Annotated in this window: 205 protein-coding genes, 1 tRNA gene and 6 pseudogenes (1 of these 212 cut by a window edge); 128 read left to right on the top strand and 84 right to left on the bottom strand. The window is 70.7% G+C overall.

Translation table 11 applies throughout. The features are described 5' to 3' along the window. From AC067M_RS01060 to AC067M_RS01050, 3 genes are all read left to right on the top strand, one after another. Positions 1-479, top strand: partial view of a cell division protein SepF gene (locus tag AC067M_RS01060; protein ID WP_133926930.1) — the 3' portion only. 163 nt of this gene lie to the left of the window's left edge; 479 of the gene's 642 nt are visible here — the last part of the coding sequence; the start codon falls outside the window, past its left edge; the stop codon is at positions 477-479. Between the two features lie 73 nt (positions 480-552). Beyond that, entirely contained in the window at positions 553-837 is a 285-nt protein-coding gene (locus tag AC067M_RS01055; RefSeq protein ID WP_478694842.1) for a YggT family protein, read from the top strand. Positions 838-890: 53 nt separating this feature from the next. Beyond that, complete coding sequence (locus AC067M_RS01050) at positions 891-2084, top strand: DivIVA domain-containing protein (RefSeq protein WP_478694841.1); 1194 nt, start codon at positions 891-893, stop codon at positions 2082-2084. A gap of 181 nt (positions 2085-2265) precedes the next feature. Here the strand turns inward: AC067M_RS01050 and ileS are convergent, their stop codons facing one another. Together ileS and AC067M_RS01040 are read right to left on the bottom strand one after the other, a co-directional pair. Then, positions 2266-5403 (bottom strand): isoleucine--tRNA ligase, encoded by a 3138-nt coding sequence (gene ileS, locus AC067M_RS01045; RefSeq protein WP_478694840.1) that lies wholly within the window; start codon positions 5401-5403, stop codon positions 2266-2268. A 217-nt stretch (positions 5404-5620) separates the two neighbouring features. Beyond that, positions 5621-6304 (bottom strand): annotated as a pseudogene (locus AC067M_RS01040) (hypothetical protein); the annotation flags it as partial. On the opposite strand from AC067M_RS01040, the gene AC067M_RS01035 reads away from it, so the two are divergent. From AC067M_RS01035 to AC067M_RS01015, 5 genes are all read left to right on the top strand, one after another. Continuing rightward, positions 6230-7330, top strand: a complete 1101-nt coding sequence (locus tag AC067M_RS01035; RefSeq protein ID WP_478695336.1) for a TraR/DksA family transcriptional regulator — start codon at positions 6230-6232, stop codon at positions 7328-7330. The pseudogene AC067M_RS01040 and the gene AC067M_RS01035 sit on opposite strands and share 75 nt — an antisense overlap. A gap of 79 nt (positions 7331-7409) precedes the next feature. Continuing rightward, a complete protein-coding gene (gene lspA / locus AC067M_RS01030) occupies positions 7410-8099 on the top strand; it encodes a signal peptidase II (RefSeq protein WP_478694839.1) in 690 nt (229 codons plus the stop codon). 119 nt (positions 8100-8218) lie between these two features. Continuing rightward, complete coding sequence (locus tag AC067M_RS01025; RefSeq protein ID WP_478694838.1) at positions 8219-9163, top strand: RluA family pseudouridine synthase; 945 nt, start codon at positions 8219-8221, stop codon at positions 9161-9163. After that, complete coding sequence (locus tag AC067M_RS01020; RefSeq protein ID WP_478694837.1) at positions 9160-9630, top strand: GNAT family N-acetyltransferase; 471 nt, start codon at positions 9160-9162, stop codon at positions 9628-9630. The genes AC067M_RS01025 and AC067M_RS01020 overlap by 4 nt, the downstream gene beginning before the upstream one ends. A 73-nt stretch (positions 9631-9703) precedes the next feature. Next, a complete protein-coding gene (locus tag AC067M_RS01015; RefSeq protein WP_478694836.1) occupies positions 9704-11290 on the top strand; it encodes a Na+/H+ antiporter in 1587 nt (528 codons plus the stop codon). Between the two features lie 163 nt (positions 11291-11453). Here the strand turns inward: AC067M_RS01015 and AC067M_RS01010 are convergent, their stop codons facing one another. After that, positions 11454-12581 (bottom strand): mechanosensitive ion channel family protein, encoded by a 1128-nt coding sequence (locus tag AC067M_RS01010; protein ID WP_478694835.1) that lies wholly within the window; start codon positions 12579-12581, stop codon positions 11454-11456. Positions 12582-12703: 122 nt separating this feature from the next. Between AC067M_RS01010 and AC067M_RS01005 the strand changes: the two genes are divergently transcribed. Then, positions 12704-13273: a dienelactone hydrolase family protein gene (locus AC067M_RS01005; protein WP_478694834.1), complete on the top strand. Its 570-nt coding sequence runs from the start codon at positions 12704-12706 to the stop codon at positions 13271-13273. Positions 13274-13292: 19 nt separating this feature from the next. Here AC067M_RS01005 and AC067M_RS01000 read toward each other — a convergent pair whose 3' ends face one another. The 4 genes from AC067M_RS01000 to AC067M_RS00985 all read right to left on the bottom strand — a co-directional run bounded on the left by AC067M_RS01000 (position 13293) and on the right by AC067M_RS00985 (position 18046). After that, positions 13293-14960, bottom strand: coding sequence for an alkaline phosphatase D family protein (locus tag AC067M_RS01000; RefSeq protein ID WP_478694833.1), 1668 nt, complete (start codon positions 14958-14960; stop codon positions 13293-13295). A gap of 113 nt (positions 14961-15073) precedes the next feature. Further along, complete coding sequence (locus tag AC067M_RS00995; protein WP_478694832.1) at positions 15074-15886, bottom strand: thioredoxin domain-containing protein; 813 nt, start codon at positions 15884-15886, stop codon at positions 15074-15076. Positions 15887-15959: 73 nt separating this feature from the next. Beyond that, the gene (locus AC067M_RS00990) at positions 15960-16652 is read right to left on the bottom strand and encodes a hypothetical protein (RefSeq protein WP_478694831.1); all 693 of its coding nucleotides are present in this window, start codon (positions 16650-16652) and stop codon (positions 15960-15962) included. Positions 16653-16720: 68 nt separating this feature from the next. After that, complete coding sequence (locus AC067M_RS00985) at positions 16721-18046, bottom strand: DUF2252 domain-containing protein (RefSeq protein WP_478694830.1); 1326 nt, start codon at positions 18044-18046, stop codon at positions 16721-16723. A gap of 181 nt (positions 18047-18227) precedes the next feature. Between AC067M_RS00985 and dnaE the strand changes: the two genes are divergently transcribed. Continuing rightward, the gene (dnaE, locus tag AC067M_RS00980; RefSeq protein WP_478694829.1) at positions 18228-21767 is read left to right on the top strand and encodes a DNA polymerase III subunit alpha; all 3540 of its coding nucleotides are present in this window, start codon (positions 18228-18230) and stop codon (positions 21765-21767) included. 83 nt (positions 21768-21850) lie between these two features. On the opposite strand, the gene AC067M_RS00975 is transcribed toward dnaE, so the two are convergent. Next, entirely contained in the window at positions 21851-22012 is a 162-nt protein-coding gene (locus AC067M_RS00975; protein WP_478694828.1) for a hypothetical protein, read from the bottom strand. 224 nt (positions 22013-22236) lie between these two features. Here AC067M_RS00975 and AC067M_RS00970 point away from each other — a divergent pair, with 224 nt between their 5' ends. From AC067M_RS00970 to AC067M_RS00955, 4 genes are all read left to right on the top strand, one after another. Then, complete coding sequence (locus AC067M_RS00970) at positions 22237-23460, top strand: NYN domain-containing protein (protein WP_478694827.1); 1224 nt, start codon at positions 22237-22239, stop codon at positions 23458-23460. Positions 23461-23563: 103 nt separating this feature from the next. After that, entirely contained in the window at positions 23564-24535 is a 972-nt protein-coding gene (locus AC067M_RS00965) for an ABC transporter ATP-binding protein (protein ID WP_478695335.1), read from the top strand. Between the two features lie 64 nt (positions 24536-24599). Next, complete coding sequence (locus AC067M_RS00960) at positions 24600-25421, top strand: ABC transporter permease (RefSeq protein WP_478694826.1); 822 nt, start codon at positions 24600-24602, stop codon at positions 25419-25421. A 34-nt stretch (positions 25422-25455) separates the two neighbouring features. Then, positions 25456-26160, top strand: a complete 705-nt coding sequence (locus tag AC067M_RS00955) for an AAA family ATPase (RefSeq protein WP_478694825.1) — start codon at positions 25456-25458, stop codon at positions 26158-26160. 491 nt (positions 26161-26651) lie between these two features. Here AC067M_RS00955 and ybaK read toward each other — a convergent pair whose 3' ends face one another. The 4 genes from ybaK to AC067M_RS00935 all read right to left on the bottom strand — a co-directional run bounded on the left by ybaK (position 26652) and on the right by AC067M_RS00935 (position 30700). Beyond that, a complete protein-coding gene (ybaK, locus tag AC067M_RS00950) occupies positions 26652-27152 on the bottom strand; it encodes a Cys-tRNA(Pro) deacylase (RefSeq protein WP_478694824.1) in 501 nt (166 codons plus the stop codon). 15 nt (positions 27153-27167) lie between these two features. After that, positions 27168-27908, bottom strand: coding sequence for an LON peptidase substrate-binding domain-containing protein (locus AC067M_RS00945; RefSeq protein WP_478694823.1), 741 nt, complete (start codon positions 27906-27908; stop codon positions 27168-27170). An 11-nt stretch (positions 27909-27919) separates the two neighbouring features. After that, positions 27920-28963 (bottom strand): hypothetical protein, encoded by a 1044-nt coding sequence (locus AC067M_RS00940; protein ID WP_478694822.1) that lies wholly within the window; start codon positions 28961-28963, stop codon positions 27920-27922. 159 nt (positions 28964-29122) lie between these two features. Next, positions 29123-30700, bottom strand: coding sequence for an oxidoreductase (locus AC067M_RS00935; protein WP_478695334.1), 1578 nt, complete (start codon positions 30698-30700; stop codon positions 29123-29125). 168 nt (positions 30701-30868) lie between these two features. Between AC067M_RS00935 and hisD the strand changes: the two genes are divergently transcribed. The 10 genes from hisD to AC067M_RS00885 all read left to right on the top strand — a co-directional run bounded on the left by hisD (position 30869) and on the right by AC067M_RS00885 (position 38528). Beyond that, positions 30869-32194, top strand: a complete 1326-nt coding sequence (gene hisD / locus AC067M_RS00930) for a histidinol dehydrogenase (protein WP_478694821.1) — start codon at positions 30869-30871, stop codon at positions 32192-32194. Next, positions 32191-33300 (top strand): histidinol-phosphate transaminase, encoded by a 1110-nt coding sequence (locus AC067M_RS00925; protein ID WP_478694820.1) that lies wholly within the window; start codon positions 32191-32193, stop codon positions 33298-33300. The genes hisD and AC067M_RS00925 overlap by 4 nt, the downstream gene beginning before the upstream one ends. Beyond that, the gene (gene hisB / locus AC067M_RS00920) at positions 33297-33890 is read left to right on the top strand and encodes an imidazoleglycerol-phosphate dehydratase HisB (RefSeq protein ID WP_020137489.1); all 594 of its coding nucleotides are present in this window, start codon (positions 33297-33299) and stop codon (positions 33888-33890) included. The genes AC067M_RS00925 and hisB overlap by 4 nt, the downstream gene beginning before the upstream one ends. Positions 33891-33894: 4 nt before the next feature. Next, the gene (locus AC067M_RS00915) at positions 33895-34059 is read left to right on the top strand and encodes a hypothetical protein (protein WP_166662469.1); all 165 of its coding nucleotides are present in this window, start codon (positions 33895-33897) and stop codon (positions 34057-34059) included. Then, positions 34050-34700: an imidazole glycerol phosphate synthase subunit HisH gene (hisH, locus tag AC067M_RS00910; RefSeq protein ID WP_478694819.1), complete on the top strand. Its 651-nt coding sequence runs from the start codon at positions 34050-34052 to the stop codon at positions 34698-34700. The genes AC067M_RS00915 and hisH overlap by 10 nt, the downstream gene beginning before the upstream one ends. Then, positions 34697-35422 (top strand): bifunctional 1-(5-phosphoribosyl)-5-((5-phosphoribosylamino)methylideneamino)imidazole-4-carboxamide isomerase/phosphoribosylanthranilate isomerase PriA, encoded by a 726-nt coding sequence (gene priA / locus AC067M_RS00905; RefSeq protein ID WP_478694818.1) that lies wholly within the window; start codon positions 34697-34699, stop codon positions 35420-35422. Before hisH ends, priA begins: the two co-directional genes overlap by 4 nt. Next, positions 35419-35814: a RidA family protein gene (locus AC067M_RS00900; RefSeq protein WP_478694817.1), complete on the top strand. Its 396-nt coding sequence runs from the start codon at positions 35419-35421 to the stop codon at positions 35812-35814. Before priA ends, AC067M_RS00900 begins: the two co-directional genes overlap by 4 nt. After that, the gene (gene hisF, locus AC067M_RS00895) at positions 35811-36566 is read left to right on the top strand and encodes an imidazole glycerol phosphate synthase subunit HisF (RefSeq protein WP_478694816.1); all 756 of its coding nucleotides are present in this window, start codon (positions 35811-35813) and stop codon (positions 36564-36566) included. The genes AC067M_RS00900 and hisF overlap by 4 nt, the downstream gene beginning before the upstream one ends. Before the next feature lie 113 nt (positions 36567-36679). Beyond that, positions 36680-37270, top strand: a complete 591-nt coding sequence (locus tag AC067M_RS00890) for an ArsR/SmtB family transcription factor (RefSeq protein ID WP_478694815.1) — start codon at positions 36680-36682, stop codon at positions 37268-37270. Between the two features lie 10 nt (positions 37271-37280). Continuing rightward, positions 37281-38528, top strand: a complete 1248-nt coding sequence (locus tag AC067M_RS00885; protein WP_478694814.1) for an MFS transporter — start codon at positions 37281-37283, stop codon at positions 38526-38528. A gap of 38 nt (positions 38529-38566) precedes the next feature. On the opposite strand, the gene AC067M_RS00880 is transcribed toward AC067M_RS00885, so the two are convergent. After that, positions 38567-39202, bottom strand: a complete 636-nt coding sequence (locus tag AC067M_RS00880) for a TIGR03085 family metal-binding protein (RefSeq protein ID WP_478694813.1) — start codon at positions 39200-39202, stop codon at positions 38567-38569. Positions 39203-39276: 74 nt separating this feature from the next. Here AC067M_RS00880 and hisI point away from each other — a divergent pair, with 74 nt between their 5' ends. From hisI to lgt, 11 genes are all read left to right on the top strand, one after another. Beyond that, the gene (gene hisI, locus AC067M_RS00875; RefSeq protein ID WP_478695333.1) at positions 39277-39684 is read left to right on the top strand and encodes a phosphoribosyl-AMP cyclohydrolase; all 408 of its coding nucleotides are present in this window, start codon (positions 39277-39279) and stop codon (positions 39682-39684) included. Positions 39685-39695: 11 nt separating this feature from the next. Further along, positions 39696-41174 (top strand): anthranilate synthase component I, encoded by a 1479-nt coding sequence (locus tag AC067M_RS00870; RefSeq protein ID WP_478694812.1) that lies wholly within the window; start codon positions 39696-39698, stop codon positions 41172-41174. 80 nt (positions 41175-41254) lie between these two features. After that, on the top strand, positions 41255-41905 hold the full coding sequence (locus tag AC067M_RS00865; RefSeq protein WP_478694811.1) for a TIGR02234 family membrane protein: 651 nt from the start codon (positions 41255-41257) through the stop codon (positions 41903-41905). A 164-nt stretch (positions 41906-42069) separates the two neighbouring features. Continuing rightward, positions 42070-42321, top strand: a complete 252-nt coding sequence (locus AC067M_RS00860; RefSeq protein ID WP_478694810.1) for an HGxxPAAW family protein — start codon at positions 42070-42072, stop codon at positions 42319-42321. Positions 42322-42420: 99 nt separating this feature from the next. Next, on the top strand, positions 42421-42879 hold the full coding sequence (locus AC067M_RS00855; protein WP_478694809.1) for a DUF2752 domain-containing protein: 459 nt from the start codon (positions 42421-42423) through the stop codon (positions 42877-42879). A 178-nt stretch (positions 42880-43057) separates the two neighbouring features. Then, positions 43058-43867, top strand: coding sequence for an indole-3-glycerol phosphate synthase TrpC (gene trpC, locus AC067M_RS00850; RefSeq protein ID WP_478694808.1), 810 nt, complete (start codon positions 43058-43060; stop codon positions 43865-43867). A 22-nt stretch (positions 43868-43889) separates the two neighbouring features. Then, entirely contained in the window at positions 43890-44063 is a 174-nt protein-coding gene (gene trpM / locus AC067M_RS00845; RefSeq protein ID WP_478694807.1) for a tryptophan biosynthesis modulator TrpM, read from the top strand. 135 nt (positions 44064-44198) lie between these two features. Then, positions 44199-45482 (top strand): tryptophan synthase subunit beta, encoded by a 1284-nt coding sequence (gene trpB / locus AC067M_RS00840; RefSeq protein ID WP_478694806.1) that lies wholly within the window; start codon positions 44199-44201, stop codon positions 45480-45482. Continuing rightward, complete coding sequence (gene trpA, locus AC067M_RS00835; RefSeq protein ID WP_478694805.1) at positions 45479-46294, top strand: tryptophan synthase subunit alpha; 816 nt, start codon at positions 45479-45481, stop codon at positions 46292-46294. The genes trpB and trpA overlap by 4 nt, the downstream gene beginning before the upstream one ends. A gap of 88 nt (positions 46295-46382) precedes the next feature. Further along, positions 46383-47159 (top strand): DsbA family protein, encoded by a 777-nt coding sequence (locus AC067M_RS00830; protein ID WP_478694804.1) that lies wholly within the window; start codon positions 46383-46385, stop codon positions 47157-47159. Positions 47160-47241: 82 nt separating this feature from the next. Then, positions 47242-48228, top strand: a complete 987-nt coding sequence (lgt, locus tag AC067M_RS00825; protein WP_478694803.1) for a prolipoprotein diacylglyceryl transferase — start codon at positions 47242-47244, stop codon at positions 48226-48228. 69 nt (positions 48229-48297) lie between these two features. Here lgt and AC067M_RS00820 read toward each other — a convergent pair whose 3' ends face one another. Genes AC067M_RS00820 through AC067M_RS00795 form a run of 6 tightly spaced genes read right to left on the bottom strand, consistent with a single transcriptional unit; the run spans position 48298 to position 55465 of the window. Further along, the gene (locus AC067M_RS00820; protein ID WP_478694802.1) at positions 48298-49143 is read right to left on the bottom strand and encodes an HpcH/HpaI aldolase/citrate lyase family protein; all 846 of its coding nucleotides are present in this window, start codon (positions 49141-49143) and stop codon (positions 48298-48300) included. Next, positions 49140-50345: a CaiB/BaiF CoA transferase family protein gene (locus tag AC067M_RS00815; protein WP_478694801.1), complete on the bottom strand. Its 1206-nt coding sequence runs from the start codon at positions 50343-50345 to the stop codon at positions 49140-49142. The genes AC067M_RS00820 and AC067M_RS00815 overlap by 4 nt, the downstream gene beginning before the upstream one ends. Further along, the gene (locus AC067M_RS00810; protein WP_478694800.1) at positions 50345-51826 is read right to left on the bottom strand and encodes an ADP-ribosylglycohydrolase family protein; all 1482 of its coding nucleotides are present in this window, start codon (positions 51824-51826) and stop codon (positions 50345-50347) included. Before AC067M_RS00810 ends, AC067M_RS00815 begins: the two co-directional genes overlap by 1 nt. Further along, positions 51814-53001 (bottom strand): ADP-ribosylglycohydrolase family protein, encoded by a 1188-nt coding sequence (locus AC067M_RS00805; RefSeq protein ID WP_478694799.1) that lies wholly within the window; start codon positions 52999-53001, stop codon positions 51814-51816. Before AC067M_RS00805 ends, AC067M_RS00810 begins: the two co-directional genes overlap by 13 nt. A gap of 8 nt (positions 53002-53009) precedes the next feature. Next, positions 53010-54371, bottom strand: coding sequence for an ADP-ribosylglycohydrolase family protein (locus AC067M_RS00800; RefSeq protein WP_478694798.1), 1362 nt, complete (start codon positions 54369-54371; stop codon positions 53010-53012). Next, a complete protein-coding gene (locus AC067M_RS00795; protein ID WP_478694797.1) occupies positions 54368-55465 on the bottom strand; it encodes an ADP-ribosylglycohydrolase family protein in 1098 nt (365 codons plus the stop codon). The genes AC067M_RS00800 and AC067M_RS00795 overlap by 4 nt, the downstream gene beginning before the upstream one ends. 257 nt (positions 55466-55722) lie before the next feature. On the opposite strand from AC067M_RS00795, the gene AC067M_RS00790 reads away from it, so the two are divergent. From AC067M_RS00790 to AC067M_RS00775, 4 genes are all read left to right on the top strand, one after another. Continuing rightward, positions 55723-56454, top strand: coding sequence for a VIT1/CCC1 transporter family protein (locus AC067M_RS00790; protein WP_478694796.1), 732 nt, complete (start codon positions 55723-55725; stop codon positions 56452-56454). 367 nt (positions 56455-56821) lie between these two features. Then, the gene (gene gltB, locus AC067M_RS00785) at positions 56822-61432 is read left to right on the top strand and encodes a glutamate synthase large subunit (protein WP_478694795.1); all 4611 of its coding nucleotides are present in this window, start codon (positions 56822-56824) and stop codon (positions 61430-61432) included. Further along, positions 61425-62888 (top strand): glutamate synthase subunit beta, encoded by a 1464-nt coding sequence (locus AC067M_RS00780; protein ID WP_478694794.1) that lies wholly within the window; start codon positions 61425-61427, stop codon positions 62886-62888. The genes gltB and AC067M_RS00780 overlap by 8 nt, the downstream gene beginning before the upstream one ends. A 133-nt stretch (positions 62889-63021) precedes the next feature. After that, a complete protein-coding gene (locus AC067M_RS00775; RefSeq protein ID WP_478694793.1) occupies positions 63022-63744 on the top strand; it encodes a vWA domain-containing protein in 723 nt (240 codons plus the stop codon). Positions 63745-63747: 3 nt separating this feature from the next. Here the strand turns inward: AC067M_RS00775 and AC067M_RS00770 are convergent, their stop codons facing one another. Both AC067M_RS00770 and AC067M_RS00765 read right to left on the bottom strand, forming a co-directional pair. Continuing rightward, positions 63748-64761 (bottom strand): acyl-CoA dehydrogenase family protein, encoded by a 1014-nt coding sequence (locus tag AC067M_RS00770; RefSeq protein WP_478694792.1) that lies wholly within the window; start codon positions 64759-64761, stop codon positions 63748-63750. Continuing rightward, a complete protein-coding gene (locus AC067M_RS00765) occupies positions 64761-65900 on the bottom strand; it encodes an acyl-CoA dehydrogenase family protein (protein ID WP_478694791.1) in 1140 nt (379 codons plus the stop codon). The genes AC067M_RS00770 and AC067M_RS00765 overlap by 1 nt, the downstream gene beginning before the upstream one ends. Before the next feature lie 47 nt (positions 65901-65947). On the opposite strand from AC067M_RS00765, the gene AC067M_RS00760 reads away from it, so the two are divergent. From AC067M_RS00760 to AC067M_RS00750, 3 genes are read left to right on the top strand one after another with little or no spacing between them, the layout of a single operon-like run. Further along, the gene (locus AC067M_RS00760) at positions 65948-66736 is read left to right on the top strand and encodes an SDR family oxidoreductase (protein ID WP_478694790.1); all 789 of its coding nucleotides are present in this window, start codon (positions 65948-65950) and stop codon (positions 66734-66736) included. Between the two features lie 15 nt (positions 66737-66751). Further along, positions 66752-67363, top strand: coding sequence for a TetR-type transcription factor C-terminal domain-containing protein (locus AC067M_RS00755; RefSeq protein WP_133930646.1), 612 nt, complete (start codon positions 66752-66754; stop codon positions 67361-67363). A 23-nt stretch (positions 67364-67386) separates the two neighbouring features. Then, entirely contained in the window at positions 67387-68544 is a 1158-nt protein-coding gene (locus AC067M_RS00750; protein WP_478694789.1) for an acetyl-CoA C-acetyltransferase, read from the top strand. Here AC067M_RS00750 and AC067M_RS00745 read toward each other — a convergent pair. From AC067M_RS00745 to AC067M_RS00730, 4 genes are read right to left on the bottom strand one after another with little or no spacing between them, the layout of a single operon-like run. Beyond that, entirely contained in the window at positions 68528-69577 is a 1050-nt protein-coding gene (locus tag AC067M_RS00745; RefSeq protein WP_478694788.1) for an NAD(P)H-dependent flavin oxidoreductase, read from the bottom strand. The two genes, AC067M_RS00750 and AC067M_RS00745, sit on opposite strands and share 17 nt — an antisense overlap. Continuing rightward, complete coding sequence (locus tag AC067M_RS00740) at positions 69577-70308, bottom strand: CoA-transferase subunit beta (RefSeq protein ID WP_478694787.1); 732 nt, start codon at positions 70306-70308, stop codon at positions 69577-69579. The genes AC067M_RS00745 and AC067M_RS00740 overlap by 1 nt, the downstream gene beginning before the upstream one ends. Then, positions 70305-71141, bottom strand: coding sequence for a CoA transferase subunit A (locus AC067M_RS00735; protein WP_478694786.1), 837 nt, complete (start codon positions 71139-71141; stop codon positions 70305-70307). Before AC067M_RS00735 ends, AC067M_RS00740 begins: the two co-directional genes overlap by 4 nt. Continuing rightward, positions 71142-71885 carry an enoyl-CoA hydratase family protein gene (locus AC067M_RS00730; protein ID WP_478694785.1) on the bottom strand — a complete coding sequence of 248 codons (744 nt, stop codon included), beginning with the start codon at positions 71883-71885 and terminating at the stop codon, positions 71142-71144. It abuts the gene before it with no gap. A 143-nt stretch (positions 71886-72028) separates the two neighbouring features. Between AC067M_RS00730 and AC067M_RS00725 the strand changes: the two genes are divergently transcribed. Continuing rightward, entirely contained in the window at positions 72029-72763 is a 735-nt protein-coding gene (locus AC067M_RS00725; protein WP_478694784.1) for an SDR family oxidoreductase, read from the top strand. Positions 72764-73292: 529 nt separating this feature from the next. Further along, positions 73293-74048 (top strand): annotated as a pseudogene (locus AC067M_RS00720) (SDR family oxidoreductase); the annotation flags it as partial. 188 nt (positions 74049-74236) lie between these two features. On the opposite strand, the gene AC067M_RS00715 reads toward AC067M_RS00720, so the two are convergent. Next, the gene (locus AC067M_RS00715) at positions 74237-74731 is read right to left on the bottom strand and encodes a MarR family winged helix-turn-helix transcriptional regulator (protein WP_478694783.1); all 495 of its coding nucleotides are present in this window, start codon (positions 74729-74731) and stop codon (positions 74237-74239) included. A gap of 117 nt (positions 74732-74848) precedes the next feature. Between AC067M_RS00715 and AC067M_RS00710 the strand changes: the two genes are divergently transcribed. Next, positions 74849-76279 (top strand): MFS transporter, encoded by a 1431-nt coding sequence (locus AC067M_RS00710; protein WP_478694782.1) that lies wholly within the window; start codon positions 74849-74851, stop codon positions 76277-76279. A gap of 4 nt (positions 76280-76283) precedes the next feature. On the opposite strand, the gene AC067M_RS00705 is transcribed toward AC067M_RS00710, so the two are convergent. Next, entirely contained in the window at positions 76284-77177 is an 894-nt protein-coding gene (locus AC067M_RS00705; protein WP_478694781.1) for a hypothetical protein, read from the bottom strand. Positions 77178-77383: 206 nt separating this feature from the next. Between AC067M_RS00705 and AC067M_RS00700 the strand changes: the two genes are divergently transcribed. The 6 genes from AC067M_RS00700 to AC067M_RS00675 all read left to right on the top strand — a co-directional run bounded on the left by AC067M_RS00700 (position 77384) and on the right by AC067M_RS00675 (position 85076). Next, the gene (locus AC067M_RS00700; RefSeq protein ID WP_133930636.1) at positions 77384-77743 is read left to right on the top strand and encodes a chorismate mutase; all 360 of its coding nucleotides are present in this window, start codon (positions 77384-77386) and stop codon (positions 77741-77743) included. Positions 77744-77884: 141 nt separating this feature from the next. Beyond that, complete coding sequence (locus AC067M_RS00695) at positions 77885-78454, top strand: response regulator (RefSeq protein ID WP_478694780.1); 570 nt, start codon at positions 77885-77887, stop codon at positions 78452-78454. A 56-nt stretch (positions 78455-78510) separates the two neighbouring features. After that, positions 78511-80991, top strand: coding sequence for an aminopeptidase N (gene pepN / locus AC067M_RS00690; protein WP_478694779.1), 2481 nt, complete (start codon positions 78511-78513; stop codon positions 80989-80991). A 294-nt stretch (positions 80992-81285) separates the two neighbouring features. Beyond that, positions 81286-82107 (top strand): NmrA family NAD(P)-binding protein, encoded by an 822-nt coding sequence (locus tag AC067M_RS00685; RefSeq protein ID WP_478694778.1) that lies wholly within the window; start codon positions 81286-81288, stop codon positions 82105-82107. Between the two features lie 186 nt (positions 82108-82293). Continuing rightward, positions 82294-83664, top strand: a complete 1371-nt coding sequence (locus AC067M_RS00680; protein ID WP_478694777.1) for a pyridoxal phosphate-dependent decarboxylase family protein — start codon at positions 82294-82296, stop codon at positions 83662-83664. Then, the gene (locus tag AC067M_RS00675; RefSeq protein WP_478694776.1) at positions 83661-85076 is read left to right on the top strand and encodes a lysine N(6)-hydroxylase/L-ornithine N(5)-oxygenase family protein; all 1416 of its coding nucleotides are present in this window, start codon (positions 83661-83663) and stop codon (positions 85074-85076) included. The genes AC067M_RS00680 and AC067M_RS00675 overlap by 4 nt, the downstream gene beginning before the upstream one ends. A gap of 244 nt (positions 85077-85320) precedes the next feature. Here AC067M_RS00675 and AC067M_RS00670 read toward each other — a convergent pair whose 3' ends face one another. Next, a complete protein-coding gene (locus tag AC067M_RS00670; protein ID WP_478694775.1) occupies positions 85321-87126 on the bottom strand; it encodes a bifunctional metallophosphatase/5'-nucleotidase in 1806 nt (601 codons plus the stop codon). A gap of 148 nt (positions 87127-87274) precedes the next feature. On the opposite strand from AC067M_RS00670, the gene AC067M_RS00665 reads away from it, so the two are divergent. Then, positions 87275-87985 carry an SIMPL domain-containing protein gene (locus AC067M_RS00665; protein WP_478694774.1) on the top strand — a complete coding sequence of 237 codons (711 nt, stop codon included), beginning with the start codon at positions 87275-87277 and terminating at the stop codon, positions 87983-87985. Positions 87986-88104: 119 nt separating this feature from the next. After that, positions 88105-89535: a pyruvate kinase gene (gene pyk / locus AC067M_RS00660; protein WP_478694773.1), complete on the top strand. Its 1431-nt coding sequence runs from the start codon at positions 88105-88107 to the stop codon at positions 89533-89535. A gap of 30 nt (positions 89536-89565) precedes the next feature. Here the strand turns inward: pyk and AC067M_RS00655 are convergent. Both AC067M_RS00655 and AC067M_RS00650 read right to left on the bottom strand, forming a co-directional pair. Then, a pseudogene (locus AC067M_RS00655) lies at positions 89566-90159 on the bottom strand (helix-turn-helix domain-containing protein); the annotation flags it as partial. Positions 90160-90267: 108 nt separating this feature from the next. Then, a tRNA-Leu gene (locus AC067M_RS00650) sits at positions 90268-90342 on the bottom strand. Between the two features lie 99 nt (positions 90343-90441). Here AC067M_RS00650 and AC067M_RS00645 point away from each other — a divergent pair. Continuing rightward, positions 90442-91098, top strand: a complete 657-nt coding sequence (locus tag AC067M_RS00645; protein WP_478694772.1) for an ANTAR domain-containing response regulator — start codon at positions 90442-90444, stop codon at positions 91096-91098. A gap of 78 nt (positions 91099-91176) precedes the next feature. On the opposite strand, the gene AC067M_RS00640 is transcribed toward AC067M_RS00645, so the two are convergent. The 7 genes from AC067M_RS00640 to AC067M_RS00610 all read right to left on the bottom strand — a co-directional run bounded on the left by AC067M_RS00640 (position 91177) and on the right by AC067M_RS00610 (position 100193). Next, positions 91177-91893: an ABC transporter ATP-binding protein gene (locus tag AC067M_RS00640; RefSeq protein ID WP_478694771.1), complete on the bottom strand. Its 717-nt coding sequence runs from the start codon at positions 91891-91893 to the stop codon at positions 91177-91179. Next, a complete protein-coding gene (locus AC067M_RS00635; RefSeq protein WP_478694770.1) occupies positions 91890-92762 on the bottom strand; it encodes an ABC transporter ATP-binding protein in 873 nt (290 codons plus the stop codon). The genes AC067M_RS00640 and AC067M_RS00635 overlap by 4 nt, the downstream gene beginning before the upstream one ends. A gap of 4 nt (positions 92763-92766) precedes the next feature. After that, complete coding sequence (locus AC067M_RS00630) at positions 92767-94539, bottom strand: branched-chain amino acid ABC transporter permease (protein ID WP_478695332.1); 1773 nt, start codon at positions 94537-94539, stop codon at positions 92767-92769. 5 nt (positions 94540-94544) lie between these two features. Further along, positions 94545-95477 carry a branched-chain amino acid ABC transporter permease gene (locus tag AC067M_RS00625; RefSeq protein ID WP_478694769.1) on the bottom strand — a complete coding sequence of 311 codons (933 nt, stop codon included), beginning with the start codon at positions 95475-95477 and terminating at the stop codon, positions 94545-94547. A gap of 120 nt (positions 95478-95597) precedes the next feature. Continuing rightward, complete coding sequence (locus AC067M_RS00620) at positions 95598-96818, bottom strand: branched-chain amino acid ABC transporter substrate-binding protein (protein ID WP_478694768.1); 1221 nt, start codon at positions 96816-96818, stop codon at positions 95598-95600. 543 nt (positions 96819-97361) lie between these two features. Then, the gene (locus tag AC067M_RS00615) at positions 97362-97850 is read right to left on the bottom strand and encodes a hotdog fold thioesterase (RefSeq protein ID WP_478694767.1); all 489 of its coding nucleotides are present in this window, start codon (positions 97848-97850) and stop codon (positions 97362-97364) included. 63 nt (positions 97851-97913) lie between these two features. Further along, positions 97914-100193, bottom strand: a complete 2280-nt coding sequence (locus AC067M_RS00610; RefSeq protein WP_478694766.1) for an FdhF/YdeP family oxidoreductase — start codon at positions 100191-100193, stop codon at positions 97914-97916. A 525-nt stretch (positions 100194-100718) separates the two neighbouring features. On the opposite strand from AC067M_RS00610, the pseudogene AC067M_RS00605 reads away from it, so the two are divergent. From AC067M_RS00605 to AC067M_RS00595, 3 genes and pseudogenes are all read left to right on the top strand, one after another. Then, a pseudogene (locus AC067M_RS00605) lies at positions 100719-101138 on the top strand (ATP-binding cassette domain-containing protein); the annotation flags it as partial. A gap of 81 nt (positions 101139-101219) precedes the next feature. Further along, on the top strand, positions 101220-103946 hold the full coding sequence (gene polA, locus AC067M_RS00600; RefSeq protein ID WP_478694765.1) for a DNA polymerase I: 2727 nt from the start codon (positions 101220-101222) through the stop codon (positions 103944-103946). Positions 103947-104649: 703 nt separating this feature from the next. After that, positions 104650-104994 (top strand): hypothetical protein, encoded by a 345-nt coding sequence (locus tag AC067M_RS00595; protein ID WP_478694764.1) that lies wholly within the window; start codon positions 104650-104652, stop codon positions 104992-104994. Here the strand turns inward: AC067M_RS00595 and AC067M_RS00590 are convergent. Continuing rightward, positions 104960-105820: a DUF4184 family protein gene (locus tag AC067M_RS00590; RefSeq protein WP_478694763.1), complete on the bottom strand. Its 861-nt coding sequence runs from the start codon at positions 105818-105820 to the stop codon at positions 104960-104962. The genes AC067M_RS00595 and AC067M_RS00590 overlap by 35 nt on opposite strands. Positions 105821-106162: 342 nt before the next feature. Here AC067M_RS00590 and AC067M_RS00585 point away from each other — a divergent pair, with 342 nt between their 5' ends. The 3 genes from AC067M_RS00585 to pgfA all read left to right on the top strand — a co-directional run bounded on the left by AC067M_RS00585 (position 106163) and on the right by pgfA (position 109249). Beyond that, complete coding sequence (locus tag AC067M_RS00585; protein ID WP_478694762.1) at positions 106163-107944, top strand: lytic transglycosylase domain-containing protein; 1782 nt, start codon at positions 106163-106165, stop codon at positions 107942-107944. Positions 107945-108096: 152 nt separating this feature from the next. Next, positions 108097-108231, top strand: a complete 135-nt coding sequence (locus AC067M_RS00580; RefSeq protein WP_133930616.1) for an SPW_0924 family protein — start codon at positions 108097-108099, stop codon at positions 108229-108231. A 25-nt stretch (positions 108232-108256) separates the two neighbouring features. Next, positions 108257-109249: a cell envelope lipid trafficking protein PgfA gene (pgfA, locus tag AC067M_RS00575; RefSeq protein ID WP_478694761.1), complete on the top strand. Its 993-nt coding sequence runs from the start codon at positions 108257-108259 to the stop codon at positions 109247-109249. Here pgfA and AC067M_RS00570 read toward each other — a convergent pair. Both AC067M_RS00570 and AC067M_RS00565 read right to left on the bottom strand, forming a co-directional pair. Further along, positions 109239-112112 (bottom strand): ATP-dependent RNA helicase, encoded by a 2874-nt coding sequence (locus tag AC067M_RS00570; RefSeq protein WP_478694760.1) that lies wholly within the window; start codon positions 112110-112112, stop codon positions 109239-109241. The two genes, pgfA and AC067M_RS00570, sit on opposite strands and share 11 nt — an antisense overlap. Before the next feature lie 55 nt (positions 112113-112167). Then, a complete protein-coding gene (locus AC067M_RS00565; RefSeq protein ID WP_478695331.1) occupies positions 112168-112980 on the bottom strand; it encodes a class I SAM-dependent methyltransferase in 813 nt (270 codons plus the stop codon). Between the two features lie 364 nt (positions 112981-113344). Here AC067M_RS00565 and rpsA point away from each other — a divergent pair, with 364 nt between their 5' ends. The 4 genes from rpsA to AC067M_RS00545 all read left to right on the top strand — a co-directional run bounded on the left by rpsA (position 113345) and on the right by AC067M_RS00545 (position 117179). Next, a complete protein-coding gene (gene rpsA, locus AC067M_RS00560; RefSeq protein ID WP_478694759.1) occupies positions 113345-114844 on the top strand; it encodes a 30S ribosomal protein S1 in 1500 nt (499 codons plus the stop codon). Positions 114845-115108: 264 nt separating this feature from the next. Beyond that, positions 115109-116047: a PAC2 family protein gene (locus AC067M_RS00555; RefSeq protein WP_478694758.1), complete on the top strand. Its 939-nt coding sequence runs from the start codon at positions 115109-115111 to the stop codon at positions 116045-116047. Between the two features lie 54 nt (positions 116048-116101). Continuing rightward, the gene (gene coaE / locus AC067M_RS00550; RefSeq protein ID WP_478694757.1) at positions 116102-116710 is read left to right on the top strand and encodes a dephospho-CoA kinase; all 609 of its coding nucleotides are present in this window, start codon (positions 116102-116104) and stop codon (positions 116708-116710) included. A gap of 88 nt (positions 116711-116798) precedes the next feature. Further along, entirely contained in the window at positions 116799-117179 is a 381-nt protein-coding gene (locus AC067M_RS00545; protein ID WP_037668683.1) for a tetratricopeptide repeat protein, read from the top strand. Positions 117180-117201: 22 nt separating this feature from the next. Here AC067M_RS00545 and AC067M_RS00540 read toward each other — a convergent pair whose 3' ends face one another. Next, complete coding sequence (locus AC067M_RS00540; RefSeq protein ID WP_478694756.1) at positions 117202-117468, bottom strand: DUF6343 family protein; 267 nt, start codon at positions 117466-117468, stop codon at positions 117202-117204. 76 nt (positions 117469-117544) lie between these two features. On the opposite strand from AC067M_RS00540, the gene AC067M_RS00535 reads away from it, so the two are divergent. The 3 genes from AC067M_RS00535 to AC067M_RS00525 all read left to right on the top strand — a co-directional run bounded on the left by AC067M_RS00535 (position 117545) and on the right by AC067M_RS00525 (position 119715). Beyond that, a complete protein-coding gene (locus AC067M_RS00535) occupies positions 117545-118444 on the top strand; it encodes an acyltransferase domain-containing protein (protein WP_478694755.1) in 900 nt (299 codons plus the stop codon). An 86-nt stretch (positions 118445-118530) separates the two neighbouring features. Next, a complete protein-coding gene (locus tag AC067M_RS00530) occupies positions 118531-119214 on the top strand; it encodes a class I SAM-dependent methyltransferase (protein WP_478694754.1) in 684 nt (227 codons plus the stop codon). Between the two features lie 57 nt (positions 119215-119271). Continuing rightward, positions 119272-119715, top strand: a complete 444-nt coding sequence (locus AC067M_RS00525) for a DoxX family protein (protein WP_478694753.1) — start codon at positions 119272-119274, stop codon at positions 119713-119715. Between the two features lie 30 nt (positions 119716-119745). On the opposite strand, the gene AC067M_RS00520 is transcribed toward AC067M_RS00525, so the two are convergent. Then, the gene (locus tag AC067M_RS00520) at positions 119746-120348 is read right to left on the bottom strand and encodes an RNA-binding S4 domain-containing protein (RefSeq protein WP_478694752.1); all 603 of its coding nucleotides are present in this window, start codon (positions 120346-120348) and stop codon (positions 119746-119748) included. Positions 120349-120461: 113 nt separating this feature from the next. On the opposite strand from AC067M_RS00520, the gene AC067M_RS00515 reads away from it, so the two are divergent. Beyond that, positions 120462-121214, top strand: coding sequence for a uracil-DNA glycosylase (locus AC067M_RS00515; RefSeq protein ID WP_478694751.1), 753 nt, complete (start codon positions 120462-120464; stop codon positions 121212-121214). A gap of 72 nt (positions 121215-121286) precedes the next feature. On the opposite strand, the gene AC067M_RS00510 is transcribed toward AC067M_RS00515, so the two are convergent. Both AC067M_RS00510 and AC067M_RS00505 read right to left on the bottom strand, forming a co-directional pair. Further along, entirely contained in the window at positions 121287-122738 is a 1452-nt protein-coding gene (locus AC067M_RS00510) for a LamG domain-containing protein (protein ID WP_478694750.1), read from the bottom strand. 59 nt (positions 122739-122797) lie between these two features. Continuing rightward, the gene (locus tag AC067M_RS00505) at positions 122798-123463 is read right to left on the bottom strand and encodes a GntR family transcriptional regulator (RefSeq protein ID WP_478694749.1); all 666 of its coding nucleotides are present in this window, start codon (positions 123461-123463) and stop codon (positions 122798-122800) included. Positions 123464-123630: 167 nt separating this feature from the next. Between AC067M_RS00505 and AC067M_RS00500 the strand changes: the two genes are divergently transcribed. From AC067M_RS00500 to AC067M_RS00490, 3 genes are all read left to right on the top strand, one after another. After that, positions 123631-125112, top strand: a complete 1482-nt coding sequence (locus tag AC067M_RS00500; RefSeq protein ID WP_478694748.1) for an NCS1 family nucleobase:cation symporter-1 — start codon at positions 123631-123633, stop codon at positions 125110-125112. A gap of 5 nt (positions 125113-125117) precedes the next feature. After that, positions 125118-125837 (top strand): aspartate/glutamate racemase family protein, encoded by a 720-nt coding sequence (locus AC067M_RS00495; RefSeq protein WP_478695330.1) that lies wholly within the window; start codon positions 125118-125120, stop codon positions 125835-125837. Between the two features lie 164 nt (positions 125838-126001). Beyond that, positions 126002-126208: an SRPBCC family protein gene (locus tag AC067M_RS00490; RefSeq protein WP_478694747.1), complete on the top strand. Its 207-nt coding sequence runs from the start codon at positions 126002-126004 to the stop codon at positions 126206-126208. Here the strand turns inward: AC067M_RS00490 and AC067M_RS00485 are convergent. Together AC067M_RS00485 and AC067M_RS00480 are read right to left on the bottom strand one after the other, a co-directional pair. Next, complete coding sequence (locus AC067M_RS00485) at positions 126199-126669, bottom strand: N-acetyltransferase family protein (RefSeq protein WP_478694746.1); 471 nt, start codon at positions 126667-126669, stop codon at positions 126199-126201. The two genes, AC067M_RS00490 and AC067M_RS00485, sit on opposite strands and share 10 nt — an antisense overlap. Beyond that, a complete protein-coding gene (locus AC067M_RS00480) occupies positions 126669-127079 on the bottom strand; it encodes a RidA family protein (RefSeq protein ID WP_478694745.1) in 411 nt (136 codons plus the stop codon). The genes AC067M_RS00485 and AC067M_RS00480 overlap by 1 nt, the downstream gene beginning before the upstream one ends. A 196-nt stretch (positions 127080-127275) precedes the next feature. On the opposite strand from AC067M_RS00480, the gene AC067M_RS00475 reads away from it, so the two are divergent. The 5 genes and pseudogenes from AC067M_RS00475 (at position 127276) to AC067M_RS00455 (ending at position 131072) form a co-directional block, all read left to right on the top strand. Beyond that, positions 127276-127653, top strand: a complete 378-nt coding sequence (locus AC067M_RS00475) for a hypothetical protein (protein ID WP_478694744.1) — start codon at positions 127276-127278, stop codon at positions 127651-127653. A gap of 11 nt (positions 127654-127664) precedes the next feature. Then, entirely contained in the window at positions 127665-128423 is a 759-nt protein-coding gene (locus AC067M_RS00470) for a nucleotidyltransferase domain-containing protein (RefSeq protein ID WP_478695329.1), read from the top strand. 143 nt (positions 128424-128566) lie between these two features. Further along, positions 128567-130447 carry an FUSC family protein gene (locus AC067M_RS00465; protein ID WP_478694743.1) on the top strand — a complete coding sequence of 627 codons (1881 nt, stop codon included), beginning with the start codon at positions 128567-128569 and terminating at the stop codon, positions 130445-130447. Between the two features lie 63 nt (positions 130448-130510). Further along, positions 130511-130708, top strand: a pseudogene (locus AC067M_RS00460) (amidohydrolase family protein); the annotation flags it as partial. Positions 130709-130889: 181 nt separating this feature from the next. Beyond that, the gene (locus AC067M_RS00455) at positions 130890-131072 is read left to right on the top strand and encodes a hypothetical protein (RefSeq protein ID WP_478694742.1); all 183 of its coding nucleotides are present in this window, start codon (positions 130890-130892) and stop codon (positions 131070-131072) included. Between the two features lie 33 nt (positions 131073-131105). Here AC067M_RS00455 and AC067M_RS00450 read toward each other — a convergent pair whose 3' ends face one another. The 3 genes from AC067M_RS00450 to AC067M_RS00440 form a co-directional block, all read right to left on the bottom strand. Beyond that, complete coding sequence (locus AC067M_RS00450; protein ID WP_478695328.1) at positions 131106-132968, bottom strand: ABC transporter ATP-binding protein; 1863 nt, start codon at positions 132966-132968, stop codon at positions 131106-131108. Between the two features lie 277 nt (positions 132969-133245). Then, positions 133246-133647 (bottom strand): hypothetical protein, encoded by a 402-nt coding sequence (locus tag AC067M_RS00445; RefSeq protein WP_478694741.1) that lies wholly within the window; start codon positions 133645-133647, stop codon positions 133246-133248. 32 nt (positions 133648-133679) lie between these two features. Beyond that, complete coding sequence (locus AC067M_RS00440) at positions 133680-134408, bottom strand: ATP-binding protein (RefSeq protein WP_478694740.1); 729 nt, start codon at positions 134406-134408, stop codon at positions 133680-133682. 269 nt (positions 134409-134677) lie between these two features. Between AC067M_RS00440 and AC067M_RS00435 the strand changes: the two genes are divergently transcribed. From AC067M_RS00435 to AC067M_RS00425, 3 genes are all read left to right on the top strand, one after another. Beyond that, entirely contained in the window at positions 134678-135538 is an 861-nt protein-coding gene (locus AC067M_RS00435) for a helix-turn-helix domain-containing protein (protein ID WP_478694739.1), read from the top strand. Then, entirely contained in the window at positions 135539-135793 is a 255-nt protein-coding gene (locus AC067M_RS00430) for a DUF397 domain-containing protein (protein ID WP_184596785.1), read from the top strand. 108 nt (positions 135794-135901) lie between these two features. Then, the gene (locus tag AC067M_RS00425) at positions 135902-136714 is read left to right on the top strand and encodes an SAM-dependent methyltransferase (protein WP_478694738.1); all 813 of its coding nucleotides are present in this window, start codon (positions 135902-135904) and stop codon (positions 136712-136714) included. Between the two features lie 40 nt (positions 136715-136754). Here the strand turns inward: AC067M_RS00425 and pdxR are convergent, their stop codons facing one another. Next, a complete protein-coding gene (gene pdxR / locus AC067M_RS00420; RefSeq protein WP_478694737.1) occupies positions 136755-138164 on the bottom strand; it encodes a MocR-like pyridoxine biosynthesis transcription factor PdxR in 1410 nt (469 codons plus the stop codon). 46 nt (positions 138165-138210) lie between these two features. Here pdxR and AC067M_RS00415 point away from each other — a divergent pair, with 46 nt between their 5' ends. Further along, positions 138211-138684 (top strand): carboxymuconolactone decarboxylase family protein, encoded by a 474-nt coding sequence (locus AC067M_RS00415; RefSeq protein WP_478694736.1) that lies wholly within the window; start codon positions 138211-138213, stop codon positions 138682-138684. 21 nt (positions 138685-138705) lie between these two features. Here the strand turns inward: AC067M_RS00415 and AC067M_RS00410 are convergent, their stop codons facing one another. The 3 genes from AC067M_RS00410 to AC067M_RS00400 form a co-directional block, all read right to left on the bottom strand. Further along, positions 138706-140193 carry a glutamate synthase subunit beta gene (locus AC067M_RS00410; RefSeq protein WP_478694735.1) on the bottom strand — a complete coding sequence of 496 codons (1488 nt, stop codon included), beginning with the start codon at positions 140191-140193 and terminating at the stop codon, positions 138706-138708. A gap of 160 nt (positions 140194-140353) precedes the next feature. Further along, on the bottom strand, positions 140354-140833 hold the full coding sequence (locus AC067M_RS00405; RefSeq protein WP_478694734.1) for an anthrone oxygenase family protein: 480 nt from the start codon (positions 140831-140833) through the stop codon (positions 140354-140356). Positions 140834-141015: 182 nt separating this feature from the next. After that, a complete protein-coding gene (locus tag AC067M_RS00400; protein ID WP_478694733.1) occupies positions 141016-141717 on the bottom strand; it encodes a DUF2293 domain-containing protein in 702 nt (233 codons plus the stop codon). Between the two features lie 107 nt (positions 141718-141824). Here AC067M_RS00400 and AC067M_RS00395 point away from each other — a divergent pair, with 107 nt between their 5' ends. The 3 genes from AC067M_RS00395 to AC067M_RS00385 all read left to right on the top strand — a co-directional run bounded on the left by AC067M_RS00395 (position 141825) and on the right by AC067M_RS00385 (position 143511). Further along, positions 141825-142484: a nucleoside/nucleotide kinase family protein gene (locus tag AC067M_RS00395; protein WP_478694732.1), complete on the top strand. Its 660-nt coding sequence runs from the start codon at positions 141825-141827 to the stop codon at positions 142482-142484. Between the two features lie 49 nt (positions 142485-142533). Next, positions 142534-142947, top strand: coding sequence for a PPOX class F420-dependent oxidoreductase (locus tag AC067M_RS00390; RefSeq protein ID WP_478694731.1), 414 nt, complete (start codon positions 142534-142536; stop codon positions 142945-142947). A gap of 135 nt (positions 142948-143082) precedes the next feature. Beyond that, a complete protein-coding gene (locus AC067M_RS00385; protein ID WP_478694730.1) occupies positions 143083-143511 on the top strand; it encodes a CBS domain-containing protein in 429 nt (142 codons plus the stop codon). Between the two features lie 22 nt (positions 143512-143533). On the opposite strand, the gene AC067M_RS00380 is transcribed toward AC067M_RS00385, so the two are convergent. Next, a complete protein-coding gene (locus AC067M_RS00380; RefSeq protein ID WP_478694729.1) occupies positions 143534-144661 on the bottom strand; it encodes a magnesium and cobalt transport protein CorA in 1128 nt (375 codons plus the stop codon). A gap of 217 nt (positions 144662-144878) precedes the next feature. Here AC067M_RS00380 and AC067M_RS00375 point away from each other — a divergent pair, with 217 nt between their 5' ends. Further along, positions 144879-145670 carry a methyltransferase domain-containing protein gene (locus AC067M_RS00375; protein ID WP_478694728.1) on the top strand — a complete coding sequence of 264 codons (792 nt, stop codon included), beginning with the start codon at positions 144879-144881 and terminating at the stop codon, positions 145668-145670. A 52-nt stretch (positions 145671-145722) separates the two neighbouring features. Here AC067M_RS00375 and AC067M_RS00370 read toward each other — a convergent pair whose 3' ends face one another. The 4 genes from AC067M_RS00370 to AC067M_RS00355 all read right to left on the bottom strand — a co-directional run bounded on the left by AC067M_RS00370 (position 145723) and on the right by AC067M_RS00355 (position 149200). Further along, complete coding sequence (locus tag AC067M_RS00370; RefSeq protein ID WP_478694727.1) at positions 145723-146637, bottom strand: carbohydrate kinase family protein; 915 nt, start codon at positions 146635-146637, stop codon at positions 145723-145725. Further along, positions 146634-147539 (bottom strand): pseudouridine-5'-phosphate glycosidase, encoded by a 906-nt coding sequence (locus AC067M_RS00365; protein ID WP_478695327.1) that lies wholly within the window; start codon positions 147537-147539, stop codon positions 146634-146636. Before AC067M_RS00365 ends, AC067M_RS00370 begins: the two co-directional genes overlap by 4 nt. Before the next feature lie 129 nt (positions 147540-147668). Beyond that, positions 147669-148223 (bottom strand): methylated-DNA--[protein]-cysteine S-methyltransferase, encoded by a 555-nt coding sequence (locus tag AC067M_RS00360; RefSeq protein WP_478694726.1) that lies wholly within the window; start codon positions 148221-148223, stop codon positions 147669-147671. A gap of 101 nt (positions 148224-148324) precedes the next feature. Next, on the bottom strand, positions 148325-149200 hold the full coding sequence (locus tag AC067M_RS00355) for a glycerophosphodiester phosphodiesterase (protein ID WP_478694725.1): 876 nt from the start codon (positions 149198-149200) through the stop codon (positions 148325-148327). A gap of 279 nt (positions 149201-149479) precedes the next feature. On the opposite strand from AC067M_RS00355, the gene AC067M_RS00350 reads away from it, so the two are divergent. The 5 genes from AC067M_RS00350 (at position 149480) to AC067M_RS00330 (ending at position 156678) form a co-directional block, all read left to right on the top strand. Next, positions 149480-150346 carry an MHYT domain-containing protein gene (locus tag AC067M_RS00350; protein WP_478694724.1) on the top strand — a complete coding sequence of 289 codons (867 nt, stop codon included), beginning with the start codon at positions 149480-149482 and terminating at the stop codon, positions 150344-150346. A 39-nt stretch (positions 150347-150385) separates the two neighbouring features. After that, entirely contained in the window at positions 150386-152530 is a 2145-nt protein-coding gene (uvrB, locus tag AC067M_RS00345; RefSeq protein ID WP_478694723.1) for an excinuclease ABC subunit UvrB, read from the top strand. A gap of 156 nt (positions 152531-152686) precedes the next feature. Then, positions 152687-153265: a TerD family protein gene (locus AC067M_RS00340; RefSeq protein WP_478694722.1), complete on the top strand. Its 579-nt coding sequence runs from the start codon at positions 152687-152689 to the stop codon at positions 153263-153265. A gap of 53 nt (positions 153266-153318) precedes the next feature. Next, positions 153319-155388: a TerD family protein gene (locus tag AC067M_RS00335; RefSeq protein ID WP_478694721.1), complete on the top strand. Its 2070-nt coding sequence runs from the start codon at positions 153319-153321 to the stop codon at positions 155386-155388. 288 nt (positions 155389-155676) lie between these two features. Beyond that, the gene (locus tag AC067M_RS00330; RefSeq protein ID WP_478694720.1) at positions 155677-156678 is read left to right on the top strand and encodes a TerC/Alx family metal homeostasis membrane protein; all 1002 of its coding nucleotides are present in this window, start codon (positions 155677-155679) and stop codon (positions 156676-156678) included. A 90-nt stretch (positions 156679-156768) separates the two neighbouring features. Here the strand turns inward: AC067M_RS00330 and AC067M_RS00325 are convergent, their stop codons facing one another. Beyond that, positions 156769-158040: an MFS transporter gene (locus tag AC067M_RS00325; RefSeq protein WP_478694719.1), complete on the bottom strand. Its 1272-nt coding sequence runs from the start codon at positions 158038-158040 to the stop codon at positions 156769-156771. Positions 158041-158152: 112 nt separating this feature from the next. After that, positions 158153-159199 (bottom strand): S66 family peptidase, encoded by a 1047-nt coding sequence (locus AC067M_RS00320; protein ID WP_478694718.1) that lies wholly within the window; start codon positions 159197-159199, stop codon positions 158153-158155. 85 nt (positions 159200-159284) lie between these two features. On the opposite strand from AC067M_RS00320, the gene aroQ reads away from it, so the two are divergent. Continuing rightward, positions 159285-159758, top strand: coding sequence for a type II 3-dehydroquinate dehydratase (aroQ, locus tag AC067M_RS00315; protein WP_478694717.1), 474 nt, complete (start codon positions 159285-159287; stop codon positions 159756-159758). Positions 159759-159783: 25 nt separating this feature from the next. On the opposite strand, the gene AC067M_RS00310 is transcribed toward aroQ, so the two are convergent. From AC067M_RS00310 to AC067M_RS00290, 5 genes are all read right to left on the bottom strand, one after another. Beyond that, the gene (locus AC067M_RS00310; protein ID WP_478694716.1) at positions 159784-160536 is read right to left on the bottom strand and encodes an amino acid ABC transporter ATP-binding protein; all 753 of its coding nucleotides are present in this window, start codon (positions 160534-160536) and stop codon (positions 159784-159786) included. After that, complete coding sequence (locus AC067M_RS00305) at positions 160533-161471, bottom strand: amino acid ABC transporter permease (RefSeq protein WP_478694715.1); 939 nt, start codon at positions 161469-161471, stop codon at positions 160533-160535. Before AC067M_RS00305 ends, AC067M_RS00310 begins: the two co-directional genes overlap by 4 nt. Beyond that, positions 161468-162352: an ABC transporter substrate-binding protein gene (locus tag AC067M_RS00300; RefSeq protein WP_478694714.1), complete on the bottom strand. Its 885-nt coding sequence runs from the start codon at positions 162350-162352 to the stop codon at positions 161468-161470. Before AC067M_RS00300 ends, AC067M_RS00305 begins: the two co-directional genes overlap by 4 nt. A 296-nt stretch (positions 162353-162648) precedes the next feature. Further along, positions 162649-163305 carry an MBL fold metallo-hydrolase gene (locus AC067M_RS00295; protein WP_478694713.1) on the bottom strand — a complete coding sequence of 219 codons (657 nt, stop codon included), beginning with the start codon at positions 163303-163305 and terminating at the stop codon, positions 162649-162651. 10 nt (positions 163306-163315) lie between these two features. Further along, positions 163316-164002: a maleylpyruvate isomerase family mycothiol-dependent enzyme gene (locus tag AC067M_RS00290; RefSeq protein WP_478694712.1), complete on the bottom strand. Its 687-nt coding sequence runs from the start codon at positions 164000-164002 to the stop codon at positions 163316-163318. Between the two features lie 223 nt (positions 164003-164225). Here AC067M_RS00290 and uvrA point away from each other — a divergent pair, with 223 nt between their 5' ends. Continuing rightward, positions 164226-167261, top strand: a complete 3036-nt coding sequence (gene uvrA, locus AC067M_RS00285; protein ID WP_478694711.1) for an excinuclease ABC subunit UvrA — start codon at positions 164226-164228, stop codon at positions 167259-167261. A 113-nt stretch (positions 167262-167374) separates the two neighbouring features. Here the strand turns inward: uvrA and AC067M_RS00280 are convergent, their stop codons facing one another. From AC067M_RS00280 to AC067M_RS00270, 3 genes are all read right to left on the bottom strand, one after another. After that, the gene (locus tag AC067M_RS00280; protein ID WP_478694710.1) at positions 167375-168286 is read right to left on the bottom strand and encodes a carbohydrate kinase family protein; all 912 of its coding nucleotides are present in this window, start codon (positions 168284-168286) and stop codon (positions 167375-167377) included. Then, positions 168283-169350: a LacI family DNA-binding transcriptional regulator gene (locus tag AC067M_RS00275; protein ID WP_478694709.1), complete on the bottom strand. Its 1068-nt coding sequence runs from the start codon at positions 169348-169350 to the stop codon at positions 168283-168285. Before AC067M_RS00275 ends, AC067M_RS00280 begins: the two co-directional genes overlap by 4 nt. A gap of 175 nt (positions 169351-169525) precedes the next feature. Continuing rightward, positions 169526-170473 (bottom strand): hypothetical protein, encoded by a 948-nt coding sequence (locus AC067M_RS00270; RefSeq protein ID WP_478694708.1) that lies wholly within the window; start codon positions 170471-170473, stop codon positions 169526-169528. Between the two features lie 335 nt (positions 170474-170808). On the opposite strand from AC067M_RS00270, the gene uvrC reads away from it, so the two are divergent. The 12 genes from uvrC (at position 170809) to pgi (ending at position 186409) form a co-directional block, all read left to right on the top strand. Next, complete coding sequence (gene uvrC, locus AC067M_RS00265) at positions 170809-172881, top strand: excinuclease ABC subunit UvrC (protein ID WP_478694707.1); 2073 nt, start codon at positions 170809-170811, stop codon at positions 172879-172881. Beyond that, on the top strand, positions 172878-173894 hold the full coding sequence (gene rapZ, locus AC067M_RS00260; protein WP_478694706.1) for an RNase adapter RapZ: 1017 nt from the start codon (positions 172878-172880) through the stop codon (positions 173892-173894). The genes uvrC and rapZ overlap by 4 nt, the downstream gene beginning before the upstream one ends. Next, complete coding sequence (locus tag AC067M_RS00255; RefSeq protein ID WP_478694705.1) at positions 173891-174958, top strand: gluconeogenesis factor YvcK family protein; 1068 nt, start codon at positions 173891-173893, stop codon at positions 174956-174958. Before rapZ ends, AC067M_RS00255 begins: the two co-directional genes overlap by 4 nt. After that, a complete protein-coding gene (whiA, locus tag AC067M_RS00250) occupies positions 174949-175938 on the top strand; it encodes a DNA-binding protein WhiA (protein WP_478694704.1) in 990 nt (329 codons plus the stop codon). Before AC067M_RS00255 ends, whiA begins: the two co-directional genes overlap by 10 nt. Positions 175939-176089: 151 nt before the next feature. Then, complete coding sequence (locus AC067M_RS00245; protein ID WP_478694703.1) at positions 176090-179044, top strand: M14 family metallopeptidase; 2955 nt, start codon at positions 176090-176092, stop codon at positions 179042-179044. A 223-nt stretch (positions 179045-179267) separates the two neighbouring features. After that, positions 179268-180278, top strand: a complete 1011-nt coding sequence (gap, locus tag AC067M_RS00240) for a type I glyceraldehyde-3-phosphate dehydrogenase (protein ID WP_478694702.1) — start codon at positions 179268-179270, stop codon at positions 180276-180278. A gap of 134 nt (positions 180279-180412) precedes the next feature. Then, the gene (locus AC067M_RS00235) at positions 180413-181624 is read left to right on the top strand and encodes a phosphoglycerate kinase (protein WP_478694701.1); all 1212 of its coding nucleotides are present in this window, start codon (positions 180413-180415) and stop codon (positions 181622-181624) included. Between the two features lie 2 nt (positions 181625-181626). Further along, positions 181627-182403, top strand: a complete 777-nt coding sequence (tpiA, locus tag AC067M_RS00230; protein WP_478694700.1) for a triose-phosphate isomerase — start codon at positions 181627-181629, stop codon at positions 182401-182403. Positions 182404-182510: 107 nt separating this feature from the next. Beyond that, positions 182511-182747 carry a preprotein translocase subunit SecG gene (gene secG / locus AC067M_RS00225; protein WP_384659224.1) on the top strand — a complete coding sequence of 79 codons (237 nt, stop codon included), beginning with the start codon at positions 182511-182513 and terminating at the stop codon, positions 182745-182747. A gap of 210 nt (positions 182748-182957) precedes the next feature. Then, entirely contained in the window at positions 182958-183293 is a 336-nt protein-coding gene (locus tag AC067M_RS00220) for an RNA polymerase-binding protein RbpA (protein ID WP_003957010.1), read from the top strand. A 122-nt stretch (positions 183294-183415) separates the two neighbouring features. Then, positions 183416-184684, top strand: coding sequence for an MFS transporter (locus AC067M_RS00215; protein ID WP_478694699.1), 1269 nt, complete (start codon positions 183416-183418; stop codon positions 184682-184684). 72 nt (positions 184685-184756) lie between these two features. Beyond that, entirely contained in the window at positions 184757-186409 is a 1653-nt protein-coding gene (gene pgi / locus AC067M_RS00210) for a glucose-6-phosphate isomerase (protein ID WP_478694698.1), read from the top strand. Positions 186410-186445: 36 nt separating this feature from the next. Here the strand turns inward: pgi and AC067M_RS00205 are convergent, their stop codons facing one another. Genes AC067M_RS00205 through AC067M_RS00195 form a run of 3 tightly spaced genes read right to left on the bottom strand, consistent with a single transcriptional unit; the run spans position 186446 to position 190039 of the window. Then, on the bottom strand, positions 186446-188728 hold the full coding sequence (locus AC067M_RS00205; RefSeq protein ID WP_478694697.1) for an ABC transporter permease: 2283 nt from the start codon (positions 188726-188728) through the stop codon (positions 186446-186448). 38 nt (positions 188729-188766) lie between these two features. Beyond that, positions 188767-189516, bottom strand: a complete 750-nt coding sequence (locus AC067M_RS00200; protein WP_478694696.1) for an ABC transporter ATP-binding protein — start codon at positions 189514-189516, stop codon at positions 188767-188769. A gap of 7 nt (positions 189517-189523) precedes the next feature. Continuing rightward, positions 189524-190039: a PadR family transcriptional regulator gene (locus AC067M_RS00195; protein WP_478694695.1), complete on the bottom strand. Its 516-nt coding sequence runs from the start codon at positions 190037-190039 to the stop codon at positions 189524-189526. Between the two features lie 121 nt (positions 190040-190160). Between AC067M_RS00195 and AC067M_RS00190 the strand changes: the two genes are divergently transcribed. From AC067M_RS00190 to AC067M_RS00170, 5 genes are all read left to right on the top strand, one after another. Next, on the top strand, positions 190161-191432 hold the full coding sequence (locus AC067M_RS00190) for an ABC transporter substrate-binding protein (protein ID WP_478694694.1): 1272 nt from the start codon (positions 190161-190163) through the stop codon (positions 191430-191432). 100 nt (positions 191433-191532) lie between these two features. Further along, positions 191533-193167 carry a glycoside hydrolase family 13 protein gene (locus AC067M_RS00185; RefSeq protein WP_478694693.1) on the top strand — a complete coding sequence of 545 codons (1635 nt, stop codon included), beginning with the start codon at positions 191533-191535 and terminating at the stop codon, positions 193165-193167. Between the two features lie 39 nt (positions 193168-193206). Then, the gene (locus AC067M_RS00180) at positions 193207-194535 is read left to right on the top strand and encodes an ABC transporter substrate-binding protein (RefSeq protein WP_478694692.1); all 1329 of its coding nucleotides are present in this window, start codon (positions 193207-193209) and stop codon (positions 194533-194535) included. A gap of 2 nt (positions 194536-194537) precedes the next feature. Further along, the gene (locus tag AC067M_RS00175; RefSeq protein WP_478694691.1) at positions 194538-195890 is read left to right on the top strand and encodes an ABC transporter permease; all 1353 of its coding nucleotides are present in this window, start codon (positions 194538-194540) and stop codon (positions 195888-195890) included. Next, on the top strand, positions 195887-196726 hold the full coding sequence (locus AC067M_RS00170; RefSeq protein ID WP_478694690.1) for a carbohydrate ABC transporter permease: 840 nt from the start codon (positions 195887-195889) through the stop codon (positions 196724-196726). The genes AC067M_RS00175 and AC067M_RS00170 overlap by 4 nt, the downstream gene beginning before the upstream one ends. Positions 196727-196777: 51 nt before the next feature. Here AC067M_RS00170 and pgl read toward each other — a convergent pair whose 3' ends face one another. From pgl to tkt, 5 genes are read right to left on the bottom strand one after another with little or no spacing between them, the layout of a single operon-like run. Further along, entirely contained in the window at positions 196778-197560 is a 783-nt protein-coding gene (gene pgl / locus AC067M_RS00165) for a 6-phosphogluconolactonase (RefSeq protein WP_478694689.1), read from the bottom strand. Further along, positions 197557-198681, bottom strand: coding sequence for a glucose-6-phosphate dehydrogenase assembly protein OpcA (opcA, locus tag AC067M_RS00160; protein WP_478694688.1), 1125 nt, complete (start codon positions 198679-198681; stop codon positions 197557-197559). The genes pgl and opcA overlap by 4 nt, the downstream gene beginning before the upstream one ends. Next, the gene (zwf, locus tag AC067M_RS00155; protein WP_478695326.1) at positions 198678-200207 is read right to left on the bottom strand and encodes a glucose-6-phosphate dehydrogenase; all 1530 of its coding nucleotides are present in this window, start codon (positions 200205-200207) and stop codon (positions 198678-198680) included. The genes opcA and zwf overlap by 4 nt, the downstream gene beginning before the upstream one ends. Positions 200208-200220: 13 nt before the next feature. Further along, positions 200221-201339 carry a transaldolase gene (gene tal / locus AC067M_RS00150; RefSeq protein WP_478694687.1) on the bottom strand — a complete coding sequence of 373 codons (1119 nt, stop codon included), beginning with the start codon at positions 201337-201339 and terminating at the stop codon, positions 200221-200223. Positions 201340-201373: 34 nt separating this feature from the next. Continuing rightward, the gene (gene tkt, locus AC067M_RS00145) at positions 201374-203461 is read right to left on the bottom strand and encodes a transketolase (RefSeq protein ID WP_478694686.1); all 2088 of its coding nucleotides are present in this window, start codon (positions 203459-203461) and stop codon (positions 201374-201376) included. A gap of 387 nt (positions 203462-203848) precedes the next feature. Between tkt and AC067M_RS00140 the strand changes: the two genes are divergently transcribed. From AC067M_RS00140 to AC067M_RS00130, 3 genes are all read left to right on the top strand, one after another. Next, complete coding sequence (locus AC067M_RS00140) at positions 203849-204802, top strand: heme o synthase (protein WP_478694685.1); 954 nt, start codon at positions 203849-203851, stop codon at positions 204800-204802. Positions 204803-204860: 58 nt separating this feature from the next. Beyond that, positions 204861-205193 (top strand): hypothetical protein, encoded by a 333-nt coding sequence (locus tag AC067M_RS00135; RefSeq protein WP_478694684.1) that lies wholly within the window; start codon positions 204861-204863, stop codon positions 205191-205193. 71 nt (positions 205194-205264) lie between these two features. Next, positions 205265-206374: an amidohydrolase family protein gene (locus AC067M_RS00130; protein ID WP_478694683.1), complete on the top strand. Its 1110-nt coding sequence runs from the start codon at positions 205265-205267 to the stop codon at positions 206372-206374. A 1-nt stretch (position 206375) separates the two neighbouring features. Here the strand turns inward: AC067M_RS00130 and AC067M_RS00125 are convergent, their stop codons facing one another. Genes AC067M_RS00125 through AC067M_RS00110 form a run of 4 tightly spaced genes read right to left on the bottom strand, consistent with a single transcriptional unit; the run spans position 206376 to position 209988 of the window. Continuing rightward, positions 206376-207389, bottom strand: coding sequence for a COX15/CtaA family protein (locus tag AC067M_RS00125; protein WP_478694682.1), 1014 nt, complete (start codon positions 207387-207389; stop codon positions 206376-206378). Positions 207390-207444: 55 nt separating this feature from the next. Continuing rightward, positions 207445-208161, bottom strand: coding sequence for an ABC transporter permease (locus AC067M_RS00120; protein ID WP_478695325.1), 717 nt, complete (start codon positions 208159-208161; stop codon positions 207445-207447). Between the two features lie 56 nt (positions 208162-208217). Continuing rightward, positions 208218-209141 carry an ABC transporter ATP-binding protein gene (locus AC067M_RS00115; protein WP_478694681.1) on the bottom strand — a complete coding sequence of 308 codons (924 nt, stop codon included), beginning with the start codon at positions 209139-209141 and terminating at the stop codon, positions 208218-208220. 31 nt (positions 209142-209172) lie between these two features. Further along, complete coding sequence (locus AC067M_RS00110) at positions 209173-209988, bottom strand: AAC(3) family N-acetyltransferase (protein ID WP_478694680.1); 816 nt, start codon at positions 209986-209988, stop codon at positions 209173-209175. A gap of 195 nt (positions 209989-210183) precedes the next feature. Here AC067M_RS00110 and AC067M_RS00105 point away from each other — a divergent pair, with 195 nt between their 5' ends. From AC067M_RS00105 to AC067M_RS00070, 8 genes are read left to right on the top strand one after another with little or no spacing between them, the layout of a single operon-like run. After that, positions 210184-210927 (top strand): helix-turn-helix transcriptional regulator, encoded by a 744-nt coding sequence (locus AC067M_RS00105; RefSeq protein WP_478694679.1) that lies wholly within the window; start codon positions 210184-210186, stop codon positions 210925-210927. Further along, positions 210924-212345, top strand: coding sequence for a Fe-S cluster assembly protein SufB (gene sufB / locus AC067M_RS00100; RefSeq protein WP_478694678.1), 1422 nt, complete (start codon positions 210924-210926; stop codon positions 212343-212345). The genes AC067M_RS00105 and sufB overlap by 4 nt, the downstream gene beginning before the upstream one ends. 58 nt (positions 212346-212403) lie before the next feature. Continuing rightward, positions 212404-213588, top strand: coding sequence for a Fe-S cluster assembly protein SufD (sufD, locus tag AC067M_RS00095; protein WP_478695324.1), 1185 nt, complete (start codon positions 212404-212406; stop codon positions 213586-213588). Next, positions 213585-213902, top strand: coding sequence for a bifunctional 3-phenylpropionate/cinnamic acid dioxygenase ferredoxin subunit (locus AC067M_RS00090; RefSeq protein WP_133930531.1), 318 nt, complete (start codon positions 213585-213587; stop codon positions 213900-213902). The genes sufD and AC067M_RS00090 overlap by 4 nt, the downstream gene beginning before the upstream one ends. A 7-nt stretch (positions 213903-213909) precedes the next feature. Continuing rightward, positions 213910-214695 (top strand): Fe-S cluster assembly ATPase SufC, encoded by a 786-nt coding sequence (gene sufC / locus AC067M_RS00085; RefSeq protein WP_478694677.1) that lies wholly within the window; start codon positions 213910-213912, stop codon positions 214693-214695. After that, positions 214692-215948, top strand: coding sequence for a cysteine desulfurase (locus AC067M_RS00080; RefSeq protein WP_478694676.1), 1257 nt, complete (start codon positions 214692-214694; stop codon positions 215946-215948). Before sufC ends, AC067M_RS00080 begins: the two co-directional genes overlap by 4 nt. A 16-nt stretch (positions 215949-215964) precedes the next feature. Then, on the top strand, positions 215965-216429 hold the full coding sequence (gene sufU / locus AC067M_RS00075) for a Fe-S cluster assembly sulfur transfer protein SufU (protein WP_328783579.1): 465 nt from the start codon (positions 215965-215967) through the stop codon (positions 216427-216429). Next, complete coding sequence (locus tag AC067M_RS00070; protein WP_102911749.1) at positions 216426-216758, top strand: metal-sulfur cluster assembly factor; 333 nt, start codon at positions 216426-216428, stop codon at positions 216756-216758. Before sufU ends, AC067M_RS00070 begins: the two co-directional genes overlap by 4 nt. 91 nt (positions 216759-216849) lie before the next feature. Here AC067M_RS00070 and AC067M_RS00065 read toward each other — a convergent pair whose 3' ends face one another. Continuing rightward, a complete protein-coding gene (locus AC067M_RS00065; protein WP_478694675.1) occupies positions 216850-217683 on the bottom strand; it encodes an AbfB domain-containing protein in 834 nt (277 codons plus the stop codon). Between the two features lie 212 nt (positions 217684-217895). Next, complete coding sequence (locus AC067M_RS00060) at positions 217896-218789, bottom strand: winged helix-turn-helix transcriptional regulator (protein ID WP_478694674.1); 894 nt, start codon at positions 218787-218789, stop codon at positions 217896-217898. Positions 218790-218952: 163 nt separating this feature from the next. Between AC067M_RS00060 and dapD the strand changes: the two genes are divergently transcribed. The 3 genes and pseudogenes from dapD to AC067M_RS00045 all read left to right on the top strand — a co-directional run bounded on the left by dapD (position 218953) and on the right by AC067M_RS00045 (position 221193). Then, positions 218953-219942, top strand: coding sequence for a 2,3,4,5-tetrahydropyridine-2,6-dicarboxylate N-succinyltransferase (dapD, locus tag AC067M_RS00055; RefSeq protein ID WP_478694673.1), 990 nt, complete (start codon positions 218953-218955; stop codon positions 219940-219942). 114 nt (positions 219943-220056) lie between these two features. After that, positions 220057-220434: pseudogene (locus AC067M_RS00050) on the top strand (PNPOx family protein); the annotation flags it as partial. 93 nt (positions 220435-220527) lie between these two features. Beyond that, positions 220528-221193, top strand: a complete 666-nt coding sequence (locus AC067M_RS00045) for a nitroreductase (protein ID WP_478694672.1) — start codon at positions 220528-220530, stop codon at positions 221191-221193. Between the two features lie 223 nt (positions 221194-221416). Here the strand turns inward: AC067M_RS00045 and dapA are convergent, their stop codons facing one another. Further along, positions 221417-222409 carry a 4-hydroxy-tetrahydrodipicolinate synthase gene (gene dapA, locus AC067M_RS00040; protein ID WP_478694671.1) on the bottom strand — a complete coding sequence of 331 codons (993 nt, stop codon included), beginning with the start codon at positions 222407-222409 and terminating at the stop codon, positions 221417-221419. Positions 222410-222577: 168 nt separating this feature from the next. On the opposite strand from dapA, the gene AC067M_RS00035 reads away from it, so the two are divergent. The 5 genes from AC067M_RS00035 to AC067M_RS00015 all read left to right on the top strand — a co-directional run bounded on the left by AC067M_RS00035 (position 222578) and on the right by AC067M_RS00015 (position 224659). Further along, a complete protein-coding gene (locus AC067M_RS00035; RefSeq protein ID WP_478694670.1) occupies positions 222578-222712 on the top strand; it encodes a hypothetical protein in 135 nt (44 codons plus the stop codon). Next, positions 222709-223401 carry a hypothetical protein gene (locus AC067M_RS00030; RefSeq protein ID WP_478694669.1) on the top strand — a complete coding sequence of 231 codons (693 nt, stop codon included), beginning with the start codon at positions 222709-222711 and terminating at the stop codon, positions 223399-223401. The genes AC067M_RS00035 and AC067M_RS00030 overlap by 4 nt, the downstream gene beginning before the upstream one ends. Before the next feature lie 57 nt (positions 223402-223458). After that, positions 223459-223878: a phage holin family protein gene (locus AC067M_RS00025; protein WP_478694668.1), complete on the top strand. Its 420-nt coding sequence runs from the start codon at positions 223459-223461 to the stop codon at positions 223876-223878. Continuing rightward, positions 223875-224387, top strand: coding sequence for a DUF3618 domain-containing protein (locus AC067M_RS00020; RefSeq protein ID WP_478694667.1), 513 nt, complete (start codon positions 223875-223877; stop codon positions 224385-224387). Before AC067M_RS00025 ends, AC067M_RS00020 begins: the two co-directional genes overlap by 4 nt. Positions 224388-224530: 143 nt before the next feature. After that, complete coding sequence (locus AC067M_RS00015; protein WP_478694666.1) at positions 224531-224659, top strand: hypothetical protein; 129 nt, start codon at positions 224531-224533, stop codon at positions 224657-224659. Positions 224660-224797: 138 nt separating this feature from the next. Here the strand turns inward: AC067M_RS00015 and AC067M_RS00010 are convergent, their stop codons facing one another. Then, complete coding sequence (locus AC067M_RS00010; protein WP_478694665.1) at positions 224798-226624, bottom strand: endonuclease/exonuclease/phosphatase family protein; 1827 nt, start codon at positions 226622-226624, stop codon at positions 224798-224800. Positions 226625-226904: 280 nt separating this feature from the next. Between AC067M_RS00010 and AC067M_RS00005 the strand changes: the two genes are divergently transcribed. Continuing rightward, positions 226905-228383, top strand: a complete 1479-nt coding sequence (locus tag AC067M_RS00005; protein ID WP_478694664.1) for a hypothetical protein — start codon at positions 226905-226907, stop codon at positions 228381-228383. Positions 228384-228586 lie beyond the last annotated feature (203 nt).

Raw genomic sequence — 228586 nt, 5'->3', positions numbered from 1 at the left:
CACACCAGTCTCAAAGGGACGAACCGGTGCGAGTGGTACAGCCGTCGGTGCCGCGCGACCCCGTGCCGCATTCCGCTTCGCTCGCCGCGGAATCCGGGCGCCCGGCGCGCATCGCGCCCGTGGCATCCATCACACAAGAACGCGCAAGCCTGGAGAAGAACGCACCGGTGATCATGCCCAAGGTCGTGTCGGAACGAGAGCCGTACCGGATCACCACACTTCACCCCCGGACCTACAACGAGGCCCGTACCATCGGGGAACACTTCCGTGAAGGCACACCGGTGATCATGAATCTGACTGAGATGGATGACACAGATGCGAAGCGACTTGTCGACTTTGCGGCCGGTTTGGTGTTTGGTCTTCACGGCAGTATCGAGCGGGTGACGCAGAAGGTGTTCCTGTTGTCGCCTGCTAACGTCGATGTCACGGCGGAGGACAAGGCCCGCATCGCAGAGGGCGGGTTCTTCAACCAGAGCTGAGACGCACGACCGGAACAGCAGTACACGGCAGCAAGACGGCAGTATGTGAGCAGGGGAGAGGTACACACCGATCATGAGCGTGGTCCTGGATGTCATCTACATCGCGCTGATGGTGTTCCTCATCGTGCTCATCTTCCGGTTGGTCATGGACTACGTCTTCCAGTTCGCCCGTTCATGGCAACCCGGCAGGGCGATGGTGGTCGTTCTGGAGGCCACCTACACTGTCACCGATCCACCGCTCAAGCTTCTGCGGCGGGTCATCCCGCCGCTACGTCTCGGGGGCGTGGCGCTCGACCTGTCCTTCTTCGTACTGATGATCATCGTCTACATCCTGATTTCGATCGTGAGCCAGGTGTGAGCGATGTGAACTACCGTCTTGCCGAATGCCGACGACTACGTTGAGGTGAAGAGATGCCGTTGACCCCCGAGGACGTGCGGAACAAGCAGTTCACGACCGTGCGCCTCCGAGAAGGCTATGACGAGGACGAGGTCGATGCCTTCCTCGATGAGGTCGAAGCCGAACTGACCCGCCTGCTACGCGAGAACGAGGACCTGCGCGCCAAACTGGCCGCGGCCACGCGCGCTGCTGCCCAGAACCAGCAGAACATGCGCAAGCCGCCGGAGCAGGACCAGCAGCAGGGCGGCATGCCTCAGCAGGGTGGGATGCCCCAGCAGGGTGGGATGCCTCAGCAGGGCGGGATGCCTGGACAGGGCATGCCCCAGCAGGGCATGCGAGGTCCCGGCGCTCCTGTGCCCGCCGGCATATCGGGCCCGCCGCAGCAGCAGATGGGTGGCCCCATGGGTGGTCCGCCCCAGCTGCCGAGCGGTGCCCCGCAGCTGCCCGCCGGTCCCGGTGGTCAGGGCGGTCCGCAGGGTCCCGGCCCGATGGGCCAGGGTCCGATGGGCCAGGGCCCGATGGGTGGCCAGCCGCCCATGCAGCAGCAGATGGGTGGCCCGATGGGCGGCCCCATGGGCGGTCCGATGGGCGGCCCCGGTCAGGGCCCCGGTGGCGACAGCGCCGCCCGTGTCCTCTCGCTGGCCCAGCAGACCGCCGACCAGGCGATCGCCGAGGCCCGCTCCGAAGCCAACAAGATCGTGGGCGAGGCGCGTTCGCGTGCCGAGGGCCTCGAGCGTGACGCCCGTGCCAAGGCCGACGCCCTGGAGCGGGACGCGCAGGAGAAGCACCGTGTGGCCATGGGCTCCCTGGAGTCCGCCCGCGCCACGCTGGAGCGCAAGGTCGAGGACCTGCGCGGCTTCGAGCGCGAGTACCGCACGCGCCTGAAGTCGTACCTCGAGTCGCAGCTGCGCCAGCTGGAGACCCAGGCCGACGACTCGCTCGCCCCGCCGCGCACTCCGGCCACGGCTTCCCTCCCGCCGTCCCCGGCGCCTTCCATGGCCCCGGCCGGCGCGAGTGCCCCGTCGTACGGCGGCGGCCAGGGCATGGGTGGTGCGCCGTCTCCCGCCGCGCCGTCCTACGGCGGTCAGCAGCAGATGACGCCCGCCATGACCCAGCCCATGGCGCCGGTGCGGCCGCAGGGTCCGTCGCCGATGGGCCAGGCTCCCTCGCCGATGCGTGGGTTCCTGATCGACGAGGACGACAACTGACGGTTGGAGTACCACTGACGGTTGGTAGTACGCCTTAGGCGTCGGCAGCGTTCAGGGCGAGGCCCCGGAATTTCATCCGGGGCCTCGCCCTTTTTACGCGTGTTGCGTCGGACTGGCGACGACCAGGCACGACGAAGGCCCGGCGCCCCATCTCGGGGAGCCGGGCCTTCGTCGTTTCTGCTTACGCCTTCCGCAGGCGGAAGGTCAGCGTCAGGCCCTCGTCGGTGAACGGGGTGCCGTAGGTGTCGTCCGCCTCGCCCTGGGCGAAGTCCGTGCCGAGGACCTCGTCGGCGATCAGGCCGGCGTGTTCGGTCAGCGCCTCGGCGGTGGCCGGGTCGGTCGCCGTCCAGCGCAGTGCGATGCGGTCGGCGACGTCGAGGCCGCTGTTCTTGCGGGCCTCCTGGATCAGGCGGATCGCGTCACGGGCGAGACCCGCGCGACGCAGGTCCTCCGTGATCTCCAGGTCCAGGGCGACGGTCGCACCCGCGTCGGAGGCGACGGACCAACCCTCGCGCGGGGTCTCGGTGATGATCACCTCGTCCGGAGCGAGTGTGATCCTCTCACCGTCGACCTCCACCGACGCCGTGCCCTCGCGCAGGGCCAGGGACAGCGCCGCCGCGTCGGTGTTCGCGACGGCCTTGGCCACGTCCTGGACGCGCTTGCCGAAACGCTTGCCCAGGGCGCGGAAGTTGGCCTTCGCCGTCGTGTCGACCAGGGAGCCGCCCACCTCCGAGAGGGAGGCCAGGGACTCGACGTTGAGCTCCTCCGTGATCTGCGTGTGCAGTTCGGGCGAGAGGGTCTCGAAGCCGGCGACCGCGACCAGGGCGCGCCGGAGCGGCTGGCGGGTCTTCACGCCCGACTCCGCGCGGGTGGCACGGCCCAGCTCCACCAGGCGACGCACCAGGACCATCTGCCTCGACAGTTCCGGGTCGATCGCGGACAGGTCCGCCTCGGGCCAGGACGCCAGGTGCACCGACTCCGGGGCGTCCGGGGCGACCGGCACGATCAGGTCCTGCCAGACCCGCTCGGTGATGAACGGGGTCAGCGGTGCCATCAGCTTGGTGACCGTCTCGACGACCTCGTGCAGGGTGCGCAGGGCTGCCTTGTCGCCCTGCCAGAAGCGGCGCCGGGAACGACGGACGTACCAGTTGGAGAGGTCGTCGACGAACGCGGACAGCAGCTTGCCGGCGCGCTGGGTGTCGTAGGCCTCCAGGGACTGGGTGACCTGGTCGGCCAGCGCGTGCAGTTCGGACAGCAGCCAGCGGTCAAGGAGCGGGCGGTCGGCCGGGGCGGGGTCGGCCTCGGACGGGGCCCAACCGGAGGTGCGGGCGTACAGGGCCTGGAAGGCGACCGTGTTCCAGTAGGTGAGGAGCGTCTTGCGGACGACCTCCTGGATCGTGCCGTGGCCGACGCGGCGGGCCGCCCAGGGGGAGCCGCCGGCCGCCATGAACCAGCGGACCGCGTCGGCGCCGTGCTGGTCCATGAGCGGGATCGGCTGCAGGATGTTGCCCAGGTGCTTGGACATCTTGCGGCCGTCCTCGGCGAGGATGTGGCCCAGGCACACGACGTTCTCGTACGACGTCTTGTCGAAGACCAGGGTGCCGATCGCCATCAGCGTGTAGAACCAGCCGCGGGTCTGGTCGATGGCCTCGCTGATGAACTGCGCCGGGTAGCGGGACTCGAAGAGTTCCTTGTTCTTGTACGGGTAGCCCCACTGCGCGAACGGCATCGAACCCGAGTCGTACCAGGCGTCGATGACCTCCGGCACGCGCGTGGCCGTCTTCTGGCACTTCGGGCAGGCGAAGGTGACGTCGTCGATGAACGGGCGGTGCGGGTCCAGCTCGGACTGGTCCGTGCCGGTCAGCTCGGTCAGCTCCGCGCGGGAGCCGACGACGGTGAGGTGGTCGTCCTCGCAGCGCCAGATCGGCAGCGGGGTGCCCCAGTAGCGGTTGCGGGACAGAGCCCAGTCGATGTTGTTGTTCAGCCAGTCGCCGTACCGGCCGTGCTTGACGTTCTCCGGGAACCAGTTGGTGTTCTCGTTCTCCTGGAGGAGGCGGTCCTTGATGGCGGTGGTGCGGATGTACCAGGACGGCTGCGCGTAGTAGAGGAGCGCGGTGTGGCAGCGCCAGCAGTGCGGGTAGCTGTGCTCGTACGGGATGTGCTTGAAGAGCAGGCCGCGCTGCTGGAGGTCCTCGGTGAGCTTCTCGTCCGCCTTCTTGAAGAAGACGCCGCCCACGAGAGGGACGTCCTCGGCGAAGGTGCCGTCCGGCAGGACCGGGTTCACCACGGGCAGGCCGTACGCGCGGCAGACCTTGAGGTCGTCCTCACCGAAGGCGGGGGACTGGTGGACCAGACCCGTACCGTCCTCGGTCGTGACGTAGTCGGCGTTGACGACGAAGTGCGCCTCGGCCGGGAACTCCACGAGCTCGAACGGACGTTGATACGACCAGCGCTCCATTTCGGCGCCGGTGAAGGTCTGCCCGGTGGTCTCCCAGCCCTCGCCGAGTGCCTTCTCGACGAGCGGCTCGGCGACGACGAGCTTGTCGTCGCCGTTGGTCGCGACGACGTAGGTCACCTCGGGGTGCGCGGCGACCGCCGTGTTGGAGACCAGCGTCCAGGGGGTGGTCGTCCAGACCAGGAGCGCGGCCTGGCCGGCGAGCGGACCGGAGGTGAGCGGGAAACGGACGTACACGGACGGGTCGACGACCGTTTCGTAGCCCTGCGCCAGCTCGTGGTCCGACAGGCCGGTGCCGCAGCGCGGGCACCAGGGGGCGACGCGGTGGTCCTGGACCAGCAGACCCTTGTTGAAGATCTCCTTCAGCGACCACCAGACCGACTCGATGTACTCGGGGTCCATCGTGACGTAGGCGTCGTTGAGGTCGACCCAGTAGCCCATGCGGGTCGTGAGCTCTTCGAAGGCGTCGGTGTGGCGCAGCACGGAGTCGCGGCACTTGGCGTTGAACTCGGCGATGCCGTAGGCCTCGATGTCCTTCTTGCCGCTGAAGCCGAGCTCCTTCTCCACGGTGAGCTCCACCGGGAGGCCGTGGCAGTCCCAGCCGGCCTTGCGGGCCACGTGGTAGCCGCGCATGGTGCGGAAGCGGGGGAAGACGTCCTTGAAGACGCGGGCCTCGATGTGGTGGGCGCCGGGCATGCCGTTGGCGGTGGGCGGGCCCTCGTAGAACACCCACTCGGGGCGGCCCTCGGACTGCTCCAGGCTCTTGGCGAAGATCTTCTGCTCGCGCCAGAAGTCGAGCACCGCGTGCTCGAGCGCGGGCAGGTCGACCTGGGCGGGCACCTGGCGGTACGTCGGCGTTGTCATCAGCGAGCTTCCTCCGGCGGACTTACTGCCTTCCGTCGGAGGGACGAGAGCTTCTTTCCTGTCTACGCCGTGTGCGGCGCGCTCCCGCGGTACCACCCTCCTTGGCCCTCCGGTGCGTCCTGCACGCCGGTGAGCCCCCTCATTGGGGTCGCGATGCCGGTTCTACTCGCCCCGGCCCTTCGGCCGTGGCTTTCTTCCGGCGGCTCCGGGGTGATCTTCACGTCGCGCTCGCCCCCGGGCTTCCACCGTCCCCGGGTCGCTCTGGGCTGCGTACGCCGCTACTCGTCCCCATCCACGCTTTTTCGCTCCGCCCAGTGTACGGCGCCGCACGGACAGGGGTGGACCGGTTTTCCCGGGCCCGGGCCGCGGGGGTGTCCAGGGGGTCGGGGTGCCCCGAATGGAGTGGTACGCCTGTTCGGATTCGGGGACCGCGAGCTCGGCGGATTACCCGGCGGGGAGCTGGGCACAACGCAGGCAGGCTTGTCGCGTGGCACTCGCGGGGCGGGCGAATCGGGCGGCGTGCCCCGTTGCCGCGGGACTCAAGTCGATTTATCGTCCCAGCACGATTCGCGTGCAAGATCACTATATGTGAAGGGGCCGCGGCATGGTGGGTAAGAAGACCGCCGTACAGCAGTCGGCGTCGGGCAGGTCCACGCGTGCCAAGGCCTCCGGCGGTGCGGCCAAGGACGTCGGCGGGAAGAAGAGCACACAGGCGAGCGCCGGGGCGGTCGGTGTGGCCGCTGTGACTGATGCGGCCGGCATGGCAGATGCGGCTGGTGGAGTTCGTGCCGCTCGTGCGGCGAAGGCGGCGAGGCCGGTGAAGAGCGTGAGGACGGCGGCCAAGAAGGCCGCGAAGACGGCTGCCACGGAAACGGCAGCCACACAAACGGCAGTCACGGAGACGGCAGCCACGGAGACGGCTGCGGCGAAGACGGAGACGGCTGAGGCGAAGACGGCGGCTAAGAAGGCGGTCACCACCAAGACCGCCTCCGCGAAGCCCTCCGGTGCCAAGGCCGGCGGTGCCAAGGCCGGCGGTGCCAAGGCCGGCGGCGCGAAGGCGGCCACTGCCAAGACACCCGCCTCCAAGACACCCGCCGCCAAGACACCCGCCGCCAAGACACCCGCCGCCAAGAAGGCCGCTGCCAAGAAGGTGACCGCGAAGAAGGCGGCGGCCGGGAGGAAGACCACCGTCGCCGAGAAGCGGGCGGCCGTGGAGGTCACGGAGGAGAAGGCGGTGACCCGGAAGAGGACCACGGCGGCGAAGAAGGCCGGGGCTTCGAAGGCGGCCGGCGGGGAAGAGGTCGCCACAGCGGGTGCGGCAGTCGGGGTGAAGGGCGCTGTGAGGAAGGGCGGCGCGGGCAAGGGCGGCTCCACGAAGGGTGCGGCCAAGAAGAGCACGTCCAAGAAGGTGGGCGCGGCCCAGGCCGCGAAGCAGACGGGAGCCACGAACGTGGTTGCGAAGAAGACTCCTGGCACGGCCACGGCGGCGCAGAGCGCGGTACCCAAGGCACGGGTCGCCGCGGTGGAGCCGGGCGAACTCGCGGTGCGCCCCGGTGAGGACCCCTGGACGCCGGAGGAGGTCGAGGAGGCACGGACCGGGCTGATGTCCGAGGGGAAGCGGTTGCGCGAGGAGATCGCGTCGTCCGAGGCGTCCCTGGTGGGCCTCATGCGCGACTCCGGCGACGGAGCGGGCGACGACCAGGCGGACACCGGCACCAAGAACATCACGCGCGAGCATGAGATGGCGCTGGCCGCCAACGCGCGCGAGATGATGATCCAGACCGAGCGCGCCCTGGAACGGCTGGACGCGGGCACGTACGGCCTGTGCGAGAACTGCGGCAACCCCATCGGCAAGGCCAGAATGCAGGCCTTCCCGCGGGCCACGCTGTGCGTCGAGTGCAAGCAGAAGCAGGAGCGCCGGTACTGACCTGCGGCGCCCGGCGGGTCCTCGCGCGGGGCGTGCCGTACCCTCGTCCTCAGTCAGGCACCTAGGTTGAGGGACTCACGTGGCAGAGGCGGAACGCATCATCGGTACGCCGGACACCCCGGACGCGGCGCGGGCCGATCAGGAGCGGCCCGGCGACGACGCGGCGTCGGGCGAGCGGTCCGACGCCGAGGGGACCGCGGCCCCGGCCGGGGGTTCCGGCACCGACGGGTCGTCGGCGACGACCGGCGCCGGGGAGCAGCAGATTCCTGCCGAGCGGCCCCGGGGCAAGCGGCGCATCGCCGTGCTCTTCGCGGTGGCGGCCTTCGCGTACGTCCTGGACCTGGTCAGCAAGATGATCGTGGTCGCCAAGCTGGAGCACCACGCGCCGATCGAGATCATCGGGGACTGGCTGAAGTTCGAGGCGATCCGCAACGCGGGCGCCGCGTTCGGCTTCGGCGAGGCCTTCACCGTGATCTTCACGGTGATCGCGACGGCGGTGATCGTGGTGATCGCCCGGCTCGCCCGCAAGCTCTACAGCCTGCCCTGGGCGATCGCGCTCGGCCTGCTGCTCGGCGGCGCGCTCGGCAACCTCACCGACCGGATCTTCCGCTCGCCGGGCGTCTTCGAGGGCGCGGTCGTCGACTTCATCGCGCCGAAGCACTTCGCGGTGTTCAACCTCGCCGACTCGGCGATCGTCTGTGGCGGCATCCTGATCGTGCTGCTGTCCTTCCGCGGCCTCGACCCCGATGGGACCGTCCACAAGGACTGAACCCCCCGGGGGTCATAAGGAACCCACGAGGACTGAACCCACAAGGAACCTGCGAAGGTTGCCCGGGTTGTCCACAGGCTCCGTACGGGGCTGTCGGGCCCGTCCGGCATACTCGACGGGTGAGCACGATTCCCGAGATCCGTACCCTGCCCGTTCCGGACGGCCTGGAGGGCGAGCGCGTCGACGCCGCCATCTCCCGCATGTTCGGCTTCTCCCGTACGAAGGCCGCCGAGCTCGCCGCGGCGGGGAAGGTCACGGTCGACGGCTCGGTGGTCGGGAAGTCCGAGCGGGTGCACGGCGGGGCCTGGCTCGAGGTCGAGATGCCGCAGGCGCCCGCGCCCGTGCAGATCGTCGCGGAGCCGGTCGAGGGCATGGAGATCGTGCACGACGACGATGACGTGGTCGTGATCGCCAAGCCGGTCGGCGTGGCGGCGCACCCGTCGCCCGGCTGGAGCGGCCCCACGGTCATCGGCGGCCTCGCCGCCGCCGGGTACCGCATCTCCACCTCGGGAGCCGCCGAGCGCCAGGGCATCGTGCACCGCCTCGACGTGGGCACGTCCGGCCTGATGGTGGTGGCCAAGTCGGAGTACGCGTACACGTCGCTCAAGCGCCAGTTCAAGGAGCGCACGGTCGACAAGCGCTACCACACGCTCGTTCAGGGCCACCCCGACCCGACCAGCGGCACCATCGACGCGCCCATCGGCCGCCACCCCCAGCACGACTACAAGTGGGCGGTCACGGCCGAGGGCAAGCCGTCCGTCACGCACTACGACCTCATCGAGGCGTTCCGCGCGGCCTCCCTGCTCGACGTGAAGCTGGAGACCGGCCGTACGCACCAGATCCGCGTGCACATGGCGGCTCACCGTCACCCCTGCGTCGGTGACCTCACCTACGGCGCCGACCCGACCCTCGCCAAGCGGTTGCGCCTGACCCGCCAGTGGCTGCACGCCGTCCGGCTGGGCTTCGAGCACCCCGGGGACGGGCGGTGGGCCGAGTTCGAGAGCGACTATCCCGCAGACCTCCAGAAGGCCCTCGACCTGGTCCGCGAGGAGACGTACGCGTGAGCCGGCCCTCGTACGTGGTACGGGTGGCCGAGGATCCCGCCGACCGCGAGGCGTGCTTCGCGGTGCGCAAGGAGGTCTTCGTCGCGGAGCAGGGCGTTCCGCAGGAGATCGAGTACGACGCGTACGACGCCGACGCGGTGCACGTGCTGGCGGTCCGGGAGGACGGGCTTGTGCTCGGCACCGGGCGGCTGCTGTACGGGGAGGCCGCCGCGGCGAAGACCGACGGCGACCCGTCGGTGGGATCCCTGGGACGGCTCGCCGTCACCCAGGCGGCACGCGGGCTGGGCGTCGGAGCCGCGCTGGTACGAGCCGTCGAGGACGCGGCACGCGCGCGTGGACTGACGGCGGTGGACCTGCACGCGCAGACGCAGGCGCTGGGCTTCTACGAGCGGTTGGGGTACGTGGCGTACGGGCCGGAGTTCCCGGACGCGGGCATACCGCACCGGGCGATGCGGCGCTCGCTCTAGCGGGGGGCCGTTCGGGCGAGACGTGGCAGGCTTGGGGTCTGTCGTGTGACGTCGACCTTGTGGAGCGCTGAGCGTGGATCAGCTGGCCCTGTTGTTCGTCCTGTTGCTCGGGGCCGTGGTGAGCGTCCCGGTGGGGGACCGTTTCAGACTGCCGGCGCCGGTGCTGATGACGTTGCTGGGGATCGTGCTCGCGGTGCTCGACTTCGTGCCGAACGTGAGCGTCCCGCCGGACCTGATCCTGCCCCTGCTGCTGCCCCCGCTGCTGTACGCCGCCGTACGTCGCACGTCCTGGCGGCAGTTCACGGCCAACAAGCGGCCGATCTTCCTGCTCGCCGTGGCGCTGGTGTTCGTCACCACGTTCTGCGTGGCGGCCGTCGCGAGCGCGATCGTTCCGGGGCTGCCCGTCGCCGCGGCGGTGGCGCTCGGGGCGCTGGTCGCGCCGCCCGACCCCGTGGCCGCGACCGCCGTCGCCGGGCAGCTCGGGCTGCCGCGCCGGCTGGTGTCCATCCTGGAGGGCGAGGGGCTCTTCAACGACGTGACGGCCATCGTGCTGTACCACGTGGCGATCACCGCCGCCGTGAGCGGGACCTTCTCGCCGTGGCGGGCGGGCCTGGACCTGGTGCTGTCCGCCGTGGTGGCGGTGGCGGTCGGGATCGCGCTGGGATGGGGCGCCAACAAGCTGATGGACCTGCTGGGGGACGCGACCCTCCAGATCGGGCTGACGCTGCTGGTGCCGTACGCCTCGTACGTGATGGCGGAGGAGTTCCACGGGTCCGGGGTGCTCGCCGTGCTCACCACCGCGCTGTTCCTCGCCGAGTACGCCACCGATCCCGACGACGTGATGACGCGGCTCGCCGGGCACACGTTCTGGGACATCGTCGACACGCTCGTCACGGGCGTCGCGTTCGGGCTGATCGGTCTCGAGCTGCACAACGCGATCCGGACGGCGTCCGGGCGGTGGGGCGAGATGCTCGGGTGGGCGGCGGCGATCGTCGGGGTGGTCGTGCTCGTGCGGTTGGCGTGGTTGCTGCCGGCCACGTGGCTGACCAAGCGGCTGCACGCCAAGAGGGATCACGACGAGGACATCCCGATGGGCTGGCGGGAGACCGTCGTGATGTGGTGGTCGGGGATGCGGGGGGTCGCCTCGGTGGCGCTGGCGTTGGCGGTCCCGTTGGAGACCGACCAGGGCACGGCGTTTCCCGATCGGGACGAGATCATCTTCATCGCGTTCGGGGTGATCATGGCGACTCTGGTGTTGCAGGGGCTGACGTTGCCGTGGTTGGTGCGGCGGCTGAACGTGCGGGCTGACACCGATCGCGAGAAGGAATTCGAGAAGGCGCTGGCGGTGCGGGCTGCGAAGGCGGCGAAGCAGAGGTTGCGGGAGATCGAGGCGGAGGAGGATCTGCCGGAAGAGCTGTCCGAGCAGATGCTGCGGCGGGCCTTCGACATCGGGCTGCGGATCAGCCCGGACGTGGGGGAGGACGAGCGGCGGGAGGCGCACGAGCACCGGGCGCGGCGGCTGAAGCGGATTCGGCGGATTCAGGGCGAGATGCTGAGCGCTGCGCGGCATGAGGTGGTGGCGGCGCGGAGTGAGCCGGGGGCGGATCCGGAGGTGGTGGATCGGGTGCTGCGGCATCTGGACGTGCGTAGTCTGCGGTGAGATCCCTCACCCGCGCACCGCCCCGTTTCCAGTGGGAGGGGGTCTTTCGTGGGTGGTGCCCGTCGTTGGCGGCTTTCCCGCTGTGGTTGGTTGTGGGGAGGTGCCGGTACGTCTGGGGCGTCGCCGCCACCCTGCGGTGGCGCGACGCCCCAGACGTCTGCCGTCAGCGGCCCGTGCGTGGGGGCTCGTACGCGCGACGCGGTACCGCGCCGTCCCGCGATCGGTCGCCGTTGCTGCGGTCGCCGTTGCTCCGGCTCGGTGGCAGGAGCGCGTCCGCGGTGTTGACGCGGGGGAGGGCGTACGGGTGTTCCTCGGTCAGCCAGCGGATCATGCGTTCGCGGACCGTGACACGGACCGTCCAGATGTCGTCCGCGTCCTTGGCCGTCACCAGTGCGCGGACCTGCATGGTGTTCGGCGTGGTGTCCGTGACGTCGAGGCCGTAGGCGCGGCCGTCCCAGGCCGGGCACTCGCGCAGGATGTCCTTCAGCTTGTCGCGCATCGCGCCCACCGGTGCCGTGTGGTCGACGTGCCAGAAGACGATGCCGGTCATCTGCGGGGTGCCGCGCGACCAGTTCTCGAACGGCTTCGAGGTGAAGTACGAGACCGGCATGGTGATCCGGCGCTCGTCCCACGTCCGCACCGTCAGGAAGGTCAGCGTGATCTCCTCGACGGTGCCCCACTCGCCGTCCACCACGACCGTGTCGCCGATGCGCACCATGTCGCCGAAGGCGATCTGGAGCCCGGCGAACAGGTTGCTCAGCGTGGACTGGGCGGCGACACCGGCGACGATGCCGAGGATGCCGGCCGAGGCCAGCAGCGAGGCGCCCGCCGCGCGGAACGCGGGGAACGTCAGCAGCATCGAGGCCGCCGCCACCACGCCGACGACGGCGGAGACCACGCGCATGATCAGCGTCACCTGGGTTCGCACGCGCCTGACCCGGGCCGGGTCGCGGTGCATGCGCGCGTACCGCGAGTACGACGTCTCGACGATCGCCGCCGCGATCCGGATCACCAGCCACGCCGCCGACCCGATCAGCACCAGCGTCAGGGTTTGGCCGATGGCGGCCTCGTGCTCCTGCAGCAGCTCCGCCTCGTCGTACGACCCTCTCAGCATCGCCGCGCACAGCACGAGCTGGTACGGGATGCGGCCGCGGCGCAGCAGCCCCCACAGGGGCGTCTCGGGGTGCCGGTTGTCGGCCTTGCACAGCAGGCGGTCGGTGGCCCAGCCGATGAGCAGGGTCAGGGCGACCGAGCCGCCGACCACGATCAGGGGGCGGAGTAGATTCTCCATGCCTTCGAACGTAACCGGCCGAACGGGGCTGTGAACATGTGGCTTTTGTGAAGAGGAACACGATCCGATTCGTGTCACAGGTGCCGAACGGCGTTGTCGGTGCCGGCTGGCACCATGGCCTCATGAACATCATGCTCTTCCACTCGACCCATGGACTGCGCCCCGCGGTGCGCGCGGCGGCGGACCGGCTGCGTGCCGCCGGGCACGAGGTGTGGACGCCGGACCTTTTCGAGGGGCGCACGTTCGACACGGTCGAGGAGGGCATGGCCTTCAACGCGGAGATCGGCAAGGACGAGCTGCTCAAGCGGGCCGTCCTGGCCGCCGCCCCCTACTCGGAGCGCGGGCTCGTGTACGCGGGCTTCTCGCTCGGCGCCTCCATCGCGCAGACCCTGGCGCTCGGCGACGAGAAGGCGCGCGGGCTGCTGCTCCTGCACGGCACCTCCGACCTCGCGCCGAACACCTCCGTCGACGAGCTGCCGGTCCAGCTGCACGTCGCCGAGCCCGACCCGTTCGAGACGGACGACTGGCTGAGCGCCTGGTATCTCCAGATGGGCAGAGCGGGCGCCGACGTGGAGGTCTACCGGTACGCGGGAGCGGGTCACCTCTACACCGACCCCGACCTGCCGGACTACGACGAGGAGGCCGCCGAGGCCACCTGGCGGGTGGCGCTCGGCTTCCTCGACACCCTGTAGCCGGGCCGACGGCCGACGGCTACACGGGGTCGTACGTCCGCTCCACCTTCTGCGTGCCGCTGCGCGTGCGGTACGAACGGGCCCAGGCGGAGGTCGCGTCGGCCTTCGTGCGGTCGGACAGGACGTAGTAGTCCATCTGCGCGCGGTCGGCGGTGATGTCCAGGACGCCGTAGCCGTGGCGGTCGGTGTCGACCCAGTGCACGTGCCGGTTGGCGGCCCTGATGACCGGCGAGGCGAGCGCCGAGACCGTGCCCTCGGGGACCTTCACGAGGTCGTCGAGGTTGTCCGAGGTCACCGAGGTGACCACGAACTCCGTGGCGGCGGACGCCGACAGCGGGTACGTCCCGGCGTCCACCGGCACGTCGTTGGCCCACGCCATGTGGATGTCACCGGTCAGGAAGACGGTGTTGCGGATGGCGTTCGAGCGCAGATGGGCCAGGAGTTCACGGCGGTCGTCCGTGTAGCCGTCCCACTGGTCGGTGTTGAGGGCCAGGCCCTCCTGCGGCAGCCCCAGCAGCTTGGCGAGGGGCTTGAGCAGGTCCGCGGAGAGGGAACCGATCGCGAACGGCGAGACCATCACCGAGTTGCCCACCAGCCGCCAGGTGGTGTCGGACGACGTCAGGCCCGCCTTCAGCCAGTCGAGTTGAGCGCGGCCGGTGAGCGTACGGTCCGGGTCGTCGACCGAGCCGTTGCCGACGGAGACCTGCTGCGAACGGAAGGAGCGCAGGTCGAGCAGGGAGAGGTCGGCGAGTTTGCCGAAGCGCAGTCGGCGGTAGGTGGTGCCCGCGACGGCCGTGCGGACCGGCATCCACTCGAAGTAGGCCTGCTTGGCGGCCGCCTGACGCGTCGCCCAGGCGCCCTCCGTGCCCTCGGTGTGGTTCTCCGCCCCGCCCGACCAGGCGTCGTTGGCGAACTCGTGGTCGTCCCAGATCGCGATGACGGGCGCCTTCGCGTGCAGGGCCTGCAGGTCCGGGTCGGTCTTGTACGTGGCGTGCCGGGTCCGGTAGTCGGCGAGCGTGAGGATCTCGTGGGTCGGCGCGTGCTGTCGTACGACAGTGCCGCGGGTGCCGTACTGGCCGGTGCCGTACTCGTAGATGTAGTCGCCGAGGTGCAGCCACGCGTCCAGGTCGCCGCGGGCGGCGAGATGGCGGTAGGCGGAAAAGTAACCGGCCTCCCAGTTGGCGCAGGAGACCACGCCGAAGCGGAGGTTCGCCACCGAGGCGCCCGCCGCCGGCGCGGTGCGGGTGCGCGCCACCGGGGAGTTCGTGCCGCCGGCCGAGAAGCGGAACCAGTAGTCCGTGGCCGGTTCCAGGCCCCGGATGTCGGCCTTGACGGTGTGGTCGGAGGCTGCGGTCGCCGTGATGGAGCCCTTGGCGACGATGCTGGTCAGCGCCTTGTCCCTGGCGACGACCCAGCTGACCTCGGTGTCCGGGCCGAGCCCCGACCCGGGTATCGCCTCGGCGGTCGGCGTCACTCGCGTCCACAGCAGGACGCCGTCGGGCAGCGGGTCGCCGGAGGCGAGGCCGTGCAGGAAGGCGGGGGTGGTGGCGGCCCGGGCGGGCAGCGCGGCGGCGAGGGGGCCGACGAGGGCCGCGGTGGCGGCCGCGGCCTTCACGACCGTACGGCGGCGCGGCGCAAGCGAGTTGGCCGGATGGGCGCTCTCGGATGATCTGTGTCGTCTGGTCACGGACGATCAGATTACTGACCAGTACGACAAAGAGCGGGCGAACTCGCAAAAAGTTCGCCCGCTCTTCGGCTGACGGTCGGATCAGGGCCTGCTCGCGCCGGGCCGGGCCCGGCTCAGCCCTTGAGGGCCGCCTCGAGCGCGGTGTTGAAGTCGGCGACCGACATCGGCGCGTTCTTGCCGTCGGGGCCGGTCAGCTTCTTGCCGTCCATCTTCAGCGTCGGGGTGCCGCCGGCACCGCTCTTGTCGAAGATCTTGGACATTTCCAGCGCCCACTTGTCGTAGGTGCCGTCCTTCACGGCCTTCTGGAAGGCAGCGTTGCCCTTCAGTGCGGGGACCGTGTCCGCCACCTCGATCAGGTAGGCGTCGTCCTTGAACTTGTCGTCGGTCTCGTCGGGGTGCCACTTCGCCGAGTACAGCGCGGTCTTGTACTCCTTGAAGGCATCGGAGCTGACGTTGAGCGCCGCGCCCAGGGCGCTGAGGGCGTTCTTGGAGCCCTCGCCGCCCAGGTTGTTGTCGAGGAAGGTGGCGCCGACGTACTGGATCTTGAACTTGCCGTCGTCGAGGTCCTTCTCGACGGTCGAACCGACGGTCTGCTCGAACTGGGCGCAGACCGGGCAGCGCGGGTCCTCGTACATCACGAGGGTCTTCTTGGCGGTGCTCTTGCCGTAGACGACGGTCGTGCCGTCGGTGCCGGTGGTGTTGGCCGGCTTGACGAGCTTGTCGTCCTTCGCGGCCTCCCAGTAGGCGGGCTTGTTGCCCTGGACGACGGCGTAGCTGATACCGCCGGCTATCGCGAGGACGCCGACGATGGAGCAGGCCACGATGGCCTGACGCTTGACCTTGTCGCGCCTGGCCTGGCGCTCGCGCTCCTGGCGCAGCCGCTCACGGGCGGCGTTCTTCGCGGCCTGGCTGTTCCGCTTGCTCATGGTGGTGATCTCCGTAGGAAACGCACACGTCGGGTGCGGGATACGTAAGGGGGACTGGTGTGCTCAGGGGCTGTCAGGCGACAGCGGTCGAGCACGGCGGTCCACGCCGTCCCAGGGAGTGCACGAGGATCAGCTCGCGGGCGGTCGCCGTACGGCGGACCGGGCGCGGCAGGCGACGGACCCGCGGGGCGAGCCGCACGGTCACGGAGGCGAAGGCCAGCAGCAGCGGCCGGAAGGTCGTCGCGGTCACCGCCCGCAGCAGCTGGGCGAGCGCCCGCTCGCCCCGGCGCAGCCAGGCGGCGGCGAGGAGGCCGACGCCGACGTGCGCGCCGAGCAGCAGCCAGGCGGTCGCCGGGTCGGCGTGGGCGAGCAGCGCGGCGAGCCGGTCGCCGTCGGCGCCGGGCACGGCGGCCAGCGGGGTGCCGACATCGGTGCCGCTGCCGCACAGCACGTCCCAGCCGACCGAGCGCAGGGGGCCGGCGACCGGGCCGCCCGCGCGGCCGTAGCAGACGTGCTGGCCGGTGGTGAAGACCGTGTCGGCCGCCAGCTCCAGCGGGACGAGCAGGGCGGCGATCCGGCCGAAGCCGCGCTCGCGGCCCGCGAGGGCGTACGCGAGGACGAACACGGCGACCGCGACCGCGGCCACCGTGTTCAGCGGCAGCGGGGCCTGCGACAGCAGCACGTGCGACGCGGTGCTGAGCGTCACGACGAGTGCCGTGAACAGCGCCGCGCGTACGACTCTGAGGTGGGTCCCGGATATGTCCATAGCGGAGGAGAGTGTGTCATGGGGGCCTGTAAGAGACCCCTAAAGGGTGCCTGTGAGAACCCGTTCCGTCACAGACCCGGAATCCGGCCGTTGCGGAACAGGTCCACGAAGATCTGGTGGTCGGTACGCGCGCGTGCGCCGTAGCTGTGCGCGAACTCCACCAGGAGCGGCGCGAAGCCCTCCTCGTCGGCCGCGATCGCCGCGTCGATGGCCCGCTCGGTGGAGAAGGGCACCAGGGACTCGCCGGACTGGTCGTCGGCGGCCGAGTGCATCGTGGCCGTGGCCCGGCCGAGGTCGGCGACGACGCCCGCGATCTCCTCCGGGTCGTCGATGTCGCCCCAGTCCAGGTCGACCGCGTACGGCGAGACCTCGGCGACGAGCTGCCCCGCGCCGTCCAGCTCGGTCCAGCCCAGCCACGGGTCGGCGTGCGCCTGCAGGGCGCGCTGCGAGATCACCGTGCGGTGCCCCTCGTGCTGGAAGTAGTCGCGGATCTCGGGGTCCGTGACGTGCCGGGAGACGGCCGGCGTCTGGGCCTGCTTGATGTAGATCACGACGTCGTTCTCCAGGGCGTCGCTGTGGCCCTCCAGGAGGATGTTGTACGACGGCAGGCCGGCGGAGCCGATGCCGATGCCGCGGCGGCCGACGACGTCCTTCACCCGGTACGAGTCCGGGCGGGCCAGGGAGGTCTCCGGGAGCGTCTCCAGGTAGCCGTCGAAGGCGGCCAGGACCTTGTAGCGCGTGGCCGCGTCCAGCTCGATGGAGCCGCCGCCCGCGGCGAACCGGCGCTCGAAGTCACGGATCTCCGTCATCGAGTCCAGCAGCCCGAAACGGGTGAGCGAGCGGGCGTCACGCAGCGCGTCCAGGAGGGGGCCCTGGGCGGTGTCCAGGGTGAAGGGCGGCATCTCGTCGCTCTTCGCGCCGGTCGACAGGGCGTGGATGCGCTCGCGGTACGCGCCCGCGTACACCTGCACCAGCTCGGTGATCTGGTCGTCACTGAGCGCCTTCGCGTACCCGATGAGGGCGAGGGAGGCGGAGAGACGCTTCAGGTCCCAGGTGAAGGGGCCGACGTACGCCTCGTCGAAGTCGTTGACGTTGAAGATCAGCCGGCCGTTGGCGTCCATGTACGTGCCGAAGTTCTCCGCGTGCAGGTCGCCGTGGATCCACACGCGCGAGGTGCGCTCGTCCAGGTACGGTCCGCCCCGCTTCTCAGCGTCGAGGTCGTGGTAGAAGAGGCCGGCCGTGCCCCGGTAGAACGCGAAGGCCGAGGCCGCCATCTTCCGGAACTTCACGCGGAACGCGGCCGGGTCGGCGGCCAGGAGCTCGCCGAAGGCGGTGTCGAAGACAGCGAGGATCTCCTCGCCGCGGTGCTCGTCGTTGAGCTGCGGAACCGACATCGCTGGGTGCCTCCTGGTGCAGTGCGTGGACGACAGCGTCTCTGCCGTCTCCAACGCACGAAGGTACGCGGTGGTGCCCGCGGAGTGTCAGTGCCGAGGCATAGACTTCGACGCTGTCCCCCAGACTGTCCGCCGCCGGTCGGACATTCGTAGAAGTACGTTTTCCTTGGAGGCCGAAACCGTGTCGAAGCCGCCGTTCACGCACCTGCACGTCCACACCCAGTACTCGCTGCTGGACGGTGCCGCGCGGCTGAAGGACATGTTCGACGCCTGCAACGAGATGGGCATGACCCACATCGCCATGTCCGACCACGGCAACCTCCACGGAGCGTACGACTTCTTCCATTCTGCGAAGAAGGCCGGAATCACCCCGATCATCGGGATCGAGGCGTATGTCGCGCCCGAGTCGCGGCGCAACAAGCGCAAGATCCAGTGGGGCCAGCCGCACCAGAAGAGGGACGACGTCTCCGGTTCCGGTGGTTACACCCACAAGACGATCTGGGCGGCGAACCAGACGGGCCTGCACAACCTCTTCCGGCTCTCCTCGGACGCGTACGCCGAGGGCTGGCTGCAGAAGTGGCCCCGTATGGACAAGGAGACCATCTCCCAGTGGTCCGAGGGGCTCATCGCCTCCACCGGCTGCCCCTCCGGCGAGGTCCAGACCCGGCTGCGCCTCGGCCACTTCGACGAGGCCCTGAAGGCGGCCGCCGACTACCAGGACATCTTCGGCAAGGACCGCTACTTCCTGGAGCTGATGGACCACGGCATCGACATCGAGCACCGGGTCCGTGACGGCCTGCTGGAGATCGGCAAGAAACTCGGCATCCCGCCCCTGGTCACCAACGACTCGCACTACACGTACGCGCACGAGGCGACCGCGCACGACGCGCTGCTGTGCATCCAGACCGGCAAGAACCTCTCCGACCCGGACCGCTTCCGGTTCGACGGCACCGGCTACTACCTGAAGTCCACGGACGAGATGTACGCCATCGACTCCTCGGACGCCTGGCAGGAGGGCTGCGCCAACACCCTCCTGGTCGCCGAGCAGATCGACACCACCGGCATGTTCGAGGCCAAGAACCTCATGCCGAAGTTCGACATCCCCGACGGCTACACCGAGGTCACCTGGTTCAAGGAGGAGGTCCGCCGCGGCATGGAGCGCCGCTTCCCCGGCGGTGTCCCCGAGGACCGGCAGAAGCAGGTCGAGTACGAGATGGACGTCATCATCCAGATGGGGTTCCCGGGGTACTTCCTCGTCGTCGCCGACTTCATCATGTGGGCCAAGAACAACGGCATCGCGGTGGGCCCCGGCCGAGGCTCCGCGGCCGGTTCGATCGTCGCCTACGCCATGGGCATCACCGACCTCGACCCGATCCCGCACGGCCTGATCTTCGAGCGGTTCCTCAACCCCGAGCGCGTCTCCATGCCCGATGTCGACATCGACTTCGACGAGCGTCGGCGCGTCGAGGTCATCCGGTACGTGACGGAGAAGTACGGCGCCGACAAGGTCGCCATGATCGGCACCTACGGCAAGATCAAGGCGAAGAACGCCATCAAGGACTCCGCGCGCGTGCTGGGTTACCCGTACGCGATGGGCGACCGTCTCACCAAGGCGATGCCCGCCGATGTCCTCGGCAAGGGCATCGACCTCAACGGCATCACCGACCCCTCGCACCCGCGCTACAGCGAGGCGGGCGAGATCCGCGCGATGTACGAGAACGAGCCGGACGTGAAGAAAGTCATCGACACCGCCAAGGGCGTCGAGGGCCTGGTCCGGCAGATGGGCGTCCACGCCGCCGGCGTGATCATGTCCAGCGAGACCATCACCGAGCACGTCCCTGTGTGGGTGAGGCACACCGACGGTGTGACCATCACGCAGTGGGACTACCCGAGCTGTGAGTCGCTCGGCCTGCTGAAGATGGACTTCCTCGGCCTGCGCAACCTGACGATCATGGACGACGCCGTCAAGATGGTGAAGTCCAACAAGGGCGTCGACCTGGAGCTGCTGAGCCTGCCGCTGGACGACCCCAAGACCTTCGAACTGCTCCAGCGCGGCGACACCCTCGGCGTCTTCCAGTTCGACGGCGGACCCATGCGCTCGCTGCTGCGGCTGATGAAGCCCGACAACTTCGAAGACATCTCCGCCGTTTCCGCGCTCTACCGTCCCGGCCCGATGGGCATGGACTCGCACACCAATTACGCGCTCCGCAAGAACAAGCTCCAGGAGATCACCCCGATCCACAAGGAGCTGGAGGAGCCCCTCGAAGAGGTCCTGGCCGTCACCTACGGCCTGATCGTCTACCAGGAGCAGGTGCAGAAGGCCGCCCAGATCATCGCCGGCTACTCGCTCGGCGAGGCCGACATCCTCCGCCGCGTGATGGGCAAGAAGAAGCCCGAGGAACTGGCGAAGAACTTCGTGCTCTTCCAGAAGGGCGCCCGCGAGAAGGGCTACAGCGACGAGGCGATCCAGGCGCTGTGGGACGTGCTGGTGCCCTTCGCCGGCTACGCGTTCAACAAGGCGCACTCCGCCGCGTACGGCCTGGTCTCGTACTGGACCGCGTACCTCAAGGCGAACTACCCCGCCGAGTACATGGCCGCGCTGCTGACCTCCGTCAAGGACGACAAGGACAAGTCGGCGATCTACCTCAACGAGTGCCGCCGTATGGGCATCAAGGTGCTCCCGCCGAACGTCAACGAGTCGATGTCCAACTTCGCCGCGCAGGGCGACGACGTGATCCTCTTCGGCCTCTCCGCCGTCCGCAACGTCGGCACGAACGTGGTCGAGTCGATCATCAAGTGCCGCAATGCCAAGGGGAAGTACGCCTCCTTCCCGGACTACCTCGACAAGGTCGACGCGGTCGTCTGCAACAAGCGCACCACGGAGTCCCTGATCAAGGCCGGCGCCTTCGACTCCATGGGCCACACCCGCAAGGGCCTCACCGCGCAGTACGAGCCGATGATCGACAACGTGGTCGCGGTCAAGCGCAAGGAGGCCGAGGGCCAGTTCGACCTCTTCGGCGGCATGGGCGAGGCGGACACCAGCGAGCCCGGATTCGGACTCGACGTCGAGTTCACGACCGACGAGTGGGACAAGACCTACCTGCTCGCGCAGGAACGCGAGATGCTCGGCCTCTACGTCTCCGACCACCCGCTGTTCGGCCTGGAACACGTGCTGTCCGACAAGGCCGACGCGGGCATCGCCCAGCTCACCGGAGGTGAGCACTCCGACGGTGCGGTGGTGACCATCGGCGGCATCATCTCCGGCCTGCAGCGCAAGATGACCAAGCAGGGCAACGCCTGGGCGATCGCCACGGTCGAGGACCTCGCGGGCTCCATCGAGTGCATGTTCTTCCCGGCGACCTACCAGCTGGTGTCGACCCAACTCGTCGAGGACGCCGTCGTGTTCGTCAAGGGCCGCCTCGACAAGCGCGAGGACGTGCCGAGGCTCGTCGCGATGGAGCTCCAGGTCCCCGACCTGTCCAACGCGGGCACCAACGCGCCCGTGGTCCTCACCATCCCGGCCACGCGGGTCACCCCGCCGATGGTCAGCAGGCTCGGCGAGATCCTCAGCCACCACAAGGGCGACAGCGAGGTCCGCATCAAGCTCCAGGGGCCGACCAAGACGACGGTGCTGCGCCTGGACCGGCACCGGGTCAAGCCCGACCCGGCACTCTTCGGCGATCTGAAGGTGCTGCTCGGACCGTCCTGCCTGGCCGGCTGAGAGACATGAACACCAGAAGGGGCGCATCCGGCATCGGATGCGCCCCTCGCTGTGCCCGGGCTGCAACAGCCCTTGCGCAGATGTCAGTTGTGACCGAAGCGCTTCTGCCGGCCCTTGTGCGCCAGGTCGCCGGGAGGCGCCTGGGCGGCGTGCTGCTCGTTCTGCGGCTCCATCACGCCCTGCGGGGCCTGCTGCCCGCGCTCGGACCGGGACGGCTTGCGGTCACGGTTCTTGTTCTTGGCCATGGTGATCTGCCTCCTGTGGGGGATCTAGGGGCCAGGGCCGGGACCAGATTCACATAGGCTGGCAAGAGCCGCATTTCGGATAATTACCGTGTGTGACAGGCTTGGTCGAGGAGCGCGGCCACGAAACGCCACGCCGAAGATCGAGTTCCGGCCGTTAACCCCCGCGCGGTCGGGCAGACTCGAAGCAGGCCCGAAGCAAACCTCCCGGGAAGAGGGTGAGTCGTGTGGACCGCTGCATCGTCCTGGTGGACGCCGGGTATCTGCTGGGGGCCGCCGCCAGCCTCCTCGCCGGGGAGCCCTCGCGCTCCCGCATCACCGTCGAGCACGCCGCCCTCATCCAGGGGCTGCGCGAGCAGGCCGAGTCGGACACCCAGCGCCCGCTGCTGCGCATCTACTGGTTCGACGGCGCCCCCGACCGCGTCCCCCAACCCGAACACCGCAGGCTGCGCGTCATGCCCCGGGTCACCGTCCGGCTGGGGGCCCTGACCCGCAGCGACGGCCGCTGGGCGCAGAAGGGCGTGGACGCAGCCATGCACGCCGAGCTGACCGAGCTGGCCCGCAACCGCGCCTGCTCCGACGTCGTCCTCGTCACCGGCGACGGCGATCTGCTGCCGGGCATGATGGCCGCCAAGGAGCACGGTGTCGCCGTACACCTGTGGGCCGTGCAGGCCGCCGACGGCGACTACAACCAGTCCGAGGACCTCGTCGCCGAGGCCGACGAACGACGCGTGCTGGACCGCGCGTGGATCACCAAGGCCGTACGGGCCAAGGAGCTGACCGGGATCTGCGCGCCGCCGCCCGCGCCGCGCCCCGAGATCGCCGCGATCCTCTCCGCGCCGCTGCCCGACTCCGCGCTCTCCTCGGCGACTGAGCGGCCCGCCGAGGAGCGGGAGCACCCCGCGGCGGCCGCCGGGGCAGAGAACGGCACCCAGGAGCGGGTGCCCGCCTCCAAGGGCGTGCCCACCCCGAAGGACCTGGCCGCCCTGCGCGCGCCGGGCGCGCACGGCGTGCAGCACCCCTCGACGGCGACCCTGCGCTGGTCCTCCGACAAGGGCTGGGTCGACCGCCCCGGCGGGCCCGCGGAGCCGCCCGAGGTCGCCTCCATGCCGACGCTCGCGCAGCTGACCACGGCGGAGCAGCGGTGGGCCGACCGGGAGGAGGACATCACCACCGTCGGCGGAGACCCGTACGAGGTGGGACAGGTCTTCGCGCGGCGGTGGATGGAGCGCCTCGGCGACCAGGGCCATCTGCAGAAGCTGTCGACCATGTACCCCCGGATCCCGCACCGCGTCGACGGTGAGCTGCTCAGGTACGCGGCACGGTTCGGACTGCTGGCACACAAGGACGACCAGATCGACGAGCACGACCGCTACGCGATCCGGGCCGGCTTCTGGCGCGAGGTCGACGTGCGGACGGCGGCGGAGCGGGTGCCCGCGGCGGAGCAGTGAATCGGTTGCAGCGCCCCAAGGACGAGCAAAGCTCGCCGACCCCGTAGTCTCGTTGCTTGTGAGTACGCGCGCGACACCGGTGATCCGGCACAGTGACGAGGTCGTGTGCGCGCGCGGGCTGACGAAGACCTACCCGGCGGTACGCGGCCGGCGCGGCGCTCCCGGGACCCCCGAGGTGCGGGCCACCGACGAGGTGCGGCTGGAGGTCCGGCGGGGCGAGATCTTCGGGCTGCTCGGTCCGAACGGGGCCGGCAAGACCACCCTCGTACGGCAGCTCACCGGGCTGATGCGGCCCGACACCGGCACGGTCGAGATCCTCGGGCACGACATCGTGCGGCACCCGGAGCGGGCCGCGCGGATCCTCGCCTACCTCGGACAGGAGTCCACCGCCCTCGACGAGCTGACCGTGGCCCTCGCCGCCGAGACGACCGGGCGGCTGCGCGGCCTCCACGTACGGAAGGCGCGCGCCGAGCGGGACGCCGTACTGGACGAGCTGGGACTCACGCCGATCGCCGGACGGCCGCTGAAGAAGCTGTCCGGCGGGCAGCGGCGGCTGGCCTGCTTCGCCACCGCGCTGGTCGGCGAGCGGCCGCTGCTCGTGCTCGACGAGCCCACCACCGGCATGGATCCGGTGGCGCGGCGGGCCGTGTGGGCCGCCGTCGACCGGCGGCGGGCGGAGCGCGGGACGACTGTGCTGCTCGTCACCCACAACGTCATCGAGGCGGAGACCGTCCTCGACCGGGTCGCCGTACTCGACCGGGGGCGGGTCATCGCCTGCGACACGCCCGCCGGGCTCAAGGAACAGGTCGCCGACGAGGTGCGCGTGGAGCTGGTGTGGCGCGAGCGGCCGCCGCTGGACGTGCCGGAGGTCGCCGCGCTGCGGGACCGGGCCGTCGCCGCCGGGCGCCGCTGGACGCTGCGGCTGGCGCCCGAGGAGGCCCGTACGGTCGTCGCCACCGTCACCGGCGGCGCCGCGTTCGCCGCGCTCGACGACTTCACCCTGGCCACGCCGAGCCTCGAGGACGTCTACCTGGCGCTGGGCGGCGCCGCACGACAGGGGCTGGTGAGGGCTTGAGCACGCGAGCCGCCGTTTCCGTACGGGACAGGGCGATGACCGAACCGAAGAGGAGCTGCGCGACGTGAGTGTCGTACCCGCCGAGGTTCTGCCGGGTGGTGCCCGGGCCGTGCAGTCGACGGCCCCGGTCGCGGCCGAGCTCGGGCCGCGTGCGCGACTGTGGCCGTCGCTGGTGGCCGTGTACCGGGCGCAGCTGTCCCGGGCGCGGGTGGCGCGCATTCCGCTGCTGTTCGTGGCGACCTTCCAGTCGGTCGGCATCCTGATCATGATGCGTGGCGTCGTGGACGGCGGGAGCGAGGCCGAGGCCGTGGTGGCCGGGTCCGCGGTCCTCGTCGTCGCGTTCGTCGCGCTGAACCTGCTCGCGCAGTACTTCGGGCAGCTGCGGGCGAGCGGGGGCCTCGACCACTACGCCACCCTGCCGGTGCCGCCGGCCGCGGTGGTGCTGGGCGCGGCGGGGGCGTACGCCTCCTTCACCGTGCCCGGGACCGTGGTGACCGCCGTGTTCGGGTGCATGCTGTTCGGGCTGCCGCTGACGCACCTGTGGGTGCTCCTCGCGGTGATCCCGCTCGCGGGGGCCGCGCTGTCCGGCCTCGGCGCGGCCTTCGGACTGCTCGCGCCGCGTCCGGAGCTGGCCACGCTGCTCGGGCAGTTGGGCATGTCGGCGGCGCTGCTCCTCGGGGTGCTGCCGGCCGACCGGATGCCGGAGGTGGTGCGGTTCGCGCGGGACCTGCTGCCGTCGACGTACGGCGTGGAGGCCCTGGCGCGGACCTTCGGGCCGCATCCCGACTGGGCGTTCGTGCTCGGGGACCTCGCCGTGTGCGCCGGGGTCGGGGTCGTCTCGCTGGCCGTCGCGACCTGGGCGTACCGTCGGGCTGCCGTCCGGTGACGCGCCGCACAGGCGCGCCTGGCACGATGTCAGGGTGACCGCACCACTGACTCCGCCTCCGCACGAACCGTCCTCCCAGGCCGCGCAGTCCGCGCAGTCCTCGTCGCAGCGGGCGTGGCCGCCGGCGCCCGCCGGGTATACGGGTGTGGCTTCCACGCCGCATGAATCCGTGTACGGACAGGACGGGCCCGGGATGAAGACCGAAGTGCGAGAGGCCGCCGTGGTCACCGTGGTGGTGGCGCTCTGCGGGGCGCTGCTCGGGGTGCTGTGGTGGTGGCTGGCGCCGCACGTGCAGCTGGTCGGTGCGATGGTGGAGGACGGCTGGGTCGTCCTGGTCAAGGACACCGAGGGCGAGCAGGCGGTGGGCGTCGATGGAACGTTCACTCTGTTGGCGCTGGCGTTCGGGGCAGTGAGCGCGGTGGCCGTGTTCCTGTGGCGGCGACGTGGGGGAGTGCCGCTGGTGGTGGCGCTGGCCGTCGGGGGGCTGCTCGGGTCGGTGCTGGCGTGGCGGGTCGGGGTGTGGCTCGGACCCACGTCGGATGTGATCGCCCATGCGAAGCAGGTGGGTAAGGGGGTGACCTTCTCTGCGCCTCTGCGGCTCGGGGCCAAGGGGGCGTTGCTGGCTTGGTCGCTGGCGGGGTTGCTGGTGCATGTGGGGCTGACGGCGCTGTTCGGGCCTCGGGATCCGGAGCCGGAGCTGGAGCAGTTCGGGCAGCCGTACGGGGACAAGTCGGCCTGAGCTTGTCGGGCGACCGGCGTGGATGGTGTGCGCGCCGAGAGTGGGTCACGCGCCCCGGCGCTTGCGGGGTGCCGCTGCGCCCATCCGTGCCGCCCTGCGGCGTGACCGCCCGCAGTTAACCGCGTGGCCTGGCGCTTGCGGGGTGTCGCTGTGCCCGTGCGTGCCCGCGTGCGGCGTGGCTGCCCGCAGTTGACCGCGCGGCCCGGCGCTTGCGGGGTGTCGCTGTGCCCGTGCGTGCCCGCGTGCGGCGTGGCTGCCCGCAGTTGACCGCGTGGCCTGGCGCTTGCGGGGTGTCGCTGTGCCCGCGCGTGCCCGCCTGCGGCGTGACTGCCCGCAGTTGACCGCGCGGCCCGGCGCTTGCGGGGTGCCGCTGTGCCCACCCGTGCCCGCCTGCGGCGTGACTGCCCGCAGTTAACCGCGCGGCCCGGCGCTCGCGGGGTGCCGCTGTGCCCGCGCGTGCCGCCGCAGCGGCGTGACCGTCCGCAGCTGAGTCATCCGCGGCCGATCGGGGCCAATACCGCGTTCGTGAGCTTCGCCAAGGTGTCCGGGGACAGCTCCACCTCCAGGCCCCGGCGGCCCGCCGAGACGCAGATCGTGGGGTGGGTGGAAGCCGATGCGTCGAGGACGGTGGGGAGTGTCTTGCGCTGGCCCAGGGGGGAGATGCCGCCGCGGACGTAGCCCGTGGTGCGTTCGGCGAGGGTGGGATCGGCCATGGTGGCCCGTTTGCCGCCCACCGCCGATGCCAGTGCCTTGAGGTCGAGGGAGCCCGCGACGGGGACGACGGCCACGGTGAGGGTGCCGTCGACGTCCGCGACGAGGGTTTTGAAGACGCGGTCGGGGGAGACACCCATCGCCTCGGCCGCCTCCTCGCCGTAGGAGGGGTGGGAGGGGTCGTGCTCGTATGCGTGGACCGTGAAGTCCACGCCCGCCGCCGTGAGGGCCACCGTCGCGGGCGTGCCGCCCGGCTGCTGCTTCTTCGCCTTCTTCGCCATCGAGGGCCCCCGGCCTCAGTTCATGCTCGTCGGGCCGCGCGTCAGGTCCGACGCGGGCAACGACGGCAGATTACGGATGATCGCTGTCTCCGAGCGAAGGAGTTTCAGCTCGTCGCGCAGGCGGGACGCGGTGTCCGGGGCCTGGAGCAGGCGCTGTTTCGTCGGGGTGTCCAGCATCATCGCGGCCGCGACCAGGTACGACACCACGGACGGCTCGTCGGGCAGCTCCGTGCCGCCTGCCAGCGACCGCTCCCGCGCGCCCGCGAGGCGCTTCTGGTACTGGCGGAACTGGCGCAGCACGCCCTCCGCGATCGCCCCGGCCTCGTCGCCCGGCTCCTCCGGCAGCTCCTCCAGCTCCGCCGTCAGAAACGCGCCCGACGCGTCCACCGACACCAGCCGCACCCGGGTCGTCCCCGTCGCCAGCACCTCGAAGGTGCCGTCCGGGCGCTCCCGGATCGTCGCCGCGTCGGCGATGCAGCCGACGCCGTGGAACGCCTTGGCCGGGTCCGCGCCGAAACCGGCGGCCGGGCCGCGTTCGGGCAGCGCCGTCTGGTCCGGCATGCCGGGCGAGGTGGGCGCGACCTCGTGGCCGTCCCGGATCGCCACGACGGCGAACCGGCGTGGTTCGTCCTCGGGCGCCTTCAGGAGCTCGCGCATCATGGCGCGATAGCGCTCCTCGAAGACGTTGAGCGGGAGCACGAGCCCCGGGAAGAGCACCGAGTTCAGGGGAAAGAGCGGCAGCCGGACGGTGGTCACGACGCAAGAGCCTAATGGCCCGGCGGGCGGGCGTGTCCGCCGTGCCCACTCCTCGGTTGCCACGGAGCGGGTGTCAGGCCGCGCGCGACCGCGTCGCGGAGCTCCTCCTGGACCGTCAGGAAGCGGCCCAACGGGTCGTCGGACTCCCGGTCCCAGGGGAACGAGGTGGCGTACGGACCCGTCAGACGCAGCTGCTCCAGGGCGTCCGACCAGCGGCTCAGCCGGGCCAGGACGTACGTCAGCAGGTTGCGCAGCTCGGCCGACCACGGGTCCGCCGCCGGGAACCGGGCGGAGAGGGCGACCGCCCGGTCGGCCGCCGCGTCCAGCCGTGCGCGCGGCACGCCCGGCCCGCAGCCGTCGCTCAGGTAGGAGAAGGCCGCCAGCGCCGGCAGCGCCTGGACGAGCGCGTCGGCGGGCGCGTCCTGGGCGGCCCGGTCGGCGAAGTTCATGCACTCGCGGTGCGAGCCGTGCCAGGCGCTCGCCAGATACCGCAGAGCCGCCACATGGCAGCCGAAGTGGTGCGGGGCGCGGCGGACCGCCGCCTCCCACAGCTCCTCGAAGTACGTGTGGCCCGCCCGGGTCCCGCGCGCGTGGTCCAGCGCGATCCGCCACGGCGCCGGGTCGCGGTGGTCGCTCTGGGCGGCGGCCGTGATGAGGGGGCTCACCTCGCGCAGCAGCTCGGCCCGCGCCGGCGACTCCCAGGCGCGGTCCACGGCCAGCTGGGCGGCGACGACCAGGTAGTCCGGACTGTGCTGGGCGGCGGCGCGCCAGCGGTCGAGCCACTCGGCGCGCGAGCCCGCGAAGGCGGCGAGCCGGGTCGCGTACCGGTCGCGCTCCTCCCACTGGGCTCTCTCGCGGGTGACGGCGAGCAGCTCGGCGGCGGGTTCGTACGCGCCCCGCCCGGCCGCCACCAGGGCGGGTCCGAGGCGGCCGTCGGGCGCGTCGAGAAGCACCTCGTCGTCGGCCGGGGTGGGCGCGGCGGCGGGGTGCGCGAGGGTCCTGGTCATCCGGGAGGCTCGGATGAACGGGGGCAGCAGAGCCATGGTGCTGCCCATTGAAAAGCCGCAGGTCGGGCAGGCGCCAGGGGGTTCACACAACCTGTCGAAAGTTGTACGCGGACCAGTCAAGGGAGGGTAAAAGGTGAGTGTTCCTCATGTGTTCGCCCCTCCTGGTTCTCTTCACCTTCGCCGGGTTTCAACGCGTTCTCGGGGCTCTCAGCTGCGCCGTAGCAACCGTGTCGCCCCCGCCGCCACCGTCGTCGCCAGAATCCAGCCGAGCAGGATCAGCACGGCCGCCAGCCACTGCCAGCCGCCGCGCAGCTCCCACTGGCCGACCTGGCCCAGATCGATGACCGGCAGGAGCAGGTCGAGGGCCAGCAGGGCCGGGTTCCACGGCGGATGGCCGTTGCCGTTCACCGGGGGGTGCGCGGCGTGCGCGAAGGCCAGCGAGGCCGCCGCCCACAGCACCGCCATCCATACCGCGGCCCGGCCCGGCCGGTACCCGTAGGCCACCGTCCAGTCCTGCACGTACCCCCACAGCTTCGCGGCCGGCGGCAGCGTCTCGCGGCGGCGGCGCTGTTTGGCCAGCAGCACCTCGCGGGCGTCCTCGTCCTCGCCGCCCGCCCGCAGCACGGAGGCGAGACGTTCGTACGGCTCCGGGTTGTACTCGGCGGTCGCCGCAGCCACCCACTCCAGCCGCTCGGCCAGCGGGAACGGGCCCCGCGGCACCAGGTTCTCGTAGGTGAAGCCGCCCATGTGCAGGCTGCCGGGGCCCGGCCAGCTGGCCGCACGGTCGACGAGGTTGACCACCCGCGCCCCCGACAGCACGACGCTCCCGCGGCGCGGCTGCTCCCCTAGGAAGCGCAGCTCGGGCGTCTGCACTCGGCGCAGCGACAGCTCCTGCTCGTCGGTGAAGGTGAACCGGGCCTGCTGGAGGTCCACGGCGTCGCCGAACCGCCCGTCGTCCAGGCGCACCCCGCCCTGGCACTCGAAGCGCTGGATCCGGGTGCCGCGCGCCGGGGTCGTCCCGCTGAGGGTCTGTCCGCCGACGCCGGCCGGGGTCAGGTACAGCGTGCGCTCCACCGTGAGCTGCGGGGCGTTCAGCGCGAGCCGCGAGTACGGGTTGACGAGCTTGGCGCCGCGCAGGCTCAGCGAAACGCCGACGGTGGCGCTGCGCAGGCTCAGCTCGCCGTGCGACTCCAGGAGCTCGGCCTGGAGGTCCTGCCCCACGGTCAAGCCGTCGGCGGCGATCGAGCGGCCGCTGCGGTCGCGGTAGACGATCGCCTGGTTGAGCAGCAGATCCGTGCCTATCTGCGCGTCGGTCAGCCGTACGCCGTTGTGGAAGCGGCAGCGCGGCAGATGCAGGTCGCCCTCCGTGTGCACCCGGGCCGCCTCCAGGCGCGGCACCGAGCAGTCCACCAGCCGCGCGGTGGTGAACCGGGCCTCCGGCACCAGCACCTCCCGCTCGAACCGGCAGCGCTTGAACTCGACGTACGGCACCACCGTGCCGCCCGCCAGGTCCAGGGTGTCGCTGATCTGCACGCCGGTGAGCTTCAGCGACGACACGCGCCCGGCGAGCGCGGGCGGGCCGTCGAGCAGCAGCCAGGCGACGATGCGGGCCCGCACGGTCCGGGCCGGGCCCCACGGATGCCCGCCGTGTGGATCGTCGACGACCGTGTCCCCGCTGCTCAGGTCGTACACCGTGCCGCTGCGGAACGCCTGCCACATGCCGGCCTCGGTCGCGGTCAACTCGCCCGGCGGTTCCCCGGCCCGGACGCCGACACCCACAGTCACCTTTTCCACCCCTCCAGTCACTCATTGTGTTCGTACAGTCGTTCATGCCCACTGAGTGACGCCCTGAACGCAAGAGGTGAAGCGGATCTTCCGGGTTCCGGCCACGTTCTGTATCAGCCATTGATACGCGCGGACTGCCCGCATCCGGGTTCTGAGAGAATTGAGCCCGTGATCTCGCTTATCGATCTGCGCGGCGACGCCCTTCCCGAGGGACCCGCCCTGCGCGACCTGCTGCCCCGAGCCGACTTCGACGTTCAGGCCGCCCTCGAGAAGGTGCGTCCGATCTGCGAAGCCGTGCATCATCGGGGCGACGCGGCGCTGATCGACTTCGCCGAGAAGTTCGACGGAGTGCGGCTGGAATCCGTACGGGTACCGGCCGAGGCCCTGGCCAAGGCCCTGCAGGAGCTCGACCCGGCCGTCCGCGCGGCCCTGGAGGAGTCCATCCGCCGCGCCCGTCTCGTCCACCGCGAGCAGCGCCGTACGACCCACACGACCCAGGTCGTGCCGGGCGGATCGGTGACCGAGAAGTGGGTGCCGGTCGAGCGGGTCGGGCTCTACGCCCCCGGCGGCCGGTCGGTCTACCCGTCCTCCGTGATCATGAACGTCGTACCGGCGCAGGAGGCCGGCGTCGAGTCGATCGCGCTCGCCTCCCCGGCGCAGGCCGAGTTCGGCGGTCTGCCGCACCCGACGATCCTCGCCGCGTGCGCGCTGCTGGGCGTCGACGAGGTCTACGCGGCCGGCGGCGCCACCGCCGTCGCGATGTTCGCGCACGGCACCGAGTCCTGCCCACCCGCCAACATGGTCACCGGCCCCGGCAACATCTGGGTCGCCGCCGCCAAGCGCTACTACACCGGCAAGATCGGCATCGACGCCGAGGCCGGACCGACCGAGATCGCGATCCTCGCGGACTCCACCGCCGACCCCGTCCACGTCGCCTCCGACCTGATCAGCCAGGCCGAGCACGACCCGCTCGCGGCCGCCGTCCTCGTCACCGACTCGACCGAGCTCGCCGACGCGGTCGAGAAGGAGCTGGAATCCCAGGTCGCGGCCAGCAAGCACATCGACGACCGGATCGTCCCGGCCCTCAAGGGCAGGCAGTCCGCGATCGTCCTGGTCGACGGCGTCGACGAGGGCCTCAGGGTGGTCGACGCGTACGGCGCCGAGCACCTGGAGATCCAGACCGCCAAGGCCTCCCACGTGGCCGACCGCGTGAAGAACGCCGGCGCGATCTTCATCGGCCCCTGGGCGCCGGTCTCGCTGGGCGACTACGCGGCCGGGTCCAACCACGTCCTGCCCACCGGCGGCTGTGCCTGCCACTCCTCGGGCCTGTCCGTCCAGTCCTTCCTGCGCGGCATCCACATCGTCGACTACACGAAGGACGCGCTGGCCGAGGTCGCGCACCACGTGGTGACGCTGGCCGAGGCGGAGGACCTGCCCGCGCACGGCGCGGCGATCAAGGCAAGGTTCGGGTGGAAGGTACCGACGAGCAAGTGAACTTCGGAATCGACGATCTCCCCGTACGGGACGAGCTGCGCGGCAAGTCCCCCTACGGCGCGCCCCAGCTGGACGTCCCCGTACGGCTGAACACCAACGAGAACCCCTACCCGCTGCCCGAGCCGCTGGTCGAGCGGATCGCCGAGCGCGTCCGCGAGGCGGCCCGTGACCTCAACCGCTACCCGGACCGGGACGCGGTGGAGCTGCGCACACAGCTCGCCGCCTACCTGACCGACACCTGCGGGTACGAGGTCGGCCGGGCCAACGTGTGGGCCGCCAACGGATCCAACGAGGTCATCCAGCAGCTGCTGCAGACCTTCGGCGGGCCGGGCCGTACGGCGATCGGCTTCGAACCGTCGTACTCGATGCACGGGCTCATCGCGCGCGGCACGGGCACGGGCTGGATCTCCGGCCCCCGCAACGACGACTTCACCATCGACCTGGCGGCCGCCGAGAAGGCGATCGCGGAGAACCGGCCGGACGTCGTCTTCATCACCACCCCCAACAACCCCACGGGCACCGCGGTTCCGCGCGAGACCGTCGTCGCGCTGTACCAGGCGGCCCAGGCCGCCAAGCCGTCGATGGTCGTGGTCGACGAGGCGTACATCGAGTTCAGCCACGGCGACTCGCTGCTGCCGCTGCTCGAAGGCCGGCCGAATCTCGTCATCTCGCGGACGATGTCCAAGGCGTTCGGCGCGGCGGGCCTGCGCCTCGGCTACCTCGCCGCGCACCCGGCGGTGGTGGACGCGGTCCAGCTCGTACGGCTGCCGTACCACCTGTCGGCCATCACCCAGGCGACCGCGCTGGCCGCCCTGGAACACACCCACACGCTGCTGAAGTACGTGGAGCAGCTCAAGGCGGAGCGCGACCGGCTGGTCACCGAGCTGCGGGCGACCGGCTACGAGGTCACCGCCTCCGACGCCAACTTCGTGCAGTTCGGACGGTTCGACGACGCCCACGAGGTCTGGCAGAAGATCCTCGACCGTGGGGTGCTCGTCCGGGACAACGGCGTGCCCGGCTGGCTGCGGGTCACCGCCGGAACCCCCGAAGAGAACGACGCGTTCCTCGACGCGGTACGTGAACTCAAGAAGGAGCAGAGCACATGAGCCGCGTTGGACGCGTGGAGCGAGTCACCAAGGAGACATCGGTGCTCGTCGAGATCGACCTCGACGGCAGCGGCAAGGTCGATGTGTCGACCGGCGTCGGCTTCTACGACCACATGCTCGACCAGCTCGGCCGGCACGGTCTGTTCGACCTGACCGTGAAGACCGAGGGCGACCTGCACATCGACTCGCACCACACCATCGAGGACACCGCTCTCGCGCTCGGTGCCGCCTTCAAGCAGGCCCTCGGCGACAAGGTGGGCATCTACCGCTTCGGCAACTGCACCGTCCCGCTGGACGAGTCCCTCGCCCAGGTGACGGTGGATCTGAGTGGCCGCCCGTACCTCGTGCACACCGAGCCCGAGAAGATGGCGCCCATGATCGGCGAGTACGACACCACGATGACCCGGCACATCCTGGAGTCCTTCGTCGCCCAGGCCCAGATCGCCCTGCACGTGCACGTGCCGTACGGACGCAACGCGCACCACATCGTGGAGTGCCAGTTCAAGGCGCTGGCCCGGGCCCTGCGCTACGCCAGCGAGCGCGACCCCCGCGCGGCCGGCATCCTCCCCTCCACGAAGGGCGCGCTGTAGAGCCATGACAGGACTGTCGACCATCCTGATCGTCGTCGGCCTCTTCCTGGCCGGCGGCATCTACTCCTTCGTCAAGCAGCAGATGCCCAAGAGCCTGATCGTGCTGCTGTCGATCGGCGCGGCGATGTGTCTCGTCGCGGGTGTCCTGAGGCTGGAGGTGTGGAATTGAGCACCGCTTCCAAGCGAGTCGTCGTCTTCGACTACGGCTTCGGCAACGTCCGCTCCGCCGAGCGTGCCCTCGCGCGCGCGGGGGCCGAGGTCGAGATCACGCGTGACTACGACAAGGCCATGAACGCCGACGGTCTGCTGGTGCCCGGCGTCGGCGCGTTCGCCTCCTGCATGAAGGGGCTGCTCGACGCCCGCGGCCACTGGATCATCGACCGCAGGCTGTCCGGGGGCCGTCCCGTGATGGGCATCTGCGTCGGCATGCAGATCCTGTTCGCGCGCGGCATCGAGCACGGCGTCGAGTCCGAGGGCCTCGACGAGTGGCCTGGCGCCGTCGAGCCGCTCCAGGCCGACATCGTCCCCCACATGGGCTGGAACACCGTCGAGGCACCGGCCGACTCCCAGCTGTTCGCCGGCCTGGACGCGGACGCGCGCTTCTACTTCGTGCACTCCTACGCCGTCCACGACTGGAACCTGGAGACGCACAACGCGGCGATCGCGGCCCCGAAGATCACCTGGTCCACCCACGGCAAGCCCTTCGTGGCCGCCGTGGAGAACGGCGCCCTGTGGGCCACGCAGTTCCACCCCGAGAAGTCCGGCGACGCCGGAGCCCAGCTCCTCACCAACTGGATCGGAACACTGTGAGCAAGCTCGAACTCCTTCCCGCCGTCGACGTCCGCGACGGCCAGGCCGTCCGCCTCGTGCACGGCGAGTCCGGGACCGAGACGTCGTACGGCTCCCCGCTGGAGGCAGCCCTCGCCTGGCAGCGGGCGGGCGCCGAGTGGCTCCACCTGGTGGATCTGGACGCCGCGTTCGGCACGGGCGACAACCGGACGCTGATCGCCGAGGTCGCCCAGGCGATGGACATCAAGGTGGAGTTGTCGGGCGGCATCCGCGACGACGCCTCGCTGGCGGCGGCCCTCGCCACCGGCTGCAGGCGAGTGAACCTCGGCACGGCCGCCCTGGAGACCCCCGAGTGGGTCGCCAAGGTCATCGCCGAGCACGGCGACAAGATCGCCGTCGGTCTCGACGTCCGCGGCACCACCCTGCGCGGCCGCGGCTGGACCCGCGACGGCGGCGACCTCTACGAGACCCTGGAGCGTCTCAACAACGAGGGCTGCGCCCGGTACGTGGTGACGGACATCGCCAAGGACGGCACCCTCCAGGGCCCCAACCTGGAACTGCTGAGGAACGTGTGCGCGGCGACCGATCGCCCGGTCGTGGCCTCCGGTGGCGTGTCGTCGCTCGACGACCTGCGGGCCATCGCCGAGCTGGTACCTCTCGGTGTCGAGGGCGCCATCGTCGGGAAGGCGCTGTACGCGAAGGCGTTCACCCTTGAAGAGGCCTTGGAGGCGGTAGCCCAGTGAGCGACGTACGACGAGTGACGACCGGCGCGCCTTGGGAGGACGCCTTCGGCTACTCCCGGGCGGTGGAGCTGCCGAACGGCCTGGTGCTGGTGTCCGGCTGTACCTCGATAGTGGACGGCGAGATCGCCGGAGGCGGTCCGTACGAGCAGGCGATCAACTCCTTCAACGTCGCGTTCACGGCGCTGGAGCAACTGGGTCTCGGCCGCGACGACGTCGTGCGTACGCGCATGTACATCACCCACGCCCGGGACGTGGACGACATCGGACGCGCTCACAAGGAGCTGTTCGAATCCGTCCGGCCGGCCACGTCGCTGGTCATCGTCTCCGGCTTCGTCGACCCCAGCCTGGTCGTCGAGGTCGAGGTGGAGGCGTTCCGAGGAGCACCGGCATGACCCTGGCCGTACGAGTCATCCCCTGCCTGGACGTGGACAACGGCCGGGTCGTCAAGGGCGTCAACTTCCAGAACCTGCGGGACGCGGGCGACCCCGTCGAGATGGCGAAGGTGTACGACGCCGAGGGCGCCGACGAGCTGACATTCCTGGACATCACCGCCTCCTCGGGCAACCGGGAGACCACGTACGACGTGGTGCGCCGCACGGCCGAGCAGGTGTTCATCCCGCTCACGGTCGGCGGCGGTGTGCGCACCCCCGAGGACGTGGACAAGCTGCTGCGGGCGGGCGCGGACAAGGTGGGCGTCAACACGGCCGCGATCGCCCGCCCGGAGTTGATCAAGGAGATCGCGGAGCGCTTCGGCCGTCAGGTGCTGGTGCTGTCGGTGGACGCCCGACGCACCGAGTCCGGCTCGTTCGAGGTCACCACCCACGGCGGCCGCCGGGGCACGGGCATCGACGCGGTCGAGTGGGCCCACCGGGCGGCCGAGCTGGGCGCCGGGGAGATCCTGCTCAACTCGATGGACGCCGATGGCACCAAGGACGGCTACGACCTGGAGATGATCGCCGCCGTCCGCAAGCACGTGACGGTCCCGGTGATCGCCTCCGGCGGCGCCGGCAAGCTCGCCGACTTCCCGCCGGCCATCGTGGCGGGCGCGGACGCGGTGCTCGCGGCGTCCGTGTTCCACTTCGGCGATCTGCGGATCGGGCAGGTGAAGGAGACGCTGCGGGAGGCGGGACACGCCGTGCGCTGAGGTCTCCCGGAGCCCCGGCCGGTGAGCGGCCGGGGCTTTCTCACGCCCAGATACGAAAGAGAAGTTGCGCAAAATATATTGTGCAACTTCTCTTTCGTATCTAGGGTGAGGGCATGACAGGCAAGGAGAGAGGCCGCCGGATCACGGACCTGGGCACGCTCAAGGCCCTCGCCCACCCCCTGCGGATGAAGCTGTACCGCGGCCTGACCATCGCCCGCGTCGCCACCGCCTCCCAGCTCGCCGAGCAGGTCGACGAGGCCGTCTCCCTGGTCAGCTACCACCTGCGCAAACTCGCCGAGCACGGGCTCATCGAGGAGGCCCAGCCGCAGAGCGCCGACGGCCGGGAGCGCTGGTGGCAGCCCGCCTCCGACGGGGTGAGCATCCGCGACGAGGACTTCCGCGACGCCCCGGAGAAGGCCGCGGCGCACACGGCGGCGAGTCGGCTCTTCTTCGAGCAGCGGGCCGACATGTACCGCCGCTTCCTCGACGAGCGCAGCCACTGGGGGGAGGCATGGAACACCGCGGCCGAATCCACCGAGGCCACCCTGCGGCTCACACCGGAAGAACTCGTCGAGCTGAACAAGGAGATGCTCGCCCTGATCCGCCGCTACGACGAGCAGGGCGCGGCCGCCGACGCCGCCGGTGACAGCGAGGGCCGCGAGAACGTCGCGGTGCACACGTACGCGTTCCCGTTCCGGATCTGAGAGGCTCCCGATGACGTCGACCCTGCTGCCCCCGGCTCCCGAGACGGCCGAGCGTCCCGCCCACCGAGACCCGAACGTCCTGCGCTGGCTCGGCGGGTACACCTCGTCCGCGATCGGCGACAACGTCTACTACATGGCCCTGTCCTGGGCCGCCGTCCAGGCCGGCACCCCCGCGCAGGCCGGCCTGGTGACGGCCGCCAGCGCCGTGCCGCGCGCCCTGCTGATGCTCGGCGGGGGAGTGGTCGCCGACCGCTACGGGCCGCGCCGGGTGGTCGTCGGCAGCACCGGTGTGCGCTGCGCCCTCGTCGTCACCGCGGCGTCACTCCTGCTCGTCACCAGCCCCGGCCTGTGGGCGCTGGCCGCGGTGGCCGTCCTCTTCGGTGTCGTCGACGCCGTCTTCCTGCCCGCCGCCGGCGCCCTGCCGGCACGCATCACCGGCCGCGGCCAGCTCGCCCGCGTCCAGGGCTTGCGCGGCCTCGCGGTGCGACTCGCCGGCGTCCTCGGCGGCCCCCTGGGCGGCATCGGCGTCGCCCTCGGCGGCACCGCGGGCGCCTTCGGCCTCGCCGCGCTGCTGATCGGTGCGTCCCTGCCGGTGCTGCTGACCGTGCGGGTCGGGCAGGTGCCCCGCGACGACGAGAAGACGCGCGGCGCCGTGTTCGCCGAACTGCGGGACGGGCTGCGTCACATCCGGCACGACCGGGTGCTGCTCCCGCTGATCCTCGCCATCGCGCTCGGCGACCTCGGGTTCGTCGGGCCCATGAACCTCGGGCTGACCCTCCTCGCGCAGGAGCGCGGCTGGGGCTCGGCCGGGATGGGGTGGGTGCTCGCCGGGTTCGGCGTGGGCGCCGGAGCCGCCTCGTTGCTGCTCGCCTGGCGCGGGCGGGTGCCCCGCGCGGGACGTGTGATGGCCGTGACGAGCATCGCCGGAGCCGTGGCCATCGGCGCCCTCGCCCGGGTGCCGTCCGTCGCCGGAGCGGCCTGCGTGGCCCTGCTCGTCGGACTCGTCGCGGGACTGGCCGGTGCTCTGGCCGGAGCGCTGGTGCAGGGCAGAGCGGGAGCCGCCTACGTAGGCCGCGTCACCTCGGTCTCCACCCTGGTCAGCTTCGGCGTCGCCCCGCTCACCTTCCCGGTGGTCGGCTTGGCGATCGAGTCGTACGGCACCGGCCCGGTCTTCACGGCCTGCGCCGCGATCTGCGCCCTCAGCGGCGTCGTGGCGCTCGCCTCGGCCCCGCTGCGCCGCGCGGAACTGCCCCGCTGAGTGTCGGCACGACACGAAGGAAGAGCGCCGGCCCTCCCTCAGATCCCCAGCTGCTTCGCCTCGTGCACCTTGGCGATGGCGTCCTCGTCCCCGTCGAGCCCCACCTTCGCGGCGCTCTGCCGGCCGTAGAGGAACAGCAGCAGCTCCGACGGCTCACCCGTCACCGTCACGACCGGCGTACCGCGATGGGCGACCGCCGTACGGCCGTCCGGGCGGCGCAGCACCAGCCCCGTCGGGGAGCCGCGGCCCATCAGACGGGCGGTGCGCTCCAGGCGCGACCACAGGGCGTCCTGGAAGACCGGGTCCAGCTCGCGCGGCGACCACTCCGGCTGGGCGCGGCGCACGTCCTCGGTGTGGACGTAGAACTCGATGATGTTCGACGCCTCGTCGATCTGCTTGAGCTGGAAGGGCGAGAAACGGGGCGGGCCGGTACGGATCAGCTGGATCAGCTCCTCGTACGGCTTGGCCGTGAACTCCTCCATCACCTTGTCCAGGCGGGAGGCGAGCTGCTTGATCAGTATTCCGCCGGCGGCGTCGGGGCGGCGCTCGCGCACCACCACGTGCGCGGCGAGCTCGCGGGTCCGCCAGCCCTCGCAGAGGGTGGGGGCGTCGGGGCCGGTGGTTTCCAAGAGGTCCGCGAACAGGAGCCGTTCACGCTTGGCGAAGGTCGACATGCGGCCAGCCTACGACCGGCTCAATGGTCCGCACAGTGGACACCACGCCGGGACTGTCAGTGGCGCGCGGCACAATGGCACCCATGACCAGCATGCCCCGCCAGCCGAGCCGGCTGGACCCCGAGATCGCCGCGCGCCTCAAGCGCAGCGCCGACGGGCTCCTCCCCGCCATCGCCCAGCAGTACGACACCGGTGAGGTGCTCATGCTCGGCTGGATGGACGACGAGGCGCTGCACCGCACGCTCACCACCGGCCGCTGCACCTACTGGTCGCGCAGCCGCCGGGAGTACTGGGTCAAGGGCGACACGTCCGGTCACTTCCAGTGGGTCAAGTCCGTCGCCCTCGACTGCGACGCCGACACCGTGCTGGTCAAGGTCGACCAGGTCGGCGCCGCCTGCCACACCGGCGCGCGGACCTGCTTCGACGAGGACGTGCTCCTCAAGGACGGCGCTGATTCCAGTGCCGCGGCCTCGGATCAGTAAGGTCAGCCGCCATGGACCTCGAGACGTTCCGCAAGCTGGCCACCGACCGCCGGGTCATCCCGGTCACCCGCAAGCTCCTCGCCGACGGCGACACCCCGGTCGCCCTCTACCGCAAGCTCGCCGCCGAACGCCCCGGCACGTTCCTGCTGGAGTCCGCGGAGAACGGCCGGTCGTGGTCCCGGTACTCCTTCGTCGGCGTCCGCTCGGCCGCCACCCTCACCGCACGCGACGGCCAGGCCCACTGGCTCGGCGTCCCGCCCGTCGGCGTCCCCGTCGACGGCGACCCCCTCGCCGCCCTGCGCGCCACCATCGAGGCCCTCCACACCCCCCACCAGGAGGGCCTGCCGCCCTTCACCGGCGGCATGGTCGGCTACCTCGGCTACGACATCGTGCGCCGCCTGGAGAAGATCGGCCCCGGCGAGCGCGACGACCTGAAGCTGCCCGAGCTGACCATGCTCCTGACCAGCGACCTCGCCGTGATGGACCACTGGGAGGGCTCCGTCCTGCTGATCGCCAACGCGATCAACCACAACGATCTCGACACGGGCGTCGACGAGGCCTACGCGGACGCGGTCGCCCGCCTCGACGCCATGGAGGCGGACCTCTCGCGCGCGGTCGCGCAGCCCCCGGCCGTCCTCCCGCCCTCCGAGCTCCCCGACTACACCGCGCTCTGGGGCGGCCCCGACTTCCAGGAGGCCGTCGAGGACATCAAGGAGCGCATCCGCGCGGGCGAGGCCTTCCAGGTCGTCCCCTCCCAGCGCTTCGAAACGCCGTGCAGCGCGAGCGCGTTGGACGTCTACCGGGTCCTGAGGGCGACGAACCCCTCGCCGTACATGTACCTGTTCCGCTTCGACGGCTTCGACGTCGTCGGCTCCTCGCCCGAGGCTCTCGTCAAGGTCGAGGACGGGCAGGCGATGGTCCACCCCATCGCCGGCACGCGGTGGCGCGGAGCCACCCCGCAGGAGGACCAGGCCCTCGCCGACGAACTCCTCGCCGACCCCAAGGAACGCGCCGAGCACCTCATGCTCGTCGACCTCGGCCGCAACGATCTCGGGCGGGTCTGCGAGCCCGGCTCGGTCGAGGTCGTCGACTTCATGTCCGTCGAGCGGTACTCGCACGTGATGCACATCGTCTCGACCGTCACCGGCAAGGTGTCGGCGGGCCGCACGGCCTTCGACGTCCTGACCGCCTGCTTCCCGGCCGGCACCCTCTCCGGCGCGCCCAAGCCCCGCGCGATGCAGATCATCGACGAACTCGAGCCCTCCCGGCGCGGCCTGTACGGCGGCTGCGTCGGCTACCTCGACTTCGCGGGCGACTCCGACACCGCCATCGCCATCCGCACGGCCCTCCTGCGGGACGGCACCGCCTACGTCCAGGCCGGCGCCGGCATCGTCGCCGACTCCGACCCGGTCGCCGAGGACACCGAGTGCCGTAACAAGGCGGCGGCGGTCCTGCGCGCCGTCCACACGGCCAACCGACTGGGCACGTAGGGCGCTTGCGGCGCTTCGGGGAAAGTGGGGCGCTTCTCACGTGAGCCCCGGGTGATGGTTCGCCCGGGGTTCAGGCGATAGTGGGGTACGTGACTGCTGTACCTGACCCCCGTTCCGAAGCCGCCGCCCCCGCCCGGTCCGGCCGCCGGAGTCTCGCCCTCGCCCTGATGTGCGGTGCGCTGGGCGCGGCCGTGGCCCTGCTCTCCACCCGGCAGCGCTGGTCGGAGGGCACGGCGACGGTGGCCGGCGGATCCTTCCCCCTGACCGCCAAGGGCAGCGACGTCACCGGCGTCCCCGCGGCGCTCGCCATAGTGGGCCTCGCCGCGCTCGTCGCCGTCTTCGCCGTCCGCAGGGCCGGCCGCCACCTGGTCTCCGCCCTGCTCGCGCTCTCCGGCGTCGGGACGATCGTCGCGGCCCTGCTCGGCGCCTCCGACAGCTCCGCCCTCGACGAGCAGGCCGCGAAGGCCACCGGCGACACCGCGTCCACCGTGACCGCCTTCAGCCACACCGCTTGGCCGTACGTCGCGGCGGCGGGCGGCGTCCTGATCCTCCTGGCCGGCCTGCTCGCCCTGCGCTACGGCCGCCTGTGGCCCGCCATGTCCGGTCGCTACGAGCGTGCGGGCGCCCCCCGCCCGCGCCGTGCGGCCCCGGCCGTCGACCCCGACCGCCCCGAGGACCTCTGGAAGGCGCTGGACCGCGGCGAGGACCCCACGGGCATGGATCCGGCATAACCGAGGATCCCCGCCACCGGTCCCGATGTGGTGCATCAGACGCGGGCAAAACGCACCCCCGCTCAGGGCACGCGCACGCGTACGGGACAATGGACCGCGAACCTCCGGCTCCGACACGCCGGCTCAGACACGTACAACACGTACACAGCAACGAGGAGCAAGTCATGGCGGGCAGCAGCCACGGACACACCCCGGCCGCCTGGACCGGTGTCACCATCGCCATCATCGGTTTCGCCGTCGCCGGCGCGTTCATGGTGATGGCCGAGCCGCTGGGCTTCTGGGCCGGCATGGTGATCGTGGTGCTCGGCGGTGTCGTCGGCGCTGTCATGAGCGCCATGGGCCTCGGCGCGCCGAAGACGGCCCACCCGGTGCACCAGGTCTCGGCGACGCCCGAGCCGGCGAGCGTCGAGAGCTGAGCCTCGCGGACTGACCGGCCCTGCTTGTGCGAAGGGGCGGTCCGGCGCCATCGGTGCCGGGCCGCCCCTTCGCGCGTGTGTGCGGCCGGGCGAGGCACAATGCGAGGCGTGAACGCCGACAGCCAGAGAGTGGCGCCGCCACCGCCACGGCCCGCCTCCGGGACCGTCCTGGGACGCCTTGCCGTCCCCGCCGGAGTGCTCGCGGCCGTCGCCGGGGCCTTCGCCTACGTGGGGGCCGTCGACCCCAACGAACCCGGCCACTACCCCGTCTGCCCCCTCCTGCGCTACACCGGCGTCTACTGCCCCGGCTGCGGCGGACTGCGCAGCGCGCACGCCTTCGTGCACGGGGACTTCCTGACCGCGCTGCAGGACAACGCGGCGGCCGTGGTCGCCTATCTGGGCTTCGCCGTGCTGTGGACCGTCTGGGTGGGCCGCGCGGTGCGCGGGCGGCGGCTGAGGATCGACGTCGGTCCTGTACACCTGTGGACCCTCGGTGCGTTGCTGCTGACCTTCACAGTTGTCCGGAACCTGCCGTTCGGTGGCTGGCTCCATCCTTGATCAACAACTGAATGTCCAGGTAGTGGGACCGGTGTCGGCCGGATGCGGGGCCTTCGCCGTCCTGCGGATACCATCGCAGTGACCATGGGTTTTCGGCTGCTGGTTCCGCCCGAGGGGCGGACGCTCGGCGGAAGCCCAACCGCTTGAACAGTGAACCGTCTGGAAGGGGGCCGCTCGCGTGAGTGTGCTCGACGAGATCATCGACGGAGTCCGTGCCGACCTCGCGGAGCGGCAGGCGCGCGTCAGCCTCGACGAGCTCAAGGAGCGCGCGGCCAAGGCTCACGCAGCCAAGGACGGAGTGGCCGCGCTCAAGGGCGACGGCGTCAAGGTGATCTGCGAGGTCAAGCGCTCCAGCCCCTCCAAGGGCGCGCTGGCCGCGATCGCCGACCCGGCGGGACTGGCCGCCGACTACGAGGCGGGCGGTGCCGCCGTCATCTCCGTCCTCACCGAACAGCGCCGCTTCGGCGGCTCGCTCGCCGACCTCGAGGCGGTCCGCGCGCGGGTGGACATCCCTGTCCTGCGCAAGGACTTCATCGTCACGGCGTACCAGCTGTGGGAGGCCCGTGCCTACGGCGCCGACCTCGCGCTGCTGATCGTCGCCGCCCTCGACCAGCCCGCCCTGGAGTCGCTCATCGAGCGCGCCGTCTCCATCGGCCTCACCCCGCTCGTCGAGGTCCACGACGAGGACGAGGTCGAGCGGGCGGTGGACGCGGGCGCCAAGGTGATCGGCGTCAACGCGCGCAACCTCAAGACGCTGGAGGTCGACCGGGGCACCTTCGACCGGATCGCCCCCGAGATCCCCGCGAACATCGTCAAGATCGCCGAGTCCGGCGTCCGTGGCCCCCACGACCTCATCGCCTACGCCAACGCCGGCGCCGACGCCGTCCTGGTCGGCGAATCCCTCGTCACCGGCCGAGACCCCAAGACCGCAGTCGCCGACCTCGTCGCAGCGGGCGCACACCCCGCACTGCGCCACGGCCGGGACTGAACTCCCGGTAGGGTTGGGCAAGATGACTCTCTCGACCACGATGACGACCCGGGACCCGTACGCCCGCCTCGCGCGCGGCTGCCGTCCCCGAGGCTGCCGCGCCCCCGCACGCCGGGTGCACGGCCGCCGGGTGAGGTACGTCATCGGCGACGAGCCCGGGCAGGTGAACGGCCGTCGATGGCAGCGCCCCTTTTAGGGGCGCGGGGCTCCGTTCGATGTGCGGTTACCGCCGCGCAGGCGCGACAGGCCACTGACGGCCCGCGGCCGGCTGACAGGCCCCGCCCCCCACGGCGATCGGTTGTCAACAACAAACTCACCGTGAGGATTCCGCATGCCCAGCGAGTTCTTCATCCCTGACCCCGAGGGGCAGGTCCCCAGCACCGAGGGCTACTTCGGCGCGTTCGGCGGCAAGTTCATCCCGGAGGCCCTCGTCGCCGCCGTGGACGAGGTCGCCGTCGAGTACGACAAGGCCAAGGCCGACCCCGAGTTCGCCCGCGAGCTCGACGACCTGCTCGTCAACTACACCGGGCGCCCCAGCTCCCTCACCGAGGTGCCCCGGTTCGCCGAGCGCGCCGGCGGCGCCCGGATCTTCCTCAAGCGCGAGGACCTGAACCACACCGGATCCCACAAGATCAACAACGTGCTCGGTCAGGCCCTGCTCACCAAGCGCATGGGCAAGACCCGCGTCATCGCCGAGACCGGCGCCGGTCAGCACGGCGTCGCCACCGCCACCGCCTGCGCGCTGTTCGGTCTCGAGTGCACCATCTACATGGGTGAGATCGACACCAAGCGCCAGGCCCTCAACGTGGCCCGCATGCGCATGCTCGGTGCCGAGGTCGTCGCCGTGAAGTCCGGCAGCCGGACGCTGAAGGACGCGATCAACGAGGCCTTCCGCGACTGGGTCGCCAACGTCGACCGCACGCACTACCTGTTCGGCACCGTGGCCGGCCCGCACCCCTTCCCGGCCATGGTCCGCGACTTCCACCGGGTCATCGGCGTCGAGGCCAGACGCCAGCTCCTGGAGCGCGCCGGACGGCTGCCCGACGCGGCCGTCGCCTGCGTCGGCGGCGGCTCCAACGCCATCGGCCTCTTCCACGCCTTCATCCCGGACGCCTCCGTGCGCCTCGTCGGCTGCGAGCCGGCCGGCCACGGCGTCGAGACCGGCGAGCACGCGGCCACCCTCACCGCCGGCGAGCCCGGCATCCTGCACGGATCGCGCTCCTACGTCCTCCAGGACGACGAGGGCCAGATCACCGAGCCGTACTCGATCTCGGCCGGTCTGGACTACCCCGGCATCGGCCCCGAGCACTCCTACCTCAAGGACAGCGGCCGCGCCGAGTACCGCGCGGTCACCGACGACGCGGCCATGCAGGCCCTGCGCCTGCTCTCGCAGACCGAGGGCATCATCCCGGCCATCGAGAGCGCCCACGCCCTCGCCGGCGCCCTGGAGGTCGGCCGGGAGCTGGGCAAGGACGGGCTGATCGTGGTCAACCTGTCCGGCCGCGGCGACAAGGACATGGACACCGCCGCCCGCTACTTCGGCCTGTACGACACCGACGCCGAGGTCGCCGAGGACGCCTCCGGCACCGCAGAGATCGAGGGGGACGCCAAGTGAGCGGAAACATCCAACTGCTGTCGGACACCCTCGCCGCCGCCAAGGCGGAGGGCCGCTCCGCGCTGATCGCCTACCTCCCGGCCGGGTTCCCGACCGTGGACGGCGGCATCGAGGCCATCAAGGCCGTCTTCGACGGCGGCGCCGACGTCGTCGAGGTGGGCCTGCCGCACAGCGACCCCGTTCTCGACGGCCCGGTCATCCAGACCGCCGACGACATCGCGCTGCGCGGCGGCGTCAGGATCGCCGACGCGATGCGCACCGTCCGGGAGGCCCACCAGGCCACCGGGAAGCCGGTGCTCGTGATGACGTACTGGAACCCCATCGACCGCTACGGCGTCGAGCGGTTCACCGCCGAGCTCGCGGAGGCGGGCGGCGCCGGCGCGATCCTGCCCGACCTGCCCGTGCAGGAGTCGGCGCTGTGGAGGGAGCACGCCGAGAAGCACGGCCTCGCGACGGTCTTCGTCGTGGCGCCGAGCAGCAAGAACGAGCGGCTCGCCGACATCACCGCGGCGGGCAGCGGCTTCGTCTACGCGGCCTCCCTGATGGGCGTCACCGGCACCCGTGAGTCGGTCGGCGCGCAGGCGGAGGACCTGGTGGGCCGTACCCGGGCCGCGGGTGACCTGCCCGTGTGCGTCGGCCTCGGCGTCTCCAACGCCGAGCAGGCGGCCGAGGTCGCCGGCTTCGCCGACGGCGTGATCGTCGGCTCCGCGTTCGTCAAGCGGATGCTGGACGCCCCGGACCACGCGGCAGGTGTCGAGGCCGTCCGCGCGCTCGCCGGTGAGCTGGCCAAGGGCGTGCGCGGGCAGGCGTAAGTCAGCGGGAGTTCTCACACGGGTCCCTCGTACGAGTGGACCTGGGACCGGGGAGGCGCGCTGCGCCTCCCCGGTTCGTTCTGGGGGTGTGAGCGAGAAGAATCGTGAGGGGAAGCGCACCGCCCGGGAGCGGCTGGCGGTCGAGCGCGAGAAGCAGAAGTCCGCGGAGCGGCGGCGCCGGACGCTGATCGTCGGCGCGAGCGTGGTGTGCGTGCTCGGCCTGGCCGCGGTCATCGGTGTCCTTGCCGCCAACGCGGGCAAGGACAAGGGCGGTGACAAGGCGGGCCCGGTCGTGGCGCCCTCGGGCGCGCAGGGCAAGGACGCCCTCGCGATCCCGGTCGGCAAGGAGAACGCCAAGTCCAAGCTCACCGTGTGGGAGGACTTCCGCTGCCCCGCCTGCAAGGGCTTCGAGGACAGATACCGCGCGACGATCCACGAGCTGACCGACTCCGGAAAGCTCAAGGTGGAGTACCACCTGGCCACGATCATCGACGGCAACATGGGCGGCAGCGGCTCCCGCAGGGCGGCGAGCGCCGCGGCCTGCGCCCAGGACGCCGACAAGTTCCCGGCGTACCACGACGTGCTGTACGAGAACCAGCCACCGGAGACCGACGACGCCTACGCCGACAACGCCAAGCTCATCGAGCTGGCCGGCAAGGTCGACGGACTCGTCACCCCCGCGTTCCGCACCTGCGTGGAGGACGGCACCCACGACAGCTGGGTCGCCAAGTCCAGCCAGGCCTTCCAGAGCGGCGGATTCTCGGGCACACCGACCGTCCTGCTCAACGGCACGAACATCTACCAGGACCAGTCGATGACGCCCGCGAAGCTGAAGCAGATGGTGAAGGAGGCAGACAAGGAGTGAGGGTTTCTCACCGGCCCGTTATGGAGCCGTAGCCGGGCTGCCTGCCGTGGGCCCGGTCCGGCACGGTAGCGTCGACCTTGCCATGGAACTTGCCTACATTCCCAGCCCGTCGCGCGGGGTGATCCACCTCGGCCCCATTCCGCTGCGCGGCTATGCGTTCTGCATCATCATCGGCGTCTTCGTTGCCGTCTGGCTCGGCAACAAGCGCTGGATCGCCCGGGGCGGGCGGGCCGGCACGGTGGCCGACATCGCGGTCTGGGCCGTGCCCTTCGGCCTGCTCGGCGGTCGGCTCTACCACGTGATCACGGACTACGAGCTGTACTTCAGCGAGGGCCGTGACTGGGTGGACGCCTTCAAGATCTGGGAGGGCGGCCTCGGCATCTGGGGCGCGATCGCGCTCGGCGCGCTGGGTGCCTGGATCGGCTGCCGCCGCCGTGGCATCCCGATGCCCGCCTACGCCGACGCCGTCGCACCCGGCATCGCCCTCGCACAGGCGATCGGTCGCTGGGGCAACTGGTTCAACCAGGAGCTGTACGGCAAGCAGACCGACCTCCCGTGGGCGCTGCACATCACGTCCTCGGCGGACGGCCGGGTGCCGGGCTACTACCACCCGACGTTCCTCTACGAGTCCCTGTGGTGCATCGGCGTCGCGCTCCTGGTCATCTGGGCCGACCGCCGCTTCAAGCTGGGCCATGGCCGGGCGTTCGCCCTTTATGTCGCGGCGTACTGCGTGGGCCGTTTCTGGGTCGAGTACATGCGTGTCGACGACGCCCACCACATCCTGGGCCTGCGCCTGAACAACTGGACCGCGCTCGTGGTCTTCCTGCTCGCCGTGACCTACATCGTGATGTCGGCGAAAAAGCGGCCGGGACGGGAAGCGGTCGTGGAACCGGATGCCTCCGGCGGTGAAGCCGAGGGGGACGGCCAGGGCGAGTCGAAGAGCGACGCCGGTACGCCCACCAAGGCCGACGAGGGCGACGACGCCGACGACGCCGACCAGGCGGAGAAGGCCGAGAAATCGGATGGCGACGTGAAGGACGAAGCCCCGTCGGGGAGCAAGAAGAGCTGAGCTGACGGCTGTCGTACGACGCTGAGGGCGCCCGGGTTTTCCGGGCGCCCTCATCGCGTGTGAGCGGAGTCAGAGACGGCGGGCCAGGGACAGGGTTCGTTGGGCCGCTGCCACGACCGCCGCGTCGATGAAGCGGCCGTCGGGCAGGGCCTGGGCGCCCTGCTGCGCTGCCGCCGCCTTGACGATCGTCTCGGCCCGCTCGATCTCTCGAGGGGTGGGCAGGTAGGCCCGCTTGATGACCGGGAGCTGGCGGGGGTGGATCGCGGTGCGCCCCAGGAAGCCGAGGGTGCGGCCGCGGGCGCAGGAGGCCGCCAGGCCGTCCAGGTCGCGGATGTCCGGGTACACCGACTGGGCGGGCGGGGGCAGTCCCGCCGCCCGCGCGGCCACGACGATCCGCGAGCGTGACCAGTCGAGGCCCGTGTCGTCCCGGACCCCCAGGTCGGCGCGGAGGTCCGACTCGCCGAGGGAGATGCCGCGCAGGGCCGGGTGGGCGCAGGCGATGGCATGGGCCCGCTCGATGCCCAGGGCCGTTTCCAGGAGGGCGTACAGGGCGGGCGCTGTCGGGGTCTTCGGGGTCGTCGGGGGCATCGGGGGTGTGCCTTGTGCGACGCGTACGACCTGTTCGGGGGAGGTGACCTTGGGGAGGCGGAGGCCGGCGAGGCCCGGGAGGGACGCCACCGCCTCCAGGTCGGCGGCCGCCCACGGGCCGTCCAGGGTGTTGACGCGGACGTGGACCGGGACCGGCTGGGGCTCGGAGAGGAGTTCGGCCGTGGCGGCGCGGGCGTAGTCCTTGCGGTCGGGGGCGACCGCGTCCTCCAGGTCGATCACCACCACGTCGGCGCCGCAGAGCAGCGCCTTGGTGACGACGTGGGGGCGGTCGCCGGGGACGTACAGCCAGGTCAGCGGGAAGGTCACAGGGCGCCCTCCGCGCGTAGCGTGGCGAGTTCGGCCGGGGTCAGGCCCAGCTCGGTCAGGACCTCCTCGGTGTCCGCGCCATGCGGCCGGCCGGCCCAGCGGATCGCGCCTGGTGTGGCGGAGAGACGGAAGAGGACGTTCTGCATGCGCAGCGGGCCCAGCTCGGGGTCGTCGACGGTGGTCACGGTGCCGAGGGCCGCGTACTGCGGGTCGGTCATGACGTCCCGTACGTCCTGGACGGGGGCCACCGCGGCCTCCGCCTTCTCGAAGGCCGCGAGGACGTCGGCGCGGGTGCGGCGGGCGATCCAGGTGCCGACCGCCTCGTCGAGGACGTCGGCGTGGCGGGCGCGGTCGGCGCCCGTGGCGAACCAGGCCTCGTCGATCAGCTCGGGCCGGCCGACCAGGTGCATCAGGCGTTCCGCGACCGACTGGGCGGACGTGGAGACGGCGACCCAGGTGCCGTCCGCCGTGCGGTAGGTGTTGCGCGGGGCGTTGTTCTGGGAGCGGTTGCCGGTGCGGGGCTGCACGTGGCCGAGCTGGTCGTACCAGGTGGGCTGGGGGCCGAGGACGGTCAGGATCGGCTCGATGAGGGCCATGTCGACGACCTGACCCTCGCCGGTACGGTCGCGGGCGGCGAGGGCCGTCAGGACGGCGTAGGCGGTGGCCAGGCCCGCGATCGAGTCGGCCAGGCCGAACGGCGGGAGGACCGGGGGTGCGTCGGGTTCGCCGGTGATCGCGGCGAAGCCACTCATCGCCTCGGCCAGGGTGCCGAAGCCGGGGCGGTGCGCGTACGGGCCGAACTGGCCGAAGCCGGTGACGCGGGTGAGGATCAGGCGGGGGTTGGCGGTGGACAGCTCCTCCCAGCCCAGGTCCCACTTCTCCAGGGTGCCGGGGCGGAAGTTCTCGATGACGACGTCGGCGGTGGCGGCGAGGCGCAGGAGGGTGGCGCGGCCGCCCGGCTTGGAGAGGTCCAGGGTCGTGGTGCGCTTGTTGCGGCCCAGGACCTTCCACCACAGGCCGACGCCGTCCTTCGACGGGCCGTGTCCTCGGGAGGGGTCGGGTTTCGTGGGGTGCTCGACCTTGATGACCTCCGCGCCGAAGTCGCCGAGCAGGGTGGCGGCAAGGGGGCCGGCGAAGAGCGTGGCGAGGTCGAGGACGCGGAGGCCGGTCAGGGGCGAGCGGGTTGCGGGGGAGTCGGTCATCAGGCGGGTGCCTCCCGGGGGATGAGCGCGTGGGTGAGCTGGGCGAGCGCGTCGAAGCCGATGCCGTTGAAGTCGCCGATGGAGGTGGCCAGGCGGTTCTTGAGGGGCGCGGTCCAGCGGTCGGGGAGGGCGGCGGGGTCGCCCGCGAGGAGGGCCGCGATGCCGCCGGCCGTCGCGCCGTTGGAGTCGGTGTCCCAACCGCCGGACACGGCACGGCAGATGGAGCCGGTGAAGTCGCCGTCGGCGTGGGTGAGGGCGGCGGCGATCAGGGCGGTGTTGGGGATGGCGTGGACCCAGTGGTGGGTCGCGGTGTGGGTGGCGTGGAGTTCGTCCACGACCATGTCGAAGTCGTCGTGGGTCTCGGCGAGTCGGATCGCGTGGTGGACGGCGCGGGACAGTCGGGAGCGGGGTGGGACGACGGTGAGGCCGGTGCGGAGGCAGGTGTGGACGTCGTGCGTACCGGTGGCCGCGGTGGCGATGGTGGCCGCGGTGAACATCGCCGCGTAGACACCGTTGGCGGTGTGGGTCAGGGTGGCGTCGCGGTGCGCCTGTTCGGCGGCGGCCGCGGGGTCGCCGGGGTTGGTCCAGCCGTGGATGTCGGCACGGATCAGGGCGCCGATCCATTCGCGGAAGGGGTTGCGGTGGCGGGCGGTGTGCGGGGGGTCCAGGCCGAGGAGGAGGTTGCGGTACGCGATGCGTTCGGCGGTGAAGGCGCGGCCGGCGGGGAGTTCCTCGAGCCAGAGTCGGGCTACGTCGGGGGTGGTGAAGGCTGTGCCGTGGCGTTGGAGCAGGAGGAGGTTGAGGAGGGGGTAGTTGAGGTCGTCGTCCTCGGGCATGCCGTCGATGTTCTCGGCGAGGGAGGTGGGGGCCGAGCGGCGGTTCCAGGGGTGCGTTTCGAGGAGGTCCTGGGGGACTCCTCGGGCTGTGAAGTAGGTGTTCAGGGGCCAGTTGCCGGTTGCCGCCGCCAGTTGGCGGACGGCGTCCAGGGGGAGTTTTTCGACTGGCTTGCCGAGGAGGCAGCCGGCGGCTCTGCCCAGCCAGGCGGCTTCGATGCGGGCCCGGGTGGGGGCTGGGCGGGCGTGGGGCGCGCAGCCCGGCGCTGACGGGGCGCCGTCCGCGCGCACCCTCGCCGACCCTCGGCTTCGCTCGAGCGGGGGTACCGCCATCGCCCCGGCGGCACGACTGCCCGCGGGGAGCGCGGGCCAAGCCGGACACCTGGCCTTGATCTGCACGAGGTCCGTCGGCTCGTGCTCCGACAGGCTGCTCGGCAGGTCCGCCAGTTCGTCCAGCAAGTCGTCTGCGAGGAGGCGTAGGTAGCGGGAGGCCGGGTGGGGGGAGGCTCCCGCTCGGGGTGGGGCGTCGAGGCCGCCTGCCGCCTTCCATCTCGCAGCGATCGCCGAGGGTTCGCGGCCGTCCTGGGTGGCCTGGCGCAGTTCGTGGCCCAGCAGATCCTCCGGTTGGACCCACGTCAGTCGGAGCATCTCGGGCCCCCGATCTCGCTGAACGCCTCCTCGTGGGCTCGTCGGCGCCGTACGTCCGATGCGAAGATCTCCCGGGCGACCTCCGTGAGGGTCCTCGCCGGGGCCCACAGGTCCAGGCGGCTCGCTTCCGCGACGGTCTTCGCCCAGTCCTCCGGGACGGGGGAGCCCAGGGCCCCGGACAACGCACCCGCCATCGTGGCGATGGAGTCGCAGTCGCGGCCGTAGTTCACCGCGCCCAGGACCGCGTGGCGGTAGTCGCCGCCGGCCACGACCAACATGCCGAGGGCCACCGGGAGTTCCTCGATCGCGTGCAGGCGGGAGGGGCGCCGGGCGGCCAGAGTAGGGCGCTTGTAGTCGGGGCCCACCGTGTCGTACGGGGTCACCGCCTCCCGCAACGGGACCAGCGCGGACTCGAAGTCCGTGTGGCGGGACGCCGCTTCGCAGACCTTCTCGATCGCCGCCCGGGTGCCGTCCTTCGCCAGGGCGAGGCACACGGAGACCACCGAGTCCGGGGTCGCGCCCGGTGCGCAGGCCGCGGCCACCGCCGCCGCGAAAACGCCCGCCGCCTCACGACCGTACGACGACTGGTGGGCGCCCGCGACGTCCAGGGCCTCGGCGTACGCGGCCGCCGGGTTGGCCGCGTTGACCAGGCCGACGGGGGCCATGTACATCGCCGCGCCGCAGTTGACGATGTTGCCGACGCCTGCCTCCCGGGGGTCGACGTGGCCGTAGTGGAGTCGTGTCACCAGCCACTTCTCCGCGAGGAAGACCCGCTGGAGGGGGAGCGCCTCCGCCTCCAGTTCCGGAATCCAGCGGGGCGTTGTCATCAGGTCCGGGACCAGGTGGTCGGCGATCGCGTACGCGTCGAGGTGGTCGCGGACCTGCGCGTACACCCGTACCAGGGCGTGGGTCATCAACGTGTCGTCGGTGACGTGGCCGTCGCCCTTGTGGTACGGGGCGATGGGGCGGGCGGTGCGCCAGGCGTCGCCGTTCCAGGGGCCGACGATGCCGTGGACGCGGCCGCCGTGGCGCTGCACGATCTGGTCGGGGGAGTAGCCCTCGACCGGGCCGCCCAGGGCGTCGCCGACGGCTGCTCCGACCAGGGCGCCGGTGATCCGTTCGTCGAGGCTCGCCCCGTGAACCGGTGCCGTGCTTTCTGTTGCTTTGGGCGTCATGCCCCGAATCATCCTCCTGGCGGGGTCGGTTGTGTCGCTTCCAGGAGTTCGGCGAGTTCCACGAGGTCGGTGCCGGTCAGGCGGGGGAGGACGCAGCCGGGGAGGGTGCGGCAGGTGGTGCGCCAGGAGGCGGGGATCGCCTCGCCGCCGCCCAGTGCGCCCGTGAGGGCGCCCGCGAGGGCCGGGGCCGAGTCGGCCACGCGGGACAGGCAGGCCGCAGCCGGGACCGCCTCCGCGATACGGCCGCGGGCCGCCGTGGCCAGGGCGAGGGCCACGGGGACCGTCTCGGCGGCCGCGACGCCGTAGCTGTAGACATGGTCGACGATGCGGTGTTCCAGGGGCGGGACCAGGGCGAACGTGCTCTCGGCATCGTGGGCCAGCCGCAGTGCCTCACGGGCGTTGCGGCCGATCTCCGTCTCCTCGGGGAGTTCGGCCAGGGCCGCCCTCACGCACGCGTCCACCTCCGCGCCGACCAGGGCCAGCGCGAGCGCCGCCGCCATCGCCCGGGCGCCGTGCACGCCGTCGCCGTCCTGGGAGTAGCGGGCGTCGAACTCGGCGAGGTCGGCGGCGAGTCGGGGCTCGCCGGGATGGGCGACCGCGAGGACACAGGCGCGTACGCAGGCGGCGTCGTCGAAGTAGTGGGGGTTGTCGTGGCCGGTGGCGGGCGGGCGCAGGCCGGTGGCGAGGTTGCCGAGGCCGGCCCGGACGGAGATGCGGGCGCGCAGGGGCAGTACCGCCGACTCGACCTCGGGGGCGCGTTCGGCGGCCGCCGCGACCTCGCTCGCGATCGCGTTCCAGGTCAGGTCGATCGCGGCACGCATCCGGCGCTCCCGGCTCAGGTCGCCGAGCGCGCTGTCGTCCCCGGCCCGCAGCACGGCCTCCGCCGCGAACACCGCCCACTCGGCGTCGTCGGAGGGGCCCAGGCGGAGCGGCTCGGGGGGCTGGTTCAGGGCGATGGGGACGGGAAGCGTGGTCGTCGCGTTCTGCTCGGCGAAGGTGTCCAGCTCGCGGGTGAGCCGCCTGGTCCACTCCGGCATCCGGGCCGCCCGATGCCGAGCGGCGGGCCAGCCTGCCGCGTCACCGGCGGCGAGCCCGAGGAGGAGGCCTTCGATGCGGCGGGGGTGGTTGGCCGGATTGCGGGTGCGGGAAGCGGCGGCGGGGGTGGTCTCTGTGGTCTCTGTGGTGGCAGTGGCAGTGGTCGAAGTGGTGGCGATGGATGTGGTGGATGCGGTGGCTGTGGCCGGTGTGGCGGCTGTGGTGGCAGTGGCTGTGGTCGGTGTGGTGGGTGCGGGGTGTGTCTCGGTGCCGGCGGTGCCGGTCGGTGTGGTCGTTCCCGACTCCGTCCCCCACGGTCCGGGCGACGGCGTCATGACCGGACCTCGGCCGTGTCGTCACCCGGTGCCACGTCATCGCACGGTGCCGGTGTGAACGGCGTCCGCCACGTGGTCCGTGGTGCCGGAGCCTCGCCTCGTAACCGGACCAGCTCGTCCGCGATGTCCAGGACGTGGTGGCCCGCCATGGACGGGAGGCAGCTGCCCCGGGCCGGGCCGATGGCCGCCGCCCAGTCCGCCGGGATCGCGGAGGCGCCCTGGGTCGCGCCCGCGAGGGCTCCGGCGACCGCGGCGGTGGTGTCGGCGTCGCGACCCATGTTGACCGCGGTCAGGACGGCGTGCCGGAAGTCGCCGTCGGCCGCCGCGTACGCGCCGAAGGCGAGGGCGACGGCTTCGGGGGCCAGGTCGGTCCAGGGATAGCCGCCGATCACGACGGCCGAGCGGACCGCGCGTTCGCCGCGGTGGGCGACGGTCACGGCCCGGCGCAGGGAGCGGGCCGTCCAGGAGTCGTCCGGGACCACGGCGAGGGCGGAGGCGACGACGGCGACGGCGGGGGCGCCCGCCATCGCCGCCGCCACTCCCGCCGCGACCGCCTGGCCGCCGTAGATGCCCTCGCCGTCGTGGCTGACCGAGCCGTCGATCGCGACCAGGCGGGCCGCCTCCGCCGGGCGGCCCGCAGCGAAGACGCCGAAGGGAGCAGCGCGCATGGCGAGGCCGTCGCTCCACGCGTGGCGGTGCTGGGCGGAGATGGGGGCGGCCAGGCCCCGGCGGAGGTTCTCCAGCGTGCCCCGTTCGCTGAAGCCGGCCCCGCGGAAGGGGCCCTCCTCGCGGTCGGCGATCCACTCGTGCCAGGCCGCCTCGACGTGCGCCGCCGTGAGTGAGGAGCCGTGCCGGGCCAGCAGCAGTCCGGAGAAGATCGCGTACTCCGTGTCGTCCGTGCCCGCCGGCTTCTCGGCGACGTATCCGGTGATACGGCCCCAGCGCGCGCGGATCTCGGAGGGCTTGAGGTTCTCGGCCGGTGCCCCGAGGGCGTCGCCCACGGCCAGGCCGAGCAGCGCGCCACGAGCCCGGTCGCGCAGTTCGGCGGCGTTCCCGGGCGCCGGGACGGAGGGAATGCAGGCGATCGATGCCATACGCGGCTCCTCTCGGGGGTGCCCGTCAGGGGCGGCGAACCCTTTGCGGAACTGTCCCCGGTGCGGTCTTCGGCGCAGCCTGACCCACCGCAGCGTCACCCGGTCGACATCTGTGCGGCCATATACACGGATGAGCGATGAGCGGTAAAACCGCAGGTTAGCCCAGCCTTTCCTTGCTGGCGGGCTAGGAATGCGAGGCGTACGGTAAGCGTTGTCGAAAAATAGAATCAGTCCAGAAGGTATGGCCGGAGACCCGCATGGCACTCATGGAAAACGAGGCAGCGCTGCATGAAGCGCACCGCGACAACCACACCCACCGGGATGTGAACGGTGGCTGGCTGCGCCCCGCCGTCTTCGGCGCGATGGACGGTCTGGTCTCCAACCTCGCCCTGATGACCGGTGTCGCCGGCGGCTCGGTCGGTCAGCACACCATCGTCCTGACCGGACTCGCGGGCCTCGCTGCCGGAGCCTTCTCGATGGCCGCCGGTGAGTACACCTCCGTCGCCTCGCAGCGCGAACTCGTCGAGGCTGAGCTGGAGGTGGAGCGCCGGGAGCTCAGAAAGCACCCGAAGGACGAGGAGGCCGAGCTCGCGGCGCTCTACGAGACCCGTGGTGTCGAGCCCGCCCTGGCGCGGCAGGTCGCCCGGCAGCTGTCCAAGGATCCCGAGCAGGCCCTGGAGATCCACGCCCGCGAGGAACTCGGCATCGACCCCGGCGATCTGCCCTCGCCGCTGGTCGCCGCCGTCTCCAGTTTCGGCGCGTTCGCGCTCGGCGCGCTGCTGCCCGTGCTGCCCTATCTGCTCGGCGCCAGCGCCCTGTGGCCCGCCCTGCTCCTCGCGCTCGTCGGGCTCTTCGCGTGCGGTGCCGTGGTGGCCAGGGTGACGGCGCGCACCTGGTGGTTCAGTGGTCTGCGGCAGCTCGCTCTGGGTGGCGCGGCGGCCGGTGTGACGTACGCCCTGGGCAGCTTGTTCGGGACGGCCGTAGGATAGTGCGGATGCTACTTATGCGATGGGCCGCATAAGTAGCCGTTACTTGCTGGTTTCGAATGCTTGACCACGGGGCATGAGCCGTAAGCGCTGCGGGCAATGGTGCCTGCGGCGCACCGTGGAGTGAGCGACGACGCTCGCCCCGCCCCCTGGACCGATGGGCATCGATCTGTCCGAATCGGGTCCCCATATTTCCGCCGCCGTGCGCGGTGCCCGCCGCCACCCCGCGGCGTCCGCATGTTGGAACGGAGTATCCGGTTCCCGAGAACCGCTCCATCATGTAACCTGCACGAAATTTGCGCACAAGCAGAGGGCCAACGTCGTCCCTTCGCAAGCACATATGCCACTTGAGACGACGACGGGAGAGCCGATGCGTACGCCGCGCCAGCCGTCCCAGCATTCCGCGAATGGCCAGAACTGGTCGTTCATGGATGCTCGCCCTGCTGCGCAGGGTATGTACGACCCCCGCAACGAGCACGACGCATGCGGCGTCGGCTTCGTCGCCACCCTCACCGGCGAGGCGTCCCACACCCTGGTCGAACAGGCCCTGACGGTCCTGCGCAACCTCGAACACCGCGGTGCCACCGGCTCCGAGCCCGACTCGGGCGACGGCGCCGGCATCCTTTCCCAGGTCCCCGACGCCTTTTTCCGCGAGGTGGCCGGATTCGAGCTGCCCGCGGCCGGTGGTTACGCCGTCGGCATCGCCTTCCTGCCCGAGGACGGGACGGCCGAAGTCGTCTCGCAGATCGAGACGATCGCAGCCGACGAGGGCCTGACCGTCCTCGGCTGGCGCGAGGTCCCCGTCGCCCCCGAGCTGCTCGGCGCCACCGCCCGCTCCACGATGCCCGCCTTCCGCCAGGTCTTCGTGACCGACGGCGCCGCAGTGCCTTCTACGGGTATCGACCTCGACCGCAAGGCCTTCGTGCTGCGCAAGCGCGCCGAGCGCGAGGCCGGCGTCTACTTCCCGTCGCTCTCCGCGCGCACGATCGTGTACAAGGGCATGCTGACCACCGGCCAGCTGGAGCCGTTCTTCCCCGACCTGTCCGACCGCCGCTTCGCGTCGGCCGTCGCCCTGGTCCACTCCCGCTTCTCGACGAACACCTTCCCGAGCTGGCCGCTCGCGCACCCGTACCGCTTCGTCGCGCACAACGGTGAGATCAACACCGTCAAGGGCAACCGCAATTGGATGGTCGCCCGTGAGTCGCAGCTGGTCTCCAACGTCTTCGGATCGGACGAGAAGGCCCTCGAGCGCATCTTCCCGGTGTGTACCCCGGACGCCTCCGACTCGGCGTCCTTCGACGAGGTGCTCGAACTCCTGCACTTGGGCGGCCGTTCACTTCCGCACTCCGTGCTGATGATGATCCCGGAGGCGTGGGAGAACCACGACTCCATGGATCCGGCCCGGCGCGCCTTCTACCAGTTCCACTCCACGATGATGGAGCCCTGGGACGGCCCGGCCTGCGTCACCTTCACCGACGGCACCCAGGTCGGTGCCGTGCTCGACCGCAACGGTCTGCGCCCCGGCCGCTACTGGGTCACCGACGACGGCCTCGTCGTCCTCGGCTCCGAGGTCGGCGTCCTCGACATCGACCCGGCCAAGGTCGTCCGCAAGGGCCGTCTGCAGCCCGGCCGCATGTTCCTCGTCGACACCGCCGAGCACCGCATCATCGAGGACGACGAGATCAAGGCGCAGCTCGCCGCCGAGAAGCCGTACGCCGAGTGGCTGGAGGCCGGCGAGATCGAGCTGGGCGACCTGCCCGAGCGCGAGCACATCGTGCACACCCACGCCTCGGTCACCCGCCGCCAGCAGACCTTCGGCTACACCGAGGAAGAGCTGCGCGTCATCCTCGCGCCGATGGCCAAGGCCGCTGCCGAGCCGATCGGTTCGATGGGCACCGACTCGCCGATCGCCGCGCTGTCCTCGCGCCCGCGGCTGCTGTTCGACTACTTCACCCAGCTGTTCGCGCAGGTCACCAACCCGCCGCTGGACGCGATCCGCGAGGAGCTCGTCACCTCCCTGCGCTCGTCGCTCGGCCCCGAGGGCAACCTGCTGGAGCCCACGGCCGCGTCCTGCCGTTCGGTCACCCTGCCGTTCCCGGTGATCGACAACGACGAGCTGGCCAAGCTCATCCACATCAACGCCGACGGCGACATGCCCGGCTTCAAGGCCGCGACCCTCTCCGGCCTGTACCGGGTGCACGGCGGCGGCGACGCCCTCGCCGCGCGCATCGAGGAGATCTGCGCCGAGGCCGACGCGGCCATCGACAACGGCGCCCGACTGATCGTCCTGTCGGACCGCCACTCCGACGCCGAGCACGCGCCGATCCCGTCGCTGCTGCTCACCGCGGCCGTCCACCACCACCTCATCCGCACCAAGCAGCGCACCCAGGTGGGCATGCTCGTCGAGGCCGGTGACGTCCGCGAGGTCCACCACGTCGCCCTGCTCATCGGCTTCGGCGCCGCGGCCGTCAACCCGTACCTGGCCATGGAGTCCGTCGAGGACCTGGTCCGCGCGGGCACCTTCCTGTCGGACATCGAGGCCGAGAAGGCCATCCGCAACCTGATCTACGCCCTCGGCAAGGGTGTTCTGAAGGTCATGTCCAAGATGGGCATCTCGACCGTCGCCTCCTACCGCGGCGCCCAGGTCTTCGAGGCCGTCGGTCTCGACGAGGCCTTCGTCGAGAAGTACTTCAACGGCACCGCCACCAAGATCGGCGGCGTCGGCATCGACGTCATCGCCAAGGAGGTCGCCGCCCGCCACGCCAAGGCGTACCCGGCCTCCGGCATCGCGCCGGCCCACCGCGCCCTCGACATAGGCGGCGAGTACCAGTGGCGCCGCGAGGGCGAGCCGCACCTGTTCGACCCGGAGACGGTCTTCCGCCTCCAGCACTCCACGCGCACCGGCCGCTACGACGTCTTCAAGAAGTACACCGACCGTGTGAACGAGCAGTCCGAGCGTCTGATGACGCTGCGCGGCCTGTTCGGCTTCAAGAGCGAGGACCGGCAGCCGATCTCCATCGACGAGGTCGAGCCGGTCTCCGAGATCGTCAAGCGCTTCTCCACCGGCGCCATGTCGTACGGCTCCATCTCGAAGGAGGCGCACGAGACCCTCGCCATCGCCATGAACCAGCTGGGCGGCAAGTCCAACACCGGTGAGGGCGGCGAGGACGCGGAGCGCCTGTACGACCCGGTGCGCCGCTCCGCGATCAAGCAGGTCGCCTCCGGCCGCTTCGGCGTGACCTCGGAGTATCTGGTCAACGCGGACGACATCCAGATCAAGATGGCCCAGGGCGCCAAGCCCGGCGAGGGCGGCCAGCTGCCCGGCCACAAGGTCTACCCGTGGGTCGCCAAGACGCGTCACTCCACCCCGGGCGTCGGCCTGATCTCCCCGCCGCCGCACCACGACATCTACTCCATCGAGGACCTGGCCCAGCTGATCCACGACCTGAAGAACGCGAACCCGCAGGCGCGGATTCACGTGAAGCTGGTCTCCGAGGTCGGCGTCGGCACCGTCGCCGCGGGTGTCTCCAAGGCGCACGCGGACGTCGTGCTCATCTCCGGCCACGACGGCGGTACGGGTGCCTCCCCGCTGACCTCGCTGAAGCACGCGGGCGGCCCCTGGGAGCTCGGTCTCGCCGAGACCCAGCAGACGCTGCTGCTCAACGGCCTGCGCGACCGCATCGTCGTGCAGACCGACGGCCAGCTGAAGACCGGTCGTGACGTGATCATCGCCGCGCTGCTCGGCGCCGAGGAGTTCGGTTTCGCGACCGCGCCGCTCGTCGTCTCCGGCTGCGTCATGATGCGCGTCTGCCACCTGGACACCTGCCCGGTCGGCATCGCCACCCAGAACCCGACGCTGCGCGACCGGTTCAACGGCAAGGCCGAGTACGTGGTGAACTTCTTCGAGTTCATCGCCCAGGAGGTCCGCGAGCTCCTCGCCGAGCTCGGCTTCCGCTCCATCGAGGAGGCCGTCGGCCACGCCGAGGTCCTCGACGTCCAGCGCGCCGTCGACCACTGGAAGGCGCAGGGCCTGAACCTGGAGCCGCTGTTCCACGTGCCGGCGCTGCCCGAGGGCGCGGCCCTGCACCAGGTCATCGCCCAGGACCACGGCCTGGAGAAGGCGCTCGACAACGAGCTCATCAAGCTCGCCGCCGACGCCCTCGCCGCCTCCAGCGCCACCGACGCCCAGCCGGTGCGCGCCCAGGTCGCCATCCGCAACATCAACCGCACGGTCGGCACCATGCTCGGCCACGAGGTGACGAAGAAGTTCGGCGGCGCGGGCCTGCCCGACGACACCATCGACATCACCTTCACGGGTTCGGCGGGGCAGTCCTTCGGCGCCTTCCTGCCGCGCGGTGTCACGCTGCGCCTGGAGGGCGACGCCAACGACTACGTCGGCAAGGGCCTCTCCGGCGGCCGTGTGATCGTGCGCCCGGACCGAGGCGCCGACCATCTCGCCGAGTTCTCGACGATCGCGGGCAACACCATCGCGTACGGCGCGACCGGCGGTGAGCTCTTCCTGCGCGGCCGTACGGGCGAGCGGTTCTGCGTCCGCAACTCCGGCGCGACGGTCGTCTCCGAGGGCGTGGGCGACCATGGCTGCGAGTACATGACCGGCGGCCACGCGGTGGTCCTCGGCGAGACGGGGCGCAACTTCGCGGCCGGCATGTCCGGCGGCATCGCGTACGTCATCGACCTCGACCGCGACAACGTCAACGTCGGCAACCTCGACGCGATCGAGGCGCTGGACGACACGGACAAGCAGTGGCTGCACGACGTGGTGCGCCGCCACGCCGAGGAGACCGGCTCGACGGTCGCCGAGAAGCTCGTCGCCGACTGGGACGCGGCCGTGGAACGCTTCAGCAAGATCATCCCCAGCACGTACAAGGCAGTGCTCGCCGCCAAGGACGCCGCCGAGCGAGCCGGTCTCTCCGAGACCGAGATCACCGAGAAGATGATGGAGGCGGCGACCAATGGCTGATCCCAAGGGCTTTCTCAACCACGGCCGCGAGGTCGCCAGGACCCGTCCCGTCGAGGAGCGCGTCAAGGACTGGAACGAGGTCTACGTCCCCGGCTCCCTGCTGCCGATCATCAGCAAGCAGGCCAGCCGGTGCATGGACTGCGGCATCCCGTTCTGCCACAACGGCTGTCCGCTGGGGAACCTGATCCCCGAGTGGAACGACTACGCCTACCGCGAGGACTGGACCGGGGCGTCCGAGCGTCTGCACGCGACGAACAACTTCCCGGAGTTCACGGGCCGTCTGTGCCCCGCTCCGTGCGAGTCGGCGTGTGTGCTCGGCATCAACCAGCCGCCGGTCACCATCAAGAACGTCGAGGTCTCCATCATCGACAAGGCGTGGGACAGCGGTGACGTCAAGCCGCAGGCCCCCGAGCGCCTGTCCGGCAAGACGGTCGCCGTCATCGGCTCGGGCCCGGCGGGCCTGGCCGCCGCCCAGCAGCTGACCCGGGCAGGCCACACGGTCGCCGTCTACGAGCGCGCGGACCGCATCGGAGGCCTCCTGCGCTACGGCATCCCCGAGTTCAAGATGGAGAAGCGGCACATCAACCGCCGTATCGAGCAGATGCGCGCGGAGGGCACCCGCTTCCGCACCGGCATCGAGATCGGCCGCGACCTCAAGGCGACCGACCTGAAGAAGCGGTACGACGCGATCGTCATCGCCGCCGGTGCGACGACCGCCCGTGACCTCCCGGTCCCCGGCCGCGAGCTCAAGGGCATCTACCAGGCGATGGAGTACCTGCCCCTGGCCAACAAGGTGCAGGAGGGCGACTACGTGACGCCCCCCATCTCCGCCGAGGGCAAGCACGTCGTCGTCATCGGCGGTGGCGACACCGGCGCCGACTGCGTGGGCACCGCCCACCGCCAGGGCGCGGCCTCTGTCACGCAGCTGGAGATCATGCCCCGCCCGAACGACGAGCGGCACGTGACCAACCAGCCGTGGCCGACCTTCCCGATGCTGTACAAGGTCACCTCGGCGCACGAGGAGGGCGGCGAGCGGGTCTACTCCGTCTCGACGAGCCACTTCGAGGGCGACGAGGACGGCAACGTGCAGTGGCTGCACCTCAGCGAGGTGGAGTTCATCGACGGCAAGCTGACCCCGAAGCCGGGCACGGAGCGCAAGATCCCCGCCCAGCTGGTCACGCTCGCCATGGGCTTCACCGGCACCGACCGCGAGAACGGCCTGGTCGACCAGTTCGGCCTGGAGCTCGACGAGCGCGGCAACATCGCCCGCGACGCCGACTTCCAGACCAACGTCCCCGGCGTGTACGTCGCCGGTGACGCAGGCCGCGGCCAGTCCCTCATCGTGTGGGCGATCGCGGAGGGCCGCTCGGCCGCCCGCGGCGTCGACCGCTTCCTCACGGGCGCCAGCGACCTGCCGGCGCCGATCCGCCCGACGGACCGCTCGCTGATGGTCTGACGGGTCGTAGGAAGAACCTCACAGACGTCCCGTACAACGGCGTACGGAACACCAGACGGCGCCTGCCCAACAGTCCCCGACCGGACGACTGGGCGGGCGCCGTCGCATGTCCGGCTGTGGGAGGGTGTGCCCCATGGTCGCGATCAGCCTCAGCAAGATCCAGGAGACGGCACCCGCGCTCGTCAACCTCTACAAGACCGCCGGGGTCTCCCTCACCAAGCACGGCCTGGAGGGTCTGCGGGCCGCCGTCTACCTGGTGGTCGACTATTCCGGGTCGATGAAGCCGTACTACAAGGACGGCAGTGTGCAGGCGCTCGCCGACCGGGTGCTCGGGCTGTCCGCGCACCTCGACGACGACGGCAGGGTGCCGGTCGTCTTCTTCTCCACGGATGTCGACGCCGTCGCGGACATCGCCCTCGCCGACCACCAGGGCCGCGTCGAGCGGATCGCGGCGGGCCTGGGCCACATGGGCAAGACCAGCTACCACCTGGCGATGGACGCCGTCATCGACCACTACCTCGACAGCGGCTCCCGCGAGCCCGCCCTCGTCGTCTTCCAGACCGACGGCGGGCCCATCAACAAGCTCGCCGCCGAACGGTACTTGTGCAAGGCAGCGAAGCTGCCGCTGTTCTGGCAGTTCATCGGGTTCGGGGACGCGAAGAGCAAGCAGTTCGACTTCCTGCGCAAGCTCGACGAGCTGGCCGTGCCCGGAAAGCGGGTCGTCGACAACGCCGGTTTCTTCCACGCGGGTTCGGATCCGCGGCAGGTGTCGGACGCCGAGCTGTACGACCGGCTGGTGGGCGAGTTCCCGAAGTGGCTGGTCGCCGCGCGGGCGCAGGGGATCGTGCGGGCCTGACCCTCATGAGCGGCGGGCACGCTCGCTGAGCACCGCGGCCCGGCACTCGTCCGGGGTGCCCCAAGCCGTGCGCAGGGCACGGGCCTTGGTCAGCCAGAGCGACAGGTCGTACTCGGCCGTGTACCCGATCGCGCCGTGCAGTTGGAGCGCGGTACGGGCCGTGGTGTACGCGGCCTCGCAGGCGCTGACCTTGGCTGCGGCGACATCGGCCGGGGTCATCGTCGTCGCGGCGCCGAACACCAGCGGGCGGGCGAACTCCAACGCGATCCTGGCGTCGGCCAGCCGGTGTTTGACCGCCTGGAACGAGCCGACGGGGACGCCGAACTGCACGCGCCGCTTCACTTGGGCCACGGTCCGGTCCAGGAGCGCGAGACCGACACCGAGGGCCTGGGCGGCGGTGGCGAGGCGGGCCCAGGCGAGGGCGTGGTCGAGCGGCGGGGCGGGGGTGAGGAGTTCACCGCCGGGTCTCAGTGGGGTGAGACGGCGGGCGGCGTCGAGGGAGTGGCGGACCGGGCCGTGACCGGGGGCGAGGCGCAGGCCGTCGGAGTCCAGGGCGAGCAGGAGTGTCGCGGCGTCGCCGTCCAGCGCGTAGGAGTCGTCGTGGGCGTGCGGGCTGTCGTCGGCGGGCCGGTGGTCGAGGGTGTACGAGCTGGTGCGGGCGATCGTCACCATCGTCGTGCCCGATGCCAGTGCCCCGAGGAAGCGTTTGGCGAGGGCCGGTTCGGTCAGCAGCGCGGCTGCCGTGACCGTCTCCACCAGGGGGCCCGGCACCGCATGGCGGCCCAGCTCGACGAAGGAGACCGCGAGGTCGACGGGCCGGGAGCCCAGCCCCTCGTACGCCTCCGGCACCGCTAGCGCGAACACGCCCGCGTCCGCGATACGGGACCACAGCGCGCGCCCGCTCGCATGCTCGCCACGGCTCCACCGCCGTACCACCGCGGGTGTGTCGGCGGCCGTGAGCATCGCGTCCAGCGAGGCGGCGAAGGCCCGTTGCTCGGCGTCGAGGAGGAAACGCATCAGCGGCGTCCCTTCGGCAGGCCGAGCAGGCGCTCGGCGACAAGGTCGCGCTGGATCTCGTTGGTGCCCGCGTAGATGGGCCCCGCGAGGGAGAAGACGTACCCCTCGGACCACTCGGTGTCCGCCACCTCTCCTTCCTCCCCCAGCAGGTCGAGGGCGGTCTCGTGCAGCGCGATGTCGTACTCCGACCAGAAGACCTTGTTCAGGCTGGACTCCGGGCCGAGTGGCGCGCCCTCCAGGAAGCGGGACGCGGCCGCGTAGGTGAACAACTGGTACGCGCGGGCGCCGATCAGCGCGTCGGCCACGCGGCTGCGCATGGCGTCCGGAGCACCCCGCTCCAGCCACAGCTCCCGCAGTCTGTCCGCCGAGGCGAGGAAGCGGCCGGGGGAGCGCAGGGTGAGCCCGCGCTCGTTGGCGGCGGTCGACATCGCGATCCGCCAGCCCTGACCGGGCTCGCCGATCACGTCCTCGTCCGGCACGAACACCTCGTCCAGGAACAGCTCCGCGAACGCCGGCTTGCCGTCGAGGCGGCCGATGGGGCGGACGGTGACGCCGGCGGCGCGCAGGTCGAACATCAGGTACGTCAGGCCCTGGTGGGGTCTCGTCAGGCCCGGTTCGCTGCGGAACAGGCCGAAGGCGCGGTCGGCGAAGGCCGCCCGTGACGACCAGGTCTTCTGGCCGCTGAGCAGCCAGCCGCCGTCCGTGCGGACGGCCCGGGAGGTGAGGGAGGCCAGGTCGGACCCGGCCTCCGGCTCCGACCACGCCTGCGCCCAGACCGCCTCGCCGCACGCCATGGGCGGCAGGACGCGGGCACGCTGCTCCTCCGTGCCGTGGTCGAGGAGGGTGGGGGCGAGCAGGCTGATCCCGTTCTGGTTGACGCGTCCGGGGGCGCCCGCCGCGTAGTACTCCTCCTCGAAGAGCAGCCATCGGAGCAGCCCGCAGTCCCGCCCGCCGTACGCCGTCGGCCAGTTCACCACCGACCAGCGGCCCGCGGCCAGTTCGGCCTCCCACGCGCGGTGCGCGGCGAAGCCCTCCTCCGTCTCCAGGGAGGGCAGCGCGACGGCGGGCACATGCGCCTCGAGCCAGGCGCGGGCCTCGGCGCGGAACGCCTCGTCGGCGGGGGAATGCGTGAGGTCCACGGTCACCCTCCTTCCCTAACAAGTGTTTGGTAGGTTAGCGTGCTGTCATGACGAACGTCGAGGGTCCGCCGTACGTTCCCGGGCATGCGCTGCTCGTCGGCCGCAGCGCCGTCGTCACCGCGGCGGCCGGTGCGGGCATCGGCGGGGCGACCGCGCGCCGCTTCCTGGAGGAGGGCGCGCGCGTGCTGATCAGCGACGCGCATGTGCGGCGGCTCAAGGCGTACGAGGCCGAGCTGGCCGAGGAATTCGGTGAGGCGTCGGTGGTCGCGCTGCCGTGCGACGTCACCGACGAGACCCAGGTGCGTGCACTGTTCGACAGAGCCGTACGGGAGCACGGGCGGCTGGACGTCGTCGTCAACAACGCCGGGCTCGGGGGCACCGCGGACCTCGTGGACATGACCGACGAACAGTGGGCCGGCGTGCTCGACGTGACGCTGAACGGTACCTTCCGCTGCACCCGGGCGGCGCTGCGGCTGATGCGGGAGGCCGGCGCCGGGGTCATCGTCAACAACGCCTCCGTCGTCGGCTGGCGGGCCCAGGCCGGACAGGCGCACTACGCCGCCGCGAAGGCGGGAGTGATGGCGCTGACCCGGTGTGCGGCCATGGAGGCGGCCGCGTACGGGGTGCGGGTCAACGCCGTCTCGCCGAGCCTCGCCATGCATCCGCACCTGGCGAAGGTGACGACCCCCGAGCTGCTGGAGGAGCTGACCGCACGCGAGGCCTTCGGGCGGTACGCGCAGCCCTGGGAGGTGGCCAACGTGATCGTGTTCCTGGCGTCGGGCTACTCCTCCTACCTGACGGGAGAGGTCGTCTCTGTCAGCAGCCAGCATGCGTAGGACGACAATGAACGTGTGCCGACCAAGAAGAAGCCCCAGGTGACCGCCGCGCCGGCCCGCCGCCGCGAACTCCTCGACACCGCCGCCGAGGTCTTCGCCGAACAGGGCTACAACGCCACCACCGTACGCAAGATCGCCGATCACGCGGGCATGCTCGCGGGCAGCCTCTACTACCACTTCGACTCCAAGGAGTCGATGCTCGAGGAGATCCTGCGCACCTTCCTCGACGAGCTGTGGGACGGGTACGACACCGTCCTGGCCGCCGGCGAGGGCCCCCGCGAGACCCTCGAAGCCCTTGTCACCGAGTCGTTCCGGGAGATCGACCGGCACCGCGCCGCCGTCGCGATCTACCAGAAAGAGAGCAAGCAGCTCGTCGCGCAGGACCGGTTCACGTTCCTCGCCGACTCGCAGCGCAGGTTCGAGAAGGCGTGGCTGTCCACGCTGGAACGCGGGGTCGCGGACCGCGTCTTCCGCGCCGACCTCGACGTCCGCCTCACCTACCGCTTCGTCCGCGACACCGTCTGGGTCGCCGCGTCCTGGTACCGGCCCGGCGGACAGCACAGCCCGGAGGAGATCGCCCGGCAGTACCTGTCGATGGTGCTGGACGGGATCGCCGTACGTACCTAGCCGATCCACGCAGGGGAGTCGCCATGGCCGAGGCCTACATCGTCGAAGCGGTCCGTACGCCCGTGGGGAGGCGCGGCGGAGGGCTCTGCGGGATCCATCCGGCGGATCTCGGGGCGCATGTCCTCAAGCAGCTGGTCTCGCGCTCGGGCGTCGACCCCGCCGCCGTCGAGGACGTCGTCTTCGGCTGCCTGGACACCGTGGGGCCGCAGGCCGGGGACATCGCACGGACCTGCTGGCTCGCGGCCGGACTGCCGGAGGAGGTGCCGGGCGTCACCGTGGACCGGCAGTGCGGATCCTCGCAGCAGGCCGTGCACTTCGCCGCGCAGGGGGTACTGTCCGGGACCCAGGACCTGGTGGTCGCCGGTGGGGTGCAGAACATGTCGCAGATACCGATCGCCTTCGCCACCCGGCAGGCGGCCGAACCCCTGGGCTTCACGGAGGGCCCCTTCGCGGGCAGCGAGGGCTGGCGGGCCCGGTACGGGAAGCGGCCCGTCAACCAGTTCGCCGGAGCCGAGATGATCGCCGCGAAGTGGGGGATCAGCCGCCGCGACCAGGAGGAGTTCGCGCTGCGGTCCCACCAGCGGGCGGTGCGAGCCGTCGACGAGGGTCGCTTCGCGCGCGAGACCGTCCCGTACGGCGACGTGACCGTCGACGAGGGGCCCCGGCGGGACACCTCCCTGGAGAAGATGGCCGCACTGAAGCCCGTCATCGACGGCGGCACCGTCACTGCCGCCTGCTCCTCCCAGGTCTCCGACGGCGCGGCGGCGATGCTGCTGGCCTCGGAGCGGGCGGTGCGCGAGCACGGCCTCACGCCCCGGGCACGCGTCCATCACCTCTCGGTGCGTGGCGAGGATCCCATCCGCATGCTGACCGCGCCGATCCCGGCCACCGCCCACGCCCTGAAGAAGACCGGCCTGTCGATCGACGACATCGACCTCGTCGAGATCAACGAGGCCTTCGCCCCGGTGGTCCTGGCCTGGCTGAAGGAGACCGGCGCGGATCCCGAGAAAGTCAACGTCAACGGGGGCGCCATCGCCCTCGGCCACCCGCTCGGCGCGACCGGCGTCAAGCTCATGACGACCCTGCTGCACGAACTGGAGCGCACCGGCGGCCGGTTCGGCCTCCAAACCATGTGCGAGGGCGGCGGCCAGGCCAATGTGACGATCATCGAGAGGCTGTGAGCCGCATCCGAGTCTCGTCCGCCTCCTTCATGATCCGCTCCACCAGCTCCGCGCACGACGGCAGGTCGTCGATCACCCCGGCGACCTGCCCGGAGGCCATGACCCCGAGATCCGTACGGCCGTCCACCATCGACGCCTTGAGCAGCATCGGGGTGTTCGCGGCGAGCAGGACCTGACTCCAGGACAGGTCCTTGCCGTGCCGCAGGGCGAGCCCGTCCCGGACCATCTGCCGCCAGGTCAGCCCGGACAGCTTCCGGAAGCCGACCGCCCTGCGCACGGCCTGGAGCAGCGCCCTCGCCCGCCCGGAGTCCTCCAGGGCGGCCACCAGCTCCGTCCGGAGCATGCGGTGCGGGAGACCGTCGACCGCCCGCGTCACCGTCACGTCCCTGACCGTCGCCGCCAGATACCTCGCCTTCACCTCGTCCGGCACCGTCGAGTCCGCCGTCAACAGGAACCGCGTGCCCATCGCGACGCCCGCCGCGCCGTACGCCAGGGCGGCCACCAGACCCCGCCCGTCGAAGAAGCCGCCCGCCGCCACAACCGGGATGTCCACGGCGTCCACCACCTGCGGCAGCAGCACCGACGTCGCCACCTCGCCGGTGTGCCCGCCGCCCTCGCCGCCCTGCACGATCACCGCGTCCGCGCCCCACGCGGCGACCTTCTCCGCGTGCCGCCGGGCCCCTATGGAGGGGATGACGACGACACCCGCCTCCTTCAGCGCGTCGATCAGCTCCCGGGACGGAGCGAGGGCGAAGGACGCGACCCGCACGCCCTCGTCGAGCATGATCCGCACCCGGTCGCCGGCGTCTGTCGCGTCGGCCCGCAGATTCACCCCGAAGGGCGCGGACGTGCGGGACTTGACCTCGCGTATCGCCTCCCGCAGCTGGTCGAGGGACATGGTCGCCGAGGCCAGGACACCCAGCGCACCCGCGTTGGCCGCCGCGGAGACCAGACGCGGACCGGCGACCCACCCCATTCCGGTCTGCACGATCGGGTGACGGACACCGACGAGCCGGGTGAGTGCCGTTTCCATCAGGGCTTCACCCCCTCGCGGACCTCACGGGCACGGGTGTTCTCCGGGTCGATCACCTCGCGGATCAGGCGCAGTTCACCCGCGGTCGGTTCACGTGTGTACGGCACCTTGTCCGGGACCACGAGAGCGAAGCCCGTCGCCTCCTGGACCTGCTCGACACTCACCCCGGGATGCAGCGAGGCCAGCCGCATCGAGCGGTCGGGGGTGGCGAAGTCGAAGACACCGAGGTCGGAGACCACACGCGGGATGCGGTGGTGGCGCGCGCCGGCCGCGCGGTCGTACCCGACCCCGCACACCATGTCGACCTTCTCGACGAAGACCCGCCGGGAGTGCCTCGGTATCCAGTAACTCGTCGGGTTGTTGAGGGTGTTGACCGGCGCGCCACGCACCCCGAGCAGCTGCCGTGCCGGCTTGGCCCAGTCGCCGATGCACGAGATGTTCTGGTTGCCGTACCGGTCGATCTGGCTCGCGCCCATCATCACGTGCCGTCGCCCGCCGGTGACCAGCGCCAGGTGCTGCCGGTAGGGCAGCCAGCCCTCGACCGTGCCGTCCAGGCCGACGAGCAGTGCCTCGCCGTCGGTCAGCAGCAGGTCCGGCGCGAAGGTGTGCCGGGCCAGACGGGCACCGACGGAGGGGACCAGACCCATGGGGCTCGCCAGGATCTCGCCCGCGCCACGCCAGGCCTCGGCACAGGCGACCACGCAGTACTCGGCGCGGGTGACCCCGTTCACCGTTCCTCCCTGACCGCCGACTGGTACGCCGGTTCGTCCCCGGTGAGGAAGCGTGCCGCGAACTCCGGCCAGGGCGTGGTCGCGTACCGCTTCTGAAACGCCTCGTCCCGGCCGTAGTCGGGTGCGCAGGACGTGAAGTGCGCTCCGTTCGGCGCCTCGACGACACCCGTCACCGTATGCCGCTTGATGAGCAGCGACTGCGGTGCCGCCTCCTTCGTCAGCTCGGCCGTGTCCACGATCCGCTCGCACGAGACGTACGCCGTGTCCGCCGCCTCGCAGAACAGGTCGTCGAAGTACGGGTCCGGGCCGAGATACTGGCCGTTGCCCTGTCGGTCCGCGCGGTTGACGTGCACCAGCGCCGCGTCCAGCCGCAGGGCGGGCATGGCCACGAACGTCTCCCCGTCCTCGTAGGGGGAAGTGACCGTCCGCAACCCGGGGTTGACCCGCATCACGTCCGACCCGATTCCGGCCCGCACCGGCAGGAACGGCAGCCGGTTCGCCGCCGCGCGCAGCCCCCACATGAACATCGCCTCGTCGATCTCCATCAGTTCGAAGGCGCCACGCTCGCGGGCCGCGCGGTAGTGCGGTTCGAGGGGGATCGAATCGAGGGTGGCGAAGGCGGCGACCAGCTTGCGGATCCGTCCGGCGGCGGCCAGCATGCCGACGTCCGGTCCGCCGTACGAGACGACGGTCAGCTCGGTGATCTCCGACCGCAGCAGCGCCCTGACCAGTGCCATCGGTTTGCGGCGCGAGCCCCAGCCGCCGATGCCGAGCGTCATGCCGCTCTCCAGACGGGAGACGACCTCGTCGGCGGTCATCGTCTTGTCACTCACCTACGCACCCTCCTTCCCGAACGTGTCCCGGACCCGGTCGGCCACACCGCTGAGGTTGGCCTCGAAGGTGAAGCCCTGTTCGAAGCGGTAGCTGCGGCGGACGTCCACCGGGTCGATGCCGTTGATGGCGGCCTTGGCGAGCCGCAGCAGGCGCCCGTCCTTCGCGGCGATCTCGCGGGCCAGCTCCAGCGCTGCGGCCCGCAGCAGGTCGCCGGGCACCACCCGCCACACCGAGCCGTGGGCGTGCAGCTCCGCCGCGGTCGCCGTGCGCGAGGTGTAGTACAGGGCACGCATCAGGTGCTGCGGGACGAGCCGGGCCAGATGGGTCGCCGCGCCCAGCGCCCCCCGGTCCAGCTCGGGCAGTCCGAACGTGGCGTCCTCGCTCGCCACGATCGCGTCCGCGTTCCCCACGAGCCCGATGCCGCCGCCCAGGCAGAAGCCCCGCACCGCCGCCACGACGGGGACCTCGCACTCGTACACCGCCGCGAAGGCCTCCGCGCAGCCCGCGTTCGCTCCGAGCAGGGCGCTCTGTCCCCGGGCCTGTATCTCCTTGATGTCCACGCCCGCGTTGAACCCCCGCCCCTCGGCGGCCAGCAGCACGCACCTGACCTCCGGGTCCAGGCCGGCCGCGCGCACGGCGTCGGCCAGGGCGAACCAGCCGTCCACCGGCAGGGCGTTCACCGGTGGGAAGTCGACGGTGACGACGGAAATCCCCTTTTCCGGGGACGAGGTGGAGACACCCATGGACGCATCAGCTACCTTCGCACTCAGCAACCTTTCCACCAAACATTTGTTAGGTGTGCGACTTCGAAGCTAGCAGTCGGCACCGACATGCGGGAGGGCCTGTGGAAAACCCGGAACGCCGCGAAACCCCGCGAGATTCGTCGTTGACCGGCAGGACCGTCGTCGTCACCGGTGGCACCCGCGGCGTCGGCGCCGGCATCGCCAGGGCCTTCGCTCAGGCGGGAGCCGACGTCGTGACGTGTGCGCGCCGACCCCCCGAAACCCCCCTCAAGGGCGCCGAGTTCATGCCCCTCGACCTGCGTGACCGCGACGCCGTGAGCGCCTTCTTCGCCGCGCTGCCCCGCCTCGACGTCCTCGTGAACAACGCGGGCGGCACCCCCCACCGACCGCTCACCGACGCGGACGCCGAGCGGCACGCGCGCGTGGTGGAGCTGAACCTGATCGCCCCTCTCACCGCCTCCCTCGCCGCCCACGCGCACCTCCGACGGGCCAAAGGCTCCATCGTGATGATCGGCAGCGTCAGCGGCGGCCGCCCCTCGCCCGGCTCCGCGGCCTACGGAGCGGCCAAGGCCGGCCTCGACAGCCTCGCCCGCTCCATGGCCGTCGAGTGGGCGCCGGACATCCGCGTCAACACCCTGGTCGTCGGCATGGTCCGCACCGAACTGTCCCACCTCCACTACGGCGGTGAGGACGCCCTCGCCGCCGTCTCCCGCACCGTGCCGCTCGGACGACTCGCCGACCCGGCCGACATCGGCGCCGCCGCCGTCTTCCTCGCCTCCGACGCGGCCGCCTACATCAGCGGAGCGAGCCTCCTCGTCCACGGCGGCGGGGAACGGCCGGCCTTCCTGGACGCCGCGACCGCCGACAAGGAGAAGTGAGATGGGCGGAATCTGCGAAGGCCGGGTCGTCGTCATCACCGGCGCCGGCCGCGGCCTCGGCCGCGCCCACGCCCTCGCCTTCGCCGCCGAGGGCGCCCGCGTCGTCGTCAACGACTTGGACGTGAGCCTCGACGGCACGCCTGGGCGCGGTGGCGGGCCCGGCCTCGACGGCACGCCTGGGCCTGGCGGCGCGTCTGGGCCTGGTGGCACCCGCGGTGCCCATGGAGCATCCGGGCCTGGTGGCATCCGCGGTGCCGATGGAGCCTCTGGGCCTGGCGGCGCGGCCGGTGCCGATGGCACGCCTGCGCCTGGCGGCACGTCCGGCCTCGACGGCACGCCTGCGCCTGGCGGCGCGCTAGCCCTCGACGGCGCGTCTGGGCCCGGCGGCACGCATGGCCCCGTCGCCGCGCCCGGTGCCGGCGGAACGGCTGGGCCCGGTCGCGCGCCTGGCCTCGACGGCAGGCCTACGCCCCATGGCACGCCCGCCCGGTACGGCTCACCTGCGCCTGGCCACGCGCCCGCCCCCCTCAGCCCCGCCGCAGCCGTCGTCGACGAGATCCGCGCGGCGGGCGGTGAAGCCGTCGCCCACGGTGCCGACATCGCCACGACCGACGGTGCCGCGTCCCTCGTACGCGTCGCGCTGGAGACGTACGGACGGCTCGACACCCTCGTCAACAACGCGGGCTTCCTGCGCGACCGCATGCTGATCAACCTCGACGAGGACGACTGGGACGCCGTACTGCGCGTCCACCTCAAGGGCCACTTCCTGCCGCTGAAGCACGCCGCCGCGCACTGGCGAGCCGAGGCCAAGGCGGGACGTATGCCCGAGGCACGGATCGTCAACACCAGCAGCGGAGCGGGCCTGCTGGGGTCTGTCGGACAGGGCAACTACAGCGCGGCGAAGGCTGGTGTCGTCGGACTGACCCTGGTCGCCGCGGTGGAACTCGGCCGGTACGGCGTCCAGGTCAACGCGATCGCGCCCGCCGCACGCACCCGGATGACGGAGCGCGCCTTCGCCGACACGATGGCCGCGCCGGACTCCGGCTTCGACGCGATGGCCCCCGAGAACGTCTCCCCCCTGGTCGTCTGGCTCGGCTCCGCCGCGAGTGCGGGCGTCACTGGGCGCGTCTTCGAGACGGAAGGGGGCCGGGTGACCGTGATGGAGGGCTGGCGACCGGGCCCGAGCGTCGACAAGGGAGGTCGGTGGAGCCCCGCGGATGTGGGGGAGCAGGTGCGGACATTGCTGGCGCGCTCGGAGGCGCCAGGGGCGGTGTACGGAGCGTAGGCCGGATCCTGACGGGCCGCCCCGCCCGTCCCAGCCCATCCGCCCCTCCCTCGGCCTATCCGCCCCGCGCAGTCCGTCCGTGCCTCCTTGAGCCCGTCTGCCCCTCCCTCAACCCGTCCGTCCCTCTCTGAGCCCGTCCGCCCCTCCCTCAACCCGTCCGTTCCTCCCTGAGCCCGTCCGTCCGTCACTCAGTCCGTCCGCCCCTCCGTGAGGCGCGCCGTCGCCTTGCGTTGCTGCTCGGTCATCACGGCGAGGAAACGGTTCACGGTCTCCAGCTCGTCCGTCGTGAACTCCTCGCAGGCCGTGACGATGTCGCGGGCCCAGTCCTCGAAGAACCCGGCGAGTTCGGCGATCTGTGCCTCGTTCAGTTCGACGAGCACGCGGCGCTTGTCCGTGGGGTGCTTGACCCTGCGTACGAAGCCCTTGGCCGCCAGCCGGTCCACCAGGCCGGTGACGGAGGCCGGCGCCAGACCGGTGCGTTCCGCCAGGTCCTTCGCGGTGAGCGGCCCCTGCCTCTGGAGGAAGTCGAGGGTCTTCTCCTCCGTGGCGTTCAGGCCCTGCTTGGCGGCGATCGCCGAATGAAACATCACCGTGGCGGCACTGTGCTGCCGGCCCACGGTCATGAGGCGGTCCAGGGCGGCGGCTCGCCGCTCGTCGTCCGCTGTCGTCTCCATGCCGCTCATGGCGATCAGCCTAGCAAATATTTCGTTCGGTCAAACGAAACACTTGCGCCGCATGTTCCGCCGATGCAAGTATTTCGTTAGGTCGAACGAAATAAATCGGGACGACAGGAGAGACCCATGCCCACCCCCCTCACCGCACCCCCGCCCCCCACCACCCAAGAGCCCCACCCGCACCGCTGGATCGCCGCCGCCGTGATGATGGTCGCGGCCCTGATGGACCTCGTGGACACGACCATCGTGAACGTCGCGATCCCCTCCATCGGCCGCGACCTGAACGCCTCCACCGGCGACCTCCAGTGGACGGTCTCCGCCTATCTGCTGGCCTTCGCCGCCTTCCTGATCGTCTCCGGACACCTCGGCGACCGCTACGGCCGCCGCACCCTCTTCCTCGTCGGCACCGCCGGGTTCGGGCTGGCGAGCCTGGCGTGCGGGATCGCGCAGTCCCCGGGGCAGCTGATCGCAGCGCGGGCCGTGCAGGGCGTACTGGCCGCGGTGCTGGTGCCGCAGGTGATCGGCTCCTTCCGCACCCTGTTCCAGGGCAAGGAGCGCGGAGCGGCCTTCGGGATGTACGGGGCCGTCGCCGGCTTCGCCTCGGCGATCGGCCTGCTGCTGGGCGGCGTACTCACCGACGCCGACCTGTTCGGGTGGGGGTGGCGGGCGGTGTTCCTGGTGAACGTGCCCGTCGCGCTGGTGACGTTCGTGGCCGGGACGATCCTGGTGCCGGCCACCAGGGAGAGGTCGGCGGGCCGGCCGGACGCGCTCGGCAGCCTGGTGCTGGCGGGCGGGCTGGTGGCGATCGTGCTGCCGCTGGTACAGGGGCGGGAGTACGGCTGGCCGCTGTGGGGCTGGGTCTGCCTCGCCGCCGGGGTGCTCGCGATCGCCGGGCTCGTGGTCGTCGAGACGCGGCGCCGGGCCGACGGGACGCTGCCGCTGCTGCCGGGGCGCGCCTTCCGGTTGCCCGCCTTCTCCGTCGGTGTCCTGGTCCAGCTGCTGTTCTCAGTCGGCATGCAGGGCTTCTTCCTCGTCTTCGCCATCTGGCTGCAGGGCGGCGAGGGATACACACCGACGCAGGCCGGTGTGCTGACCGTGGCCTTCTCGGTCGGCGGCTTCCTGACCGCGCCGGCCGCCGACGGGCTCGCCGTACGCTTCGGGCGGCTCGTCCTCGCGGCCGGGGCGCTGCTGATGGCGGGCGGGTTCGCCTGGGTGTGGGCCGCCGCCCACGACACCGCCGACGCACACACCGGCGCGTGGCCGCTCGTACCCGGCCTGGTGATCGCCGGCGCGGGGCTCGGGTTCCTGGTGGTGCCGCTGGTCAACGTCGTCCTGTCCGCCGTGCCGGACGACCTCGCGGGCGGCGCGTCCGGGATCTTCTCCACGGCGCAGCAGTTCGGCGGCGCGCTCGGGGCGGCGGTGATCGGCACGGTGTTCTTCGCCCACACGAACGAGGGCCCCACCGGCGCACTGAACGCCGCGATGCCCTGGGTGACAGCCGGCTTCATCCTCTGCGCGGCCCTGTGCACGACGCTGCCTCGGCGGACGACCCCGTAGGCACCTACGTGTCGCACTCCAGCACCGTCCGGCACAACCCGCACCGCGCCCGTACCCGACCCCGCACCGGCACCCTGATCCGCTGGTGGCAGGTGGGGCACGGGAACGTCACCCGCAGTGGCCCGCGCGCGTCCGGGGCGAAGGCGTACGGCGTGCCCGTGAGCGGCACCGGGACGTGGTCCTGGGCGTGACGGCGGTCGCGGGCGTAGCGGCGGCGGCCCGCCCAGCCGGCCGCCGTCAACGGCGGCTGCTGCTCGTCCTGCCGGGCCCGCCGCATGCCCTTCACATACGCCGTGTACGCCTGCGGACTGGTGAACCACACCGAGGGATCCTCACCGAACACCAGCGACCGCTTCGCCAGCACGTACCCGAACTCCTCAGGCGTCAGATACCCCAGCTTCTGCGAGGACGCCGCGTCCTCCCGAAAGGCGTCCAGGAGCAGCCAGCCCGCGCCCAGATACGTCGTCGCCGTGTCCGTGAGGATCTCGTTCTCACGCGTCCCCGGAAACGACAGGTCCAGGCGGTGCAGATAGACGTGCATGATCTCGTGGGCCAGCGCCGCCCCGATGTCCCGCCGATGCGTGCGGAACCGGTCGTTCAACTCCACGAAGTACTCCGGCCCCGCCGCGAGTTCGATGTTCGCCGCGTGCCTCATCTCCCGGAAACTTACGACCATCCGCGCGTCCGGAAGCCGGTAGTGGCGCACCAGCTCACGCGCCACCCGCTGCGCCCCCATGTACAGGTCGTCCGTGTCGCAGAACGCCACATCGGCCGGGACCACACTGCTCGCGAACGTCTGGACCGTGTCGTACGACAGACGCCTGTACAGCGCGGTGATCGCGGCCCGCACCGTCTCCAGATGTGGGTAGCCGTGCTCGACCGGTCCGCCGTTCGCCACGCCCGTACCCCCAAGACGCCCAGAACCCGAATCCACTCTACGGGGACACCGCCGATCCACGGGGGATCCCCACCCATCCACGGGGGACACCCGGCGATCCACGGGGGACACCCGGCGATCCACGGGCAATCCCCACCGCCCGCGCCGGATCTCGCCGGTCGGACCGGGCTGAGAGCCACCCAGCACGACGACTAGGGTGAACATCCATGACCACCAGCTACACCGGTAACGGCGGCAACGGCGACGTCGACCCCGCCGTCCGCGAGGAGCTCGCCCGGCTGCGCGCCAGCATCGACAACATCGACGCCGCCGTCGTTCACATGCTCGCCGAGCGCTTCAAGGCCACCCAGCAGGTCGGCCACCTCAAGGCCCGCCACCAGCTGCCGCCCGCCGACCCCGACCGCGAGGCCCGCCAGATCGCCCGGCTGCGCGCCCTCGCCGAGAGCGCCAAGCTCGACCCGGCGTTCGCTGAGAAGTTCCTCAACTTCATCATCGCCGAGGTGATCCGCCACCACGAGAGCATCGCCGAGGACACCGTCAACGGCACCGCACCCGCACCCCACTGACCTCGCCCGACACCACCGCGGACAGGACACGGCGGCGCACCGGCGGCGGCATGCGCCGCGCACCGCTCGTCAACCGACGGGCACTGCGCGTCAACAACCGGACGTAAACTGGTTGTCCCACCGCGGGAGGGACGTCGGGCCATGCCGTCTGATGCCAAGATCCTCATCGTCGACGATCACCAGGACACCCTGTACGCACTGGAGAACGCCCTGGCCCCGCTCGGCTACCGACTCGGCCGCGCCACCAGCGGCGACGAGGCCCTCAAGCAGGTACTGCGCGGCCCGGTCGGACTCCTCCTGCTGGACGTGCGCATGCCCGGCGTCAGCGGCCTGGACGTCGTCCGCTACATGCGGCGCCTGGAACAGACCCAGCACATACCCGTCGTCCTGCTCACCGGCTTCGGCCCCGACCAGGAACTCAGCGCCACCGCCTTCGGCCTCGGCGTCGCCGACCTCGTCATGAAACCCGTCGACCCCTGGGCCCTGCGCACCAAGGTGCGCTACCTCTACGACGCACACCAACGCCACGTCGCCCTCGAACAAGAGGTCCGCGAACTCCGCGCCCTCCTCAAGGACCCCGCCAAAGCCCCCGGAAAGGACACCACCGACCCCGCCCGTCGCACACCCCGCCGCCCCCTGCCCCGCCCCGACACCCGCGTGCCCGGTCGGCGCGACATCGAACAGGCGGCTCCGGCGCGAGACGGGACATAGGGCGCGTACCGATCCGCCTCTGTGCCATGGCCCCGCCATCAGGCAGCATGTCCACCATGTCCGTACTGACGCGCGACGAAGCGCAAGCCCGAGCACAGCTCATCGACGTCCACCGCTACACGATCGAGCTCGACCTGACCACCGGCGACGAGACCTTCGAGTCCCAGACCGTCATCCGGTTCACCACACGGTCGGACGGGTCCACCTTCGTCGAGGTCAAGCCCGCCGAGCTGCGCTCCGTCACCCTCGACGGACAGCCCCTCGACCCGGACACCCTGGACGAGAACCGGCTGCCACTGAACAACCTCACCGCCGGCGAGCACGAACTGCGCGTCCAGGCACGCATGCGCTACTCCCGCACCGGCGAGGGCATGCACCGCTTCACCGACCCCACCGACGGCGAGACCTACGTCTACACCCAGCTCTTCATGGATGACGTCCAGCGCGTCTTCGCCGCCTTCGACCAGCCCGACCTCAAGGCCGTCTTCGAACTCACCGTCACCGCCCCCGAAGCCTGGACCGTCCTCGCCAACGGCATCACCGAACACCACGGGCAGGGCCGCTGGCAGGCCGCCCCCACCCCCCTCATCTCCACCTACCTCGTCGCCGTCGCCGCCGGCCCCTGGCACTCCGTACGCACCGAACACCGCGGCCTGCCCTTCGCCATTCACTGCCGCCGCTCCCTCGCCCCCCACCTCGACGCCGACGCCGACGAGATCCTCGACGTCACTCGCGCCTGCTTCGACCGCTACCACGAGAAGTTCGAGGAGCCCTACCCCTTCGACTCCTACGACCAGGCGTTCGTCCCCGAATTCAACGCCGGCGCCATGGAGAACCCCGGACTCGTCACCTTCCGCGACGAGTTCGTCTACCGCTCCGCCGTCACCGACACCGAACGCCAGACCCGCGCCATGGTCATCGCCCACGAGATGGCCCACATGTGGTTCGGCGACCTCGTCACCCTCAAGTGGTGGGACGACATCTGGCTCAACGAGTCCTTCGCCGAGTACATGGGCTACCAGACCTGCACCGAGGCCACCCGCTTCACCGACACCTGGACCGACTTCGGCGTCGTCCGCAAGGCCTGGGGCTACGACGCCGACCAGCGCCCCTCCACCCACCCCGTCGCCCCCGAGAACGTCGACGACACCGCCTCCGCCCTGCTCAACTTCGACGGCATCTCCTACGCCAAGGGCGCCTCGGCCCTCCGCCAACTCGTCACCTGGCTCGGCGAGAAGGACTTCCTGGCCGGCATCAACACCCACTTCGCCCGCCACAAGTTCGCCAACGCCACCCTCGCCGACTTCATCGACTCCCTCGCCAGCGGCACCGAACGCGACGTCCACAACTGGGCCGACGCCTGGCTGCGCACCACCGGCGTCGACACCCTCACCCCCGTCGTCACCGGCGACAACGGTGAGCGCACCCTCACCGTCGCCCACACCGGCAGCCGCCCCCACCGCATCGCCGTCGGCCTCTACGACCAGGACCTCACCGACGAGGGCCGCCTCACCCTGCGCGACCGCCTCGACCTCGACATCCCGCAGAGCGAGCCCCACCCCATCGGCAAGCGCCCCGCACTGCTCCTCCTCAACGACGGCGACCTCACCTACGCCAAGATCCGCTTCGACCCCGAGTCCTTCCAGGCCCTGCGCACCGGCCTGTCCGGCCTCCCCGACCCCCTCACCCGCGCCGTCGTCTGGAACGCCCTGCGCGACGCCGTACGCGACGGCGAACTCCCCCCGACCGCCTACCTGGAGACCGCCCGCGCCCACCTCCCACGCGAGACCGACCTCGCGCTCGTGCAGGGCGTCCTCGCCTTCGCCCACACCCAGATCGCCGACCGCTACCTCACCCCTGAGGAACGGCCCACCGCCCTCAGCACCCTCGCCTCCCTCTGCCGCGACCTCATCCGCCGCACCGAGGACGGCGACCACCCCGGCCTGCGCCTCATCGCCGTACGCCACTTCATCGACGTCGCCGCCCACCCCGACACCATCGCCGCCTGGCTCGCCGACGGCACCGTCCCCGGCGGCCCCGAACTCGACCCCGACCTGCGCTGGCGCGTCCTCGGCCGCCTCGCCGTCCTCGGCGCCACCGACGAGGACGACATCGCCGCCGAACTCGAACGCGACCCCAGCGCCACCGGCCAGGAGGGCGCCGCCCGCTGCCGCGCCGCCCTGCCCGACCCGCAGACCAAGGCCAAGGCCTGGGAGGCGATGTTCACCGGCGACGACCTCTCCAACTACCTGTTCACCGCCACCGCCCAGGGCTTCTGGCAGCCCGAACAGGCCGACCTCGTACGGGAGTACGTGCCCCGCTTCTACGAGGACGCCGTCGCCCTCGCCGCCCGCCGCGGCCCCGCCATCGCCGAGGCCGCCGGCCGCTGGGCCTTCCCCGCCCACGCCGTCGACGCCGAAACCCTCCACCACGGCGAGGCCTGCCTGCGCGACGCCGACCCCATCCCCGCCCTGCGCCGCAAACTCGCCGACCAACTCGACGACCTCGCACGGGCCTTGCGCGTCCGAGAGGTCTAGGACGTGTTGCGAACGTCCCGCCTGCCCTGCGACGCCCGGCACGCGCGCTCGCCGCGTCGCCGGGATCACCCACGTACGCCACCCAGTACGCGGGCGACCCCCCGCCTCGCGATCGCACGCACCGGACGCCGCAGGGCCCGCCCTTCGAGCGGCCAACGGGACTCTCGCAACACGCCCTAGGACCACCGACGTAGGGCACGGCTGGTCCTTGCCGACGATGCGGGGGACTGATCGACCTTCCTAGGCTCGACAGGGCCAAGGACGATCAGTCCCCGACCCATCGGAGGAAACCCCGTGATCGCAGTGACCGGCGCCACCGGAAACGTCGGACGCGCCCTCGTCGAACGGCTCACCGCCACCGGCCGGCCCGTCCGCGCGCTGACCCGCGACCCCCGGCGCGCCGACCTGCCCGAGACCGCCGAGGTCGTTCCGCTCCACCACGACGACCCCACCGCCCCGTTCAAAGGCGTGACCAAGCTCTTCCTCTACATCCAGGCCGCCGACCTGCTCGACGCGGCCCAAGCCGCCGGCGTACGCCACGTCGTACTCCTGTCCTCCGGGATCATCCAGGAGGGAGCCGACGAGACTCACCCCATCCACGTCATGCACGCCACAGTCGAACAGCGACTGCGCGACAGCGGCCTGCAGTGGACCTTCCTGCGCCCCAACGCCTTCTCCACCAACGCCCTCCAGTGGGCGCCGCAGACACGCGCCGGGAACACCGTCCGCGGCGTCTTCGCGGACGGACTCTCCGCGCCCATCCACGAGGACGACATCGCCGCCGTCGCCGAACGCGCCCTCCTCGACGACGGCCACACCGGCGCCGTCCACCGCCTCACCGGCCCCCGGGCCACCACCAACGCCGAGCAGATCGACGCGATCGGCCACGCCCTCGGCCGCGACCTGCGCTTCGTCGAGGTACCGCCGCACGAAGCCGGCCCGGAACTCTTCCCACACGTGCCGCCCGCCATGCTGCAGGCCCTCCTGGCATCCTTCGCGGCCACCGTCGGCGTACCCCCGGAGATCACCACCACCGTCGAGGACATCACCGGCACCCCCGCCCGCACCTTCGCCACCTGGGCCACCGACCACGCGGACGACTTCAGGGCCGCCTGACTTCCGGCCCGACATTTCGGCCCGACGCTCCGGCCCGACTCCCGGCCTGAGCGGACATACCCTCTTTCGGGTTCTGATCGTTGGGCTTTTCGGGCGCGTCGTCGCATCCGGGTACAAGCTGGAAGCCCCCTGCGGACACCCCACCGCGGGGCGAGCCCCACTCGCCCCGCGCCCCGGAGAAGCCCCATGCGCACGCCGCCCCTCGCCTCAGGCCCCGAAGGCCCCAGCGCACTGCGGCCCTTGCTCGACACCGTCCTCGACGCCCTCCACAGCGGCGCCCGCGCCCGCGGCGGACCACTCCCCGCAGGCGGCCCCGACGCCGTCGCCGCACGCCTGAGGGCCGCCGTCGGCGACGTACTGCCGCACACCGGCGACCCCGACGCCCTGCACACCCTCGTCCACGCCCTCGCCGAAGGCGCCGCCGACCCCGCCGACCCCTTCTGCGCCGCCCACCTCCACTGCCCACCCCTCGCCGTCGCCACCGCCGCCGACCTCGCCGCCTCCGCCCTCAACCCCTCCCTCGACTCCTGGGACCAGGCCCCAGCAGCCTCGGAGCTGGAAGCACTGGTCACGAGAACACTCGCCGCGGAAATCTACCCTCACGCGAAAGCGAGCGACGCACTCGTCACCACCGGCGGCAGCGAATCCAACCAACTCGCCCTCCTCCTCGCCCGCGAAACACACGGCCCCCACATCCAACTCGTCTGCGGAGCCAACGCCCACCACTCCCTGCCCCGCGCCGCCTGGCTCCTCGGCCTGCCCGACCCCGTCATCGTGCCCACCCCCACCGGCACCCTCGACCCCACCGCCCTCCACGACGCCCTCACCCACATCCACGGCCCCGTCATCGCGGCCGCCACCGCCGGCACCACCGACGCCGGACTCATCGACCCCCTCCCCGACATCGCCGCCCGCTGCACCACCCACCACGCCCGCCTCCACATCGACGCCGCCTACGGCGGAGGCCTCCTCTTCAGCGACCGCCACCGCCCCAAACTCACCGGACTCGACACCGCCCACACCGTCGCCCTCGACCTGCACAAAATCGGCTGGCAACCCGTCGCCGCCGGCCTCCTCGCCGTCCGCGACCCCCACGACCTCACCGCCCTGCACCACCACACCGACTACCTCAACGCCACCGACGACACCGACGCCGGCCTCCCCGACCTCCTCGACCGCTCCACCCGCACCAGCCGCCGCCCCGACATCCTCAAAATCGCCGCCACCCTCAAAACCCTCGGCCGCACCGGCCTCGGCACCCTCGTCGACCACATCTGCGCACAGGCCCACACCCTCGCCGACCTGGTCGCCGCCCACCCCGCCTTCGAACTCCACGACCGGCCCACCCTCAGCACCGTCCTCTTCCGCCCCACGGCCGCCGCCGACACCGCCGTCGCCGCCACCCGCCGCACCCTCCTCGCCGACGGCCGGGCCGTCCTCGGCCGCGCCCACCGCGACGACCGCCTCTGGTTCAAAGCAACCCTCCTCAACCCCCACACCCGGCCCGACGACCTGGCCGCCCTCCTCACCCTGGTGGAAGGACACACCCCCACATGAGCACACCACACCCCCCACACTCCGACCCCGACACCCCCCGCGACCTCGTCGGCATCGGCATCGGCCCCTTCAACCTCTCCCTCGCCGCCCTCGCCCACCCCCTCACCGAACTCGACACCGTCTTCTACGAACAACGCCCCGACTGCGACTGGCACCCCGGCCTGCTCATCGACGGCACCACCCTCCAAGTCCCCTACCTCGCCGACCTCGTCACCCTCGCCGACCCCACCAGCCCCTGGACCTTCCTCAACCACCTCAAAACCCGCGACCGGCTCTTCCCCTTCTACATCGCCGAACGCTTCCACATCCAACGCGCCGAATACGACACCTACTGCCGCTGGGTCGCCGCCCACCTCCCCGGACTCCACTTCCGCCACCAGGTCGACGCCGCCCGCTGGAACCCCGAACGCGACGTCTTCGAAGTCGACCACACCCAACTCGACGCCGACGGACAAGCCGAAGCCCTCGGCCGCACCTACACCCGCAACATCGTCCTCGGCATCGGCACCGAACCCCACATCCCCGACCCGCTACGCCCCCTCGTCGACACCCCCGGCGCCCCCGTCGTCCACGCCAACGACTACCTCACCCACCGCGACACCCTCCTCGCCGCCGGCCACATCACCGTCGTCGGCTCCGGACAATCCGGCGCCGAAATCTTCCTCGACCTCCTGCGTCACCGCACCCCGGGCCACGAAAACCTCCACTGGATCGGCCGCACCGAAGCCTTCGCCCCCATGGAGAACTCCAAACTCGGCCTCGAACACTTCACCCCCGACTACACCCGCTACTTCCACACCCTCACCGAACCCGTCCGCGACCGCCTCACCTCCTCCCAGTGGCAACTCCACAAAGGCATCGGCGCCGACACCATCGCCGCCATCCACGACGAGCTCTACCGCCGCACCCTGAACGGCGGCTGGCCCGCCGCAGTCCTCACCCCCGGCGTCCGCGTCCGCACCGCAGGACGCATCGCCACCACCAAAATCGAACTCCACCTCGAACACACCCAGCAGAACACCCGCACCCGCCTCACCACCGACGCCGTCGTCCTCGCCACCGGCCACCGCCGACGCCCCCTCGACCGCATCCTCGCCGGACTCGACCCCTACATCCGACGCGACAACAGCGAACGCCCCCACGTCGACGAACACTTCCGCCTCGTCCTCGACCCCACCGTCACCGGCACCGTCTACGTCCAGAACGCCGAACTCCACACCCACGGCGTCGGCACACCCGACCTCGGCCTCGCCGCCTGGCGCAGCGCCACCATCCTCAACGACCTCACCGGCAAGGAGACCTACCCCCTCCCCACCCGAACCGCCTTCACCACCTTCGGACTCCACCCCCACAACCAGGTCCCCCGAACCCGACAACCACACACACCCACCCCACTCGTCGACGGACACTAGGTGTATCGACCCGCAGCGTTGTTCACCCCGCTGCTGGGTGGCTGGACGCCGAGTGCGGTGCTCACCGCCCTCGGCCTGGTCCTCAACGCCGTGGCCTCCCGATCACAGGGACCGGAAACACCGATGAGAACCAGCCACGCCACGCGCTCGCCAGGCGCTACCAAGCACCCAAGCGGTGAGGCCCCCGCCACGCTCGCGCCCCGCCCCGCCCGTGAAGGCGAGGCGAGGCGCAGAAGCCGGAACCCTAGAACACCGGCGTACCGTTCCGCGTCAGCTTCCAGTCCACCGACGCGAACTGAGCCGGGTCGATCGACCCCTTCGCCTTCACCCAGGCGATCATCGTGTTACGGATCTCGTCCGAGTTCGACCACAGCAACTTCGCCGCCGCCACATGCGGGAAGTTACCGCCGCCGTTCGCCCGGTAGTTGTTCACCGCGAACACGAACTGCTTGTCGTCCGCCAGCGGCGCCCCCTCGAACCGCACGTCCGTCACCCGCGACCCGGCCGGCTTCGCGATGTCGATCTCATACGTCAGACCGCTCACCACGTCGTAGTTGTAGTCCGGCGTACCGTTCGCGTTCGTCAGCAACGCCGGGTCGATCACCGCGTCCGGCGCCGTCTGCACGAAGTAGTTCGCCGAGAACTCCAGATACGCCTTCATCTGCGCACCCGTCATCAGACGCGCCTCCAGCGTGTTCTCGAAGAGATACAGACCCGCCACATCCCGGATCGTCACCTGCCCCGCCGGAATCACCGCGCTCCGCGAGAACGCCGCCGCCTGCGACAACACCGGCAGCCCCGCGTACTCCGTGGCCGACAGAGCCTGCCTCACCGTGTCGGCCTGGATGTGGTTGATCAGATCGATGATCGGGACATCCTTGTACGGAGCCTCCACCGAGGTCATCTCGGCCGCGTTCGTCCCGATGACCTGGTTGACGTACGCCACGACCTTCGTGTGCTCGTCACCGAGCAGCTTCGTGATCTTCGAGTCCTCCTCAACGGTGTTCGAGTTGAGGACCTTCGCCGCCACCTTCTCGACCGCCCAGCGACCCTTCTCCCACACCAGCTCGAAGTCGAACAGCGTCAGCCGCTGCCCCCACTTCAGCGGCTCCGACAACACGACCTGCTTACCCGTCTCCTTGTTGGCGACGAAGTACTCCGGAATCTCCGTGTGCGCGTGCCCGACCAGAATCGCGTCGATCCCCGGCACCTGCTCGGCGACGAGCCCCGCCGCGTTCTCGATGTACGGCAACTGGTCACCGTACGACGACGTGCCGGACGACCCACTGTGCGCCGACACGATCACCACGTCCGCACCCATCGAACGCAGCTTCGGCACCCACTTCGCCGCCTGCTCCTCCAGACCCGGGAACGTCATCTTCCCCTGCACGTTCGCCTTGTCCCAGATCGCGATACCCGGATTCGTCAGACCCAGCACCGCCACCTTCACATCCCGCCCGAACGGCGTGCACAGCCGGTGCATGCTGTACGGCGCGAACGCCGGCCGCAGCGTCTTCGCGTCCAGCGCGTTGGCGCCGAGCAGCGGGAAACGGCACTGCTCCTCGAACTTGCGCAGCACCGGAATGCCGTAGTTGAACTCGTGGTTGCCCAGCGCCGCCGCGTCATAGCCGATCGCGTTCATCGCCTGCGCCATCGGGTGCACCGGACCGCCCTTGGCGGTGATCGGGTCGACCTTCGCGTAGTAGTACGACAGCTGCGTGCCCTGAATCGTGTCGCCCGCGTCGATGAGGAGGGTGTTGCGGCGACCCTTCTCCTTGCGGATCTGGTTCACCAGGGTCGAGATCTTCGCCAGACCGACGTCGTTGTGCGCCTTGTCGTCGAACTCCTTGTCCGTGAAGTAGTCCCAGTTGAAGACGTTGCCGTGCAGGTCCGTCGTCCCCATCACGGTGAACGCGTACCGCTTCGCGGGCTTCTTCGTCTGCGTGGCCTGCGCGGCCTGCGCCGCCGGAGCGGCCGCCGCCCCCGCGACCGCCACCCCCGCCCCCGTGGCGGCCGACTTCTTCAGGAACTTCCGGCGGTTCAAGGGCATGTCTGGTTCTCCTAGGGGAAAGTCAACAACGCGCGTAGATTCTGACCCGTTCATGACGGACGGCAACAGGTCCCAGAGGTTTCGAATTGGTGACCTAATCGACCAACCGCAAGCCCGTAACCAGCAAAGACGTGACAGAGTGGGGCGTATGACCTCGCCCGACGAACCCACCCACGTCCCCTACGGCACCCCCGACGCACCCCGCATCGCCGTCCGCGGCGAGGCCCACCTCGAAGTCGACCCCGAAATCGCCCGCATCGGCATCACCGTCGCCGCCCGCGGCCGCGACCGCCGCTCCGCCCTCGACGACCTCACCCGCCGCAACACCACCGTCCTCGACCTCGTCAAGTCCTACGGCAACGCCGTCGAACGCCTCGAGACCGGCGCCTTCTCCATCACACCCGAACTCGCCAAACGCGGCCGCGGCGAACACGTCCGCACCTACCACGGCAGCGTCCACATCACCGCCGAACTCACCGACTTCACCGCCCTCGGCGAACTCACCACCCGCCTCGCCGACCTCGAACTCACCCGCGTCACCGGCCCCTGGTGGCACCTGCGCCCCACCTCACCCGCCCACCGCAAAGCCCGCCAACAAGCCGTACGCGAAGCGGTCCAGCGCGCCCGTGAATACGCGGAGGCACTCGGTACGTCCCTGGCCGCCCTGGTTGAACTCGCCGACATCGGAGCCGAGGCTCCCAGGCCGGCCTACCCTGCGGCCCCCGGCGGACGCATGCGCTCGATGTCCGCAGCGGCCTCCGAGGAAACCGCCGCCGCACCCCTGGACCTCGAACCCCAGCGCCAACGCGTCCAGGCGGCGATCAACGCGCGCTTCACGATGGCGCCCCCGACATTGTGATGCTCATAGGAGCACCCCGCCGCACAATTCAACACTTGTCAAAGACCCTTTCCCCAAAGGTTGTTGAGTGGTCATGTGCGGCCAATTCCCTACCCATGAGTAAGTCATAAGCTCGAAACATGCGCCGAGCGAAGATCGTCTGCACTCTGGGCCCCGCCACCGACTCGTACGACCAGATCAAAGCCCTGGTCGACGCGGGAATGGACATCGCCCGATTCAACCTCAGTCACGGCACCTACGCCGAGCACGAGGAACGCTACCGGCGCGTACGAAAGGCCTCCGACGAAACCGGCCGCAGCGTCGGAATCCTCGCCGACCTTCAAGGACCGAAGATCCGACTCGGCCGCTTCACCGAAGGCCCCGTACTTCTCGAACGCGACGACGTCTTCACCATCACGGTCGAGGAGGGCGTGCAGGGTGACGGCCACATCTGCGGAACCACCTACTCCGGGCTGGCCGGCGACGTGACGACGGGCGAACGCATCCTCGTGGACGACGGCAAGGTCGGCCTGGAGGTTACGTCGGTCGACGGCCCCCGCGTCCACACACGGGTCGTCGAGGGCGGCTTCATCTCCGACCACAAGGGCCTGAACCTGCCCGGCGTGGCCGTGGGCGTCCCCGCCCTCTCCGAGAAGGACAAGGAGGACCTCCGCTGGGCCCTCCACATGGGCTTCGACATCATCGCCCTGTCCTTCGTCCGCAGCGGCAAGGACATCGAAGACGTCCACCGGATCATGGACGCGGAGGGGCGTCGCCTCCCCGTCATCGCCAAGGTGGAGAAGCCCCAGGCCGTCGACAACATCGACGACATCGTTGCCTGCTTCGACGGCATCATGGTCGCGAGGGGCGACCTGGGCGTCGAAATGCCGCTGGAGCAGGTCCCGATCGTCCAGAAGCGCGCGATCAAACTGGCGAAACGGAACGCGAAGCCGGTGATTGTCGCTACGCAGATGCTCGACTCGATGATCGACAACGCGCGCCCGACGAGGGCGGAGGCCAGCGATGTCGCCAACGCGGTCATCGACGGCACGGACGCGGTGATGCTGTCCGGCGAGACGAGCGTCGGCAAGCACGCGGTGGAAACGGTCCTCACGATGGCCAAGATCGTCGAAGCGGCCGAGGAGGACATCCTGGCCAAGGGCCTCCCGCCCCTGACCGACCACAACAAACCCCGCACCCACGGCGGCGCGGTCGCCCGAGCGGCAGCGGAGATCGGCGACTTCCTCGGCGCGAAGTTCCTGGTCGCCTTCACTCAGTCGGGCGACACGGCGCGCAGGTTGTCCCGCTACCGCTCGCCGATCCCGTTGCTCGCCTTCACCCCGGAGCCGGCGACGCGTTCGCAGTTGAACCTGACGTGGGGCGTGGAGACGTTCCTGACGCCGGAGGCCGACTCGACGGACGCGATGGTCGACCAGGTGGACGAGTTGCTGTTGCGGTACGGGCGGTGTCAGCGGGGCGACGTGGTGGTGATTACGGCGGGCTCGCCTCCTGGGGTGTCGGGGACGACCAACTTGGTGCGGGTGCATCACATCGGGGAGGACGACAAGTAGGGGAGAGTGTCAGTGTTTGGGGCCTACGTGGAAGTACCGGGGGTATTCGTAGCGCCTGCGCTCACCGCGGACCAGCCGTGTGGTCCAGTTGGTGGTGCGGCAACCGTCCGAGTGGATGAGGCCTCTGACGAACTCCCAGGGGTGGGCGTCGACGATGGCTTGCTGCCAGGGCTTGAGGGCGATAGGGCGCTCGTGTTTCTTCCCTGGGCCGTGCTGAGGGAAGAGATGGGGCCAGTGCGGGTAATAGCCGACTACCGACACGTAGCCCTGAGCCTGCGTGCGGTAGGCATGGTGCGAGGGGTTGACCGCGCGCATCGCGTTCTCGCAGGCGTCGATCAGCCCGGGCCATGCGTCGGCGCACGCGATGCGAAGGTAATGGCCCGTGCCGCGCGGGTGCGCGCTGATACAGCCGTCGCCGAGATGCAGGCCCAACAGGTAGGCGTACGAGACCTCGTCGGCCGGTGGGCCGGGTGGCGGAGCCGCCATGCGGGCCAGCGGTTCGAGCCGGGATTGCCAGGAACGGACTGCGGCACGTGAGATACCAATCTCTCGGCTCACCGAATTCAGGCTGCGGCCCTGTGCGACTAGCGCGAGTGCTCGCTTGCGTGTGCTGACGTTGTACATGCGGCCACTCTGTGAGAGTGATCGTGACGACACGCAGCAAAAAAGCGGATGTTCACGAGAACGGGAACATCCGCTTCCTTAGTGGCAACCTTAGAATCGAAGGAAAAGTGCCCCGGGTCGGACTCGAACCGACACTGTACGGGTTTTGAATCCGTTGCCTGCTGCCAATTGGGCTACCGGGGCTCGCAGAATCAAAGGTTTCCCCTGACCCTCCGCGCACCCACCTTACCGCAGCTAGGTACGCTCTTGTCAGCACCACCCCTGCCTGAACAAGGAGCCCCCGTGACCTCCCCCGAGTCGCCACAGCCCGTAGACGCGCCCGACGACGACAAGTCGCACGTGCCTCCGCTGACGACCCGTGTCGTCATTGCCGAGGACGAGGCCCTGATCCGGCTGGATCTCAAAGAGATGCTGGAGGAGGAGGGCTACTCGGTCGTCGGCGAGGCCGGTGACGGGGAGCAGGCCATCGAGCTCGCCCGGGAGCACCAGCCGGATCTCGTGATCCTCGACGTGAAGATGCCCAAGCTCGACGGCATCTCCGCCGCCGAGAAGATCGCCGAAGAGGGCATCGCCCCGGTGCTGATGCTCACGGCCTTCTCGCAGCGCGACCTCGTGGAGCGTGCGAGGGACGCGGGTGCGATGGCGTATCTCGTGAAGCCGTTCAGCAAGAGTGACGTCGTGCCGGCGATCGAGATGGCCGTGTCGCGGTTCACGGAGCTGAAGGAGTTGGAGAAGGAGGTCGCGGACCTCACGCTGCGGTTGGAGACCCGGAAGCTGGTGGATCGGGCGAAGTCGATCCTCCAGACGGAGTACGGGCTGACGGAGCCGGCCGCGTTCCGGTGGATCCAGAAGACGTCGATGGACCGGCGTATGTCGATGCAGCAGGTCGCGGAGGCGGTCATTCTGGACGCGGATGAGAAGAAGGCCGGCAAGGGCTGAGCCCGGAGGCAGACACGCCTGAGGCCCGCGCCCCCGGAGAAGTGGGGTGCGGGCCTCAGTCGTGTGGGCCGGGCGGGACTAGTCTTCGCCGAGGTAGGCCTTGCGGACCGACTCGTCGTGGAGGAGGTCCTGTCCGGTTCCGGAGAGGACGATCTTTCCGATCTCCATGACGTGGCCCTGGTCGGCGAGTGAGAGTGCCGCTTGGGCGTTCTGCTCTACGAGCAGGATGGTCGTGCCCTGGGCCTTGAGCTCGGCGATGGTCGCCATGATCTTCTGCATCATGATCGGCGAGAGGCCCATGGAGGGCTCGTCGAGCATGAGCAGTTTCGGCTGGGACATGAGGGCGCGTCCCATGGCCAGCATCTGCTGTTCGCCGCCGGAGAGGGTGCCTGCCGCCTGTTTCCTGCGCTGCCCCAGGATGGGGAAGAGTTCGTAGGCGCGCTGAATGTCCTTCTCGATGCCTTCTTTGTCGTTGCGGAGGAAAGCGCCGAGCTGAAGGTTTTCGGTGATGGTCAGGCGGGGGAAGATGTGGCGGCCCTCGGGGGAGTGCGCGAGGCCGAGGGAGACGATCTTGTGGGCGGGGATGTTCTTGAGCGGTTGGCCGTCGAAGATCACCTGGCCGCTCCTGGGCTTGAGGAGCCCGGAGAGGGTGCGCAGGGTGGTGGTCTTGCCGGCACCGTTGGTGCCGATGAGCGTGACGATCTGGCCGGCTTCGACGGTGAAGGAGATGCCCTTGACGGCTTCGATCTTGCCGTAGGCGACCTTGAGGTCCTCGACCTCCAGGAGTGCGGTCACTGGGCGCTTCCTTCCTTGCTCGTGTTGCTCTGCGCTCCCGTGGCCTCGGCGGCTTCGACTTCGGCGACTTCCTCCGCGCCTGGTGCGCCTTCGAAGGGGGTGCCGAGGTAGGCGGCGATGACGCGTTCGTCGGCCTGGACGACCTCGGCGGGTCCTTCGACGATCTTCTCGCCCTGGACGAGCACGGCGACGCGGTCGCAGAGGTTCATGATGAACCGGATGTCGTGCTCGATGACGAGGACGGCGATGCCCTTGTCGCGGATGGCGAAGATCAGGTCCTCGGCCGCCCGTGTCTCCTGGGGGTTCATGCCGGCCGTGGGCTCGTCCAGCAGGAGGAGACCCGGCTCGCTCGCCAGTGCCCGGGCGATTTCGAGCTTGCGCTGTTCGCCGTAGGGGAGGTTGCGGGAGAGGTGGTCGGCTTTGTGGGCGAGGCCGATGAACTCGAGGAGTTCCATGGCCCGTTCGCGGGAGGCGGCTTCTGCTGCGCGGAATCCGGGGCCGCGCAGGAGTGCGGACCAGAGGCCTTCTTTGGTTCGGGTGTGGCGGCCGACGAGCACGTTTTCCAGGACGGTCATGTTGGCGAAGAGCCGGATGTTCTGGAAGGTGCGGGCGATGCCGGCGCTGGTGACGAGGTGGGGCTTGGGCGGCAGAACGGTGCCCTTGTAGGAGACCGTGCCCTCGGTGGGGACGTAGAGGCCGGTCAGGCAGTTGAAGAAGGTGGTTTTGCCTGCGCCGTTGGGGCCGATGAGGCCGACGATCTCGCCGCTGTTGACGGTGAGGTCGACGTCGTGGACGGCGGTGAGTCCGCCGAAGCGCATGGTGACGCCGCTGGCTTCGAGGACGGGGCTGGTGGCCGTGGTGGTGGTCATGTGGTCACGCCCCTGCCTTGGTGACGCCGACGGTGGTGTCGGGAAGGCCTTGTTCGGGGATGTCGAGCTGGCCTGTCTCGTGGAATTCGAGCTGTCGGCGCCGGTTGGCGATGATGCCTTCGGGGCGGAAGCGCATGAGGATCACGAGGGCGATGCCGAAGGCGAAGAGTTGGTACTCCTTGAGGAAGCTGAGCTTCTCGGGGAGGAGGTAGAGGAGTGTGGCGCCCAGGATGGGGCCGTTCACTGTGCCCATGCCGCCGAGGACGACCGCTGCGAGGAGGAAGGCGGAGTTCGGTGGTACGGAGCCGGCGAACTGGTAGGGGGCGGGGTTGACGCTGTAGCCGACGTGGGCGCTGACGGTGCCTGCGAGGCCGGCGAGGGAGGCGCCGAGGGCGAAGGCGATGAGCTTGACGCGGAAGCCGTTGATGCCCATGGCGGTGGCGGCGGTCTCGTCTTCGCGGATGGCGATCCAGGAGCGGCCGATGCGGGAGTCGGCGGCGCGGTTGAAGACGAGGACGACGATCGCGGTGATGATCAGCATCAGGAGGAAGTAGTTCGCGAAGCGGCCGATGGTGATGGAGCCGACGTCGTGCGAGGTTCCGAAGTTGAAGCCGAAGATGTCCAGGTCGGGGATCATCGAGATGCCGTTGGGGCCGTTGGTGATGTTGGGTCCGGAAGAGCCGTCGAGGTTGTTGACGGTGATGCGGAAGATCTCTCCGAAGCCGAGGGTGACGATGGCGAGGTAGTCGCCGCGCAGTCGCAGGGTGGGGGCGCCGATGAGGACGCCGAAGACGAGCGATGCGGCCATGCCGGTGAGCATCGCGGCCCAGAAGGGGAACTGGACGCCGGAGAACCGGGAGAACTCGGAGCCGGAGACGAGGGCCGCGGCGTAGGCGCCGACGCCGAGGAAGGCGACGTAGCCGAGGTCGAGGAGGCCGGTGAGGCCGACGACGATGTTGAGGCCGAGGGCGACGGTGGCGACGACGAGGATGTTCACGCCGAGGTTGGCGTTGTGTTCGTTGTTCTCGACGAAGGGGAAGGCCGCGGCGGCGAGGAAGGCCATGGAGGTGGCGAATCCCTTGTGCCGGGCGTTGAGGGCGGAGACGCGGTCGAAGAGGCCGGCGGTGAGGAGTGCCCAGGAGCCGAGGACGACGAGGAGCAGGTAGCCGATGAAGGTTTCGCTGGCGTCGGGGTCGACGCCGATGCCGTAGGCGAAGACGATCAGCGCGGCGGCGGTGGCGCCGGTGATGACGAGGCGTTCGGCCCAGGCGGGGAGTTCGGCTGCCGGGGGGATGATGTCGGGCTTGCTGATCCAGGCTTTGGCGGTGTCGCCGGGGCTGGGCAGGGCGAGAGCGCCGAGGAGTGCGAGGAGGGAGGCCACGGCGGCGACGTAGGCGCCGGGTTCGAGGTTGACGAGACCGCCGAGGTCGATGGCGATGGCGAGGGCACTGAACCAGCTGACGGCGAAGGCGGAGGCGGCGGCGAGGACCACGGGTGCGGTGGCGCCGGCCGGGTTGAGCCAGGTGAGGCCGCGTACGTTCCAGCGGGTGAGGGCGTAGAGAAGGGTGAGGACGCCCGCGACCAGGGCGAGGATCTGGAGTCCGGCGGGGGAGCCGTAGTAGGTGAGGTCTCCGGGGAAGTCGGAGGTCCAGGTCCAGGACATGTAGGTGCTGGCGATGGTGCCGATGGCGCCGACGGCGATGAGGGCGCGGGCGGCGGACTGCGGCAGGGCGATGAGGCCCCGCTGGGCGTCTGCGGTGGTGGAGGTGGTCGTCATGGTGGTCACGCCCTGTCCGCGACGCGTTCGCCGACGAGGCCTTGTGGCCTGAACAGGAGGACGAGGATGAGGAGAACGAAGGCCCACACGGAGGCCCAGCCGCCGCCGCCGAGCTGCTGCATGCCGGGGATGCCGTCGATGTAGGAGGTGGCCATGGTTTCGGCGAGGCCGAGGACGAGGCCGCCGATCATGGCGCCGTAGATGTTGCCGATTCCGCCGAGGACGGCCGCGGTGAAGGCCTTGAGGCCCATCTGGAAGCCCATGTCGTACTTGATCTGGCCGTAGCGCAGGCCGTAGGCGACGGCGGCTACGGCGGCGAAGAAGCCGCCGATGGCAAAGGCGATGACGATGATGCGGTTGGTGTCGATGCCCATGAGCTGGGCGGTGTCCGGGTCCTGGGCCGTGGCCTGCATGGCGCGGCCGGTGCGGGAGAGGCGGACGAAGAAGGCGAGGGCGGCCATGCACAGCGGGGCGGCGATGATGACGAAGGCCGAGCCGCTTTGGATGTTGATGGAGCCGAGGTGCCAGGGGCCGAAGTCGAGCTGGGGGAAGTTGCGGTCGGTCTTGGCGTTCGGGTACCAGTTGAAGACGGCCTGCTGGAGTGCGAGGGAGAGGCCGATGGCGGTGATGAGGGGGGCCAGGCGTGGTGCGCCGCGTAGGGGGCGGTAGGCGAAGCGTTCGGCTCCGACGGCGATGAGGACGGAGACGAGTCCGCCTCCGATGAGCATCGCCGGCAGGGCTATCCACATGGATGTGCCGTCGGGCAGGACGTAGAAGTAGACCGTGAGCGCGCCGAAGCCGCCGGTCATGAAGATCTCGCCATGGGCGAAGTTGATGAGCTGGACGATGCCGTACACCATCGTGTAGCCGATGGCGATCAGCCCGTACATCGAGCCGAGGAACAGCCCGTTGGCCAGCTGCTGCGGCAGGGTGTTCACCGCATGGCCTCCATGTGGGTGGGTGTGAGCAAGGGGCGTGGAAGCGGGCCGCGCGGTGACGGGTGGTCGGTTGCGCGGCCCGTGGTGGTTCTGGGTGACGGTTCCGTCTGCGGGCTGGGATCAGCCGTTGAACGTGCCGCTCTTGACGGCCTTCCACTTGCCGTCGACGACCTGGTACACCGTGAGCTGCTTGTTGGTGGTGTCGCCGTACTCGTCGAAGGCGACGGGGCCTGCGACGCCGTCGAACTTGGTCTTCTGGACCTCTTCGACGATCTTGGCGCGGGCGTCGGAGGGGACCTTGCCGTCCTTCACGACGTTGGCGATGGCCTTGATGATGGCGGTCGCGGCGTCGTAGGAGTAGCCGCCGTAGGTGCCGTAGTCGCCCTTGAGGCCTGCTGCCTTGTACTTCTTGATGAAGTCCTGGGCGGAGGGGAGGGAGTCGACGGGTGCGCCGACGGAGGTGACGAGGTCGCCTTCGGCGGTCTTGCCGGCGGTCTCGATGTAGGTGGGGGTGAACATGCCGTCGCCGCCGAAGAGCGGGATCTTTGCGCCGGCGTCCTTGAGCTGCTTGGTGAGCTTCATGGACTCGTCGTACTGGCCGCCGTAGTAGACGAGGTCGGCCTTCGAGTTCTTGATCTTGGTGACGAGGGCGGAGAAGTCGGTGTCACCGGTGTTGACGTGGTCCTCGCCGGTGACCTTGCCGCCGGCCTTGGTGAAGCCGGCCTTGAAGAGCTTGGCCAGGCCCGCGCCGTAGGTCTGCTTGTCGTCGACGACGAAGACGTTCTTCTTCTTCAGCGTCTTGTACGCGTAGTCGGCTGCGAACCCGCCCTGGAGGGCGTCGGTGGTGGCGGTGCGGAAGTACGTCTTGAAGGGGCGTTCCTTCTTCGTCTGCCAGTTCTTGCCCTGGGTGAGCTCGGGCGCGGTGTTGGACGGCGAGATCTCAACGAGGTTGGCGGTGGCGAAGACCTGCTGCATCTGGGTGGCGACACCGGAGTTCAGCGGGCCGACGACGCCGAGCACCTTCTCGTTGTTGACGAGCTGGGTGGCGTTCTGCTGGCCGCTGGCGGGGACCGCCTTGTCGTCGAGGGCGACGACCTTGAACGTCACGCCGGGAACGAGGTTGTTCTTGTTGGCGTCGTCGACGGCGACCTGGACGCCGCCCTGGATGCCGAGGCCCGTGGCGGAATTCTGACCGGTCAGCGGTGCGTCGACGCCGATGATTACCTCGGTCTTCTTGCTGCTGTCTCCACCTTTGTTGTCGTCGCGCGAGCCGCAGGCGGTGAGGGTGAGTGCTCCCGCGGACAGCGCGGCGGTGATGGCGATGAGCGAACGTTGACGCACGTTCCAGTCCTTTCCATGGGCGGCTCTCCCCCCTGGAAGAGGCCGAGTCGAGCGCCAGGTCGAAGTGACTTTTCGACCGCGCGGTGACTGGGCGTGACTCTAAGCGGGTGAAGGGAAGGTGGAGGAGAGTCTGACCAAGGCTGTGACGCTCTTGTTATGACACGAGGTAATGCAGAGCGGTACTGAGCGGGTGGAAAAGCGAATTTCAGGCTGATTCATCCTGTCCACATGTTGAGAACATGCAGGATCGTCACTAGCCCGTTCAGGTGTCTCGGGTGTTTTGGTGATGACGGAAAATCGTTGTCACAGGCGACTTGTGGGAGTTCCGAGAGGTTGTCCCGCACAAAACGGACTCAGAGGGAAGTCGTAGGCTTGTATTGCACGCTTATTACACAGAGTTACGCCGCAATGGGCCGCTCGTACGCCTGCTGACGGTGCGGTGCGAGTAGGGCTGCCGTGTCCGGCCGGTGAACTCACTCGTGGGCATGCCTTGATGCCGGGCCTCCCGCCGCCGCGTGCGGTCACGGGAGGCCGTCCCCGTCGTCAGTCCGCCGCGCGCACCGGTGCCGCGTCGCCGGGGTTCAGATCCCGCAGCACGCACGTCAGGCGCGCGCTGCACACGCGCTTGCCGGCCTCGTCGCTGATCACGATCTCGTACGTCGCCGAGGTGCGTCCCCGGTGGACGGGGGTGGCGACGCCGGTGACGAGGCCGGAGCGGACGCCGCGGTGGTGGGTGCAGTTCAGGTCGACGCCGACGGCGATCTTGGAGCTGCCGGCGTGCAGCATCGAGCCGATCGACCCGAGGGTCTCGGCGAGCGCCGCGGAGGCGCCTCCGTGCAGCAGGCCGTAGGGCTGGGTGTTGCCCTCGACCGGCATCGTGCCGACGACCCGCTCGGCCGAGGCTTCGACGATCTCCACGCCCATGCGCGTCCCGAGGTGGCCCGCGGAGAACAGGGCCTGGAGGTCGACGCCGAGCGCCGCGTACTCGTCGATGACCTCCGGCGGGAACTTAACGAACTGCTGCTCGCCCATGGGGCCCGGTCTCCATTCGTCGGGAGCGGTCGGGCCGGCCGGCCCAACCGACTGAGCAAACGCTCAGTCGGTGGTCGATTGTTCCAGACGCACGACGACGGACTTGCTCGCCGGGGTGTTGCTGGTGTCGGCTGTGGCGTCCAGCGGGACGAGGACGTTGGTCTCGGGGTAGTACGCGGCGGCGCAGCCCCGCGCGGTCGGATAGTGCACGACGCGGAAGCCCGGTGCCCGCCGCTCCACGCCGTCCTTCCACTCGCTGACCAGGTCGACGTACGAGCCGTCCGTGAGCCGGAGCGCGCGGGCGTCCTCGGGGTTCACGAGCACCACTCGGCGGCCGTTCTTGATGCCCCGGTAGCGGTCGTCCAGGCCGTAGATCGTGGTGTTGTACTGGTCGTGCGAGCGCAGCGTCTGCAACAGCAGTCGGCCCTCGGGCAGTTCGGGGTACTCCACTGGCGCGGCCGTGAAGTTGGCCTTGCCCGTGGCTGTCGGGAAGCGGCGCTCGTCGCGCGGGGCGTGCGGGAGGGTGAAGCCGCCGGGGCGGGCCGCGCGCGCGTTGAAGTCCTCGAAGCCGGGGATGACGCGCGCGATGCGGTCGCGGATCGTCGCGTAGTCCTTCTCGAACTCCTCCCACGGCACCTTGCTGTCCGTCCCGAGCACCCGGCGCGCCAGCCGGCAGACGATGGCGGGCTCCGACAGCAGATGCGGGCTCGCGGGGTCGAGGCGGCCCTGGGAGGCGTGCACCATGCCCATGGAGTCCTCGACGGTCACGAACTGCTCGCCGCCGCCCTGAAGGTCGCGCTCGGTGCGGCCCAGGGTGGGCAGGATCAGGGCACGCGCGCCCGTGACGGTGTGCGAGCGGTTGAGCTTCGTCGACACGTGCACGGTGAGGCGGGCGCGCCGCATGGCCGCCTCGGTGACGTCGGTGTCGGGCGAGGCGGAGACGAAGTTGCCGCCCATGGCGAGGAACACCTTCGCCTCGCCGTCGCGCAGGGCGCGGATGGCCCGTACGACGTCGTAGCCGTGCTCGCGCGGGGGTGCGAAGCCGAACTCCTTCTCCAGGGCGTCCAGGAAGGCGGGGGCGGGCCGCTCGAAGATGCCCATCGTGCGGTCGCCCTGCACGTTGGAGTGGCCGCGCACCGGGCACACGCCCGCACCCGGCCGGCCGATGTTGCCGCGCAGGAGCAGGAAGTTGACCACTTCGCGGATGGTGGGCACGGAGTGCTTGTGCTGGGTGAGGCCCATGGCCCAGCACACGATGGTGCGCTGCGAGGCGAGGACCATGTGCAGGGCCTCCTCGATCTTCTGCCGGGGCAGGCCGGTCGCCGCGAGGGTCTCGTCCCAGTCGGCGGCGCGGGCGGCTTCGGTGAAGTCTTCGTAGCCGTGGGTGTGTTCGCGGACGAATTCCTCGTCGACGGCGCCCGGTGTGTCGAGGATCAGCTTGTTGAGGAGACGGAAGAGGGCTTGGTCGCCGCCGATGCGGATCTGCAGGAACAGATCGGTGAGCGCGGCACCCTTGAGCATGCCCTGCGGGGTCTGCGGGTTCTTGAAGCGCTCCAGGCCGGCCTCGGGCAGCGGGTTGACGCTGATGATCTTCGCGCCGTTGGACTTGGCCTTCTCCAGCGCGGAGAGCATGCGCGGGTGGTTCGTCCCCGGGTTCTGACCGGCGACGATGATCAGGTCCGCCTTGTAGGGGTCCTCCAGCAGGACGCTGCCCTTGCCGATGCCGATCGTCTCCGACAGGGCCGAGCCGGACGACTCGTGGCACATGTTGGAGCAGTCGGGCAGGTTGTTGGTGCCGAGCTCCCGCGCGAACAGCTGGTAGAGGAACGCGGCCTCGTTGCTGGTGCGTCCCGAGGTGTAGAAGACGGCCTCGTCGGGGGAGCCGAGGGCGGTGATCTCCTCGGCGATGATGTCGAAGGCGCGTTCCCAGGTCACCGGCTCGTAGTGCTCTCCCCCTTCGGGGAGGTACACGGGGTGCGTGAGGCGACCCTGCTGTCCGAGCCAGTAGCCGCTTCGGCCCGCGAGGTCGGCGACGGAGTGCGCGGCGAAGAACTCCGGGGTGACCCGGCGCAGGGTGGCCTCCTCGGCGACCGCCTTCGCGCCGTTCTCGCAGAACTCCGCCCTGTGCCGGTGGTCCGGCTCAGGCCAGGCGCAGCCCGGGCAGTCGAAGCCGTCCTTCTGGTTGACCCGCAACAGGGTCAGCGCGGTGCGCTTCACTCCCATCTGCTGCTGGGCGATGCGCAGGGTGTGCCCGATGGCCGGCAGCCCCGCCGCCGCGTGCTTCGGCTCGGCGACCTGAGGCGCGTCCTGCACCGGATCGCTCTTGGGTGGCTTCGTCGCCATCGCGCACTCTCCTTCACGGACACACGGGGGGTACGTCATGGATCCTCGCACGTCCCAATGTCAGCGTTGCTTCCCGACCGGTTCGCGGAGCCGGAGAGAGCGGCGCGCCACCTGCTGCGGGCCGCGGGCCGCAGGGGTGTAAACCTCCGCGGCGCTGTTGTGGTGTCGCAGGAACCTGGTGGTCGTCACCGTCGAGGCCATGAGCATGGCGCACGGTGACCGCCTCCTCGTCAGACGAAGACGGCCCGGGCAGATGAGAGCGGGCGACGTCGTGGTGCTGGAATCCCCGCTGACAGGCCCTACTGCCCGGCGGCGACGGCGGGCGCCGACGGCCGGATCTTGAACGTCAAGCGGGTCGCGGCCCTGTCGGGCGTTCCCCTGCCGGCCGGGGTGCCCGGCGCCGGGAACCCCGCACCGGGGGCCCTCGCCGTGCTCGGCGGCAACCGTCTCGACAGCATCGACTCCCGGCACCGAGGCCCGTTCCCGGCCGACAGCCTGATGGGGGTCGTGGTGCGCGGACTCTTCCCGCACGCCGGTGTCGTGCTGTCCGGCGGTCAGTGGCAGCGCGTCGCGCTGGCGCGCACCCTCCTGCGCGGGGACAGCGACCTGCTCATCCTCGACGAGCCCAGTGCGGGTCTCGACGCCGAGGCGGAGCACGAGATCCACCGCCGTCCGAACCGGCACCGCGCGGGCCGCACCAGCCTGCTGGTCTCCCACCGCCTGGGAGCCGTCCGACAGGCGGACACCATCGTCGTCCTGGACTCCGGCCGCATCAGGGAACAGGGGACCCACGAGGAACTCATGGCCGCCGACGGACAGTACGCCCGCCTGTTCGACTTCCAGGCCGAGGGTTATCGCGCATCTGGCATTTCGGATGGAGCGGACATGTCGGATGTGGTGGAGGTGGTGGACGTGGAGGAGCAGCCCGCGCCCGTGACGTCCTGACCTGGCGGGCGGCCCGGCTGCGCCGGTTCCTGCCACCGGCGGTGTGCTCCACTGTCAGTGGGCCGTGGCAGGATCGGGGGCGTGGCAGAGACAGCATCGAAGAAGACCGACAACAGCCCCGGCGACGACCGCCCGCGCCTGATGCTCATGGACGGGCACTCGCTGGCCTACCGCGCGTTCTTCGCGCTGCCCGCGGAGAACTTCACCACCGCGACGGGCCAGCCGACGAACGCGATCTACGGCTTCGCGTCGATGCTGGCGAACACGCTGCGCGACGAGGCGCCGACCCACTTCGCGGTGGCCTTCGACGTCTCCCGCAAGACCTGGCGCTCCGAGGAGTTCACGGAGTACAAGGCGAACCGCTCCAAGACCCCGGACGAGTTCAAGGGCCAGGTCGAGCTGATCGGCGAGCTGCTCGACGCGATGCACGTCTCCCGGTTCGCCGTCGACGGCTTCGAGGCCGACGACGTCATCGCCACCCTCGCCACCCAGGCCGAGGCAGAAGGCTTCGAAGTGCTGATCGTCACCGGCGACCGCGACTCCTTCCAACTGGTCAGCGAGCACACGACCGTGCTGTACCCGACCAAGGGCGTCTCCGAGCTGACCCGCTTCACCCCGGAGAAGGTTTTCGAGAAGTACGGCTTGACGCCCGCCCAGTACCCGGACTTCGCGGCGCTGCGCGGCGACCCGTCCGACAACCTCCCCGGCATCCCCGGTGTCGGCGAGAAGACGGCCGCGAAGTGGATCAACCAGTTCGGTTCGTTCGCGGACCTGGTCGAGCGCGTCGAAGAGGTGAAGGGCAAGGCCGGACAGAACCTGCGCGACCACCTGGAGTCGGTCAAGCTCAACCGCCGCCTGACGGAGATGGTGCGCACCGTCGAGCTGCCCAAGACCGTCGCTGACCTGGAGCGCACCGCCTACGACCGCAAGACGGTCGCGATGGTCCTCGACACCCTGGAGATCCGCAACCCCTCGCTGCGGGAGCGGCTGCTCGCCGTGGACCCGGGCGCCGAGGAGGCCGAGGTGACCCCGGTCATCGACGCCGGCGTGGAGCTGCAGGGCAAGGTGCTGGCCACCGGCGAGCTGGCCGACTGGCTCGCCGAGCACGCCGGCGCGCCGCTCGGCGTCGCCACCGTCGACACCTGGGCGCTCGGCACCGGCTCCGTCGCCGAGGTCGCGCTCGCCGCCGGCGGCGGAGCGGCCGCCTGGTTCGACCCGTCCCAGCTCGACGAGGCCGACGAGAACGCGTTCGCGGCCTGGCTGGCCGCCCAGGACCGCCCCAAGGTCCTGCACAACGCCAAGGGCGCGATGCGCGTCTTCGCCGAGCACGGCTGGAGCGTCGCCGGCGTCTCCATGGACACCGCGCTCGCCGCCTACCTGGTCAAGCCGGGCCGCCGCTCCTTCGATCTGGACGCGCTGTCCCTGGAGTACCTCCACCGGGAGCTGGCCCCCGCCGCCACGGCCGACGGCCAGCTGGCCTTCGGAGCGGACGACGGCGCCGAGGCCGAGGCCCTGATGGTGCAGGCCCGCGCGATCCTCGACCTGGGCGAGGCGTTCAGGGGGCGCCTCGAGGAGGTCGGTGCCGCGGACCTCCTGCGCGACATGGAGCTTCCCACCTCCGCACTGCTGGCCCGCATGGAGCGGCACGGCATCGCGGCCGACCGGGCCCACCTGGAGGCCATGGAGCAGATGTTCGCGGGCGCCGTGCAGCAGGCGGTGAAGGAGGCCCACGCGGCGGCCGGGCACGAGTTCAACCTCGGCTCGCCCAAGCAGCTCCAGGAAGTCCTCTTCGGCGAACTCGGCCTGCCGAAGACGAAGAAGACCAAGACGGGCTACACCACGGACGCCGACGCCCTCGCCTGGCTCGCGAACCAGACCGACAACGAACTGCCGGTCATCATGCTCCGCCACCGCGAACAGGCGAAGCTCCGCGTCACCGTCGAGGGCCTGATCAAGACGGTCGCCGCGGACGGCCGTATCCACACCAGCTTCAACCAGACGGTCGCCGCGACCGGCCGCCTGTCGTCGACCGACCCGAACCTGCAGAACATCCCGGTCCGCACGGACGAGGGCAGGGCGATCCGGCGCGGCTTCGTGGTCGGAGAGGGCTTCGAATCCCTCATGACCGCCGACTACAGCCAGATCGAACTGCGTGTGATGGCCCACCTCTCCGAGGACGCGGGCCTGATCGAGGCGTTCACCTCCGGCGAGGACCTGCACACCACGGCGGCCTCCCAGGTCTTCGCGGTCGAGCCCGCCGCCGTGGACGCCGAGATGCGCCGCAAGATCAAGGCGATGTCCTACGGCCTGGCGTACGGACTGTCCGCCTTCGGCCTGTCCCAGCAGCTCAACATCGAGGCGGCCGAGGCCCGCGCCCTGATGGACGCGTACTTCGAGCGCTTCGGCGGCGTACGCGACTATCTGCGCCGGGCTGTCGACGAGGCCCGGGCGACCGGCTACACGGCGACCCTCTTCGGGCGCCGCCGGTACCTCCCCGACCTCAACAGCGACAACCGTCAGCGCCGTGAGGCGGCTGAGCGCATGGCCCTCAACGCGCCCATCCAGGGCACCGCGGCCGACATCGTCAAGATCGCCATGCTCCACGTGGACCGTGCCCTGCGCGAGGCGAACCTCAGCTCCCGCATGCTCCTCCAGGTTCACGACGAAATCGTCCTCGAAATCGCCCCCGGCGAACGCGAGGCCGCAGAACAAGTCGTACGCCACGAAATGGCCAACGCCGTCCAGCTCCGCGCCCCCCTGGACGTGTCGGTCGGCGTGGGCCCGGACTGGGAATCGGCGGCCCACTAGGGCCTGTCGTCTGGATCACGCCGGTGAGCGTCGAACAGCCCCCATCACTTCCCTGCGACCTGATCCAAACGAAAGGCCCTAGGGCGTGTTGCGAACGTCCCGTCGTCCGCCCGCAGGGCGGGCCCTGCGGCGTCCGGTGCGTGCGATCGCAAGGCGGAGGCTCGCCCGCGTACTGGGTGTATGTGGGCGATCCCGGCAACGCGGCGAGCGTGCGTGCCGGGCGTCGCAGGGTGAGGCGGGACGTTCGCAACACGCTCAGCCTCCGAGAGGTGCCGAGTACGCACGGGTGCGGGCGGGCTCGGCACCAGGTGGCCGGCACCGGCCGGGGCTTCCTCGCCGAGCGCGGCTTCGACCGGGCCGCCCGGGCCGCCCGCGCCGTTCGCCCCCCGGTGCCTCCCTCACACCGAGCGCGGCCCCGCCGGGCCACACCGTTGATTGTCGCCGCCCTTCCCTGCTCCGCCGCAACGTCGATTCACCACGGCGGCGCGGTCCGGCGGATCCGACGACCGCAGCACGGACGAGCGCCCCACCCGCACGACAAGCCGGACCACACCAGCCCGCCCCCGGCCCCGCCGCCGCAGGCCCCCTCACTCGCGTGGCCCCCGCCAGAAGGCCCCGCACCGTCCGGGCCCGCCAAGATGCGCCCATGGGTATACGCATGCTTCACCGCCGGACGGCACCCGCACGCGCCCAATCCCCGGCGATGGCGAACACGCAGGTCAACGCCAAAGCGGCGCACTTCGCGCCGCTCCCCACGGTCCCGGCTCTCGCGCCGCGCGCAAGCAGCGCCCGCATCCCGACCACCCGGGCCACAGCCGCACGCCAGTCCCTCACGGCATTCCGGCGCAAGATCACCGCCCGGCTGTCGCCGGACCCCGAGTCGCAAGGCTCCTGGCGGCTGTGGGCCGGCCTGGCCCGTGGTCACCTCGTCGGCTACCTGGCACTGCTCCTCGCACGGCTCCCGGGGCGGCCCCGCCAGCCCCGCCGCACCCTCACCGTGTTCGTCGCTCCCCTCACCGAGCGCCCGGACGGCTCCGCTCCACGCTGACCCCCTCCGGCCGCCCGATCACACCCGGGGCAGCCGGACGCCAGACCCGGACTCCCACGGCGTACAGCAGCAGCCCCAGCACCAGCCCGGCGCCCGCCCCGAAGCACACCGTCGGGATCAGTTCCCACGGCTTGGCCCGCGACCCCCAGTACTCCCACCACCGCGTCGCCCGCTGCACCGCCGCCACCACCGCGCACCCGCCGATCACCGCACCGGCCCACCACCGGTCGCGTAGCGACAACGCGGGAACGCCCACCGGCTCACCCGAGGGCGCCCGACGCAGCGCGCGCAGCAGGAACACGGCGATGACGACTGCGGCCACGGCCGAACCGCCGTACTGCAGATACCAGTACAGCGGCGAGCCCGCCACCTCCTGCCCCAGGACGGGAAACAGCCGCATACCCCACCGGTCGAGGTGCGTGAACGCGTCCCACACGACATGCGTCAGCGCGCCGAGCACCGCGGAGACGTACCACCACAGCACCAGGGACGTACGCACGCGCGCGCGTGGCGTCCCGCAGCGCAGCAGGGCGGCCGTCCGCCCCTGCCGGGCCCGCGGCAGCAGCGCGACCAGCGGCTCGCGCACCAGCAGCCACAGCCCCACCAGCGCCCAGGCGATGAGCACGTCGACCGAGAACACGCCCGGGAAGGAGTGAGTGACGTCACCGAACTCCATCGCCCCGGACAGGACACTCGCCGCGTAATAGGTCATGTCGGGGGAGAAGGAACCCGCGACGAGCACGGCAGGCACCAGTCGCCCCCGGCCTGTTCCGTCGGTGCGTACGACGGGCAGCACGGCGGCCGCATGGCTCAGAGTGAACGGCAACTGGGCCCCCCGGGACGGACGTCGGCCGGTTCCCCCCGACCCACTGATCAACTCCGTCCAGTATGCGGGATGGCCAACCGGTGAAAATCGGGTGCGAACAGGTGTCCATGTAAAGCGAGTTGTCGTAGGGTCGCCTGGGCCCCCGTGTCGGGGGCAGTACAAGTAGGACAACTTGGCCGCACCCAGGCCGACCGGCGACACGAACGCTCCACGCGTGCAACCCCGGGGGCGGGTCGATCGTCAGAACAGGTCGAGGTACGGAGTCGAGCACAGGGCGAAGTACGGGCCGAGCAGGGCATACAGGACACGGGCGCTCAGGCGTCCACGGGAGGGGTTCACTCTATGGCGGCGCAATTCGGCGTGAGGCTCCGCAAGACGGCGTTCACCACCGCCGTGGCCGCGGCTGCGGTCGCGGCTCTGTCCGCCTCCCAGGCGCCGGGAGTGACGACCGACGAACCCGGCAGACAGTCCACCGCCGACGCCCAGTCCACGCCCAGTGCGAACGCCGACGGCAGCGCGACCGGCAACTCGCCGTACTACACGGACCTGCCGCCGCTGAACAGCCCGACGCCCTCGCCGAGTCCGAGCGCCACCACCCCGGCCGACCCGGGCACGTCCGAGGCCGGCATCCCCGCGACCGTCCTCGACGCCTACAAGAAGGCCGAGGCCGAGCTGGCCTCGTCCAAGCCGGGCTGCAACCTGCCCTGGCAGCTCCTCGCCGCCATCGGCAAGGTCGAGTCGGGCCAGGCCCGCGGCGGCCGCGTCAACGCGGACGGCACCACCGTCTCGCCGATCCTCGGCCCGCAGCTCGACGGCAACGGCTTCGCGCTCATCAAGGACACCGACAACGGCGCGTACGACGGCAACAGCGCGTACGACCAGGCCATCGGCCCTATGCAGTTCATTCCGTCCACCTGGGCCTGGGCGGGCCGCGACGGCAACGACGACGGCAAGAAGGACCCCAACAACATCTACGACGCCGCGCTCGCGGCCGGCCACTACCTGTGCCGCAACAGCTGGGACCTGTCCACCCAGTCCGACCTCAACCGCGCGATCCTCAGCTACAACAACTCGCAGGACTACCTGAACCTGGTCCTGTCGTGGCTGGAGTACTACCGCAAGGGCACCCACGAGATCCCGGACGGCTCCGGCAGCGTCCCGTCGAACCGCAGCGACAACGACACGAGCGGGAGCACCAGCCCCTCACCGTCGACCGAGCCGCCGAAGAAGCCGAAGCCCAGCCCCCAGCCGAACAAGCCCGGCGGCGGCTCGACAAGCCCCGGCACCGACCCGAGCACGCCCAGCAAGCCGACCCCGCCCGGCACCCCCGCCCCGACGCCCACCGACACGGTGGATCACCTCGAGGACGCGGGCACCGCCACGCTCACGGCGACCGCCGGCGACCGGTTCACCAAGAGGATCAGCACCCGCGCCGAGACCAAGTCCGGCACGGCCGTCGCCAAGGTCAGGGTCCGCTTCACCATCGTCGGCGACACCGACGCCACCTTCACCGGCGGCGAGAGCGTCGCCACGGTCGCCACCAACAGCTCCGGCGTCGCCGTGACGCCCCTGCTCCAGGCGGGCGAGAAGACCGGTGACTTCACGGTCCGCGCCGTCGTCGTCGGCCGTACGCTGCCCGGTCTCGACTACAAGGCGACCGTCACCGCCCGCGCCGCCGACGCCCTCGCCCGCACCAGCGGCACCGCCCTGACCTGCGTCGCGGGCGGCGAGTTCGCCGACCTGGTCCAGGTGAAGGCCACCTACAAGGGCGCCGTGGCGGACAAGGTCGCCGCCACCGCCACCCTCATCAAGTCGGCGGACGACGCGACCGCGAACGACAAGGGCCCCTACTTCAAGGACGCCGACGGCAAGACCGTCCGCACCCTGACGGGCCTGCAGACGGACGCGAACGGCCTGCTCACGCTGCCGAAGCTGTACGCCGACGACGCCACCGGCACGTTCCTGATGCGCATCACCACCACCGGTGGCGCGACCCTCACGGTCGAACTGACCGTGACGGCGCCCGAGGTGTCCCCGAGCCCGTCGGACAGCACGTCGGCGACCCCCTCGGAGAGCACGTCGGCGACTCCCTCGGACAGCACATCGCCGAGCCCCACCGCGTAGGACCGGCCAGTCTCCGTACGACGACGGCGCCCCTCCCGGCCGGGAGGGGCGCCGTCGTAGTGTGCGACGTGTTCTCATCTCACGCGCCCGTTGCTACGGTGCCCGACCTGACGACCCATCAGCTTCCGTGGTTGCTTCGCCGGGAGGCCCGCATGCGCGCCCTGATCGCCGCCGCGACCGGCCTCGCCGTCGCGCTCGCCCTGATGTTCACCCTCACCGCGATCGGCACACCGACCGGTCACACGTCCCCCAAGCCGCTGCTGACCACGGTGCCCGCACACCCGTGACCGTCCACTCGGGAAGGAGGCCGAGATGCGCCGCAAGGCCAGTCTGGTGCTGCTCGCCCTCGCCGTGTTCTTCGCGGCACTCTCACCGCTCACGCGCTGGTACGCCTTCCCGCGCCTGGCCAAGATCCCGGCCGGGCAGTACCAGGACATGGTCCTGGAGGCGAAGAACGCCACCCTCCTCGACTACGGCAGCATGCGGGCCCGCACCGTCCCCGAGGTCACCATCGTGCAGACCCTCAAGGGCAACGTCGAGGCCGCCGAGAAGATCGAGAAGACGGCGGGAAGGGACGTCGTCGTCTGGGACGGCCTCTCCTACATCCAGGGCCCCGACGGCAAGATGGTCTCCAAGGTCCCCGAGCGCTACATCTTCGACGCCCACACCCAGGAACCCGTCCACGCCACCGGCGAGATGGTCGACGGCGACCCCGTCAGACGAGAGGGCATCGAGTTCAAGTTCCCGTTCCTGACGGAGAAACGGGACTACGCGTACTTCGACGCCCAGGCACGCGTGACGGCCCCCATCCACTACAAGGGCACCCGGAACTTCCGCGGCGTGGAGGTCTACTACTTCGAGCAGACCATCCCCTGGACGAAGGTCAGGATGCCCAGGACCATGCCCGTTAAGGGCATCACGCCCGAGACGGTCGCCAAGACCGGCACGACCCGCTGGTACACCACCGTCCGCAGGTTCTGGGTCGAACCCCTCACCGGTGCACCCGTCAACGGCGAGGAGATCCACGAGGAGGAACTGCGTGGCGGCACGCTGCTCGGCGGCCGCGAGAAGGTGACGGCCTTCGCCGGGCACGTGAAGATGCGCGAGGACTACATCGAGCACACGGTCGACCTCGTCAAGTCCAACCGCACGCTGGTGCTGCTGATGACGTCGTACCTGCCGTGGGGCTTCCTCACCCTGGGCGTACTGCTGCTGGCCCTCTCCCTCTACCTGGAGGCGCGCGGACGCCGCCCGGCCGATCCGGTGCCCACACGCCCCACCGAGCCGGAACCGGTCACCGCCTGAGGCGTGCGTTGGTGTGCCGGGTCGGCTCTGCCGTGGCGGGGTCCTCGGGCCACGGGTGCTTCGGATACCGGCCGCGCAGTTCCGCCCGTACGCCCTTGTAGCCCTCCTTCCAGAAGGAGGCGAGGTCGGCCGTCACGGCCGCGGGCCGCCCGGCGGGGGAGAGGAGGTGCACCAGCAACGGCACACCCGCCACCGTGGGCGACCGCTCCAGCCCGAACATCTCCTGCAACTTCACGGCGAGGACGGGCTGCTCGGGATTGCCGTAGTCGATCCGGATCCTGGACCCGCTCGGTACGGCGATCCGCTCCGGCGCGAGCTCGTCCAGCCGCCCGGCCTCCCCCGAGGCCCACGGAAGCAGCCGGGACAGGGCGTCCCCCGCGTCGATCTTCGCAAGGTCCGCGCGCCGCCGGGCCCTGCTCAACTCGGGCTCCAACCACGTGTCCACGCGCGTGTTGAGCGCTTCTTCGGACACGTCCGGCCAGGGCTCCCCGAGTTGCAGCCGCAGAAAGGCCAGCCGCTGCCGCAGCACGCCCGCCTCCGGCGACCACCGCAGCACCCCGAACCCCTCCTGCCGCAGCCCCTCGACCAGCGCGTTCCGTACGAGCCCGGGGTCGGCGTCCGCCAACGGCCGCACCGCCAACTCCACCGCCCCCAGCCGCTCCACCCGCCGCGCGACGACATCCCCGCCGGTCCAGCGCACCTCGTCCCGCTCGCCGAGCAGCGCCACCGCGGTCACCCGCGCGACCCCCTCGTCCACAACACCCCCGAGCTGCACCCGCGCGTGCCCCCTGCCCACAGGCCTATCCGCGACCGCGACCGCAATCCAGGGCGCACCCCGCAACTCACTCCCGTCCCGGAGCTCGGCGCGGGTACCGGACACCATGAGATAGGAGCCCCCGTCGGCCTTCGCCACCCGCTCCGGAAAGGCAAGAGCACTGACAAGCCCGACGACGAAGTCATCCCGGAACGTGCCACCACCCCGAACCAAGCCAGGGATGCCGCCCTGCACACCGCCGACGCCCGCTTCCGGGCCACGCGGCGCGGCTTGCCCACCCGCGGGGTTCACGTTCGAGCCGCCCTCGGCCTGCGCGCCGTCGGCATCCGCTTCAGGGCCACCTGGGACGGCTTGCCCGCGCGCGAGGCCCCGTTCCGAGCCGAGCTCGGCCCGTGCGCCAGCGACGCTCGCTTCCGGGGTCCCCCAGCCCACCTGCCCGTCCGCGCCTTCCGTCGCCGGCCCGCCCACGTCGCCCTGCGCCCCGGCCACGCCGGTCTCCAGGCCGCGCGGAGGCGTGAGTGTCCCCTTCCCGTTCCCCTCTTGCGGATGGGAGCCGTGGGTGGGCGGGTGGACAAACTCCTTGGCGACGGCTCGCAGGCGCCGTACCTCCGCGCGCCACCGACCCGCGTAGGCGTCACCCCCGCGCCGGGCCGCCCGCAAAGCTGACGCGAGGTCGTCCCCGTACTCCCGCGGCGCCTCCTCGCTCAGCAGCGCCACGGCCTCCGCGGCCCGCTCCGCACCCACGACCGGCGCCGAGTCGAGCAGCGCACGCCCCAGGCGGGGATGCAGGCCGACCCGCGCAAGACGCCCGCCCCGGTCCGTGGCTCGACCGACCGAGTCGATCGCGCCGACCGCGCGGAGAACGCCGCGAGCCGCCGCCATCGCACCGCCCGGCGGTGGGTCCAGCAGGGCGAGACCGGAGGCGTCCGGATCACCCCAGCACGCCGCCTGCAGGGCGAACGCGGTCAGGTCGGCCACCTTGATCTCGGGGGACGGGAAACGCGGCAGACGCGCGTCCTCAGCCTCCGCCCAGCAGCGGTACACCGCCCCCGGCGCCTCACGCCCGGCACGACCCGCCCGCTGCCGTCCCGCCGCCTGCGAGGCCCGTACCGTCGTCAACGCGCTCAACCCGCGCGCGTGGTCCACACGGGGCTCGCGCGCCAGCCCCGAGTCGACGACCACCCGTACACCCGGAACCGTCAGCGACGACTCGGCCACCGATGTGGCGAGCACGACCCGGCGCCGCACACCCGCAGACAGCACCGCGTCCTGCACGGCCGCCGGCGCCCGCCCGTGCACCTGGAGCACCTCCACGTCCCCGGCATCGCGCAACTCCCCGAGCTGCCCGGCGACCCGCGCGATCTCACCGACGCCCGGCAGGAAGCACAGGACGTCCCCCGACCGCTCGGCCAGCGCCCGCCGCACCACCGACGCCACGTGGGTCAGCAGCGCGGGATCGACCCGCATGCCGTGCGGCGGCCGTACCGGCCGTACCGGCGGCGCCCACACCACCTCCACCGGATGCGCCGCACCCTCCGCCGCCACCACCGGCGCCCCGCCCAGCAGCCGCGCCCATCCCTCGGCGTCGGTCGTCGCCGACGCGGCCACCAGACGCAGCTCCGGCCGCAGCGTCTCCCGTACGTCCCACAGGAAGGCCGCCGCCGTGTCGGCGTCCAGATGCCGCTCGTGGCACTCGTCGAGCAGCACCACGTCGACGCCCGCGAGCTCCTGGTCCCGTTGCAGCCGCTGAAGCAGCACGCCGGTCGTGACGACCTCCACGCGCGCGTGCCGGCCGACCACCCGCTCCCCGCGCACGGTGTAGCCGACGCTCTCGCCGACCTTCTCGCCCAGCAGCCACGCCATCCGCCGGGCCGCCGCCCGCGCCGCGATCCGCCGCGGCTCGGCCACGACCACGCGCCGCGCCGGCCCCTCGCCCAGCAGCCCAGCCAGCGCCAGCGGCACCAGCGTCGTCTTGCCGGTGCCGGGCGGCGCCACCAGCACGGCAGTGCCATGCCCTTCCAGCGCGTCGTTCAGCGTCGGCAGGGCCCCGCGTACGGGCAGCGCCTCGAGAGCGTCGTAACGGATCACGCCCCTAGTGTCGTACGCCCCTGGAAACAGCCCCCCGCGTGTGTGAGGGGCACCCTCAGCCCCGCTCGCACACGAAGATGGCGGTCCCCGGGATCAGGTTTCCGCGCAGCGGCGACCAACCGCCCCACTCCGACGAGTTCCAGGCCGGCCACTCCGGCTCGACGAGGTCGACGAGGTGGAAGCCGGACGCCGCGATGTCGCGGACGCGGTCGCCGAGCGTCCTGTGGTGTTCGACGTACACCGCGCGGCCGTCCTCACCCTGCTCGACGTACGGCGTGCGGTCGAAGTACGAGGCGGACACCGACAACCCCTCGGGGCCCGGCTCGTCCGGGAACGCCCAACGGATCGGGTGGGTGACCGAGAAGACGAAGCGGCCGCCCGGACGCAGCACCCGGCGCACCTCACGCAGCACCAGGCGCGGGTCGGCCACGAACGGCAGCGCCCCGTACGCCGAGCAGGCCAGGTCGAAGGAGGCGTCCGCGAAGGGCAGCGCACCCGCGTCGGCGCACACGAGAGGGAACGATCCGCCGATGCGCAGCGCGTGCTGGAGCTGGCGGTGGGAGAGGTCCAGGGCGACCGGCCGGGCCCCCTGGGCGGCCAGCCAGCGCGAGCACTGGGCGGCGCCGGCGCCGATCTCCAGGACGTCCTTGCCCTTCAGCTCCTCAGGCGGGCCCAGCAGCTCCGCCTCCACCTCGTCGAGGCCCTCGGGGCACCACACGAAGCGGTCGTCGCCCAGGAACGTGCCGTGCTCGACCTGGTACTCGTCCGCGTTACGGTCCCACCAGCCCCGATTGGCTCGGGAGCTCTCCGTGACATCGGCGTCACGCCGGGTGGCTTCCGGTTCGAACGCATCGGGCTCTTGGATGATCGGCTCCCTCGTCGTACTCTTCCGTCCATCCCGTCAGGGGCGTGTCGCGGGAGAGGTCTTTCCGGCCTGCCTGGCCTCGTGGAACGTTTCTTGTGCCGGTTATGCGGCGATCTGCCCCGGGTGTGCGCCTTCGCGCATTGACCCTGCCCGGCTGCCCCCGTATGCTACAAGTTGCGCTGCGGGCCTGCGCACCTCAGACGTAGCAGGCTGCGCTCGCATCTGTTGTATGTCCCCTCGGTTGTCGAGGCGCCACGTGCGGTTTTGTGTGGCGCTTCCTTGGCTGTCCGGCTTCTGCAGAGCGAAACGGGCTCCCGGCGTAAGCAGTACCTACGACTTCAATGTCCGTACCGGAGCCCTTTCCCACATGACGAGCAGCACCGAGACCACCGCCACCACCCCGCAGGTAGCGGTCAACGACATCGGTAACGAGGAAGCCTTCCTCGCCGCGATCGACGAGACGATCAAGTACTTCAACGACGGCGACATCGTCGACGGCGTCATCGTGAAGGTCGACCGGGACGAGGTCCTGCTCGACATCGGTTACAAGACCGAAGGCGTTATCCCGAGCCGCGAGCTCTCGATCAAGCACGACGTCGACCCCAACGAGGTCGTCGCCGTCGGTGACGAGATCGAGGCCCTTGTTCTCCAGAAGGAGGACAAGGAAGGCCGCCTGATCCTCTCGAAGAAGCGCGCCCAGTACGAGCGTGCCTGGGGCACCATCGAGAAGATCAAGGAAGAGGACGGGATCGTCACCGGTACCGTCATCGAGGTCGTCAAGGGTGGTCTCATCCTCGACATCGGCCTCCGTGGCTTCCTCCCGGCCTCCCTGGTCGAGATGCGCCGCGTTCGCGACCTCCAGCCCTACGTGGGCAAGGAGCTCGAGGCCAAGATCATCGAGCTGGACAAGAACCGCAACAACGTGGTCCTGTCCCGCCGTGCCTGGCTGGAGCAGACCCAGTCCGAGGTCCGCCAGACCTTCCTCACGACCCTCCAGAAGGGTCAGGTCCGCTCTGGTGTGGTCTCCTCGATCGTCAACTTCGGTGCCTTCGTGGACCTGGGTGGCGTCGACGGTCTGGTTCACGTCTCCGAGCTGTCCTGGAAGCACATCGACCACCCCTCCGAGGTCGTCGAGGTCGGCCAGGAGGTCACGGTCGAGGTCCTCGACGTCGACATGGACCGCGAGCGCGTCTCCCTGTCGCTGAAGGCGACCCAGGAAGACCCGTGGCAGCAGTTCGCCCGCACCCACCAGATCGGCCAGGTCGTGCCCGGCAAGGTCACGAAGCTGGTTCCGTTCGGTGCGTTCGTCCGCGTGGACGAGGGCATCGAGGGTCTGGTCCACATCTCCGAGCTGGCCGAGCGCCACGTGGAGATCCCGGAGCAGGTCGTCCAGGTCAACGACGAGATCTTCGTCAAGGTCATCGACATCGACCTCGAGCGTCGTCGCATCAGCCTCTCGCTGAAGCAGGCCAACGAGTCCTTCGGTGCCGACCCGGCCTCGGTCGAGTTCGACCCGACCCTGTACGGCATGGCCGCGTCCTACGACGACCAGGGCAACTACATCTACCCCGAGGGCTTCGACCCCGAGACCAACGACTGGCTCGAGGGCTACGAGACCCAGCGCGAGGCGTGGGAGACCCAGTACGCCGAGGCGCAGACCCGCTTCGAGCAGCACCAGCAGCAGGTCATCAAGTCCCGCGAAGCGGACGAGAAGGCCGCTGCCGAGGGCGGCGACGCGGCGGGTGCGGCTCCGGCCGCCGGTGGCGGCGGTTCGTACTCCTCCGAGGGCCCGGACAACTCCGGTGCGCTGGCCTCGGACGAGGCGCTGGCCGCTCTCCGCGAGAAGCTGGCCGGTGGCCAGAGCTGATCGCAGCCGCTGAGGCTTAGCCGATAACCACTGAGGGCCCGCACCTTTCGAGGTGCGGGCCCTCAGTGGTGCCGGGGGAGTGTTCTGTCGTTCGGCTGCCGGCCGGTGGGGGCTGGTCGCGCCCACGTGGCGGAGCCGCATATGGACACAGCCCCGCCCCCCTCGGGGAGTTTCCGCTCGACTCAGCTGATCACGGGCCCGGAGCGGGAATGCCCACGCCTCCACGCGCGTTGAGATGTGTGAACACGAGGAGGAGCGGTCCAAGTGCTTGATCCGCAGGGTTTGTACGCATGGGAGCCGAAGGGGCTGGGCGTCGTCGACATGGCGCTGGCTCAGGAGTCGGCCGGTCTTGTCATGCTCTACCACTTCGACGGATACATCGACGCGGGCGAAACCGGTGACCAGATCGTCGACCGGCTCCTCGACTCGCTGCCCCACCAGGTCGTCGCGCGCTTCGACCACGACCGGCTCGTGGACTACCGCGCGCGCCGTCCGCTGCTGACGTTCAAGCGTGACCGTTGGAGCGGGTACGAGGAGCCGGCCATCGAGGTGCGGCTCGTGCAGGACGCCACGGGGGCGCCCTTCCTGCTCCTGTCCGGCCCGGAGCCGGACGTGGAGTGGGAGCGCTTCGCCGCGGCCGTCCAACAGATCGTGGAGCGGCTCGGGGTCCGCCTGTCCGTGAACTTCCACGGCATCCCCATGGGTGTCCCGCACACCCGGCCGGTCGGTCTCACCCCGCACGGCAGCCGCACCGACCTCGTCCCGGGCCACCGCAGCCCCTTCGACGAGGCCCAGGTCCCCGGCAGCGCCGAAGCGCTCGTCGAGTACCGCCTCATGGAGGCCGGGCACGACGTCCTGGGCGTCGCCGCGCACGTGCCGCACTACATCGCCCGCTCTCCCTATCCGGACGCGGCACTGACCGTCCTGGAGGCCGTCACGGCGGCGACCGGACTGGTCCTGCCCGGCCTCGCGCACTCCCTGCGCACGGACGCCCACCGCACCCAGACGGAGATCGACCGGCAGATCCAGGAGGGCGACGAGGAACTCACCGCCCTCGTCCAGGGTCTCGAGCACCAGTACGACGCCGCCGCCGGTGCGGAGACCCGGGGTAACATGCTGGCCGAGGCCGCCGACATCCCCTCCGCGGACGAGATCGGCCGCGAGTTCGAGCGGTTCCTGGCGGAGCGGGAGGGCGAGGGCTGACGCGGCCGACTCCCAGCGGGTCCGTGGTCGACGGCAGGCTCTAAGCTTCCGCTCATGTTGAAGGTTGGCCTGACCGGCGGTATCGGCGCCGGCAAGAGCGAGGTGTCGCGGTTGCTCGTCGAGCGCGGTGCCGTGCTGATCGACGCGGACCGCATCTCGCGCGAGGTCGTGGCGCCGGGAACTCCCGGGCTCGCGGCGGTCGTCGACGCCTTCGGCCCGGACGTGCTGGCGGCGGACGGCAGTCTGGACCGCCCGAAGCTGGGCTCCATCGTCTTCGCGGACCCGGACCGGCGCGCCGCCCTGAACGCGATCGTGCACCCCCTGGTGGGCGCCCGCTCCCGTGAGCTGGAGGCCGCCGCCCCCGAGGACGCCGTCGTCGTCCACGATGTCCCGCTCCTCACGGAGAACGGCCTCGCACCGCTCTACGACGTCGTGATCGTCGTCGACGCGAGCACCGAGACCCAGCTCGACCGGCTGGTGCGGCTGCGCGGGATGAGCGAGGAGGACGCACGCGCGCGTATGGCCGCGCAGGCGACGCGCGAGGAGCGCAGGGAGATCGCGGACATCGTCGTCGACAACGACGTACCGCTGCAGGAGCTGCGGCGGCGGGTGCACGAGGTGTGGGCGGAGCTCGTGGAGCGGGCCGGGTCCCCGACGCCGTAGCGGATCCGGGTCCCCGACGCCGTAACGGATGGGGAATATCAGCCACGGTCGCGGCGTTGAACAGCTTGAGTGAGGGAAGGACTTTTCCGTGCCCGATACCAGCGGTTCGACCGGACGTTCTCCGGAGACTCACGTCATCGACTACCGTGCCGCCGAGCAGCTGCTCGCCGCACGGGACCCGCGGGGCGCGGTGAAGCTGCTCGACGGAGTCATCGCCGCGCACCCCGAGAACACCGCCGCACGGCTGCTGCGCGCGCGTGCCTTCTTCGCGGCCGCGCAACTACGGCCCGCCGAGCTGGAGTTCACCATCGTCCTCGAGCGGGAGCCGGACAACGCGTTCGCGCACTTCGCCCTCGCCCGCACCTATGAGCGCCAGGGGCGCGAGGACCAGGCCAAGCGCCACTTCCGCCTGGCGGCCGCGCTCGACCCGAACCCGCAGTACCTGAAGGCCGCCCGCTTCGACTCGTGAGCACCGCCCGCCCGGACACCCCCTAGCGGTAACGCTGCCGCGGCGGATCATACGGCGGGATGTCGCGGCCCGGCTGATAGTGCGGGCCCTGCTTGATGTGTCTGAGGATCACCGTCATGTCGACGGTGATCACCACCCACAGCACTCCGCAGGCGGCCGCCCACCCGGGACGCCCGGCGAGCGCGAACGCGACTGTTCCGAAGATCGCCCAGAGCAGCCCCCACACGGCCAGCCAGAAACGGACCCGCAGTGCACTGCGCGCCGTCCTCGGCTCACTGCCCGTACGCATCGGGATCACACTCCTCCCAGCAACGTACTCTTCGGTTCGGACGTTCTCCAAGCCGTCCCACGAGGGGGATCATCGCGTGCTTCCGGATGCCGACGAACTGGCCGAGGCGCTCCTCGACCTCGCTGTGCCGCACGAGGACATCAACGACGTCGTCCGCATGGGCCGACGGGTGAGAGACGACCCCGAACTGCTGCACGCCCTGAAACAGGCCGTCGAGGAGCTGGTCCGGGACATGGGGGAGATCCGCGGCATGCTCGACCTCCCCGACCTCGACTGGCCGTCGGGCCCCCTCCAGCGGTTCTTCCCGCTGTACGTCCTTGTCGCGGCCCTGCCGTATGTGCGCGCCCACCATCGCGACCGGGGCGTACCGGCCGAGGTCGCCCGGCGCACCCTGGCCGACGCCGGCCGCAACGTCGCCGCGCACCGCAGGACGTACGGCACGGGCGGGATGCTCGTTCCGCGCTGGCTGTCGCTGCACTTCCACGGTGAGCTGTACCAGCTGGGGCGGCTGCAGTTCCAGCGCGACCGGGTCGGTCGGCGGGCCGGTGACGCCATCGCGGCGGAGGGGTTCGGTCACGGCCCCGGGGACCTGGGGCTCGGCCTGCACATACCCGACTTCCTCGGCCCGTTGACCTCGGAGGCCTGCGACCGGTCCCTGGCGCTGGGCAGGGAGTTCTTCGCCCGCCACTACCCCGAGGAGCCCTACCGGGTGGCGACGTGCGCGTCATGGCTGCTCGATCCGCAGCTCAGGGAGTACCTGCCCGAGGACTCCAACATCGTCCGCTTCCAAAAGCGGTTCCGCGTCAGCCACATGGGGTCGGAGCCGGAGGACGACACGCCGATCCGCTTCGTCTTCGGGACGGGTGACGTGCCCCTCGACCAGCTGCCGCGCGGGACCGTCCTGGAGCGGGCGGTCGTGGACCATCTGCGGGAGGGCGGCCACTGGTACGTGGGGCACGGCTGGTTCCCGTTGTAGAGGCTTGCGCCACTCGAACGGGTGAACCCGGAGCGGACGGGAACGGACGTGCGGAGGAGGGCCGTTGTTCGGGCATGGAGCTGAAAATGCGTACGGGACATCAGGGGACTGGGCCCGGGGCGATCACCCCGGACGGCTGTGCGGTCGAGCTCTACTCACGGCTGCCCGTCGGACCCGAGCCGGACATCATCGCGGCGGCCGTGCCCGCGGGCGCGCGCATCCTGGAACTGGGCAGCGGCGTGGGCCGGATGACTCACCCGCTCGTGGAGCGCGGCTTCACGGTCACGGCGGTCGACGAGTCCCCCGAGATGCTGGAGCGCGTCCGCGGCGCGCGCACGATACTCAGCCCGATCGAGCGCCTCGACCTGGGCGAGACGTTCGACGTGGTGCTGCTCGCGTCGTTCCTCGTCAACACCGGCGACGCCGAGGTGAGACGAGGGCTGCTGCGCACCTGTGTACGGCACCTCGCGGACGGCGGCTGCGTGCTGATCCAACGCGAGGGCGACGACTACCACACCGACCTGCCCCGCGAACGCGTCCACCCGACCGGATTCACCTCACGGATCGTGTCGTCGGTACCGGTCGGCGACGGCGTCAACTCGGTCCGCGCGGAGTACGACTTTCCGGACGCGACCTGGACACAGACGTTCCAGGCACGGCCGATGGCCCAGCAGGAGTTCGAGGAGGCACTGGCGGAGGAGGGACTGAGGGTGGACGAATACCTGACGGAGGATCGGATCTGGGTGAGGGCGATGCCGATGAGTTCCTGAGCAGGCGCCGGTCTACCTCTGTGACAGCAACCAGCCCGCTGCACACAGGAGATCTCCATGCCCGAGACCGCCGCTTCCCTCGCCTCCGCTTCGTCCACAACCGCGCGGGGCCGCCGGGCCCGCATCGCCTTGCGCGCTCTCCAGGTGGGACTCGCCCTCTTCTTCGGGATCGCGGGTGCGGTGCCCAAGCTGATCGCTCATCCGTCGGCTGTCGACACCTTCGAGAAGATGGGCTGGGAGCACGGTGGGATGTACACCATCGGTGCGCTGGAACTGGCCGGTGCGGTGGCTCTGTTGGTGCCGATGCTTCAGTCGGTCGCGGCGGTGGCGCTGAGCGGGCTGATGGTGGGTGCGTTCGTCGTCCAGCTGAGCTACTTCGACGGTCAGTACGCCGCGACACCGGTCATCCTGATGGTGCCGCTCGTCCTCATCGCCTGGGCCCGACGTGAGCAGAACGCCGAGCTGCTGCGACTGGTAGGACTGGTACGGCGCGGGGCGTGAGCGCCGGGTCCGCAGTCCGGTGGAACGTGCTCAGCGCCCGCCCTGGCGGCCACCCGGACCACCTTGGCTGCCGCCCGGGCCGCCCGGGCCACCGCCCGGGTTGCCCGAGTGACCGCCGAGGCCGCCGAGACCGCGGAGCCGTTCCAGTTCGCGGCGGTCCCGCTTGGTGGGGCGGCCGGTACCGCGGTCGCGGATGCCGGCGGGGGCGAGGGCCTCGCGGGGCGGGGGCGGAGGACTGTTGTCGACGTAGCACTGGACGGCGACCGGGGCGCCGACCCGCTTGCGGATGAGGCGCTTGACGACTACGATCCGCTCGCGGCCCTCGTGCCGGAGGCGGACCTCGTCGCCGACGCGCACGGAGTACGCGGGCTTCACACGCTCGCCGTTCACCCGCACGTGGCCGCCCTTGCAGGCGGCGGCGCCCTGGGAGCGGGTCTTGATCAGACGTACGGCCCAGATCCAGCTGTCGATGCGCACGCTCTCACCGCCGGCGGGCCCGGCGGCCTCGGCGGCTGACACCGCGGCGGCGACGCTCGGGTCCACGCGATCCGCGCCGGCCGCCTCTCGCGTGGCCTCTCGCGGGGGCTCGCCCGTCCCGTCCGTCGTGTCGTGGTCCGCACCCTCAGAAACCATGTCTCGACCTTAGCCCGCGCTGCCGGTCGGGGCGGAGGGGATTTCCGCGTGCGGTGGGGGGAGGAGGAGCGGGCGTCCTCGGCCGCTGGAGGGGCGGGTTCTACGGTGGGGGCATGGACAGCAACCCCGGAGCAGGCATTCCCGGCCTTGATCGGCGCGTCTCAGGGTGTCGGGCGTGCCCGAGGCTGGTCGAGTGGCGGGAGGAGGTGGCGCGGACCAAGCGGGCCGCTTTCGCCGAGTGGACGTACTGGGGGAGGCCGGTTCCCGGATTCGGGCCTGCGGATGCCCGGCTGCTGATCGTGGGGCTCGCTCCCGCCGCGCACGGCGGGAACCGGACGGGCCGGATGTTCACCGGGGACCGGTCGGGTGACGTGCTGTACCAGGCGCTGTACGACGTGGGGCTGGCGAACCAGCCGAGCTCGGTCAGTGCCGACGACGGCCTGGAGCTGTACGGCGTACGGGTCACAGCGCCCGTGCACTGCGCGCCGCCCGAGAACAAGCCCACCCCGCAGGAGCGGGACACCTGCCGGTCGTGGCTCGTGCAGGAGCTGCGGTTGCTGCGGCCGACGCTGCGGGCCGTGGTCGTGCTCGGTGCGTTCGGCTGGCAGGCGGCGCTGCCCGCGTTCGCGGAGGCGGGCTGGGCGGTGCCCCGGCCGCGCCCGGCCTTCGCCCACGGCGCGCGCGTGTCCCTCGACGGGCTCGCCCCGGTCGAGCCCGGCAGCCCCCACCGTCCCGCCCCGCTCGACCTGTTCGGGTGCTTCCACGTGAGCCAGCGCAACACCTTCACCGGTCGCCTCACGCCCGAGATGCTGAGGGAAGTGCTGCGCACGGCGGCGGTCGCGGCCCGTCTGCCGACGCGGGACTGACGGCGATCCTGGTGGCGGCGACGGACAAGTGCGCTACAAGCGCGCCCGCCGCCGCGGACCTCAGAGCTGACCTCAGAGCGGTCGGGCCGCCGCGACGGGCCGCTTGTCGGGGGTGAACGAGTTGCTGTTGACGCTCCACCGGTAGCGGCTGAACTCCCCGGTGGCGTCGTCGGCGTAGAACATCATGTGGCCGATGCCGACGCCCTGGAAGTTGGTCACGTCGTCGACCATGCGGGTGTCGGGGAAGGCGGGGTAGGTGGGCTTGTCGTACATGCCGTGCGGGTCCGCCGTGCAGTCGATGACCTCGACGGCGTACTGCGTCTCGCCGCTGTAGGTCGCGGAGCCGGTGTAGACGCCCTTGACCTGGCGGACCATGACGATGTGCCCGGTGTTGCCCTCGACGCTGCCCTGGTAGTCGACCGCGACGAGGTCGCCCGGCTGGAGGTCGGCGACCTTGCGGATCCGCTGGAAGCGCGGGCCGGCCGTGCCGTCGACGAACGCGCGCCGGTAGTCGGCGGCCTCCGGGATGCGGTCCTGGAAGTACTGGGTGAAGTAGTCGTCGCTCGCCCATGTGTAGCTGTGCTTGAGCACCCAGGTGAGGAAGGACGAGCAGCGGGCGTGCGAGACCCAGGTGGTGAGGTCGGTGGGGGTTCCCCAGGTGACCTGCGACGGGGAGCCGATCAGGTAGCGGTTGTTGTCGATGGCCGTCTGGCCGCTGATCAGCTTGACCTCGGCGGCGGTCAGGGCGCGGTCGTAGGCCCGTACGTCGTCGATGGAGCCCTTGAAGCGGTTGACGGGTGCGCTGTCGTAGCGGGCGCGGCCGATGTTGAAGCCCTCGGTCGCGGCCCAGGAGGTGGTGGCGTCGGCGCTGCTCTGGAACGCCCCGTCGACGTAGAGGTGGATGCGCGTTCCGTCCCACACGCCGGTCAGGTGGGTCCACGACCCGAACTCGGCGGCGTCGGTGGAGACAGCGGAGATCTTGACGCTCTGGTCGGCGCTGCGCACCTTGAAGGCCCACTTGCCGACGGTGTCGTCGTACTGGAGCAGGAAGCGGCTCGCCATGGTGCCGTCCTGGCTGACGGCGGTGTACATGGTGGCCCGGCCGGCCGTGTCCGACAGGCGCACCCAGGCCGAGACCGTGAACGGGGCGGTGGTGTCGAGGACGGATCCGGTGGCGGCGTATCCGCTGGGGTTTCCGTCGAGGGTCAGCTCGCTGCCGGCCCGCAGGTTCGTCCAGGACGCGCCCGAGCCGAGTGCGAGGTGGTGCTCCCGGCCGGAGCGGTCCGCGGGGGTGCCGTCCAACGGCCAGTGGCCGACCAGCCCGGCTGTCAGGTGTCCGGCGGCGAGGAGTCGCTGGTACTGGACCATGCGCTCGGCCTCCGCCAGATGCGGTGCGGTGACGGGGGTGAACGGAGTGTCCAGCGGGGCGTCGGCCACGGCGACCCCCGCGGCGCCGGTCACGCCCGTCATCGCACCCACCCCCACGAGTGCGGCTCCGCTCAACAGCCCACGTCTGCTGACCATGTTCTCTCCGTCCCGTTTCGCATCTCAGACGCCGTAGGCGACTGAAGGGTCGGGAGAGTTTAGGCAGACGGGTGTTCGAAATGTTCCCCGAACAAGTGACGTACGGTCGACCGGTAGTTGGCCCGCACGTGGGCTAGCGCGTGGGCCCGGGCCCGCTCGGGGTCTCCGGAGGCGATGGCCTCGTACAGCTCGCGGTGCTCGGTGAGCAGTTGGGGCCATTCCTCGTTCTGCCGGGTGAGCCAGCGCAGGCGGCCGTCGACCGGTTCCATGACGGAGATCAGCAGGTTGTTGCCGGCCAGGGCGAGGATGCGGTCGTGGAAGCGGGTGTTGACGTCGGTGATCGCCTCGGCGTCCCCTGCCTCGGTGGCGCCCGCCGCGCTCTCCAGCAGCTCACGCAGCTCCGCCAGCGCCTGAGGTGTCGCCCGTGACGCGGCCAGTCCCGCCGCGTACACCTCCAACGCCTCGCGCAGCTCGAAGAGTTCCTTGACGTCGGTCGGGGTCAGCCGGCGCACGACCGTGCGGCGCGGGGTCTCGAACAGGACGAAGCCCTCGGCGACCAGAGCCCGGATCGCCTCCCGGACCGGCACCCGGGAGACCCCGAACCGCTCCGCCAGCTCGCGTTCGACGAGCCGGTCGCCGGGGCCCAGCCGCCCCGCGATGATGTCCTGCCGCAGGGTCGCCAGGACCCGCTCGCGTACCGCGCCGAGCGGTTCGATCTTCGCCATGGGGCCATCTTCGCCGACGCGAGGTGTCTTTTACGCAGCCGTAACAGCATGGACATCGGTCCGGGGGGTTGACGGCGGCACCATGTGCGCAGTTTGGTATACCAAACACGGTTGGCAGCACGAACCGGAATGCAATCCTCCGCCGTCCCCTCGATCATGGAGGCCCCGTGTCCCTCGCCGATCCCGCTGAAGTCACCGGCGCGCCAGCGTTCATCCCCGATCCCCGGCTCACCAACGAGGACCTTGCCCCGGCAGGCAAGCGCAACTGGAAGGTCTTCGATCTCTTCGCCATGTGGATGTCCGACGTCCACAACCTCGGCAACTACACCTTCGCCGCCGGACTGCTGGTCCTCGGTATGAACGTGTGGCAGGTCTTCACGTCCCTGCTCGTCGGCTTCGTGCTCATCTACATCGGCATGAACTGGATGGGGAAGATCGGCCAGCGCCACGGCGTGCCCTTCCCCGTCGTCAGCCGCATCAGCTTCGGCGTCTGGGGCGCCAACATCCCGGCGCTGATCAGGGCCGTGATCGCCATCATGTGGTACGGCATCCAGACCTACCTGGCGTCCGTCGCGGTCAACGTGATGCTGCTGGCGGCCTGGCCGGGCCTGGAGTCCTGGACGCACAGTTCGTTCCTGGGCCTCGACGCGCTCGGCTGGGTCTCCTTCCTCTCGCTGTGGCTGATCCAGGCGTTGATCATCAGCCAGGGCATGGAGTCGGTACGGAAGTTCCAGGACTTCTGCGGCCCGGCGATCTGGCTGGTCATGATCGCGCTGGCGGTCTGGGTACTGGCCAAGGCCGACTGGAGCATCTCGCTCACCAACACTCCGCACCCGGTCTCCGTCGGCGAGCAGTGGCGGCAGTGGTTCGGCGCCATCGGTCTGATCCTCGCCACGTACGGCACGCTGATGCTCAACTTCTGCGACTTCTCCCGCTTCGCGCCGGACTACAAGACCGTCCGCCGCGGCAACTTCTGGGGCCTCCCCATCAACTCCACGGCCTTCGTGGTCGTCTCGGTGATCGTCACCGCGGGCTCGCTGGAGGTCTGGGGTCAGGCCATCACCGACCCGGCGGAGCTGGTCGCCAAGGTCGGCAACACCTGGGTGATGGTGCTGGGCGCGCTCACCTTCGCCGTCGCCACCATGGGCGTCAACATCGTCGCCAACTTCGTCTCACCGGCGTACGACCTCGCCAACGTCTGGCCGCAGAAGATCACCTTCAAGGTCGGCGGCATGATCAGCACCGTCGCGGCGCTCGTGGTCACCCCGTGGAACCTCTTCTCCAACCCCACGGTCGTCAACTACTTCCTCGGCGGCCTCGGCGCCTTCCTCGGCCCGCTGTTCGGCGTGATCATGGTCGACTACTACTGGGTCAAGCGCGGCCGCGTCGACGTCGACGAACTCTTCGACGCCCGCCCCGGCTCCCGCTACTACTACCGCAAGGGCGTCAACCCCAGGGCGCTGTGGGCGTTCCTGCCGTCGGCGGCGGTCGCGGCGGTGCTGGCGCTGGTGAAGACGTTCAGCGACGTGGCGCCGTACTCCTGGTTCATCGGCACCGCACTGGCCGCGGGTCTGTACGCGGTGCTGTGCCGGGCCCAGCGGATCGCCCCCGAGATCATTTCCGGCAGCACCGAACCCGTGGAGGCATGAGAAGCGTGCGAATCGTCGTCACCAACTGCAACACCACGCAGGAGATGACCGAGGAGATCGTACGAGGTGCCCGGGCCGCCGCCGGCCCGGGCACCACCGTGAGCGGGCTGACCCCGGTCTGGGGACCCGAGTCCGCCGAGGGCTGGCTCGACAGCTACCTCTCGGCCGCCGCCGTCCTCGACACACTGCGCACGTACGACGGGCCGCCGTACGACGCCGTCGTGATGGCCGGCTTCGGGGAGCACGGGCGCGAGGGCGTACGGGAACTGGTCGACGTACCGGTCGTGGACATCACCGAGGCGGCGGCACATCTGGCGTGTCTGCTCGGGCGGCGGTACGGGGTCGTCACCACGCTGGAGCGGACGTGCGGGCAGATCGAGGACAGCCTGGCACTGGCCGGGGTGGGCCGCAACTGCGCCGTCGTCGTCGGCACCGGCCTCGGTGTCCTGGACCTCGGCGACGACGAACGCACCGAGGCGGCGTTCCTGACGGCCGCCGGACGGGCCCGCGACGCGGGCGCCGAGGTGCTGGTGCTGGGGTGCGCGGGGATGACCGGCCTGCAACGGGTGGTGGGGGAGAAGCTGGGCCTGCCGGTCGTCGACGGCGTCGGAGCGGCGGTGAAGCTCGCGGAGTCGCTCGTCGCGCTGGGACTGAGCACGAGCCGGGCGGGGAGTTATGCACGGCCGCTGGACAAACGGCGGGCCTGGGGAGCTTCGGCTGGGTGACGCGTGCCTCGGAACGAGGTCGCAGTGGTCCCCGACACCATCGAACGCACCGTCGTGATCGACGCCGCCCGGGAACGGGCCTCGTCGATCCTCACCGAACCCGCCTTCCGCGGCCGCGGGTTGGGCGCCGGGGCGCCGGTCGAGACCGACCTGCTCCCAGCGGCTTGCACCTCTTCGATCACGGGGCCCACGGCGCCCTCCCCGCCCGCATCGTGACGGTCGAGCCGCCCCGTGTCCTGTCCTGGCGGTGGGCCCGGGGCGCGGCCGGCGAGGAGCCGGACGACACCGACGCCACCCTCGTCGAGTTCACCCTGGCCGCGGACGAACCGACGGCGATCAAGGACCCGGGGGAGGGGACGGCTCAGCCCTGAGCGCCCGGTCGCCAGACATACCGCACATCGGGCTCCCGCTCCTCGTTGTCCCCGCCGTCCGTGTACTCCACGGCGGAGAAACCGTGCCGCTCGTAGAAGCGGTGCGCGGGCGTGTTGACCTGGAAGGTCCACAGTGCCAGCCCGCCGGGCCTGCGTTCCTTGGCCAGCGCCACGAACCGGTCGCCGAGGCCGCGCCCGCGCCACTGCGGGTCGAGGTAGAGCTGGGACAGCAGCTCGCCGTCGAGCACCATCAGCCCCACGATCGCACCCCCGGCCTCGGCCACCCACGTCTCGTGCTGCGGCACCACCACGTTCCGGATGTACGCGCGCACCGCGTCGTCGGAGTGCGGCCTGACGACCGTGGGCAGCGCGGCGGCGAAGGAACGCAGCCACACGTCGGCCGCGGCGGCGGCGTCCGGGGCGGCGGCGCGGCGCAGCGCGACGGTGACCTCGGCGCTCATCAGCGGGTCTCCTCCGGTACGACGGCGGTCGCGGTGATCTCCACGAGCTGCCCCGAGTAGCCGAGGCAGGCGACGCCGAGGAGCGTCGACGCGTGCGGCCCGACGCTCAGCCCGGACGCCTCGACGACGTCCCAGACGGCCGAGAGCACCGCCGTGTCACCGCTCACCACGTACACGTCGGTCGCCACCACATGCGCCAGATCGCTGCCGACGGCGCGCAGTTGCTCCTCCAGGTTGGCGATCACCTGTTCGGCCTGCCGTACGGGATCCCCCGGTCCCACCAGCTTCCCGTCACCGTCGAGGGGGACGGCACCGGCGAGGAACGCGAGCTTCGTGCCGGCCTCGACGACGGAGGCGTGGGAGTAGGTCGGCGGCGGGAAGAGGGCGGGGGCGGTGACGCGCTGGATCACATGAGCTCCTGAGAGGGCGGACGGAACCTGCCGATCATCCGGGGCTTCGGAGGCCACCGCATCCCAATTTCGTTCGACAGCACCGCCCTTCGACCGACAGGCTGCCCCCATGCGCAGAAAACTCCTCGGGCGTTTCACCGCGGCGGACTACTAGCGGGCCACGCCGGAAGTCCCGGCGGGCCCCAGGAGGTCTGCCATGTCCCGCACTGTTCACCACGTCCGCCCCCGACACCGCAAGCATCCCGCGAACGCGTCGTACGGCCGTTCAAGCCTGGACACTGGTCACGCCCTCACGGACCTCCGCTACAGCGAGCAGGAGTTGACCCGTTCCCGGCGCGAGGGACGCCGTCCTGTGCCGACCGCCGTCGTACGGAGCTTCGTCGCCTACACCTACCCCCGCAGCCTGAACGCCGACGTGAGCGGCCCGTACGAGTCACGGGCACGCGCGGCCCTTCAGGTCTTCCGTACGACTGCCCGCGCCCGCCTGCGCGCCGCCGCACCCGGCGGCCTCCTCACAACGGCCCAGGAGCTGGACCACCCGCCGACCCGCCACCGACACTCCGACCTTTGGTGAGGCCTGACGCCATGGACTTCCTCGACACCGTCGCCGATCGCCTCGCTGCGCTCCCCGCTGTCGAAGCCGTGGCCCTCGGCGGCTCCCGCGCCCAGGGAACCCACCGGCCCGACAGCGACTGGGACCTCGCCGTCTACTACCGCGGCTCCTTCGACCCCGCCGACCTGCGCGCCCTCGGCTGGCAGGGCGAGGTCTCCGAGGTCGGGGGCTGGGGCGGAGGCGTCTTCAACGGCGGTGCCTGGCTCACGATCCGCGGGCGGCGGGTCGACGTGCACTACCGGGACCTGGACGTCGTCGAGCACGAGCTGGCGGAGGCGCGGGAGGGACGGTTCCGGGTGGAGCCGCTGCTGTTCCATCTCGCCGGGATCCCCAGCTACCTGGTCGTCGCGGAACTGGCGGTCAACCGGGTCCTGCGCGGTGCGCTGCCACGCCCGGAGACCTACCCCGAGCCGCTGCGGCGGACCGCCCGCGAGCGCTGGTACGGCACCGCCCGTGCCACCCTCGACTACGCCGGCGCCCACCACGCCCCGGCCGGGCGGCGCACGGAGGTCGCCGGAGCCCTGGCCGTCGCCGCGGCGCAGACGGGGCACGCGGTGCTGGCGGCGCGCGGGGAGTGGGTGACGAACGAGAAGCGGCTGCTGGACCGGGCCGGGTTGCGGACGGTCGACGAGATCGTTTCCGGGCTGGGGGCAGGCGAGGCGCTGGCGCGGGGGGTAGAACAGGCGCGTGTGCTCTTCGAAGGGTGCGTGGCGGCGGAGTTGCGTTCATAACGAACACGGGGTTCGCGTGAAGTGTCACCTCGCGGAAACCCAAGAGATGCTCCGGCTCCAAAAACCCTTCCTAAGGTAGAAGCCACCAGCCCGGCCGACGTCGCCCGAAGGCACACCCCCGCCCTCGTCTCGACAGGAGCTTCGTGTCCCCGCGCCCGCCTGTTCCCGTTCGCGTATTCGCTCTGCCGCCCTGGCTCGCCCACGCACTGCGCGCCCAGCGCGGCCCGGTGCCGTGGAACGCGGTCCTCAGGGGCACGCTGGCCGGTGGACCGGTGCTGGTCGTGGCCCTGGCGCTCGGCCGGACCTCGCTCGGAGTCGTCGCGGCCATCGCCGCCATGCTCGCCGGGATCAACGACCGACCCGGCAGTCGGCGGGCCTCCGTCAGGAGGATCGGCGGGCCCGCGCTGGCCGGTGCGGTGGGGCTGTCGGCCGGGACGTGCGCGGGGGAGCACACCTCGGCCGCTTCGCTGACCCTGCTCCTCACCGGCCTCGGGCTCGTCGCCGGAGGCATGAGCGCCGTAGGGCCCGTCGCCTCCGGGGCGGGCACGCAACTGCTCGTCGCCGCTGCCATCGGGGCCGGGATGCCCCTCCCGGAGCCGGCGTGGCAGCGGGCGCTCGCCTTCCTCTTCGGCGCCGGCTGGCTGTTGGCGCTGCGACTCGTGCTGCCCACGCCCGGCTCTCTCGCCGGTGACTTCCGCTTCGACGGGGAACGGACCGCGGTGGCCCGCGTGTACGACGCCGTCGCCGAACTGCTCGACGCCGCCGGCACCGAGAGCGCCACCGCCCGCCGTGTCGCCCTCACCGCCGCCCTCGACCACGCGCAGGACGCCCTCACCGGCCCCCGGCTCCGGCGCTGCGCCGGAGCCGCAGCCGAACGGCGGCTGCACGCCCAGTACGCCGCCGCGCTGCCCCTCGCCGAGGCAGCGACCGCGCTCGCCTGGGCCGGGGAGCCCGTCTCCGAGCGCGCCTCCGAAGGCTCCCGGCGCCTCGCCGCCGCCGTACGCACCGGCACCCACACCGGGCCACTGCCCGCGCCACAACGCCACGCACCCGCCCTGCGCGCCCTCGACGACGCCCTGCTGCACGCCGCCGAGGCGTTCGACCAGGGCGAGGGGCGCGACCTGCACACCCGTGGGCGTACGGCCAGGGAACTGCTGCGCACCGCGTTCGGGGCCGGCGGGCGGGAGTACGGACTGCGGGTCGCCCTCTGTTTCGGGGCCGGCGCCGCCATCGCGCAGGCGCTGCACCACAGCCACTGGTACGGAGAACACGCGCACTGGTACTGGCTGCCCGCCACCGTCGTCTTCCTCGTCAAGCCCGACCTCGGGCCGCTGGTCTCCCGTGTCCTGTGCCGCGCCGCGGGCACCGTGCTCGGGGCGCTGCTCTTCGCCGGTTTCGCCGCCGTGCTGCCCCGGCCGGAGGGGCTCGTGGCGCTGGTCGCGGTCTGCGGCGCCCTCATCCCCGTAGCCACCCGGCACTTCGCCGCGCAGACCGCCGTCGTCACCGTCCTCGTCCTCGCTCTCGTCATGGTCGGAGGGGAGCCGCAGGCTTCCGTGAGCCGGATCGGGGAGACGCTGCTCGCCTGCGCGATCGTGCTCGTCGTCGGACATCTGCCGATGCCGGGGAAGCGCGGCGGCGGAATACGGGCCCGGCTCGTCGCGGCGAGCGGTGCCGCGCACGCCTACCTCGTCCACGTGCTCGGCGAGTCCGACGACAGGGCCGCCCGCTGGACCCTGCGGCGCGAGGCCTACCGCACGCTCGCCGAGGCCCGCGGTGCCATCGCCCTCGCCGCCGCCGAACTGCCCGCCCTCGCCCGGCACACGGAGGGCACCGACGAGATAGCCGACCTGCTCGAACGGCTCGTCGACACCACCACCGCGTGCGCCGTCCACCTCGACGACGCCGCACGGCTAACGCCCCACCACACCGACCGGCTCGCCGAACTGCTGCGCGAACTGGCCGCACAGCGGGAACGGGTGGGCCTGCGCTCACCCGACGTACCCGAGCTGCCACTCGCCGGGTGACGCGAGGCCGCTCCCGGAACCCGCCCACAGCGCGCCGGCCGCGCCGTACGCCAGCCTCATGCAGCCCGCGAGGCCCTGCATCACGCCACTCTCCAGAGCGCACGGGCCGTGGGCCTCGGTGACACCGTCGGCCGCATCGCGCCCGGACGGCGGGCCGACGTCATCCTCGTCGACCTCACCGGGCCGCACACCCAGCCCGTCCACGACCTCGCTGCGACCCTCGTGCACGGCGCCCGGTCTTGCAGGACTACGACATCTGATATTTCACGATCAGTACGAAGATCGACACTGACGGTGTGCGGGATGATCGGTAAGTGATCAGATCCTCACACACTGCGGTGAACGGGTGTCAACTACGTCTCAGTAGCGTCACCGAGCGAGCCGTTTCCCCTTTCGAAGGCGTTAACTCCTACAAGTAGGACGCGTCTGGAGGTGCAGGGTGGTGAACGGGCGAACAGTGATCGAACGCTTTCCCGCAGGCGGGCCGCGGGGGTCGTGGCCGGCGGAGGAGTTCGCGCACGCACGGCGACTGGAGGGACTGGCCGCCGAGGTCGTCATGGACCTCGCGACGGACACGTTCCTGGTGATCGTCCGCAGCGACGGCGTAGGCGACGTCGTGGCCTGACGCGCGTCGGCCCATGCAGGGGCCCGACGCGGGTCAGCCCACCTTCGGCGCGGGCAGCTTCGTGGAGAACTGCTCGGCCTGGAGCGAGTACAGCTCCGCGTAGACGCCCCCCGTGGCGAGCAGTTCGTCGGGCGTCCCCGACTCCACGAGCCGGCCCTGGTCGAGGACGTGCACCAGGTCGGCGTGGCGCACGGACGCCAGCCGGTGTGTGATCAGCACGACGGTCTGCCCGGTGCCGGCGAGGGCGCGGATCTTCTCGAACACCTCAAGCTCGGCCCGCGCGTCCAGGGCCGCCGTCGGCTCGTCCACGATCAGGATGCGTCCGCGCCGGTAGGCGGCGCGGGCGATGCCGAGCCGCTGCCACTGGCCGCCGGAGAGCTCGTGCCCGCCGCTGAAGTGGCGGGCCAGCAGGGTGTCGAGACCGCGCGGCAGATCCGCGACCACCTCCTGCGCCCCAGCCTCCTCGATCGCGGCGGCCAGGCGTTCCTCCGTCAGCGGCGCCGAGGAGCGGCCCACCGCGATGTTCACCCGGGCCGTGAACGGCCAGCGCTTGAAGTCCTGCGCCACCATCGCGATGCGCTCCGCCAGCTGGTGCCGGTCAGCGGTCGCCGCGTCCACGTCGTCCCAGAGGATCCGCCCCCGGTCCGGCTTGTACAGCCCGGCGAGCAGCTTCACCAGGGTCGTCTTGCCCGAACCGTTCTCGCCGACGAGTGCGATGATCCGGCCCAGGGGGAGGGCGAGGGACACGTCGTCGAGGGCGGGACGGGCACAGTCCCCCGGATAGCTGAAGGAGACCTTCTCGAAGCGGATCTCCCGCGGCTCCTCGGGCAACGCGTCACCTCCGACGGGGATGGCCCGCTCGGCCGCCTCCTCGCACAGCCGCTGCAGGTCACCCACGAACAGGGCCTCCTCGTGCAGCTGGTTCACCTCCAGGACCAGGCTGTCCAGGCTGCCGGAACCGGTGCGGATCGCGATCACGGCCGTGCCCGCCACCGACAGCGCCATCGCGCCCGCCAGCAACAGCCCGCCGAGCGTGGCGTACGTCGCCACCGTCGCGAGGCCCGTCCAGGCCGCCGCGATCAGTCCCGTACGGGCCGCGAGCCGGGACAGGCGGGCCTGCTCCGCCTCCGCCGTCTCCGACATGGCACGGAAGTGGCGCAACAGGAACGGGCCGACCCCGTGCAGCCGGATCTCCGGAGCGGCGGCCGGTTCGGTGAGCAGACCGCTGAGCAGATAGCCGGCGCGGGCGTGCTGCACCCAGGTGTGGAAGGACTGGTAGCGGCGCCGGGCGTTCGTCAGCGCGCTCCACGCGCTCGGCAGCGTCATCGTCACGAGCAGCGGAAGCAGCGCCGGGTGCAGCACGGTCAGCACGCTCGCGGCGGCGACCAGCGAGATCATCGCGTTCACCAGCCGGGTCGCGTGCGCGATCATGCGCCGGGCGGAGGAGGCGCCGTACTGCGCGGTGTCCAGCAGTTTGTGGAAGGCGTGGTCCTCGATCGCCGACAGCTCCACCGCCGCCGCCCGCTCCAGGTACCGCTCCGTCGCCACGCGCTCCACCTTGGGCTCCAGGCGTCCGGTGGCGTACGTCGACGCGGCCCGCAACAACGTCTCGACCAGCATCACGGCGGCCACCGTGACCAGCGCGGGGACGGCCTCGCGCAGCCGGGCCTCGATCGAGCCGCCGGTCATCAGCCGGCCGAGGCCGCTGTTCACCGCGAGCAGGCTCACCGCCTGCGCCACGCCCCGGCCCGCCTCGGCCGCCAGGACGACCCGCGCGGCCCGGCGGTCCGCCTGCCAGGCGAGCCGGAAGCTGGACGCGAGCAGCGCGGGCAGGCGGGTGATCATGGCGCGGAAGTTCAGCTCCAGGAACGCTTCCGCGTGCTGGTTCCAGCCCATGTCGTAGCGCAGCGGCCCTCCGAAGAGCAGCCGTTCCGACTCGGACACCTCCGGCTTGTCCGCCTGGCCCTTCTCGCGCACCGTCGGCCTCCCCCGATCGTGGACGAACGGCCACTATCGCTGGGGCGTGCCGGGTCGGGGCAGGGCGCGAGTCGCTTCCCGGCGGACGCGCGGGCGTGCGCCCGGGGTCAGGGCTTACCGGGGGACTGCGGCGGAGGGCCTACGCGCTGACCGGAAGTGTCGCCGGACACGGACTGGTCCGACTGCGGCAGAGGGCCTACGCGCTGACCGGGCGCGACCAGGTGGGTGCCGTCCCCGTCAGGCGGCACAGCGTCAGATAGAGGGGTATCGGCGGGGTGTACGGAACCGTGCCGTCCGGTCGGTGGATGAGACCAGGAGCGTGCGGGGAGTCGGGGACGACCGCGCCGATCGCGTACTGGGCGGGGGCAGGCCACTCCAGGGCGTGGTCGGAGTCCGAGGGAACGATCCACCACCAGTGCGCCTCATCGGCGTACACGCATCCCACGCGGGGCAACCGGGGCATCACCAAGGGGCCGAAGTGGGCCGGCACCGCGACCGCGTCGCAGCCCAGTGGGGCGGTCATGCCGTCGGGGACGGCGAGTCTGCGGACGCTCTCGGCGGGGCACACCGCGCGTGTCGTCCGTATCAGCGTGTCCATGCTGAGGACGAGCCCCCGACCGGATGCGACGCTCACGCGCGGCCCCGCTGCCGCTGGGGGACCACGGTCGTCCCCGTCCCGTGGTGCGCCTGCCGGGCCGGGGCGGTCTCCTCGCCGGAGCCGTCCGTGGGGCCGCCGGGCTTCGGGCGGGTGCCCCAGCCCAGGTCGTTGCGGGGCTCTTCGTGATCACGGGCCGTGTCGGTCATGACGTCGGCACAGGGGTCGAGCATGACGTCGGCACAGTGGCCGAGGTCGGCTTCTGCGGTGGTGTCGGCCGTACGCGGCAGCTCCGCCCAGACCAGCAGTCCCGGTCCGTGCTCCTGGGCGCCCCAGGCGTGGCAGAGGGCGTCGACGAGGAGCAGTCCCCTCCCGTGCTCCTCCTCGGGCCGCTGCGGGGACGGGTGGGGCTCACCCGGAGCGCAGCCCTCGTCACGCACGGCTATGCGCACCACGTCGTCGTCGTCGTGCAGCTCACAGACGACGACGCTGCTCGCGGTGTGCATGATCGCGTTGGTGACCAGTTCGGTGACGACCAGGGTGGCCGTGTCGCAGGTGTCCTCGCACACCGACCAGCCCGTCAGCCGGGCCCTCGTCAGGCGTCTGGCCTGCGCGGGAGAACCCGGATGTGCGGCCAGCTCGAAACGGAACCGGCGCTCGGCTGCGGCCCTTTGGGAGCTCATCGCCGGGGCGGCACCGAGACCGAGGGGGCGGCCTGCGGCGGCGTCTGTTCCTAAGGGCGCGGACGGAATCACGCTTGCCACTATCGCCCCGCCGTGAACACTTGGCAAGTGTCACTCTGAAAAATGCAGAGTGCTGTGTGACGCTGTGAACGGCCGTGGCACACTGCTCGCAACAGCACGTGACGCGGCGTCAGTTGGGATCACCGGAGATCTGCACGGATCTTCGAACGGGTCTTCGAATGGCGCCGTATGGCTGTCAGGCAGTCTTTGTCGATACTTCGCCGCCGGACCGACCGGGCCTCAACTCCCCGGTGCAGCCGGGCTGTCAGGGCTCTTCGTGGAGGTGGAACGTGAGCGAACCGCGGTCCGCGCCGACGGTCGGACAGGTCGTCCTCGGCCGACGCCTGCTGGATCTGCGGGAGCGCGCCGGGCTCAAGCGCGAGGAGGCCGCCCGCATCCTCCGCGTCGCGCCCGCCACGGTCCGTCGCATGGAGATGGCCGAGGTCGCGCTCAAAATCCCCTACCTCCAGCTGCTGCTGAAGTCGTACGGCGTCTCCGACCAGGAGGCCGACGCCTTCGTCCAGCTCGCCGAGGAGGCCAACCAGCCCGGCTGGTGGCAGCGGTTCCACGACGTCCTGCCCGGTTGGTTCTCGATGCACGTCAGCCTCGAAGGGGCGGCCGCCCTCATCCGCCAGTACGAACCCCACTTCGTACCGGGCCTGTTGCAGACCGAGGGCTACGCCCGCGGGGTCCTGACCTCGGGGGCCATCGGCCAGACCCGGCCGGAGGACATCGAGGGCCTCGTCGCGCTGCGCATGCAACGCCAGGAACTGCTCACCCGTCAGGACGCGCCCCGGCTCTGGGTCGTGATGGACGAAACCGTGCTGCGCCGCCCCGTCGGCGGCCCGGAGGTGATGCGTGCCCAGATCGACAAACTGCTCGACGCCACGAAGCTGCCCAACGTGACCCTGCAGGTCGCCCCGTTCGCCAACGGGCCGCACCCCGGCACGTACGGGCCCCTCGTGCTGTTCCGATTCGCCATGCCCGAACTTCCGGACATGGTCTACAGCGAGTACCTGACCGGCGCCGTCTACCTGGACGGGCGTACCGAGGTGGCGACCCACCTCGAGGTCATGGACCGCATGGCGGCGCAGGCCGCTACTGCACATCGCACGAAGGAGATCCTTCGGGATCTCCGCAAGGAGCTGTGAATGGATCGCATCAAGCCGCGCAAACAGGTCTACAACGGCATGCCCGCGCGTGACTTGGGCAGCGAAGGCTGGCACAAGCCGTGGAGCGGCGGCAACGGCGGCAACTGTCTGGAGGCGATGAAGCTCGCCGACGGCAGGATCGCCGTCCGTCAGTCCACCGACCCGGACGGTCCGGCGCTGATCTACACCACCGACGAGATGACGGCCTTCATCGAGGGAGCGAAGGCGGGAAAGGCGGACTTCCTGCTGTCCTGACGTGATGGCCCGTCAGTCTCCTGATGTGAACTCTCTAAGTGAACTCTCTAAGCGAACTTCCTCATTTGGTGCTGAATTGATCACCCTTTGTGTCTTGTGGAGTGCTTCATGACCGGGCTGGACCCGAACGCGGCCGTCGAGATCGACACGACCAGACCGCATCCCGCACGGATGTACGACTGGTATCTCGGCGGCAAGGACAACTACCCCGTCGACGAGGCGATGGGCCGGCAGATGCTCGCCCTCGACCCGCGCGTGCCCGTGATGGCACGAGTCAACCGCGCCTTCATGCACCGGGCCACACGCTGGCTGGCCAAGAACGGCGTACGGCAGTTCCTGGACGTCGGCACGGGCATCCCGACCGAGCCGAACCTGCACCAGGTCGCCCAGCAGGTCGCGCCCGACGCTCGCGTGGTGTACTGCGACAACGACCCGATCGTGCTGGCCCAAGCAGCGGCCCTGCTGCGCAGCACGCCCGAGGGCGTCACCGAGTACCTGCAGGCCGATGTGCGGGAGCCGGCCGGCATCGTGGAGGGGGCTCGGAAAATCCTGGACTTCTCCCAGCCCGTGGCCCTCTCCCTGGTCGCGCTGCTGCACTTCGTCCCCGACGAGGACGGAGCGCACGAACTCGTCGACCGGCTGCTGTCCGAACTCCCGTCCGGCAGCTATCTGATGATGACCCACGCCACCGCCGACTTCACGCCCGAGGAGTCGGCCGCGGCGATTCAGAAGCTGAAGGCCGCCGGTGTCACCCTGGCGCTGCGCTCCCGCGAGGAGTTCGGCCGCTTCTTCGACGGACTCGAACTGGTCGAGCCCGGGGTCGCCGTGGTGCACGCATGGCATCCGGAACTCGGCGAGCCGGTTCCGGGCCAGGACGACGGGGTGATTCCGGGGTACGGGGCCGTGGGGCGCAAGGCGTAGGCCGTAGGCCCCCCTCGGTTCCCCTCCCGTCCCTGTACGGCTATTGCGGCGGCAGCACCGCGCACAGCGCGTCGAGTGCCGCCGCGTACGCGTGTTCCGAGGGTGTCGCGTAGCCCACCACCAGCCCGTCGCGCACCGCCATGTCCGTCTCCGGGTGGCGGAACGCGGAGAGGCCGTCCAGGGCGACACCCTGCCAGGTGGCCGCCTTGACGGTGGACAGCTCGGTGCCGGGCGGCAGGCGCAGCACCGCGTGCAGGCCGGCGGCGACCCCGGTGACCTCGATGTGCGGCGCCCGCTCGGCGAGCGCCGAGACCAGCCGGTCCCGGCGGCCCCGGTACCGCTGGCGCATGCGCCGCACGTGACGGTCGTACGAGCCGGAGACGATGAAGTCCGCGAGGCTCAGCTGGTCCAGGGCGCTTGCCCAGGCCTCCCGGTCGCCCTTGGCCGCGAGGATGCCGGCGACGTACCGCTCGGGCAGGACCATCCAACCGAGGCGGAGCGCCGGTGACAGGCTCTTGCTGACGGAGCCGATGTGGATCACCCGCTCGGGATCGAGGCCCTGGAGCGCGCCGACGGGCTTGCGGTCGTAGCGGAACTCGCCGTCGTAGTCGTCCTCGAGGATCACCCCGTCACGCGCGCGTGCCCAGTCGATCACGGCGGCCCTGCGGGTGGCGTGCAGCGGACCGCCGGTGGGGAACTGGTGTGCGGGCGTGAGCAGGACGGCCCGCTCGCGCTCCAACCGCTCGACGCGCGCCCCGTCTTCGTCCAGGGGGAGGGCTACGGTCCGTACGCCCGCCGCCGTGAGCAGTTCCCGGTGGAAGTCCAGCCCGTACGCCTCCACCGCAAGCGGCCCGCGCAGCACCCGGCCCTCGAAGAGCAGACGCAGCGCGTGCGCGAACCCGGAGCAGACGATGATCCGGCCCGGCTCGGTGCGTACGCCGCGCGCGCGTGCCAGGTACTCGGTGAGGGCCTCGCGCAGCTCGACGCGGCCGGCGGGGTCGCCGGGCCCGAACGCCTGGTTGGGGGCCTGCTGGAGGGCCCGCCGGTAGGAGGTGGCCCAGGCCGACCGCGGGAACGACGACGCGTCGGGGGTGCCCTGACGCAGGTCGTGTCGTGGCGCACGCGCGTGTGGAGGTGTCTTGGGGACGCGTGCGGGCGGGCGCAGGGGTTCGGCACGCTCGGCGACCCGGGTGCCCGAGCCCTGACGGGCGGTGAGCCAGCCCTCCGCGACGAGTTCCGCGTAGGCGTCCGCCACCGTGTTGCGGGCGACGCCCAGGTCGGCGGCGAGCGAGCGGTAGGGCGGCAGCCGGGTGCCGGGAGCGAGCCGTCCGCTGCGCATGGCGTCGCGCAACGCCCGGATGAGCGCGGCCCGTCGGCCTCCCGGCCCGTCCAGTTCCAGATGTAGGTCGGTGCCGATGCGCTCCGCTGAATTGACCCATGAATCTGTCATTGAGAAGCACCCTACAGATGGTCTCTCGCCGCCATAGCGTGAACACATGACGACCACGCAGATGCCGGAACAGACCCGCGTCGACTTCGCGCGAACCGCCCCCAAGGCCTTCCGCGCCCTCATCAGCTTCGACGCCGCCGCCCGCCAGGGCCTCGACCCGGCCCTCGTCGAACTGATCCAGATCCGCGCCTCGCACCTCAACCACTGCGCGTACTGCCTGCACATGCACACCAACGACGCACGCAAGGCGGGCGAGAGCGAGGACCGGCTGCACATGGTCGCCGTCTGGCGCGAGGCCCGGCACTTCTTCACGGAGAAGGAGCAGGCCGCCCTCGCTCTGACGGAGGCGGTCACCCTTGTGGCGGACGGCGGCGTCCCGGACGACGTCTACGCCCGTGCGGCGGCACATTTCGACGAGGAGGAACTGGCCCAGGTGCTGGCCGTGATCTGCACGATCAACACCTGGAACCGCGTGGCCCTGGCCACGGCGAAGGTGGCGGGCACGGACGAGCGCCGCTGACCGCTGACCGGCCCCCTCTTCTCACACGGCCATCGGCCGGTCGTACGGCGATATCGGCGCCGGCAGTCGCGAACTCCCCGTCAGATGACGGTCGACCGCCGCCGCCACGGCACGCCCCTCCGCGATCGCCCACACGATCAGCGACTGCCCGCGCCCGGCGTCCCCGGCGACGAACACCCCCGGCACGTTCGTCGCGAAGTCGGCGTCCCGCGTGATCGTGCCACGCGGCTCCAGCGCGAGCCCCAGCTGATCGATGAGCCCGTCCGCGCGGTCGGGCCCGGAGAAGCCCAGGGCGAGCAGCACGAGGTCCGCGGGGAGCGCCCGCGCCGTACCCGGCTTCGGGCGCCGACCCGCGTCCACCTCGACCAGGTGCAGCGACCGCACATGCCCGTCCCCGTCGCCGGTGAAGCGCAGCGTGGACGCCGCGAACAACCGCGCGTCCGCGTCCGCCGCCGGCGCGGTCCGCAGGTCCCCGGCCTCCTGGTGAGCGGCCGACAGCCGGTAGATCTTCGGATACGTCGGCCAGGGCTCCGCGTCCTCGTCGCGCTCCGCGCCCGGCTGGGCGTAGATGTCCAGCTGGGTCACGGACGCGGCGCCCTCCCGCACCGCCGTCCCCAGACAGTCCGCCCCGGTGTCGCCGCCGCCCACGATGACGACGTGCTTCCCGGCGGCGGACATCGGTGAGACCTCCAGGTCTCCCTCGCAGACCCGGTTGGACAGCGGCAGATACTCCATCGCCTGGTGTATCCCGGACAGCTCCCGACCCGGCACGGGCAGTTCCCGCCACGCCGTCGCCCCGGTGGCGATCACCACGGCGTCGTAGCGTGCCCGCAGCTCGGCGGCCCCGACATCCCGCCCGACCGCCGTCGCCGTGCGGAACTTGGTCCCCTCGGCTCGCATCTGCTCGATCCGCCGTTCCAGATGGCGCTTCTCCATCTTGAACTCGGGGATGCCGTACCGCATCAGTCCGCCGAGCCGGTCGTCCTTCTCGTACACGGCGACGGTGTGGCCCGCGCGGGTCAGCTGCTGCGCCGCGGCGAGCCCCGTCGGCCCTGACCCGATGACTGCGACGGTCCGCCCCGAGAGTCGGTCCGGCGGTCGCGGCAGCACGAACCCGTCCTCCCAGGCCCGGTCGGCGATCGCGCACTCGACGTTCTTGATGGTGACGGCGGGCTGGTTGATGGCGAGGACACACCCCGCCTCGCACGGCGCCGGACACAACCGCCCGGTGAACTCGGGGAAGTTGTTCGTGGCGTGCAGCCGCTCGCTCGCCGCGCGCCAGTCCTCCCTGGAGACCAGGTCGTTCCACTCGGGGATCAGATTGCCGAGCGGGCAGGCTTCGTGGCAGAACGGGATGCCGCAGTCCATACACCGGTCGGCCTGTTTGCTGATGATGGGCAACAGCGCTCCCGGGACGTAGACCTCGTCCCAGTCCCGGACCCGCTCCTCGACCGGCCGACGGGGCCAGTCCTGGCGCGGTGTGGTCATGAATCCCTTGGGATCGGCCATGGCCGTCTTCCTTGCGTACGGGTACGACGGGCTGCCGAGCGTCGTCGGGCGGCACTCTTCGGCCACGATACGTCCCCTCGGCCCCGGGCGCAGGAGGCCGGTCACCTTCTGGGACAGCGCTTTCCCCCTGGGGGCCACGGGCTCCCGCCGGGTTCCGGACTCAGGCGAGCGCCAGCGCGTACGACAGCGCGGCGGCCGCGGAGGCGACCGTGCGGACGTGGTTCCACACTGTCCACTGGCGCACGTACGAGGGCCAGTAGGCGGCCGCCTCGGCCGTGCCCGGGTCCAGCTTCATCAGCGCGTCGTTGCGCGGCACGTTGGCGACGATGGTCACCCCGAACGCTCCGACCAGGTACAACGCGCTGCCCAGCAGCAGCTCCACCGCTCCGTCGTCCGGCCACAGCACGAACGTCACCACCGCGGTCACCGCGCACAGCCCCGCCGATCCAATGAACACGATCATGAATGCCGGTTGCAGGGCGGCCCTGTTGATCGCGTTCATCGCGGCGACACCCTGCGCGGCCGGCAGCGCCGCGAGCCCTCTCATCACGAAGGCGGAGAAGGCGCAGAAGACCCCGGCCACCAGCCCGGTCCCGAGCACGCCCAGCAGTGCCAGCACGCCATACGGTTCATCGCTCATGTCAACGTCAACTCCCACGTCGAGCCGAGATTCATTCCGCAACACCTCTCACACCTCTCACCACCACCCGCACGACCAGTGCATCGCGGTACGGGCGCGGTGACCATGGCCGAGGACCGCGCGGGCATACGCGCGTGTCCAGGACCCACGTACTTCCCCCCGCGGACGGCCTCCGGTGGGCCTCACCCGGCGGCGCCGATTCCCTCCTCCCACCCCCATCCCCGCAGTACGACCTCCACCCCCGCCGCGATCCGCCGCCGCGCTTCGTGCCGCGGCAGTCCGCTCATCAGGAGCTGGTCGTACGGCGTGTCCAGGTGCCGCACCGAGGCCACGACCGCCGACACCACCGCCACCTCGGACAGCGCCCGCCCGGCCGCGCTACGGCCGACCCGCCCGCTGCCCCGCGCCGAGGCGTGCGCGGCGATCGCCCCGGCCCGGTCCTCCGGGCAGCCGGGAAGCAGCCGCCGTATCTCCGCCGCGAACGCCTCCGCGAACCGCGCGTCCTGCGCCGCCCGCCGCCGCGCGTCCCTCGCCCGCCGTCGGCGACGGGCCTCCGCGTCCTCCAGGCACCGTTCCTCGGCCCGCGCCAGCCCCGCCTCCTCGACGAGGACGCCCTGCCGCTCGTAGCGCCCCTTGCGCCGGTTGAACCGGACGACCACCGCCGACAGCGTGCTCTCCTCTCGCGATCTGCGCGTCAGCGCCGTGTCCCCGCGCGGCAGGAACACCAGGTGTCCGAGATCGGCGCAGTCGAGGCACCGGGGCGCACCGTCCTCGAGCAGAAGCAGCGGCAGTGGACCCCGGCGGCACTCGGCGCAGTGTTTCCTCCTGATCGGCTGGATGACGAGAAGTCCGGTGCGGGGTTGGGGAGTAGCGAGGGCTGCCATAGAGGGTTCATTCCCCTCGGGAAGCCGGGAAGCCGGGAAGCCGTGCAGCCATGAAGCTCCGATGCCGGGAGCGATCCCGACGCGTTCCGGCCGGCGGCTGACGCATCATGGGCCGTGTGCGACTTGAAGCGATCACCTGGGACCGGCTCGGCGACCTCCTCGCCGAGCGGCTGTTCGACGTGAAGCCGGACGACGGCAGCCCCTGGCCGCGCGTCGCCTTCGACGGCGCTCCGGCGGCCCGCCCCGGAGACCTCGCCGCACGGGTCTCCGAAGCCCTGCGCCTGCGCGGCCGCCCCTCGCTGACCGTCGACACACACGGCTTCCTGCGCCCCGCCTCGCTCCGCCTGGAGTACGGCCACCAGGACCTGGAGGCCTACTACAACGGCTGGTTCGACACCGGCGCCCTCTGGCGCGAGGTGTTCGGCCCCCTCGAGCCCGGCGGCGACGGGCGGATCCTTCCAGACTTCTGGGACCCCGCCTCCGACCGCGCCACCCGCAGCCCCTACGTCCCCCTCCCGCCCGGCGGTTTCCTGCTCCTGCACGGCCCTCTCCTGCTGCGTCACTGGTTCCCCTTCGACCTGACCGTTCACGTCCTCCTCTCCCCGGGCGCCCTGCGCCGCCGCACCCCCGAGAGCGATCAGTGGACCCTCCCCGCCTTCGAGCGCTACGAACAGGAGACCGACCCCGTCGGCACGGCCGACGTCCTGGTGCGCGCCGACGACCCGCGCCATCCGGCGTGGAGCGGCCTGCCCCGAGCGTCGGACTGAATCCCGGAAAGCACTTTTATATGCGCGTGCATGTAACTAGGGTGTCGGTATGACGACCTCCACAGCACCTTCCGTCTCCTTCGACGACTCCGTCCGTGCCCTCCTCGACGGCAAGAACTTCGTGAGCGTCGCCACGCTCGGTCCCGACGGCGCCCCGCAGAACTCGGTGGTCTGGATCAAACGCGAGGGCGACACCGTGCTCTTCTCCTCCGTCGACGGACGCCAGAAGGTGCGCAACCTCCGCCGCGACCCCCGCATCAGCCTCTCGGTGTTCGACCTCGCCAACCCCTACACCTCCGTCGAGATCCGCGGCACCGCCGAAATCCTCCCGGACGAGGACAAGCGGCTCCCGCACGCGCTCGCGCACAAGTACCTCGGCATCGACCCGCCCGCCGAGAAGGACGACGAGGCCCGTGTGATCATTCGTGTCGTGCCGCGGAAGATCGTGGGTTTCTCGGCCTGAGGGCGGTGACCGTGCGATGCCCTCCGACCCCGCCGGGCTCGGGGTGCGTCGGACCACGGGGGCGGCGAGAATGAAGGGCGACGGGGCCAGCGGTGCGTCCGCGCCGCGCCGGCCGTCCGGCACCGGAGGTACCCCATGACCACCGCCCGAGACATCATGCACCGCGGCGCCCAGTGGATCCCCGCCCACGAAACCCTGGACCGTGCTGCCCAGCTCATGCGGGATCTGAACGTGGGAGCCCTGCCGATCAGCGACCAGAACGAACGGCTCTGCGGCATCCTCACCGACCGCGACATCGTCGTCGGCTGCGTGGCGCTGGGGCACGACCCCGCCAAGACGACCGCGGGTGAGCTGGCCCAGGGAACCCCCCGCTGGATCGACGCGGGCGCCGACGTCAGCGAGGTGCTCCACGAGATGCAGGAGCACCAGATCCGCCGGCTCCCCGTCATCGAGAACAAACGGCTGGTCGGCATGATCAGCGAGTCCGACCTGGCCCAGCACCTGACGGAGGACCAGATCGGCGCCTGGGCCGAGAGCGTCTACGCCAGGACCGCCCCGCACTGACCCCGGCCCTGGGTGGGACGGGTCAGAGCCAGCCGTTGCGCCGGAAGCCGCGGTACAGCACCAGACAGGCGACGGATATCAGGCCGAGGACCATGCCGTAGCCGTACCGCCAGCGGAGCTCCGGCATGTGGTCGAAGTTCATGCCGTAGACCCCGCACACCATCGTCGGCACGGCGACGATCGCGGCCCACGCCGTGATCTTCCGCATGTCCTCGTTCTGCGCGACCGTGACCTGGGCCAGGTGCGCCTGAAGGATCGAGTTCAGCAGCTCGTCGAAGGAGGCGATCTGCTCCGTGGCCCGCAGCAGGTGGTCGGAGACGTCACGGAAGTACGCCTGTATCTCAGGCTCGACCACCCGGGTCGGCCGCTCCGCCAGATCCCGCAGCGGACGGCCGAGCGGCACCACCGCCCGCTTCAGCTCCAGCAGTTCGCGCTTGAGCTGGTAGATGCGGCCCGGGTCGGCCCGCGCGCCGTTCTCCGCGAAGACGTCCGTCTCGACCTGGTCGATGTCCGCCTGCACCGCGTCGATGACATCGAGATAGTCGTCGACCACGTGGTCCGCGATCGCGTGCAGCACCGCCGCCGGGCCCTTGGCGAGCTGGGCCGGATCCGACTCCAGTTCCTCGCGCAGCGGACCCAGTGAGCCGTGCCGGCCGTGGCGCACCGTGATCGCGAAGTCGCGGCCGACGAACACCATGATCTCGCCGGTGTTCACCACCTCGCTCGTCGCGGTGAGCTCCTCGTGCTCGACGTAGCAGACCGTCTTGAACACCGCGAACAGCGTCTCGCCGTACCGCTCCACCTTCGGACGCTGATGGGCCTCGACGGCGTCCTCGACCGCCAGCGGATGCAGCTCGAAGAGCTCGGCGATGCCCGCGAACTCGTCGTTCGTGGGTTCGTGGAGGCCAAGCCACACGAAACCGTCACCGCTCTTGCGCACCCGCTCGACGCTGTCGACCAGATCGCCGGCCGCCGGGGCCCGGACTCCGTCCCGGTAGGCCACGCAGTTCACGACCGAGGAGCCCAGCGGGGACCGGGCCGGGTGGCTCAGGTCGACACGCGGACGCCGCCGGGCCAGCCGTGCCACCTTGCGGAGGCCGCCGACCCCGCCGAGGCCGGTGACCCGCCGCAGATTCCCTGCCATGGACATCTGGATCTCCTTGCGTGGGTCTCCTCGCACCGCATTCCTGCGCCTTGACGGGCCAGTTTGCCAGGCCGACGTAGGTGCCGGGTAAGGCTGTGGAAACAGAATGTTCCGCTTTGTTCCCGGCTGTGGACGACGGGATTTCGGCCGGTTGGCGCGACCGCCCAGCCGTGCCGGAGCGTCGGCTGTGTCGGACAAGCCGAGCAACTGGGATGATCGCGGCATGACGCGAACCGACGGGTACCTCCTCGACAACGGGCAGGCCGAGGCGGCGGAGCGCTTCGACGCCTTCGCCTCCCTCTTCGACCCCACGACGTTCCGGCACCTCGAGGGATTCGGTATCGGCTCCGGCTGGCGCTGCTGGGAGGTCGGCGCCGGCGGCACCTCGGTGGTGTCCTGGCTCGCCAAGAAGGTCGGGCCGACCGGCAAGGTCGTAGCGACCGACATCGACACCTCCCGGCTGGCCCCCGCCGCCCGGCCACCGGTCGAGGTACGCGTCCACGACGTCGGCGCGCAGGAGCCGCCGGAGGAGGGCTTCGACCTGGTGCACGCCCGGCTCGTCCTGGTCCACGTACCCGACCGGGACCGGGCGTTGCGTTCCATGGTCAAGGCCCTGCGCCCGGGCGGACGGCTCCTGATCGAGGACGCCGACCCCGCAATGCAGCCCCTGACCTGCCCCGACGAGTACGGCCCCGAGCAGCAGCTGGCCAACCGGCTGCGACAGGGCTTCCGTCAACTGCTCGCCGACCGCGGCGCCGACCTGGCGTACGGCCGCAGGCTTCCCCGTCTGCTGCGCGAGGCCGGGCTCCGTGACGTCACGGCCGACGCGTATTTCCCCCTCGCCTCGCCCGCCTGCGCCGCCCTGGAGTCCGCGACGATCCGTCAGATCCGCGACGACCTCGTCGCCGCCGGCCTCGCCACCGACGAGGACATCAACCGCCATCTCGCGAACGTGGCGTCCGGCAGCATGGACCTGGCCACGGCGCCGATGATCTCCGCGTGGGGGCGGAAGTGAGTGTGGCGCGCCGGCGGTGAGTGTGTCGCCACGCCGGTGAGGACGTACGGTGCTACCTCGCCGAGGGCGGTCTGCCGCCGACCCGCTCCACCGCGCGTGCCCCCGCTCGACACCCCTCCCTCGCCGCGTCCTGTGGCTCGGCCCCCGCGAGCAGCGCGGCGAGGAACGCTCCTGTGAAGGCGTCGCCTGCTCCCGTGGTGTCCCGGGGAGTCGCCGGCCGGGCGGGGACTCGGGCGAGCACGGCGCCGTCGCGGGCCACCAGCGCACCGTCCGCGCCCAGTTTGGCGACGACCAGCGGAATGTGGCGGCTGAGCTTGGCCGCGGCGTCAGCCGCGTCCGGCAACCCCGTCAGCAGACACGCCTCGTCACGGCTGGGCAGCAGGACGTCCACACCGTCGACGAGCGCCAGGAAACGGTCGACGCCCAGCTCCACCAGGAAACCAGCCGAGGCCGGATCCAGACTCACCGGCACCCCAAGCGCGCGTGCCGACGCCAGTGCCTCCGCCACCACCGACCGGCCCGTGGCAGAGAACAGCAGGTAACCCGACAGGTGCAGTCGGAGGACCCCGTCGAGCAACACCTCCGACCAGTCGCGGGGCTCGAGCCGCAGGGACGCGCCGCTGTCCGTGAGGAACGTCCGCTCGGCCGAGGCGTCCGTGTCGACCAGGCAGACCACCGTCCCGGTCGGCGCCTCGGGGTCGACGACCAGAAGGGGACGCACCCCGCACGCGGCCAGCTCCCGCTCGTGCCACGTCGCGCTGTCACCGCCCACCCGGCCGAGCAGGCGTACGTCCGCACACCCCCAGTGCGCCGCCCAGCACGCCACATTCGCGCCCGCGCCACCCGGCAGTGTCCGCACGGCGGCGGCGGTGTCGGTGCCGGGGGCGAGCGGTCCCCGGTGCCGGGCGACGACGTCCGTGACCACGTCCCCGACGACCAGCAGCGCACCGCCCCGCGGCACGGTCATCCCCCGGCCCAGGCCGCCGCGATCCGCCCCGCCAGCCGTACGTTGCCCCGTACCGCCGCCAGGTTGGCGCTCAGCGAGGCACCGTCGGTGTGCCGCACCAGGTAGTCCAGCAGGAACGGTGTGACCGCCTGGCCGGTGACCCCCTCCGCCTCGCACGCGTGCAGCGCGTCGGCGAGCACACGCGCGTGCAGCTCGGGATCCAGTTGCTCCTCCTCGGGAACCGGGTTGGCGACGATCAGCGCCGACTCCGGGACGTTCAACGCGTCCTGCGCCCGCATCACCTCCGCCACCTCCTGCGGCGTGTCCAGCGTCCACTCCACGGGGTGTCCGGAGTCGGACAGGTAGAAGCCGGGGAAGCGGTCCGTGCCGTAGCCGGCCACCGCGACGCCCAGCGTCTCCAGCCGCTGCAGCGTCGCCGGTACGTCCAGGATCGACTTCACGCCCGCGCACACCACCGTGATCCGCGTTCGCGCGAGGAGGCCCAGGTCGGCCGACTCGTCCTGCGTCACCGTCCACTCCCGGTGCACCCCGCCGAGCCCGCCCGTCGCGAACACCCGGACGCCCGCCAGCGCCGCCAGCAACGCGGTCGCCGACACCGTCGTCGCCCCGCTCGCCCCGGAGGCCACCGCGAGCGGCAGGTCGCGATGGCCCAGCTTGCGGATGCCGTCCTCGTTGGCGACCCGCTCCAACTGCTCCTTGTCCAGGCCGACATGGGGCCGCCCGTCCAACACGGCGATGGTCGCCGGCACGGCACCCTCCTGCCGTACGGCAGCCTCCAGCTCCTCCGCCACCTGCAGGTTGCGCGGGCGCGGCAGCCCGTGCGCGATGATCGTGGACTCCAGGGCCACCACGGGTCGACGCGCGTCGAGCGCCTCCCGCACCTCTTCCGACACCACCAGCACCACGCGCCTGCCTCCTGTCCGTCGGTCCTCCCTCATCTCTGGCGAGCGGCACGCCCGGTCAAACCCGTGCGACCTGTGGGGGAGGACACCAGTGCGCCATGCATGACCGGCGCGTCGAGCGCAGCTTCCTCAGAACAGCGGTTCGGGCAGGACCCCCTCGAGGGCGAGCAGCTTCCGCTTGGTCTCCAGACCGCCCCCGAAACCGCCGATGCCGCCGTCGCTCTCCACGACCCGATGGCAGGGCACGACGACCGGCAGCGGGTTGGAGCCCATGGCCACGCCCACGGCCTGGGCGGCGCCCGGCTGGCCCACCCGGGCAGCCAGCTCCCCGTAGCCGACGACCGCCCCGCACGGGACGCCGGAGGCCAGCTCACGCAGCACCTCCCGGTTGAACCCGGAGATCAGCGACCAGTCCAGCTGCAGCTCGAAGTCACGCCGCCGCCCCGCGAAGTACGCCTCGACCTGACGTATCGCCTCGACCAGCAACGGGGAGTCGGGCGCCTCGACGGGCTCGGTGCCCAGCCGGGACGCGAGCCGGTCCAGCGCCTTGTCGCGCATGGCGCCCGTGGCGTGGAAGACGACGTTGACCAGGCCCTCGCGGGTCGCGGCCAGCAACAGCGGGCCGATGTCGGTGCCGACGACGGCCCACACGACCTGCTGCTCGTACTGCCCATGGCTGTCCATGCGCCCACCGTACGACCCGCCACTGACAACGCCCGGACGTCCGGACAGGGGTGCCCGGGCGCCGAGGCCCCGAGGTGTCACCGCCTCGGGGCCGGAGCGGGTCAGAGCCCGGAGGGCAGCGCCTCCCGCACCACGTCGGGCTTGTTGGTGATGATGCCGTCGACGCCGTATCCGGCGACGGTCCGGGCGGTGTCCGCGTCGTTGACGGTCCAGGTGAAGACCTCCACCGGCCTGCCGTGCGGTCCTGTGAACGCGTGGACGGCGGAGACGTACCCCCGGGAGATGGAGCTGTACGAGGGATTGACCTGGTCGGCGAATGCGGCGTACTCCGACAGGTCCGCCAGCGACGGCGTGCCGAGGAAGCCGGTCTTGACGCCCGGCTTCAGCTCGTGGACGGTGCGCACACTGTCCGCGCTGAAGCTCTGGACGATCAGCCGGCCGACGAGGTGCCACCGGTCGAGCCAGCCCTCGTTGCTGAGCAGCTTGAGGGTCTGTTGCTCGATGCCCGGATACAGCTCGGGGTTCTTGATCTCCAGGAGCAGCCTCTGGTGGTGCCGCTCGACGCGGTCCACGTACTGCTCGAGCGTCGGCACGCGCGCACCCGCGTAGGCGGGGTCGAACCAGCCGCCCGCGTCGAGGTGCGCGATTTCGGCGGTCGTGAAGTCCTTCACCTTCCAGGGGGCACGGTTCGGGAACATCTCCTCCACATTCGTGGTGCGCCGGAGGGTGTCGTCGTGGATCACCACGAGTTCGCCGTCCCTGGTGCGCTGGACGTCGTTCTCCACCCACGCGATGCCCAGCTCGGCCGCCTTGTCGACGGCGGCCAGCGTGTTCTCGGGGGCGAGTGCGGAAGCGCCCCGGTGTGCGATGACGGACGGCCGTGTGGCGATGCCCGCCCGGGCGTGGGGGGCGGGGAGCAGGAGGGCGGCGGTGCCCAGGAGCGCGGTGGTCGTGGCCGCAACTGCGCGCGCGTGCATGGGTACTCCTCGCGTTCGGGTGATCACGGACAGCTCAACTGTGACAGCACAGGGTCAACGGCGGACGGGTGCAGGATGGCCACAGAAGGAACGGAGATTCCCAAGCCCGCACACTGATGCCGCACATGTGGGGCAAGGAGGTGTTTCTTTGCCGGAGAATCGTTCGACCATTCCGGTGGGGGTCATACTCTCTCTCGTCAACCCTGGCCGCTCGTGCGGTCCTGGCAGGGGGCGCATTCCAGGGATCCGGAACACAACAGGGCGGAAGGGCAACCGCGTATGCAGGGCACGGTCGACGGATTCAGCTATGGCCTCGTCACACCGCTGGTGGCCTATCTCATGGCCTGCCTCGGCGGTGCGCTCGGCCTGCGCTGCACCACACGGGCCCTACTGGTCACCCACTCCTGGCGCCCCGCGTGGCTGGCCCTCGCCTCGGCCGCGATCGGCTCGGGCATCTGGACCATGCACTTCGTCGCGATGATGGGCTTCACCGTCGAAGGGGCGCCGATCCACTACGACAAGCCGATGACCTACGCCAGCCTCGGCGTCGCCATCGTGATGGTGGGCGTGGGGATCTTCATCGTCGGCTACAGGGGCGCGTCGGGAACGGCCCTGTTCACCGGGGGCACCATCACGGGTCTGGGCATCGCCTCGATGCACTATCTCGGCATGGCCGGCATGCGCCTCAACGGAACGCTGGAGTACAACACCCTCACCGTCGCCGCCTCCGTCGTCATCGCGATGGTGGCGGCCACCGCCGCCCTGTGGGCGGCCGCACAGGTCAGAGGGTTTCTGTGGAGCGTGGGGGCGAGCCTCGTCATGGGGCTGGCCGTCAGCGGCATGCACTACACGGGCATGGCCGCCATGAGTGTCCACGTCCATGCCACGGGCGGACCGGGCGCGGCAGACTCGCCCGCCGGTCTACTCGCGCCGATGCTGGTCGGCCCGCTCGCCTTCCTCTGTCTCGCCGGCGTCGTGGTGTTGCGCGACCCGCTGATGGTCATGGGCAAGCCGAACTGGACCCCCGTCGAGCACAAGCCGGGCGTACCGGCGCACACACCCTTCCACCACACCGCCCGACGCGTCCCCCTGCGTCCCCGCAAGAAGGTCAGCCACCGGGAATCCCGCACCCCGCAGAACCGCTGACCGGCCCCGGTTGTCAGTGGCGGGTCGTACGGTGGATCCATGCGGCCCGTTTCCCACATCGAACGCACGGTGGCGCCCTTCGAGGTCGTCAGCCCCTACCAGCCCAGCGGCGACCAGCCGACGGCCATCGCCGACCTGGCCCGGCGCATCGAGGCCGGTGAGAAGGACGTCGTCCTCCTCGGCGCGACCGGCACCGGCAAGTCCGCCACCACCGCGTGGATGATCGAGAAGCTTCAGCGCCCCACCCTCGTGATGGCGCCGAACAAGACACTGGCCGCCCAGCTGGCGAACGAGTTCCGCGAGCTGCTGCCGAACAACGCCGTCGAGTACTTCGTCTCGTACTACGACTACTACCAGCCCGAAGCGTACGTCCCGCAGTCGGACACCTACATCGAGAAGGACTCCTCGATCAACGAGGAGGTCGAACGCCTGCGTCACTCCGCGACGAACTCCCTGCTCACTCGCCGTGACGTCGTCGTGGTCGCCTCCGTCTCCTGCATCTACGGCCTCGGTACTCCACAGGAGTACGTGGACCGCATGGTCCCCCTGCGGGTCGGCGACGAGATCGACCGGGACGACCTGCTGCGCCGATTCGTCGACATCCAGTACACGCGCAACGACATGGCGTTCGCCCGCGGCACCTTTCGCGTCCGGGGCGACACCATCGAGATCTTCCCGGTCTACGAGGAGCTCGCCGTCCGCATCGAGATGTTCGGCGACGAGATCGAGGCCCTGTCGACGCTCCACCCGCTCACCGGCGAGATCATCAGCGACGACGAGCACCTGTACGTCTTCCCGGCCTCCCACTATGTCGCCGGCCCCGAGCGCCTGGAGCGGGCCGTCAACGACATCGAGAAGGAACTCGGCGAGCGCCTTGCCGAACTGGAGAAGCAGGGCAAACTCCTGGAAGCCCAGCGCCTGCGGATGCGCACGACGTACGACATCGAGATGCTCCGCCAGATCGGATCCTGCTCCGGCGTCGAGAACTACTCGATGCACTTCGACGGCCGCTCGCCCGGCTCCCCGCCGAACACCCTGCTCGACTACTTCCCGGACGACTTCCTTCTCGTCATCGACGAGTCCCACGTCACGGTTCCGCAGATCGGTGCCATGTATGAAGGTGACGCCTCCCGCAAGCGCACTCTCGTCGATCACGGCTTCCGTCTGCCCTCCGCCCTCGACAACCGTCCGCTGAAGTGGGAGGAGTTCCAGGAGCGCATCGGGCAGACCGTGTATCTGTCTGCGACGCCCGGAAAGTACGAGCTGTCGCGCGGGGACGGCGTCGTCGAGCAGATCATCCGCCCCACCGGCCTCATCGACCCGGAGGTCGTCGTCAAGCCCACCGAGGGCCAGATCGACGACCTGGTGCACGAGATCCGCACCCGCGTCGAGAAGGACGAACGCGTCCTGGTCACCACGCTCACCAAGAAGATGGCCGAGGACCTCACGGACTACTTCCTGGAGCTCGGCATCCAGGTGCGCTACCTGCACAGCGACGTCGACACGCTGCGCCGCGTCGAGCTGCTGCGCGAACTGCGCGCCGGCGAATTCGACGTCCTGGTCGGCATCAACCTCCTGCGGGAGGGCCTCGACCTGCCCGAGGTGTCCCTCGTGGCGATTCTCGACGCCGACAAGGAGGGCTTCCTGCGCTCCGGCACCTCGCTGATCCAGACCATCGGCCGCGCGGCGCGCAACGTCTCCGGTCAGGTCCACATGTACGCCGACAAGATCACCCCCGGCATGGAGCGGGCGATCGATGAGACCAACCGCCGCCGCGAGAAGCAGATCGCCTACAACAAGGCGAAGGGCATCGACCCGCAGCCGCTCCGCAAGAAGATCAACGACATCGTCGCGCAGATCGCCCGCGAGGACGTCGACACCGAACAGCTCCTCGGCACGGGGTACCGCGCGAAGAAGGACGGCCGCGGCACCAAGGCCCCCGTGCCCTCCCTCGGCGACAAGGCAGCCAAGGGCGCGAAAGCGAAGGCCGCCAAGGGCAAGGCCAAGGCGACCGTGCCGACCGACCGCCCCGCGGCCGAACTCGCCGAGCAGATCGAGGAGCTGACGGAGCGGATGCGCGCCGCAGCGGCCGACCTCCAGTTCGAAATCGCGGCCCGGTTGCGCGACGAGGTCTCCGAGATGAAGAAGGAGCTGCGCCAGATGAAGGAGGCGGGCCTGGCCTGACCTTCCGTCCCGCCGGACCCAGGCGTAGCGCGCTGTGTTGCAAACCCGACACAAAGTGCGGGCCTGAGTACGGCACTGTCAGTGCCCCTGCGTAGTGTTCTGGTCAACCGCGGCTCTTCGCGGCAACAGGGGACAGTTCGAGAGGGGAATCAGCGCGTGACCGTCAACATGACCAAGGGTCAGGCCATCAGTCTGCAGAAGAACGACGGGGGCAGCCTGACCGCGGTGCGCATGGGTCTCGGCTGGCAGGCGGCTCCGCGGCGCGGCCTGTTCGGCTCGCGTACACGGGAGATCGACCTCGACGCCTCGGCCGTCCTGTTCGCGGACAAGCAGCCGGTCGACGTCGTGTTCTTCCGCCACCTCGTGAGCGACGACGGCTCCGTGCGCCACACGGGCGACAACCTCGTCGGCGGTGTCGGCCAGGGCGGCGACGACGAGGCGATCCTCGTCGACCTGCAGCGCATCCCGGTCCACATCGACCAGATCGTCTTCACCGTGAACTCCTTCACGGGCCAGACCTTCCAGGAGGTGCAGAACGCGTTCTGCCGCCTGGTCGACGAGACCAACGGCCAGGAGCTCGCCCGGTACACGCTCGCGGGCGGCGGCGCCTACACGGCCCAGATCATGGCGAAGGTGCACCGGACGGGCCCGGGCTGGACGATGACGGCCCTCGGCACCCCGGCCAACGGCCGCACCTTCCAGGACCTGATGCCGGCGATCCTGCCGCACCTGTAGGGCGCCCGGCGAGCAGCACACGACTTCACAACGACACAGGGGGACGAAAGGCGATGACGGCCGAGCTGGTGCGGGGGCAGAACCACCCGCTCTCCCAGGCCCGCCTCGAGATACGGGTCTCGGCCGGCAAGCCGATCGTGGCCGGCGCCACGCTCGGCGACGAGCAGGGCAAGGTCCACGGCGTCGAGTGGGTGGCGCACCCCGGCGCGCCCACCCTGCCCGGGCTCGAGGTCTCCCGGCAGGCGGCAGCCGACCACCGGCTCGCGGTGGACCTGGACGCCGTGCCGGAGGCCGTCCACCGTGTCACCGTGCTGCTTGCCCTGCCCAGCGGCGTCGGCGGACCGGCCACCTTCGCAGCGGTGGCCGCCCCCTTCCTCGCGGTCGCCGCACCGGACGGCACCGAGGTCGCCAGCTACACCATCACCGGTCTCGACGCCGAGTCGGCGGTCGTCGCGCTGGAGCTCTACCGTCGGCAGGGCGCGTGGAAGGTGCGCGCCGTCGGCCAGGGGTACGCCGGTGGTCTCGCCGAGCTCTTCGCCGACCAGGGCGTACCGCAGGCCCAGCAGCTCGCGAGCAGCATCAACGAGGCGGTCGCCCGGGGCGCGGCCCGCTCGGTCGCGGCACCCCCACCACGTACCGCCGACGGCGACCGCTCCCGGCAGGCGGCCGCACCGGCACTCGGCCCCGACCAGAACGGCTCGCCCTACGCGACCCAGGACCAAGGGGGCTCGCCCTACATGGCCCCGGAACAGGGCGGCTCGCCTTACACGGCCCCCGATCAGGGCGGCTCGCCCTACGGTGCCCCGGGCCAGAACACCGCGGGGACCCCAGCGGGTTACCCGACAGGCGCGTCCCCCACGGACCCTGCCACGAGCGGCCAGTCGCCCACGCCCACCGCCGGCGGCCCGGTCAACTACAGCCACCCGCGCCGTCAGAACACGCCTCCGCCGCCTCCGCCCACCGCGCACCCGGCCCCGCCCGGTCAGCCCGCGCGGCCCGTCGCCGGTGATGCGACCGGCTGGACCATGGAAGAGCGGCTCTACAACCAGGTGTGGGGCATGTTCGAGGACCTGGCCCGCACCACGGCCGCCTACCGCAGCGCCGTCGATTTCGCCGACTCCCGCATGGAGAAGGAGCTCGACCAGGTCCTGTCCGACCCGCGCAGCCGGATCGGCGGGCAGGGCGACGCCGCCCGCGAGGCGGCCCGCGCCAAGCACGCCCAGCTCGTCGACCAGGCCCAGCAGGTCCTGGACCGGGACATCGCCCAGCTCACCGCGGAGGCCGAGGTCGTCGAACCCGCGCTGCCGCCCGCGTACGCCGGCTGGGACAACCCCGTCTGGCACGGCTACCGCGTCCCGATGGAGATGCCCATGGCCCTGCGCCTCGGCGAACTCCATCTGCCCGAGGCCGAACGGCTGCGCATCCCGATGCTGGTCCGGCTGCCGTTGGAACGCGGTCTGTGGATAGACAGCGGACGGACCGGATCGTCCGACGGTTCGATCGCCGACTCCCACGACCTGCGCCGCCTGGCCATGGAGACGGCCGTGGCCCAGATCGCCCGGCTGCTCGCGGCCCACCCCGCCGGCGAGTTCACGGTGCATGTCGCCGACCCGGCCGGTTCGGGGGCGCAGACACTGGTGCCGCTGGTGCAGTCCGGCGTTCTCGCGGGCCCGCCCGCCGTCGGGGCCGCGGGGGTGGCGGACGTCCTCGCCCGGCTCACCCAGCGCGTCGACCTGGTCCAGATGGCGGTGCGCGGCGGTGCCGCCGACTCGCTCCCGCCCGGGTTCGACACCTCGCAGCAGCTGCTGGTCGTCAACGACTTCCCGCACGGATTCGACGACCGTGCCGTGACCCAACTGCGCTACCTCGCGGACGAGGGCCCGGCCGTCGGTGTCCACCTGATGATGGTCGCCGACCGCGAGGACGCCGCCGCTTACGGTCCGTTGCTGGACCCGCTGTGGCGCTCGCTGCTGCGGCTGACCCCGGTCGCCGACGACCACCTCGCCGACCCGTGGGTGGGCCACACCTGGACGTACGAACCCTCGCTCGTGCCGCCGGGCAGCCAGGTCCTCCAGCACGTGCTCAACCAGGTCGCCGCAGCCCGGCGCTCATGGAACCAGTGACGGCTGCCCACACCTTCCCCAAGCACTCGTAAAGCGGTCTGACCAGCGAGTTTGGGACTTCTTTTACTTATCCCTTTACCTTTCCTTGGTGATTGGGGTACTGTTTTCCGTACGGAGGGGAGTACTCCCTATCTGCTGCGGCGTACCCGTCAATACGGATCAGGCCAGATCCCGGGGCGTCGGCCCGTGGACTCCCGGCGCGTCCAGCGCTCGGGAGTCCGGGGTGGAAGAGACCTCCGGCAGCGCGACGACGCTGATTACCTGCCGTTACGTACTGCCGGAGGCGCAGTGGATGTTTCCGTGACCCTGTGGGTCCTTACCATCGTGGGCCTTGCCGCCCTGATCGCGGTCGACTTCTTCATCGGCCGCAAGCCGCACGACGTCTCGATCAAGGAAGCCGGTATCTGGACGGTCGTCTGGATCGTTCTCGCCGGACTCTTCGGACTCGGACTGCTCGTCTTCGGCGGCGGCCAGCCCGCCGGCGAGTTCTTCGCCGGCTTCATCACCGAGAAGTCGCTGAGCGTCGACAACCTCTTCGTCTTCGTCCTGATCATGGCGAAGTTCGCCGTCCCGTCGCAGTACCAGCAGCGGGTCCTGCTCATCGGTGTCCTCATAGCCCTGGTCCTGCGGGCGATCTTCATCGCCGCGGGCGCCGCGATCCTCGCCAGCTTCTCGTGGGTGTTCTACCTCTTCGGCGCCTTCCTGATCTGGACCGCCTGGAAGCTCATCCAGGAGGCCCGGGCCGACGAGGAGGACGAGGACTGGGAGGAGAACAAGCTGCTCAAGGCCGCCGAGCGCAGGTTCGGTGTCGCCGACCGTTACCACGGCACCAAGCTGTGGATCCAGCAGAACGGCAAGCGGGTCATGACCCCGATGCTGGTCGTGATGCTCGCGATCGGCACTACTGACGTCCTGTTCGCGCTCGACTCGATCCCCGCGATCTTCGGCCTCACCCAGGACCCGTACATCGTGTTCACCGCCAACGCCTTCGCGCTGATGGGCCTCAGGCAGCTGTACTTCCTCATCGGTGGCCTGCTGAGGAAGCTGGTCCACCTGTCGTACGGCCTGTCGATCATCTTGGGCTTCATCGGCGTCAAGCTGGTGCTGCACGCACTGCACGAGTCCGGGGTCCATGTCCCGGAGATCAGCATCCCCGTCTCGCTCGGAGTGATCTGCGCGGTCCTCATCGTCACCACGATCACCAGCCTCAGGGCCTCGAAGAAGCAGGCGGAGGTCGAGGCGGCGCAGTCGGGAAGCGAAGGCGCTTCAAAGGACAGCATCGACGTCTGAGATAGGCACCCGCGGTAAGAGGAGGAGCGGGCCCGGCAGTTCGCGACTGCCGGGCCCGCTGTTCCCGGTGCGCCCGGAGCGCTCCGGGCGTCAACCCGTAGCCGCCGCCTCTGTCACCACCGGTACCGGCCGTGTCTCCGGCAGCAGCGCGAAGCACCCCAGGCTGAACAGGGCGACGGCCGTCAAATACGCGCCCACGCCCCACGGCACCCGCCCGCCCTGTTCCGCCAACGCCGTGGCCACGATCGGGGTGAGCGCGCCCCCGAGGACCCCTCCGAGGTTGTAGCCCACCGCGGCACCCGTGCACCGCACCCGGGCCTCGTACAACTCCGGGAGATACGCGGCGATCACCGCGAACATGATGACGAACGAGACCATCGCGCCCAGGAAACCGAGGAACATCAGCAACGGCTCAGCCGTCGACAAGAGCGCGACCATCGGCAGCATCCACACAGCCGCGCAGGCACACCCCGTCAGGCACAGCGGCCGACGTCCGACGCGGTCGCCGAGCATCGCCACCAGGGGAGTGAGCGCCCCTTTCACCACCACCGCAGCCATGATGCAGGCCAGCATGACCGTACGGCTCACCCCGAGCCGTTCGGTGCCGTAGGCGAGGGACCATGTCGTCACGGCGTAGAAGAGCGCGTACCCGACCGTGAGTGCCCCCGCGGTCAGCAGGACCAGTCGCCAGTGGTCCCGCACCACCTCGGCGAGTGGCACGCGCGCGGGGTCCTCGATCTCCAGGAAGCGCGGGCTCTCGACCAGCGACGAACGCAGCCACAGGCCCAGCACGGCCAGCACCCCCGCCGCCCAGAACGGCACACGCCACCCCCACTGCGCGAACTGCGCGTCGGACAGCGTGGTTGCCAGGGCCAGCACCACTCCGTTGGCGAGCACGAAGCCAACCGCCGGGCCTACCTGCGGGAAGCTGGACCACAGCCCACGCCGCTCGGGAGGAGCGTGCTCAGCGGTCAGCAGCACCGCCCCGCCCCACTCCCCGCCGAGGCCCAGCCCTTGCAGGAACCGCAGGACGAGGAGCAGCACAGGGGCGGCCAACCCGATCGTGTCGTACGCCGGTACGCAACCGACCGCGACCGTAGAGCCGCCGGTCAGCAGCAGGGAACCGACGAGGACCGGTCGACGCCCGTGCCGGTCGCCGATGTGCCCGAACAGCACCGACCCCAACGGCCGTGCCACAAAGCCGACGCCGAACGTCCCGAAGGCAGCCAGTGTCCCCGCGACCGGCGAGAAGGTCGGGAAGAACAACGGCCCCAGGATCAGGGCAGCCGCGGTTCCGTAGACGAAGAAGTCGTAGAACTCGATGGCGGTCCCGGCGAGGGAGGCGGCCGCGAGCCGCAGCATGGAAGGTGTCCTTACGGTGCGTACGTCGTGCATGCCGCGTCAACCACCCACGGTGATCAAGGGTTACGGGGGCGTGCGGAGGCGCTCGGCGCTCGTCAGTTAGGTGCCCTCGTCAGTAGGTGACGGTGATGCGCCGGGCGGGCCCGTCGACGCGCACGATGCCCCCGTAGGGGATCACGAGCTGCGGATCGGTGTGCCCGTAGTCCACGTCGAAGACGATCGTGGTGTCGGGAGCGTAGGCGCGCATGGCGCGCAGGACGGCCTCGCGCTGTTCGGCAGCGTAACGATCGGCCGCCTCCGGGGTGTTGGGACGCTCGAAGGACCAGGTCTTCGCCCGGCCCATCAGCAGCGCGGAGAAGCGCTGGAGCAGCCCGCGCTCGCCCATGTTCCGCATGGTGTAGAAGACCTCCGTCGCGCTCGGCATGTCCTCGGAGGTCTCCAGAAGCAGCACCCCTCCGTCGTACTCGGAGAGGTCACGCGCGATCTCTCGGTCGGCCATGAGCAGCCAGCCGAGGATTTCCAGGCAGCCGCCCCAGCTGCGGCCCTCCACAACCCGGTCGGCGTTCTCCCAGGTCCATCCGTTGCCGGGTCGGGTCTCCGGCTCCGCGTCGAAGGTGGCCGGGTCGGCCCAGTCGCGGTTGATGTCGTTCCAGCGCTTGGCGGGCCTGAGTTCGTATGCGCCCGAGGTGAAGAGGGCGGCTCGCAGGGAATCGGCGGTCTGCGGGTGCATGGCACCGGGGCGGCCCAGCTCGCACATCACGGTCGCGCCGTGGTAGCTGACCATTCCCGTGTGGTGCAGGAACGCGAGCAGGTTCGTGTTGTCGCTCATCCCGAAGAACGGCTTCGGGTTCGCCCGGATCAATTCCCTGTCCAGGTACGGCAGCACGGTGATCTGGTCGTCGCCACCGATCGACGCGATGACCGCCTTGATGTCCGGGTCGGCGAACGCGGCGTGGATGTCGTCGGCCCGCTCCTGCGGCGTCGAGCCCATCCTGCGGGTCGCCGGGTATTCGACCGGTTCGAGCTCGTAGTCCTTGCGCAGCCGCTCCAGGCCCAGTTCGAAGGGGCGCGGGAAGAGGCCGGGCAGGCCTGCGCCGGGCGAGATGACGGCTACGCGGTCGCCGGGGGAGGGCTTGGGTGGATACGAGATCATGGTCATGCCAGGAGAGTAAGGTCCGTACCGTGCGCGTCGCATCGTGATAAACCGGGTCTGAGCAGCCCGCCCTCACCGGACCGGAGGAACCGTGCCCCGCACCCTGGCCAACGCCCCGATCATGATCCTCAACGGCCCCAACCTGAACCTCCTCGGTCAGCGCCAGCCGGAGATCTACGGCTCGGACACCCTCGCGGACGTGGAGGCGATGTGCGCCAAGGCGGCGGCCGCGCACGGCGGCACGGTCGACTTCCGGCAGTCCAACCACGAGGGCGAGTTGGTGGACTGGATCCACGAGGCACGGCTGAACCATTGCGGGATCGTGATCAACCCCGGTGCCTACTCGCATACGTCGGTCGCGATTCTGGACGCGCTCAACACCTGTGACGGTCTGCCGGTCCTTGAGGTGCACATCTCCAACATCCACAAGCGCGAGTCGTTCCGGCACCACTCGTACGTCTCCCTGCGCGCCGACGGCGTCATCGCGGGTTGCGGTGTGCAGGGGTACGTGTTCGGCGTGGAGCGGGTCGCGGCGCTGGCGGGAGCGGCGCAGGCCGACGCGTAAGTCCCGTCGACCAGGCACGCGGTCCTTACAAGCGGCCCGCCTCCACGATCCGTCGCAGGAAGCGCTGTGTGCGCTCCCGCTGCGGGTCGCCGAAGATCTGCCCGGCGGTGCCGTGCTCCAGCACCACACCTCCGTCCAGAAAACAAACCTGGTCGGCGACCTCGCGGGCGAAGCCCATCTCGTGCGTGGCCAGCACCATGGTCATGCCGTCGCCCTTCAGATCCCGGACGACGTTCAGCACCTCTCCTACAAGCTCGGGGTCGAGGGCGGCGGTGATCTCGTCGAGGAGCAGCAGCCGGGGGCGTACGGCCAAGGCGCGCACGATCGCGACCCGCTGCTGCTGGCCGCCGCTCAGCCGGTCCGGGTACTCGCCCGCCTTCGCGGCGAGCCCGAGCCGCTCCAACAGCTCCCGCGCACGCCCCTCGGCCTCCGCGCGCGCCACGCCGTGCACACGGCGCGGGGCGAGCGTGATGTTCTCCAGGACGGTCATGTGCGGAAAGAGGTTGTACGCCTGGAAGACCACACCGATGCGGCGCCGTACCGCGTCCTGGTCCACGCGCGGGTCGGTGATCTCCTCGCCGTCCAGCCAGATCGCGCCGTCGTCGATGTCCTCGAGGAGGTTCGCGCAGCGGAGCAGCGTCGACTTGCCGGAGCCGGAGGCGCCGATCAGCGCGGTCACCGTGTGCGGGGCGACCTCCAGATCGACGCCTCGCAGCACGACCGACTCGCCGAAGGTCTTACGGACGGACTCCATGCGCAGCACGGGCGCGTCGCTCATAGGGATCCTCCCTGGGCCCGCTGACGGTCCATTCTGGCCGTCACCCAGTCGGTGAAGCGGGTCATCGGGATGGTCAACGCGACGAAGACCAGGCCCGCGACGATGTACGGCGTGTAGTTGAGGCTGCGGCCCACGATGATGTCCGCGGCGCGCACGGCGTCGATCGCGCCGCCGATCGACACGAGCCCGGTGTCCTTCTGGAGCGACACCAGGTCGTTGAGCAGCGGCGGTACCTGACGACGCACCGCCTGGGGCAGGACGACGTACCGCAGTGCCTGCCGGTTGGTGAGGCCGAGCGAGCGGGCCGCGGCGCGCTGCGAGGGGTGGACGGACTCGATGCCGGCGCGGAACACCTCGGCGACGTATGCCGAGTACGTCAGTGTCAGCGCCGTTCCGCCCAGCAGCACCGGGTCGACGGTGACGCCCTGGAGCCGCAGCGCCGGGACGCCCAGGACCACGATCATCAGGTTGATGATCAGCGGAAGGCCACGGAAGAAGTCGGTGTACGCGGCGGCCAGCACGCGCAGCGGGAAGAACACCGGGCCGCGCAGCGTACGGGCGATCGCGATCAGCATGCCGAGGACCAGCACCGCGGCGCCGCAGATCAGCAGCAGCCGGACGTTCAGCCACAGCCCTTCGAGGACCTTCGGGAACGCCTCGCGCGCGTACTGCCCGCTGAAGAACGTCTCCTTGGTGCGCGGCCAGCCGGGCGCGTTGACGACGACCAGGTACAGGACGACGCCCGTGACGAGGGTGGAGAGCGCGGCGACACCCGTGGCGCGGCGGGCGCGGACGCGCTTGTACCGCTCGCGCTCCAGGCGCCGCTGCGAAGGGACGTACCCGTCTCCGGCCTCCGGGCGGGCACCCTCGCCACCGGACACGTCACCCCTGTCGTCCGCGCCCTCCCGGCCGGACTCGTCCTTCGTGACCGTCACTTGAGCACCGGGGCGTCGACGGCGTCGGAGAGCCACCGCTTCTCCAGGTCCGCGAGCGTGCCGTCCTCACGGAGGGCGTCCACGGCCTTGGTGACACAGGAGGTGAGCGCGCTGCCCTTGTCGAGCACGAGCCCGAACTGCTCCGGGGTACCGCCCTGGTTCTCGAACTGGCCGACGACCTTCGCGTCGGTCACCTCGGCGGCGGTGATGTAGAACGCGGTCGGCAGGTCGGTGACGATGGCGTCGACCTGACCGTTCTTCAGCGCCGACTTGGCCTGGTCGTTCTTCGCGTACACGGCCGCCGCCTGCTTCGGCTTCACCACGTCGTCGATGTAATCGAGGCTGGTGGTGCCTACCTGGGCGCCCAGCTTGAGATCCTTCAGGTCCGCGACGCTCGTCGCCTTCGCCGCCTTGGAGTCCTTCAGCGCGATGACGGCCTGGCGCACGTCGTAGTAGCCGGAGGAGAAGTCCACGGCCTTCTTGCGCTCGTCGCTGATGGACACCTGGTTGATGTCGAAGTCGAAGGTCTTCTCGCCCGGCGCGAAGGCCTTGTTGAAGGGGACGCTCTGCCACACGACGGCGCTCTTGTCGTAGCCGAGCTGCTTCGCCACGGCGTATGCGACCGCCGACTCGTAGCCCTCGCCGCCTGCCGGCTTGTCGTCCTTGAACCACGGCTCGTACGCCGGCTCGTCGGTGGCGATCGTCAGCTTGCCGGAGGTCTTGGTGGCCAACTTGCCCGGGGCGCAGGTCTTCCCGTCCGAGGCGGACGGCGTGTCGGCCGCCTTCTCCTCCGGCTGCGGAGCGCAGCCGACGGCGGTGGCGAGAAGGGCTACGGTGGCCGCGGCGAGGGCGCGGCGCAGTACGCGCGGGGCAGGGTGCATGGCGGGAGAGTGGCAGTGAAATCCGCGTTTGTCGAGGTCACACCCACCTGAGTCCGCATAGTGGGAACGTGTGTTGCCTTCACGTGAACGCCTCCGCCTTCGCCTGGGTCGCCGGTCGAGGGCGGGGATCGGTAGACCGGCGACCCATACCGCTCAGGAGCCGTCATCCTTCGCGGGGCTAAGACCAGTTGACCGCGCAACCATCTACGCCGGGAGCGCGCACAGGGCACGGGTGTGTGTGCGCGATTCACACGGGGCGCGTTTCCAATGACGCGCGCCCCCTGCATGGGGAACTCTCACCACCCGCGCGCGTGCCACTCCGGCAGGTGCGGCCGTTCCGCGCCCAGCGTGGTGTCGTTGCCGTGTCCCGGGTAGACCCAGGTCTCGTCCGGGAGCACGTCGAAGATCTTCGTCTCGACGTCGTGGATCAGGCTGGCGAACGCCTTCGGATCCTTGCGGGTGTTGCCCACACCCCCCGGGAAGAGGCAGTCCCCCGTGAACACATGGGGGTGCCCGTGCGGGTCGTCGTAGACGAGGGCGATCGAGCCCGGCGTGTGGCCGACGAGATGGCGTGCGGTGAGTTCCACGCGCCCCACCCGGATGACGTCGCCGTCGTCCACGAGGGCGTCGGTCGGTACGGGGATGCCGTCGGCGTCCTCCCGGCCGGCGTACGTCCGGGCGCCCGTGGCCGCCACGACCTCGGCGAGCGCCTGCCAGTGGTCGCCGTGCTGGTGGGTCGTCACGACGGACGCGATGCCGTCACCGCCGATCATGCCGATCAGGGTCCCGGCCTCGGCGGCCGCGTCGATCAGCAGTTGCTCGTCCGTGGCCCGGCAGCGCAGCAGGTAGGCGTTGTTGTTCATCGGACCCACCGCGATCTTGCTGATCATCAGGTCCTTCAGCTCATGCACGTCGGCGGGGCCGCCGACCGTCACCTCTCCGCTGTACGTCATGGCCGTCAGCCTATAGCGGGGGGAGGGCCGGAAGCGGTCCGCCGCCGACGGTCAGTCCGGACCCGCCGCGGCGGCCGGCGAGCCAGCCGAGCAGCTCGGCCGACGTCCCCGTGACGGTGACCTCGGGCGTGCCCGCCTCCCGGCCCGTGCTCCACGCGCGTGTGCCGTCCGTGAGGCGGGTGGGCGGCACGTCGGGGTGCCCGGTGAACCGGTGGGCGAGGAAGTCGATCTGCCGCTCCGTGAACTCCGCCGGCAGATCCTCCAGCTCGTAGCCGATACCGAGGTCCACATGGTGCAGCTCGACCTCGGCCCAGCGGCGAAAGGGCACAGCGGAGGCGGAGTCGGTGACGCCGTTGCGCAGGGTCACCGTGCGCGACCAGTCCGCGGGCGCGGCCCCCGCCTCCTGGAAGCGGGCCCCGCTCTCGCGCACGTCCGCGATCTGGGTCTCCAGGGAGCGGGGGGCGTCCCGCTCGATGTCGGCGTCCCGGGCCTCGGCGGAGGCGTACATGGGGCGGCCGCCGAGGACGTTCACGAGGGCGTCCGCGTTACGGGCCAGATGGGCGAGGACGTGGCCGCGGCTCCAGCCCGGAAGGAGTGACGGTTCGGCGACGGACGCGTTGTCCAACTTGGCGACTGCGGTGAGCAGCCGCTCGGTCGCGTCACGTACAGACGCCAGGTCATGCGCGTGATCAATCATGGTGCCGACCCTAGCCCCGCCACTCCTTCGGGTGAAGGCGGCAGACCGGGCCCGCAAATCGAATGCGCGTGCTATATGGTCGGTGGCGGCGTCGGGCATGCTGGATGGTCGGGGATTGTTGTCACTCGGTGAATCCGACCGGCGTTGTCAGTGGCTCCCCCTAGTCTGAGAAAGCACGGGGGCCCCGCCCCTGTCACTTCTCTCAAGAAAGGTGCGGACCGGCGTGGCCGACCGTCTCATCGTCCGTGGCGCGCGCGAGCACAACCTCAAGAATGTCTCGCTCGACCTGCCGCGCGACTCGCTCATCGTCTTCACGGGCCTGTCGGGGTCGGGCAAGTCCTCGCTGGCCTTCGACACCATCTTCGCCGAGGGGCAGCGTCGCTACGTGGAGTCGCTCTCCTCGTACGCCCGCCAGTTCCTCGGCCAGATGGACAAGCCGGACGTCGACTTCATCGAAGGTCTCTCCCCGGCGGTCTCCATCGACCAGAAGTCGACCTCGCGCAACCCGCGCTCCACGGTCGGCACCATCACCGAGGTCTACGACTACCTCCGCCTGCTGTTCGCCCGCATCGGCAAGCCGCACTGTCCCGAGTGCGGCCGACCGATCTCGCGCCAGTCGCCGCAGGCCATCGTCGACCGGGTCCTGGAGCTGCCGGAGGGGAGCCGCTTCCAGGTGCTGTCGCCGCTGGTGCGCGAGCGCAAGGGAGAGTTCGTCGACCTCTTCGCCGACCTCCAGACCAAGGGCTACAGCCGCGCGCGGGTCGACGGCGAGACCATCCAGCTCGCCCACCCGCCCACGCTCAAGAAGCAGGAGAAGCACACCATCGAGGTGGTCATCGACCGCCTCACGGTGAAGGACTCCGCCAAGCGCCGCCTCACCGACTCCGTCGAGACCGCCCTCGGCCTGTCCGGCGGCATGGTCGTGCTCGACTTCGTCGACCTCCCCGAGGACGACCCCGAGCGCGAGCGCATGTACTCGGAGCACCTGTACTGCGCCTACGACGACCTCTCCTTCGAGGAGCTGGAGCCCCGCTCCTTCTCCTTCAACTCGCCCTTCGGCGCCTGCCCCGACTGCACCGGCATCGGCACGCGCATGGAGGTCGACCCCGAGTTGATCGTCCCCGACGAGGACAAGTCCCTCGACGAGGGCGCCATCCACCCCTGGTCGCACGGTCACACCAAGGACTACTTCGGCCGCCTGATCGGCGCCCTCGCGGACGCGTTGGGATTCCGGACGGACATCCCCTTCGCGGGCCTTCCGCAGCGCGCCAGGAAGGCCCTGCTCCACGGCCACAAGACGCAGATCGAGGTCCGCTACCGCAACCGGTACGGCCGCGAACGCGTCTACACCACGCCCTTCGAAGGCGCCGTTCCCTTCGTCAAGCGCCGGCACAGCGAGGCCGAGAGCGACGCCAGCCGCGAGCGCTTCGAGGGCTACATGCGCGAGGTGCCCTGCCCCACCTGTGACGGCACGCGCCTGAAGCCGATCGTCCTCGCGGTCACGATCATGGACAAGTCCATCGCCGAGGTCTCCAGCATGTCCATCAGCGACTGCGCGGACTTCCTGGGCGAACTCAAGCTCAACGCCCGCGACAAGAAGATCGCCGAGCGGGTGCTGAAGGAGGTCAACGAGCGGCTGCGGTTCCTGGTCGACGTCGGCCTGGACTACCTCTCGCTCAACCGCGCGGCCGGCACGCTCTCCGGCGGCGAGGCCCAGCGCATCCGCCTGGCCACCCAGATCGGCTCCGGACTCGTCGGCGTCCTGTACGTCCTCGACGAGCCGTCCATCGGCCTGCACCAGCGTGACAACCACCGACTGATCGAGACCCTCGTCCGTCTGCGTGACATGGGCAACACGCTCATCGTCGTCGAGCACGACGAGGACACCATCAAGGTCGCCGACTGGATCGTCGACATCGGCCCCGGCGCGGGTGAGCACGGCGGCAAGGTCGTGCACAGCGGCTCCCTGAAGGAGCTGCTCACCAACGCCGAGTCGCAGACCGGGCAGTACCTGTCCGGCAGGAAGTCCATCCCGCTGCCCGACATCCGGCGCCCGCGCGACCCGTCCCGGCAGCTCACGGTGCACGGCGCCCGCGAGAACAACCTCCAGGACATCGACGTGTCCTTCCCGCTGGGCGTGTTCACCGCGGTCACGGGTGTGTCCGGCTCGGGCAAGTCGACGCTGGTCAACGACATCCTGTATACGCATCTGGCCCGCGAGCTGAACGGCGCGAGGAACGTGCCCGGGCGGCACACCCGCGTGGACGGCGACGACCTCGTCGACAAGGTCGTGCACGTCGACCAGTCGCCCATCGGCCGCACCCCGCGCTCGAACCCGGCGACGTACACCGGCGTCTTCGACCACATCCGCAAGTTGTTCGCCGAGACCACCGAGGCCAAGGTCCGCGGCTACATGCCCGGCCGGTTCTCCTTCAACGTCAAGGGCGGCCGCTGCGAGAACTGCGCGGGCGACGGCACGATCAAGATCGAGATGAACTTCCTCCCGGACGTGTACGTCCCGTGCGAGGTCTGCCACGGCGCCCGCTACAACCGGGAGACCCTGGAGGTCCACTACAAGGGCAAGTCCATCGCCGACGTCCTGAACATGCCGATCGAGGAAGCCATGGACTTCTTCGAGGCCGTCCCGGCGATCGCCCGCCACCTGAAGACGCTGAACGACGTCGGCCTCGGCTACGTCCGGCTCGGTCAGTCCGCGACCACCCTGTCCGGCGGTGAGGCACAGCGTGTGAAGCTCGCCAGCGAACTGCAGCGCCGCTCCACCGGCCGCACGGTCTACGTCCTGGACGAGCCGACCACCGGTCTGCACTTCGAGGACATCAGCAAGCTGCTGACGGTCCTGGGCGGCCTGGTCGACAAGGGCAACACGGTCATCGTCATCGAGCACAACCTCGACGTGATCAAGACCGCCGACTGGGTCGTCGACATGGGCCCCGAGGGCGGCGCCGGCGGCGGCCTCGTCGTCGCCGAGGGCACCCCCGAGGAGGTCGCGGGAGTCCCGACCAGCCACACGGGCAAGTTCCTGCGCGAGATCCTCGGCGCGGACCGGATCAGCGACGCGGAACCGGTCAAGGTGCCGCGGAGCAGGTCGGCCACGAAGACGGTCGCCGCCAAGTCCACGGCGAAGAAGACGGCCACTGCCAAGACGACGGCCGCCAACAACACGGCCACGAAGAAGGCGGCCGGGGCCACGAAGAAGGCCGCACCCGCGAAGAAGACGGCGCGGGCCCGCAAAGCCTGAGGCTCTAGGACGGCAAGGCCCAGCCATCAAAACGGTACGGCGCCCCGCGGGAACTCCCCCGCGGGGCGCCGCCCGTTGTACACGCTGCCCGCCCTGCCTGCCCTGCGGATCGACTAGACCTCGCCCACTTCTGCCGCGTACGGCGGCTCCGCCCCCGCGCGGGAGCAGGTGATCGCCGCGGCGCGTGCCGCGTAGCGCAGGAGGCGGGCCCAGCCGTCGGCGTCCAGGGCGGCCAGCGCGGAAGGGGACAGCGCATCGCGGGTGGCCAGGCCGTGCAGGAGAGCCGCGTTCACGGTGTCACCGGCGCCGATGGTGTCCACGACGTCGACCTTCTCGCCCGGCACCGAGTGCTCGGCGCCGTCCCGGGTGAAGACGGTCAGCCCGTCGCCGCCCCGCGTCACGACGACGGCCGCGGGACCGGAGGCCAGCCACTCGCGCGGGGCGCCGCCCAGCCACTGCGCGTCCTCCGCGGACAGCTTGAGCAGCGACACGGACGGCAGCCAGCTCTTGAACCGGGCCCGGTAGGCGTCCGCGTCGGGGATCAGCCCCGGCCGGATGTTGGGGTCGAGCGCGGTGAACAGGCCCTGTGCGCTCGCCTCGCGCATCAGCTCCTCGTACGCGCTCGCGCCCGGCTCCAGGACGAGCGAGCACGTGCCGAAGGACACCGCTCGGGTTCCGGCGGGGAGCTGCTCTGGGGCCGTGAACAGGCGGTCGGCGGTGCCGTCGACGTAGAACGAGTAGGCGGCGGAGCCGGTCTCGTCGATCGTGGCGACGGCGAGGGTGGTCGGTTCCGGGCCGCGCTGCACCGCGGACACGTCCACGCCCGCCTGCCGAAGCCCGTCGAGCAAAGCCTCGCCGAAGGCGTCGTGGGACGTGCGGGAGCAGAACGTGGTGGGGGAGCCGAGGCGGCCGAGGGCCACAGCGGTGTTGTAGGGGCCGCCGCCGAGCGCCGGGCGCAGGGTCGCGAGAGCGCCCGCACCCTGCGGTACCAGGTCGATCAGGGCCTCACCGGCGACGACGATCACGGGGTGGTTCCTCTCTCGGGCAACTGGGGCGTGCGTGGCCGTATGGGCTGCTCGGGGCAGCCGCACGACGTGCGGTGGACGAAGGCACAGGGGAGCCGCACGGTCCGGGTGGGCCGGTCCGGTGCGGTGAGGCGGTCCAGGAGCACCTGGACCGCCCGGGCGCCGATGTCCCTGCTGGGCTGGGCGATCGCGGTGAGCCGGGGTGCGAAAAGGTCCGCCCAGGCGAAGTCGTCGAAGCAGCACAGGGCGATGTCGTCGGGCACGGACATGCCGCGCTCGCGCAGGGCGCGCAGGGCGCCGATGGTCATCGCGTTGTTGCCGGTGACGAGCGCGGTGGGCGGGGCGGCGAGGGCGAGCAGAGCCGCGGTGGCCCGTTCGGCGCCGGCCGTCGCGGAGTCGCCGTGGACCAGGAGCCGTTCGTCGTGGGGGAGTCCGGCGGCCGCGAGGCCGTGGCTGTATCCGGAGATCCGCTCGCCGGTGGTGCTGAGCCCCGGCAGGCCCGCGACCAGCGCGATCCGGCGATGGCCGAGCTCGGCGAGGTGGGCGACCAGCCGGGCCATGGGCTCGGCGTTCTCCGCGCAGACCTGGTCGAAGTGGGAGGCGCCGTCCGCCCGGTCGTCGATCACGCGGTCCAGGAGCACGGCCGGTACGTCGTGGCGGGTGAGGTAGGCGAGGAGGTCGCGCGGGGCGGCGGAGGGTGCGACGATCATGCCGTCCACGCGCCGCTCGTGCAGCAGCTGGACCACCTTGCGCTCGTGCTCCGGGTCGTCGTGCGGGTCGGCGATGAGCAGGCTGTAGCCGTGTTCCACGGCGCCGGCCTCGACGCCCTGGAGGATCTCCGTGAAGTACGGGTTGCTGATCGCCGAGACCGCGAGCCCGATGGAGCGGGTGCGGGAAGTCACCAGGGAGCGGGCGAGGGTGTTGGGCGTGTAGCCGAGCTCGTCGATGGCGTCGAGTACGGCCTGGCGGGTGTGGGGGAGTACCGGGCGGGTGTCGTTCAGCACGTGCGAGACGGTCGCCACGGACACCCCGGCGCACCGTGCGACGTCGGCCATGGTGGGCATCGCGCTTCCTTCCCCGGACCTGCTTCTAGCCGGGAAGGTATCCCATTTCGGGGCGCGCGTAAACGCTTGCGCAAGCGTTTACGCGCGGTACTCGGGCTCTCGCCCACGCGCGCGTCCCCCGGGCTCTCGCCCACGCGCGTCCGCCGGATTCACACCCACGCGCAGTCCTCCGGGCTCACTCCCAGTCCCAGCCGATCCCCACCATGCCCGACCGCACCCGGGGCTCGACGAGGTGCACCGAGTGGTGCCGGTCGCTGAGCGCGAGCTCCTGACGGCCGCTGCGCGGCGCGGCCGCCGAGTGCTGGGTGAACCGGTGGCAGCGCATCGGCAGCGCGCCCTCGTCGAACCGGACCTGAAGGGCGTACTGGCCGCCTGCGAGGCCGAAGCCGCGGACGTACTCGTGGGAGACGCCGGCCGTGCCGTCCTCGATGTCGTAGCGGAAGAGGAACGTATCGCCGGCGCGCAGCCGGAGGTCGAAGAGCAGCTCGGCCACGAGCACGCCGGTGTCGTGGTGCCAACGGACGCGGCCGGTGCGGCAGTTCTCCAGGGCGCGCACCGTCATGCGTTCCGGTGTGCACCCCGGGTCGCCGTGGTGGACGGCGACGAAGCGGTCGACGCCGTCGCGGTGGGCGCGCACGATGTGGTGTGACTCGCGCCCCAGCAGCTCACGGCGCGCGCCGACGCGTACCCGCTCGTGGTGGCCGAGGGTGTGCAGCCCGCCGTCGAGCGGGGCCCCCAGCTCGGCCAGAAGCCGTTCCAGGACGCCCGAGGCCGCCACGAAGGAACGGTAGGAGCGGCCCGCGGGACGTCCGGCGGTGGTGACCCCGTCGGCGTCGGCGAGCAGCCGGATCAGTGACTCCTCCGGCAGTTGGAGGATCTCCTCCAGTGCCCGCACGGCCCGCAACGACTCGGGGCGCTGCGGGCGACGGGCGCCCTGTTGCCAGTAACTCAGGCTCGTCACCCCCACTTTCACGCCGTAGCGCGAGAGGTGGTGCTGCACGCGCTGCAGCGGCAGTCCGCGAGCGGCGATCGCAGCGCGCAGTGCGACGTGGAAGGGGCCTCCGCGCAGGGCCGTGTCCAGTTCCGCGGCGGCGATGTCCGCGTGCTGTGTGGCGTGCGGCATGCAGGGGCCTTTCTGTGAAGGAGCACAACGGCTGGTCAGACCGTTCACGTGGTGGTCGGGGCCGCCCCGTCGGCGCCGGGGCGTCCGCACATCCGTACGCCGTCTTTCAGGGCCCCGAGTTCCCCCGCATTGAAGCGTGTTGACCAAGTCCCGACAACACCTGCCGCCCAACGGGCGCGCACTCCTGGCCGGGACCCGACACCCGGCGGCCGACGGGACGGTGGACGACGCGGGGTTCTCCCCACTCCCGTAGCAGGACAGTCACCTGTTCGGCCGCCACCGGCGTTGTCCACAGGCCCGTCGGAGTGTCGGTCCTCGCCAGTAGGGTGTGAGACATGGCCGACCCCTCCAGCTACCGCCCCAGTCCGGGACAGATCCCGGACTCTCCCGGGGTGTACAGGTTCCGCGACGAGCACCGCCGGGTGATCTACGTCGGAAAGGCGAAGAGCCTGCGCCAACGCCTGGCGAACTACTTCCAGGACCTGGCGGGCCTCCACCCGCGCACACGCTCCATGGTCACCACGGCCGCGTCGGTGGAGTGGACCGTGGTGTCCACGGAGGTCGAGGCCCTGCAGCTGGAGTACTCCTGGATCAAGGAGTACGACCCCCGGTTCAACGTCAAGTACCGCGACGACAAGAGCTACCCCTACCTCGCGGTGACGATGAACGAGGAGTTCCCGCGCGTGCAGGTGATGCGCGGCCACAAGAAGAAGGGCGTCAGGTACTTCGGGCCGTACGCGCACGCGTGGGCCATCCGGGACACCGTCGATCTGCTCCTGCGCGTCTTTCCGGTGCGCACCTGCTCCGCGGGCGTGTTCAAGAACGCCGCCCGCACCGGCCGCCCCTGTCTGCTGGGCTACATCGGCAAGTGCTCCGCGCCCTGTGTGGGCCGTGTCTCCGCAGAGGAGCACGGCGAACTCGCCGAGGAATTCTGCGACTTCATGACCGGCCGCACCGGCACCTATCTGCGCCGGCTGGAGAAGCAGATGATGGAGGCGGCCGACGAGATGGCGTACGAGCGGGCGGCCCGCCTGCGCGACGACATCGAGGCCCTGAAGAAGGCCATGGAGAAGAACGCGGTCGTGCTCGCGGACGCGACCGACGCCGACCTGATCGCGGTCGCCGAGGACGAGCTGGAGGCGGCCGTCCAGATCTTCCACGTCCGCGGCGGACGCGTCCGCGGCCAGCGCGGCTGGGTCACCGACAAGGTCGAGGAGATCACCACCGGCGCCCTCGTCGAGCACGCCCTCCAGCAGCTCTACGGCGAGGAGAGCGGCGACGCCGTCCCCAAGGAGGTCCTCGTCCCGGCCCTGCCCGAGCCGCTGGAGCCCGTGCAGCAGTGGCTGACCGAGCGGCGCGGCTCCAACGTCTCCCTGCGCATTCCGCAGCGCGGCGACAAGAAGGCCCTCATGGAGACCGTGCAGCGCAACGCCCAGCAGGCGCTCGTGCTGCACAAGACCAAGCGCGCCTCCGACCTGACCACGCGCTCGCGTGCCCTGGAGGAGATCGCCGACGCCCTCGACCTGGACAGCGCCCCGCTGCGCATCGAGTGCTACGACATCTCTCACCTTCAGGGCGACGACGTGGTCGCCTCCATGGTCGTGTTCGAGGACGGCCTGCAGCGCAAGAGCGAGTACCGCCGCTTCCAGATCAAGGGTCGTGCCGGAGACACGCAGCTCTGGCACGGCGAGGGCCAGGACGACGTCCGCTCCATGCACGAGGTGATCACCCGCCGCTTCCGGCGCTACCTCGCCGAGAAGGAGAAGACGGGGGAGTGGACCGACGGGGAGAGCGAGCTGACCGAGGAGGACGGCCGCCCCAAGAAGTTCGCCTACCCACCCCAGCTCGTTGTCGTCGACGGCGGGCAGCCGCAGGTCGCCGCCGCCAAGAAGGCCCTGGACGAGCTCGGCATCGACGACATCGCCGTGTGCGGTCTCGCCAAGCGGCTGGAGGAGGTGTGGCTGCCGGAGGAGGGCGACCCCGTGGTGCTGCCCCGCACCAGCGAGGGCCTCTACCTGCTGCAACGCGTCCGTGACGAGGCCCACCGCTTCGCGATCACCTACCAGCGCACCAAGCGCGGCAAGCGGTTCCGCGCGAGCCCCCTGGACGACGTACCGGGCCTCGGTGAGACCCGCAAGCAGGCCCTGATCAAACACTTCGGCTCGGTGAAGAGGCTGCGGTCCGCGACGATCGACCAGATCTGCGAGGTTCCGGGCATAGGTCTCAAGACGGCCGAGACGATCGCCGTGGCCTTCGCCCAGGCCGCCCCGGCCGCACCCGCCGTCAACACGGCGACTGGAGAGATCATGGATGACGTGGAAGACGGGGCGCCCGGAACGACGGCGGGTACCCGGGAGGAGTCCTCGACAGAGGACGCCCCGGAAGAACGACGGGGGCAGGAGACATGAGCGAGCACGACGCACAGCACACAGCACAGCGAGATCAGGAACCCACGGCAGCCCCAGAGGGCACCGAGGGCCATGAAAAGGGCCATGAGCAGGGCCATGAACACGGAGCACAGGTGAGTACGGACAGCACACCGCCCGGGATCCCCGACGCGGCCATCCCCGAGCTGGTGATCATCTCCGGCATGTCCGGTGCCGGGCGCTCGACGGCCGCCAAGTGTCTGGAGGACCTCGGCTGGTTCGTCGTCGACAACCTCCCACCCGCGCTGATCCCCACCATGGTGGAGCTCGGCGCCCGCTCCCAGGGCAACGTGGCGCGGATCGCGGTCGTCGTCGACGTCCGCGGCCGCCGCTTCTTCGACAACCTCCGCGAGTCCCTCGCCGACCTGGAGGCCAAGAGCGTCACCCGGCGCATCGTCTTCCTGGAGTCCTCCGACGACGCCCTGGTGCGCCGCTTCGAGTCCGTGCGCCGCCCGCACCCCCTCCAGGGCGACGGCCGCATCGTCGACGGCATCGCCGCCGAGCGCGAGCTGCTGCGCGAGCTGCGCGGCGACGCCGACCTGGTGATCGACACCTCCAGCCTCAACGTGCACGAGCTGCGCGCGAAGATGGACGCCCAGTTCGCGGGCGAGGAGGAGCCCGAGCTGCGGGCCACCGTGATGTCCTTCGGCTTCAAGTACGGCCTCCCCGTCGACGCCGACCTGGTCGTCGACATGCGCTTCCTGCCCAACCCGCACTGGGTCCCGGAGCTGCGCCCCTTCACCGGCCTCAACGAGGAGGTCTCGGCGTACGTCTTCAACCAGCCCGGCGCCAAGGAGTTCCTCGACCGCTACGCCGAGCTGCTCCAGCTCATCGCCGCCGGATACCGCCGCGAGGGCAAGCGGTACGTGACCATCGCGGTCGGCTGCACCGGAGGCAAGCACCGCTCGGTCGCCACTTCCGAGAAGCTGGCCGCCCGCCTCGCCTCCCAGGGCGTCGAGACCGTGGTCGTGCACCGGGACATGGGGCGCGAGTGACCGGACGTACACCGCGGCTGAGCCGGCTGCGCCGGGTCAACCCGGAGGGCCGCGCGGGCCGGCCCGCCGAGGCGCGCGGGGCCAGGCCGCGCCGCCGGGGCACCCAGCCCAAGGTGGTCGCCCTCGGCGGCGGCATGGGCCTGTCCGCCTCGCTCGCCGCACTGCGCCGGATCACCGGCGACCTCACCGCCGTCGTCACCGTGGCCGACGACGGCGGCTCCAGCGGGCGCCTGCGCGACGAGCTGGGCGTCCTGCCGCCCGGTGACCTGCGCAAGGCGCTGGCCGCGCTGTGCGGCGACGACGACTGGGGACAGACCTGGGCCCGTGTCATCCAGCACCGCTTCCAGTCCCAGGGCGACCTGCACGAGCACGCGGTCGGCAACCTGCTGATCGTCGCCCTGTGGGAGCAGCTCGGCGACCACGTCCAGGCCCTCGACCTGGTCGGCAAGCTGCTGGGTGCCCAGGGCCGGGTGCTGCCCATGTCCGCCGTACCGCTGGAGCTCCAGGCGCTGGTCAAGGGGCACGACCCGGAGCGGCCCGAGGCCGTCGACACCGTCCGCGGCCAGGCGACCGTCGCCCTGACTCCCGGAGAGGTGCAGTCGGTCCACCTCGTGCCGCACGACCCGCCCGCCGTCCCTGAGGCCGTCGCCGCGGTCCTGGACGCCGACTGGGTGGTGCTGGGGCCCGGCTCCTGGTTCTCGTCGGTCATTCCGCACCTGCTGGTGCCGGAACTCCTGGACGCGCTCACCGCGACGAAGGCGCGCCGGGTACTCTCCCTGAACCTCGCCCCGCAGCCCGGAGAAACCGAGGGCTTCTCCCCGCAGCGTCATTTGGAGGTTTTGGGGCGACACGCCCCTAAACTCGCCCTGGACGTGGTGCTGGCCGACGAGGCCGCCGTGCCCGACCGCGATCTCCTCACCGACGCCGCCAAGCGGTTCGGCGCCGCGGTCGAGCTGGCGCCGGTGGCCCGGACCGACGGGAGCCCAAGGCACGACCCGGAGCTCCTGGCCGCCGCGTACGACCGTATTTTTCGGATGCATGGAAGGATCGGCCCATGGCGATGACGCCAGCGGTGAAGGACGAGATCTCCCGGCTCCCCGTCACCCGGACCTGCTGCAGGAAGGCGGAGGTCTCCGCCCTTCTGCGGTTCGCCGGCGGCCTCCACCTGGTGAGCGGGCGCATCGTGATCGAGGCGGAGTTGGACACCGCGATGGCGGCTCGCCGCCTCAAGCGGGACATTCTGGAGATCTTCGGCCACAGCTCCGAGCTGATCGTGATGGCGCCCGGCGGGCTGCGCCGGGGTTCGCGCTATGTGGTGCGCGTCATCGCGGGCGGTGACCAGCTGGCCCGCCAGACCGGCCTGGTGGACGGCCGCGGCCGTCCGATCCGCGGCCTGCCCCCGCAGGTGGTCTCGGGGGCCACCTGCGACGCCGAAGCCGCCTGGCGCGGAGCCTTCCTGGCGCACGGCTCGCTCACCGAGCCCGGCCGTTCCTCCTCCCTGGAGGTCACGTGCCCGGGCCCCGAGGCGGCGCTCGCCCTGGTCGGTGCCGCCCGCCGGCTGTCGATCGCGGCGAAGGCGCGCGAGGTCCGCGGGATCGACCGGGTCGTCGTCCGTGACGGCGACGCGATCGGGGCCCTCCTCACCCGCCTCGGCGCGCACGAGTCGGTGCTGGCCTGGGAGGAGCGCCGGATGCGCCGCGAGGTGCGCGCCACGGCGAACCGTCTCGCCAACTTCGACGACGCCAACCTGCGCCGCTCGGCCCGCGCGGCCGTCGCCGCCGGAGCCCGCGTCCAGCGCGCCCTGGAGATCCTCGGCGAGGAGGTCCCCGAGCACCTCGCGGCAGCGGGCCGGCTGCGGATGGAGCACAAGCAGGCCTCCCTGGAGGAGCTGGGCGCGCTCGCCGATCCGCCGCTGACCAAGGACGCCGTCGCCGGCCGTATCCGCCGACTGCTGGCGATGGCCGACAAGCGGGCCTCCGATCTGGGCATCCCGGGCACGGAGGCCAACCTCTCCGAGGAGCTGGCCGACAACCTCGTCGGCTGACGGACGCTACGTCAAACGCCGGTGTTCTTTACCCCTTTGGGGTGAAGGGCGCCGGCGCTTGACGGTCCATGAGGCGCTCTTGACTCGATCATGAAGTGTCATGAGCCTGGCATCTGTTCGCTGCTGGGGCGGACCACTGCTAGGGGGGTACATGAGACACAGAGCGAGATCGATCCTCGCTGTCGGCGCGCTCCTGATCGGCGGAGCGAGCATCGCACCCATCGCCCAGGCGCAACCCGGCCGTCCGGCGGACCCGGACCCGGACCAGGTCAAGGTCTACCGCGCCGAGGTCACCAAGAAGCAGGTACCCCTGCTGCTGGCGGCCGGGCAGGACGGCCACGAACTCGGCGAACAGGCGCCCGAGAAGGGCACCGCGACCGTCGAGGTCTACCTCACCGACCAGCAGGCCGACAAGCTCGAGAAGCAGGGTGTCGACCTCACCGAGCACACCCTTTCGGCCAGGGCGGAGAACCGCGTCGAGGCCGCCGCCGCCGGTGTGTACCGCCCGTACAGCGGAAGCGGCGGCATCAAGGAGGAGATCGTCAGGACCGGGCAGCAGCACCCGGGCCTCACCAAGGTCGTCTCCATCGGAAAGACCGTCAACGGCCAGGACATCCTCGCGCTCAAACTGACCAAGGGCGCGAAGCAGTCCAGGGACGGCAGCAAGCCCGCCGTGCTGTACATGTCCAACCAGCACGCGCGCGAGTGGATCACGCCGGAGATGACGAGGCGTCTGCTCCACTACTACCTCGACAACTACAGGACCGACCGACGCGTCAGGAAGATCGTCGACTCGACCGAGCTGTGGTTCGTCGTCTCGGCCAACCCCGACGGCTACGACTACACCTTCCAGAACTCCGACACCCGGCTGTGGCGCAAGAACCTGCGCGACGCCAACGGCGACGGCGCCATCGGTGTCGGCGACGGCGTCGACCTCAACCGCAACTTCGCCTACAAGTGGGGCTACGACGACGAGGGTTCGTCCCCGAACCCCACCAGCGAGACCTACCGCGGCACGGCCCCGAACTCCGAGCCCGAGACCCGGGCGCTCGACGCCTTCGAGCGGCGTATCGGATTCGACTACGGAATCAACTACCACTCCGCCGCCGAACTCCTTCTCTACGGCGTCGGCTGGCAGGTCGCCACCGACACACCGGACGACGTCCTCTACAAGGCCCTCGCCGGCACGCCCGAGAACTCGGCGATCCCGGGCTACCACCCACAGGTCTCCTCGGAGCTGTACACCACCAACGGCGAGGCGGACGGCCACGCGGCCAACGTCAACGGCATGGCGATGTTCACCCCCGAGATGTCGACCTGCGAGACCGCGTCGAACCTTGACCCGAACGACGCCTGGAACGCGGCCGACTGCCAGTCGGTCTTCAACTTCCCCGACGACGAGAAGCTGATCCAGCAGGAGTTCGCCAAGAACATCCCGTTCGCGCTCTCCGTCGCCGAGTCCGCCACCCGCCCCGACCAGCCGAAGTCCTCACTCGGACTGAAGGCCGCCGACTTCACCCCGGCGCCCTTCACCACCTCGTACGCCCGCGGCGCCGACCAGGAGGTCTCCGTCGTCGCCCGCAAGTCGGTCCGCGACAAGGAGCTCAACTACCGCGTCAACGGCGGCCGGACCAGGGACACGGCGCTCAGGCCGTGGAAGGGCGGCGAGACGTACGGCGGTGACGACAACATCCACTTCGACGAGTACCGGGCCAAGGTCAGGGGCGGCGATCCGGGCGACAAGGTCGAGGTGTGGTTCACCGGCAGGACCCGAAGCGGCAAGAAGGTCTCCAGTGAACACTTCAGGTACACCGTCGCTCAGCGCCCCCGCGCGAACACCCTCGTCGTCGCCGAGGAGGGCGTGAAAGCCACCCAGGCCCAGACGTACGTGGACGCGCTGAAGGCGGGCGGCAGCAAGGCGGTCGTCTGGGACGTCGCCACCCAGGGCGCCCCCGACGCGCTCGGTGTGCTCAAGCACTTCGGCACGGTCGTCCACTACACGGGCGCGAACGTCCCCGGCAATCCCACCCAGATCCAGTTGCGCGCCTACCTCAACGAGGGCGGCAAGCTCATCGAGGCGGGCGAACGGGCCGGCGGCAGCGTCGACCTCGGCGACGGTACCCCGTCGAACGACTTCAGCCAGTACTACCTGGGCGCCTACAGCCGTACGTCCCTGCCCAGCACCACAGCCTTCGAGGGCGCCGGCGACCTCGCCGGAGCCACCGGAGCGCTCGGCGCCGCGCCCGGCAACCCGCTGGACGCGGCCGGTTCCTACAGCGTCACCTCCGACGCCCTGTCCCCGCAGAAGTACCCGCAGTTCGCCAGCGCGGGAGCGGGCCGCTACCCCGGCACCGCCAACCCCTACGGCCCGTACCAGGGCTCTTTCATGGCGGCGGTCACGCACAGCGACTTCGCCTGGAACCGCCTCACCCGCACCGTCGACCTCACCTCGGTGAGCGCCGCCGACACGCCCACGCTGCGCACCCGCCTCCTGTGGGACACCGAGGAGGGCTACGACCACGCGGTCCTGGAGGCGCACACCGCAGGCGCCGACGACTGGACCACGCTCCCGGACAAGAACGGCGCCACCAGCACGGCCGTGCCGGCCGACTGCGGGGCCGGGTTCTTCATCCAGGCGCACCCCGCCCTCACGCGGTACCTCACGCACTCCGGCAACGGCTGCACGGCGACCGGCACCAGCGGCTCCTGGAACAGCTTCACCGGGGCGTCGGCCGGCTGGCGGGAGGTCTCCTTCGACCTCTCCGCGTACGCAGGGAAGAAGGTCGAGGTCTCCCTCAGCTACATCACCGACCCCGGTTCCGGCGGCCGCGGCGTCCTCGCCGACAACGCGTCCGTCGTCATCGGCGGCAACGCCGTCGAGAGCGAGGGCTTCGAGGCGTCGCTCGGCGCGTGGAGCACACCCGGTCCGCCCGCGGGCAGCCCCGCGGTCGTCAAGGACTGGGCGCGCTCCGGAGCGCTGTTCCAGACGTACGGCGCCGTCACGACCGACGACACCGTGTTGCTGGGCTTCGGCTTGGAGCACCTCGCCACGCCGGCCGAACGCGCGGCTCTCGTCCGGAAGGCGCTCGCCGCCCTCCGTCAGTGACACGCGGTCAATGGCAACTGACGTACCGTAACCGAATCGAGTGAGTGGGCCCTCCGGCCCGGGCGGTCCGTACCCCTACTGGCTGGTACGGACCGCCTCGCCGTGTATGGGGCATCTCAATGTCACCCCGCAGGCCTCAGGGAGGTAGGGTCGTAGGCGGTCGGGGACATCCCAATACAGCTCGCCGGTCTCACAGCCGGCGTACCAACGAGGAGATCGGTTCGTGACGATCCGCGTAGGCATCAACGGCTTTGGCCGCATCGGTCGTAACTACTTCCGCGCGCTGCTGGAGCAGGGTGCAGACATCGAGATCGTGGCTGTCAACGACCTGGGTGACACCGCGACCACCGCTCACCTGCTCAAGTACGACACCATCCTGGGCCGCCTCAAGGCCGAGGTGTCGCACACCGCCGACACGATCACCGTCGACGGCCACACCATCAAGGTCCTGTCCGAGCGCAACCCCGCCGACATCCCGTGGGGCGAGCTCGGCGTCGACATCGTCGTCGAGTCGACGGGCATCTTCACGAAGAAGGCCGACGCCGCGAAGCACCTCGCCGGCGGCGCCAAGAAGGTCCTCATCTCGGCTCCGGCCAAGGATGAGGACATCACCATCGTGATGGGCGTCAACCAGGACAAGTACGACGCGGCGAACCACCACGTCATCTCCAACGCCTCCTGCACCACGAACTGTGTGGCGCCGATGGCCAAGGTCCTCGACGAGAACTTCGGCATCGTCAAGGGCCTGATGACGACGGTCCACGCGTACACGAACGACCAGCGCATCCTGGACTTCCCGCACTCGGACCTGCGCCGCGCCCGCGCCGCCGCCGAGAACATCATCCCCACCACCACCGGTGCCGCCAAGGCCACCGCCCTGGTCCTCCCGCAGCTCAAGGGCAAGCTGGACGGCATCGCCATGCGCGTCCCGGTCCCGACCGGTTCGGCCACCGACCTGGTCGTGACGCTGCAGCGCGAGGTCACCAAGGACGAGGTCAACGCCGCGTTCAAGAAGGCCTCCGAGGACGGCGACCTGGCGGGCTACCTGTCGTACACCGAGGACCCGATCGTCTCCTCGGACATCGTCAGCGACCCGGCCTCCTGCACCTTCGACTCCTCCCTGACCATGGTCCAGGAGGGCAACTCGGTGAAGATCCTCGGCTGGTACGACAACGAGTGGGGCTACTCCAACCGCCTCGTCGACCTCACGGTCTTCGTCGGCAACCAGCTCTGATCAACAGAGCAGGCACGTCGATGTGAATGCAGGGCTCGGGCAGCGCAGGGACGCGCCGCCCGGGCCCTGACTCACGTACGGATCAGCCCTCCCAGGATCACGAGCACCACGAGCCCTTCACAGGAGTCCCCTCAATGAAGACGATCGACGAACTTCTCGCCGAAGGCGTCGCAGGCAAGCGGGTCTTCGTCCGCGCCGACCTCAACGTGCCGCTGGACGGCACCACGATCACCGACGACGGCCGCATCCGCGCCGTGCTGCCCACCGTGAAGGCCCTCGCGCAGGCCGGCGCGCGCGTCGTCGTCGCCTCGCACCTCGGCCGCCCCAAGGGCGCCCCGGACCCGGCCTTCTCCCTCGCCCCCGTCGCCACCCGCCTCGGTGAACTCCTCGGCACCGGCGTGGCCTTCGCGACCGACACGGTCGGCGAGTCCGCCAAGACCACCGTCGCCGGCCTCGCCGACGGGCAGGTCGCCGTCATTGAGAACCTGCGCTTCAACGCCGGCGAGACCAGCAAGGACGACGCCGAGCGCGGCGCCTTCGCCGACCAGCTCGCCGCCTTCGCGGACGTGTACGTCGGTGACGGGTTCGGCGCGGTGCACCGGGGGCACGCCTCGGTCCTCGACCTCCCGGCCCGCCTGGCGCACGCCGCCGGCTACCTCATCGCGAACGAGGTCGCCGTCCTGAAGAAGCTCACCGAGGACGTCAAGCGCCCCTACGTCGTCGCCCTCGGCGGCGCCAAGGTCTCCGACAAGCTCGCCGTCATCGACGAGCTGCTCGGCAAGGCCGACCGCCTCCTCATCGGCGGCGGCATGGCGTACACCTTCCTCAAGGCCAAGGGCTACGAGATCGGCAAGTCCCTGCTCCAGGAGGACCAGATCCCCGCGGTCCTGGAGTACATCGAGCGCGCGGAGAAGACCGGCGTCGAGCTGGTCCTCCCCGTCGACGTGCTCGTCGGCCCCGAGTTCCCGGACCTGAAGGCCAAGGCCCCGACGAACCCCACCACCGTCGCCGCGGACGCCGTGCCCGCCGACCAGATGGGCCTGGACATCGGTCCGGAGACCCGCAAGCTGTACGCCTCGAAGATCATCGACGCCGCCACCGTCTTCTGGAACGGCCCGATGGGCGTCTTCGAGCACCCCGATTTCGCCGAGGGCACCAAGGCGGTCGCCCAAGCCCTCCTCGACTCCCCGGCCTTCACGGTCGTCGGCGGCGGCGACTCCGCCGCCGCCGTGCGCCTCCTGGGCTTCGACGAGAACGCATTCGGCCACATCTCGACCGGTGGCGGCGCCTCCCTCGAATACCTCGAGGGCAAGACGCTCCCCGGCCTCGCCGCACTGGAGGACTGACCATGAGTACGCGCACGCCGCTGATGGCGGGCAACTGGAAGATGAACCTCAACCACCTCGAGGCCATCGCGCACGTCCAGAAGCTCGCCTTCGCCCTGTCGGACAAGGACTACGACGCCGTCGAGGTCGCCGTCCTGCCGCCCTTCACCGACCTGCGCTCCGTGCAGACCCTGGTCGACGGCGACAAGCTCAAGATCAAGTACGGCGCGCAGGACGTGTCGGCGCACGACTCCGGCGCGTACACGGGCGAGATCTCCGGCTCGATGCTGGCCAAGCTGAAGTGCACGTACGTGGCGATCGGCCACTCCGAGCGGCGGCAGTACCACGCGGAGAGCGACGAGCTGGTCAACGCCAAGGTCAAGGCCGCCTACAAGCACGGCCTGACCCCGATCCTGTGCGTCGGCGAGGAGCTGGAGGTCCGCGAGGCGGGCAACCACGTCTCCCACACCCTCGCCCAGGTCGAGGGCGGTCTGAAGGACCTCCCGGCCGAGCAGGCCGAGATCATCGTGATCGCCTACGAGCCGGTGTGGGCCATCGGCACCGGCAAGGTCTGCGGCGCCGAGGACGCCCAGGAGGTCTGCGCCGCCATCCGCGGCAAGATCGCCGAGCTGTACTCCCAGGACGTGGCCGACAAGGTCCGCATCCAGTACGGCGGCTCCGTCAAGGCCGGCAACGTCGCCGAGATCATGGCCCAGGCCGACATCGACGGTGCCCTGGTCGGCGGCGCCTCCCTGGACGCCGACGAGTTCGTCAAGATCGTGCGCTTCCGCGACCAGTGATCCGAGCTGTGAGTATGCGGTAGCGGCGATCCGTCGTACCCTTGCGGGGTCCAGCGCTGTCTGCTGGGCCCCGTCGTCCATCCAGATCCGAGGAAGTTGGTCCAGCCGTGGTTTTGGGGTTCTCGATCGCCCTGATCGTCTTCAGCCTGCTGCTGATGCTGCTGGTGCTGATGCACAAGGGGAAGGGCGGCGGCCTCTCCGACATGTTCGGTGGCGGCATGCAGTCCTCCGTCGGTGGCTCCTCGGTCGCCGAGCGCAACCTCGACCGCATCACCGTGGTCATCGGTCTGCTGTGGTTCGCCTGCATCGTCGTCCTCGGCCTCCTGATGAAGACGAACAGCTGATCCACGGCTCGCACATACGCACATTCCGTACGTAACGCCCCATGTTCGGTACGCGCAGCTGAGCGCGGCCTATCATGGGGCTTGCGTCTAGATGTGGGGTCTGTAACTCCAATCACTGGACGCGCGTTGGGCCTTACGTAGACTGAGGCGCTCGCAACGAAGCGAAACGCCGACTCGCTTCGCGGCACCATCACGCAGGGAGTTACGACCGTGGCAAGTGGCAACGCGATCCGAGGAAGCCGGGTCGGGGCGGGGCCGATGGGCGAGGCCGAGCGTGGCGAGTCCGCGCCGCGTCTGCGCATCTCCTTCTGGTGCTCCAACGGGCATGAGACGCAGCCCAGCTTCGCCAGCGACGCACAGGTGCCCGATACCTGGGACTGCCCGCGCTGCGGCTTCCCGGCCGGACAGGACCGGGACAACCCGCCGGACCCGCCGCGTACCGAGCCCTACAAGACGCACCTCGCGTACGTCAGGGAGCGGCGCAGCGACGCGGACGGCGAGGCGATCCTCGCCGAGGCGCTCGCCAAACTGCGGGGCGAAATCTAGAAGTTCATGACCGGCCGGGTGCCCGAGGGTGCCTGGCCGGAGGCGTTTCGGACGCGCGTCCCCGGCCCGTTGTCAGTGCCTTCCTCTACGGTTCGTGAAGAAGCGAACTGCGAGGGGGACTTGTGACGGAGGTCGAGGCGAGAGGCGTGCGTGCGCCTGCGTGGCGCGGTGGGTTCGGGCGGTTGTGGGGTGCCGCCGTGCTGTCCAGCTTCGGGGACGCCCTGCGCGCGGCGGCGCTGCCCCTGCTGGCCACCACGCTGACGGAGGAGCCGCTGCTCATCGCCTCGGTCACCGCCTGCGGCTATCTGCCGTGGATCGCCTTCGGGCTGCTCGGCGGGGCGGTCGCCGACCGCGTGGACCAGCGGCGCGCCATGTGGACGGTGGACGCGTTACGAGGACTGCTGGTCGCCGGTTTCGCGGTGGCCGTCGCGCTCGGTCATGCCTCGATCTCCCTGCTGATCGCGTTGGCCTTCGCCCTGACCGCGCTCCAGACGCTGTTCGACAACGCCTCCACGGCCCTGCTGCCCGCCCTCGTGGACCGCGCGGCCCTGGGCAGCGCCAACGCCCGTCTGATGACCGGCCAGCGGATCGCGGGCGGCCTGGTGGGCGCGCCGGTCGTGCCGCTGCTGATCGCCGCCGGGGCGGCCGTCCCCTTCGCCGTCGACGCGGCGACGTTCCTGGTGGCGGCCGCGCTGGTCGCCTCCCTGCGGACCGCCGCGCCCGAGCGGGAACCGAGAGCGGCGGGCAGCACCCTGCGCCGGGAGATCGCCGACGGCCTCCGCCACCTCTGGCGGGACGGCCCCCTGCGGGGCCTGTGCGCCGCGACGGCCCTGTGCAACATCGGCATGGGCGCCCAGCTCGCCACGCTGGTCGTCCTCGTGACCGGCTGGCTGGACGCGGGTCCCACGGGTTACGCGGCGGCGGCCACCGCGGTCACCGTCGGCAGCCTGGCCGGAGGGCTGGTGAACGGCCGGCTCGTGCGCCGCGTCGGCCCGATCCGTGCCGTGCTGCTCGCCGGTACGGTGCAGACCGGAGCCCTCGTCGTCATGGGCACCGTGCGCAGCCTTGCCGTGCTGGTCGCGGCCCTCGCCGTCTTCGGACTCATGGGCATGGTGTGGAACGTCAACACCACGACCCTGATGCAGCAGCGCAGCCCCGCCGAACTCCTCGGCCGGGTCAGCTCGGCCTTCCGGACCCTGTCCTACGCCGGAGTGCCCTTGGGTGCCCTGCTGGGCGGGGCCGTCGCCACGGCCTGGGGTCTCAACACCCCGCCGCTGCTCACGGCCGCCTTCTTCGTCCTGTCCGTCGCCGCGCTGATACCCATGCGCCGCCCGGACGTACCTGATGTCGCACCGCACGAGGACGCCACGACAGCTCACGCCACGCGCTGATCAACTAGGTTGGGACCGCCAGCGGGGCACGAAGCAGCAGGACAGGCGCAGGAAAGAAGGCTGAAGCCCGAGATGAACGCAGACGGCCGTGTCAGGCTCAACCAGACGCCCGAGTGGACCGCTCTGGCCAAGCACCGCGAGGAACTGGGGGAGGTGCGGCTGCGTGAGCTGTTCGCCGCCGACCCCGCACGCGGCAGCGGGTACACGCTGCGGGTCGGGGACCTGCACATCGACTACTCCAAGCACCTCGTCACCGACGAGACACTGCGGCTGCTGCGCGAGCTGGCCGCCGCCACCGACGTCTTCGGCCTCAGGGACGCCATGTTCCGCGGCGAGAAGATCAACACCACTGAGGACCGCGCCGTACTGCACACCGCGCTGCGCGCCCCGCGCGACGCGGTGATCGAGGTCGACGGGGAGAACGTCGTCCCGGCGGTGCACGCCGTGCTGGACAAGATGGCCGACTTCGCGGGCCGCGTCCGCTCCGGCGCCTGGACCGGCCACACCGGCAGGCGTATCCGCAGCGTGGTCAACGTCGGCATCGGCGGCTCCGACCTCGGCCCGGCGATGGCGTACGAGGTGCTGCGCAGCTACACCGACCGCGATCTCACGGTCCGCTTCGTGTCCAATGTGGACGGCGCCGACCTGCACGAGGCCATCCGTGACCTGGACCCGGCCGAGACGCTGTTCATCATCGCCTCCAAGACGTTCACCACGATCGAGACGATCACCAACGCCACCTCGGCCCGCACCTGGCTGGTGGACGCGCTCGGTGACGAGGCCGCCGTCGCCAAGCACTTCGTGGCGCTGTCGACGAACGCCGAGAAGGTCGCCGACTTCGGGATCGACACGGCGAACATGTTCGAGTTCTGGGACTGGGTCGGCGGCCGCTACTCCTACGACTCAGCCATCGGGCTCTCCCTGATGATCGCCATCGGCGCCGACCGCTTCCGCGAGATGCTCGACGGCTTCCGACTCGTCGACGAGCACTTCAAGGCCGCGCCCGCAGAGTCCAACGCCCCACTCCTGCTGGGCCTGTTGGGCATCTGGTACGGCAACTTCCACGACGCCCAGTCGCACGCCGTGCTGCCGTACTCGCACTACCTGTCCAAGTTCGCCGCGTACCTCCAGCAGTTGGACATGGAGTCCAACGGCAAGTACGTCGGCCGGGACGGGCGCGAGGTCGAGTGGCAGACCGGGCCCGTCGTGTGGGGCACCCCGGGCACCAACGGCCAGCACGCCTACTACCAGCTCATCCACCAGGGCACGAAGCTGATCCCGGCGGACTTCATCGGCTTCGCCGAGCCGGTCGCCGAGCTCAGCGGCGAACTCGCCGCGCAGCACGACCTGTTGATGGCCAACTTCTTCGCCCAGACCCAGGCGCTGGCCTTCGGCAAGACGCCCGACGAGGTCCGCGCGGAGGGGGTGGCGGAGGAGCTGGTCGCGCACAAGACGTTCAAGGGCAACCACCCGACGACCACGATCCTCGCGCGCGAGCTGACCCCGTCGGTCCTCGGCCAGCTCATCGCGCTCTACGAGCACAAGGTGTTCGTCCAGGGTGCCGTCTGGAACATCGACTCCTTCGACCAGTGGGGCGTCGAGCTCGGCAAGGTCCTCGCCAAGCGCGTCGAGCCCGCGCTGACCGAGGGCGCCGACGTCCCCGGCCTGGACGCGTCGACGAAGGCCCTGGTCGCGACGTACCGGGAGCTGCGCGGAAGGCAGTGACCCGGGCCCTCGAAGCCCCCGTTGCCCCCGGCCCCGTCAGGTCACCGCGCTCAGCGTGTCCGCCAGGCGGCGCCGGGCCGCGCGGGCCGCGGGGAAGGCGGCGAGGGCGCCCGCGCCCAGTACCGCGGCCGCGCCCAGCAGCACAAGGAGGGCTGGTGACGGCCCCTGGGCGATGCCCGGGCCGATGCCGCTGGACCGGCCCTGGGCGTCGATCAGCCAGTGCGCGAGGGGCAGGCCCAGTGCCGTACCGGCGAGGACCGCGGCCAGGGCGGTGCAGCCGGTGGCCGTGACGGTGACGGCCGTGATCTGCCGTGGGGACAGGCCGATGGCCTTGAGCGCCAGCAGGTCCCGCTCACCCTCGCGGACGGTGCCGCCGATCGCCGTCAGCAGCTCGATCAGCCCGATGAGGGCCAGCACGGCTATCAGGCCCACGACGACCCCGCGCAGCGGCGAGAGCCCGTCGGCCGGGTTGGTCACGGCGTGGACGTCCAGGTGTCCGTGCCCGGCGTCGGCCAGTCGGCCGGCGACCTCGTGCGGGTCGACGCCGGGGCGCAGCCGTAGCTGATAGAGGCTGGGCGCGAGGCGCGGATCGTTCTCGCGGAGGGTGTCGAGGGAGGTGGAGATGACCCGGCCGGCGTTCTCGGGCTCGATGCTGCGGCCCACGATGTGCAGGATCTGCGGCTGGTCGCCCACGGTCATCCGCACCCAGTCGCCGACCCGCACGTCCAGAAGGTCGAGCAGTCCCTGTCCGGCGACCGCCTCGTCCCGGTCACGGGCGAGGCGGCCCTCGGCCAGGGCGTAGGGGTACGGCTCCTGGCGGGTGCCGAGGCCGCGCAGGGCGATCGTGGCCGTCTGGCCCGGGACCAGGGCGGCCACCTCGACGCCCGGATAGGCGGCGGCTACCTGCGGGTCCCGCTCCAGCAGGGCCCGTACGTCCCGGGTGCTCAGGCCCGCGTCCGCGTGGACGGTGAGCGCGGTCGGGAGACCGACCTGCTCGGGCCTGCTGTGGAAGCGGTCGATGGTGGTCCAGGCGCTCATCGCGACGACGATCAGCAGCAGGGGCAGCGCGAGCCGGGCCACCGTCGACAGTGACCGCAGGCGGCTGGTGAGGACCTTGTGACAGCCCAGCACCAGGCCGGGCGGCAACCTCAGCCCGAGCGCCCGGCGCGCCACGCCCGGCAGCCGTCCCCCGGGCGACACCGCGGGCCGCGGCACCGGAACCGGGGGCACACGCCCCGCCCGCCAGGCCGCGAGCCCGGTGGTCGCGCCGATGAACAGCACAGCGCCCACCGGCACCGCGAACAGTACGACCGTGTGCCCGGGCAGCCCCTGCCAGACGCCGACCGCGTCCCCGAGGCGCCCCGGGATCCGGCTGCCCACCGCCTGGGTGAGCCCGGTCGCGGCCACGGCGCCCAGCAGCGCGTAGGCGAGGTGCTGGAGCAGGAAGACGCGCACGACCTGGCCCGGTGTGAAGCCGATCGCCTTCAGCACGGAGATGTCCCGCAGGTGGCCCCGGATGCGGGTGGCGATCGCCCCGTGCACGGCGAGCCCGGCGGCGACCAGCGCGCCCAGCCCGAACAGGGTCAGCACCTGCCCCAGCAGCCGGTTGTCGCCCTGGGCCTCGGCGCGTGCCTGCTGCCAGGTGGAGATCTCGCCGATGGCGCCGGCGCCCAGCACGGTGACGGCGCGCTGGACGGCGTAGTCCGTGTCGTCGGGGTCGGTCAGGCGCAGGCCGATGACCTGGCCGCCGGGGTCGCGCACGGCGGACGGCAGTGCCCACACGAGGCCCGGCTGCTCGCCCGCGTGGTAGCGGGGCTCGGCGCTGTCGGCGATGCCGAGGACGGTCAGTTTCCGGGTGGAGCCGGGCAGGGTGAGGGTGTCGCCGGGTTCGGTCAGCAGGGCGCGGGCGAGGCGGCTCTCCAGGACCACGCCGTCAGGGGTCGCCGGGTCCAGCCAGTGCCCGGAGGTGATCAGCGGGCGGCCGACGACGGGCCGCTCGGGTGTGCCACGCAGTTCGACGGAGGCGCGGGTACCGCGGGCGGCGAGGGTGGCGGAGGCGGCGGGGTAGGGGCCCGCGACGGAGTCGACGCCGTCCAGCCCCGCCAGCTTCCCCACCTGGGCGGAGCGGTCGGTGTGGATCCACACGTGGGCGCCGCGCGCCTGCGTGAAGACGCGCTGCCAGGGGTTGGTGGCGTACCCGAAGAGCGCGGTGGCCAGCAGCAGCGAGACGACGATGCCCGCGGTGGCGAGCACGAGGAACAGCGCCTCGCCGCGGTGCGTGCGCAGATCGGAGTGCGCCCAGCGCAGGGTGGCTCGCACCGTGTCAGCCCTCCCCGGGCACGTCGTACACCCGCATGTCAGTCCCTGAGCTCCAGCACCCCGGAGATCCCGGTCCCGCGCGTCGGCGTGCCGTCCAGTTCCGCGTCGTCGGCGATCCGCCCGTCGAAGAAGCTGATCACCCGGTCCGCCGCGCTCGCCAGCCGCGCGTCATGGGTGACAAGTACGATGCTCTGCCCTCGCTGGTGGAAGCGGGACAGCAGCCGCATGACCTCACGGGTGCCCTTGCTGTCGAGGCTGCCCGCGGGTTCGTCGGCCAGCAGCAGCGGCGGATGGTTGACCAGGGCCCGGGCCAGCGCGACCCGCTGCTGCTCGCCGCCGGACAGCTCGCCCGGCATGCTGCGCTCCTTGCCGGCCAGGCCCAGCTCCGCCAGCAGCTCCTCCCGCTCGGTGCGCGCCTGCCGCGGGGAGACCCCGGCGAGGAGGGCAGGCAGCTCCACGTTGTCGGCGACCGACAGGTTCGACACCAGGTTGAAGAACTGGAAGACGATCCCGATCCGCTTGCGGCGCTCCACCGCCCAGCGGGCCTCGCTGTAGGCGTCCGTGCACTCGCCGTCCAGCCAGATGCTGCCGCCGTCCGGCCGCTGCAACCCGCCCAGCAGATGCAGCAGCGTCGACTTCCCGGCGCCGGACGGGCCGGTGACGGCCACGAACTCGCCTTGGCGCACACACAGGCCGACCCCGCGCACGGCGTGCGCCGGGGCGCCCTCGCCGTAATGCGTCTTGACCAGGCCCTCGGCGCGCAGCACAGGAGTGGGGCGGTCGCTCACAGGTCCCTCACTCCAGCTCCTCCAGCTCTTCCTGGCACCGTTCCAGCCAGTCGAGGTCGGCCTGCAGGTGCAGCATCGCGCCCTCGATCAGCAGGTGGGCGATGCGGTTGTCCCGGTCTTCGGCGGCGGCCAGCTTCGACAGGTGCCGCATGGTGTTGAGGTACTGGCGCCGCTGTCTGTTGATGAGGGCGATCTGCTCGGCGAGTCCGGTCTGCGGGGCGAGGGCCAGTTTCATGAAGAACTCGTCCCGTACCCGCGGCTCGTCCTCGGGCTCCTCGAACCAGGCGCGCAGCGCCTCCCGCCCGGTGTCGGTCAGGTGGTAGACCTTCTTGTTGGGCCGGCTGGACTGCTCGACGTCCTGGCCCTCGATCAGTCCCTGCTTCTCGAGCCGGCCGAGGGTCACGTAGACCTGGCCGATGTTCGGCTGAGGGTACGCGGAGCCCAGCAGTTGCTCAAGGCCCTGCTTGAGCTCGTAACCGTGGGCCGGGCCACGCGCGAGTAGAGCCAGGAGGGGCAGGCGCACTCGTGCTGTCCTCCTAGTCTGCGAATGTGCTCCAGGCCCTAGTATCGCCCATACCTAACAGGTATACATGGCCTCTGACTCGGGCGAAGGTGCCCGGCGCCAGGTGTACAGGGAGGAACCTATGCGGTGGATACACGCCGCCGGTAGGGGCCTTCTCGTCCTGGTCGTGGTCATGACCGGGTACATCGCCTCGGGCGCGCGCGCCGACGAGGGGGCGGCGGGCGGCCGGGGCCCTTTGACGCTCGCCACCGCGGGCGATCTCACCGGCTATCTCGGCACCCTCCTTCAGGGCTGGAACCGCACCCACCCCGGTGAGCGGGTCACCCTCGTCGAACTCCCGGACTCCGCCGACGAGACCCACGCGCAGATGGCCACCGACCTGCGCGACGGCGACCGGAGCCGCTTCGACGTCCTCAACATCGACGTCAACTGGACCTCGGAGTTCGCGGCCGCCGGCTGGATCAGACCACTGCCCCCCGGCCGCTTCCCGCTCGACACCTTCCTGCCGCCGGTCGTGGACACGGCGACCTACGACAACCGGCTGTACGCCGTCCCCTACGTCACCAACGCCGGGCTGCTCCTCTACCGCAAGGACGTCCTCGCCGAGGAGGGCGTCCCGCCGCCGCGCACCTGGGACGAGCTGGAGCACGACGCGAGAACCATCGCGCCGAAGTACGGACTCGACGGCTACGCGGGTCAGTTCCTGCCGTACGAGGGCCTCACCGTCAACGCGGCCGAGGCCGTCTACTCGGCGGGCGGCACGATCCTCGGCGACGAGGGCGCGCGCGTCACCGTGAACTCGGCCGCCGCCCGCGAGGGCATCGGATTCCTCGCGCGCGGAGTGCGGGAAGGCTGGATCCCGAAGGCGGCGCTGACGTACAAGGAGGAGGAGTCCAAGCAGGCGTTCCAGGACGGCGGACTCCTCTTCCTGCGCAACTGGCCCTACGCATACGTCGGAGCCTCCGCCAAGGGCTCGCCGGTCGCCGGGAAGGTCGGCGCCGTGCCGCTGCCGGGCCCCGACGGGCCCGGGACGAGCGTCCTGGGCGGCTCCAACCTGGCCGTCAACACCCACGCGCGGCACCCCGACTCGGCCGCGCGACTGATCGCGTACCTCACCAGCGAGCCCGTCCAGCGGCAGGTCCTCACGCGGGGCGCGCTGCCGCCCGTACGCGCCGCGCTGTACGAGGATCCCGAGCTGGTGCGGGAGTTCCCCTACCTGCCGACCCTGCGCGCCAGTGTGCTCGCGGCCGCTCCGCGCCCCAAGAGCCCGCGCTACGACCAGGTCAGCCTGGTGGTGCAGGCGGTCGTCCACGACGCGATGGCCGGGCGCGAGACGCCCGAGAGCGCGGTGCGGCGGCTGGCGCGCGAGCTCGCCGCCATCTCTCACCGATAACTCTCCTAGTTACTTGTTAGGTAACACATAGGTCTCATCTTCCCCTGGTGCGCCGACTTTTCGTTGACACCCTCGCGACACGCTTACCTAACATGCATGCATGTTGAGTAAGTACGACTGGTGGCGCGACGCAGTGATCTACCAGGTGTACGTCCGCAGCTTCCTGGACAGCACCGGCGACGGCATCGGCGATCTCGCCGGGGTCAGGACCGGACTGCCGTACCTGAAGAAGCTGGGCGTCGACGGGATCTGGCTGAGCCCCTTCTATCCCTCACCGCAGCACGACCACGGCTACGACGTGGCCGACTACTGCGACGTGGACCCGCTCTTCGGCGACCTCACCGAGTTCGACCTGCTGATGACGGCCGCCCGGCGGCTCGGCATCAGGGTGCTGCTCGACATCGTCCCCAACCACTGCTCCAGCGAGCACCCGTGGTTTCGTCAGGCGCTCGACTCGGCCCCCGGCAGCGCGGCCCGCGCCCGCTTCCATTTCGCCGACGGCCGCGGCCCGGACGGCTCGGAGCCGCCCAACAACTGGCACGCCATGTTCGGGGGCCCGGCCTGGACCCGGGTCACCGAGGCGGACGGCCGCCCCGGCCAGTGGTACCTGCACATGTTCACGCCCGAACAGCCCGACTGGAACTGGCGAGACCCCGAGGTGGCCGCGGAGTTCGACCGCACCCTGCGCTTCTGGCTGGACCGGGGCGTCGACGGCTTCCGCATCGACGTCGCCGCCGGCCTCTTCAAGCACCCGGATCTGCCCGACTCCCCGGACCCCGAGGCCGACGCCCGCACCCGCGACTCCGTCAACCCGCTCGCCTGGAACCAGCCCGAGGTGCACGACGTGTGGCGGCACTGGCGCGCGGTGTGCGAGGAGTACACGGCACACGACGGCCGCGAACGGCTCCTGGTCGGCGAGGTGTCCGTCCCCACCGCCCGCGAACACGCCCTGTACGTCCGCCCGGACGAGCTCCACCAGGCGTTCTTCTTCGACCTGCTCAGCGCGCCCTGGGACGCCGACGCCTTCCGCAAGGTCATCTCCGAGGCCCTGCGGGACATCGCCGGCACGGGCTCCACGGTCACCTGGGTCCTCAACAACCACGACCAGGTCCGCACCGTCACCCGCTACGGCGAGCCCGTCCCCGGCGGCAGCGGACTCGGCACCGCCCGCGCCCGCGCCGCCGCGCTGCTGATGCTGGCGCTGCCCGGAGCCGCGTACATCTACCAGGGCGAGGAACTGGGCCTGCCCGAGGTCGTCGACCTGCCCGACGACGTGCTCACCGACCCGATCTTCCGCCGCACCGGAAGCCGCGCCCGGATCCGCGACGGCTGCCGGGTGCCGCTGCCGTGGTCCGGCCAGGCGTCCCCGTTCGGCTTCACCTCCGGCACCGAGGGCGCCAAGCCGTGGCTGCCGCAGCCCGAGTGGTTCGCAGAACACGCCACCGACCGTGCCCTCGCCGACACCCGCTCCTTCTGGCACCTGTACCGCGACGGCCTCCAGCTCCGTGCCGCGCTGCCCCAGTTGGGCGAAGGCCCGCTGCGCTGGCTGGACACTCCGCCCGGAGTCCTCGCCTTCGCCCGCGGCGACGACGGTGACGGCTTCGTGTGCGCCGTCAACTTCGCTGCGGCGCCCACGCCCGCGCCGGTCCCCGGCACCGCCCTGCTGTCCAGCGGCCCCTGCCCGGCCGGGGTGCTTCCCGGCTCGACGGCGGCCTGGTGGATCAACGACCGCTGAATTCCCGTCACCTCCTGACCCTTCGAAGGGACATCAACGATGATGCGACGACGTACCACCCTGCTCACGAGCTGCACCGCCCTCGCCCTGGCGCTCGGCGCGACCGCCTGCGGAGGCGGCGGCCCGGTCTCCGCCGGCGGCGGCGACAAGGCGCTCGGCGGCCAGACGGTCACCGTGGCCGGCGTCTGGTCCGGCAGCGAGCAGAAGAACTTCCAGAAGGTCCTGGACGCGTTCGGTGAGAAGACCGGCGCCAAGACCCAGTTCGTGTCCACCGGGGACAACGTCTCCACCGTCGTGGGCAGCAAGATCGAGGGCGGCAACGCCCCCGACGTGGTGATGGTCCCGCAGGTCGGCGTGCTGAAGCAGTTCGCGCAGAAGGGCTGGCTCAAGCCGCTGTCCACCAAGACCAAGCAGGCCGTGGACGCCAACTACGCGCCCGTCTGGAAGAACTACGGCAGCGTCGACAACACCCTCTATGGCCTGTACTTCAAGGCCGCCCACAAGTCGACCGTCTGGTACAGCCCCGACGCCCTCGCTCAGGCCGGGGTCAAGACGCCGAAGACGTACGACGACATGCTGAAGGCCGGTCACACCGTCTCCGACTCCGGCCTCGCCGCCTTCTCGGTCGCCGGGCAGGACGGCTGGACCCTCACCGACTGGTTCGAGAACGTCTACCTCTCCCAGGCCGGACCGGAGAAGTACGACGCTCTCGCCGCCCACAAGCTGAAGTGGACCGACGCGAGCGTGGTCGACGCGCTCACCACGCTCGGCAAGCTCTTCAAGGACAAGCAGCTGATCGCGGGCGGCCAGAAGGGCGCCCTGAACACCGACTTCCCTGGCTCGGTGGAGAAGGTGTTCGGCCCGAAGCCCGAGGCGGGCATGGTCTACGAGGGCGACTTCGTGGCCGGGGTCGCCAAGGACCAGTTCGGGAAGAAGATCGGCGAGGACGCGAACTTCTTCCCCTTCCCGGCGGTCGGCACCGGCAAGGCGCCGGTGGTCAGCGGTGGTGACGCGGCCGTCGTCCTGAAGGACGGCAAGAACCAGAAGGCCGCCCAGGCGCTCCTGGAGTACCTGGCGACACCGGAGGCCGCGGCCGTGTGGGCGGAGGCGGGCGGCTTCCTGTCCCCGAACAAGAAGCTCGACCTCGCCTCGTACGGTGACGACGTCACCCGCGCGACCGCCAAGTCCCTCGTGGCGGCCGGGGACTCGGTCCGCTTCGACATGTCCGACCAGGCCCCGGCGGCCTTCGGCGGCACCAAGGGCGCGGGCGAGTGGAAGCTGCTCCAGGACTTCCTGCGCGACCCGTCCGACCCGAAGGGCACCGCGGCGAAGCTGGAGGCCGCGGCGGCCAAGGCGTACCAGGGCTGACCATGACCTCGACCCTGGTGAAAGAGACGAGCCCTCCGGCCGCCGCCGGCCCCACGCCCGCCCGGCGCACCCGGCGGCGGGGCCGGACCGTCGCCCTGCTGTTCGTGTTTCCCGCGCTGCTCCTGCTGGGCGCGCTCGTCGTCTACCCCGTGCTGTTCTCCGTCGGCCGCAGCTTCTTCGACGCCTCCGGCACCCGCTTCGTGGGCGGCGAGAACTACACGGAGATGTTCCACGACCCGGCGACGCTCAAGGCCGTGCGCAACACCGCGATCTGGGTGGTCGTGGCGCCCGCCCTGCTGACCGGCCTCGGCCTGATCCTCGCCGTGCTGGTGGAGAAGGTCCGCTGGGCGACCGCCTTCAAGCTGCTGCTGTTCATGCCGATGGCGGTGTCCTTCCTCGCCGCGGGCATCATCTTCCGGCTCGCCTACGACGAGGACCCCGACAAGGGCGTCCTGAACGCGGCCGTGGTCTCCGTGCACGACGCCTTCCAGGGCACGTCGTCCTACCCGACCGCCCGGGCGCGTGACGGTCACGGCCTGACCAAGGAGGCGGACGGCTCGTACCGGACGAACGCGAGCGTGGGGGACGCGGTGGCGCTCGGCCTGGTCGGGGTGCTGCCCCAGGACCTGCCGGGCGACGCCCGCCCCGCGTACGCGGCCGCCGGGCGCGAGGCGGCGCCGGACGAACTCCGCGGGGTCGTCTACCTGGACTTCACACCCGGCGGGGGAGGGGAGCAGGGCAAGGTCGACCGACGGGAGAGCGGGCTGCCGGAGATGACGGTCGAGGCGGTGCGCGACGGGAAGAAGGTCGCCACCACGACCACCGCGCCCGACGGTTCCTTCCGCTTCGAGGGGCTGGCCGACGGCTCGTACGCCGTGCAGCTCCCGGCCTCGAACTTCGCCCCGCCGTACGAGGGGATCTCCTGGCTCGGGCCCGCGCTCGTCACACCGGCGATCATCGGGGCGTATCTCTGGATCTGGACCGGCTTCTCGATGGTCCTGATCGGAGCGGGACTCGCGGCGCTGCCACGGGACGCGCTGGAGGCGGCGCGGATCGACGGCGCGAACGAGTGGCAGATCTTCCGGCGGATCACGGTCCCGCTGCTCGCACCGGTGCTGACCGTCGTCTTCGTGACCCTGGTGATCAACGTGATGAAGGTCTTCGACCTCGTCTACATCATCGCGCCGGGGCCCGTGCAGGAGGAGGCGACCGTGCTCGCCACGCAGATGTGGCTGGTGTCCTTCGGCGGCGGCAACAACCAGGGTCTCGGCAGCGCGCTGGGTGTGCTGCTCCTGCTGCTCGTGATCCCCGCCATGGTCTTCAACGTCCGTCGTTTCCGAAGGAGTCAGCGATGAACGCCGTCAGGCGCGGGCTGGGCAACGGGCTCGTCCAGGCCTTCCTCGTGGTCGTCGGGCTGGTGTGGATGACCCCGCTGGCCGGGCTGTTCCTGTCCTCCCTGCGGTCCGCCGAGGACACCGCGAAGGGCGGCTGGTGGACGGTGTTCGCCGGCCCCGGGCAGCTGTCCTTCGACAACTACACGGCCCTGCTGAAGAACGCGGGCATCACCCAGGCGTTCTGGAACACGGTGCTGATCTCCGTCCCGACGACGGTGCTCGTGGTCGTCGTCGCGGCCCTCGCCGGGTACGCCTTCGCGTGGCTCGACTTCCCGGGCCGCGAGGTGATTTTCCTCGTCGTGGTGGCGCTGCTGGTGGTGCCCGTGCAGATCGGGCTGCTCCCGGTCGCCAAACTCTTCGGACAGCTCGGCCTGTTCGGCACGATCCCCGGTGTGGTGCTCTTCCACGTGGCCTACGGGCTGCCGTTCGCGGTGTTCCTGCTGCGCAACTACTTCGCCGAGATGCCGAAGGAGATGCTGGAGGCGGCCCGCATGGACGGGGGCAGCGAATGGCGCATCTTCACGAGGCTCGTCCTCCCGGTCGGGCGCCCCGCGATCGCCAGCCTGGCCATCTTCCAGTTCCTGTGGGTCTGGAACGACATGCTGGTGGCCCTCCTCTTCGCCGACAGCTCCTCACAGCCGCTGACCGTGCAACTCCAGTCCCAGATCCGGCAGTTCGGCAGCAATATCGACGTGCTGGCGCCGGGAGCGTTCCTGTCGCTGATCGTGCCGGTGGCGGTCTTCTTCGCCTTCCAGCGGCACTTCGTGCAGGGCGTGATGGCCGGGTCGGTGAAGTAAGACGGACGGGCCGGGGCCCAGGGCTTCACAGCAGCCCTGGGCCCCGCACCGTCACGCCGACGCCGGTGGGTACAGCGCCCTCGGGAGCTGTGACGCCGCCGCCGTGTCCAGGAGCCACAAAGTGCGGGCGCGGCCGCGGGCGCCCGCGGCGGGGGCCTGGATCTCGCCCGCGTCGGAGAGGGCGATCGCCGCGGCCTGGGCCTTGTCCTCGCCGGCGGCCAGCAGCCACACCTCACGGGCCGCCCGGATGGCCGGGAGGGTGAGGGTGACACGGGTCGGCGGCGGCTTGGGCGCGCCGTGGACGCCGACCACCGTCCGCTCGGTCTCCCGTACGGCGGGCAGCTCGGGGAAGAGCGACGCCACATGGGTGTCCGGGCCGACGCCCAGCATCAGGACGTCGAAGGTGGGCACGGCGCCATGGTTCTCGGGGCCGGCCGCCCGGGCCAGCTCCTCGGCGTAGGCCGCGGCCGCCGCGTCCACGTCACTGCCGTACGGGCCGTCCGACGCGGGCATGGCGTGCACGCGCTTCGGGTCCAGCGGCACCGCGTCCAGCAGCGCCTCGCGGGCCTGGGTGACATTGCGCTCGGGGTCGCCCTCGGGCAGGAAGCGCTCGTCGCCCCACCAGAGGTCCAGGCGGCCCCAGTCGATGGCGTCCCGGGCGGGCGCCGCGGCCAGTGCGGCCAGCAGGCCGTTGCCGTTGCGGCCGCCGGTCAGGACCACGGACGCCTGGCCCCGGGAGGCCTGGGCGTCCACGATCCTGGTGATCAGTCGGGCCGCCGCGGCCTGCGCCATCAGTTCCTTGTCGTGGTGCACGACCAGCTGCGGGGCGCTCACTGCGGGTCCGCCTTCTTGACCGGGGGCATCTGCGCCGGAGAGGGCCGATCGGCGTCGCCCTGGCCCGACGGGGCGGCGGCCGGTGCGGACGGTTTGGCCGCGGCCGCCGGTTCCGGCACCGAGCGGACCGGGAGGGACGGCACGGGCTGAGCGGCCGCCGCGGCGGCCTCGGCCGCCCGCTCCGCCGCCGACTGGATGCCGCCCAGCCGGTCCACGCCGAACCGCAGGGCGGACGCGTACGTGTCGTCGGGGTCGAGCCTGCGCAGCTCCTCCGCGAGCAACTCGGACGTCTCGCGGCGCTTGAGCGCCACCGCGCGGTCCGGCTGGCCCGGCAGCGCCAGCGTGGCCATCGCCCCGTCCGACCGGTGCAGGGTGATGGGGCCGCCGGTCGTCTCCATGCGGACCTGGGTCAGGCCGGGACCCGCGGAGATCGCGCGCCGGACGTGCACATGGAGGCGGTCGGCGAGCCACATCGCGAGCAGTTCGACGCTCGGGTTGGACTCCTCGCCCGCCACTTCGGCGGAGACGATCTCGCAGCTGACCTGGTCGAGGGCAGCGGCCAGCATCGAACGCCACGGCGTGATCCGGGCCCACGCCAGGTCGGTGTCCCCCGGCTCGTAAGACTCGACCCGGGCCCGCAGTTCGTCGACGGGCTTCTCCGCGGCGTAGCTGTCGGTGACACGGCGCTGGCCCAGAGCGCCCAGCGGGTCGCCCGCCGGGTCGCGCGGGGCGTCCACCGACCACCAGACCACCACCGGCGCGTCCGGCAGCAGCAACGGCAGGACGACCGACTGGGCGTGGTCGGCGACCTCGCCGTACAGCCGCAGGATGACCGTCTCGCCGGTGCCCGCGTCCGCGCCCAACCGCACCTCGGCGTCGAGGCGGGACTGGGTGCGGCCCCTCGGTGAGCGCGAGACGCGCTTGATGACCACCAGCGTGCGCGAGGGGTGCTCGTGTGACGCGTCGCCCGCGGCCTTCAGAGCGTCGTAGGCGTTCTCCTCGTCCGTCACGACGACGAGGGTCAGCACCATGCCGACGGCGGGCGTGCCGATGGCGCGCCGCCCCTGGACCAACGCTTTGTTGATCTTGCTGGCGGTGGTGTCCGTGAGGTCTATCTTCATGGCCGGCGCCAGCTCCGTCCGTCTCGCTCGAGCATCTCGTCGGCCTCGACGGGCCCCCACGTACCGGCCGGGTACTGCGCGGGCTTGCCGTTCTTGTCCCAGTACTCCTCGATCGGGTCGAGGATCTTCCAGGACAGCTCGACCTCCTCGGTGCGCGGGAAGAGGTTCGAGTCGCCCAGCAGCACGTCGAGGATCAGGCGTTCGTACGCCTCGGGGCTGGACTCGGTGAAGGACTCGCCGTAGGCGAAGTCCATCGACACGTCCCGGATCTCCATCGAGGTGCCCGGCACCTTGGAGCCGAAGCGGACCGTGACGCCCTCGTCGGGCTGGACGCGGATCACGATCGCGTTCTTGCCGAGCTCCTCCGTCGCCGTGTGGTCGAAGGGGGAGTGCGGGGCCCGCTGGAAGACCACCGCGATCTCCGTGACGCGGCGGCCGAGACGCTTGCCGGTGCGCAGGTAGAAGGGGACGCCCGCCCAGCGGCGGTTGTCGACCTCCAGCTTGATCGCGGCGTACGTGTCGGTCTTGGACTGCTGGTTGATGCCGTCCTCCTGGAGGTAGCCGACGGCCTTCTCGCCGCCCTGCCAGCCCTCCGCGTACTGGGCGCGCACGGTGTCGCGGCCCAGGTCCTTCGGCAGCCGAACCGCGCCCAGCACCTTGGTCTTCTCCGCGGCGAGCGCGTCGGCGTCGAAGGAGGCCGGTTCCTCCATGGCCGTCAGGGCCATCAGCTGGAGCAGGTGGTTCTGGATGACGTCACGGGCGGCGCCGATGCCGTCGTAGTAGCCCGCCCGCCCGCCGATGCCGATGTCCTCGGCCATGGTGATCTGCACGTGGTCGACGAAGGACCGGTTCCAGATCGGCTCGAACATCGTGTTGGCGAAGCGCAGCGCCAGGATGTTCTGGACGGTCTCCTTGCCGAGATAGTGGTCGATGCGGAAGACCTGGTCCGGGGCGAAGACCTCGTGCACGATCGCGTTGAGTTCCTCGGCCGAGGCGAGGTTGTGCCCGAACGGCTTCTCGATGACCGCGCGCCGCCAGGAGCCACCCGTCTGGTCGGCGAGATTGTGCTTCTTCAGCTGCTGGATGACGACGGGGAAGGCCGACGGCGGAACCGACAGGTAGAAGGCGAAGTTGCCGCCGGTGCCCTGCGCCTTGTCCAGCTCCTCGATCGTCGAGCGCAGCCGCTCGAACGCGTCGTCGTCGTCGAAGGTGCCCTGCACGAAGCGCATGCCCTGGATGAGCTGCTGCCAGACCTCCTCGCGGAAGGGGGTGCGGGCGTGCGCCTTGACGGCGTCGTGCACCTCCTGGGCGAAGTCCTCGTGCGCCCACTCACGGCGGGCGAAGCCGACCAGGGAGAAGCCCGGCGGCAGCAGTCCGCGGTTGGCGAGGTCGTACACCGCGGGCATCAGCTTTTTGCGTGACAAATCGCCCGTGACGCCGAAGATGACCAGGCCCGACGGCCCCGCGATACGCGGGAGCCGTCGGTCTGCGGGGTCACGAAGCGGGTTCGCTCCGGAACCGGAGATAGAGGCCAAGATTTCAGCCCTCCGAGGGGGCGAGGCGCTCGAGAACGGCCTCGGTCGACTTGAGCAGGTCGTTCCAGGACGCCTCGAACTTCTCGACGCCCTCGTCCTCCAGGACCTGGACCACGTCGTCGTACGAGATCCCGAGCTTCTCGAGCGCGTCGAGGTCGGCGCGGGCCTGCTCGTAGGTGCCGGCGACGGTGTTGCCGGTGATGTCACCGTGATCCTCGGTGGCCAGCAGGGTGGCCTCCGGCATGGTGTTGACGGTGTTCGGGGCGACCAGGTCGTCGACGTACAGGGTGTCCTTGTACGCCGGGTCCTTCACACCGGTCGACGCCCACAGCGGACGCTGCTTCTTGGCGCCCGCCTTCTCCAGCGCCTGCCAGCGGTCCGAGGAGAAGACCTCCTCGTACGCCTGGTAGGCGAGGCGGGCGTTGGCGACGGCGGCCTTGCCGCGGGCGGCCTTGGCCTCGTCGGTGCCGAGCGCGTCGAGCCGCTTGTCGATCTCGGTGTCCACGCGGGAGACGAAGAAGGACGCCACCGAGCGGATCAGAGACAGGTCCAGGCCCTTCTCACGCGCCTTCTCCAGGCCCGTGACGTAGGCGTCCATGACCTCGCGGTAACGCTCCAGGGAGAAGATCAGCGTGACGTTGACGCTGATGCCGTTGCCGATGACCTCGGTGATCGCCGGCAGGCCGGCCCGGGTCGCCGGGATCTTGATGAGGGTGTTGGGACGGTCGACGAGCCAGGCGAGCTGCTTGGCCTCGGCGACGGTGGCGCGGGTGTTGTGCGCCAGGCGCGGGTCGACCTCGATGGAGACCCGGCCGTCCTGGCCGTCGGTGGTGTCGAAGACCGGGCGCAGGATGTCGGCGGCGTCACGGACGTCCGCCGTCGTGATCATGCGGACGGCCTCTTCCACGGTCACCTTGCGGGCGGCGAGGTCCTCGAGCTGCTGCTCGTAGCCGTCGCCGCTGCTGATGGCCTTCTGGAAGATCGTCGGGTTGGTGGTGACGCCCACGACGTGCTGCTGGTCGATCAGCTCGGCGAGGTTGCCGGACGTGATCCGCTTGCGCGACAGGTCGTCCAGCCAGATCGCGACGCCTTCGTCGGAGAGGCGCTTCAGTGCGTCTGTCATGGAAATTACATCTCCTACGTGTCGTATATGAGCGTCAGCGCTGGGTGGCGGTGATGGATTCCCGGGCCTGGGCGGCCACGTTCTCTGCGGTGAAGCCGAACTCACGGAAGAGCACCTTGCCGTCGGCCGAAGCACCGAAGTGCTCCAGGGAAACGATGCGACCGGCGTCCCCCACGTACTTGTGCCAGGTGAGTCCGACTCCGGCCTCGACCGCGACACGGGCCTTCACCGACGGCGGCAGGACGCTGTCCCGGTACCCCTGGTCCTGCTCCTCGAACCACTCCACGGACGGCATCGACACCACGCGGGTGGGCACGCCGTCGGCCTGGAGCTGCTCACGCGCCTCCACCGCCACGTGCACCTCGGAACCGGTGGCGATGAGGACGACCTGCGCCTCGCCGCCCTCGGCCTCCAGCAGCACGTAACCGCCGCGCGCCGCGTCCTCGTTGGGCTCGTACGTCGGCACGCCCTGACGGGTCAGCACCAGGCCGTGCGGGGCGCCCTTGCCGAACTCCTTGGTGTACCGCTTGAGGATCTCGCGCCAGGCGATCGCGGTCTCGTTGGCGTCCGCCGGACGCACCACGTTCAGACCCGGGATCGCCCGCAGCGAGGCGATGTGCTCGACCGGCTGGTGGGTCGGGCCGTCCTCACCGAGACCGATGGAGTCGTGCGTCCACACATACGTCACCGGCAGGTGCATCAGCGCCGACAGCCGCACCGCGTTGCGCATGTAGTCGGAGAACACCAGGAACGTACCGCCGTAGACACGGGTGTTGCCGTGCAGGGCGATACCGTTCATCTCCGCGGCCATGGAATGCTCGCGGATACCGAAGTGGATGGTGCGCCCATAAGGGCTGGCCTCCGGCAGCGGGTTGTCCGCCGGCAGGAACGACGACGACTTGTCGATCGTGGTGTTGTTCGACCCCGCGAGGTCGGCCGAGCCGCCCCACAGCTCCGGGATCACCTCACCCAGTGCCTGCAGCACCTTGCCCGACGCGGCACGCGTGGCGACACCCTTGCCGGGCTCGAAGACCGGGAGCTTGTCCTCCCAGCCCGCGGGCAGCTCACCCGCGGCGATCCGGTCGAAGCCCGCCGCACGCTCAGGATTGTTCTGACGCCACAGCTGGAAGGACTTCTCCCACTCCGCCTTCGCGTCCGCGCCCCGCTGAAGTGCGCCGCGGGTGTGGGCGATGACCTCGTCGGCCACCTCGAAGGACCGCTCCACGTCGAAGCCCAGCACCTGCTTGGTGGCCGCGACCTCCTCATCCCCCAGCGCCGAGCCGTGCGCGGCCTCGGTGTTCTGGGCGTTGGGGGCGGGCCAGGCGATGATCGAGCGCATCGCGATGAAGGACGGCCTGTCCGTGACCTTCTTCGCCTCCTCGATCGCGTTGTAGATCGCGTGCGGGTCGAGGTCCCCGTCCGGCTTCGGCGCCACGCGCTGCACGTGCCAGCCGTAGGCCTCGTAGCGCTTGACGGTGTCCTCGGAGACGGCCGTCTCCGTGTCACCCTCGATGGAGATGTGGTTGTCGTCCCACAACAGCACCAGGTTGCCCAGCTTCTGGTGACCCGCCAGCGAGGACGCCTCCGCGGAGATGCCCTCCTGCAGACAGCCGTCCCCCGCGATCACGTACACGAAATGGTCGAACGGCGACTCGCCGACCGGGGTGTCCGGGTCGAACAGGCCCCGCTCGTAACGGGCCGCCATCGCCATGCCGACGGCGTTGGCGACACCCTGCCCGAGCGGGCCGGTCGTGGTCTCCACGCCCACCGTGTGGCCGTACTCCGGGTGACCCGGCGTCTTCGAACCCCACGTGCGGAAGGCCTTCAGATCGTCCAGCTCCAGCCCGAAACCGGCCAGGTACAGCTGGGTGTAGAGGGTCAGGGACGAGTGGCCCGCGGACAGCACGAAACGGTCGCGTCCGACCCAGTCGGCGTCCGCCGGGTCGTGCCGCATCACCTTCTGGAAGAGGGTGTAGGCGGCAGGCGCCAGGCTCATCGCCGTACCCGGATGGCCGTTACCGACCTTCTGTACGGCATCGGCGGCCAGGACGCGGGCGGTGTCCACGGCCCGCTGGTCCAGCTCGGTCCACTCGAGGTCTGTGGTGGTCGGCTTGGTGCTCACCCTGGGTCAGGGCTCCTCTCCACATGTCGGGTACCGGTGTTCTGGGCGCGCGCCCTCCGGCTGCCGGTGCACTGGATGCCCACCGGCCGCTGTCGAGCCTACCCCCGCGAGTACGTGCGTTTTTTCGAGCCGTTCCAGACTGACGGGAGTGCGCGCGATCCGCCTCCCGACTGGGTCGGACCGCATTCGGCATCTGAATACGGAGCCGCTCATCCGACTGCTCAATCGAGCCACCGAACGCACGTCGGACGACCCTCCGGAGCGCGTCCACCAACACGACCCGACCCCCGCGAATGTCGGGGTCTGGGCAACGTCTACAGTGGCGTGGTACGCGCGAGCCTTTACCGCCACTTCACACGGGAGGCTTGCTGGGAGTCTCTGTCAGGGGTGTGCGTGACGGCCGTCGAATCCCGTCCAGCGGGGGTGCTCGGTGCGAGCCAGAACCGGATCCACCGGCCGTTCGGGGCCCGTGTCAAGGCGTTCGTGGCGCTGACCAAGCCGCGGATCATCGAGCTGCTGCTCATCACCACGGTTCCGGTGATGTTCCTCGCGCAGCAGGGTGTGCCGGACCTCGGCCTGGTGCTGCTGACCTGCGTGGGCGGCTACCTCTCCGCCGGCGGCGCCAACGCGCTGAACATGTACATCGACCGTGACATCGACGCGCTCATGGACCGCACCTCGCAGCGCCCCCTGGTCACCGGCATGGTCAGCCCGCGCGAGTGCCTCGCCTTCGGCGTCACGCTCGCGGTGGCCTCGACGCTGTTGTTCGGCCTCACCGTCAACTGGCTGTCGGCCTGGCTGGCCCTCGGCGCGCTCCTCTTCTACGTCGTCGTCTACACGATGATCCTCAAGCGCCGTACCTCGCAGAACATCGTGTGGGGCGGCATCGCGGGCTGCATGCCGGTGCTGATCGGCTGGACGGCGGTGACGAACTCGCTGTCCTGGGCCCCGCTGATCCTGTTCATGGTCATCTTCTTCTGGACGCCGCCGCACTACTGGCCGCTGTCCATGAAGGTGAAGGACGACTACGCGCGCGTGGGCGTGCCGATGCTGCCGGTGATCGCCTCCAACAAGACGGTTGCCAAGCAGATCGTGATCTACAGCTGGGTGATGGTCGCGGTCTCCCTGCTGCTGACCCCGCTCGGCTACACCGGCTGGTTCTACACGCTGGTCGCCCTGGCCGCGGGCGGCTGGTGGCTGTGGGAGGCGCACGCGCTGATGACCCGCGCGAAGGCGGAGACCACGGGCGCGAAGCTCAAGGAGATGCGCCTGTTCCACTGGTCCATCACCTACGTCTCGCTGCTGTTCGTCGCGGTGGCGGTGGACCCCTTCCTGCGCTGACGTACGTCACAGGGCCCTGCTCTCGCCACTCGTTCTACCCGTGAGTAGCATCCTGGCCATGGCAGACACGCAGCAGGTCGACGCGAAGGCCGAGCGCAAGGTGGCCCGGCTCACCAAGCAGATCAACTCCTTCGCCAAGGAACACGGCGGGGCCGAGGGCCAGGTCGCGTACATCGGGGAGCGCGGCGCCCGCATCGTCCTCGTCGGCGAGGACGGCGGCTGGGGCGACCTGGTGGCCCCCACCTACGCCATCGCCGAGAAGGCCGTCGAGAAGTCCGGCATCACCGTCCACGAGTCCTTCGACGGCGAGTTCGCGGCGAAGGTGACGACGGGCCCGTACGAGTGGACGAGGATGGCGGGCATCCAGATCGGCGGCCCCAGCAACAGCTGACCCCCTCAGCAACACCTACTCACCGGTTCACCCGTTAGGCCGTTAAAGCCAGCGCACGCGGGGGTGTCCGGATGATCGAAACGCCGTCCCTCGTGGACCAGTACTGCCACGGAGTACTGAGAACAGAGCTGGGCCTCGGCACCTTCGAGGCCCAGCTGGCCCGCACCGAGGGCCCACCCGCACCCGGCACCACCCTCTTCGACACCCAGACGGGCTTCGCCGTACGGCGTTGGTGCCCCCCGTTACTCGGCCTGGAACCGCACTGTTCCCCCGCCCGCTATCTCGCCCGCCGTCGTGAACTGGGCGTACTGGAAACGGGCCGCAGACTGCTGCGCGGCAGCGGCATCACGACCTATCTGGTGGACACGGGGCTGCCCGGCGACCTCACCGGCCCCTCCGAGATGGCCTCCACGGGCGGGGCCGACGCCCACGAGATCGTGCGGCTGGAACTCCTCGCGGAGCAGGTCGCCGACACCTCCGGCACCGTCGAGTCGTTCCTCGCCAACCTCGCCGAGTCGGTGCACGGCGCCGCCGCGAACGCCGTCGCCTTCACCTCCGTCGCGGGTGTACGGCACGGCCTCGCGCTCGCGCCCGAACCGCCGGGACCCGGGGAGGTACGCGGCGCCGTCGGCCGATGGCTGGCCAGGCGCGGGGTGGGCGGGGAGCTGAGCGATCCGGTGCTGCTACGGCACCTGCTGTGGATCGCGGTGGCCTCGGGGCTGCCCCTGCAGCTGCACGCGGGGTCGGGGGCACCGGGCCTGCGCATCGACCGTACGGACCCGGTGCTGCTGACGGACTTCGTCCGTGCCACAGCGGGCCTCGGCACGGATCTGATCCTGCTGCACGGCTACCCGTACCAACGCCACGCCGCCCACCTCGCCGGCGTCTTCCCGCACGTGTACGCCGATTGCGGCGCCGCCCTCGTGCGGACCGGAGCCCGCGGGGCCACCGTCCTCGCCGAGACCCTGGAGCTGGCACCCTTCGGCAAGATCCTCTTCTCCAGCGGGGGCCAGGCGTTGCCGGAGCTGCACGTGGTGGGGGCCCGCCTGTTCCGCGAGGCCCTCGCGAGGGTGCTGGGCACCTGGGTCGCCGAGGGGGCGTGGTCGCCGGCGGACGCGCAGCGGGTGGCGGGGCTGATCGCGGCGGGGAACGCGCGGCGGGTGTACGGGCTGGAGAAGTGACCTACGCGCGCGTGGCCACCGCGGGCTCCGCCGACGACCCCGGCAGGTCGGTCGGCGTCGTCGCCGCACGCTCGCGCAGCGACAGCAGCACCCGCACCACCCAGATCCACATCACCGCGGAGCCCAGCATGTGCAGGCCCACCAACGCCTCGGGCAGGTCGGTGAAGTACTGGACGTAGCCGATGACACCCTGGGCGAGCAGCGCCAAAAACAGCTCCCGCGTCCGGGCCAGCGGAGCCTTCGGCGCGTCGACCGCCTTGAGGACGAACCACAGGGCGAAGGTCAGCGTCACCACGATCCAGGCCAGGACGGCGTGCAGCTTGCTGACGGTCTCCCAGTCCAGCGGCATGCGGTCGACCTCACTGGAGTCGCCCGCGTGCGGTCCCGCGCCGGTGACGACCGTGCCGACCAGGATCAGCAGCACGGCGGCCGCGACCAGGAACCAGACCAGCTGCTGCACGTGCTTGCCGACCAGAGCACGGGGCTCCGCGTCGCCCTCGCGGGTGCGCTGCCACATCACCGTGGCGACCGCGATCAGCGCCGACGTCGCCACGAAGTGCGCCGCGACCGTGTACGGGTTGAGGCCCACGAGCACCACGATGCCGCCGAGGACCGCGTTGCTCATCACGATCCAGAACTGTGCCCAGCCGAGCCGGGTCAGGCCACGTCGGTACGGCTTCTCGGAGCGCGCGGCGATGATCGCCCAGCCGACGGCGGCGCACAGCACGTACGTCAGCATGCGGTTGCCGAACTCGATGGCGCCGTGGAAGCCCATCGCGCTGGTGGCGGTCAGTGAGTCCTTCGTGCACTTGGGCCAGGTCGGGCAGCCGAGGCCCGAGCCGGTCAGGCGTACGGCGCCGCCGGTGACCACGATGACCACCGACATGACGAGCGCGGCGAGGGCCGCCCGACGAACCGTCCGGGGTTCCGGGGTCCAACGTGCGGCGATGAAGGCGAGGGGGTTGCGCACGGCGGCGGTGGCGTCGGCGCGGGTCAGCTTTGGCACGCCGTCCATCGTAGGCCGACGCTTGTGCACGCTTTCACGAGGGTCGGGTTCGTTCATGGCGTGCCTACTCCCAGCGGAAGAACCTGCCTGCGGCGGCGAGCCCCGCGACCGCCCACACGGCGAGGATCCCGAGGTCGCCCCACGGCATGCCGGCGCCGTGCTGGAGCACGTCCCGCAGCCCGTCCGACAGGGCCGAGACAGGCAGCAGCCCCAGCACGTCCTGAACGCCGGGCGGGAACTTGTCCAGCGGGATGATCACGCCGCCGCCGACGAGCAGCAGCAGGAAGACCAGGTTCGCGGCGGCCAGCGTGGCCTCCGCCTTCAGAGTGCCCGCCATCAGCAGCCCGAGCCCCGAGAAGGCGGCCGTGCCGAGGACCAGCAGGAGCAGGACGGCCGCCGGGTTCCCGTGCGGCGACCAGCCCAGCGCGAACGCGATCGCCGTCAGCAGGACGATCTGGAGGATCTCCGTGACCAGCACGGACGCCGTCTTCGCCGTCATCAGGCCCCAGCGGGGCAGCGGCGACGACGCCAGCCGCTTCAGGACGCCGTACCGGCGTTCGAATCCCGTCGCGATGGCCTGGCCCGTGAACGCGGTCGACATCACGGCAAGGGCGAGGATGCCCGGGGTGAGGAAGTCGACGGCCTCGCCCGATCCGGTGTCGACGATGTCCACCGAGCTGAACAGCACCAGCAGCAGCGTCGGGATCACGACCGTCAGCAGCAGCTGCTCGCCGTTGCGCAGCAGCATCTTCGTCTCGAGCGCCGCCTGCGCGGCGATCATCCGGGGGAGGGGGGCAGCGCCCGGCCGAGGCGTATGGGTGCCGGGGGTGGTGGTCGTCACGAGCGCAGCTCCTTGCCGGTCAGCTCCAGGAAAACGTCCTCCAGGGTGTGCCGCTCCACCGATATCCGGTCCGGCATCACGCCGTGCTGCGCGCACCACGATGTAACCGTGGCCAGCAGTTGCGGGTTCACCTTGCCGACGACCCGGTACGAGCCCGGGGTCAGCTCGGCGGCCGAACAGTCGGCGGGAAGGGCCTTGAGGAGGGAGCCCACGTCCAGGCCCGGCCGGCCCGTGAACCTCAGTGTGTTCTCCGCGCCGCCGCGGCACAGCTCCTCGGGGGAGCCTTGGGCTATGACCCGTCCCGCGTCGATGATCGCCACGTCGTCGGCGAGCTGTTCGGCCTCGTCCATGTAGTGGGTGGTGAGGATCACGGAGACGCCGTCGGTGCGCAGGTCCCGGACGAGGTCCCAGGTGGCGCGGCGGGCCTGCGGGTCGAGGCCGGCGGTCGGCTCGTCGAGGAACACCAGCTCAGGGCGCCCCACCACCGCCATCGCCAGCGCGAGCCGCTGCTGCTGGCCGCCGGAGAGGCGGCGGTACGTCGTCCGTCCGCAGGAGCCGAGCCCGAGGCGTTCGATGAGCGCGTCCACGTCGAGCGGGTGCGCGTGCAGCTTGGCCACATGGCGCAGCATCTCGTCGGCCCGGGCACCGGAGTAGACGCCGCCGGACTGCAGCATCACGCCGATCCGGGGGCGCAGCGCGCCGGCCTGTCTCACCGGGTCGAGGCCCAGGACGCGTACCGTGCCGGAGTCCGGCCTGCGGTACCCCTCGCAGGTCTCGACCGTGGTCGTCTTGCCGGCGCCGTTGGGGCCGAGCACGGCGGTCACGCCCGCCTGCGCCACCAGATCGAGGCCGTCCACCGCGGTCTTCGTGCCGTACCGCTTCACCAGGGCATGGACCTGGACGACGGGCTCAGTTCGCATGGGTCCAGAGTCTAGGTACGTGCCGGGCGTCTCAGGCGGGCGGGTGCAGGATCTCCTCCGCACGGGGACGGTGCAGCTCCAGCCACCGCTGCGCGTAGGCCACCGCGTCCCTGACCGGAAACAGCCGCACGTCGGCCGCGCCCACCTTCCCGCGGACGACGGGGCGGTCCCGCTCGAAGTCGTGCCCCAGCTCGTCGAACCCCTCGGAGTCGATCGACACCTCGGTCAGCACCTCCCAGCCGCCGCCGGGAGCAGGTCGGCCGACCTCGACACGCGGGGCCGGAACACGGTACTCGGCGAGGTGGAAGCTGGTGCAGGTGTCGTAGCCCGTGCCCAGCAGCAGCACCCGGGCGTCCATCCGCTCCAGATGGCCCAACGGGCTGCGTTCACCCAGACGGCAGTCGTGCGCGTGGTCCGCCACGATTTCCGCCGCACGGGGGCCGACGGCCGCGAACGACGTGTGCGGGTGCGCGCTGCGCAGGGCGCCCGGCCAGCGCCGTACGGTCTCGGGGATCACGCCGACCCCGCGGCTGGGGGTGATCACCGGGTCGTAGGCGGGCATGGACGAGCGGATCCGCTCCCACCACTCCTCGGGCACCGGCGGGTCGCTCCACAGCGCCGGGTCGGACAGGTCGGCGGTCTGGGTGGGGACGACGAGGGTGCCGTCGGGACCGAGGGCGTCGAACAGTCCCTGGACGACCGCCACGGCCCCTCCGCAGACCCAGCCGAGTGAGCTGAGCGAGCAGTGCGCGAGGAGGGTCTCACCGGTGCGGACCCCCACCTCGCGCAGCTGCGCGGCGATGGTGTCGCGGGTGACAAGTGGGCCGGTCGGGGGCGGTGTGGGCATGGTCCGGGAGTGTCCCCGAAGCGGTGCGGCGGCGCCACCGAATTGGGTGCACGCGCGTGTGCACCCTGCCGCGGCTCTGATCGATCAAAGATCGTTTCCGCAGGTCAGGTTAGGTTGGCCTAAGTGACGCAGGGCACCGCCGGGTGGCCGGGGTGCGGCTTGCCCGCCCCTGAGGAATTACGCAACAATGGCGTTGTGAAAAACGTCGGAGCGGCTCGGGAGACCCCCACGGGGACCCCGCAGGAGGAGTTCGCGACCGGGGAGCGTTCCACACGCAACCGGGTCGCGCGGTCCATCCTGGACCACGGGCCGTCGACCGTCGCCGAGCTCGCCGCGCGGCTGGGCCTGACCCAGGCCGCCGTACGTCGGCATCTCGACGCACTGGTCGCCGACGACGTCGTGGAAGCCCGAGAGCAGCGCGTCTACGGGGCGCGTACCCGCGGCCGGCCCGCCAAGGTCTTCGCCCTGACGGACTGCGGCCGCGACGCCTTCGACCAGTCGTACGACAAGCTCGCCGCGGACGCCCTGCGCTGGATCGCCGACCAGGAGGGCGGGAGCGACGCCATCGCCGCCTTCGCCCGCGCCAGGATCGCCGCCCAGGCGAGCGCGTACCGCAAGGCGATCGAGGCCGTCACCCCGGACAGACGAGCCGAAGCCCTGGCCAAGGCCCTCAGCGTCGACGGGTACGCTGCTACGGCGCGCAGCGCGCCCCTCCCGCAACAGGGTGAGCAGCTCTGTCAGCACCACTGCCCGGTCGCCCATGTGGCGGAGCAGTTCCCCCAGCTGTGCGAGGCGGAGACGGAAATCTTCGCCGAGCTGCTCGGAACGCACGTCCAGCGACTGGCGACCATCGCCCACGGCGACGGCGTCTGCACGACGTTCATCCCCAAGATTTCCCACAACGCATCTGCAAGCACGGCCGGGAGGAACCCCGCATGACTCTCCCCACGGAGACTGCCCACCCCGAGCTCGAGGGCCTGGGCAAGTACGAATACGGCTGGGCCGACTCCGACACCGCCGGCGCTTCAGCCAGGCGCGGCATCGACGAGGAGGTCGTCCGCGACATCTCCGGCAAGAAGTCGGAGCCGGAGTGGATGACCAAGCTGCGCCTGAAGGGCCTCAAGCTCTTCGAGAAGAAGCCCATGCCGAACTGGGGCTCGGACCTGTCGGGCATCGACTTCGACAACATCAAGTACTTCGTGCGCTCCACGGAGAAGCAGGCGGAGTCCTGGGAGGACCTGCCCGAGGACATCAAGAACACCTACGACAAGCTCGGCATCCCGGAGGCGGAGAAGCAGCGCCTCGTCGCCGGTGTCGCCGCCCAGTACGAGTCGGAGGTCGTCTACCACCAGATCCGAGAGGACCTGGAGGAGCAGGGCGTCATCTTCCTCGACACCGACACCGCGCTGAAGGAGCACCCGGAGCTCTTCAAGGAGTACTTCGGGACCGTCATCCCCGCCGGTGACAACAAGTTCGCGGCCCTGAACACCGCCGTGTGGTCGGGCGGCTCCTTCATCTACGTGCCGAAGGGCGTGCACGTCGAGATCCCGCTCCAGGCCTACTTCCGTATCAACACGGAGAACATGGGCCAGTTCGAGCGGACCCTGATCATCGTCGACGAGGGTGCCTACGTGCACTACGTCGAGGGTTGTACGGCCCCGATCTACAAGTCGGACTCGCTGCACTCCGCAGTGGTCGAGATCATCGTCAAGAAGAACGCCCGCTGCCGCTACACGACCATCCAGAACTGGTCGAACAACGTCTACAACCTGGTCACCAAGCGCGCCGTGGCGTACGAGGGCGCGACCATGGAGTGGATCGACGGCAACATCGGCTCCAAGGTGACGATGAAGTACCCGGCCGTCTACCTGATGGGCGAGCACGCCAAGGGCGAGACCCTGTCCATCGCCTTCGCGGGCGAGGGGCAGCACCAGGACGCCGGCTCCAAGATGGTTCACATGGCGCCGAACACCTCCTCCAACATCGTCTCCAAGTCGGTGGCGCGTGGCGGCGGCCGTACCTCCTACCGCGGTCTCGTCGAGATCGGCGAGGGCGCTGCGGGATCCAAGTCGAACGTGCTGTGCGACGCGCTGCTCGTCGACACCATCTCCCGCTCCGACACGTACCCCTACGTGGACGTCCGTGAGGACGACGTGTCCATGGGCCACGAGGCGACCGTCTCCAAGGTCTCCGATGACCAGCTCTTCTACCTGATGAGCCGCGGTCTGAGCGAGTTCGAGGCGATGGCGATGATCGTGCGCGGCTTCGTCGAGCCCATCGCGAAGGAACTGCCCATGGAGTACGCCCTCGAACTCAACCGGCTGATCGAGCTCCAGATGGAAGGCGCGGTCGGCTGACCACCCGCCGCCGTCCCCATCAAGCCCCTCCCGTAAGAAAGCGAGCATGACGACAGCCATGGCTGAGGCCCAGAACATTCCCGTGGGGTCCACCACCGCGGGCTCGATCGCGGTCGCCGCGGAGTCGACCGTCGCCACGCGCATGAGCGCGCCGCCCTCCTACGACGTGGCGGACTTCCCCGTCCCCCACGGCCGTGAGGAGGAGTGGCGCTTCACCCCGCTGGAGCGGCTGCGCGGCCTGCACGACGGCACCGCGGTCGCCACCGGCAACGGCGTGAAGGTCGACGTTCAGGCCCCCGAGGGCGTCACCGTCGAGACCGTCGGCCGCGACGACGCGCGGCTCGGCAAGGCGGGCACCCCCGCGGACCGCGTGGCCGCCCAGGCGTACTCCGCGTTCGAGAAGGCCGGCGTGGTCAGCGTCCCCAAGGAGACGGTGCTCACCGAGCCGATCCGCATCTCCGTGCACGGGGAGGGCGGGGTCGCCTACGGCCACCAGCTCATCGAACTGGGCGCCTTCGCCGAGGCCGTCGTCGTCATCGACCACACCGGTGACGCCGTGCTCGCCGCCAACGTCGACTACCTCCTGGGCGACGGCGCCAAGCTCACCGTCGTCTCCGTCCAGGACTGGGACGACAAGGCCGTCCACGTGGCCCAGCACAACGCCCTCGTCGGCCGGGACGCGACCTTCAAGTCGATCGTCGTGACCTTCGGCGGCGACCTCGTCCGCCTCCACCCGCGCGTCCAGTACGCCGGCACCGGCGGTGAGGCCGAGCTGTACGGCCTGTACTTCACGGACGCCGGTCAGCACCAGGAGCACCGCCTCCTGGTCGACCACAACACCCCGCACTGCAAGTCGAACGTCGCCTACAAGGGCGCGCTCCAGGGCGACGACGCGCACGCCGTGTGGATCGGTGACGTGCTCATCGAGGCCAAGGCCGAGGGCACGGACACCTACGAGATGAACCGCAACCTGGTCCTCACGGACGGCGCCCGGGTCGACTCCGTACCGAACCTCGAGATCGAGACGGGCGAGATCGTCGGCGCCGGCCACGCCTCCGCCACCGGCCGCTTCGACGACGAGCAGCTCTTCTACCTGATGGCCCGCGGCATCCCGGAGCACGAGGCCCGCCGCCTGGTGGTCCGCGGCTTCTTCGCCGAGCTGGTCCAGCAGATCGGTGTCGACGACATCGAGGAGCGCCTGCTCGCGAAGATCGAAGAGGAGCTGGAGGCGTCGGTCGCATGACCTTCGTACGCGCCTGCGGACTGAGCGAGCTGGAGGAGGACACCCCTAAGCGGGTCGAACTCGACGGCACGCCGGTCTCGGTCGTGAAGACCGAGGGGGAGGTGTTCGCCATCCACGACATCTGCTCGCATGCGAACGTCTCGCTCTCCGAGGGCGAGGTGGAGGACTGTCAGATCGAGTGCTGGCTGCACGGCTCCGCGTTCGACCTCCGCACCGGCAAGCCGTCCGGCCTTCCCGCGACGCGCCCCGTCCCCGTATACCCCGTACACATCGAAGGGGACGACGTTCTCGTCTCCCTCACCCAGGAGTCCTGAGGCACCCATGGCAACGCTTGAAATCCGAGACCTGCACGTCACCGTCGAGGCCGACAACGCCACGAAGGAGATCCTCAAGGGCGTCGACCTCACCGTGAAGCAGGGCGAGACGCACGCCATCATGGGCCCCAACGGCTCGGGCAAGTCGACCCTCGCCTACTCGCTCGCGGGTCACCCGAAGTACACGATCACCAGCGGCACCGTGCTGCTCGACGGCGAGGACGTCCTGGAGATGTCCGTCGACGAGCGTGCCCGCGCGGGCCTGTTCCTGGCGATGCAGTATCCGGTCGAGGTCCCCGGCGTCTCGGTCTCCAACTTCCTGCGCACCTCCGCCACCGCCATCCGCGGCGAGGCCCCCAAGCTGCGCACCTGGGTGAAGGAGGTCAAGGAGGCCATGCAGCGCCTCAACATGGACCCGTCCTTCGCCGAGCGCAACGTCAACGAGGGCTTCTCCGGTGGTGAGAAGAAGCGCCACGAGATCCTCCAGCTGGAGCTGCTCAAGCCGAAGGTCGCGATCCTCGACGAGACGGACTCCGGCCTCGACGTCGACGCCCTGCGGATCGTCTCCGAGGGCGTGAACCGCGTCCGTGAGACCGGCGAGGTCGGCACCCTGCTGATCACGCACTACACGCGCATCCTGCGCTACATCAAGCCCGACTACGTCCACGTCTTCTCCGGCGGCCGGATCGTCGAGTCCGGCGGTGCCGAGCTCGCCGACAAGCTGGAGAACGAGGGCTACGAGGCGTATGCGAAGCTCGACGAAGTCGACACGAAGGGTGGCGTATCCGCGTGACACAGCTGCCGGGCCTCCTCGACACCGAGGCGATCCGCAAGGACTTCCCCATCCTGGACCGTCAGGTCCACGACGGCCGGAAGCTCGTGTACCTGGACAACGCGGCGACCTCGCAGAAACCGCGCCAGGTGCTCGACGCCCTGAACGAGTACTACGAGCGCTACAACGCCAACGTCCACCGCGGTGTGCATGTGCTCGCCGAGGAGGCCACGGCGCTGTACGAGGGCGCGCGTGACAAGGTCGCCGCCTTCATCAACGCGCCGAGCCGCGACGAGGTGATCTTCACCAAGAACGCCTCCGAGTCGCTCAACCTCGTGGCGAACATGCTGGGCTGGGCCGACGAGCCCTACCGCGTGGACTCCGAGACCGAGATCGTCATCACGGAGATGGAGCACCACTCCAACATCGTGCCGTGGCAGCTGCTCGCGCAGCGCACGGGCGCGAAGCTGAAGTGGTTCGGCCTGACCGACGACGGCCGCCTCGACCTCTCCAACATCGAAGAGATCATCACCGAGAAGACGAAGATCGTCTCCTTCGTGCTGGTGTCCAACATCCTGGGCACGGTCAACCCGGTCGAGGCGATAGTGCGCCGCGCGCAGGAGGTCGGTGCCCTCGTCTGCATCGACGCCTCGCAGGCCGCGCCGCACATGCCGCTGGACGTCCAGGCCCTCCAGGCCGACTTCGTGGCCTTCACCGGCCACAAGATGTGCGGCCCGACGGGCATCGGCGTGCTGTGGGGCCGCCAGGAACTCCTGGAGGACCTGCCCCCGTTCCTGGGCGGCGGCGAGATGATCGAGACGGTGTCGATGCACTCGTCGACGTACGCCCCGGCACCGCACAAGTTCGAGGCGGGCACGCCTCCGATCGCGCAGGCGGTCGGTCTGGGCGCCGCGATCGACTATCTGAACTCGATCGGCATGGACAAGATCCTCGCCCATGAGCACGCGATCACCGAGTACGCGGTGAAGCGCCTCGCGGAGGTCCCGGACCTCAGGATCATCGGGCCGGCCACGGCCGAGGACCGGGGCGCGGCGATCTCCTTCACGCTCGGCGACATCCACCCGCACGACGTGGGCCAGGTCCTCGACGAGCAGGGCATCGCGGTCCGGGTCGGTCACCACTGCGCACGGCCCGTCTGCCTCCGGTACGGAATTCCCGCGACCACGCGAGCGTCGTTCTATCTGTACTCCACGCCCGCCGAGATCGACGCACTGGTCGAGGGGCTGGAGCACGTACGGAACTTCTTCGGCTGAAGGGCGTGCTGAAACCGTGAAGCTGGACTCGATGTACCAGGAAGTCATCCTGGACCACTACAAGCACCCGCACGGGCGTGGTCTGAGGGATGGCGACGCCGAGGTGCACCATGTGAACCCGACGTGCGGCGACGAGATCACCCTCCGTGTGAAGTACGACGGCAAGAGGATCGAGGACGTCTCGTACGAGGGCCAGGGCTGCTCGATCAGCCAGGCCAGTGCGTCCGTCCTGAACGATCTGCTGGTCGGCAAGGACCTGGCGGAGGCGCAGAAGATCCAGGAGACCTTCCTGGAACTGATGCAGTCGAAGGGCAGGATCGAGCCCGACGACGCGATGGAAGAGGTGCTGGAGGACGCGGTCGCGTTCGCCGGTGTCTCCAAGTACCCGGCCCGGGTCAAGTGCGCCCTCCTCAGCTGGATGGCGTGGAAGGACGCGACGGCCCAGGCCCTGGGCGCCGACGCCGAAAGGAAGACGGCATGAGCGAGACCGTTGAGATGAAGCCGGCCTCGGAGGAAGAGGTCCGCGAGGCGCTGTACGACGTCGTCGACCCCGAGCTGGGCATCGACGTCGTCAACCTCGGCCTGATCTACGGCATCCACATCGACGACGCGAACATCGCGACCCTCGACATGACCCTGACCTCGGCGGCCTGCCCGCTGACGGACGTCATCGAGGACCAGGCGAAGTCCGCCACGGACGGCCTGGTCAACGAGCTGCGCATCAACTGGGTCTGGATGCCGCCGTGGGGCCCCGACAAGATCACCGACGACGGCCGCGAGCAGCTGCGGGCGCTCGGGTTCAACGTCTGAGGCGCAGGCGCAGAGCACATGCGGACCTGGGGCGCACTCAGGGCACATGCGAAACGGCGACGTTCGTCAGAACGTCGCCGTTTGTCGTTTCTCAGGCCAGGCCGCCCACGAGCCTGAACGCCGAGTCCGCGGCGTACAGGCCGTTGTACTGGTACGGGTCCAGACGGATCTGGAAGTCCTTGTGGCGCAGGAAGCGGCCCGGGTAGTTGACCGACTCCAGCATGGTCGCGCCGGAGTAGGGGGAGACGCGCGGGCAGAAGGTGGCGTCCTGCTCGAAGAGGGACGAACCGTCGTCGTGCTCGGCGCGCAGCACGAAGTTGCGGTGCCGCAGATAGCCGCCGTCCGCCGTGGCGAACGAGTAACAGGCGCCGTTGGCCAGGCCCTTGACCAGGGCGAAGGTGGCGTCCTGGCGTGCGCCCGCGGAGCTGACCTGGGCGAGCTTCACATAGCTGCCCGTCACGTACCAGTACCGCTCCGGGTAGTTGGCCGAGCGGACGGAGCGCCAGTTCGTCGCGGGCTTGGGGGCCTTCTCCTCGGCCGGGGCCGGCTTGGCGGGCTTGTCGGCCGCCGGAGGCTTGGTGGGTGTGGGGGTGGGTGTCGGTGTGGGGCTCTCCTTGAGGGGGGTGGGCGAGGCGGCGGCCGCGTACGGCATCGCGGTCTTGCCCTTGGGCGTCGTGGTGCCGGCCGGAGACGGCGTGCCGAAGGAGATCAGGCCCGGCGCGGTGCCGGAGGCCGATGCCTTCCCCGACATCCCGTCACCGTCCCTTTCCGTGGCGGTGATGGCCACCACGCAGGCCGTGATGGTGGCCACGGCGAGGCCACCCGCCAGCCACAGCCGACGGGTGCCCGGCGTCCGGGAGGTGTCCGGGGCCCAGCCGTTCTCCCACGGGTGCTCCTGCGGGGGCCGGGACTTGTTTTCTGGCATGCGCTGTTCCTCTCGCGGCGCTCCACGGCTGCCGCGGCTGCGATGACCCGGTGTGTGAATGGTGAAGCAGATGGAAGAGTAGTGGAACAGATGACCTTCGAGCAGCCGTTTGAAGTGAGCGGTTTCCAGAGTGTGATCAGAGCTTGATGCGCGATGTGACCGAGAGTCAGTTGACAGCGTGACCAGCAGTCAGCCCGCAGCGTGCCCGGGGCTCACTCCACCGGATCGGGAGCCAGGCGCCGCACCGTCGCCAGCGCCGCCTCCACGCTCCCCGCGATGTCCGGGACCGGGTACTGCACGGCCCGTACGACCCGCTGCCGGTCCACGACGAGGGTGAGCCGCTTGAGGCGCCCCATGCCCGCCGCGCGGAACGTGGGCAGTCGCAGGGCGGCCATCAGGGCCGGCTCCGCGTCCGACAGGAGTGGAAAGCCCAGGCCCTCCTTCTCTGCGAACGCCCGCAGCTCGTCGGGGCGTTGCGTCGAGACCCCGTGCACAGTGGCGCCGGCCGCGTGGAACTCCGCGAGGCGGTCGCGATAGGTGCAGGACTCCAGGGTGCAGCCGGGGGCGCCAGGGATGTCCGTCCAGCCCGGCGGATAGGCGTCCGCGTGCGCGTAGGCGCCGGGGAAGCAGTACACGACGGTGAACGGGGTGTCGGCGGCGACCGGGTCGCGCAACACGCCCGCGTGGTCGGGGAGCCGGAGGCCGGGGAGCTGGGTGCCGACCAGCTCGTGCACCCGGCGGGCCTCCGTCGAGGCGTCCGACGCCGTGGCCGTCGTCCTCCCGTCGCCCAGGACCCAGGCATCCCCCCAGTCCTGAAGGGCGATCAGGACGGGCAGCAGGGCGCGGCCGCGCGGGGTGAGGCGGTACTCGTGCCGTACCGGACGCTCCTGGTACGGCACCCGCGTGAGCACGTCCGCCTCCACGAGGAGGCGCAGCCGCTCGGCCAGCACCTTGCGCGAGAGGCCGAGCTCGCGCTGGAGCTCGTCGAAGCGGTGCACGCCCCGTGCGGTGTCGCGCACGATGAGGAGGGTCCACCAGTCGCCGACGACGTCCAGGGCCTGGGCGATGGCACAGGTGGAGTCCTCCAGGCTGGTCCTGCGGGCCATGGGTCGGTCGGCCTCCCTGCCGTGCGACGTCGTTGCGTCGAGCATAGTGGGTTCCTACAAGAAACCCACCAGGACCGACGGGGCCGCGGCTCCGCCCGCCCGGCACCTGAGACGGTCGCCCGCGGGTTGGCCTCCGTGGGCCCCGGGCGGTTAGGTTTCCCCCATGACCGACACGACTGCTCCTCGTACCACCGGCGCCGTTGCCGCCGGGCTCGCCACCATCGCCGCCGACGGCACCGTTCTCGACACCTGGTTCCCCGCCCCCGAGCTCGCCGTCGAGCCCGGCCCCGCCGGCAGCGAGCGGCTCGACGCCGACCGCATGCGTGAGCTGATCGGCGAGCACGCCGTCGCCGCCGTCGGCAAGGACGAGGTGCGTGGCGTGGAGGTCGTCGCGGTCCGTACGGTCATCTCCTCGCTCGACGACAAGCCGCTCGACACCCACGACGCCTACCTGCGCCTCCACCTGCTCTCGCACCGGCTCGTCAAGCCGAACGAGCAGAGCCTGGACGGCATCTTCGGCCTCCTCGCCAACGTGGCCTGGACGTCCCTCGGTCCGGTCGCCGTGGACACCCTGGAGACGGTGCGGCTCGCCGCCCGCGCCCGTGGGCAGCACCTGAGCGTGTTCGGCGTCGACAAGTTCCCGCGGATGACGGACTACGTCGCCCCGGCCGGGGTCCGCATCGCCGACGCCGACCGCGTCCGTCTCGGTGCCCACCTCTCGTCCGGCACCACCGTCATGCACGAGGGCTTCGTCAACTTCAACGCCGGCACCCTCGGCACCTCCATGGTCGAGGGCCGTATCTCCCAGGGCGTCGTCGTCGGCGACGGCTCCGACATCGGCGGCGGTGCGTCCACCATGGGCACCCTGTCCGGCGGCGGCAAGGAGCGCGTGGCCATCGGCGAGCGGTCCCTCGTCGGCGCGGAGGCCGGTGTCGGCATCGCGCTCGGCGACGACTGCGTGGTCGAGGCGGGCCTGTACATCACCGCCGGCACCAAGGTCGCGCTGCCCGACGGCCAGATCGTCAAGGCGCGTGAGCTCTCCGGCGCGAACAACATCCTTTTCCGCCGCAACTCGCTGAACGGCATGGTCCAGGCCGTCCCGAACAACGCCGAGTGGGGCGGCCTGAACGAGATCCTGCACAGCCACAACTAAGACGCCGGCCCAGGTCAACCTGCCACCGCTCCCTCCACCGCTCCTCGGTGAGCCGGGCCGCCTCCAGGTGGTGGCGGGTGTTCAGCAGCCGCTTCCCGCCGCGCACCACGTGCAGGCAACAAGCGTCTGGACACCCTGCAGAACGTCGTCGCCACCGGACGGGCCGGGCTGCTGTTTGTCATCCCGGGGCGCACCACGACGCTCAGGGTGAACGGCCGGGCCTGTGTCTCCACCCGCCCGGAGCTGTTGTCGCAGCTGACCGCCGTGGGCAAGCCGCCGGCCAGTGCGCTGGTGGTGGGGATCGAGGAGGTCTACCCGCACTGCCCCAAGTCGCTGCTGCGCAGCGGTGCGTGGAAGCCGGAGCAGTGGCTGCCGGCGGACGCCCAGCCGACCTCGGCCGAGGTGACGCTGGCCCAGCTGCGGATGCCGGAGCTGACGATCGCTGACATCGAGCAGGCGGAGGCGGATTCGCTGAAGTACCGGTACGAGTAACGGGCCGACCGGCGATACAGCCCCTCTGATGCCTTCATGCACGCTGAAGACGATGGAGAGGTTGCTGTCGTTGGCTGAGAGGGACGAGAAGACGTGGACGTGTATGAAGCAGTGGACAGTCGTCGGGCCGTGCGGGCGTTCAGCGATGAGCCGGTTGCCAAAGAGGCACTCGAACGAGTGCTGGCTGCAGCGACGCGTGCTCCGTCGAGTGGGAACCTCCAGCCGTGGCATGTGTATGTCGTGAGCGGCGAGTCCTTGGCCGAACTGAAGAGGCGCGCGACGGCCAGGGCATTGGCGGGCGACCCGGGTGATGAGCGGGAGTACCCGATGTACCCGACCGAACTGACCTCGCCATACCTGGACCGCTTTTCGGCCGCTGCCGCCCAGCGGTACGAAGCATTGGGGATCGAGCGCGACGACCTCGACAGGCCCAAAAAGATCGCCGCCTTGAACTCGGAGGCGTTCGGGGCCCCGGTCGTGCTGTTCTGCTACCTCGACCGGACGATGGGGCCCGGGCAGTGGGGGGACGCGGGGATGTACTTGCAGACGGTCATGCTGCTGCTGAGGGCTGAAGGGTTGCACAGCTGCCCTCAGGTGATGTGGACGATGTATCGCAAGACCGTCAGCCAGCTGGTCGGGGCAGACGACGGGCTCGTGCTGTTCTGCGGTGTCGCGGTGGGATTCGAGAAGGAAGGGGTGCCACCGCTGCGCACCGGGCGGGCGGACATGACAGAAACAGTGAGCTTCATCGGAGTGTGACCGCCGGGCGGTCAAGTACCACGGGACCGTGCTACCGCGACCGTCCGGGCCGGCGTCGTGTCCCCCGGCGGCAGCCATAGGCTGTTCACCAGCTGTGGCTCATCGTGACGGTGCCACGCGCAAGCCCCGTGCGGTGGCGTCCTGGAGCTGCCGCCTCAGCGAGATGATCTCCTCATGCTGGGCGGCAAGCCGGGACAGAGCCGTCGCACGGAATTCCTCTCTCTCAGCGAGTTCCTGGTTCATCCGGCTGACTCGTCCACGAAGTTGGGCCACCTCTTCCTTGAGTCGGTCGATCTGTGCGATACGCGGATCCCGCTCTCCACATGAGCCGCTCGTACGTTGCCAGCAGCCCGTCGGTCGTCGCGCGGTCGGCGCTTCGCAGCGGTGGGCGGACCGGGCCGGCCGGCAGGTCCAGGGCGTTGAGGAGCGCCTTGGTTGTGACGGTTCCGGGCAGGCCCCCCGCCATCATCGCCTCGATGAGGGGCGTGGCCCGCTGCTGGAGGCGGGCCGCCTCGGCCGTGGCGCCCGCGTCGAACGCGTCGAGAACGGCCCGGAACTCGCGCGGCGCGACGTTGGCGACCGTGCTGACGTAGCCGGCCGCGCCCACCGCGTACAGGGCGAGGACGTGCTCGTCGCAGCCCGCGTAGTACGCCAACTCGGTGCGGGACAGCACCTTCTGGGTGCCGAGGAAGTCGTAGGAGCAGTCCTTCACCGCGACGATCCGGGGGTGCTCGGCCAGGCGGATCATCGTCTCGGGTTCGATACGGGTACCGGTGCGGCCCGGGATGTCGTACAGCACGAGCGGCAGCCCGGAGGCGTCCGCGACGTCCCGGAAGTGCGCCTCGACGGCGTCCTGCGGGGGTCTGCTGTAGTACGGGGTGACCACCAGCACGCCGTCCGCGCCGGCCTTCTCCGCGGCCAGGGCGAGCTCGACGGTGTGCCGGGTGTCGGCGGTACCCACGCCCGCGACCAGGGACGCGCGATCACCGACCGCCTCGCGCACGGCGCCGACCAGCGCGGACTTCTCGGCGTCCGTCGTGGTCGGGCTCTCGCCCGTGGTGCCGGAGAGGACGAGGCCGTCGCAGCCCTCCGTCACCAGCCGGTCGGCGAGCCGCTGCGCGCCGTCGAGGTCGAGCGTGCCGGCCTCGGTGAAGGGCGTGATCATCGCGCACAGGGCGCGGCCGAAAGGCGGGGGCGGGGAGGCTGCGGTCGTCATGGGGGTAGTCTCGGTCGGGCCATCGTGAAGCTCCACTTAAATTTGCTACGAGATATGTGTAAGCATCACTGAGAAGTGAGAGTCGAGTCGCCAGGCCCGGTGTCCAATGTGCCCCTGATGGGTCACCATGGCCATGACGGTCATTTGTCCCTGGACATGGGAGGCGTCATGAAGCTCGGCAAGGCACTCGCCACCGGAGTCGCGGAGGAGCAGCCGCAGGACCATGACGAGGAAGTCGTACTCCCCGAGGAGATCGACGACCTCCAGGCGTCCGCGCCCGAAGAGGTACCGGCCGCCCGATGAGGCTGCGGCTTCCGGAGGAACGCCCTACGGAGCCGCCGACCGGATACAAGATCGCCCACCCGGTGCTGTCGCAGGACGGCACCCGGGCCGGGTTCACCGGTGTGTCGCTGGGTGGCGCGCTGCCGTACGGAGTCCTGGCCGACGCGTCCTGCGTCTACGGCCTGCGACACAGGGCGCCGCACCGCCGCTGCGACTGCGGCTTCCACTGCGTGCACGACCGCACGACCGCCGAGGCGATGCTGTGCACGGCCGAACACCGGACGGCCGTCCTGCTCGAGGTCACGGTACTGGGCGCCTACATCCGCTTCGAGCGCGGCTTCCGCTACGCCCGCCAGCGCGTCCGCACGGCCACCGTCGGTCCCTGTGCGTGCGGCGCGGTCGCCTCCGCGCTGGCCGACGCCGGCTGGGGGCGCCCCGGCTGGCTGGCACTGGCGCCGCGTTGCGCGGGCTGCCTGCGCGGCCGTACGTCCGTATCGCTCGCCGGGTTCGCCCGGCTGGGCGGGGAGGGGCTGCGGGTCGTGGCTGGGGCCGGGACGGCGGCAGGGGCAGCCGGGCTCGATGCGGCCGATGGGCTCGGTGTGCCCGAACTCGTCGCGCAGGCAGCCCTGTTGCAGGCGCGGCTCGACTGGTTCGAGGCTCAACTGGCGCGGCTCGGGCAGCGCGGGAGCGGGGGTGGCGAGCAGGGGTAACGGGGACCGGCCCGGGTACCCGGGTGTTTCCGGAAAGACGAGAGGAGGCGGAACACCGTGACCGGGACCATGCACTCCCGACCTGCCCTCGACGAGCACCACTCCGTGGGTGAACTCGTCGGACAGGCCACTGAACAACTTTCCCGGCTGGTACGGCAGGAGATCGGCCTCGCGAAGGAGGAGCTGGCCGAGAAGGGCCGGCGTGCGGGCCGCGGCGGCGGGATGATCGGTGCCGCGGGCGCCTTCGCCTACGCCGGTCTGCTCGCCCTGGCCGGTACGGCCACCGCCGCGCTCTCGCTGACGCTGCCCGTGTGGGCCGCGGCGCTGATCGTCACGGCGGTGCTGTTCGCCGTAGCCGGCCTGCTGGCCGCGCTCGGTCGTTCGCAGCTGCGCCGTGCCGCGCCCCCCACCCCCGAGGAGACCCTCGGCAGCGTCAGGGCCGATGTCGAGGAGATCAGGGAAAGGGCGCATCGATGACGGACAGGACACCGAAGACGGGCGGCGCCAAGGGGCCCGACGAGCTGCGCCGGCAGATAGCGCAGACCAGGAGTCAACTCGGCGACACCATAGAGGAGTTGGCCGCGAAGGCGGATGTGAAGGGCCGCGCCATGGCCCGCGCAGCCGACCTCAGGGACAAGGCCGGCGCCATGACCGTCCAACTGCGCAGCACCGCCGCGCAGGCGAGCCATGCCGTCCAGGGCAAGGCCGCCCAGGCCGGACACGTCGTCCAGGGCAGGGCGGCCCAGGCGGGCCACACCCTGCAGGGCAGGGCGACCCAGGCCGGACACGTGGTCCAGGGCCGGGCGGGTCGGGCCGGGCACGTCGTCCAGGGCAGGGCGGAGCAGGCGGGCCACGCCGTGGACGGACTGCCGAGCCCGGTACGGACCGTCGTCCAGGCCGGTCTGCGGCACCCCGGCGTCGTGCTGATCGCCGGAGCCACGGGCGCCGTGATCGCGGCGGCCGTGCTGCGACGACGGCACCACTGAGGCGAGCCTTCGGTGGTCGTGCGGAGGGGCTGAGCGGTCCCTGTGGTGATGCCGGTCGGCCGGGCGGTGCTTGACCTCAAGTCCGGTCGAGGTCGGACGGTGGGCGGTGTACACGCACCGCCCACCGATCCGTGGAGGCAGGCATGACCCGCCGCACCGACGCCCACCCCGACGCCGCCGATCCGCGCGTCCACTCGCTCCTCTTCAGCGCCTGGCGGGCGGGGACGCCGTCACGTCAGCGGCAGACCGTCGAGGCCTGTGCCTTGGCGTAGGCGTCGTAGGCCGGCCCGTTCGCCCCCTGCGCGAGTGCAGCACGGTGACGGTGTCGTGACCGGTGCAGACGTGGTGGGCGAGCAGAGACGGGGCCGGCCGGACGGCGTTCTGTCCGGTCGGCCCCGCGTCACTTTCAGCTACGGCTGGAACCGCAGGACCTGCGGGTCGTGGTCGCTGATCTGGTCGTTGAACTCGGCGTTGATGTGCACGCTGTCGTACTCGAGGCCGCAGCCGCGCCGGATCGACGGGCTGACCAGGATCTGGTCGAGGACCTGGCTGTTGCCCTGGTAGTCGTACGTGTAACGCTCGCTCTTCGGCAGCGACTTGATCGCCGACCACAGCTCGCCGTCACCCTCGAGGAGCCCCGCGGTGTCGGAGAACTCGAAGTCGTTGATGTCGCCCAGCGCGATGACGTCCGCGTTCTTCTGGACATCGAGGATCTTCTTGACGAACGCGTTCACCAGCGTCGCCTGCTGGTGGCGCTGGGTCTCCGAGCTGCGCGCCGGCGGCTGGTACTGCGAGGTCAGGCCCTGGTCGCCGCCCTTGGAGTTGAAGTGGTTGGCGATCACGAAGACCGTGCGGCCACGGAAGGCGAACTCGCCGGCCAGCGGCTTGCGGCTGTTCGCCCAGGCCGCGTCGGTGGGATCGATACGGCCGGGGGAGGCCGTCAGGGCCGCCTTGCCGCGCTCCCGGGTGACGCCGACGGCGGTCGCGGCGTCGCCGCCCGCGCGGTCGGTGAAGGAGACCCGCTCCGGGTTGAACAGGAACACCTGGCGGATGTTGCCGCCGGGCTCGCCGCCGTCCGCGTTGTTCACCGGGTCGATCGAGCGCCAGTCGTACTTCGGGCCGCCCGCCGCGACGATCGCGTCGATCAGCTTGGTCACCGTCTGGTCGGCGGCCACTGTGCCGTCGTTCTTCGCGCCGTTGTTGTCCTGGATCTCCTCCAGGGACACGATGTCGGGCGACTTCAGGTTGTTCACGATCGCGGAGGCGTGCTCCTCGAACGTGGCGTCGGACGGGTCGAGGTTCTCGACGTTGTACGTCGCGACCGCCAGCTCGCCCTTCTTCTGCTTCTGGGTGGTCTCCCGCTGCAGGCCCGCGCTCTTCAGCGTGCCGATCTCGTTGGCGACCAGCGTGTAGCCGCCGAACTGGTTGTAGTCCAGCGGGCCCGTCGTGGTGCCGGTGAGCGTGTCGCCGACGTTCGCGGAGGGGAAGTCGGCCACCGCGCCCAGGGACTGGATCTGGAGCCGGCCGGTGTTCTGGGAGTCGTAGGAGCCGTAGACCGTGCCGCCGCGGCGGTTGGCGTGCTCGCGCGGCTTCACCGTGACCCACAGCTCGGTGAACGGGTCGGTGGCGCCGACCACGCGCGCGTCGGCGACCCGGACGTTCATGCCCTCCAGGGACTCGTAGTAGTCCAGGGCGTACTTCGACGGCTTGAGCGTCAGACCGTTGACCGAACTGCTGGCGGCGGCGTCGCCGGCCGGGGCGTAGGCGTCCGGTACGGAGCGGGCGTCGACGACGGTGGCGGCCGGGACGGCGTTGCCGCTGGAGACGACGGTGAAGGTCGGCTTCGTGATCTCGGTCAGCGACTGGTTGCCGGACGAGGTGCCGCCCGGGACGAACTCCGAGACCGTGCCGCTGACGGTGACGGCGTCGCCGACGGCGACCTTGGGGGCGGAGCTGGTGAAGACGAAGACGGCCTCACTCGTGGCCGGGTCGGCGTCCGGGGTCGGGTCCTGGATCCAGAAGCCCTTGGAGGAGCCGTAGCCGCGCACGCCGGTGACGATTCCGGCCACGTCCGTGACCTGCTTGCCGGCGTACGGGGATATCCGGGTGTTGCCCTGAATGTCGTGGATGCGCAGGGAGTCGGCGTGTGCGGGAGAGGTGAGGACGACGGTGGACGCCGCGGAACAGACGGCGGCGACGGTGAGCGCGGCGAGGCGCGCGGAAGACCTGCTCGGCAAGGGATCCCTCCGGGGACGTACGTGGGCGCCGGGACGAGGGTGGAGCGTGGACGGTGGGCCGCGACCGGTGGGGCGATGGCGACGCGCGTAGAGTGCGTAGGAGTCGGGAACACAGGTGTTCACTGATTTCTACGCGCGTCAATCTCCTGCCTGGTCACGTCAGTTGTCAAGGTTTCAGCCATGTACGGCCACTGACCGGGAGATGAACCGGGCGGCATGGGTCGAAATCCGTCTAGGCTGAGCGACTGAGTGGTACGACGCGCCCGAGGAGAACCAACCGATGTCAGACAGCTCCCCCTTGCCGCCGGTGCGCCTGCATTCCGAAGCGGAGCTGGCGCGGGACGCGCTGTCCACGCCGTTGCTCGCACGGGCCGTGCGGCTTGCTCGCTGGGCCGGGCCCGAGACGCGTGTCGACGCGGGGGGTGGGCTGGCCGAGGAGCAGTTGGCGGGGGCCGCGGAGGTGCTGGGGCTTGTGCCTGGTAGCGGCGAGGCTCCTGAGGGCGCTGCCGCTGGTGAGACTCCTGGGGTGAGTGAGGCTGCGGCTCTTGCCAGTGAGGCGTGGCGGGTTGCCGTGGACGCCGGGCTGGTCGAGGTCGTCGACGAGGAGGCCGGCACCGTGGCGGCCGGTGCGGACCTCGCCCTGCTGACCGGGGGGTCGCCGCACGACGTGCTCGGGGTGTGGCTGGCCGCCCTGGAGACCGTGATCGCCGACGCGAGCGTGCCCGATCTTGATGATCTGGTCGAGGCGATGGACGAGGGCGGCGAGGTCGACTTCTCGCGGCTGGACTGGGATCCCGAGGCGGAGGCGGAGTTCCTCGACGGGGTGCTGGGAAACCTGTACCTCCTGACGGTCAGTGAGGACGGGCCGGGGGAGGGGCCGGTGCCGTTGCCCGCGCTGGCCGCTTCGATGATCATGCCCGGGGGCATGGGGGAGCCCAGCAACGACATACTGGAGCAGGTGTCCGACGCGATGATGCGGTTGGACGAGCAGTTCCGGGTGCTGGCGCCGGTGGGGCTGGTGGACTACCAGCCCGTCGACGAGGCGTTGATGGCCGACGCGGACGAGGAGCCCTCGGCGTCGGTGGACGAAACCGATGTCTCTCGGTACGGCATGGTGCGGCTCACGCCGCTCGGGCTGTACGGGCTGCGGGCGCGGATGCTGGAGGCCGGGTTCACGGCGCCGGCTGTGGGTGAGCTCGCGGACAAGGGCGCCGACGCCCTGCTCGACGGGACGGCGTCCTTCGGGGCGCGGGCCGCTCTGGCGGAGACCGAGCAGTGGTTGGCGCGGCGCGAAGTGGTGGAGGCCGCGCGGGAGTTGCTGGGTGCGGCTCGTGGGAGCGATGCGGGGGCACCGTTGCGGCGGCTGCGGTGTCAGCAGGCGCTGTCGCTTGTCGGTGTGCAGGCCGAACCCGCGTTGCGGGAAGTGCTCGACGATGCGGAGTTGGGTGGGCTGGCTCGGGTGTGGCTGAGCGAGCATGGGGCCGCTGATGTTCCGGCGCCGTCCGAGGCGATGGTCTTCTGGCTCACCATCGACACGGTTGCCGCGCAGTTGGCGGCAGAGGGCAACTCCGAGGAGTTGCGTGAGCTGGTGGCGGGGCTTGCCGAGCAGCACAGGGGTTTCTTTGCGGCTGCGTGGCGTGTGGATCATCCCGCTACGGCGGATGTGTTGGAGGAGATGGGGCGGTTGCACCCTGACAAGAGGGTAGCCAAGGAGGCTCGGAAGGCTGCGTTCAAGGCTCGGTCGCAGCGGGGGGAGTGAGCCGGGGTTTTGGCGGTGGCGCCTGCCGTGCGGCGTGGGTTTCTGGCGGTGGCGCCTGCCGTGCGTCGTGGGTTTTTGCCGGTGGCGCCTGCCGTGCGTCGTGGGTCGGGGGCGGGGGGGGGGGGGGGGGGGGGGGGGGGGGGGGGGGGGGGGGGGGGGGGGGGGGGGGGGGGGGGGGGGGGGGGGGGGGGGGGGGGGGGGGG

The sequence above is a fragment of the Streptomyces sp. NPDC043427 genome (assembly GCF_056436655.1).
The sequence above is the reverse complement of the archived record's forward strand: the minus strand, read 5'-3'. Positions and strand labels throughout refer to the sequence as shown.

Excerpts from the sequence above, each read along its gene's own strand:
- AC067M_RS01055 (WP_478694842.1), top strand. The coding sequence starts at position 553 with ATGAGCGTGGTCCTGGATGTCATCTACATCGCGCTGATGGTGTTCCTC.
- AC067M_RS01050 (WP_478694841.1), top strand. The coding sequence starts at position 891 with ATGCCGTTGACCCCCGAGGACGTGCGGAACAAGCAGTTCACGACCGTG.
- ileS (WP_478694840.1), bottom strand. The coding sequence starts at position 5,403 with ATGACAACGCCGACGTACCGCCAGGTGCCCGCCCAGGTCGACCTGCCC.
- AC067M_RS01010 (WP_478694835.1), bottom strand. The coding sequence starts at position 12,581 with ATGGAGAATCTACTCCGCCCCCTGATCGTGGTCGGCGGCTCGGTCGCC.
- AC067M_RS01005 (WP_478694834.1), top strand. The coding sequence starts at position 12,704 with ATGAACATCATGCTCTTCCACTCGACCCATGGACTGCGCCCCGCGGTG.
- AC067M_RS00995 (WP_478694832.1), bottom strand. The coding sequence starts at position 15,886 with ATGAGCAAGCGGAACAGCCAGGCCGCGAAGAACGCCGCCCGTGAGCGG.
- AC067M_RS00990 (WP_478694831.1), bottom strand. The coding sequence starts at position 16,652 with ATGGACATATCCGGGACCCACCTCAGAGTCGTACGCGCGGCGCTGTTC.
- AC067M_RS00985 (WP_478694830.1), bottom strand. The coding sequence starts at position 18,046 with ATGTCGGTTCCGCAGCTCAACGACGAGCACCGCGGCGAGGAGATCCTC.
- AC067M_RS00975 (WP_478694828.1), bottom strand. The coding sequence starts at position 22,012 with ATGGCCAAGAACAAGAACCGTGACCGCAAGCCGTCCCGGTCCGAGCGC.
- ybaK (WP_478694824.1), bottom strand. The coding sequence starts at position 27,152 with ATGGCGAAGAAGGCGAAGAAGCAGCAGCCGGGCGGCACGCCCGCGACG.
- AC067M_RS00940 (WP_478694822.1), bottom strand. The coding sequence starts at position 28,963 with ATGGGCAGCACCATGGCTCTGCTGCCCCCGTTCATCCGAGCCTCCCGG.
- hisB (WP_020137489.1), top strand. The coding sequence starts at position 33,297 with ATGAGCCGCGTTGGACGCGTGGAGCGAGTCACCAAGGAGACATCGGTG.
- AC067M_RS00915 (WP_166662469.1), top strand. The coding sequence starts at position 33,895 with ATGACAGGACTGTCGACCATCCTGATCGTCGTCGGCCTCTTCCTGGCC.
- hisF (WP_478694816.1), top strand. The coding sequence starts at position 35,811 with ATGACCCTGGCCGTACGAGTCATCCCCTGCCTGGACGTGGACAACGGC.
- AC067M_RS00890 (WP_478694815.1), top strand. The coding sequence starts at position 36,680 with ATGACAGGCAAGGAGAGAGGCCGCCGGATCACGGACCTGGGCACGCTC.
- AC067M_RS00885 (WP_478694814.1), top strand. The coding sequence starts at position 37,281 with ATGACGTCGACCCTGCTGCCCCCGGCTCCCGAGACGGCCGAGCGTCCC.
- AC067M_RS00880 (WP_478694813.1), bottom strand. The coding sequence starts at position 39,202 with ATGTCGACCTTCGCCAAGCGTGAACGGCTCCTGTTCGCGGACCTCTTG.
- hisI (WP_478695333.1), top strand. The coding sequence starts at position 39,277 with ATGGCACCCATGACCAGCATGCCCCGCCAGCCGAGCCGGCTGGACCCC.
- AC067M_RS00870 (WP_478694812.1), top strand. The coding sequence starts at position 39,696 with ATGGACCTCGAGACGTTCCGCAAGCTGGCCACCGACCGCCGGGTCATC.
- AC067M_RS00860 (WP_478694810.1), top strand. The coding sequence starts at position 42,070 with ATGGCGGGCAGCAGCCACGGACACACCCCGGCCGCCTGGACCGGTGTC.
- AC067M_RS00855 (WP_478694809.1), top strand. The coding sequence starts at position 42,421 with ATGCGAGGCGTGAACGCCGACAGCCAGAGAGTGGCGCCGCCACCGCCA.
- trpM (WP_478694807.1), top strand. The coding sequence starts at position 43,890 with ATGACTCTCTCGACCACGATGACGACCCGGGACCCGTACGCCCGCCTC.
- trpB (WP_478694806.1), top strand. The coding sequence starts at position 44,199 with ATGCCCAGCGAGTTCTTCATCCCTGACCCCGAGGGGCAGGTCCCCAGC.
- lgt (WP_478694803.1), top strand. The coding sequence starts at position 47,242 with ATGGAACTTGCCTACATTCCCAGCCCGTCGCGCGGGGTGATCCACCTC.
- AC067M_RS00815 (WP_478694801.1), bottom strand. The coding sequence starts at position 50,345 with ATGACCGACTCCCCCGCAACCCGCTCGCCCCTGACCGGCCTCCGCGTC.
- AC067M_RS00810 (WP_478694800.1), bottom strand. The coding sequence starts at position 51,826 with ATGCTCCGACTGACGTGGGTCCAACCGGAGGATCTGCTGGGCCACGAA.
- AC067M_RS00805 (WP_478694799.1), bottom strand. The coding sequence starts at position 53,001 with ATGACGCCCAAAGCAACAGAAAGCACGGCACCGGTTCACGGGGCGAGC.
- AC067M_RS00800 (WP_478694798.1), bottom strand. The coding sequence starts at position 54,371 with ATGACGCCGTCGCCCGGACCGTGGGGGACGGAGTCGGGAACGACCACA.
- AC067M_RS00795 (WP_478694797.1), bottom strand. The coding sequence starts at position 55,465 with ATGGCATCGATCGCCTGCATTCCCTCCGTCCCGGCGCCCGGGAACGCC.
- AC067M_RS00790 (WP_478694796.1), top strand. The coding sequence starts at position 55,723 with ATGGCACTCATGGAAAACGAGGCAGCGCTGCATGAAGCGCACCGCGAC.
- gltB (WP_478694795.1), top strand. The coding sequence starts at position 56,822 with ATGCGTACGCCGCGCCAGCCGTCCCAGCATTCCGCGAATGGCCAGAAC.
- AC067M_RS00780 (WP_478694794.1), top strand. The coding sequence starts at position 61,425 with ATGGCTGATCCCAAGGGCTTTCTCAACCACGGCCGCGAGGTCGCCAGG.
- AC067M_RS00775 (WP_478694793.1), top strand. The coding sequence starts at position 63,022 with ATGGTCGCGATCAGCCTCAGCAAGATCCAGGAGACGGCACCCGCGCTC.
- AC067M_RS00770 (WP_478694792.1), bottom strand. The coding sequence starts at position 64,761 with ATGCGTTTCCTCCTCGACGCCGAGCAACGGGCCTTCGCCGCCTCGCTG.
- AC067M_RS00760 (WP_478694790.1), top strand. The coding sequence starts at position 65,948 with ATGACGAACGTCGAGGGTCCGCCGTACGTTCCCGGGCATGCGCTGCTC.
- AC067M_RS00750 (WP_478694789.1), top strand. The coding sequence starts at position 67,387 with ATGGCCGAGGCCTACATCGTCGAAGCGGTCCGTACGCCCGTGGGGAGG.
- AC067M_RS00745 (WP_478694788.1), bottom strand. The coding sequence starts at position 69,577 with ATGGAAACGGCACTCACCCGGCTCGTCGGTGTCCGTCACCCGATCGTG.
- AC067M_RS00730 (WP_478694785.1), bottom strand. The coding sequence starts at position 71,885 with ATGGGTGTCTCCACCTCGTCCCCGGAAAAGGGGATTTCCGTCGTCACC.
- AC067M_RS00715 (WP_478694783.1), bottom strand. The coding sequence starts at position 74,731 with ATGAGCGGCATGGAGACGACAGCGGACGACGAGCGGCGAGCCGCCGCC.
- AC067M_RS00710 (WP_478694782.1), top strand. The coding sequence starts at position 74,849 with ATGCCCACCCCCCTCACCGCACCCCCGCCCCCCACCACCCAAGAGCCC.
- AC067M_RS00700 (WP_133930636.1), top strand. The coding sequence starts at position 77,384 with ATGACCACCAGCTACACCGGTAACGGCGGCAACGGCGACGTCGACCCC.
- AC067M_RS00695 (WP_478694780.1), top strand. The coding sequence starts at position 77,885 with ATGCCGTCTGATGCCAAGATCCTCATCGTCGACGATCACCAGGACACC.
- pepN (WP_478694779.1), top strand. The coding sequence starts at position 78,511 with ATGTCCGTACTGACGCGCGACGAAGCGCAAGCCCGAGCACAGCTCATC.
- AC067M_RS00680 (WP_478694777.1), top strand. The coding sequence starts at position 82,294 with ATGCGCACGCCGCCCCTCGCCTCAGGCCCCGAAGGCCCCAGCGCACTG.
- AC067M_RS00675 (WP_478694776.1), top strand. The coding sequence starts at position 83,661 with ATGAGCACACCACACCCCCCACACTCCGACCCCGACACCCCCCGCGAC.
- AC067M_RS00670 (WP_478694775.1), bottom strand. The coding sequence starts at position 87,126 with ATGCCCTTGAACCGCCGGAAGTTCCTGAAGAAGTCGGCCGCCACGGGG.
- AC067M_RS00665 (WP_478694774.1), top strand. The coding sequence starts at position 87,275 with ATGACCTCGCCCGACGAACCCACCCACGTCCCCTACGGCACCCCCGAC.
- pyk (WP_478694773.1), top strand. The coding sequence starts at position 88,105 with ATGCGCCGAGCGAAGATCGTCTGCACTCTGGGCCCCGCCACCGACTCG.
- AC067M_RS00635 (WP_478694770.1), bottom strand. The coding sequence starts at position 92,762 with ATGACCACCACCACGGCCACCAGCCCCGTCCTCGAAGCCAGCGGCGTC.
- AC067M_RS00630 (WP_478695332.1), bottom strand. The coding sequence starts at position 94,539 with ATGACGACCACCTCCACCACCGCAGACGCCCAGCGGGGCCTCATCGCC.
- AC067M_RS00615 (WP_478694767.1), bottom strand. The coding sequence starts at position 97,850 with ATGGGCGAGCAGCAGTTCGTTAAGTTCCCGCCGGAGGTCATCGACGAG.
- AC067M_RS00610 (WP_478694766.1), bottom strand. The coding sequence starts at position 100,193 with ATGGCGACGAAGCCACCCAAGAGCGATCCGGTGCAGGACGCGCCTCAG.
- AC067M_RS00595 (WP_478694764.1), top strand. The coding sequence starts at position 104,650 with ATGGCGAACACGCAGGTCAACGCCAAAGCGGCGCACTTCGCGCCGCTC.
- AC067M_RS00585 (WP_478694762.1), top strand. The coding sequence starts at position 106,163 with ATGGCGGCGCAATTCGGCGTGAGGCTCCGCAAGACGGCGTTCACCACC.
- AC067M_RS00580 (WP_133930616.1), top strand. The coding sequence starts at position 108,097 with ATGCGCGCCCTGATCGCCGCCGCGACCGGCCTCGCCGTCGCGCTCGCC.
- pgfA (WP_478694761.1), top strand. The coding sequence starts at position 108,257 with ATGCGCCGCAAGGCCAGTCTGGTGCTGCTCGCCCTCGCCGTGTTCTTC.
- rpsA (WP_478694759.1), top strand. The coding sequence starts at position 113,345 with ATGACGAGCAGCACCGAGACCACCGCCACCACCCCGCAGGTAGCGGTC.
- coaE (WP_478694757.1), top strand. The coding sequence starts at position 116,102 with ATGTTGAAGGTTGGCCTGACCGGCGGTATCGGCGCCGGCAAGAGCGAG.
- AC067M_RS00540 (WP_478694756.1), bottom strand. The coding sequence starts at position 117,468 with ATGCGTACGGGCAGTGAGCCGAGGACGGCGCGCAGTGCACTGCGGGTC.
- AC067M_RS00530 (WP_478694754.1), top strand. The coding sequence starts at position 118,531 with ATGCGTACGGGACATCAGGGGACTGGGCCCGGGGCGATCACCCCGGAC.
- AC067M_RS00525 (WP_478694753.1), top strand. The coding sequence starts at position 119,272 with ATGCCCGAGACCGCCGCTTCCCTCGCCTCCGCTTCGTCCACAACCGCG.
- AC067M_RS00520 (WP_478694752.1), bottom strand. The coding sequence starts at position 120,348 with ATGGTTTCTGAGGGTGCGGACCACGACACGACGGACGGGACGGGCGAG.
- AC067M_RS00515 (WP_478694751.1), top strand. The coding sequence starts at position 120,462 with ATGGACAGCAACCCCGGAGCAGGCATTCCCGGCCTTGATCGGCGCGTC.
- AC067M_RS00510 (WP_478694750.1), bottom strand. The coding sequence starts at position 122,738 with ATGGTCAGCAGACGTGGGCTGTTGAGCGGAGCCGCACTCGTGGGGGTG.
- AC067M_RS00505 (WP_478694749.1), bottom strand. The coding sequence starts at position 123,463 with ATGGCGAAGATCGAACCGCTCGGCGCGGTACGCGAGCGGGTCCTGGCG.
- AC067M_RS00485 (WP_478694746.1), bottom strand. The coding sequence starts at position 126,669 with ATGAGCGCCGAGGTCACCGTCGCGCTGCGCCGCGCCGCCGCCCCGGAC.
- AC067M_RS00475 (WP_478694744.1), top strand. The coding sequence starts at position 127,276 with ATGTCCCGCACTGTTCACCACGTCCGCCCCCGACACCGCAAGCATCCC.
- AC067M_RS00470 (WP_478695329.1), top strand. The coding sequence starts at position 127,665 with ATGGACTTCCTCGACACCGTCGCCGATCGCCTCGCTGCGCTCCCCGCT.
- AC067M_RS00450 (WP_478695328.1), bottom strand. The coding sequence starts at position 132,968 with ATGGGCTGGAACCAGCACGCGGAAGCGTTCCTGGAGCTGAACTTCCGC.
- AC067M_RS00445 (WP_478694741.1), bottom strand. The coding sequence starts at position 133,647 with ATGGACACGCTGATACGGACGACACGCGCGGTGTGCCCCGCCGAGAGC.
- AC067M_RS00430 (WP_184596785.1), top strand. The coding sequence starts at position 135,539 with ATGGATCGCATCAAGCCGCGCAAACAGGTCTACAACGGCATGCCCGCG.
- AC067M_RS00425 (WP_478694738.1), top strand. The coding sequence starts at position 135,902 with ATGACCGGGCTGGACCCGAACGCGGCCGTCGAGATCGACACGACCAGA.
- pdxR (WP_478694737.1), bottom strand. The coding sequence starts at position 138,164 with ATGACAGATTCATGGGTCAATTCAGCGGAGCGCATCGGCACCGACCTA.
- AC067M_RS00415 (WP_478694736.1), top strand. The coding sequence starts at position 138,211 with ATGACGACCACGCAGATGCCGGAACAGACCCGCGTCGACTTCGCGCGA.
- AC067M_RS00410 (WP_478694735.1), bottom strand. The coding sequence starts at position 140,193 with ATGGCCGATCCCAAGGGATTCATGACCACACCGCGCCAGGACTGGCCC.
- AC067M_RS00405 (WP_478694734.1), bottom strand. The coding sequence starts at position 140,833 with ATGAGCGATGAACCGTATGGCGTGCTGGCACTGCTGGGCGTGCTCGGG.
- AC067M_RS00400 (WP_478694733.1), bottom strand. The coding sequence starts at position 141,717 with ATGGCAGCCCTCGCTACTCCCCAACCCCGCACCGGACTTCTCGTCATC.
- AC067M_RS00395 (WP_478694732.1), top strand. The coding sequence starts at position 141,825 with ATGGGCCGTGTGCGACTTGAAGCGATCACCTGGGACCGGCTCGGCGAC.
- AC067M_RS00390 (WP_478694731.1), top strand. The coding sequence starts at position 142,534 with ATGACGACCTCCACAGCACCTTCCGTCTCCTTCGACGACTCCGTCCGT.
- AC067M_RS00385 (WP_478694730.1), top strand. The coding sequence starts at position 143,083 with ATGACCACCGCCCGAGACATCATGCACCGCGGCGCCCAGTGGATCCCC.
- AC067M_RS00380 (WP_478694729.1), bottom strand. The coding sequence starts at position 144,661 with ATGTCCATGGCAGGGAATCTGCGGCGGGTCACCGGCCTCGGCGGGGTC.
- AC067M_RS00375 (WP_478694728.1), top strand. The coding sequence starts at position 144,879 with ATGACGCGAACCGACGGGTACCTCCTCGACAACGGGCAGGCCGAGGCG.
- AC067M_RS00370 (WP_478694727.1), bottom strand. The coding sequence starts at position 146,637 with ATGACCGTGCCGCGGGGCGGTGCGCTGCTGGTCGTCGGGGACGTGGTC.
- AC067M_RS00360 (WP_478694726.1), bottom strand. The coding sequence starts at position 148,223 with ATGGACAGCCATGGGCAGTACGAGCAGCAGGTCGTGTGGGCCGTCGTC.
- AC067M_RS00355 (WP_478694725.1), bottom strand. The coding sequence starts at position 149,200 with ATGCACGCGCGCGCAGTTGCGGCCACGACCACCGCGCTCCTGGGCACC.
- AC067M_RS00350 (WP_478694724.1), top strand. The coding sequence starts at position 149,480 with ATGCAGGGCACGGTCGACGGATTCAGCTATGGCCTCGTCACACCGCTG.
- uvrB (WP_478694723.1), top strand. The coding sequence starts at position 150,386 with ATGCGGCCCGTTTCCCACATCGAACGCACGGTGGCGCCCTTCGAGGTC.
- AC067M_RS00335 (WP_478694721.1), top strand. The coding sequence starts at position 153,319 with ATGACGGCCGAGCTGGTGCGGGGGCAGAACCACCCGCTCTCCCAGGCC.
- AC067M_RS00325 (WP_478694719.1), bottom strand. The coding sequence starts at position 158,040 with ATGCTGCGGCTCGCGGCCGCCTCCCTCGCCGGGACCGCCATCGAGTTC.
- AC067M_RS00320 (WP_478694718.1), bottom strand. The coding sequence starts at position 159,199 with ATGACCATGATCTCGTATCCACCCAAGCCCTCCCCCGGCGACCGCGTA.
- AC067M_RS00310 (WP_478694716.1), bottom strand. The coding sequence starts at position 160,536 with ATGAGCGACGCGCCCGTGCTGCGCATGGAGTCCGTCCGTAAGACCTTC.
- AC067M_RS00300 (WP_478694714.1), bottom strand. The coding sequence starts at position 162,352 with ATGCACCCTGCCCCGCGCGTACTGCGCCGCGCCCTCGCCGCGGCCACC.
- AC067M_RS00295 (WP_478694713.1), bottom strand. The coding sequence starts at position 163,305 with ATGACGTACAGCGGAGAGGTGACGGTCGGCGGCCCCGCCGACGTGCAT.
- AC067M_RS00290 (WP_478694712.1), bottom strand. The coding sequence starts at position 164,002 with ATGATTGATCACGCGCATGACCTGGCGTCTGTACGTGACGCGACCGAG.
- AC067M_RS00275 (WP_478694709.1), bottom strand. The coding sequence starts at position 169,350 with ATGCCCACCATGGCCGACGTCGCACGGTGCGCCGGGGTGTCCGTGGCG.
- AC067M_RS00270 (WP_478694708.1), bottom strand. The coding sequence starts at position 170,473 with ATGCCGCACGCCACACAGCACGCGGACATCGCCGCCGCGGAACTGGAC.
- uvrC (WP_478694707.1), top strand. The coding sequence starts at position 170,809 with ATGGCCGACCCCTCCAGCTACCGCCCCAGTCCGGGACAGATCCCGGAC.
- rapZ (WP_478694706.1), top strand. The coding sequence starts at position 172,878 with ATGAGCGAGCACGACGCACAGCACACAGCACAGCGAGATCAGGAACCC.
- whiA (WP_478694704.1), top strand. The coding sequence starts at position 174,949 with ATGGCGATGACGCCAGCGGTGAAGGACGAGATCTCCCGGCTCCCCGTC.
- AC067M_RS00245 (WP_478694703.1), top strand. The coding sequence starts at position 176,090 with ATGAGACACAGAGCGAGATCGATCCTCGCTGTCGGCGCGCTCCTGATC.
- AC067M_RS00235 (WP_478694701.1), top strand. The coding sequence starts at position 180,413 with ATGAAGACGATCGACGAACTTCTCGCCGAAGGCGTCGCAGGCAAGCGG.
- tpiA (WP_478694700.1), top strand. The coding sequence starts at position 181,627 with ATGAGTACGCGCACGCCGCTGATGGCGGGCAACTGGAAGATGAACCTC.
- pgi (WP_478694698.1), top strand. The coding sequence starts at position 184,757 with ATGAACGCAGACGGCCGTGTCAGGCTCAACCAGACGCCCGAGTGGACC.
- AC067M_RS00190 (WP_478694694.1), top strand. The coding sequence starts at position 190,161 with ATGCGGTGGATACACGCCGCCGGTAGGGGCCTTCTCGTCCTGGTCGTG.
- AC067M_RS00185 (WP_478694693.1), top strand. The coding sequence starts at position 191,533 with ATGTTGAGTAAGTACGACTGGTGGCGCGACGCAGTGATCTACCAGGTG.
- AC067M_RS00180 (WP_478694692.1), top strand. The coding sequence starts at position 193,207 with ATGATGCGACGACGTACCACCCTGCTCACGAGCTGCACCGCCCTCGCC.
- AC067M_RS00175 (WP_478694691.1), top strand. The coding sequence starts at position 194,538 with ATGACCTCGACCCTGGTGAAAGAGACGAGCCCTCCGGCCGCCGCCGGC.
- AC067M_RS00170 (WP_478694690.1), top strand. The coding sequence starts at position 195,887 with ATGAACGCCGTCAGGCGCGGGCTGGGCAACGGGCTCGTCCAGGCCTTC.
- opcA (WP_478694688.1), bottom strand. The coding sequence starts at position 198,681 with ATGAAGATAGACCTCACGGACACCACCGCCAGCAAGATCAACAAAGCG.
- tal (WP_478694687.1), bottom strand. The coding sequence starts at position 201,339 with ATGACAGACGCACTGAAGCGCCTCTCCGACGAAGGCGTCGCGATCTGG.
- AC067M_RS00135 (WP_478694684.1), top strand. The coding sequence starts at position 204,861 with ATGGCAGACACGCAGCAGGTCGACGCGAAGGCCGAGCGCAAGGTGGCC.
- AC067M_RS00130 (WP_478694683.1), top strand. The coding sequence starts at position 205,265 with ATGATCGAAACGCCGTCCCTCGTGGACCAGTACTGCCACGGAGTACTG.
- AC067M_RS00125 (WP_478694682.1), bottom strand. The coding sequence starts at position 207,389 with ATGGACGGCGTGCCAAAGCTGACCCGCGCCGACGCCACCGCCGCCGTG.
- AC067M_RS00120 (WP_478695325.1), bottom strand. The coding sequence starts at position 208,161 with ATGATCGCCGCGCAGGCGGCGCTCGAGACGAAGATGCTGCTGCGCAAC.
- AC067M_RS00115 (WP_478694681.1), bottom strand. The coding sequence starts at position 209,141 with ATGCGAACTGAGCCCGTCGTCCAGGTCCATGCCCTGGTGAAGCGGTAC.
- AC067M_RS00110 (WP_478694680.1), bottom strand. The coding sequence starts at position 209,988 with ATGCCCACACCGCCCCCGACCGGCCCACTTGTCACCCGCGACACCATC.
- sufB (WP_478694678.1), top strand. The coding sequence starts at position 210,924 with ATGACTCTCCCCACGGAGACTGCCCACCCCGAGCTCGAGGGCCTGGGC.
- sufD (WP_478695324.1), top strand. The coding sequence starts at position 212,404 with ATGGCTGAGGCCCAGAACATTCCCGTGGGGTCCACCACCGCGGGCTCG.
- AC067M_RS00090 (WP_133930531.1), top strand. The coding sequence starts at position 213,585 with ATGACCTTCGTACGCGCCTGCGGACTGAGCGAGCTGGAGGAGGACACC.
- sufC (WP_478694677.1), top strand. The coding sequence starts at position 213,910 with ATGGCAACGCTTGAAATCCGAGACCTGCACGTCACCGTCGAGGCCGAC.
- AC067M_RS00070 (WP_102911749.1), top strand. The coding sequence starts at position 216,426 with ATGAGCGAGACCGTTGAGATGAAGCCGGCCTCGGAGGAAGAGGTCCGC.
- AC067M_RS00065 (WP_478694675.1), bottom strand. The coding sequence starts at position 217,683 with ATGCCAGAAAACAAGTCCCGGCCCCCGCAGGAGCACCCGTGGGAGAAC.
- AC067M_RS00060 (WP_478694674.1), bottom strand. The coding sequence starts at position 218,789 with ATGGCCCGCAGGACCAGCCTGGAGGACTCCACCTGTGCCATCGCCCAG.
- dapD (WP_478694673.1), top strand. The coding sequence starts at position 218,953 with ATGACCGACACGACTGCTCCTCGTACCACCGGCGCCGTTGCCGCCGGG.
- dapA (WP_478694671.1), bottom strand. The coding sequence starts at position 222,409 with ATGACGACCGCAGCCTCCCCGCCCCCGCCTTTCGGCCGCGCCCTGTGC.
- AC067M_RS00035 (WP_478694670.1), top strand. The coding sequence starts at position 222,578 with ATGAAGCTCGGCAAGGCACTCGCCACCGGAGTCGCGGAGGAGCAGCCG.
- AC067M_RS00030 (WP_478694669.1), top strand. The coding sequence starts at position 222,709 with ATGAGGCTGCGGCTTCCGGAGGAACGCCCTACGGAGCCGCCGACCGGA.
- AC067M_RS00020 (WP_478694667.1), top strand. The coding sequence starts at position 223,875 with ATGACGGACAGGACACCGAAGACGGGCGGCGCCAAGGGGCCCGACGAG.
- AC067M_RS00015 (WP_478694666.1), top strand. The coding sequence starts at position 224,531 with ATGACCCGCCGCACCGACGCCCACCCCGACGCCGCCGATCCGCGCGTC.
- AC067M_RS00005 (WP_478694664.1), top strand. The coding sequence starts at position 226,905 with ATGTCAGACAGCTCCCCCTTGCCGCCGGTGCGCCTGCATTCCGAAGCG.